This is a genomic window from Burkholderia cepacia GG4 (assembly GCF_000292915.1).
Taxonomy (GTDB): Bacteria; Pseudomonadota; Gammaproteobacteria; order Burkholderiales; family Burkholderiaceae; genus Burkholderia; species Burkholderia cepacia_D.
The window spans coordinates 2,516,096-2,743,453 of record NC_018514.1 but is presented as its reverse complement, the minus strand read 5'-3'; the positions used below and the strand labels follow the sequence as shown (position 1 = coordinate 2,743,453).

Sequence of the window (227,358 nt, the reverse complement as noted above, 5' to 3'; positions counted from 1 at the left end):
CGCGACCAGCAGCCACGGATGGCGGCGCGCGAACGGCACGATCACCGGCGACGCGAGCGCGAACAGCACGTACATCGGCAGCACCGACGCGAGATACGGCTGGCGCTGGAACGTGAGCAACTCGGCGAGGCCCGTGAGCGGCGACGCGAGCATCACGCTGACGTCGTCGAGCGCGAGGTTCGGCGCGTCGATCCCGTAATGGTCGAGCACGGCAGACACGACGAGCATCAGCGTCGACGTCGCGAGAAACGCGCGATAGATCTGCATCGCGCGGCGCACGAACCGCCGCTGCGCGGCACGCGCGCCGTGCCGGTCGGCGATCGCGCCGTACGCGCTCGCGGTCGCGAAGCCGCCGAGGAACACGAACACCTCCGCCGCGTCGCACAGCGCGAACGCGTGGAGCGTGACGCGAGACAGCACGCTCGCGCCGATGTGATCGACGACGATCATCAGCAGCACGATTCCGCGGAAGAAATCGACTTCGATCAGGCGGCCGCTGCGCGCCGGCGCGACCGTGGCGAAGGGCGGCGCGCTCAACGACATGGCCGCACCTGCGCGATGACGGCGCAGCACGCGCCGGTGGAGGATTCGGAAGGGAGAAGGCACACGTGATCAGCGGCGATACGCGTATGCTCGTATCGCGCCAACCCGGCCGGCCCGGCACGGAGATGACCGTTCATGGAAAAGCCGCATACGAAGAGAAGACGGTCAGATCAGTCTAGCGGCCGGTCGGGGGATACCCTAAGTAACAAAGTGCAACGGAATCTTCTGTTCGATTACAGGCGTGACATCGGCGATGCGAAGCTGGCGAGGCGGCCAGCCCGATGTCAGCGCGATGCCAGTTCGACGCCAGCATCGCGGGATTCGACGCAAGGAACGCGCGATGCGCAGCACGTCCCGTGCTGCCGCCGCGTCGTGAGCGACAACGCTCAACCGCGCATGGGCAGGCGCCGCATCAGCATCGCGCTATGCCACGCGGTCAATGCGACGGCAGCCCAGATCGGCCCGTACGTCGCGAGCTGCGCGACGCTCAACGTCTCGCCGAGCAGCAGCAGCGACACCGCGACGAGCAGCACCGGCTCGACGTAGCCGAGAATTCCGAACAGCGCCATCGGCAGCATCCGGCTCGCCTTCAGGTAGCTCGCGAGCGCGAGCGTGCTGAGCACGCCGAGCCCCGGCAGCAGCGCGGCCCACAGCAGCGGATGGCTGGCGACTGGCGTCGGGCTCGCCGCCACCATCGCGAGCGCAATCGGACACAGCAGCACGATCTCGAGCGCGAACGCGGCCAGCGAATCGGCGTTGATCCGGCGGCGCAGCACGAAATACGGCGGATAGCCGAGCGCGACGACGAGCGTCGGCCATGCGAACGCGCGCGTCGCCCACACTTCGTGCGCGACGCCGAGCGCCGCGCAGGCGACCGCCATCCATTGCAGCGGGTCGAGCCGTTCGTGGTAGTAAAAGCGGCCGACGAGCACCATCGTCAGCGGCAGCAGGAAATAGCCGAGCGACACTTCGAGCATGCGCCCGTGCAACGGCGCCCACAGGAACAGCCACAGCTGCAGGCCGAGCAGCGCCGCACTTACCGGCAGCGCGATCATCAGGCGCCAGTCGCGCACGCTGCGCCGCACGAGCTCGACGAGCGCCGGCCAGCGGCCGCGCAGCGCGATCAGCGCGAGCGCGCCCGGCGCGGTCCACACGATGCGCCACGCGAAGATGTCGAGCCCCGTGAGCGGCGCGAGCAGTTTCGCGTAAGCGGACATCAGCGCGAACAGTGTCGACGCCAGCACCGACAGCACGATGCCGCGCCCGGCCTCCGGATACCCCGTCATGTTCTTGTTCGCCTTACTGCTGCTGGAAGCGCTCGAAGCGCTTTTCAACCTGACGCTCCTCGAACGTCACCTCGGTCACGCGCGCGGACGGCGGCCCGTGGCGCAGCCACGCGAGCATCCGGTCGATCTGCGCGCCGGGGCCCTGGATCATCGCCTCGACGCTGCCGTCCTCGAGATTCGCGACCCAGCCACGCAGCTTCAGCGCATGCGCCTCGCGCACGGTCGCGTGACGGAAACCGACGCCCTGCACGACGCCGCGCACCCGCACGTAGTAGGTCTCGATCCGTTCGTCCAGTTCATTGCGGCTCATGGCGTCGCCCTCCCGTTGCATTCAAGCCCGGCATTGTAGTCGCGTCGGCCGCTTCGCACACGCGTGCGGCGGGCCGGCCCGGCCGCCGCGCGGCGCTCGCGTCGCCGGGCGCGCCGACCACGTACAATCTCGCCGACGCACAACCGCCGCGCCGCTTGCGCGCGGCCCTGAAGGAAACGCATGACTGATACTTCCCGCGATCTCGTTCTCGTCACCGGCGCGTCCGGTTTCGTCGGCTCGGCCGTCGCACGCATCGCGCAGCAGAAAGGCTATGCGGTGCGCGTGCTGGTGCGCCCGACCAGCCCGCGCACGAACGTCGCGGATCTCGATGCCGAGATCGTCACCGGCGACATGCGCGACGAGGCGTCGATGCGCGCCGCGCTGCGCGGCGTGCGCTACCTGCTGCACGTGGCGGCCGACTACCGGCTGTGGGCACCGGATCCGGACGAGATCGAGCGCGCGAACCTGGAAGGCGCGGTCGCGACGATGCGCGCGGCGCGCGCCGAAGGCGTCGAGCGGATCGTCTACACGAGCAGCGTCGCGACGTTGAAGGTGACGAGCGCCGGCGATCCGTCCGACGAGAACCGGCCGCTGACAGCGGAGCAGGCGATCGGCGTCTACAAGCGCAGCAAGGTGCTGGCCGAGCGCGCAGTCGAGCGGATGATCGCCGACGACGGGCTGCCGGCGGTGATCGTCAACCCGTCGACGCCGATCGGCCCGCGCGACGTGAAGCCGACGCCGACCGGCCGCATCATCGTCGAAGCCGCGCTCGGCAAGATCCCCGCGTTCGTCGACACGGGGCTGAACCTCGTGCACGTCGACGACGTCGCGCACGGCCACTTCCTCGCGCTCGAGCGCGGCCGGATCGGCGAGCGCTACATCCTCGGCGGCGAGAACCTGCCGCTGCAGCAGATGCTCGCCGACATCGCGCAGATGACGGGCCGCAAGGCGCCGACGATCGCGCTGCCGCGCTGGCCGCTCTACCCGCTCGCGGTCGGCGCGGAGGCCGTCGCGAAGTTCACGAAGAAGGAGCCGTTCGTGACCGTCGACGGGCTGCGGATGTCGAAGAACAAGATGTATTTCACGTCCGCGAAGGCCGAGCGCGAGCTTGGCTACCGCGCGCGTCCGTACCGCGAAGGGTTGCGCGACGCGCTCGACTGGTTCGGCTCGGCGGGCTACCTGAAATAACATAAAGCGGCGTGCTTCACGCTGCTTTGCGCACTTTGTTACACGTCGCTGACGGACCGGCACCGGCGCAGCGGTTAAAATCGCGGGTCTTACGCAGAGAAGACACGCATGAACCTGAACGAACAGATCGATTCGCTCAACGCGGGCGTCGATCAGCTCCTCCACGATCACCACGCCGCGCAGCAGGCGGCACGTAGCGCGGAAGCGTTCGCGCGCGCCGCCGCCGCGGAAGCCCAGGCCGCCGCCGAACGCCACGCTGCCGCCGAGACCGAAGCCCAGGCCGCCGCGCAGCGCCACACGGCTGCCGCCGCCGATGCCGATGCCGCGCAGCAGCGCCATGCCGACGCCACCGCCGCGGCCGAAGCCGCCGCCCAACGTCACACCGAAGCTGCCGCGCAGGCCGAAGCCGCGGTCCAGCGGCACGCGGAAGCGACCGCGCTGACCGAAGCACTCGCACAGCGTCACGCGGATGCCGAAGCCGCGTCGCAGCGTCATGCGGCCGCGATCGCCGAAGCCGAGGCCGCCGCGCAACGCCATCACGCCGCCGCGACCGAAGCGGACGCAGCAGCGCAGCGTCATGCCGCCGCCACCACCGAGGCCGAAGCCGCCGCGAAGCGTCACGCGGAAGCGACCGCCGAAGCCGAGGCCGCGACCCAGCGCCAGGCGGCCGCCATCGCGGACGCCGAAGCGCTCGCGCAGCGTCACACGCAGGCGATCGCCGACGCGCAAGCCGCCGCGCAGCGCCATGTCGACGCGACCGCCGAAGCGGAGGCCATCACGCAGCGCCACACCGAGGCGATCGCACAGGCCGAAGCGGCCGCGCAACGTCATGCAGACGCGACGGCCGAGGCCGAGGCCGTCACGCAACGTCACACCGAAGCGATCGCGCTGGTCGAAGCGGCCGCGGAGCGTCATGCGAAGGCGATCGCCGACGCCGAGGCGCTGGTCGAAGCCGTCGTGAAGGAAGCCGCGACGAGCGCGGTCGCTGCGGCAACCGCGACGGATGTCGTGGCCGAAGTCGTCGCACCGGCTGTCGAGCCCGCTGTCGAGCCGGTGGCAGAAGCAGCCGAACCGGTTGTCGCCGATGAAGTCGTTGCAGCGCCGGCCGACGCGACCACCGCCGTCGTCGCGACGACGGCAGCCGACGCCGTGGTCGAAGTCGCCCCGGCGGACAAGGCGACGCTGCACGTCGCGCGCCCGTCGCAGAACGAGCTGACGCTGACCGTCAACGGCCAGTCGATCACGCTGCACCCGGAACAACTGGGCCAGCTGATCGAGGAACTCGCGCATGCGCGCGCGTCGATGCAGCCGGAGCCGCCACCCGGCATCCCGGCCGGCTGGCGTTTCGTGACGACGAAGAACCCGATGATGGCCGTGCAAAAGCAGTCGAACGGCGACCGCCTGCTGGTCGCGCGCCACACCGGCTACGGCTGGGTGCCGTTCACGTTCTCGCCGGACGTCGTGGTCCAGATGTACATGATGCTGACCCAGCGGTAAGCACGCGCGGCGCCGCCGCAAAAGAAACAGCCCGACCGGTTCGCACCGATCGGGCTGTTTGCTTTCCGAACGCCGGGGGCACGGCCGGCATCCGCCGGCGTCGTTCAGCGATCCACCGGCGCCTGCACGCGCGCCTTCCACTGGCCGCCCTTGCCGCGCCAGTAGCGCCACGCGGACGCGAACGTCGCGCCGACGTAGAACAGCGCGACCAGCGGCAGCGCGGGCGCCCACAGCGGCGAGCGCCGGTAATAGCGCAGCATCGGCGCATACGCGGTGCACATCGACGCCCACGCGAGCCACGCCGGCCATGCGCGTGCGCCGTACACGAGCGCGGCGACGGGCGGCACGAGATAGATGATCGTCATCCCGAGCAGCGTGCCGGCGAGCAGCAGCGGCGAATAGTGAAGCTGCGTGAACGCGGTGCGCGCGATCATGTTCCAGATGTCGCGCCAGCTGTCGTACGGACGCAACGACACGCTGCGGTCGGCCAGATCGAGCCGGATCGGATGCCGGCCGCTACCGCGATGCTTGATCTGCGCGGCAAGGCTGCAGTCGTCGATCAGCGCGCCGCGGATCGATTCGATGCCGCCCGCCTCCTCGAGCGCACTGCGCTTGACCAGCATGCAGCCGCCCGCGGCGCCGGCGGTCCGGTTGCGCGGATTGTTGATCCACGAGAACGGATAGAGCTTCGCGAAGAAGAACACGAACGCCGGGATCAGCGCCTTTTCCCAGAACGAATCGCAGCGCAGCCGCACCATCAGCGACACGAGATCGCGCTGCTCGGCCTGTGCGCGCGTGACCAGCTGGGCCACCGCGTCGGGTGGATGGCCGATGTCGGCATCCGTCAGCAGCAGGTAGTCGGCCGGCAGCCCGAGCGTGCGCACCGCCGCGATGCCCTGCGACTGCGCCCACACCTTGCCCGACCAGCCGGCCGGCAGCGGCTTCGCGGCGAGCACCGTCAGCCGGTCGGCGCGGTTGATCGCGAGCGCGGCCGCGCGGGCCGCGTCGGCGGTGCCATCGTCGCTGTGGTCGTCGACAATGATCAGATGAAAGTCGCCCGGATAGTCCTGCTCGAGCAGCGACGTCGCCGCTTGCGCGATCACGTCGACTTCGTTGCGCGCCGGCACGACCGCGACCACGGCCGGCCAGCCAGCCTCGGCCGCGGCGCCGCGCGCGTCGGGCGGCAGCGCCCGCGCAGGCCGCGCACGCCAGAAGCCGCCGCGCGCGACGAGCAGCACGATCCAGATCAGCAGCGACAGGCCGGACACCAGGAAGGTAATCGCCAGCATCATCGGCAGGCCTCCTGCCGGACACCGGCGCGAGCGGTCCGGCCGCCCGCGGCGCCGGATCGGTCAATCAGGGTCGGAATGAAAACGCCCAAAACCGCACGGGCGGCAGGGCAATACGCGTAAGAATCGACGGTCATCGAATGGCCTTGAAATGAGCGCGACGCCGGGCAACCGGACAGGCTGCCCGCGAAACCGCGCAGTTTACCGGGTTCCGCGCGCGCGAGCGCCGACGCGGCTCTGCGCGGAATGCAACAGCGCCGATACAGCACCAAAGCAAGGACGGCCCGATAGGGTTAAAATGCGCGATTAATTCGGGGTTCCGGGGCCTGGCGTGGCCGGTTCGTTTCCTGCCTTCATAACATCAAGCCGGGGCGAGCGAGCGGTGCCAGCTCTTCGAACCCCGGCGTCTGTCGTCGGAGTTCGCTCACTTATGCGAGTCATCCTTGCCCAGCCCCGCGGCTTCTGTGCGGGGGTTGTCCGTGCGATCGAGATCGTCGATCGCGCGCTGCAACAGCACGGCGCGCCGGTCTATGTGCGTCATGAGATCGTTCATAACCGGCATGTCGTCGAAAACCTGCGTAATAAAGGGGCGCGATTCGTTGAGGAACTCGACGAAGTGCCGCACGGCGCCGTGGCGATCTTCAGCGCCCACGGTGTCGCCCAGACGGTCGAACGCGACGCGGAAACGCGCGGGCTCGACGTGCTGGACGCAACCTGCCCGCTCGTCACGAAAGTGCACGTGCAGGGCCGCCAGTACGTCGCGGCGGGCCGCCGGCTGATCCTGATCGGCCATGCGGGCCATCCGGAAGTCGAGGGCACGATCGGCCAGATTCCGGCCGAGGTGGTCCTCGTGCAGAGCGAGGCCGAAGTCGATACGCTGACGCTGCCGGTCGATACGCCGGTCGCGTACGTCACGCAAACAACGCTGTCGGTCGACGACACGCGCGGCATCATCGAAGCGCTGCAGCGCCGGTTCACCGACATCGTCGGCCCGGACACGCGCGACATCTGCTACGCGACGCAGAACCGCCAGGCCGCCGTGCGCGAACTGAGCAGTCAGGTCGACGTGCTGCTGGTCGTCGGTGCGACGAACAGCTCGAACTCGAACCGCCTGCGCGAGATCGGCACCGAAAGCGGCGTGCCGAGCTATCTCGTCGCCGACGGCTCGGAAGTGAAGGCCGAATGGTTCGCGGGCGTGCAGACGGTCGGCCTGACCGCCGGCGCGTCGGCGCCCGAGGAAATGGTTGAGGATGTAATTGGCGCGCTACGCGCGCTGGGGCCCGTCGATGTCACGACGATGGCGGGCCGTGAGGAAAAAGTCGAATTCAAGTTGCCGGCGAAGCTTACGCAAGCTGTCGCCCGCGAAGTTTAAGGAGGACAACTCTTGTCTATTCCGCTGCTCCAGCAAGTCCGCGTCGGCGCATACATCATGCGCCAACACCTGTCCGGCAACAAACGCTATCCGCTCGCGCTAATGCTCGAGCCGCTGTTCCGCTGCAACCTCGCCTGTAACGGCTGCGGCAAGATCGACTATCCGGACCCGATCCTGAACCAGCGCCTGTCCGTCGAGGAATGCCTGCAGTCCGTCGACGAGTGCGGCGCGCCCATCGTGTCGATCGCCGGCGGCGAGCCGCTGCTCCACAAGGAGATGCCGGAGATCGTCAAGGGCATCATGAAGCGCAAGAAATTCGTGTACCTGTGCACGAACGCGCTCCTGATGGAAAAGAAGATGGACGACTACGAGCCGAATCCGTACTTCGTCTGGTCGGTCCACCTCGACGGCGACAAGGACATGCACGATCATTCCGTGTCGCAGGAAGGCGTGTACGACAAGGCGGTCGCGGCCATCAAGGAAGCGAAGCGCCGCGGCTTCCGCGTGAACATCAACTGCACGCTGTTCAACGACGCGATCCCCGAGCGCGTCGCGAAGTTCTTCGACACGCTGGGGCCGATCGGCGTCGACGGCATCACCGTGTCGCCGGGCTACGCGTACGAGCGCGCACCGGACCAGCAGCACTTCCTGAACCGCGACAAGACGAAGAACCTGTTCCGCGAGATCCTGAAGCGCGGCGAAGGCGGCAAGCGCTGGTCGTTCAGCCAGTCGTCGCTGTTCCTCGACTTCCTGGCCGGCAACCAGACGTACAAGTGCACGCCGTGGGGCAACCCGGCGCGTACGGTGTTCGGCTGGCAGAAGCCGTGCTATCTGGTCGGCGAAGGTTACGTGAAGACCTTCAAGGAGCTGATGGAAGACACGAACTGGGACAACTACGGCGTCGGCAACTACGAGAAGTGCGCGGACTGCATGGTCCACTGCGGCTTCGAAGCCACCGCCGTGATGGACACGATCTCGCATCCGCTGAAGGCGCTGCGCGTGAGCAAGAAGGGCATCAAGACCGACGGCCCGTTCGCACCGGACATCTCGATCGCGAAGCAGCGCCCGGCGGAGTACGTGTTCTCGCGCCACGTCGAGATCAAGCTCGAGGAAATCCAGCGCGCCGGCAAGGGCAAGCTGCAGAAGCCGGCGAAGCCGGCAACGGCGGCTTAAGCGCGTTGCGCCATGCGGAGGGTTGCCCTCCGCACCGGCGGGCCTCAAGAAAGCGTCACGGAGTTCGCTCCGTGGCGCTTTTGTTTTGTCGGACGCCAGATAGCCCGCTGCGCATCCGGGCACGCATGCGAATGAGAACGCCGGCTGCCTAGTTTCGCGACTGCGCCGCGGCGATCAGCTGCCATGCGGTCGGACCGGGATCGAGCAACGGGTCGGACGGCGGGTCGAGATCATGTTGATGCGCTTCGTCGGACGGCAGCGCCTGCGACTTCGCGATGCCGATCTCGTCGCCGCATACGGTGCATCGATAGATGCCCGCGATCGTCACTTCACTGCCCGGCGGCAGGTTCTCGTTGAATGCGCGGCCGCTTCCGCACGTGAAGTAGCCGCCGATCCTGTATAACGCCATCGCTCCTCCTGACCGAAACGAATGCGTTCGCGCCGACACGCACGATCGTCGCAAACGCGAGGATGGATCGTCATCGACCGAACCCGTCCGGCTCCTGTCTCGACATTAGACGGCGAGCGTCAGCCCCAGGGAATGGGACACGTATGAAACACAGCCCGGGGCCGGTCGCGTTGCAGCCGCTCAATGCAGAACGGCCGGCTTGCGCATCTTCGCCACCGCCTGCGCGACCAGCTCCGGCTGCGCGGCGGACGCGAACGTGCAGACATGACGCCACAGCTCGGCGAGCCGGTGCCGCGTGAGCGTCGCGACGCAGGTGTCGTGCGCGGCGAGCACGTGTTCGAGCACCGCGCATTCGTCGTCGTGCAGCGTCCATGCGCCGCTTTGCGCGGCGCGCGCCACGCTCGCGTCGAGCACGCGCTCCGCGGCAATGCACAGGTCGGCGCTCGCATCGGCGCACACCGCATCGTCGAGCGCGAGGAACACCAGATAGACGCTCGTGCGCAGCCGCATCAGCAACGCTTCGCTGCCATGCTCGCCGCGCAGCGCGACGAGCGCCATGTGGCACTTCAGCGAGATGTCGCGCACATGCGCGGGCGGCAGCGGCAGCAGCCACTCACGCGTGAGCGGCGGGTGGCGACGGCTTTTTCGGACGGCCTTCATGATTCGCACTCGCTTGCGGAAACATCGTCCGCGTCGAACGCCGGCCACACCGTGCGGCACGCGACCGCGCCGCGGCGCGCGACGCGCAGGTCCTTCGCACGGCGCCGCGCGCCGTACACCGCGGCCCGCCGCGGCACGCACGCATCCGGTAGCCGGCGTATCGCCGACGCACGCAACGCGTCGGGGAATCGGTTGGGGCATGCCATGCTCGTCTCCCGCATCAGAACGTGTTCTCGCCCTTCAGGTAGTACGCCGTCTTCACGAAGAACGCCTTCACCGGATGGCCGCTCTGCGCGTCACTGGCCGCGTGTGCTTCCATCGCGGCCTTTTCCTCGCGCGACCGGTCAGGCACCGGGTTCCTCACGCGTTCGAGCGCACGCTGCATCGCGAGCGGATAGTTCTGGTTGCCGGCCGTCGTCGCACGAAAACCGGCGCGCGTCATCTGCATCAGCTGCACGTCGGTTTCGGCGCGCGCCGCCGACCAGTTCAACGGTGCGGCGTTCGGCTGCCACTCGGTATTGACGGATTGCGCGAAGCTGGCGGCGGGCAGCGCGACCAGCGCGCCGGACAGGACAGCAAGGGAAACGAGGGATCGCATCATGGCCTCCAGATGGTTGTTTCCGCATCGATCTCCGGCGTCGATGCGGTGAAACCATCGTATGTCGCGCGGCAGCGCGCTTGAATAGCCGAATCCGCAATTGATATTTTCGGTACCGAAATCCGGGCTGCGATCCGCTTGATTCGCCAATCCCGCCAAACCGGAATTTCTTTATTTCATTCAATTACCTGATCGCGTTTTCGCAGACGATTCGAAGCGGCCCGTGAATCGTTTTTTCAGTTTTTGAAATGACGTATTGCCGGCGCGATTGCGTGCCGCAGCACGTGCCGGCGCGGCTTTCGGCGTAACGCCTTGCATGCTGGCCTGCGCGAGAAATGCTTCATCGAGCGAGCTTGTTGGTCTGACGCGCGGCAGTCGTCCACGCCGAATTACTGCTCTGCGACAAGACGTGTCCGACGGGGACGCGCGATAATTGCGCATCGCGCCGTATGTCACGGCCGTCCCGCATTCCGCTTCCTTCTCTTCGCGAGTCCCGCCATGGCTGCCATCGACACTACCGCCATCCACAGTTGGCATGCCCACGTCTACTTCGATGCCGCGAGCCGCGACACGGCCTGGGCGTTTCGCCTCGTCGTCGAAGAACGGTTCGGCGCGATCATCGAACTCGGCCGCTTTCACGAACGCCTCGTCGGCCCGCATCCGGCCTGGTCGTACCAGATCGCGTTCGACGCCACGCGGTTCGACACCCTCGTGCCGTGGCTCGTGCTGAATCACGGCGCGCTCGACATCTTCCTGCATCCGAACACGGACGACGAACTGCGCGATCATCGCGACAGCGCGGCGTGGATCGGCAAGTCGTATGAACTGAATCTCGACGCGCTGGCGGGCTGACCGCCGCCGCGAGGTCGCCTTCGACACACGCGACATCCACGTTTCGGCCTGCGCTGAAACGTCCGGCGGCGTTGCATCGATACAGTGGTTCCGTGATCCACGCTCACCGGAACCCGCCATGACGCACACCGACACCGATGCACGCCGCATCCATCAAGACTGGCACGCCGCCGTCGTCGCCCGCGACCTCGACGGCCTGATGGCGCTGTACGCGGACGACGCGATACTCGAAACGCCGCTGATCGTCGTCACGCTGCCCGAGCACGGTTCGGGCGTGCTGCACGGCAAGGCCGCGATCGGCGAATTCTTCGCGGCCGGCCTGCGCAATCCGGGCAACAAGCTCGGACGCTGGTACCGCACGGGGCTGTGCTTCTCGAACGGGCGGCAACTCACCTGGGAATATCCGCGTGAAACGCCGGAAGGCGACCAGGTCGATCTCGTCGAGGTGATGGATCTGCGCGACGGGCTGATCGCGCATCATCGCGTCTACTGGGGGTGGGTCGGGTTCAATGCGCTGCGGAACGTCGCGCCGGCGGCCGGTCGCACCTGATGCCGACGGCCACGAAGAACGCGCGGCGCGCCTGCTCCCGCTGGCGCGGCCGCCGCATGCGACTGCACATACGCCGTCGCCCCGCGTCGCTCACGCGACATACATCGCGACACTGACGAACTGGCACAGGCTGCCGGCCAGCACGAAAAGGTGCCAGATACCGTGCCCGTGGCGGATGCGCTCGTCGTTGATGAAGAAGTAGATCCCGACACTGTAGATGATGCCGCCGGCCAGAAGCCACGCGGTACCCACCGGCGGCAACGCATGGATCAGCGGGCGGATCGCGACGAGCGCGAGCCAGCCCATCAGCACGTACAGCACCATCGATACGATCCGCGTGCGTCGTCCGAGCGTGAGTTCCTGCGCGATCCCGAAGGCGGCGAGCCCCCAGCTCACGCCGAACAGCGACCAGCCCCACGGGCCGCGCAGCGTGACGAGCGTGAACGGCGTGTAGCTGCCCGCAATCAGCAGATAAATGGCCGAATGGTCGCACTTCTGCAGGATCGCCTTGAGCCGCGGGTTGCGCACGCTGTGATACGCCGTCGAGATCCCGTAGAGCAGGATCAGCATCGCACCGTACACGCTGAAGCTCACGATCTTGTAAGGATCGCGGTCGAGCGCGCCGATCGTCACCAGCGCGACCAGCCCTGCCACCGACAGTACCGCGCCGACGAGATGGGAAATGCTGTTGAAACGCTCACCGACATGCACGACCGGTTCTCCTGCGCGGATTCATCGGAAAAAAGCAGAGCCCTATGATACCGGGGTGTGAATTAAGCCGCGCTGAAGCCGGTCAAACGCCGCGGCGACGGCCGGGCCACGCCACGCCCGCGCGCGCCGCCCGCCCCGCCAAAGAAAAAGCGCCGCGAAATCCTTCGCGGCGCTTCCTGGTCCGTCCCCGGACCGCCTTACCGGACGGCTTCACCGCTCCGGTTCAGCAACACTTCCCGGCCCCCGATCCGTATCGCGCATTCTGACGCTCGCGGAAGAATGCCTCGTACGTCATCGGCTCGCGGTCCGGATGAGTCTCGCGCATGTGCGCTACGTAGGTGTCGTAGTCGGGCAGGCCGACCATCAGCCGCAACGCCTGCCCGAGGTAACGCCCCGCGCTGCGCAGGTCGCTGCCAAGATCGCTGAACATCGCGGCCTCCCGTTAGCGTCCGCTGCCGAGCGCCTGCGCGGCCGGCATCGGCTCGTACGGCGTCTCGCGCACGGTCGGCGTCGACTCGCGACGCGCGCGCAGCACGGCGAGCAGGCCGTACACCGCGATGGCCACGACGACAAAGATGAACAGGCCGGCCAGCGCCGCATCGATGTAGTCGTTGAAGATGATCCGCTGCATCTGCGCGATCGACTTCGCCGGTGCGAGCACCTTGCCTTCGTCCACCGCGGCCTGCAGCTTCGCGGCGTGCGCGAGGAAGCTGACCTTCGGGTTCGAATCGAAGATCTTCTGCCAGCCGGCCGTCAGCGTGCAGATCAGCAGCCATGCGGTCGGCACGAGCGTCACCCACGCGTAGCGCTCACGCTTCATCTTGAACAGCACGACGGTGCCGAGCACCAGCGCGATCGCGGCCAGCATCTGGTTCGAGATGCCGAACAGCGGCCACAGCGTGTTGATGCCGCCGAGCGGGTCGACCACGCCCTGATACAGGAAGTAGCCCCACGCGGCCACGCACAGCCCGGTGGCGACCAGGTTCGCCGGCAGCGACTCGGTGCGCTTGAGCGCCGGGTGGAACGTACCGAGCAGGTCCTGCAGCATGAAGCGGCCCGCGCGCGTGCCGGCGTCGACGGCCGTCAGGATGAACAGCGCCTCGAACAGGATCGCGAAGTGATACCAGAACGCCATCATCGCTTCGCCGCCGATCACCTGGTGCAGGATGTGCGCCATGCCGACGGCCAGCGTCGGCGCGCCGCCCGCGCGCGCGATGATCGTCGTTTCGCCGACGGCCTTCGCGGTCTGCGTCAGCATGTCAGGCGTCAGCACGAAGCCCCATTGCGTAACCGTGTTCGCGACGGCTTCCGGCGTCGAGCCGAGTACGGCGGCCGGTGCGTTCATCGCGAAGTAGATGCCCGGCTCGATCACGCACGCGGCGACCAGCGCCATGATCGCGACGAACGATTCCATCAGCATCGCGCCGTAACCGATGAAGCGCGCGTTGGTTTCGTTGTCGATCAGCTTCGGCGTCGTACCCGACGAGATCAGCGCGTGGAAGCCCGACACCGCGCCGCACGCGATCGTGATGAACAGGAACGGGAACAGGTTGCCTGACCACACCGGGCCGGTGCCGTCAACGAACTTCGTCAGCGCGGGCATCTTCAGTTCCGGCGCGACGACCAGGATGCCGATCGCGAGGCCGAGGATCGTGCCGATCTTCAGGAACGTCGACAGGTAGTCGCGCGGCGCGAGCAGCAGCCACACCGGCAGCACCGATGCGACGAAGCCGTAGCCGATCAGGATCCACGTGAGCTGCGTGCCGTTGAACGTGAACCAGGCGGCGAGCGTCTGCGAATCGTGCACGGTCTGGCCGAACGCGATCGACGCCATCAGCAGCACGAAGCCGATGATCGACACTTCGCCGATGCGGCCCGGGCGGATGTAGCGCGTGTAGACACCCATGAACAGCGCGATCGGAATCGTCGCGGCGACGGTGAACGTGCCCCACGGCGAATTGGTCAGCGCCTTCACGACGATCAGCGCGAGCACCGCGAGGATGATCACCATGATCAGGAACGCGCCGAACAGCGCGATCACACCGGGCACCGTGCCGAGCTCCATCTTGACGAGGTCGCCGAGCGAGCGGCCGTCGCGGCGCGTCGAGATGAACAGCACGATGAAGTCCTGCACCGCGCCGGCGAACACGACGCCGGCCAGGATCCACAGCATGCCGGGCGTGTAGCCCATCTGCGCGGCGAGCACCGGCCCGACGAGCGGCCCGGCGCCGGCGATCGCGGCGAAGTGATGGCCGAACAGCACGTACTTGTTGGTCGGTACGTAGTCGAGGCCGTCGTTGAACTTGACTGCCGGCGTCATCCGCAGCCCGTCGAGCTGCATGACCTTGCTGGCGATGAAACGGCTGTAGAAGCGATATGCGATCAGATACACGCAGACTGCGGCGATCACGATCCAGAGCGCGCTGACGCGTTCGCCGTGCGCAAGTGCGATCGTTCCGAACGAGAACGCGCCTAGCAGCGCGACCGCGATCCAGAGCAGGGTACTGGAAGCCCGATTCATGGCGTCTCCTGGTCTCCAATGTGATTTTGAGTGGATCCGGCGAAGCGCCGGACCCGCGTGACGTCGATGCGTCGTGCCGCGGTCTCGTGAAGGCCACGGCAGTGGGCTGTAGTATTCCGCGCGACGGGGGAGGCTTACAAGCGCACAACTACGTATGCGCGGCTACGTAGAATTACGTAGAAGCAGCGTGCGGCCGCGTTGAATCGACGCACGGCGCGACATGCGCGCGGTCGGCCGGGCCCGGCACATCGCGCGCCGGGCCGCATGCATCAGTGCTTGTCGTCGACCTTCTTCGGCTTCGGCGGCGACGGCACCTTCGCATACTGGAACGCCGGCGTCGCCTTCAGCGCATCCTTCGTCGCGCCCGGCAGATAGATGTTGCCGTTGCGCACGTCGAGCGACGCGATCGGCACCGCGACGTCATGCGCGGCCACGCCGAGGAAGCCGCCGGCCGATACGATCGCCGCCGATACCGAGCCGTCCGGCGCGACGATCAGGTCGCGCACCGTGCCGACCTTCTGGTTCGCGTCGTTGTACACGGCCTTGCCGAGCACGCTCTTCTTCACGCTCCAGCCTTCGAGCAGCGCCTGCGATTGCTCGACGGTCACGCTGAGCGGCTGCGCGCCGGCGATCTGTGCGTGCGCGCTGACGCTCGATGCAAGGATGGTTGCTGCGATGAGGGTCTTGTAGAACTTCATGTATTGCACTCCGGTTCGGTTGTTGTTGATTCCGGCAGCGAAGCGACGCGGGCGCAACGGCAGATCGGTGGGCACCCCGTGCTTCGTCGGTGGCGTGGCGGCTGGCCGCACCGCCACTGCGTGTGTGCATGACGGACCGGCGTGGCCGGACCTCAGCGTGCAGCACGGCGTTCATGGTAGCGGTATTCGCCGGATCGTGGGTTCGGAGTGCGACGTGACAGGCGGGGCGAGGCGGATGGAGATCAATGGCCGTGCGGATAGGCGGTGCGCGCGACATGGAAAAGCACACCGCCGGTACATGTCGATCAGGACAACATGGCAGATGAGCAACCGGTCTTCGCCGACGCATCAAGCAACACGGCGGGCGCTACCCCGCCGCCACCGGATCATGCGTTGCGTGAATAGACGCGCCGATGCCGCACCGCCTCCGCCAGCACGTCCAGCACCGGTTCCGTCTGCGTCCAGCTCAGGCACGCATCCGTAATCGACACGCCGTACTGCAACGGCACGCCCGGCTTCAGATCCTGACGCCCGGCCTCGAGATGGCTCTCGACCATCACGCCGACGATCCGGTGCTCGCCCTGCGACAGCTGCCGCGCGAGATCCTGCGCAACCTCGATCTGCCGTTCATGCGACTTGTTCGAATTCGCATGCGAGCAATCGACCATCACCTGCTCGCGCAACCCGCTCTTGCGCAGCACCGCGCAGCTCGCCTCGACGTGCTCGGCGTCGTAGTTCGGCCCGTTCTTGCCGCCGCGCAGGATCACGTGCGCGTCGTCGTTGCCGCGGGTCTCGAAGATCGCGGCCATCCCCATCTTCGTCATCCCCATGAACGCATGGCTCGCGCGTGCTGCGACGATCGCGTCCGACGCGACCTGCACGCCGCCGTCGGTGCCGTTCTTGAAGCCGATCGGGCAGCTCAGCCCCGACGCGAGCTGACGATGGCTCTGGCTCTCGGTCGTGCGCGCGCCGATCGCGCCCCATGCAATCAGGTCCGCGATGTACTGCGGGCTCAGCAGGTCGAGGAATTCGGTCGACGCCGGCAGGCCGAGCGCGTTGATGTCGAGCAGCAGTTGCCGCGCAGCGCGCAGCCCTTCGTTGATGCGGAAGCTGCCGTCCAGGCGCGGATCGTTGATGTAGCCTTTCCAGCCGACCGTCGTGCGCGGCTTCTCGAAGTACACGCGCATCGTGATCAGCAGGTCGTCCTTCAGCGCATCGGCGGCGGCCTTCAGGCGGCGGGCGTACTCGAGCGCCTGGTCATGGTCGTGGATCGAGCACGGGCCGACGACGAGCAGCAGCCGGTCGTCGCGACCGTGCAGGATGTCGCCGATCGCGCGGCGCGTGTCCTCGACGAGCGTCTGCGTGGCGGCCGGCACCGGCAGTTCGTCCTGCAGCAGCGCGGGCGAAATCAGCGGACGCACGGCGCCAATGCGGACGTCGTCGATGCGCGTGGTGTCCTGCGTCGCGTCGGCACTGCCTACCTCGCGATCGTGGGAAGGATTGTCGAGGTTCTGCATGGGGATTCTCCGGGGGACGTCTGGAATGATGGGCAAGCTCGATTATGGCACTCGCGCAAGGCGCCAGCGAGGCGCGGCGGGCGGGATGCGACATCGAAGACGGCGATTCCGCTGCTGTTCAAGCACGAGGAACACGAAGCACTCGCGGAAGGCCGGCCGTACCAGTTCACGACGACGTGGCGGGAAATGGTCGACGGCAAGATCAACGGTGAATACGAGATGATGAGCCAGGGTGCGATCGTCTATTCGATGACGTACACCAATGCGCGCACCGGCAAGAAGACCGATTTCGCGTGGGCGCAGGAGGTCGATGCGTCCGCGAAAACGGGGTGCCGCTGGCAAGGCGGATCGGGCAGTGTCGCGGAGAGGGTCGATCAACCGGCGCGCCCGCGTGCGCGCCGGTGTGGTGATGCCTCGGGCCGTCTGTCAGCCCGCGTCGCCCGGTGCGTCGACGTCGATGCCGAGTTCGGTCGCCATCCGCTGAACGAGTGCGTTCAGCCGCGCCACTTCCTCCGAAAGCCGCTTCTGCTCGGCCTTCAGCGCCTCGAACTCGGACGGCGGAACGGAATCCGCGCCGCCACCCGCATCCGCACCGGCGAAGTCGGCGATGTTCACCTCGCCGCACATCAGGTGCATCCAGCGGTTCTCGCGCGCACCGGGCGCGCGCGGCAACCGGACGACGAGCGGCTGCGTACGCGCCGCGAGTTCGTCGAGGAATGCCTCGACCGACGAGATGTCCGCGAAGCCGTGCAAGCGTGCGCTGTTCAGGCGCAGTTCGGCGGCCGTCTGCGGGCCGCGCAGCAGCAGGATCGTCAGCAGCGCGATCGCCTGGCTCGGGATGCAGAGCACGCGGTTCACGTTGTGCTCGAAACGCGGCACGCGGCTGCTGCTGCCCTCCATCACGAGGCTCAGGTGCTTGAGCCCGTCGAGCGCGGTCGTGACTTCGTCGTCGCTGACGTTCATCACCGGCAAGCGCGCGGTTTTCTGGTTGCAGCCCGAGGTCAGCGCATTCAGCGACAGCGGATAGGTGTCCGGCACCGTATGCTGCTTCTCGACGAGCACCCCGAGAATGCGGGCCTCGAGGGGCGTGAGTTCGCGCAGGGCGCGTGGCGTGGGCATGTCCGGCGTGGTGTTCATGGTAGCGTCGCAGCGTGCAGCAGGTGAAGGGAAACGGTCGCGGCCCGTCCGGCGTCGCGATCGGGCGAGCCATATGATAGCTCGCGTCATGAGGCATGGCGCCGCTCGCCGCGACGGCGCGCGGACTTGCCGCAGCCGGCTTTCGTCCAACGTATCGGCCGCAGGGCGTCGCGCCGGGATGCACGCACGCGGCGCCGCCGCTTCATGCTCCGCGCACACGCCCGGCATCGCCCCGTTGTTTGCGCGGCGCGCATGCCGGCGCTACGATACGCGTTCACCCGGCACGCGGCGCCGCGCGTGAGCACCTTCGCACGCAACGCCGACACCGCGCATCGCCCGTCCCGCACGCCGCGCCGCCGCACATGCGCGCCGCTCGCCAGCCCCATTCACCCCGTCACTCGTTCACCGCCATGACCGCATCCTCTTCCGCGCCGCACGTGCGCGCCATCGTCACCGGACACACGCGCGGCCTCGGCGCGTCGCTCGCCGAACAACTGCTGCTGGAAGGCATCGCCGTGCTCGGCGTCTCGCGCAGCCGCCATCCGTCGCTCGCATCGCACGCCGGCGACCGTTTCGCCGAAGCCGAACTCGACTTGTCCGACGCATCGGCCGTCGCGACCTGGCTGGCCGGCGACACGCTGCGCAGCTTCGTCGACGGCGCGTCGATCGTGCTGCTGTTCAACAACGCGGGCATCGTCGATCCGATCGGCCCGCTCGCAGCACAGGACCCGGCAATCGTCGCGCGTGCGGTCGGCCTGAACGTCGCGGCGCCGCTGATGCTGTCGGCCGCACTCGCACAAGCGGCATCCGCGACGACCGAATGCCGGATCCTGCACGTGTCGAGCGGTGCGGCGCGCAACGCGTACGCGGGCTGGAGCGTCTACTGCGCGACCAAGGCCGCGCTCGACCATCACGCCCGCGCCGTCGCGCTCGATGCGAGCCGCGCGCTGCGGATCTGCAGCGTCGCGCCGGGCGTCGTCGATACGGGCATGCAGGCGACGATCCGCTCGACCAGCGAAGAGAACTTCCCGCTGCGCGAGAAATTCGACGAGCTGAAGGCAAGCGGCGCGCTCTCGACGCCCGAGGCGGCCGCGCGGCAGCTCATCGGTTATGCGCTGAGCGACGCGTTCGGTTCGGTGCCGACGACCGACGTTCGCGAACTGCCCGCGGCCTGATCCGGGATAGAATTTCGCGGTTGCCTTTCCCCAAGGATCCCCCGATGGTCACAAAGGCCACCGCACCGTTCCAGCAGATCAAGACGCTCGTTCGCCAGAATGTCGATTCGGGCGACTGGCGCCCCGGGGACCGCATTCCGTCCGAGCTCGATCTCGCCGCGCAGTTCGGCGTCGCGCGCATGACGGTCAACCGCGCGCTGCGCGAGCTGACCGAGGAAGGCGTGCTGAAGCGCATCGCGGGCGTCGGCACCTTCGTCGCCGAAGTGAAGCCGCAGTCGAACCTGCTGATGATCGCGCACATCCGCGACGAAATCCGCGCGCGCGGGCACGAGTACCGCTGCCGCGTGCTCAGCCAGTCGCGCGAGCCCGCGTCGTTCGACGTCGCGGCCGCGTTCGGGCTGGCGGTCAACACGCCGGTCTTTCATGTGGTGTGCGTGCACGAGGAAAACGGCCGCCCGATCCAGCTCGAGGACCGCTACGTGAACCCGGTCGCCGCACCGGAATTCATCGATCAGGATTTCCAGGCCGAGCCGCCGTCCGAGTATCTGTTCAACAACGTGTCGCACTACGAACTGGAAATCGAGCACGTCGTCGACGCGTCGCTGCCGACGGGCGAACAAGCGCGGCTGCTCGACATGCGCGCCGACGAGCCGTGCCTCACGCTCACGCGCCGCACCTGGACGAACGGGCTGCCGGTCACGTTCGTGCACTTCCTGCATCCGGGCAACCGCTACCGGCTCGGCTCGCGCTTCAAGCCGGGCGCCGGACGTCACCAGACCTGACCGCTCGCCGACGCTTGCAAACGACCACGCGCGGCGGCCGCTTCATCGAGAAGCGGCCGGCGCGCGCGTGAAGTCGCAGGATATCGTTGTTCTGCGACGCTCAAAGCGCCCCGACCTGCCCCGCGCCGCGCGACCACACGACCGGAAACAGCGGATGTTCGAGCGGCGCGCCGTCCGGCAGTTGATCTGCCAGCCCCGGGAAGTCAGGCGACGTCTTCCAGCGGCGCGGCGCGTGACGGACGTCGTCGCCGACGAAGCGGATCGAAAACGCGCGCCGGCGGTTCTGCGTGCCGCCCGACGCATGCAAGGTCAGCATCCGGAAGCACACCATGTCGCCCGGCTCGAGCGCCCAATGGCGGATCGGGAACGCCGAACGGTCGGCTTCGATGTCGGGCAGGTCGGCGAGGCTGCCTTCCGGGAACCACTTCGCCTCCTTGTCCATGAACGTGCGCGGCATCAGCCACGGCCCCTGGTGCGAACCCGCGACGAATTCCAGCGTCGATTCGAGCGGCACCGGATCGACCGGAATCCACATGCTCACGTTGTCGTCGCCTTCGATGTTGTAGTACGGCTGGTCCTGATGCCACGGCGTGCGCTGCCGCGTGCCGGGCTCCTTCACGAGCAGGTGGTCGTGATGCAGCCGCACCGTCTGCGTGCCCATCAGCGCGGCGGCCACCGATGGCGCAGGCGACCGCCCGATGAAGTCACGGTACGCGTCGTTGTGCTGCCAGTTGCAGAAGTCCTCGAAGAACCAGCCCGGATCGTCGGGCCGGCTCGCGACCTTCGCACGTTCGCTCGGCTGTGCGAGGTTGGCGTCGATGCCGGCGCGCAGCGCGGCCACTTCGTCGGGCGAGAAGATGCCCTTGATGCATACGGCGCCTTCGTCACGGAAGGCGGCGATCAGTTCGGGCGTCACGGCTTTCGCGACGCGGTCCTGGATACTCGTCATGGGTTGCCTGTCGATTGAGTAAATCACGTGGTCATGGGTTCACGGTGCGGAGGTCAATTGCTGCTTCGCGCCGTAGATGTCGAAGTCGAAGTATTTCGCGGCGATCTTCTGGTATTTGCCGTTCGCACGGATCGCGACGATCGCGTCGTTCAGCCGCTTCTTCATGTCGGCATCGCCCTTGCGCACGCCCATCGCGACGCCGTAGCCGGTGATGCGCACGTCGGTCACATCGGGGCCCGCGAACGCGTAGCCCTTGCCGCGCGGCGTCTTCAGGAACGAATAACCGGCCTGCGTCTTGTCCTGGAAAGTCGCATCGAGGCGGCCGTTCACCAGATCCTGATACACCTGGTCCTGGTTCTGGTACGACACGATCGTCACGCCCTTGGTCGCCCATTCGGCCTTCGCGTACGCCTCCTGCGTGGTGCCCTGGTCGATCCCGATGCGCTTGCCGGCGAGCGACGCCGCGGTGGGCAGCAGCTTCGAGCCGGCCGGCGCGACGAGCGCGCCCGGCGACGCATACAGCTTGTTCGAGAAGTCGATCTGCTTGAGCCGCTCGTCGGTGGCCGTCATCGCGGACATGATCACGTCGAACTTGCGCGCGCGCAGCGCCGGAATCATTCCGTCGAAGCCCTGCTCGACCCACACGCATTTCGCATGCAGTTCCTCGCAGATCGCATTGCGCAGGTCGATGTCGAAGCCGGCGAGCGAGCCGTCGGGCTGCTTCGCCTCGAACGGCGGATAGGTGGGATCGATGCCCCAGCGGATCGTCGACGCGTCCTGCGCGAACGATACGAGCGGCGCGAACGCCAGCGCGGTAACGAGGAGCTTTGCAGTGCGGTTCATGGCTTGTCCTTGTGGTCTCGACGTGGCGGAAGAGCGCCGGGCGTCCGTTGGGGGGCGTCGCGCCGGCATGCCCGGCGCGGTACGCGAAAGACTGGGACTTCGATGAAACTGCGATGCAGTCTAGACCGCTCAATTTTTGAGCGCAAGCGGGGGAAATGGAGGGGGAACGGATTGGGGGGAGTTGGAGGGAGAAATCAGGGCAAAACGATGGGTTGACGGTCGGAGAATGACCATCAGCGCAGGATTTTCGTTAAATTTCGAGTGTTTACCCGGCGTGATGCTTGGCTGCCACAGAACGAGTTTTTGCGGATATCCGTCCGGATGAATTGTCTATACAACGCGGCCGACCATCGCCGTTCCAGAGACTTGACCGCCTGTAAAGTCCATGCACCCTATACTGCGCTCGCAACCATGCGTGGCGACGCGTATCGTCGAAATGTAAGATATACCTTACATTCACGCGCGATGCGCCTGCACCGGGAGGTCAACATGCAACTCCGTGAAATCGGACAGGCCGTTGCAAAACGGAGGGCCGAACTCGACCTCACGCAGGCCCAGCTTGCAAAACTCGCAGGCTTGTCTCGCCTCACGGTCAACCAGCTGGAAACCGGCAAGGTCAAGGATCTCGGAATCAACAAGCTGATCCCGTTGCTCAGCGTGCTCGGCATCGAACTCCTGGCTCAGCCGCGACAGGCCCAAAGCGGTCTCTACAAGGCTGTTGTGAGTTCAAACGTCAGCTATAAGGGCGAATTGACCGAGCGGCTGCTGGCCGACGCATTGACCACGGGACGGATTCCTGCAGGATACGAATCGCAGATTTCAGTCATCCTCGACGAGGTGCCTCTGCCGGTGGTGGTGAAGGCCGCCGAGGAAGCCGCTGAACGCTCCGGCACGCCGCTTCGCGCCATCTGGAAAAACCTTGCCGCATGGTCGAAGGCGCTTCATCTGTACCGGGAGGTATGGGCATGATTGCACCAGCTGCTTTGCCCGACGGCACGTAGCAGGGCCTTTTCCGTCAGGCGCTGACGCTAATCGACGAAATACGGACGCACGGCACGTCCCGTCCGTTCTGGACATTCGGCGGCGGCACCGTCCTCATGCTGCGTCACGGACATCGCATGAGCAAGGACGTCGACATCTTCGTTCCCGACCCGCAGTATCTCGGGTACGTGAACCCACGCATCAGCGACGCCGCATCCGACATCACGAACGAGTACGAGGAACACGCCGGTTTCGTGAAATTGCTGTTGCCCGACGGCGAAATCGACTTCGTCGTTTCACGAAACCTGATGTCCCCCGGTTATGACGAATGGACGCTGATGGGCCAGGTCGTCAAGGTCGAGACTTCAGCGGAAATTGTGGCCAAGAAAATGTGGCACCGCGGAGATCGCCCCACCGCGCGAGACCTGTTCGATCTGTGCCTGGTCATCGAGCGAGAACCGGAGAGTCTGATCGAGGCAAGCGCATTTCTCGTTCGCCATCGCGACACCTTCCTCCATCTGCTCGACGAACGTCGTGCGTTCGTTCAGTCGCGCTTCGACGATATCTCGACACTCGGCTACACGCCGTCGTTCGACTATTGCGTAAATCTGGCCGGCGAGTTCCTCCGACAACTTCCCGACACCAGTACCGTGCGCAAATCGCGTCCCCGCTGACCTACCGCCCTCCCGCCGCCACCAGAACCCGCTCGATCTCCGCATACCCGCGGCTGCGCGCATGCCGCAGCGGCGTCTCGCCGTTCGAATCGGCCAGGTTCACGTTCGCCTTCGCGTCGACCAGCAACTGCACGATCCGCACATAGCGTGCGCTGCCGTCGCCGAGCATGATCGCCTCCAGCAGCGCAGTCCAGCCGAGCCGGTTCACGTGGTCGACATTCACGCCCGCGTCGATCAGCGTGCGCACCGTGTCGACGTGCCCGCGCTCGGCCGCCGGAATCAGCGCCGTGCCGCGATAGCGGTTCGTGCTGCGCAGGTCGGCGCCGTGCGCGAGCGTCATCTTCAGGATGTCGAGATGACCGCGCGCGCCCGCATACAGATACGGGCTGTCCTGGATCGCATCCTTCGCGTTGACGTCCGCGCCCGCGTCGATCAGCACGCGCGCCGCCTCCGCGTGATCGCCTTGCGTCGCGAGCAGCAGCGCCGTGCGGTCCTGCCCGTCGCGCGAATCGATCTGCGCGCCGCGCTCCAGCAGCGTGCGGACCTCGCCCGCATCGCCGCGATCGGCCGCGCTGCGCAGCCGCTCCTCGAGCGCGCCGCCGTCGGCGGCCGCGACGGCCGACGTGAGCGTCGTCATCGCAAACGAGCCGATGATTGCGAGTCGTTTGAAAAACATCCGGTGTCCTCCATGCAGGTGCGCCCGCACAGTCGCGCCGGGTCCGGCGAAACCGCGATTGCCCGCGGGCTCAGGCCATGTTAAAAGTCGTCGCACGTATTTGGAAATGAAATGTTCGAATCCAAAAAAGTGCAGAAATGAATAGACCTTTGTTCGACCTCGACCTGCTGCGCGCGCTCGTGATGGTCGCCGATTGCGGCAGCTTCACGACAGCGTCCGCGCGCCTGCATTCGACCCAGTCGACGGTCAGCCAGAAGGTGCGGCGGCTCGAGGAGATCGCGGGGCATCGCCTGCTCGACCGCGGCACGCGCGACGTGCGGCCGACCGACGCCGGCGTGACGGTGCTCAGCTACGCGCGGCGCATGATCGCGCTGAACGACGAGATGCTGGAAGCGCTGTCGGGCGCAACCGTCGCGCTGACAATCCGGCTCGGGGTACCCGACGATTTCGCGGCGGGCCGCACGACCCACGCGCTCGCCGCGTTCAAGCGCGATCATCCGCAGGTGAAGCTCGAGGTAATGTGTGGGCTGAGCCGCGACATCTGCGCGGCCTACGATCGCGGCGAGCTCGATCTCGTGCTGATCAAGCAGCGCCGCGACAGCCGCGAGGCCGTGGTGCGCTGGCCGGAGAAGCTGCGCTGGATCGACAGCGCACTGCATCCGACGATCGAGCTCGACCCGGTGCCGATCGTCGTGTTTCCGCCGCGCGGGCTCTATCGCGACGACATGATCAAGGCGATCGAGGAACGCGGCCGCCGCTGGCGGATCAGCTTCACGACCTCGAGCCTGAGCGGCATCCAGGCGGCCGTCGCGGACGGGCTCGGCATCAGCGTGCTGCCCGCGCGCGTGGTGACCGACGAGCATGTGGTACTCACCGAGGAGCACGGCTTCGCGCCGATCGAGAACATGGACATCGCGATCCTGCATCGGCCGACGGCCGATCCGATGGTCAGCGAACTGACGAAAGCGCTCGCTTCGATGCTGGAGCACGAGCAGGAGTAAGCGCGGCGCGATGCGGATTGGGTTCGGCCGAAAGGCGACGTCACCGAAAAGCCGATGCCCGTCAGAACATCGTGTTCCCGTTCGCGGCCTGCTCCGGCACCGGCTGGTTCACGTCCCAGTGCTCGACGATCTTGCCGTGCTCCAGCCGGAAGATGTCCATGATCGCGCTGCCGCGCGTGCCGGGCTCGCGCACCGCGTGCACGTGCAGGATCACGTAGTCGCCGTCGACGAACGAGCGCTTGATCTCGCTGTGCGACTGCGGATATTTGTCGCGCAGGAACGCGCCGAACTTGCGGAAGCCGTCGCGGCCGTCGGCCGCGTTCGGGTTGTGCTCCACGTAGCGGTCGCCGACATACGCGAGCGCGGCATCCGCATCCTTCTCGTTCAGCCCTGTTTCGTAGAACGCGAGCACCGTGCGGCGATTCGCTTCCTGCTGCGCGGCGTCCGGGCCGGCCGCCATCGCATGCGCGGCCGTCACCGCGAACGTCGCCGAGGCCATCCATCGTGCGGCCCGTGCCGCCATCATGCGTGTGCGTCGCATCGTCGTCTCCCCGGAGATCCGGCTTAAGGAAGCCCGATCATACCCGGGGGCGACGCGCCGCTCAGACCAGCACGCCGTCGCGCGCGACGATCTTCCCCGACGACACGACGAGCCGCCGCGTCGGTCGCGCGACGACGGCCTCGGCGAACGTCAGCGCATCGACGAGCACCACGTCCGCGCGCTTGCCCGCCTCCAGACCGTAGTCGGCGAAGCCGCAACCGCGCGCCGCGCTGTGCGTCACGCAGTCGAGCGCGACTTCGAGCGCGTCGTCGCGACGGAAATCGTTGCGCATGCCGATCAGCATCGCGCGTTCGAGCATGTCGGGCGAACCATACGGTGTCCACGTGTCGCGCACGCCGTCGTTGCCGCCGATCACGGTCACGCCGGCCGCACGGCAGGCGACCACCGACGGCACCGGCACCGCGGCCGGGGCGGTCGTGACGATCGCGACGCCGAGTTCGGCCATCCGCGCGAGCAGCGCATCGCGCTCGCGGTCGGCGATATCGCCGAGACAAAAGCCGTGGCTGATCGTGACCTTGCCCTGCATGCCGAGCGCGGCCGTGCGCTGCAGGATGAGATCGAGCGAGTACGCGCCCATCGACCCACGCTCGTGCAGATGCAGGTCGAGCCCGCGGCCGTGGCGCTCGGCGATTCCGAACAGCACGTCCACCGCCTCGACCGGGTCGCCTTCGATCGCGCACGGGTCGAGCCCGCCGAGCAGGTCGGCGCCCGCGCCCAGCGCGTCGGACAGCAGCGCGGCGGTGCCGGGCCGCTTGAGCACGCCCGATTGCGGAAACGCGACGATCTGGATTTCCACCTGGCCGCGCAGCGTCTCGCGCGTCGCGAGCACGCCGCGCAGATGCCGCAGCCCGGCCTCGGTGTCGACGTCGACGTGCGTGCGGATGCGCGTCGTGCCGGCCGCGAGGAACGCGCGCGACAACGCGAGCGATGCGGCACCAGCGTCATGGCCGCTGGTCGCGCGATAGTTGCGCTCGTTCTCGATGCGGTCGACGAGACGCGGCCCCACCGCGTTGCGATACCACGGCATCCCCCAGTGGGTCTTGTCGAGGTGCGTATGGCCTTCGACGAGGCCGGGCAGCGCGAGCGCGTGCGCGCCGTCCTCGATCGCGCAGCCGGCGGGCGCGTCGAGCGACGGGCCGACGCGCGCGATGCGCTCGCCTTCGATCAGGATGTCGAGCGCTTCGTCGGCGTGCGTGCGGACGTTGCGGATCAGCAGGTTCGTCATGTCGGTTCCGGTTTGGTCGGTCAGTCAGTGCAAAACCGTCGCGATGCACGCACCGCGACGGCGATCAGGTCGTTAGCGCGTGAAACGCAGCGCCGGCGCGAACGGTGCACCGGTATCGCTTTCGCCGTGGCGGAACACCCAGCGCTCGGCCGGCACGCCGGCGACGGCCGCCGCCGCATTCGGCGCGCGCACCGCGACGAAGCTCGCGTCGCAGCCGACGGCGATGCCGTAGTTGTCCCGGCCGAGCGCGCGCGCGCCGGCGTGCGTCGCCATGTCGAGCGCGATGCCGAGCGCTGCGTCGGTGTAAAAGCCCGAGCGGTAGCCGACCATCATCGCGCGCTGCAGCATGTCGCCGTTGCCGTACGGCCACCATGCGTCGCGGATGTTGTCGTTGCCGGCAAACACGTGCACGCCCGCGTCGCGCAGCTGCTGCACCGGCGGGAATGCGCAGTCGCCCGGCGCGTTGGTCAGGATCGACACGCCGGCATCGGCGAGTGCCGCGGCCGCACGCTCGACGTCGCCATGGCCGACCTGGCCGAGCGCATACGCGTGGCTCACGTTCACGCGGCCGCCGAGGCCCGCCGCGCGCGTGCGCGCCGCGATCCGCAGCAGTTGCGCGATGCCGGTCTCACCCGGTTCGTGCAGGTGGATGTCGATCTTCGCACCGCGTTTCTCGGCGATGCCGAACACGATGTCGAGCTGGCCGTCGGCGTCGCCGTCGAGCGTCGTCGGGTCGATCCCGCCGACCACGTCCGCGCCTTCGAGGATGGCCGCATCGAGGATCGCGGCGGTGCCCGGGCACGTCACCACGCCGGCCTGCGGAAACGCGACCAGCTCGATGTCGACGATCCCGCGCCATTGTTCGCGCGCGGCCATCACGGCCTGCAGGTTCGACAGGCCCGTCGTCGCATCGACGTCGACGTGGCTGCGCATCGCGATCGTGCCGAACGCGGCGGCCTGCTCGATCAGCGCATTCGCGCGCTCGACGATCGGCGGCGCGGCCGCGAGCTGGCGCTTCTCGACCGCGAGCCGCTCGCGCAGCGAGCCGACCGGCTCGTGCGGCACCCAGCGGTCGCCGACGAAGCTCTTGTCGAGATGGATATGGCCGTCGACGAAGCCGGGCAGCACGACGCGCCCGCCCAGGTCGATCGTTTCCGCGCCGGGCGCGGCGGTGCAATCGGCACCGACGCCGACGAAGCGGCCGTCATGGACGACGAGGTTGATGGGCTGGCCGCCGGCATCGACGGCGTTGGTGAAGAAACGATCGGTCATGACTCGGAATGGTGGGGCGGTCGCTGCGCGACGCCGGCGCGGACAAGGGCGGGAACCGCGGCCGGCACGGCGCGACCGTTGGCAGGGAATGCGGTCACGATATCGGACGGGGCGGCCAGTGGCCAATTAAATGTCGCGATGCCGTGCATTCGATTTCGCGATGTTCGGGCGGGCGCCCGCCGGGCCTGGCGGGGAGATGGGGGGCGATCACTGGAAAGCTGGCCGCGTGGCCGATAACGGCGTATCGGCGCGGTCGCGATCGAGCGCGCCGCATTGCCGCCCCCGGCCGCGAGTTGCGCGGCAACAGACTTTACACGTTGTTACCCGGCCGCACCGGACGCGCACGCGCCCATTCCTTATACTCACGCCGAGTTCGCCACCCGTCCCGGAATTCGTCGGCGAACACGTTGCCGATGCAGGAAACATCATGATGCGCATGCCATCCACGAAGACCGTTCTGTTCGCCTCGCTCGTCGCCGTGGCGGCGCTTCCGCTGACCGCCTGTGTCGCGCCGGGTTACTACGGCGCGCAACCGGGCTATCCGCAGCAGCAATACGCGACGCCCGGCTATGCACAGCCCGCGTATTCGCAACCCGGCTACGTGCAGCCGCAGCAGCCGGCGTATCCGAACCAGGCGCCGCAGTACGATCAATACGGCAACCAGCAGTCGTACGGCGGCCAGTACGGCAACGGCTACGGCACGCAATACGGCACCGTCGCGAACATCCAGCCGGTCAACGGCTCGGTCGGCACGTCGGGCGTCGCCGGCACCGTCGTCGGTGCGCTGGTCGGCGGGCTGGTGGGGAATCAGTTCGGCCGCGGTCACGGCCGCGATGCGGCCACCGTGATCGGCGCGCTCGGCGGCGCCGTCGCCGGCAACCAGATCGGTCAGCAGATGGGCGCGGCCCAACCGCCGAGCAGCTACCGGATCGACGTGCAGGTCAGCGACGGCTCGACGCGCTCGTTCGACGTGCAGTCGCCGGGCGACCTGCGCCCGGGCGATCGCGTGCAGATCAACGGCAATCAGCTGTCGCGGTATTGATGCGGCGCGCGTGCGCCTGACTTGATCGGGCGCATCGCGCGTCTTTCACACATCACTCGCGCGCCTCTCACGCGTCTCCCACACGTTTCGCGCGCTTGATCGCGTGCGCCGGTCCGGCGCGATGGCCGGCGCGCATCACAGCCTTTGCCTGCTTCGCGTCGACGCGGCACACCTGCCACACACGACGCTTCGACAACACTTCCGCGCCTCATCCACGCCGGCGTTCATCTCATCGGGCACAACACGTATTCGCCCGCATCGACGGCGCCGGACACTCACACGTGCTCGACACCCAGCGCGACACGCGTCGACTGCGCCGCCGCCTGCAGATGCCGCGACCGCCGGTAGACGATCGCCATCACCGCCATCACCGCCGCGCCGGCATACAGCGACCCGCGCGTCGACGGATCGACGCCGAGCATCACGAACACGAACGCGACGAACACCAGACAGATCCACGATGTCACCGGTGCACCCGGCAGCCGGAACGCCACCGTCTCGCCGCGCGCGGCAATCACGCGCCGGAACCGCATGTGGGTCAGCACGATCATCGCCCAGATCACGGCCACGTCGAACGACAGGAACGACATCAGCCAGCCGAACACGCGCGCCGGAATCACGTAGTTCAGCAGCACGCCGACCGACATGAACAGCACGGTCGCCCGCACTGCGCGCGACGGCGACCCGCTCGCGCTGAGCGCCGCGAACGCCGCGGGCGCGAGGCCGTTCCCGGCCATGCTCGACAACATGCGCGCGCCGCTGAACACGATGCAGTTGAAGCTCGACAGCGCGGCCGTCAGGACGACGAAGTTGACGACGCCGGCCGCCTGCCGCAGCCCGAGCGATTCGAACGTGGTGACGAACGGGCTGCCGTGGTCGCCGAGACCGTTCCACGGATACAGCGCCATGATGATGAACAGCGCGCCCACGTAGAAGATCAGGATCCGCCACAGCACCGAGTTGATCGCGCGCGGGATCATCTTCTGCGGCTCGCGCGCCTCGCCGGCCGTGAGGCCAATCATCTCGACGCCCGCGAACGAATACGCGACGATCGGCAACGCGCTCACGACACCGAGCACGCCGTGCGGAAACACGCCGCCGTGGCGCCACAGGTTCGACAGGCCGACCGGCTCGCCGTGATGGCCGATCCCCGTGAACACGATCAGCGCGCCGCCCGCGATCATCAGCACGATCGTCACGACCTTCACGATCGCGAACCAGAACTCCAGCTCGCCGTACACCTTCACGTTGAGCAGGTTGAAGCCCGAGATCGCGGCGATCGCCGCCACGACCCACAGCCACTGCGGCACGTCCGGAAACCAGAAGCCCATATAGATGCCGATCGCGGTGGTCTCCGCGACGCCGACGCCGACCATCAGCAGCCAGTAGCTCCAGCCGACCACGTAGCCGGCGAACGGCCCGAGGTATTCGAACGCATACGCGCCGAACGAGCCGGACACCGGCCGGTGCACGGCCATCTCGCCGAGTGCGCGCATGATCAGGAAGATCATCCCGCCACCAATCAGGTACGCGAGCAGCGCGCCGGGCCCGGCCGCCTTGATCGCGGAGGCCGAGCCGAGGAACAGGCCGACGCCGATGGCCATTCCGAGCGCCATGAACGAGATCTGGCGCGCACCAAGCTCGCGCCGCATCGTGTGCTGTTGCATGTTGTCTCCAGTCGTGGAACGTCGCGGCGCGCCGGATCGGACGGCCGCTGGGGAGGCACCCGGCATCGTGTGCCGGGCGCCCTTGCATCGCGCGGCGCCGGATTCAGCGGCCGTGCAGAAAGCGTTCGACGCGGAATGGCGTCGGGTCGACGAACGGGCGCACGCCGGTCATCAGGTCGGCGATCAGCCGGCCGGTCACCGGGCCGAGCGTGAAGCCGTGATGCGCATGCCCGAACGCGAACCACAGATCGCGGTGACGCGGCGCAGCGCCGATCACCGGTAGCATGTCGGGCGTGCACGGCCGGCGGCCGAGCCATGGCACGCCGTCGACGCGCGCACCGAGCGGGAACAGCTCGCGCGCGACCGGCTCGACGGCGGCGAGCTGCGTCGGGGTCGGCGGCGTGTCGCGATAGCCGAGCTCGACGCCGGTCGTCAGGCGGATACCGCGCGTCATCGGCGTGATCAGGAAGCCGCTGTCGGCATCGAGCACCGGCCGGTTCAGCCGCGCGCCGGGCTGCGCCGCGTAGTGCATGTGATAGCCGCGCTTGACCGCGAGCGGCAGCGTGTAGCCGAGCCGTTCGCACAGCAGGTCCGACCACGGACCGAGCGCGACGACCGCCGCGCGCGCATCGAGCGGGCCGTGTTCGGTGTCGACGCGCCAGCCGTTCGCGGCCGACAGCGTCAGCGCGTCGCCGGTCACGACGCGGCCGCCGAGCTGCTCGAAGTGCCGCGCATAGGCGGTCACCAGCCCGTTCGGATCGCTGATTGAATCGGAAGCCGTGTAGCGCAGCGCGCCGATCAGCGCACGGCTCAGGTTCGGCTCCGCGTCGCGCAGCGCGGCAGCGTCGAGCGGGTCGAAGGTCACGCCGTATTCGCCGCGCCAGCGCTCGGCGGCGCGCATTTCGGCATCGCGCGTCGCGGCGCTGCGAAACACCTTGAGCCAGCCGCCTTCGCGCAGCAGCGCGCCGGCGCCGGCCGCGTCGATCAGCGCGCGGTGCTCGGTCACGCAATGTTCGATCAGCGGCGCATACGCGCGCGCGATCTCGGCGTGCCGCACCGGGTGCGAATTGCGCCAGTAGCGATACAGGAACGGGATCAGCTTCGGCAGCGCCGCCGGGTGATAGCGCACGTCCGGCGAGCGGTTGCACGCGTACTTCAGCAGCGTGCCGAAGCCGCGCGGAAACGCATACGGATACACGCCTTCGCGCTGGATCAGCCCGGCATTGCCGAACGACGTTTCATTGCCGGGCGCCTTGCGATCCACGAGCGCGACCGACAGGCCGCGTTGCTGCAGGTGAACGGCGATGGACACGCCGATCATGCCGCCGCCCAGGACGAGCGTATCGAACTTCATCGGAAACTCCTCGGGGCGTGCGGCGCGAACGTCACGCGAGCGCGGTGACGGCGATCTCGACGTCGAGACCGGGCTTCATCAGCAGCGCCTGCACGCATGCGCGGGTCGGCGCGTGACCGGCCGGCACCCACGCATCCCACACCGCATTGAACGCGTCGAAGTGCGCGGCATCGCTGAGCCACACGTTGGCCGTCAGCACGCGCGTCTTGTCGACGCCGGCCGATGCGAGCAGCGCGTCGATGCGCGTCAGGATTTCAGCCGCCTGCACGGCGATCGGTGCGCCCGCCGTGTCGGGCACCTGGCCGGCCAGATGGACGAAGCCGTTGGCGATCACGACCTGGCTCATGCGCGGGCCGGTTTGCAGACGTTTGATTTCAGCGGACATCGATGAACCTCTTTGCGAGGCCAGCCGCGACGGATGACGTCCGGCCGGGTCAATAACGGAAATGACTGGAACGTCGCCCTGTGGACGAGCGCGAATCGGGCCGCGCATGGGGGCCGCCGCGAGTTTCGCGCCGTCCGATGCTAGAGTGGCCGTCACGCTCGCCGTTGGCGATTTCGACGAAAATTATCATATACGAGAAAATTTATTCTCGTATACGATAAAACCCGTATTCACGCCGCGCGCGCGTCGCGCCCGTTTGCCCGCTTTCGCATGCCCAAATCCACCGCCCCCGTTCCGCCGTCCACCGACGACGCCCCGCCGCAGCTCGACCACCAGACGGTCGGCGCGCGGCTGCGCGACGCACGCAAGTCGCGCGGCCTGACGCTCGCGCAGCTGTCCGAGCGCTCCGGTATCGCGGTCTCGACGATTTCGAAGGCCGAGCGCGGCGACATTGCGCTGACCTACGACAAGTTCGCGGCGCTCACGCATGCACTCGCACTCGACTTCGACACGATATTCGGGCGGCCCGCGCCGGCCGGCGCGATGACGCCATCGTTCACGCCGGCCGGCCAGCAGATGGTCTACGACACGCCGAACTACGCGTACGGGATGCTCGCAAACGACCTGACCGGCAAGCGGATGGTGCCGGTGCGCGGGCGCATCCATGCGCGCAAGCTGTCCGACTTCGCCGACTACATCCGGCACACCGGCGAGGAATTCGTGTTCGTGCTGAGCGGCGAGCTGGAGCTGCGCTTCGAGAACGGCACCGCGTACCGGCTCGGCACCGGCGACAGCCTGTATTTCGATAGCGCGATCGGGCATGTCTATCTGAGCCTCGGCGACACGGACGCCGAGGTGCTCGTGTGCTGCGTCGACGGCGCCGCGCGGCGGCCGCGGGACGCGATCTGACCGCACGCGGCGCGATTCCTGACCAGCCATCGGCACGCGCGATGCGAACGCGGGCGGCTGCGCGTGTCCCGGTTGGCGGGTCATGCAAGGCGCCCGCGGTTCACGCGGATCTCGATCCGACGAGTGAACCGACACATTCGATATTCGACTGACAACCCATCGCGCCTCACCCAATCCATAGATCGAGCTAGCCACGACGTTCAACCAGGTCACGCTTTCGTTCAACGCGGCACTGGGGGGACTGGGCGTCACGTTGGGCTGGGATTTCATGGCCGGTCGATTCGTCGAGTCCGGCATGCTGAAGCGCATCGGAGAATTCGCCTACGACACGGGGCGCTGGGATTTCCTGGTGCACGCGAAGTACCGTCCGCTTTCCGCACATGCGCGCACGTTCCGCGACTGGTTGCTGGCGGCCGTGTGATCGCGCGGCCGCGGCTGTCTGAAACCTGGCAGCACGCGTGACCGAATCCGATTAGCATTGACTTGCGCTACCGCACACCGCGCCGCGCATGCCGGCGCCCGTCCCATCAACGACTACCTCAACCGATGATCACGATCCGCCTGCTCGACGCCGCCGATGCGGCGCAGTTCCAGTCCGTGCGCCTGCGTGCGGTCGACACGTCACCGACCTCGTTCCTGCCGACCCGCGACGAAGAAGCCGGCGTCTCCGTCGACGAATTCGCGACGCGCATCACCTCCACCCATGAGCGCGCCGTGTTCGGCGCGTTCGACGGCGAGTCGCTCGTCGGTATCACGGGCGTGCGCCGCGATGCGCGCGCCAAGGTCGCGCACAAGGCGACGATCTGGGGCGTGTTCGTCGACCCGGCGTTTCGCGGGCGCGGCATCGCGCAATCGCTGCTCGACAGCGCGACCGCGCACGCATCGCAAACGTGGCAGTGCCAGCAACTGATGCTGTGCGTGAACGAGATCAACGGCACCGCCGAACGGCTGTACGCGTCGCAAGGGTTCGTCCGGTTCGGCACGGAGCCACGCTCGCTGCTCGTCGACGGCCGCTTCTACGACGAACACCACATGGTCAAGACGCTCACGTAACGCGTTCACATTCGCGTTCGCGTGCATCGACCGACCGCACGCGAACACCCCACCGCCCGGTTACATCACCGCTTGTCGGTGATCGTCGTGTTGACCGCCTGCCCGGCGATCGTCACGTTGGTCTGCGTCATCACGCTTACGTTGAACGCATAGATCGGCCCTGGCGTCGTGACCGTCGGCGTGCCCGACGCAACGGGCGTGCCGAAGTCGCAGTTGCTGATCGTCATGCCGGCGATCGGCTGCACGGCGGGCGTCGGCGGCGTGCCGTTGTAGTCGAACGCGACCGGCCCCTGCGCGACGATCGCCTGGAAGCACGACGCGGTCACGCCGTTCAGCATCACGTTGCTCGCCTTCACGTCCGAGATCGTCACGTTCTGCACGACCGGCGGCCGCGTGCGCACCGCGTCCAGCCGATGAAGTCGCGGCGCGACACCCGCTGCGGCGAAGGCGATCGAACAGGCGAAGACGAACGGCGACGGTTGGCGGCCATGGGCACTCCTTCAGTAGTTTGGGTATCGATGCGCCGGCCGGCGGATCGCCACTTATACGTCGTCGCATCACATAGAACATGTCTAGACGCGATCGCCGTCGGGCAAGCATTTGTCACTTACCCGGTTTTTCCGGAATGGTCAGCGCATATGTGTGCACACACTCACTTTTCGCTCACCGATAAAAGACATATGTTGTCGTATCTTTATGCGCACAAACTTCACGTCTAACGGATACACGGTCGAGCCCGAATCGACCGCGCGCCTGGAATATGACAAGCTCGGGGAGGCATCAGCCGTCCATTCAAAACCCATCCGAGGAGCATCTAATTGCAGACCCGCCACGGAGTCGACCTCATCCGCGCCCGCGCGCTGTTCGATCGCGAGCGCCGTGCCTTCACCGAAGCCATGCCGACCTCCCGCGCGTTGTCCGCGGAAGCGTCCGAGCACCTGCTGTTCGGTGTGCCGTTGCACTGGATGCAGGACTGGTCGACGCCGTTCTCGCTGGTCGTGAAGGAGGCGCGCGGTGCGACGTTCACCGACGTCGACGGTCACCTCTATGCGGACTTCTGCCTCGGCGACACTGGCGCGATGTTCGGCCATGCGCCCGAGCCGGTCGCGCGCGCACTCGCCGAACAGGCGACGCGCGGCTACACGACGATGCTGCCGAGCGAGGACGCCACATGGGTATCGCGCGAGCTCGCGCGGCGCTTCCGGCTGCCGATCTGGCAGTTCGCGCTGAGCGCGAGCGACGCGAACCGCTTCGTGCTGCGCTGGGCGCGCGCGGCCACCGGCCGCAAGACGATCGTCGTGTTCAACGGCTGTTATCACGGCACGGTCGACGACGTGTTCGTCGATCTCGTCGACGGCCGCCCGGTGCAGCGCGACAGCCTGCTCGGGCAGTCCTATGACCTGCTCGCGAACACCCGCGTGGTCGAATTCAACGATCTGGACGCGCTCGAAGCGGCGCTGAAGGACGGCGACGTCGCGTGCGTGCTGGCCGAGCCCGCGATGACGAACATCGGGATGGTGCTCCCCGAGCCGGGCTTCTGGGAGGCGGCGCGCGAACTGACGCGCCGCTACGGCACGCTGCTCGTGATCGACGAAACCCACACGATCAGCAGCGGCCCGGGCGGCTACGCAGCCGCGCACGGTCTCGAACCGGACGCGCTGGTGGTCGGCAAGCCGATCGCCGGCGGCGTGCCGTGCGCGGTGTACGGCTTCAGCGCCGACTTCGCGGCGCGCGCGAAGCAGGCGAAGCTGAATGCGCCGCCCGGCCATTCCGGGATCGGCACGACGCTCACCGCGAACATGCTGGCGATGCATGCGATGCGTGCGACGCTCGCCGAAGTCGCGACCGATGCCGCGTATGCGCACATGTTCGAACTGGCCGCGCGGCTCGCGACCGGGCTCGAACGGGCAATCGCGAAACATGGGCTGCCGTGGTGCGTGACGCGCATCGGCGCGCGCACCGAGTTCCAGTTCACGCACACGCCGCCGCGCAACGGCACGATCGCGGGCGAACAGCTCGATAGCGAACTCGAGCACATCGTGCATCTGTATTTGCTGAATCGCGGCGTGCTGATCACGCCGTTCCACAACATGATGCTCGTGTGTCCGCAGACGACGGCCGACGACGTCGACACGCTCGTCGCGCAATTCGACGCATGCCTGGGCGAATTGGCGTGATGTGATCCCGCGGCGCGCCCGGCTCGCCTGCATCGGCCGACCGGACGCATGCTCGGCGCTACTTCAGCAGATCCGTCGGATCGGCCTGCGCGCCGGGCACGCCCGCGGAGCGCGCACTCACTTCCAGCTCCACACGCAGCGCCGCACGGGTATCGACGCGGCTACTTCGGCAGATCGGTCGGATCGACCTGTGTACCGGGCACGCCTGCGGAGCGCGCGCTCACTTCAAGCTCGTCGCGCAGCGCCGCACGCGTATCGCCGCCACCGGCACCCTGCCCCGACGCAGCACCGCCATCGAGTGCCGGCAGGATGTAATCGTTCACCATCCGCCGGAACAGCTTCACGTTCTCCGCATCGCGCAGGCCGCCGTCCACCGGCAGCACGCCCGTCATCACGATCACCGTATTGCGCTTCGGCAGCACCGTGATGAATTGCCCCTTGAAGCCCATCGCGTCGAATTCGGGCTCGCTCGCGACGATGTTGTTGATCCACCAGTAGTAGCCAAAATGCGGCGACACGCGCGGCGACGTCATCTGTGCGATCCACGCTTGCGGGACCACCTGCCGCCCCTGCCAGCGCCCGCCGTCGAGCACGAGCATGCCGATCTTCGCCATGTCGACGGCGCGCAGCCGCAGCCCCCAGCCGGCCGACACGAGCCCGGTGCGGTCCGCGCGCTCCCATGCGGCGCGCTTCATGTCGAGCGGAGCGAACAGATGCGTCTGCGCATAGCGCTCGACGGGTTCGCCGGCCGCCGCGCTCAACATCGCCGACGCGAGGATCGGGTTCACGTCGGTGTAGTCGAACGCGGTGCCGGGCGCGACCTTCGGCACCGCCGCCGCCGCGAGCTTCAGCCGGTCCGGCGCGGTGTAGTAGATCGGATCGTCTTTCGGGCTGAAGTCGTAATGCAGGCCGCTCGACATCGACAGCACGTGCTTCAGCGCGATGCCGCGCTTGTCCGCGAGCGCGCCGCCCAGGTCGGGACGCCACGCGGCGAGCCGCGCGGCCACCGGGTCGTCGAGATGCAAGGCGCCGCGCTCGACCAGGATGCCCGCGACGAGCGACGTCACGGCCTTCGTCACCGAGTACAGCTCATAGGTCGAATCACGCGACGCGTTCGCACCGTAGCGCTCGAACACCAGCTTGCCGTCCTTCACGACGAGCAGGCTGTACACGTCGAGCTTCTGCGCGCGGATCCAGCGCGACAGGTCGACGAGCTTGCGCGAATCGACGCCGACATCTTCCGGCGCGGCGGCCTCGATGCCGGTCTCATGCAGCGGCGGCAGTGCATCGGCCGCCTGCGCCGCGGACAGCGCCGGCATGGGCGCCGACGCCAGCGCACCGCCGCCGATCAGCAACGCCGCAACCCGCGCGAGCAGCCGGCGCATGAAAGGCACGGCCGGCCGCCGCGCATCGGGATGCCACGCAGACGATTGGTCAATAATGTTCGCGATCCTCATCAAATCTCCGGCGCATCGTTGAACGCGGCGGCGGTACCGGGCACGCCCTTCGTCTGCCGGCTACGCGCGAGTTCGTCGCGCAGCGCCTGCGTGGTTGCCGCGCGCTCGACCGGCGGCTGCGCGGGCGAGAGCGCCGGCAGGATGTAGTCGCCGACCATCCGTCGATACAGGTTCAGGTAGGTCGCGTCGCGCAGGCCGCCGTCGGTCGGCAGCAGGCTCGTCATCACGACGACCGCGCGCTGCGCGGGCAGCACCGTGATGAACTGCCCCTTGAAGCCCATCGCGCCGAATTCCGGCGTGCCGTGCTCGACGACGTGACTGATCCAGCAGTAGTAGCCGTAATCGGCCGCGGCCGGCGACGGCGTCGTCATCTGCCGGACCCAGCCGGCCGGCACGATCTGCTGGCCGTTCCACTGACCGTGGTCGAGCAGCAGCATGCCGATTTTCGCCATGTCGACCGCGCGCAATCGCAAGCCCCAGCCGCCGGCCACCGCGCCGGTGCCGTCGGCGCCGCTCCAGCGGTAATGCGCGAAGCCGAGCGGTTCGAACAGCCGCTTGCGCGCGAAGTCGTCCTCGCGTTCCCGCGCGGCGATCGACACGGCCGTGCCGACCAGCACCGGATTCACGTCGATGTAGTCGAACTGCGTGCCGGGTGGCTGCGCGGCGCGGCTCGTCACCGCGACGTGCAGCCGGTCGGGCGCGTCGTAATACAGCGGATCGGTGCCTTCGCGCGTGGTGTAGCGCAGCCCGCTCGACATCGACATCAGGTGCCGCAGCTCGATGTCCTGCTTGTCCGCGAGTTCGCTCGCGAGATCGGGCCGCGCGGCCGCGATCAGCGGCGCGACCTTCGTCGACGGGCCGAGCTTGCCCTCGCCGTCGAGGATGCCGGCGAGCAGCGCGGTGATCGTCTTCGTTACCGAATACAGCTCGTAGTTGTTGTCGCGCGAAAGGCCGTCGCCGTAGCGCTCGAACACGATCCGGCCGTCCTTCACGACGACGAGGCTGCGCACGTCCATCCGGTCGCGGCGCAGCCATTCGGACAGCCGTACGAGCGGCGCCGAATCGACGCCGACCGCTTCGGGCACGACGCTCGGCAGGTCCTGCGGTGCGCCGCCGGCGGCCAGCGCCGGGCCGCCGTTTGAACTGGCGACGATGGCCGCTGCCGCGATGCCGCGCATTGCGTGGGAAACGCTCATGCTTGCTCCTGTTGAAACTGCGCCCGCTGCTGCAAGCGGGCACTCACATCAAGTCACGTGAAGTCAGTCGAGACACGGCGTGCCGGCCGGCACGAACTGCCCGCGCCCCGGCTCCGCCGCGAGAAGCCGGCCGTCCTCGACGAGCAGCTCGCCGCGCGACAGGCAATGACGCGGCCAGCCCGTCACCTCGATGCCTTCATAAGGCGTGTAGTCGACCGCATGATGCAGCGCCGAATTCGCGATCCGCACGCGCTTGTCGGGGTCCCATACGACGATATCCGCATCGGCGCCGACCGCGATCGTCCCCTTGCGCGGATACAGCCCGTACAGCTTCGCGGGCCGCAGCGAAGTCAGCTCGACGAACTGGTGCAGCGACAGATGCCCCTTGCGTACGCCGTCGAACAGCAGCGGCAGCCGCGTCTCGAGGCCCGGGATTCCGTTCGGGATATGGTCGAACGATACGCGCTGACCGCCCGGATGCTTGCCGCACGGGTCATCGTAGTTGAACGGCGCATGGTCCGACGAGAATACCGAGAATACGCCCTGCTTCAGCGCCTTCCACACGGCCTGCTGGTTGGCCGGGTCGCGCGGCGGCGGGCTGCATACGCACTTCGCGCCGTCGTAGCCGTCGTGACCGTCGTGGCCGAGATCGGCGGCCGTCAGGTACAGGTACTGCGGGCATGTTTCGGCCAGGATCGGCAGCCCGCGCGACTGCCCCCAGCGGATCTGCTCGATCGCTTCGGCGCCCGACACGTGCACGATCAGGATCGGCACGTCGACGAGTTCCGCGAATGCGATCGCGCGATGCGTCGCCTCACGTTCGACCACGGCCGGCCGCGCATGCGCATGGAAGTGCGGCGCGACGTGGCCGTCGCCGAGCAGCCGCTCGGTCAGCCAGCCGATGCAGTCCGAATTCTCCGCATGCACCATCACGAGCGCGCCGTGCGCGCGCGCGACCGACAGCACGTCGAGCATCTGCCGGTCGTTCAGCTTCAGGTCGTCGTAGGTCATGTACACCTTGAACGACGTGTAGCCGTTCGCGATCAGCCGCGGCAATTCCTCGGCTAATACATGCGGCGTCGGATCGGCGACGATCAGGTGAAAACCGTAGTCGACCAGCGCGCGCCCTTCCGCGCGCCGGTGATAGTCGTCCACGGCGGCCTGCAGCGACTGCCCCTTCGCCTGCGCGGCGAACGGGATCACGGTGGTCGTGCCGCCGCACAGCGCCGAGCGCGTGCCGGACAGGAAGTCGTCGGCCATCCGCAGCCCGTCGGGCATCGGCTGGTCGAGATGGCAGTGCGCATCGACGCCACCCGGCATCACCAGCATCCCGCTCGCATCGAGCTCGCGCGGCGCGCGCGGCAGCCCGTGGCCGAGCATGGCCACGCGCCCCGCGCGGATGCCGATGTCGCACGAGAACCGGTCCGCCGCCGTCACGACGTCCGCGTGACGGATCACGAAATCGAGATCGTTCGACATGGCGCGCGCCTCAGATCACGTCGCTGAAGAGACGCCCCCAGCCCTTCACCTGGCGCGTGTCGTAGTCGGCGAGCTGCAGCGACTTCCACACGACGGTCGAGATGGTGTCGTAGATCGGAATGCCCGTCTCTTCCTCGAGCGCCGGCACCAGGTGCGCGGCGTTCAGGTTCGTGCAGAAGATCGAGATCGCGCGCGGGCCGGCCTTCGCGACTTCGCGCACCATCCCGCCGATCTGGTCGCCCGTCACTTCGGAGAACGAGAAATTGACCTTCAGGTTCAGGTGGCGCTCGGCGATGCAGTTCAGGCCCGAACGGCGGTAGTTGTCGACGATCTTCGTCTGCACGTCGTCGAGATACGGCGTGACGAGGCCGAACTCATGCGCGTTGGTCTTCTTCAGGATCTCGTTGAGTGCGAGCACCGAGGTCGTGGCCGGAATGCCCGTCGCTTCGGTGATCCGCTGGCACAGCCGCTCGTCGGCTTCGAAGCCCAGCCAGCCGGACGATGTGCCGTTCCACGCGATCACGTCGACCTTCGCGTCGGCGAGCAGCATCGCGGCCTGGATGATCTTGTCGTCGTCGAACTGGCCGAGCGCCTGGCCCGACAGCGAGATCTCGGTGACGGGAAAGCGCGCGAAGTGCGCGGACACGCCCGGCAGGCCGGCGACCATCGCGCTCGTCAGCGGTTCGAGCGAGGTGTTGGACGAAGGGGTGAGCATGCCGAGCAGGGTACGTTTCTTCATGATGGGTGTCTCTCTACCAGTGAAAGCAGTGAATCCAATGAAAAGGGTCGGTCAGACCGGGAGCTTGTTTTCGTAGTCGATCGCGCTGGAGCACACGAGCAGGCCGACGCCGGCCGCCGCGAACACCATCAGCGCGAGGAAATAGGAACCGGTGAACTGCACGATCGCGCCGACGACGATCGGCACGGTCACGCCGCCGAGGTTGCCGCCCAGGTTCATGAGGCCGCCGAGGAAGCCGATCTTGTTGCGCGTGCCGAGCGACGACGGGATGCACCAGTACAGCCCGCACCAGCGCAGGAAGAACAGCGTCGTCGACAGCAGCACGACGCACACGACCGGGCTCTTCACGTAGGCGACGGAGAAGATCGACACGGTCGCGATCACCGCGGCGATGCCGAACAGCGTGCGCATCACGACGTTCGGGCGCCCGCCCGCGGCCTTCCACTTGTCGGCGATCCAGCCGCCGAGCAGTTCGCCGACGAAGCCGCAGAAGAAAATGATGAAGGTCGAGCCGCCCATCTGCTTGATGTCGAAGCCGTGCACCTTGTGCAGGTAGTTCGGCATCCACGTGAGCAGCCCGTAGAACACGCTGTTGAAGCACATCCAGCCGAAGAACATGCACCACACCGAGCGGTACTTGAAGAAGTCGCGCGAGCGGCCCGATGCACCGGCCGGCTCGGCCGCGAGGTCGCTCGCGTGCGACGCCTCGATGTAGTCGGCTTCGAGATCGTTGACGCCCGGATGCTCGCGCGGCGTGTTGCGGATGTAGTACCACGCGAGAAAACCGGCCAGCACCGTGCCCACGCCGGCCACCGCGAACGCGAGCCGCCACGACCCGAGCAGCGCGATCAGCCCGGCAATCAGCACCGCGCCCAGCGCCGCACCGAGCGGCGCGCCACCGTCGAGCAGCGTGGCGCCGCGGCCGCGCTCGGTCTGCGTCATCCAGATTGCGTTGAGCTTGCCGCCGGCCGGGTAGATCGGCGCTTCGGACGCGCCGAGCCCGAGGCGTGTAAGCAGCAGCGACGGCGCGTTCGTGCACAGCGCGGCGATCGCCTGGAAGAAGCCCCAGAACACGGTCGCCGTCGCGATCACGATGCGCGGCTTGAACCGGTCGGCCAGCATCCCGCCCGGGATCTGCATCACCGCATAGGTCCAGAAAAACGAACTGAGGATCAGACCCTCCATCGCCGGCCCGATATTGAACTCCTGCGAGATGTAAGGCATGGCGACGGACAGCGACGCGCGATCGACGTAGTTGATCGCGATGAGGCTCAGCATGACGACGAATATCTTCCAGCGGACGGCGGACTTGCCGACCGTCAGGGCGGCGACACCGGAGGTTGAAGACATGGACGGACTCCAGGAGTGAACGAGGATGGTCAGGACGTCGCGCAACGTTGAGCCGAGTATAGGATTAGAAATTTATAATTACCGTTAGCGTAAACGCTTGGTTTGATTGAGATTCTTATATCACAACGTTGGTGCAGGGTAAGCCCCGATATCGTGATAAGCTCGCACCATCATGAGCCAGACACCCCGCAATCCCCTGCTTCTGCGCACCCGCGGCATGGCCGCGGAGATCGCCGCGCGCCTGCGCGTGATGATCGACGAGGGCGAATTGCCGCCCGGCGCGCGGATCGACGAGAAGGAACTGAGCCTCGCGTTCGACGTGTCGAAGACGCCGCTGCGCGAAGCGCTGAAGGTGCTCGTCGCGGAAGGCGTCGTCACGCATCGCCAGTACATCGGCTATCGCGTCGCGTCGATCGACGTCGACGATCTCGTGTCGACGTTCGAGTTGCTGCACGGGCTCGAGGCGATGGCGGGAGAGTTGCTGCGCAAGCGGATCGGCGCGTCGACGCTTGCCGCGCTGCAGGCGAAGCACCGGAAGATGATCGAGTGCCACGAGGCCGGCAAGCGGGTCGAGTATTTCCGGCTGAACCAGCAAATTCATCAGATGATCATCGACGCGGCGGGCAACCCGGTGCTGTCGGGCGTCTATGCGTCGCTGATGTCGAAGGTGCACCGCGCGCGCGGCGCCGCGAACGCGGACACGCTGCGCTGGGCCGAGTCGCTGCACGAGCACGACGAGATCATGGCCGCGCTCGCCGATCCCGACCATACGCGGCTACCGCAGGTGTTGCGCAGCCATTCGGAGAACACCGCGCGCGAAGTGCTGGCGATCCTCGATCGCACCAGCACGGCCGCCGCGCCGGGCAAGCAGGCGGCCAAAGCGTAACCGCTTCGTGATGGGCAGGCCGCCATATTCTGGCGGCCTGACGCCCGCTACGCGGCCTTCAACGCACGCCGCGCCACTTCCGCAAAATAGCGCGCGCCGACCGGCAGGATCTCGTCGTTGAAATCGTAGGTCGCGTTGTGCAGCGGCACGCCGCCGCGCCCGGCCGCTTCGCCGTTGCCGATGAACACGAAGTTGCCCGGCACCGCCTGCAGGAATGCGCCGAAGTCTTCCGAGATCATCATCGGCTGCACGTCGGCGTTCACCGCGTCGGTCCCCGCGATGTGTGCGGCCGCGTGCACGGCCGTCTCGACCCATTCCGGAGAATTCACCGTCGGCGCGAACTCGTGCGTGTACTCGAACGTGCAGGTCGCGCCGTGGGTGCGGCAGATTCCTTCGCTGATCTCGCGCATCCGCGTTTCCAGCAGCGCCTGCACGTCGCGCGAATAGCTGCGCGTGTCGCCCTTGATCGTCACCGTCGACGGCAGCACGTTGCGCAGCCCGTCGGTGATGAACTCCGTGCACGAGATCACGGCCTGCTGGCCCGGATCGAGATTGCGCGACACGATCGTCTGCAGCGCGAGCACGATCTGCGAACCGATCACGATCGGATCGATGCCCATGTGCGGGCGCGCCGCATGCGTGCCGCGTCCGTCGATCCGGATCACGAAATTGTCCTCGCTCGCCATGATGCCGCCCGCGCGCGTCGAGAACGTGCCGGCGCGCATGCCCGGCATGTTGTGCGCGCCGAAGATCGCATCGACCGGAAAGCGCTCGAACAGGCCGTCGGCCATCATCGCCTTCGCGCCGCGGCCGTGCTCCTCGGCCGGCTGGAAAATGAAGCGCACCGTGCCGTCGAAGTCCTTGCGCTCGGCCAGCAGCTGTGCGGCGCCGAGCACCATCGACATGTGGCCATCGTGCCCGCACGCGTGCATCTTGCCCGGCGTGCGCGACGCATGTTCGCGGCCCGGCGCGTGCTCGACGATGTTCAGTGCGTCCATGTCCGCGCGGATGCCGATCGCACGCGTGCCGGTGCCGACCGTCAGGTTCGCGACGAGCCCGGTGCCGCCAATCCCGCGATGCACGTCGAGCCCGAGCGTCGTCAGGATCCGCGCGACGTAGTCCGACGTGTTCACTTCCTCGAAACCCGTCTCCGGATGCTGGTGCAGATGCCGGCGCCAGCTTTTCAGTTGTCCCTGCAGCGTGCTTTCTTCCGTTGCGTCGATTGCGTCCATCGTGCTTGCCTCGTCGGTCGTCATGTCGTTCGGTTCGCTCAGGCCACTGCGGCCGCGCGGTTCAGCTTCAGCCAGTCGCGCTGGCGCGCGAGCACCGCGTCGGCCGTGTGGCCGACGCACTGCCGGTAGACGGACGGCGCGGTCGCGCCTTCCGTGCTGATCGCCAGCACGCGCGAATGCGCATCGAGCCCCGCCTGCCGCGCCAGCGCCGGGTCGCGCATCAGCACGGTCAGCCCCGCGATACCCGCCGCGCCCGACTCGCCGGACACGAACGGCACATCACGTTCGCTGCCGGCGGCGAGCGCGCGCATCGCCTGCACCGCGTCGTCGTCGTCGATCAGCATGAAGTGGTCGATGCTCGGCTCGAGGAAATCCCATGCGAGCGGCGACGCCTCGCCGCACGCGAGCCCGGCCATCACCGAATCGACGCTGCCGGTCGCCTTCGTCGCGCGCCCCGCGAGCGCGCTCTGGTACAGACAATCGGCCTGGCGCGGCTCGACGACGATGAAATGCGGGCGCTGTGCGCCATCATGCTCCCACAGGTAGCTCACGATACCCGCCGCAAGACCGCCGACGCCGCCCTGCAGGAACACGTGCGTGAACGGCCGGCCGTCGGCGCCCGCCGGCTGCTGCGCGAGCGCTTCGGCCGCGATCACGCCGTAGCCCTGCATCACGTCGCGCGGAATCGCCTCGTAGCCGTCGTACGACGTATCCGACACCACGTGCCAGCCGTTCGCGTCCGCGAGCTGCGCGGCGTGCACGACCGATTCGTCGTAGTTGCCGGCGATCCGCACGATCCGCGCGCCGTGCGCGGCGATCGCCTGCTCGCGCTCGGCATCGACGTGCGCGTGCAGCACGATCACGCAGCGGCAGCCGATCGCGCGCGCGGCGGCGGCCAGCGCGCGCCCATGGTTGCCGTCGGTCGCGCTGATCACCGTCAGGTCGGCGAGCGACGCCGCGTAACGGCCGGTCATGAGCCCCGGCGGATCGAGCGCCTCGTTGCGCCGCAGCCGCTTCACGAGCCGCATCAGCGCGATCGGCGCGCCGAGCGCCTTGAAGCTGCCGAGCGGCGAACGGCAGGCTTCGTCCTTCACGCTGACGCTCGCGACGCCGAGCCGCGCGGCCAGGTCGGGCAGCGCGCGCAGCGGCGTGCGCGCGGCGCCCACCAGCGGCCAGTGCGACAGCCACGCGCCGCTCTCGTCAGCCGCGGCGATGTTCATGACGCGTTGCAGCATGTCGGGATAGTCGGTGCGCGACGCGCGGGGATTGGCGATCAGCATGACGGGAAAGCTCCGGAAAGGGGCCGCGCGGGCGGCCCGTCGGTGGTTGCGGTGCGGGCGCATACGGGTTGCGCTCGCCGTCGGTCCGAAAATAATATTGCGCATGCCGGTCAACGAAATCGCCAAATCGGCACTCCGGACGCAAAAATTTCTCATTCTTTCGAGGTTGCCGCACCACCATGCCCACCCCACTCGATGCGTTCGATCGCAAGCTGCTGATGGAAGTCCAGCGCGACGCGCACACGCCGCAGAACGAGCTCGGCGCCCGCGTGAACCTGTCGACCGCCGCCGTGAACCGCCGCCTGCGGCGGCTCGCGGAAGATGGCGTGATCGAGCGCTATACCGCGATCGTCGCGCCGGACAAGGTCGATCATCCGCTGACGATCGTCGTGAACGTCGAGGTCGAGAGCGAGCAGATCGACCAGCTCGACGCGATGAAGCGGACCTTCGAGCGCTGCCCGCAGATCCAGCAGTGCTACTACGTGACCGGGGAATGGGATTTCGTGCTGATCCTGGCCGTGCGGAACATGGATCAGTACAACGCGCTCACGCGCGAGCTGTTCTTCGCGAACAACAACGTGAAGCGGTTCAAGACGCTGGTGAGCATGAGCCGCGTGAAGGTCGGGCTCGAGGTCCCGGTGGGTTCGGACGAGTAGCGCTTGAATTCAAGATATTAAAATTGGTTAGCCGTGACCATCGCGAATAAAGTTATCCACGCGCTCCATCAATTCTGAGCATGGATTGTTTCGAAATATCCGGGTCGCCATATTTACGGGATCACCAAAGAAGAATCGTTCGTAGAGAACTTGGCGTCCACCAAATGCAGAGATTGATGCATCCCACGCCAGCCGGTACAAATCAATCTTCTCCTCTGCCTCTAGTCTCATGCCTTGAAAATATTTATCGATCTCGCCGCGCATCGGCCCATCCAGATCCTGACTCATCGGTAACGTCACCAAACCGCTGGCACCAATCTGCTGAACGATCTCCACGATCTGCGGATACATGCGGGGAAACAGGTATCGAGCAGCCTCCAGGGGCCCCCAGTCAGGAACCAGCATGCCAAAATCGTTCGGCCTCGCCCCGGCCTCTGCGGCTAATTTGAATGCCTTCATCGTTTGCCATCCCGCCCAGACCTCGGCCATCTTACCGTGAATATGCTGAAACGACTCAAGCCCAGACCCACGAATCATCAGGGAAATGAGACCAAGAAAAAACTCGATCTTGACAATGTTCTTACACACTACTTGATAGGTTATATGGGCGGTCGCACCGGTCGCGTCGTAGAAGCGATTACAAATGTCTATATCGCGATAGCAAAATACCCGCTCCCACGGAACCAACACATTATCGAAAATCGCTACAGCATCCATTTCCTCATATCGCGCGCCAAGCGGATGGTTTTTGCGACCCATCCCGTAGTCAACGGATTCACGACAGATAAATTTCAACCCTTCAGTACAGGTCGGCAGAACGAATGCGAATGCGTATGGTTTAGACGCGTCTGAAACATCCAGTAACCTTGCTGGGAAAACCGCTATCTCATCGGCAAAAGGAAGTGTCGCAATCAACCTTGCGCCAGTTACATAGATGCCCGCATCCGTTTCCTTTGTGACATGTGCCGATACAGTAGGGTCATCTTGAAACGCTGGCCCGACTCGGCGATTGGCCCGTGGATTCAATATCGTATGCGTAAGAGCGAGATCGTTGTCTCGCACAAATCGAAAATATTTCCTGGCATTGTGCGAAAACGATCTTCCACCAATGTCGAAAAAATCCGCGGACCCCGCGAATGACGCAACTGCCCTGTTCAGGTAAGCTGGATCGCGACCGAGCATACCCTGGCTGAACTCAGCACCTACAAGAAGCGCCTTACCGACGGACAGCAAATCACTTCGGCTTTTTGTGATCGAAAATGACTTGCTCACTTGTTTGCCGTCAATACTCTCCAACATGAGATCACTGCGATCCCATTGATAGTCATAAAGTGCGGCGAGCGTCTCTATCCCGTTTTTGAGTTGCGCGGATTCTCGAACATTTTCGATGCGTCTTCCCTGATACCAAAGCTCAGGAGGATGATTTTCGAGACGTCGCAAGAAATCTTTACCCATCCTCGCACCTCGATACTCATCTTTAAACGCAAGCGACCTGGACATAGCTCCCTTATTTCCCCGACGCGAAACCATCATCGTTATATTTTGCGTGCATGATCGATATCTTCGATGCATAGCATTACGACCTGCCACCGGCTCTCAACAATCACCCACAGTTCGAAGAAATCAAATTGACTGGCCACCTCTCCGTCCCTCGTAATTTGCGCCGAACCGTATACTGTGGCCCAATTCTTGCGCTCCCGCATCTGGTCGATTACCTCCGTATATTTGACATCATTCGTGCGCTTGTTCGGGAATTTCCTTCGACTCACCTCTATAAATGCAATCTCTTCAGATTTTGATATATGCACGCCATTTCTATTCACAAAAAATGATGGCGCCTCAAGATATGCAAGCCAATCCACCTCACCATTCAAGTAAGCATTGATCCAGACATCTCGAATCTGCGCTATCGAGTATTTATGTCTCATTCCGCAAAAAATATATACTCTTCTCTTGGCATCAACTATTCAGCCGGCATCCACCCTATACCAAACACATCTTCACTTTCGAACTAGGCAAATACCAATTTCCGATACTTCTCTGCTCGACATGAAATCTTCAGGTCATAGACAGAGGTAAAAAAACCCTTATTCTGCACATTACTCGCATCGAACCGAGTACCGCCCCATCTATATTGCTGCTGCCCGCAATACTCTTTCAGAGCGCCGGAAAATCGAACCCGACCTTTCTTTCGCGTCTTCGCTCACGCAACTCCACAAGGAGCATTTCCATGTCCAGTTCTTGTATCGAATGGACTACCCTTTCCTTCAGCTCGCTCGCCTCGGCCACAGTGGCCGAATAATTCACCTTGTCACGAAAAAATCGATTCTTGGTTAATTTTTCCAAGAGCAGCGTCAGCACATCCGACTTGCGGGCAAAGTCGAGCCCAATCGTCACGTGCATTGAAATATCGCTCATAGCTTCAACGTCATGCCAATATCCAAATGGCAAGTACAGGCCCTTTCCCGTGGACAGCAAATACTCCTTAAGCGGCGCTCCCTTGGGGGAAGGCAAGTGGAAACTCTTATCTCCTCGATTCGGCGAGTGGTATGTTGGAGCATATATTGTCCATCGCTTGATACCATGAATTTGTATAGCAAAGACGTCGTGATCGTCGAAGTGGCAGCCAAATCCACTCGGCCCCTTGGGTGAAACATACAAGTTGGCCCAAGCCTGGCAGCAAAGCGAAGAACTAATTTCTTCTGTTAGCGCGCCGACCCCCGGAAAGAATACTTCACAATTGTCTATGATGATTGCGCAGCCATCGCCCAATGCCTTGCGCAGCACTCCAGGAACCACCCTTGGTCGCCTCTCTCCCCTCTCCGAGAACGAATAGCGGAGGAATCCGTTATAGTTTCGACTATAGACGTTACCTGCGGCGGCAACCCGGATTCTCGGATAATCGAGCAATCCACTCGACAAAAGTGAATTGACTTCATCCCAGGTAGCTATCCGGTCAACCTTAATTGAGTCGAACACATATGGCCGCAAATGGAGACCCTTCGATAGAAAATCCCGGGAATTCAGCATGCCTGCACCCCTTGCTTAATATGGATTGCACCGTCAGACTCCTCCATGACATGCGAATTAATTCTTGAGCCTGGCCCGAAAATAATTCCCAGGGGTTGATGCGCTATCACGAATATGCCCACACTACGCGCGAGGAGCGTTATAGTTCCCGCAAGTTCACGGGCACCTTTTTCATCCAATCCCGAAAATGGTTCATCCAATATCAAGATGTCGCATTCCTGCAGCAACCCCCTGGCAATAACCAATCGCTGGCGCTCGCCCCCAGAAAGTCGGCCGCCTTTTTCACCAACGATATATTCAAGATCGTTCGCAAATTTATGGAGCCCAACCTTTTCAAGCGTATCGACAATTTCTTCTCGCGTGATATCACGTCTGCCGTAGCGAAGATTTTCAGCGATAGACTCATTGAAAATAATATTATCCTGAGAAATGTAGCCAATCTTTTTCAATAACAAATTTGAACTCAGACCAAATACATCAACGCCATTTATGAGCAATTGATCTCTCAGCGATCGAATTTCCCCACGCATCGCACGCGCGACAGTACTCTTCCCAATACCGCTAGGGCCCCGCAGTGCGTTAAGCGATCCCAACGCGATCGAAATTTCCCCATGAATTGGCAGCATGTTGTTCTCATTCAGATCCGCCGCCCTGAAACCTCGAAATGAGAATTCGTAGCATTCCGCGTCGAATACCAAAGAATGCAGATCAGAATCTGAACTAACCCTTATCTCCAACCCTTCCGAAATTCTCGAAATATCTATCCTCGCACTGAGGATATTTCTATAGTTAAAACCAAGCGTATTGATCTGAACAATCAGTTGCGTCAGCCCGGTTGCGAGCATAATAACAGTGCCAATTGCGCCCTCCCCTTGGCTGGAGTACCACATAAGACTCAAAGAACACACTACCAGGCATATAACAGAGGAAGCAGCACTATCTAAAAATAATGTCTTCGAGTTTTTGTTCTTTCTATTTTCCAACCCAGCTAGCAGTGCATTGTGACGGCTCATTCGCTCAATCAGCACACTCGGGGAAATGGAACCCGAATTGATAAAGCTGTCATGCATGAATGCTGCGCATTCAGCATTCGATTTTGCGATACCTCTCAACAATGGTACTCGCCTCTTCGTCACATAGATGACAAAAGTAGAGTAGATGACCGCAAATGAGACCAAAATTAAACCTGCATCCCATCCCACAAGAAAAACGGAAAATAACGTGACAGACGCGATCTCAAGCGTGATCGACAGCAATGATCTTAATGTATTGTTTAACAGGGTGCGCACCGAAGCAATCGCCTCCTGGATTTTCTTTTGATATTCTCCGGAATTCTTCAGTCTGGCGCTACGATAACCCATCGTTACAACGTACTCGTACCACTTGTTGCGAACGTCACTCTCAATCCGGTTAGCGAGCTTGTTCGAAATCAGTGTTCCGCTGGCGCCAACAATTGGAAGTAGAAATCTCTGCAACGAAAACAAGGCAATAAAGTAGAGTAATGCATCTTGCCTTCCATGCAGCAAGCTATCAGTTAACCACTTCAACATTGCGCCAAACGACGTATTCAGAGCTGCACTCAAGCACGCAAGAGCCAGTACAGCCCCAAAATGCCACTTGTATAGAAACCATAACTTCGTAGAATATTGAGACACGAGCCACCCTTTATCCCCGACCCTTTGTATGATCGCCCCGAACTTGACCTCGAATTAACACACCGTCGGGGCAACCGATTTTTGCACCACCCAACGTTAGGCATAAAGATCACGTGAGGAGTTGCAGGTGCAATACATACCGCATCCGCGCCTGCCGCAGCCCATCGCAATTTCGGATTTTTTAACGATCTCCGCGACCAATTCACACCCGGTCATACTCGAAGTCAATTGCAGGTCGATCGACGTCCCGTACCTATCAGGCGCGCCATGAGCGATAGCCCTTCGCAGCATATTCATTTTTCTCAACGAATATTTTTCACCATATCCTACGTACCACTTTCTCAGCGTTTCATCTCCAATTGTCGAACTGATAAACTGGAGCTGCTTTTCCAGTCGAGCCCGGTTAAAGTCCTTTAGAGTTACTCCATTCTGAGCCAGAGTTTTGACTTTCTGGCTCAGATGCGCCGCACAGAAAGGCACATGGTGAAGCATTCTGCCAAAGAATCGATTGCAAAATCCCTCATAATCTTTGGTGAAGAGAATAAAATGGTGCCACATTTTATCAATCATCAAAATCGACTCATCCACCTCAAACTCGATACATTGCTTTTGCGCACATTCTGACACGCAAAGAAACTTCTTTGCTTCAGAAAAAATATCGATCGCTTCCGCCTCCTCAACATCCCACTCATCTCGAAATTTTCCAATTACACCTTCATGCTCGTATCGCGCCAGCGCTTCTGGATACACAAAACTCTCGACACCGCACTTGTAATCCATAATTGCACTCATAAATCCTCCAGTCCACTGAATTATCAGAATGAAATGCGCGATACAAGTCACACAACGCGTTTCCGGAAGATTGCCGATTTACAAAACACAAATCCATAAGACAAGTTCGAAATGCTTGTTGATTTTTCGACACAAATTTAAACAATCCCATGAATTGTTTTAACTTATAAAAAAGACACTCATGATTCTGCGAAACGGCTGACGAAACGTTGCCGGGTTATGGCTTTGTCCCAAGAAGGCCCATGCAACGGTCCATTTTCCGGCAGGATCTTGTGCACTGAAGAAATATTCGGAGGTGCGATTAACTGACGCAACCGCCCCTCATCGGGTGATTTGCGCAAACCCCCTCGATATCAAAGCTCTGTCAAGCACCGGCCGCCGTGGTACGGCCCTCTAATCTCATCCCTACAGGCGTCGAAGGCAGCGACATGCTTGGAACCGCTGCGAATGAGCGGGGCGAGTATTTCTTCTCCGCGTGACCGACCCGTCAAGTACATCGCCGAGCAATTTTGGCGGCACTGCATGAAATGGGGTCAATCCGTCCCCGAATGGATCGACACGCGATCTCCTTCTGGCGCGATCATCATCGTTCGTCGATAAAAGAAGTGTCCGTGTCGAATTGACGGGCGCCTCATTACTGTAGATGGCGACTCGGTGCCGGCACTAGAGCACAATCATCGGCGTCGTGAATTGAATCCGTCACGTTCGCCGCGGTCCCAACGTCGCGTGATTCCGGCGGATCTCAGCAACTCCCTGGTATGTCGAGCGCAACATGCGTGGGGCTTGAGACGGAACGTCTCCATACTGCGTCGTATTTGACTGGATTAGCTGTTGCGCAGATTCGGCCGCATCCGGTCATCAGAGCGGTAAGTGAGCGTTCGCGGCTGAGGCCTGCAATATCGGTCATACCGACGGCGTCGGTCTTTAGCAATTCGTGCGACTTCATGCCTGAAACGACACAACGACCGACTCTGACCGGGGAATGAGATTTCGTGCTGATCCTGGCCGTGCGGAACATGGATCAGTACAACGCGCTCACGCGCGAGCTGTTCTTCGCGAACAACAACGTGAAGCGGTTCAAGACGCTGGTGAGCATGAGCCGCGTGAAGGTCGGGCTCGAGGTCCCGGTGGATCTCGACGCGTGATGTCAGCGCGTACCGGCGGCCAATGACCCGAAAAACGTCGCGACCTTGGCTTTGCTCGTCTTCTGCAAGCGCGACATGAGCCCGTGGTCGACGTGCTGCAGCCCGTAGGTCTCGCCGATATCGCGCTGCAATCGGCACCACAGATGGCTCGCGATCTCCGCGTCGACCATCGCCCGGTGAGCGCGGCCCGACTGCGGAAGCCGCAGCATGTCCGCCAGGTTCGACAGGCGGTGACTTTGCGCGTCCGGGTAGATGCGCCGCGCCACGAGCATCGTGCAGGCGAACGCATGCTCGGCCGCCATGCCGAGCATGCCGAGCTCGGCCTGCCAGAACCGCTTGTCGAAGCCGGCGTTGTGCGCGACGACGGGATGGCTGCCGACGAATGCGGCGGCTTCCTTCATGACCTTCGACACCGGGGGCGCCGTTGCAATCATCTCGTTCGTGATGCCGGTGAGTGCGACAACGTCCGACGGAATGCGGCGTCCCGCGTTCATCAGGCTCTGGTAACGGTCGACGATCTCGCCGTCGCGCAGAAGAATCACGGCGATCTCGGTCGCCCGGTCCCCCATGTTCGGAGAAAGCCCGGTTGTTTCGAAGTCGAGTACTGCAACGGTTTGCATGGTCAAATCAGAGGAAAGATACCTGGCGCAGAACGTCGGTCAGGACGCGTCGCGCCGACAGGAAAGCGTCATAGTATCTCCGGATGCGGCATGTGACGGCAAACGCGGTCGCCATGCGTGGCCGATGCCCCCGCGAAACCACGGCAAATGTGCCGATGCGCCCGCGCATCGGCACATTCCCCCCGCTTCTACGTCAGCGACAACTGAAGCTCGCCGCCGAATTCACGTCGCCCGAGCCGTTGTAGCGCGCGACCTGCGGATACGGGCACAACGGACGCGTGCGTCCCGCGCCCCACGACGTCGGCACATCCGCATTCGGCACCGCGTTCGTCGTGTCGCGCGCGGCGGCAACGATCGCGGCGGGCGCCTGGCCCTGCTCGACCCACGCGACGAGCGGCGTCAGCATGTCGAACTGGTCGGCCGCCGGCCCGCCCGAGCAGTGGTTCATCCCCGGCACCGGATAGAAGCGCGCGAAGCCGGACGCGTCGCCGCCGTTCGCCTGTGCGAGCCGGCCGTACCAGTCGCTCGTGTCGTTGAAGGAAAACACCGGGTCGCCGGTACCGTGATAGACGAGCAGCTTCGCGCCGCGCGATTTCAGCGCGGACAGGTTGGTCTCGTCGGGCGGCGTCATGAACGACCACGCGGATTGCGTGTACACGCCGTTCGTCGCGAAGATCGCCGGCGCGTCGTTGTCCATGTCGAAGCCGAGCGCGAAGCCGGCGAGGTTCGCGAGTGTCGCGGCGGTTTTCGGCGGCGTCATGAACGTGAACGCCATCGCGGCCGGGTCGAGCGTGACCGAGTTCGACTGCTTCCACGCGGCCCAGCCCGTGCCCGCCATGCCCGGATCGTACGGAAAGCTCGCATAGAGCGCCGTGCCCGCGCTGTTGCGCGCGCCCGCGAACACGTTCTCGAGCGCGCTCTTCTGCGCGGTCGTCAGACAGGCGCCGGTGCGCGTGCCGTTCGCGCAGGTCGGGATGTCCGCCTCGACGCTGAAGTGCGCCTGGCACGCGGCGACGTCCTGCACCATCCCGTCGGCCGAGCCGTCGAGCGCATCGCATTTGTCGAGAATCTTCGCGCCGACGAACCGGCGCTCCGCGTCGGTGAAGCCGCTGCGGATGTCCGGCAGCCCGTTGGTCCCGGTCGCCGACGCGATCTTCGCGAACTGCTGCGCGCCGTACATCTCGCCGATCGCCGCCTTCGGCAGGTGGAAGCCCGGGTCGCCGGCGATAATCCCGTCGTAGTCGCCCGCGTTGCGCACGGCCGTGACCATCGCGTGCCGGCCGCCGTTCGAGCAGCCGCCGAAATAGCTGCGGTCAGGCGTCTTCCCGTACGCGAGCCGGATCACCTGCTTCGCCATCGGCGTGAGCGCGTCGACGGCGCCGTAGCCGTAGTCGAGCCGCGCCTGCGGATCGAGGCCGAACAGCGGGTTCTGCGCGGCGCTGTGCCCGGCATCCGAGCTGATCACCGCGAAGCCCAGGTTCAGCGCGTCGGTCAGCGGCCCGCCGCCGCCAATCTCGCCGGTCGCGGTCACGACGTTGCCGTCGAGCCCGCCGTTCGCCTGATAGAAGAAGCGGCCGTTCCACGCTTTCGGCAGGCGCATCTCGAAGCCGATCGCGTAGGTCTTGCCGTCCACCGCGCTCACGCGCTCGTTCATCTTCCCGTCGATCACGCAATGCTCGGCGATCGGTTTGCCGGCCACCGTCAGCGCGCCGGCAGCCGCGGTCGTCACCGACGTGAACGACGTGTTCGCATACGCGAGCTTCGCGGCAAGCGCGTCGCAGGTCTGCGCCATGGCGGCCGGTGCCGCGGCGCTCAAGTGGGTCGGCGTGGAACTGACCGAATCGTCGCCGCCGCAACCGGCGAGCATGGCCGCCGCGGACAGCGGCGCAATACAGAGGAATGCAGATTTCCTGTTCAAGATAGCTCCCGTTCGTCAGGCTGCCGGATCAGAACATGTGCCGCACGCCGACCATCGCGCCGAGCTGCCCCATCCCTGCGCCGGGCGTCGTGCCGGCGCCGCCGCCGCTGACCGCGTAGCGCGCATGTGCGCTGTTCCACAGATACGACGATTGCGCGTAGACGGCCGTGCGCTTGGTCAGCAGATAAGTCGCACGCAGCGTGGCCATAGTCGCGCGGGTGTCGTGCGCGCTGTTGACGATCCGGTAGCCTTCGCCGTCGACCACGAAATCGGGCTTCACCGCATACGACGCACCGACGAAGAACAAGTCAGAATGGGCGCCAGCCGCGGCCGGCGAACCGGTCGACACGCGCCGCCCGATCCAGCCCGCGCCGATCCGCGCGCCCGCCGCCTGCGCATACGCGCTCACGTGGGTGCGCGCATCCTTGCCGCCGCTGCTGGTGAAGGCGACCGGCGCGATGCCGTCGAAGAAGTTCGCGGCCGCGCCGGTGCCGCCGCGCTGCTCCTCGTACGACGCCGCCGCACCGAAATACGCGCTGTCGTACTTGAGCATGACCGACCAGTTGCGGCACTGGACGGCGTCGCCCGGCACCTGCCCCGCGCACGTGCCCTGCCCCGGCGAGTTGCCGGTGCCCGCGCCGTCGCGACCGAACGAATACGCGGCGCCGAGCGTCACGCCGCGATAGGTGCCGACGTAGGTCACCGCGTTGTCGGCGCGCCCGTTCGGCACGTACGCGTCGAACGAGCCGAGCCCGTAGATGTCGGGGCCGATGATGTCCGCGCCCTGCAGCGCGAGATAGGTCATCGTGTACTGGCGGCCGAACGCGAGCGTGCCGTAGCCGCTCTTCAGCCCGACGAACGCCTGCCGCCCGAACAGCCGCCCGCCCTGCCCGAGATCGCCGCCGCGCACGTTGAAGCCGCTTTCGAGCGTGAACACCGCCTGGTAGCCGCCGCCGAGATCCTCGGTGCCGCGCAGGCCCCAGCGCGACGGCAGCTCGCCCGTCACGCCCGGCATGCGCACCACGTGGTCGCCGGCCGCGTTCGCGTGCGACACGAACTCGACGCCCGTGTCGATGATCCCGTACAGCGTCACGCTCGACTGCGCGTGCGCGCCGGTCGCGACCAGCGCGCAGCACGCGCCGGCGGCCAGCAGGCCGTTCCTTGTCTTCGTCTTCATTTCGTTGCGTCTCCAGACCGTGTTGAATTGCGCGCTCTGACGGCGCGCATTGAAAAAAACGAACCCTCAGTCGCCGGCTTGCGGGCGGCGAATCAGCACCAGCGCGGCGACGGCCGCGACGAGCGTGACGGGGATGCTCGCGCCGATCACGACGGGCGCGCTGCGGCCGGCGGCCAGCAGCGTCGCGGCCGCGAGCGGCCCGACGACGGAACCGAGCCGGCCGACGGCCACCGCCGCGCCGACGCCCGTGCCGCGCATCGCGGTCGGGTAATAAATCGCCGCGAGCGCATACAGCACCGACTGGCCGCCGACCACGAACATCCCGGCCGCGAACGCGGCCGCCGCGAGCGACGCGAAGCCCGGCGCGGCCGCGAGCGCGGCGAGCGACAACACGATCCCGACATACATGCCGCCGACCACGCGCGACGCGCGCATCCGGTCGAGCGCCGCGCCGATGCCGAGCGCGCCGAGCCCGGCGCCGACGTTGAACGCGATCTGCACGAGGCCGACGTGCTCGCGATCGAGCCCGCGCGAGGCCATCAGCGACGGCAGCCAGTTCAGCAGGAAGTAAAGGACGATCAGCGTGCAGAAGTAGCTGACCCACAGCGCGACCGTCGACGTCGTCCGGCCGTCGCCGAACAGCGTACGTGCGACGCTGGTGCGCGCGGCCTGCGTGCCGGCGACGTCGAGATACGCGCGCGATTCCGGCAGAAACCACACCAGCAGCGGCACGAGCAGCAGCGGCCCCGCGCCGCCGACGTAGAAGATGTGCCGCCATTCGGTATCGCCGGCGAGCAGCACGCCGATCAGCGACGCGATCACGCCGCCGAACGGGATGCCGCAGTACATCGTCGCCACCGCGCTGCTGCGCGAGCGCGGCTCGACTGCTTCGGACGACAGCGCGATCAGGTTCGGCATCGCGCCGCCGAGCCCGATGCCAGTCAGCACGCGCACGACGACGAGCATCGCGAAGGTCGACACCTGCGCGGTGGCGATCGACAGCAGCCCGAACAGCACGGCCGACGCGATCAGCACGCGCTTGCGGCCGATCCGGTCGGCGAGCCGGCCGCCGAGCATCGCGCCCGGCAGCAGCCCGAAGGTGCCCGCGCTGAACGCGATGCCCATCTGCGATACGGTGAGCCCGAATTCGCGCGCCATGCGCGGTGCGGCGACGCCGACCGATTGCAGGTCGAGCCCTTCGAGGAGGGCGATCGCGAAACACAGCGCGAGCGTGGTCGCGACCGTGGGTTTTTCGGCAACGTAAGTGTTCATCGTGTCTCCAGTCCCATGTCTTGTAGTCGGTCGGCCCTGCAACAGCCACCGCGCGCCGCCGCCGGCCAGTGGCGGATCGGCGCGCGAGGTGTCGTCGGAACGGTTGTCTTTATCAGGCAACCTGATTCACTGGCCGCAAGAATGCCTGCCGGTCCAGTGGCCGGCCGGTCGTTACGCCTGCTGCTACCTGCTTGCTTCCGGTTACGCGTAAATCACGTCGGGGTCGCGCCGCGCCGGGTCGTACAGCGCGTCGATCGTCGCCGCGCGATGCTTCTGCACGGCCGCCTGGTTCAGCGAACCCTTGTCGGTCGCTTCGCCGAGATCGAGCGACGGCGGCGTGTCCATCAACCGGATGCGCGCGACGAACGTCGAGCCGCCGCTCGCATGCCGGTTCAGCGCGACGAGCCACGCCGCGAACGCCGCGCGCACGGCTGGCGCGCGCAGCACATCGGTCACGGATGCATCGGCAGCAAGCCCCGCCAGCGCACGGCACGCATCGACACGCGGAAACACCAGCAAACCGATGTCGTCGCGATTGATCCCGGTGACGACCACGTCCTGCACGTACGGCGCCCCGCTCGACACCGCGTTCGCACGCAACGGCCCGACGCTCACGAACGTGCCGCTGCTCAGCTTGAAATCCTCGGTCAATCGCCCGTCGAACAGCAGCCCAAGTTCCGGCCGCTCAGGATCGGCAAACACGCCCGCGTCGCCGCTGCGGTAATAACCTTCGTCGTCGAATACGTCGCGCGGATCGACGTCCGCGTGCCAGTAGCCGCGCATCACGTTCGGCCCCTTGAAACGCAGTTCGAGCTTGCCGCCGCACGGCACGAGCTTCGCGTCGCAACCGGGCGCGGGCAGCCCGATGTAGCCGGCGCGCATCAGCGGCCCGGTCGTGAACAGGCACGACGGCGATGCCTCCGTCATCCCGAGGCCGGCCATGATCCGGATGCGCTCGCCGCAATGCGCGTCGGTCACGCGGTCGAGCCGGTCCCACGCGGCCTGCGACAGCCCCGCACCGCCGAAGAAATACAGCTTCACGCGCGAAAAGAACGTGTCGCGCAACGCGGCGTCCGTTTCGAGCGCGGCGGTCAGTTCTTCCCAGCCCTTCGGCACGTTGAAGTAGATCGTCGGCGCGATCTCGCGCAGGTTGCGCACGGTTTCGTCGAAGCGGCCGGGCACCGGACGGCCGTCGTCGATGTACAGCGTGCCGCCGTTGTACAGCGCGATGCCGAGGTTGTGACTGCCGCCGAACGTGTGGTTCCACGGCAGCCAGTCGACCAGCACCGGCGGTTCGCGCGTCAGCTCGGGCATCGTCTGGCGCAGCATCTGCTGGTTGCTGCACAGCATCCGGTGCGTGGTCGGCACGGCCTTCGGCTGCTTCGTCGAACCCGACGTGAACAGGATCTTCGCGAGATGATCGGGGCCGACCGTCGCGTGGATTGCATCGATCGTGCGCGGGATGGTGGCGAGCAGGCGCGACAGCGGCACCGCTCGCCCTTCGGCATCGACGTCGGCATCGGCATCGGCATCGGCATCGTGCGCGACGATCAGCGCCGCATCGGCCGGCAGCGTCGCGTCGAGCGCACGCGCGAACGGCGCGCGTTCGGCGACGAACACCGCGCCCGGCCGCAGCACGCCGAGCGTGTGACGCAACTTGCCGTAGTCGGTCGACACCAGCGAATACGCGGGCGAGATCGGCGAGTACGGCACGCCGGCCAGCATCGCCGCGAACATCAGCTGCAAGTGTTCCAGATCGTTGCCGGACAGCACCGCGAGCGGACGTTCGGCCGACAGCCCGAGATCGACGAGGCCCTGGCCGAGCGCACGAGCGCGTTCGAGCATCTGCGCGTAGGTGATCTCGATCCAGCGGCCGTCGGCGCCGCGCCGCGCGGCCAGCACGCGGTCGGGATGCGCCTGTGCGCCGCGCACGAGGCAGTCGGTCACGCGCGTCGGGTAGTCGCCGAGCGGTTCGCGCGAGCGCAGGTACCACGCGCCGTTGTCCGCGCGACGAATCTCGGCCGCACCGACTGCGACGGCCGCCGCGCGATAGCGCACGCCGCCCGTGTCGTTCACCGGCCCGCTCGCGGGCATCACAACCTTCATCGTCGGCTTGCTCATAGCGGGTAGTGACGCGGCATGGTCTGCACGGTGATCCAGCGCAGCTCGGTGAATTCGGCGATCGACGCACGGCTGCCGAAGCGGCCGTAACCGCTCGCCTTCGTGCCGCCGAACGGCATCTGCGCCTCGTCGTGCACGGTCGGGCCGTTGATGTGGCAGATCCCCGATTCGATCCGGCGCGCGACCGCCATCGCGCGCGCGACATCGCGGCTGAACACGCTCGCCGACAGGCCGAACTCGCTGTCGTTCGCGAGTGCGACCGCTTCGTCGTCGCTGTCCGCGCGCAGGATCGCGACGACCGGCGCGAACGATTCCTCGCGGTAGAGCCGCATGTCGCGCGTCACGCCGTCGACGATCGCGGGCTGCATCGTCGCACCTTCGACGCGGCAGCCGAGCGGCAGCTGCGCGCCATGCGAACGCGCGTCCTCGACGAGCGACGCCGCGCGCGCCGCGGCCGCCGCGTCGACCATCGTGCCGAGCGGATGGCCTGCGAGCGGATCGCCCGCAACCAGCGTGCGCACCTTCGCGGCGAGCCGCTCGACGAGCGCATCGGCGATCGGCCGCGCGGCGATCACGCGCTCGGTCGACATGCAGATCTGCCCCTGGTTGAAGAATGCGCCGAACGCGATCGCGTCGACGGCTGCATCGAGATCGGCATCGTCGAGCACGAGCACCGGCGCCTTGCCGCCGAGTTCGAGCAGCACGGGTTTCAGGTGCGCGGCCGCGTGGCGCGCGATGATGCGCCCGACGTGCGTCGAGCCGGTGAAGTTGATCCGCTTCACGTGTGGATGCGCGATCAGCCGCTCGACGAGTTCGGGTGCGTCGGCCGCCGCGTGCGCGATCACGTTGACGACGCCCGCGCCGAGCCCGGCTTCATCCAGCACCGCGCCGATCAGCGCGTGCACGCCCGGGCACGCTTCGGACGCCTTCAGCACGACCGTGTTGCCGCAGGCGAGCGGCATCGCCAGCGCACGCGTGCCGAGGATCACCGGCGCGTTCCACGGCGCGATGCCGAGCACCACGCCGCACGGCACGCGCATCGCGAGCGCGAGATTGCCGGGCACGTCGGACGGGATCACGTCGCCGTCGATCTGCGTCGTCATCGACGCGGCCTCGCGCAGCATGTTCGCCGCGAGCGTCACGTTGAAGCCGAGCCAGCCGGGCGTCGCGCCGGTTTCGGCGACGCCGGTTGCGATGAATGCATCGATGCGCGCGTCCATCAGGTCGGCCGCCTTCAGCAGCCGTCGGCGGCGCTCGGTCGGCGCGAGCGCCGCCCACGCGGGGAACGCGCGGTGCGCGGCGTCGACCGCCGCGTCGGCGTCGGCCAGGCCAGCCGCCGGCGCGCGCGATGCGAGCGTGCCCGTCGCGGGGTTGAATCGGTCGAAGGTTCTGCCGTCGCGGGCGGTGCACCACTCGCCGGCGATCAGCATCCGTCTGTCGGTCATGTCGTCTCCTGCCTTGCCTGTCTCTTGCGGTTGCGTTGGCGGTTGCGTCGGCGCTTGTATCAGCGCTTGTATGCCTGCAGGCCCGGCTTGATCGTCTTGTCGTCGAGGAACTGCTTCAGCCCCTGCTCGCGGCCGCGCTCCGGATCGCGCAGCTGCGCCTGGTCGAGCTTCGCATACAGGTAATCCTCGCACTGTTCCCACGTGAGTTCGCGCGAACGCTTGAAGCCGTGTTTCGCGGCGCGCAGCACGACCGGGTTCTTGTCCATCAGCCGCGCGGCGAGCGCGATCGTCGCGTCGCGCAGGCCGGCCAGCGGCACGCTGCTGTTCACGAGGCCCATGTCCGCCGCTTCCGCGCCGGTGAACGTGTCGCCGGTCATGATGTAGTGCAGCGCGCGACGATGCCCGACCGTATCCGCCATCGCCTTGCTGACGAGGTTGCCGGGCGGGATGCCCCAGTTGATCTCCGACAGCCCGAACACGGCTTCGTCCGCCGCGATCGCGAGGTCGCACGCGACGAGCGGCGAGAATCCGCCGCCGAAGCACCAGCCGTTCACCATTGCGATGGTCGGCTTGTTGTACATCCGCAGGCGGCGCCACTGCCATTCCGATGCGTCGCGCCGCACCTTTTCCTGCAGCGCGTCGGAGCCGCCGTCGATCTCGCGGAAATATTCCTTCAGATCCATGCCGGCCGTCCACGCGGCGCCCGCGCCGGTCAGCACCAGCACCTTTGCTTCGTCGTCGAACTCGACCGCGTCGAGTACCTGCAGCATCTCCCGGTTCAGCGTCGGGCTCATCGCATTGCGCTTGTCCGGGCGGTTCAGCGTCACCCACGCGATACCGGCCTCCACGTTCACTTCAACGGTCTGCCAGCGGTTGTCGTACTTGCTCATGTCGGTTCCTGTCGTTCGTTCCTGTGCGATTCGGTGCGCAGCATTCCTGCTGCGGACGGCTTCATTTAATATCAGGCTACCTGATATTGCAAGCGGCATGAGCGCCGGTGTAAACCCGGAGCGGAAAGCGGCGGTAACGACGGAATCGGGGCGCGGTCGGGCGACCGGCGAGCGGGCGGGAAAGCGAACGCGGGCCGCACGGGCCCGCGCGATGAAGGTTCGGGAAGGGGTCAGCCGCGCAGGTTGCGCGCGAACAGTTCGAGCGCGCGCTGCACGTGCGTGGCGTCGTCGATGGAGACGTCGCCGAGCATCCGCGTCTCCAGCGGACGCAGCACGGCCTCGCATTCGCGCAGCATCGCCGCGCCTTCGTCGGTCAGCGTCAGCAGGATGATGCGCCCGTGCGACGGATCGGCCGCGCGCGTGACGTAACCGCGGGCGGCCATCACGCTCATCACCTCGTTCGCCGATTGCGGCGTGATGAACGAGCGTTCCGCCAGTTGCGCGTTTGACGACGCGCCGCGCGCCTCGAGCACCGACAGCGCCGTGTACTGCGCGAGCGTGATGCCGAGCGGCGCGAGCGCGTCGGTCATATGGCGGCGCAGCAGCCGTTCGAGACTGCCGACCACGTAGGTCAGGCGCTGCGGCACGCGCGCCTTCGGCTTGTCGCCCGTCGCGCGGGCGGCGTTCTTCGCGGCGTTTTTCGGGTTCGCGGGCTTGGTCGGGGTGGAACTCATGGTGCAGGCCGGATGGAATTGCGGGCCATCTTACCAGCAGGGCGGCGCGCGAACCGGGTATTCCAGGAAGCCTGGACAGCCGCCGTGCGCTCGCGCATGCGCGGCGGGCCGCGGGCCTGATCGCCAGGCTCGCTGCATCAGACGCATCCCATGAACGGGATCCGATACGCGGTCAGCCGCGCGGCGCGCCCGCGAATCGCGCGGTCGGCAGCCCCGCATGGCGCGTTTGCGCAACGAACACGCCGCCGGCATCGGCATCGCCTGCCAGCGCGTCGTCGCTCAACCCCACCCGCGCGCTCGTCACGTACAACCGGCCGGCGCCGTCGAGCGCCACGCAGCTCGGCTGCGCGGTCGGCACGGCCACGCGGTCCGTCTCGACGCCGTCCGGCCCGTAACGCACCACGCGCCGGCCGCCCCATTGCGCGTTCCACAAGCCGCCGTCGCGATCCATCGTCGAGCCGTCCGGGTCGCCGTCCGCATCGGTGAGCCGCGCGAACGGCCGCACGTTGGCCACGTCGCCGCCCGCGCGGTAATCGCAGACGAGAATCTCGCGCACCATCGAATCGCAGAAAGTCATCCGCGCGCCGTCCGGCGAGAACGCGATGCTGTTCGCGATCGCCGCCGCCGGCAGCGCGAGCCGCTCGAGCGTGAGGTCGGGATTGAGCCGGTAGAACCCGCCGACCGCGCGCGGCGGGTCGCCGCCTTCGTCCTTCATCCCGAACACGAACGCGCCGAACGGATCGCAGCGGCCGTCGTTCAGGCGCGTCGGCAGATCGGGTTCGACGTCGACGATCCGCGTGAACGCGCCGCTGCGCAAGTCGAAGAACGCGAGATGCGTCGCGAGCCCGACGAGCAGCACGTCCGGTGCGTTCGTCAGCGCGAAGCACGCGAGCCGCTCGGGCATCGGCCACTGTGCGAGTTCCGAGCCGTCCGCGCGGCAGCGCCACAGCCGCGCGCCTTCGATGTCCGTCCAGTACAGCGTGTGCGTCGCATCGCACCACGTCGCGCCTTCGCCGAGCGTGTTACGGCTGTCCACGAGCAGCGCCGACGCGCCCGGATGAGTCTGTTGCATGCCGTCTCCCGATATCTGTCACATTCGCGGGCGGGCGCGCGTTCGTCAGATCCTCATCGCGCGCCGCTGGTTGCGACGATACTGGTCGAACAGCACCGCGAGCAACAGAATTCCGCCGCGTATCAGATATTGGTAAAAGGTCGGCACGTTCAGCAGGCTCATCGCGTCCTGCACGGAACCCATGATCAGCACGCCGACCAGCACGCCGGAGATCGTCGCGACGCCGCCCGTCAGCGACACGCCGCCGAGCACGCACGCGGAGATCACGCCGAGCTCGAGGCCGACCGACGTCTTCGGATCGCCGAGGCTCATCCGCGACGCGAGCATCACGCCGGCGAAGCCGGTCACGAGCCCCTGCAGCACGAACACCGCGATCTTGATGCGCATCACCGGCAGCCCCGCGAGCAGCGCGGCCTCGCCGTTGCCGCCGACCGCCAGCACGTTCTTGCCGAACACGGTCTTGCGCAGCAGGAAGCCGAACACGACGAAGCCGACGATGTTGCTCCAGATCGGATACGAGATGCCGAGGAACGAGCCGCCGCCGAGATCGAAGAAGCGCTCCTCGGAGATCATCACCGCGTCGCCGTTCGACGTGATGAACGCGAGCCCGCGCACGACTTCCATCATCGCAAGCGTGACGATCAGCGAGTTGATCCGCCAGCGCGCGATCAGCACGCCGTTCACGAGCCCGACCACACCGCCCGCGAGCACGCCGGCGGCGATGCCGAGCACGACGCTGTGCGTCGCGGTAATCAGCGTCGACGCGACGACGCCCGAGAACGCGACGATCGACGCGACCGACAGGTCGACTTCGCCGAGCGCGAGCACGAACATCATCGTCACCGCGATCGAGCCGATCAGCGTGACCGACAGCAGCAGGCCCTGGATGTTGCGCGGCGTGAGGAAGTCCGGCACGGTCAGCGACAGCGTCGCGAACAGCACGAGAAACACCATCACGATGCCGGAGCGGTTGATCAGTTGCCACACGCCGCCGCGCGCTCGCGCGGGCGCGGCTGCGGCATCGGGGGACGGGGAAGTGCGTTGGGGTTGCATTGCCTGGCTCATAACGTTTGCTTTCCGGTTGACTGCAGGCCGCTAGCGCGGCAGCGCGAGCTTGATCAGCGCGTCGGGCGTCGCCTGCGCCTTCGCGACCTCGCCCGCGATCCGTCCTTCCTTCATCACGATGATGCGGTCCGCCACGCCGATCACCTCGGCCAGGTCGCTCGACACGATGATCACCGTGCGGCCCGCTTCCGCGAGTTCGTAGAACAGGTTGTAGATTTCCGCGCGCGCGCCGACGTCGATGCCGCGCGTCGGCTCGTCCATCAGGAACACGTCGATGCGCTCGGCCAGCCAGCGCGCGAGCACGACCTTCTGCTGGTTGCCGCCCGACAGCGCGCCGATCGGCGTGTCGCCGTCGCGGGTCTTGATCGCGAGCCGCTCGATGTATTTCTGCGCCAGCTCGCGTTCGCGCCGCGCGTCGAGCAGCACGCGCGCCGGGCTGAAATGACGACGCGCGCTGATGTTCAGGTTGTCGGCGACCGACGCGATCGCGACGATGCCTTCCTGCTTGCGGTCTTCAGGGCACAGCGCGATGCCGGCACGCACCGCGTCGCGCGGGCTCGAGAATGCGACGCGCTTGCCGCCCAGCTCGACGTGCCCGCCGCTCGGACGCGCCGCGCCGTACAGCAGCTTCATCAGCTCCGAACGGCCCGCGCCGACGAGCCCGAAGAAGCCGACGATCTCGCCGCGCCGCGCGGCGAACGACACCGGCTCCGACAAGCCGGGCCCCGTCAGCCCCTTCGCCTCGATCATCACGTCGCCGGCCGCGCGCGGCCGGTAGCCGTACACGTCCTCGATCGAGCGCCCGACCATGCAGCCGATCAGCCGGTCGCGGTCGAGTTCGGCGACCGATTCGAACGTCTCGATCCGGCGGCCGTCGCGGAACACCGTCACGCGATCGCACAGCGCGTCGACTTCCTCCATCCGGTGCGTGACGTAGATGATCGCGCGGCCCTCGGCACGCAGCGAACGGATGATGCGGAACAGCTGCGTCGTCTCGCGCGCGGACAGCGAGCTCGTCGGCTCGTCGAACGCGATCACGCGCGCATCGCGCATCAGCGCCTTGCCGATCTCGATCATCTGGCGCTGGCCGATCGACAGGTACTTCACCGGGATGTCCGGATCGATGTGCTCGCCGAGCCGCTCCAGTGCATCGAGCGCACGCACCGCGAGTGCACGCTCGTCGACCACGCCGAGCCGGCTCGGCAGCTGCCCGAGCATCAGGTTCTCCGCGACCGTCAGCTCGGGCACCAGATGCAGCTCCTGGTAGATGATCGCAATGCCGGCCTCGAGCGCGGCGCGCGTCGATGCGAAGCGCTGCACCGCGCCGTTCAGCGTCAGCGTGCCGGCCTGCGGCTGGTTCACGCCGGACAGCACCTTCAGCAGCGTCGATTTGCCCGCGCCGTTCTCGCCCATCAGCCCGTGCACTTCGCCCGCGCGCACCGACAGCGACACGGCATCGAGCGCACGCACGCCCGGAAACGTCACCGTGATGCCGTCGAGCGCGAGCAGCGCGCCGCCGGGGGGCGGCGCACCGGCGCCGGCTGCGGCAGCGCCGTCGTTGCCCGTTACGGCCGTCATCGTCTGCATCGTCATCGCGTCCTCGCCCCGCACGCTCAGATGCCGAGCTCGGCGCGCACGGCCTGCCAGTTCGCGCGGGTCATCAGCTTGCCGCTCGTCTGCGTGTCGGCCTGCGGCGTCTTGCCGTTGCGAATCCAGTCGACGAGGTTCTGCGTGCTGTCCTTGCCGTGGTTCGTCGAGCTGACCGCGATCGTCCCGTAGAAGCCGGTCGGCTCCTTCTTCTGGAATTCGGCGAACGCCTCGCCCGCGCCGTTGATGCCGACGCCGATCACGTCGGCCGCCGGGATGTGCAGCTGTTCGGTCGCGCGCACCGCGCCGAGCACGGTTTCCTCGTTCAGCGCAAAGACCACCCACTTCTTCACGTTCGGATGGCGTGAGAGCACCGGGAAGGCCGCCTCGAGGCCACCGCTGTCGTCGGTCGTCTTCTGCGGCGCATCGAAGATGTTCTCCTTGCGGAAGCCGTTCGCGAGCAGCGCCTGTGTCGCGCCATCGGTGCGCAGCTTCGCCGTCGGCAGCTCGTAGTTGGTGATGCGCAACGCGCCGACTTCCTCCGGCTTCCAGCCGCGCCGCTTCATCTCGTCGGCGATCGCCTGGCCGACCTGGTTGCCGATCTTGGTGGCCGACATCCCGAGGTGCGGCACATTCGTGAGCGGCTTGCCGGTCGAATCGACGAGCTGGTCGTCGACGGTCACGAACTTCATGTTGTAGCGCTTCGCGCGCGCGGCGATCGCCGGGCCGAGGCGCACGTCGGGCGCGCAGATCACGAAGCCCTGCGCGCCTTGCGAGTTGAGGTTGTCGATCGCGGCCAGCACTTTCTCGCCGTCCGGCGTGCCGATCTTCACGACCGAGAAACTCTCCTTCTGGCCGAGCGCGGCGGCCGCGTTCTGCTCGTTGATGAACCATGCCTGCTCGGGCATTTTCACCAGGAAGCCGATCTTCAGCGGCGCGTCGGCGTGCGCGGCGCCCTGCATGCCGAGCGGCGCGAGGCAAAGTGCGGCCAGCAGCGCGCGCAGGGTGTGTCGGCGAATCGTGCGGTTCATGCGTGTCTCCTTGTATTGGCTTGGGTCTTCAACTTCCGTCGTGCGCGGTCGTGCTCGCGGTGGCGCGTGCCGGCACGCTGTCAGCGGCCGAACGCGTCGGTCCCGACGCGCCGCCCGAACAGGAGCGCGTCGGCGACGAGCCGCAACGGCCGCACGTCGACATCGCTTTCGCCGCGCGCGATCAGCGCGCGGAACTGCGCATACAGCGCCGGATATTCGCGCTGCGGCCCGATCTCGACCGGCTCGCCGCCTATCGACAATTGCGCGCCGCCGCGGCTGATCGCGAGCACGCCGTCCGACGTGTCGACCGCGATCTCCCATTGCTCGACGGGGCCGTGCCGCCAGTCGAACTCCGCGCGCACGGGCACGCCGTCCGTATCGGCGCAATCGAGTTCGGCCGCGATCGGCATCTGCGCGTCGCTCGGCACGTAGAGCGTCGCCTCGCGCAGCACGAGCTCGCGCGGCAGGATCCGCGTGACGATCGACAACGCGTTGATGCCCGGATCGAACACGCCGAGGCCGCCCGGCTCCCAGATCCACTGCTGCCCCGGATGCCAGCGCCGCACGTCTTCCTTCCAGCGCACCTGCACCGCGCGGATCGTGCGCGTCGCGAGCCACGCGCGCGCCGGTTCCACCGCGCTCGCGCAGCGCGAATGCCAGGTCGCGAACAGCGTGAGGCCGCGTTCGCGCGCGAGCGCGTCCAGCGCGGCCACTTCGCCGAGCGTCGCGCCCGGCGGCTTCTCGAGCATCACGTGCTTGCCGGCTTCGAGCGCCGCGCGTGCCTGCGCGTAGCGCACCTGCGGCGGCGCGCACAGCGACACCGCGTCGAGTTCGGGCTCGGCGGCCAGCAAGGCGCCCAGGTCCTGGTAGTTGCGCACGCCGTCGACTTCCGCGTGACGGCTCGCGCACGCGGTCAGCGCGAAGCCCGGGTCGGCGGCGATCGCCGGCAAATGCTGGTCGCGCGCGATCTTGCCGATCCCGATCACACCCAGTGAAATTACGTCGCTCATCTGCGTTCCTCCTTCACTACTCGCTCAGTGCGCCCAGCGCAGCACGAGCGGATCGAGCCGGCGTGCGATCGCGAGCAGCTCCGCGCGCGTGTCCGGATGCAGTTCCGGCATCGGATGCCGCGGCCGCTCGCACGCGATCACGCCGCCTTCGCGCATCAGCGCCTTCGCGGTGAGGATCCCGGACTGGCGGTTCTCGTGATTGATCAGCGGCAGCCACGCCTGATAGCGCGCAAACGCATCGTCGTGCCGGCCTTCGCGGAACGCGTCGAGGATCGGCCGAATGCCGTCCGGAAACCCGCCGCCCGTCATCGCGCCGGTCGCACCGGCATGCAGGTCGGCGAGCAGCGTGATCGCTTCCTCGCCGTCCCACGGCCCTTCGATCGCGTCGCCGCCGAGCCGGATCAGCTCGCGCAGCTTGTTCGCGGCGCCGGGCGTCTCGATCTTGAAGTACGCGACCTGCTCGATCTCGCGCGCCATCCGGGCGAGGAACGGCGCGGACAGCGCGGTGCCGCTCGCGGGCGCGTCCTGGATCATGATCGGGATGTCGATCGCGTCCGACACACGCGCAAAGAAGTCGAAGATCTGCGCTTCGGGCACGCGGAACGTCGCGCCGTGATACGGCGGCATCGCCATCACCATCGCCGCGCCGAGCTGCTGCGCACGCAGGCTGCGCGCCGCGCACACCTGCGTGCTGTAATGCGACGTCGTGACGATCACCGGCACGCGGCCGGCGACGTGTTCGAGGATCGTGCGCGTGAGCACGTCGCGTTCGTCGTCGGTGATCGCGAATTGCTCGGAGAAGTTCGCGAGGATGCACAGGCCGTCCGAGCCCGCGTCGATCATAAAGTCGACCGCGCGCTTCTGGCTCGCGAGGTCGAGCTCGCCGGCGTCGGTAAACGTCGTCGGGACGACGGGGAAGATGCCGCGATGGCGCGGCGTGCTGCTCGATGTCATGGTCGGGTCCTGCGTCGGCCTCGAGGCGAGGCCATCAAGCCTTCAAGGTTTCACTCACCACTTCACGTTGCGCGAGCCGTTGCCCGCGCCCCGCCTGCCGCTCAATGCGAATGACTCGGCACGTCCGCGCCGCGCGTGCCGACCAGGAAGTCGAGGTCGCACCCCTCGTCGGCCTGCAGCACGTGATCGATGTACAGCCGCGCGTAGCCGCCCTTGCCGAGCTGCCCGGCCACGCCCGGCGCCGCGGTCGGATCGACGTCCGACAGGCGGCGCTTCAATTCGTCATCCGAAATGTCGAGATGCAGCGTGCCGGCCTCGCAGTCGAGCTCGATCCAGTCGCCGTTGCGCACGGCGGCCAGCGGCCCGCCCGCGGCCGCTTCCGGCGCGACGTGCAGCACGACCGTGCCGTACGCGGTGCCGCTCATCCGCGCATCGGAGATCCGCACCATGTCCTTCACGCCCTGGCGCAGCAGCTTCGGCGGCAGACCCATGTTGCCGACCTCGGCCATCCCCGGATAACCGCGCGGCCCGCAGTTCTTCAGCACCAGCACCGAGCTCGCGTCCACGTCGAGCGCTTCGTCGTTGATCGTGGCCTTGTAGTGATCGAAGTTCTCGAACACCACTGCGCGACCGCGATGCTTCAACAGCTCGGGGCTCGCCGCCGACGGCTTCAGCACCGCGCCGCGCGGCGCGAGATTGCCGCGCAGGATGCGGATGCCGCCGTCCGAGATCAGCGGCCGGTCGAGCGGACGGATCACCTCGTCGTCGTAGTTCGGCGCTTCGCGCACGTTGTCCCACAGCGATTTGCCGTTGACCGTCAGCGCGTCGGGGTTCGGCAGCAGCCCGCCTTCGCCGAGCCGGCGGAGCACGGCCGGCAGCCCGCCAGCGTAATAGAACTCCTCCATCAGGAAGCGCCCCGACGGCATCAGGTCGACGATCGTCGGCGTGTCGCGGCCGATGCGCATCCAGTCCTCGAGTTCGAGCGGCACGCCGATGCGCCCCGCGATCGCCTTCAGGTGAATCACCGCGTTGGTCGAGCCGCCGATCGCCGCGTTCGCGCGGATCGCGTTCTCGAATGCGGCGCGCGTCAGGACCTTCGACAGCACGAGCCCGTCGAGCGCCATCTCGACGATCCGGATGCCCGACATGTGCGCGAGCACGTAGCGACGCGAATCGACGGCCGGGATCGCCGCGTTGTGCGGCAACGAGACGCCGAGCGCCTCGGCCATGCACGCCATCGTCGACGCGGTGCCCATCGTGTTGCAGGTGCCGGCCGAGCGCGACATGCCGGCTTCGGCCGACAGGAAGTGATGCAGGTCGATCTCGCCGGCCTTGAGCGATTCGTGCAGCTGCCACACCGCCGTGCCCGAGCCGATGTTCTTGCCTTCGAGCTTGCCGTTCAGCATCGGGCCGCCCGACACGACGATCGCCGGCACGTCGCAGCTCGCCGCGCCCATCAGCAGCGCGGGGGTCGTCTTGTCGCAGCCGGCGAGCAGCACGACCGCGTCGATCGGGTTGCCGCGGATCGCTTCCTCGACGTCCATCGACGCCAGGTTGCGCGTGAGCATCGCCGACGGCCGCAGGTTCGATTCGCCGTTCGAGAACACCGGGAACTCGACCGGGAACCCGCCCGCTTCGGAGATCCCGCGCTTCACGTGCTCGGCCAGCTTGCGGAAGTGCGCGTTGCACGGCGTGAGTTCGGACCACGTGTTGCAGATGCCGATGATCGGCCGGCCATCGAACTCGTGATCGGGGATGCCCTGGTTCTTCATCCAGCTCCGGTACATGAAGCCGTTCTTGTCGTTCGTGCCGAACCATTGGGTGGAGCGCAGCCTGGGTTTCGTTGCCGACATCGTCAGTCCTGTGGTGACGGGATACCGGCGCAGTATGGGCAGAATTTTGATAACTCGCTAATGACGTTTTGGGCGATTACGATATCGATTCTGATATCGATATAAACCCGTACGATGCTCGATGCCAGCCCGTGGGGAAACCGCAGCCGCCTGAAGACCCGCCAGCTCCTGCTGGTCGTCGCGCTCGCCGACGAAGGCAGCATCCATCGCGCGGCGGCCGCGCTGAACATGACGCAGCCGGCCGCGTCGAAGCTGCTGCGCGAACTCGAGGAATCGATCGGCGCGGTGCTGTTCGAGCGGCTGCCGCGCGGGATGCGGCCGACGCTGTATGGCGACGCGCTGATCCGCCACGCGCGCGCGGCGCTCGGCAGCCTCGACCAGGCGCGCGAGGAGCTGGCCGCACTGAAGGCCGGCCATCTCGGGCATGTGGCGGTGGGCGCGATCACGTCGCCGGGGCTGCGGCTCGTGCCGCCGGCCGTCGCGGCCGTGAAGGGGACACATGCAAACGTGCGCGTGTCCGTCGCGATCGACACCAGCAACGCGCTGCTCGAACACCTCGCGCAGGACAAGCTCGACATCGTGCTCGGCCGGCTGTCCGCCGAACACGACAAGCTGCACCTGCGCTACGAGCCGCTGTCGGGCGAGCCGGTCGCCGCGGTCGTACGGCCCGGCCATCCGCTGCTCGCGCAGGCGCCGCTGTCGCTCGCCGACGTGCAGCGCGCCGCGTGGGTCATGCCGCCGGCCGGCAGCGTGCTGCGCCATCGCTTCGAGCTCGTGTTCCAGCGCGCGAGCCTCGCGCCGCCCGCGAACGTCGTCGAGACGGCCGCGCTGCTGTTCATCACGCAGTTGATCGAACAGAGCGACATGATCGCCGTGCTCGCGGAGGACGTCGCGCTGTACTACGCGCGACACGGGATCGTCACGGTGCTGCCGCTGGAGATGGATTGCCGGATGGACGATTTCGGAATCATCACGCGCACCGACCGGCTGCATTCGCCGGCCGTCGAGGTGATGGCCGATGCGATTCGTGTGGCTGCAAGGGCGGTGTACGGGGTCGTGCTGTGAGGCTGGGGGACAGGGTCCGCCGCAGCAGCGTGGAGAACAGGGTCGCCGCTCATGGCTCTGCGACAACAGCGCCACGCTCCATGCAATCAGAAAAGTCGTCAGTACGCGATCCTCGCCGCCGTCGTCTCCGACGACGGCGGAGCGAGTACCGGATTGCGCTTGCTTCATCAGAACTGTGCGGTAACCTGAAAACCAACCGTCACTCGTGTCGCAGGGAACCCTGACGGCTTGTAGATCCGGTTACACCCAGGGCGCCGCGAGCCCTTCCGTCTTCAATGCGCGCTGGATCGCCGGGCGCGCGAGTACCTGCTGCAGATAATCGCTGAGCCGCGGACGTTGTCGCGCCGGCTCGGTGAAGCCCCGCGTCCAGCGACACAGCATCAACGCATACGGATCGAGCACCGTGTAGTGCGCACCGAGCAGCCAGGGGCCGCCGCTTGCGTCGAGCTGTTCCTCGAGCAGATCCAGCAGCGTGGTGACCTTCTCTTCCGCATGCGCCTTCACCTGCGCGGCGCCCGCCGCGTTGCCCGCGTCGACCCATCGCTCCGGGTAGAAATACGCGATCAACGTCGCCTGCAGCGTGTTGGTCAACCACATCAGCCACTTGTAGAAGCGGGCTCGCTCGAGCGTACCGAGCGCCGGGGCAAGCCGCTGCTCCGGATGCGTATCGGCGAGATGCAGACAAATCGCGGCGGTCTCGTACAACACCAGGTCACCGTCGACCAGCACCGGAATGAGGCCGTTCGGATTGAGTGCGAGGTACTCGGGCGACTTGTGCTGGTCGCGCGTGCGGTCGACGAACGCCAGCTCGAACGGCTTCCCGATTTCTTCCAGCACGAAATGGGGCGCCATGCTTGCGTTGCCCGGGTAGTAGAACAGCTTCAACGTCGTCTCCATCGCTTGCATCACTCGGCGGCGAACTCGATCACCGGTTCGCACCGGATCGGGAAGTTGACGGAGTTCGCGACATAGCACTTCGCATGCGCGTCATGATGCAGCCGCTCCGCCAGCGCACGATCGTCGCCCGCGCGGATCGTCACGCGCGGGTGCAGCACGATTTCGGTGAAGCGCCCCTGCTCGGGGCTGTCGAGCATCGTTCCTTCGGCATCGTCGACATACGCGAGCACGCGGATGCCCGCATCGGCACACAGATGCAGATACCAGAGCTTGTGGCATGCCGATGCCGACGCCAGCAGCAGGTCTTCCGGATTCCAGCGCGCCGCGTCACCGCGGAACGCCGGGTCCGACGAGCCCGGAATGTCCGGCTTCGAACCCGCGCGGATCACATGATCGCGGCCATATTCGCGATACCCCGACGTGCCGGTTCCCCGGTTGCCGGTCCACTCCACTGCCACCCGGTACTTGTGTTCGCCATGCGCCATCTCGCCCTCCTCTGCTATCGGAACGTGAGGCTGCCATTGTGGCACCGGAATGCCGTTTGGTATACCATTATTCCAAAATGAGGAACCTAAGGGCATGGAAGCCAGACTCGACTCCACGGCGGACGCGGTGGCCGCATCGCTGCGGGAAATGATCATCGACGGCGAGTTGCAGGGAGGCGAGCGGCTCGTCGAGCGCGATCTCGCCGAGCGCTTCGGGATCAGCCGGATTCCGCTGCGCGAGGCGATCCAGCGCCTGGAGCGCGAAGGGCTGCTGGACATCTTCCGCAATCGCGGCGCGGTCGTGCGGATGCTGAGCGCATCCGACGTGCAGGAAATCTACGACATGCGCGCACTGCTCGAAGGCGACGCGATCTACCGCAGCGTGAAGCGGCTCGACGACGAAACGCTCGCGCGCGCCGAACTCGTGCACCGGCTGCTCGGCGAATCGAGCGTGCCGCGCCGGCAGGGCGAGCTGAACCGTGAATTCCATGCGCTGCTGTATTCGTGCTGCGGCAACGAGCGGCAGTTGAAGGCGATCGCGGAGTTGCGCAGCCAGGTCGAGCGGTACGAGCGCCTGCAGACTACCTTGCTCGCGGATACGCCGTCGTTCCAGGTCGAGCACGACGGCATCCTGCAAGCGTGCCGCGCGCGCAATGCTCGCGGCGCACGCGCGATGACGGTCGCGCATCTCGATTCAGCCCGACGCATCGTGATGCGGCTCGTCGAAGGCGAGTGAGGCGGGCGGGCCCGGTCTCACGCGTTTCCGCCCGCCGCCGCGCGTCCGGCGCCTTGACCGGCTTCGTCAACCGCGCGCTACGCGAGCGCAACCGATGCGCCCGCCACGCCTATGCAGCCGTGTGCCGACCCGGCGCCGCCCCCGTCGAGCCCCCCCTTTGCGCATCACGTCGACGAAGCCGTCGTAGCGCGCCCCGCCTGCACGCCGCTCGCCGAGCCGTCGACGATCACGCCGATCGCCTCGTGCCCGCGTTCGAGCAGGTACCGCGCCGCGATCCGCCCCGCCTCGCGGAAATCCACCGCCACGCACGGCGTCACCGAACGCCGAGACACGTTTTTCATTCGTTCGGATTGAGTGGCGCTTTTTGAGGGTTATAAGACCTTTGCGCCACTCGCCTCACATTCCATACTTCCCACGGACGATCAAGCTGAGCAAAGCGCACAAGCGCGATTGCGTCGTGCGCTTTCGGCCTGATCAATCACACAACATGGAAAGGAATGGAAAATGAGGCTCAAGAACAAATCGGCTTTGATCACCGGTGGAACCAGTGGCATCGGTCTTGCAACCGCGAAGCTGTTCATTGCAGAAGGTGCCCGAGTCGCGGTTACGGGTCGCGATGATGCCGTGTTTGAGCGTGTGAAGGCCGAGCTTGGCGAGAACGCGATCATTCTCAAGGGCGACGTGCGTTCGATCAAGGACATGCGGGCGATTGCCGCTGAGGTAACAGCGCAGTTCGGCGGCCTGGATGTCGTGTTCGCCAACGCCGGCTGGGCTTTCCCGTCCGCCGTCGACGACATCGACGACGCGCTCTATGACGAGATCATGGACGTCAACGTCAAGGGTGTGGTGTTCACGCTTCAAGCGATGTTGCCGCACTTGCGCGAAGGTTCCTCAGTCATCCTCAATACATCGTTTGTCGCGCGGACCGGCAAGCATGGCATCTCGTTGACTGCAGCAGCAAAGGCCGCCGTTCGATCGCTTGCCCGCAGCTGGTCCTATGAGTTTCTCGACCGGAAGATCCGCTTCAACGCGATCGCGCCCGGCGCGATCAACACGCCCCTGATCACCAAGTGGGGCATGCCCGACGAATGGGTTCGCGACCGTCGGGCCGAGTTCGCCGCAGCGATTCCGGTGGGCCGCCTGGGCAAGGCCGAGGACATCGCCTACGCGGCGCTGTATCTCGCCAGCGACGAGTCCTCCTACGTCGTCGGCACCGAACTGGTCGTCGACGGCGGTGCCTCGCAGCTTTAAGCCTGCAGTTCACGATTCCGGAGCCCGACACGTCATCCCGGCTCATCCACATCCTGATCTCGCGTCCGCCACGCTTTACGTCGTGGCGGTTATTCAATCCGGCCCGGCCTGGTTGCGCTCGCAGAAGGGGCCGAAGTGCAAGGAGAAGTCATCTTGACCGACAGTAGCGATAACAATGCTTCCGCAAAGCAACTCAACCGAGCAGGTCGTTCGCGCCGCGATGTTCTCAAGCTCGGCAGCGCCGCCACCCTCGGCGCCGTCCTGGGTGGTGGCGCGTTGCTTGGGCACGCCACGCCTGCTCTTGCACAGGCAGGCAGCAAGGGGGTACTTGCGCCGAATGACCCCCTCGATATTCTGATCGTCAATTTCGATGGCGGTACGCTTCTCGACTTCGCCGGCCCCAGCGAGATTTTCCACCGGCTACCCAATACGAACGTGCGCTACGCGAGCCTCGATGGAGGCAACGTGACGCTCGAATTTGGCGTCGTGTATGGCAAGACCGAACGACTGGCCGATATCGAGAAGACCGACTTGATCCTGGTCCCCGGCGGGTCCGATTTGACGGCGCCGATGCAGCCGGCGTATCAGGCTCAGATCCGGCGTCTGGCAGAAAGCGCCAAATACGTTACGTCGGTTTGCAACGGATCGCTCGTGCTCGCCGCAACAGGCGTTCTCAAGGGCAAGCGAAGCGCCTGCCATTGGGCCTTCGTCAACAAGCTGTCGGAATATGGCGCCATTCCCGTTCCCGATCGCTTCGTGGAAGACGACAACGGCCGGTTCATGAGCGGCGGCGGCGTGACGGCGGGCATCGACTTCGCACTTCGCGTGGCAGCGAAACTGCGCGGTCAACAGGCCGCCGAATTCACGCAGCTCGCGATCGAATACGATCCCGCTCCGCCGTTCCACTCTGGTCATCCCAGGGACGCACGGCCGGATGTCATCGCGATGGTCGACAAAAAACTGCCCGGCGCATCCCGGGGGCTCGCACGCATCCCCGGCGTTCGCTGAAACGCTTGCGGGCAAGGTGCGCATGGCCGCCGCCGGCCTCGATGCAGGCCGCGGCCGACATTGCCCGCTCCACCGGCCCATTTGGCACCACCCGTTCAATTCAAGCCAGTTCGGAAATCACTCGATGCCACAGATCCGTCTTTGTACTGTTGCGCTTGCAGCCTGCGTCTCCTTTTTCGCCTTCACCGCGCCGGCCACCGCCGGCGGTTCGCAACGTCCGCCCGAAGCGGCCATCAAGGCCGAAAACGCGCGATGGGCGGATGCCTTTGCGCGAGGCGACTATGAGGCGATAGGCCGCCTCTATACCGACGACGGCACACTCTTGCCGCCCGGAGGCGACAAAGTCACCGGGAGCCGCGCGATCGCCGCGTACTTCACCAAGGGGTATGCCGGATCAAAACCCGGCACCGTATCGTTCAGCCATGACGAGTTCTACGGTAATGACCGGTTCGTGACGGAGGTTTCGGATGCGGAGGTCCGCGACCACGATGGCAAGCTCCAGATCCGCGCCAAGCAGATTCTCGTCTTTGTGAAACAGGCCGGCGTGTGGAAGCTGCATCGCGACATGTGGAATGACTACGCTCCCGTCAAAACCGCCGACCAGTGAGCGTCCGGCGAAATGGAGCGTGAAGTAACCAAGCGCCAATAGCCCGTCAGCGGGACGTTGACCACGCAGCGTGCTGATCGGCCGGCGGTCGATCAGCGCGCGCCGTTCGATCTGCTCTCGCGTCGAATTGCTTGCGGCGGGTGCCCATGCAGCTTGATGAAGGCCCTGCGCATCCGTTCCGGATCTGTGAATCCCACCGCCAGGGCAATCTGTTCGATTGGTTCGCTGCCACCCTGCAGGCGCAGCCGCGCAGCTTCGACTCGCAAGCGCTCGACCGCCTTGGCTGGTGTTTCACCGGTTTCGCGGCGAAAGGCTCGGCCGAACTGCCGCAAGCTCAATCTTGCGGCATCGGCGAGTCGTTCGACAGGCAATGCTTCAGCCAGATGTTCCCGGGCAAAATTCAGGGCGATGCGGATGCGATCCGATTCCGGTTCCATCTGCGACATGGCGGAGAATTGGGACTGCCCTCCTGGTCGACGATACGGCACCACCAGAAGCCGGGAGACGGCGCGCGCAGTCTCTGCGCCCATATCCCTTTCAATGATGCCGAGCGCCAGGTCGATTCCGGAGGCGATGCCGGCGGAGGTCCAGACGCGGCCATCCACGATATAGATACTGTCGCCGTCGACTCGCGTGCGCGGGAAGCGCGACTGCAACAGCGCAGCGTATCGCCAGTGGGTCGCGGCTCTCAAGCCGTCCAGCAAGCCGGTTTCCGCAAGCAGAAACGCTCCCGTACACACGCTTGCCACCCGCGAGGCTTTGGCGGCCAATTTTCTGGCGGCGGCGATATTCTCCGACGTCTGCATCGGCTCGATCTCGCCGCCCACGAAAATGACGGTGTCGAACGTGCGCCTTCCGATCGGCTTCGTCTCGATCGAAAGGCCCGTATTGCCCAGAACCGGGCCGCCGGATTGCGAGACGACATGAAGGTCATATGGCGTATGGCCGGCGGCTGTGACCACCTGATTAAAGGCCGACAGCGGCCCGCCAAGATCAAGCACATCGTAGCCACGGCAAACGAAGAATCCAATTCGATGCATGACGAAGCAGTTACCGAGCATTCCCGAAAGGCGCATTTTACCGGGAACCCTCGAATAGCGTCATTCAGCCTGAAACGAGGGAAAAACGTCGTTTACGCTGCTGTCGATTACCGGTACGAGCGATAGTCGGAACAGCGCAGGCCACTCATAGCCCGTACCCGTTACACGCTCCCCGTCCCCTGCTCCCTCAACCGCACATCCACTGCCCCGATATTCTTCTCGTGCGCGACCAGCATCAACGACAGCGCGTGATGAATATCCGGTTCCGTGAGCGCCGGCAGCAATGCCTGCAGCCTGCGCACGACCCAGCGCTGGCCGCGGTTCAGAAACGCCATCCGCTCAGCCAGATCGTCGATCGCCATCGCCTTTTCATGGAACGAGCCGGTCGCGTGCGTCGGTGTCGCGCCGAGCGTGCGGATTGCGTCGACCAGCACGCTGCACCAGTGCGCTTCGTCCTGGCGAATATGCGCGATCAGCCGATGCAACTCGGGATCGTCGCCGACTTCGAGCGCTGTCTCCGACGCGACGCGTGCGCCCGCGCGCTCCGCCTCAAGCAGTTCATCGAGCGCCGCCAGCAAGGCCGTGCGACGCTCATCCGTACCACCCGCCGATGAAGCCCCCGCCCCTTGCTCGACCATCGCCGCCGCATCGAGCACGATCCGGCGCAGCACATCACCAGCCGATTCGATCGCACCGATCCGCCCTGCCCCGGTGCCCGCATACAGCGCCATCGCTTCGAAATCGCCGGTCATCGTACGCAGCGGCGAATCCGTGCTGAACAGGTAAATCGGCCGCCCCTCTTCGTCACCGATCACAACGCGCTCGTCGCCGAACGGATCACCACGCTCACCGCGCGTCACACTCGACGGCAGCACACGCACCCGTGCGCCCCGCGGCCAGTTGATGTGGAAGATATCGGTCAACAGCGTGTCGCCTTCACGCGCATCGACGATCCGCTGCTGGTGATACGCATGTGCGAACGACTCGTGCGTCGCGATAAAAGCCGTGCCCATCACCGCGCCCTGCGCACCACGCGCCATCGCGGCGGCCACGTCCGCGCCGTCGACGATCCCGCCCGCCGCGAGCACCGGCAGCCGCGTCGCGTGAACCACGTCGGGCAACAACTCGGCCAGCGGCCGATCACCGCGCACATGGCCGCCGGCCTCATGCCCCTGAACGATCAGCGCCTGCGCACCCGCCGCCTCGGCCGCACGCGCATCGTCGAGCGAGCCGACCTGATGAACCACCCGCACGCCCGCATCGCGCAGACGCCGCACGACGGCCGGCTGCACATCCCAGAACAACGCTACAACCGGCACACGCAACTCGATACACGTATCGAGCTGCGCATCGAGCAGTTCAGCGGGCGTCGACGCGGGAATCAGGTTCACACCAAACGGCCGCTCGGTGGCCGCGCGCACTTGCTCGACTTCGCGCCGGATCAACGCGACCGGCTCGCGCACCATCCCGAGAAAGCCGAACCCACCGGCGGCGCTTACCGCGCCCGCGAGCTCGGCCCGCGCAACGCCACCCATGCCCGCGAGCACGATCGGCCATGTACAGCCGAGCAAGTCGCAGACAGGGCGATGCAGGATCTGGACGGCGCGGGCCTCCGGCCCGTCGCCACGCGTCGGAATCGACATGCAGCGTCCTCCTTTCAGGATCGGCGGCGCGTCACGGTCAACGGCCAGCGCGCAGGTCGCGCACCGGCGAAATGGATCGTGCCGGGTCACGCATCGAATAGATCACATTGTGACATATTCGACCATCAGGCCGCGCCGCCGTCACGACATGCTTGATACACGTCATGGCGGCACCGGCCATTCCGCTTCACTCGGCTCAGGTCCACCCTTCGAGGCGCAGCGTCGAGCGCACGAGCCGCTGTTCCTCCTGTTCGATCTCCCGCAGATAGTCGACGCACTGCCGGATATGTTCGCTCGCGGCCTTGCGCGCCTGGTCGGGCAGCCGCCCGGTCACCGCGTTGTAGAGCCGCGCGTGCTGGCGGTCGATCTGCTTCTTCAACGGCTCACGGTGATAGAGGTTGTTCACCGACGCGAACACGGAACTGAGCAGCAGATCGGTCAGCGACCGCAGCGTATTGACGAGCACCGGATTGTGCGACGCCTCGCAGATCGCGAGATGGAACGCATGGTCGAGCTTCGCGCGCGCGGCCGGGTCGAGATCCAGCGCGTCGGCCGCCGTCATTTCCTCGTAGCGGCGCTTGATCAGGATGAAGTCGGCGGGCGTCCCGCGCAGCGCGGCGAGCCGCGCGGCTTCGGTCTCAAGCATCCCGCGCACCTCGAACAGGTCGTACAGCGTGCGCGGCTGCGAGCCGAGCAGATGCATCATCGGCGAGACTTCGCGTTGCGGGGTCAGGCTCGCGACGAACGAACCCTTGCCGTGCGTCGTCTCGATGATTCCGCGCGCGCGCAGCAGCTTCATTCCTTCACGCACGGCCGTGCGCGACACGCCGAGCTTCTCGGTCAGCCGCCGCTCGGACGGCAGCGCTTGCCCGGCCTTCAGCACGCCGTCGACGATCAGTTGCTCGATCCGCTCGGCGACGACATCGGCGACGTTGCGCGCCGGCGCTTGTCGATCCTGCATTCCCATACTGGTATGACCACTTTGGACGAAGACCACCGATTTTCTCACAAACCCTTGTGTTGATTGGGTTTTCCGTCACATCAAACCCTACGTCACAGGCCTCCCTCGAAAAACTGGTATGACCACACCCGAGACGTCTGGACACGCCCCCGCCGCCCGCCAAGAATGCCGTCCATCCGGCACGCCGCGCCTCCCGCGGCCGACTGCAGGGTGGAGACGGAGACACACGATGAGTTTCATCTACGACGAACGGATCGACGGCCCGCTGGCAACCGTCGACCGCGACACGCTCGTCGCCGCGCTCAACGCGGCGGCGCCCGGCCTCGACGTGCTGCACGAACGCGAGGCGCTGAAGCCGTTCGAATGCGACGGTCTCGCCGCGTATCGCACGGTGCCGCTCGCGGTGGTGCTGCCCGACACGGTCGAGCAGGTGCGCGCGGTGCTGCGCGTCGCGGCCGCGCACGGCGTACCGGTCGTCGCGCGCGGCGCGGGCACCGGGCTGTCGGGCGGCGCGATGCCGCTCGAAAAGGGCATCCTGCTCGTGATGGCGAAGTTCAACCGGATCCTGGAAATCAACGCCGACGCCGGCATCGCGCGCGTGCAGCCCGGCGTGCGCAACCTCGCGATCTCGCAGGCGGCCGCGCCATACGGCCTCTACTACGCGCCCGATCCGTCGTCGCAGATCGCCTGCTCGATCGGCGGCAACGTCGCCGAAAACGCGGGCGGCGTGCACTGCCTGAAATACGGCCTGACGGTGCACAACATCCTGAAGGTCGAGATCGTGACGATCGACGGCGACACGCTCACGCTCGGCGCCGACGCGCTCGACGCCCCCGGCTTCGACCTGCTCGCACTGTTCACCGGCTCCGAGGGGATGCTCGGCATCATCACCGAAGTGACCGTGAAGCTGCTGCCGAAACCGCCGAGCGTCAAGGTGCTGATGGCGAGCTTCGACGACGTCGCCGAAGCCGGCACCGCGGTCGCGCGGATCATCGGCGCAGGCGTGATTCCCGGCGGGCTGGAAATGATGGACAACCTCGCGATCCGCGCGGCCGAGGACTTCATCCACGCGGGCTATCCGGTCGACGCGCAGGCGATCCTGCTGTGCGAACTCGACGGCGCGGCCAGCGACGTCGAGGAAGACGCCGACCGTGTCGCCGCGCTGCTGCGCGACGCCGGCGCGTCGGAGATCCGCGTCGCACGCGACGAAGCGGAGCGCCAGCGCTTCTGGGCCGGCCGCAAGAATGCGTTCCCGGCGGTCGGCCGCATGTCGCCCGACTACTACTGCATGGACGGCACGATCCCGCGCCGCGAGCTGCCGCGTGTGCTCGAAGGGATCGCCGCGCTGTCCGCCGAATACGCGCTGCCGGTCGCGAACGTGTTCCACGCGGGCGACGGCAACATGCATCCGCTGATCCTGTTCGACGCGAACCGTCCCGGCGAGCTCGATCGCGCGGAAGCGCTCGGCGGCAAGATCCTCGAACTGTGCGTCGCGGTGGGCGGCAGCATCACCGGCGAACACGGCGTCGGGCGCGAGAAGATCAACCAGATGTGCGTGCAGTTCAACGCCGATGAAATCACGTTCTTCCACGCGGTGAAGACTGCGTTCGATCCGCAGCGCCTGCTCAATCCGGGCAAGAACATCCCGACGCTGCACCGCTGTGCCGAATTCGGTGCGATGCACGTCCATCACGGCAAGCTGCCGTTTCCCGAACTGGAGCGCTTCTGATGCGACGCGAACACGAACCCGAATCGATCGACGACAGCGCCGCGCTCGTCGCGCAGGTCGACGCCGCGATCCACGCTCGCCAGCCGCTGCATATCCGCGGCGCCGGCACGAAGGCCTTCGTCGGCCGCGCCGTCGAAGGCCGCACGCTCGACGTGCGCACGCACCGCGGCGTCGTCGCGTACGACCCGACCGAACTCGTCATCACCGCACGCGCGGGCACGCCGCTCGCCGAACTCGAAGCGATGCTCGACGCGGCCGGCCAGATGCTGCCGTGCGAGCCGCCCGCGTTCGGCGGCGCGGCGACGGTCGGCGGGATGTTCGCGGCCGCGCTGTCGGGACCGCGCCGCCCGTGGGCCGGCGCGGTGCGCGATTTCGTGCTCGGCTGCCGCGTGATCACCGGCCACGCGAAACACCTGCGCTTCGGCGGCGAGGTGATGAAGAACGTCGCGGGCTACGACGTGTCGCGGCTGCTCGCGGGCAGTTTCGGCTGCCTCGGCGTCGTGACCGAGGTATCGCTGAAGGTGCTGCCGAAGCCGCGCTCCACCGGCGATCTCGCGTTGCTGCTCGACGCGGGCGAAGCCGTGCAACGCGTCGCCGCATGGCGCCGCGCGGGGCTGCCGCTCGCGGGCGCGTGCTACGCGGACGGCGTGCTGCATGTGCGGATCGAAGGCGGCGAGGGCTCGGTGAAGGCCGCGCGCGACACGATCGGCGGCGAGCAGATGGACGATCGCGACGACGGATTCTGGGCGCGGCTGCGTGACCTGTCGCTGCCGTTCTTCGACGATCCGCGCCCGCTGTGGCGCGTGTCGGTGCCGGCCGCCGCACCGCTCGATGCGCTGTCCGGCGTGCAGCTGGTCGACTGGGGCGGCGCGCAGCGCTGGCTGAAGAGCGACGTGGCACCGGCCGACGTGCAGCGGTTCGCCGCGCAGTGGGGCGGGCACGCGACCTGCTTCACGCCCGGCACGACACCCGAGCCGTTCCAGCCGCTGCCACCCGCGCTGCTGCGCGTGCATCGGCAGTTGAAGGCGCAACTCGATCCGCATGCGATTTTCAATCCCGGCCGCCTGTACGCGGACGTCTGACGCCAACCCGACTTCGAACCGCCGATGCAAACCAATCTCAGCGAAGCCAGCAAAGCCCTTGACCGGGCCGACGAAGCGGAAGCGATCCTGCGCGCGTGCGTGCACTGTGGCTTCTGCAATGCGACCTGCCCGACCTACCAGGTGCTCGGCAACGAGCTCGACGGGCCACGCGGGCGCATCTACCTGATCAAGCAGATGCTCGAAGGCGAGCCGTGCGGCGAGCGCACGCAGCAGCATCTCGACCGTTGCCTGACCTGCCGCAACTGCGAGACGACCTGCCCGTCCGGCGTGCGCTATCACACGCTGCTCGACATCGGCCGCGCGGTAGCCGAGAAGCGCGCGCGGCGCCCGGCGCGCGAGCGCCTGTTGCGCGCGGGCCTGCGTCACGTCGTGCCGCGGCCGGCGACGTTCGCCGCGCTGCTGAAGGCCGGCCGCGCGCTGCGTCCGCTGCTGCCCGGCACGCTGCAGGACAAGATTCCGGCCGCCGTGCCCGCCGCCACGCCGCGCCCGCCGGTGCGCCACGCACGACGCGTGCTGATGCTGGAAGGCTGCGTGCAGCCGTCGCTGTCGCCGAACACCAACGCGGCCGCGGCACGCGTGCTCGACCGGCTCGGCATCAGCGTCACGCCAGCGCGCGAGGCGGGCTGCTGCGGTGCGACCGAATACCACCTGAACGCGCAGGATGCCGGTCTCTCTCGCGCGCGCCGCAACATCGATGCATGGTGGCCGGCGATCGAGGCCGGCGCGGAAGCGATCGTGCTGACGGCGAGCGGTTGCGGCGCGTTCGTGAAGGAATACGGCGACCTGCTGCACTCCGACCCCGTCTACGCGGACAAGGCACGGCGCGTCAGCGCGCTCGCGCGCGACCTCGCGGAAGTCATCGCGGCCGAACCGCTCGACGTGCTGGCCGATACGACGCAGCGCCGCGTCGCGGTCCACTGCCCGTGCACGCTGCAGCATGCGCAGCGGCTCGGCGGCGCGGTGGAAAGCATCCTGACTCGGCTCGGCTTCGATCTGACGAATGTCGCCGACGGCCACCTGTGCTGCGGGTCGGCCGGCACCTATGCGCTGACGCAGCCCGAACTCGCGACGAAACTGCGCGACAACAAGCTCGATGCGCTCGAAGCCGCACGGCCGGACCTGATTGTCACGGCCAACATCGGCTGCCAGACTCACCTGAACGGCGCGGGCCGCACGCCCGTGCGCCACTGGATCGAGCTCGTCGACAACCGATTCGCCAACTGACCGCTGACTCCGGAGAACCTTCATGAAGACGAAACCCGAACTCGAACTCGCCGACGTCGAGCGCATGCTCGCCGCCGCCCGCGCGGAAGCCGAGCGCCACGGCTGGGCCGTGTCGATCGCCATCGTCGACGACGGCGGCCACCTGCTCGCGTTCGCGCGCCTCGACGGCGCGTCGGCCGCCAGCACCTACATCGCGCAGGACAAGGCGCGCGCGGCGGCGCTCGGCCGTCGCGAGACGAAGGCGTATGAGGATATGATCAACGGTGGCCGCACCGCGTTTCTGAGCGTGCCGCTGACGGGCTTGCTCGAAGGCGGCGTGCCGGTCACGGTGGACGGCCGCATGGCGGGCGCGATCGGTGTGTCTGGCGTAAAGTCCGAACAGGATGCGCAGATCGCCCGCGCCGGCGCACAAAGCGTCGTGGCCTAAGCCAGCCGCGCGCGCATTTTTCCCCGGGAGGAATCACGATGATCGACCAAGCAGGACTGCAAGTCGCACCAGCGCTGAGCCAGTTCATTGAAAACGAAGCACTGCCGGGCACCGGCATCGACACAGCCGCGTTCTGGAGCGGTTTCTCGGCCCTGGTGCACGACCTCGCGCCGCGCAACCGCGCGTTGCTCGCGGAACGCGACCGCCTGCAGCAGGAACTCGACGGGTGGCATCGCGCGCACCCCGGCCCGGTGCGCGACCACGCCGCGTATCGCGCATTCCTCGAACAGATCGGCTACCTCGTGCCGGTCCCGTCGAACGTCGCGGCAGCCACCGCGAACGTCGACAGCGAGATCGCGACGCAAGCCGGCCCGCAGCTCGTCGTGCCGCTGTCGAACGCGCGCTATGCGCTGAACGCCGCGAACGCGCGCTGGGGCAGCCTGTACGATGCGCTGTACGGCACCGACGCACTGCCCGAGGACGGCGGCGCCGAACGCACGTCGGCCTACAACCCGACGCGCGGCCAGCGCGTGATCGACTACGCGCGCAACGTGCTCGACAACGCGGCGCCGCTCGCGAGCGGCTCGCACCGCGACGCGCTGCGCTACCGCGTACAGGACGGCCAGCTCGCCGTCGAAACCGGCAAGGGCGTCACGCACCTCGCGCAGCCGGCGCAATTCGTCGGCTATCAGGGCGCGGCCGACGCGCCGTCCGCGATCCTGCTGCAGCACAACGGCCTGCACCTCGAGATCCAGATCGACGCGTCGACCCCCATCGGTCGCGCCGATCTCGCGAACGTGAAGGACGTCGTGCTCGAAGCCGCGGTCAGCACGATCATCGACTGCGAGGATTCGGTCGCGGCGGTCGACGCCGATGACAAGGTCCAGCTCTACCGCAACTGGCTCGGCCTGATGCAGGGCACGCTGGTCGAGGAAGTCGCGAAGGGCGGCAAGACCTTCACGCGCCGCCTGAACGCCGATCGCGAGTACACGACGCCGGCCGGCGGCACGCTGTCGCTGCACGGCCGCTCGCTGCTGTTCGTGCGCAACGTCGGCCACCTGATGACCAACGGCGCGGTGCTCGACCGCGACGGCAACGAGATTCCGGAAGGGATCCTCGACGGCGTCGTCACGACGCTGTGCTCGCTGCACGACCTGCAGGCCAAGCGCAACTCGCGCACCGGCTCGATCTACATTGTGAAGCCGAAGATGCACGGCCCGGTCGAAGTCGCGTTCGCCGACACGCTGTTCGCGCGCATCGAGGACCTGTACAACCTGCCGCGCAACACGCTGAAGATGGGCATCATGGACGAGGAGCGCCGCACCAGCGTGAACCTCGCCGCGTGCATCGCAGCCGCCGCCACGCGCGTCGCGTTCATCAACACCGGCTTCCTCGACCGCACCGGCGACGAGATGCACACCGCGATGGAAGCGGGCCCGATGATCCGCAAGGGCGACATGAAGTCGTCGGCGTGGATCCAGTCGTACGAGCGCAACAACGTGCTCGCGGGCCTGTCGGCCGGCCTGCGCGGCCGCGCGCAGATCGGCAAGGGCATGTGGGCGATGCCGGACCTGATGCACGCGATGCTCGAGCAGAAGATCGCGCATCCGCGCGCCGGCGCGAACACCGCATGGGTGCCGTCGCCGACCGCCGCGACGCTGCACGCGCTGCACTACCACCTCGTCGACGTGCAGGCCGTCCAGCAGGAGCTCGAGAAGACGCCGTACGCGAGCGAACGCGACGCGCTGCTCGAAGGGCTGCTGACCGTGCCGGTCGTCGAGCGCGCCGCCTGGAGCGAGAGCGAGATCCTGAGCGAGGTCGAGAACAACGCACAAGGCATCCTCGGCTACGTCGTGCGCTGGGTCGAACAGGGCGTCGGCTGCTCGAAGGTGCCCGACATCCACGACGTCGGCCTGATGGAAGACCGCGCGACGCTGCGCATCTCGAGCCAGCACATCGCGAACTGGCTGCGCCACGGCGTGATCACCGAGGCGTTCGTGCTCGACGTGTTCAAGCGGATGGCGCGCGTCGTCGACCAGCAGAACGCGGGCGACCCGAACTATCGTCCGATGGCGCCCGGCTACGACCAGTCGACCGCGTTCAAGGCCGCGTGCGCACTCGCGCTGCAGGGCACGTCGCAGCCGAGCGGCTATACCGAGCCGCTGCTGCATCAGTTCCGGCTCGCGTTCAAGGCGCAACAGCACGGCGGTTGAATCCGCGCATGCGGGTCTTCCCGCATGCCGGAAACCCGTACGCCGGTTTCACGAAACGGGCGGCCATCACGGCCGCCCGTTTTCATATTCGGGATTTACGCAACCGCTGAAACGGATAATCGGCGCATATCGTCCGACGGCTTTCCATACGCGCCGGTCGCTAAATCACGAAAATCGGCGGACGCTCAATGCGCGCCGCTCACGCGACGACGCGAAGCCTTGCGCCACAACGCTCGGCGCGCGATTGGCAAGTATCGGCCACTTCGATAATTTGATCCGGATCAACAGCGCGCAACATTTTCCGCGCAGACGAATGCGCACGCTATACTCGGACCAATCCGCGCCGCCCGATTCGTCGGATCGTCGAATCGCGGCAGATGTCGGCGGTGAACAGGAGATTTAACGGTTTACCCGGTACCCGGCCGCCAAATCCGATAATGCGCGGCAACGTTCGCCGTCGATCGGGGGATCAGGCGCCGAACGGGCCGCGTACCGGATCGCCGCCAGCACGTCATACGAACAATCGCATCGACCCGCCGCCCGGCGACGGTGCCCATCGATCCACGGACCATGGCAGAAACCGACTACGCACTGCCCAGCGAATCCGGCCTGACGGGCCGTGTCGTCGCTCAATTGCGTCGGGTCCTGTTGCCGCACCTGATCTTCTATTCCGGGCTGCTGATCGCGCTGCTGCTGTTGCTGCTGTGCACCATCCTGCTGTACGAAGGCCGCATCGACGCGCGCGACCGTGCCCGCATCACGCAGCACAACATCGCGCTGATGGCTTCGTGGGACATCGAGCGCAACATCGAGATCTATTCGCTGTCGCTGCAGGCGGTCGTCGAAGGCGAGAACGATCCCGCGGTCGTCGCGCTGCCGATGCCGCTGCGCCGTCAGGTGCTGTTCGACCGCGCGACGACCGCCAAATACCTCGGCGGCATCTACGTGCTCGACGCGAACGGCGACATTGCGGTCGACGGCAAGAGCGACGTGCCGCGCAAGGCGAATTTCGGCAACGAACCGTACTTCACGGTGCACCGCGACCACCCGGACGTCGGCCTGTACGTCAGCGATCCGTACCATTCGCGGCTGCGCGACGGCTCCCCGAGCATCGCGCTCAGCCGGCGCATCACGCGGCCCGACGGATCGTTCGGCGGCGTCGCCGTGATGTCGATCCGGCTTGAATATTTCCAGAACCTGTTCTCGCGCCTCACGCTCGGCGATCGCGGGTCGATGGCGCTGATCAACACGAAGGGCCTGATGCTCGCGCGCCAACCGTACGATCCGGCGATCGTCGGCCGCAACATCAGCCGCGCCAGCACGTTCCGGCAGTTCATGACCGCCAACGAAGGCAGCTTCGCCGATACCGCGTCGATCGACGGCGTGCGGCGCCTGTACGTGTTCCGGCACCTCGACAACCTGCCGCTGATCATCATGGTCGCGCGCTCCGAAGCGGACACCTACGCCGCGTGGTACGACCGCGCGATCCCGATCGGCTCCGCGATGGCCCTGCTCGCACTCGGCTTCGTCGGCCTGTCGCTGCTGCTCGACGTGCAGTTGCGCAAGCGCCACCGCGCGGAAACCGAACTGCAGGCGCTCGCGCGCACCGACGGCCTCACGGGCCTCGACAACCGCCGGATGCTCGACGTCACGCTCGCGCGCGAATGGCGCCGCGCCGCGCGCTCGCAGCATGCGCTGTCGCTGCTGTTCGTCGACGTCGATCACTTCAAGCACTACAACGACACACAAGGCCACCAGGCCGGCGACGATGCGCTCGCCGCGGTCGGCCGCTGCATCGCCGGATGCCTGCGCCGGCCGGCCGACTACGCAGCGCGCTATGGCGGCGAGGAGTTCGTCGTGGTGCTGCCCGACGTCGACACGACCGGCGCCGTGACGATCGCGGAGGCGATCCGCACCGGCATCCTCGATCTCGGTATCCGGCACGATACGGGCGCATCCGGGTGCCTGACCGCGAGCATCGGCGTGACGACCTGCTATCCGGAACACGACGACAGCATCCAGGCCGCGTTGAAGCTCGCCGACGACGCGCTGTATCGCGCCAAGGAGCGCGGACGCAACCGGGTCGTCGTGCAGCCGTCCACGGTCGCCGACCGCGAACCGCGCCGGGCCTGAGCGCCGGCGTGCAGGGCGGCCGCCGCGCCGGCGCCGCCCGCGGGCCAAAATCGCCGACAATGTCGGCTCGCCGCGCCGCCGCGCGGTAAGCGCGCCCGCTTCGCACCACCATGAGACTCAAGGCAAAGATTTTCCTCCTGGCCATCGTGCCGTTCCTGCTCGCCATCGCCGGCATCGGCTTCGGCGTGCGCCAGCAGGCGACGTCGCTCGCCCACACGCAGCACGCGACGATCCAGGCCGCGTACCTGTCTAGCAAGGAAGTCGAGCTCAAGCACTACGTCGAACTCGCGACGAGCGCGATCATGCCGCTCTACGACGCGAGCGGCCGCAACGCGCGCGACGACGGGATGCTGCGCACGCAGGCGCTCGCGATGTTGCAGAAGATGGATTTCGGTCCCGACGGCTATTTCTTCGTGTACGACCTGCACGGCAATTCGCTGATGCATCCGCGCGAGCCCGAGCGCGTCGGCCACAATTACTGGTCGATGCGCGACCCGCAGGGTGCGCTGACGATCCAGCAGCTGATCGGCGCCGCATCGCACGGCGGCGGCTACGTGCGCTACGCGTGGCAGCGACCGTCGACGGGCAAGGTCGCGCCGAAGCTCGGCTACGTCGTCGCGCTCGAACGCTGGGGCTGGATGGTCGGCACCGGCATCTATCTCGACGACGTCGACACTGCGCTGCAGCGCATCGACGCGCGCGCGTCCGCCAACATCGAGCGCACGATGAGCTGGCTCACCGCGATCGCGCTGACCGGCGCGGCGGCGATCGCCGTCTGTGCGCTGGTGCTGAACGTCAGCGAGTCGCGCAGTGCCGATGCGAAGCTCAAGCAGCTCGCGCAGCGCGTCGTCGAATCGCAGGAACAGGAGCGCGAGCGGCTGTCGCGCGAACTGCATGACGGGATCAGCCAGATGATGGTGTCTGCCAAGCTGATGCTCGAATCCGCGCTCGCGCGCTTCGAGCGCGGCGCGACGCGCATGCCCGAGGCCGAGCAGGCGCTCGCGTCGGGCGTCGGGCGGCTCGGCGACACGCTGCGCGAAGTGCGGCGCATCTCGCATGCGCTGCGCCCGGCGATGCTCGACGATCTCGGCCTCGCGGCGGCGCTCGAGCAGCTCGTGCGCGAATTCGGCACGGAAAGCGGCATCGACATCGGCTATACGCAGGTCGCGCACAGCGGCGCGCGGCCGCTGCCCGCGCCGGTCAATACGGCGCTGTTCCGGATCGCACAGGAAGCGCTCAGCAACATCGTGCATCATGCGCAGGCGTCACGCGCGGCCGTCACGCTCGACGTCGGCGCGCATTCCGTCACGCTGACCATCGCCGACAACGGCTGCGGCTTCGATGCCGAGCGTTCGCAGACCGATGCGCGCCGCGGCATCGGCCTGCGCAACATGCGGGAGCGCCTCGACGCGCTCGGCGGCATGCTGACGATCACGTCGCACGTCGGCCACACGGTCGTGGCCGCGCGCGTGCCGCTGCGCGCCGCCGCCTGACGACGCGCCCCATAACCGGAGACCTTTGCCCATGAGCGCCCCCGACACCGCCCGGCCCGCCGCCCGACTGCTGCTCGTCGACGATCACCCGCTGGTGCGCGACGGCCTGCGGATGCGCCTCGAAGCCGCCGACCTGTCCGTGGTCGGCGAGGCCGGCAACGCCGACGAGGCGCTCGCGCTCGCTGCGTCGCTCGAACCCGATCTCGCGCTGATGGACGTCGGCATGAACGGGATGAACGGCATCACGCTGGCCGGCGTGTTCCACGAGCGCTTTCCGGGAATTCGCGTGCTGATGCTGTCGATGCACGACAACGTCGAATACGTGACGCAGGCCGTGCGCGCCGGCGCGAGCGGCTACCTGCTGAAGGATTCGCCCGCCAGCGAGATCGTGCGCGCAATCGGCACGGTGCTGGCCGGGCAGACGTTCTTCAGCGAAGGGCTTGCCGCGCGGATGATCCAGGCGCGCGCGACCACGTCGCCGCTCGACCGGTTGACGCCGCGCGAACGCGACATCCTCGATGCGCTGGCCGAGGGGCTGTCGAGCAAGCAGATCGCGCAGCAGACGGGGCTGTCGGTACGCACGGTGGAAACCCATCGGCTCAACCTGAAACGCAAGCTCGAGATAGAAGGGCAGGCGGAGCTGATCAAGTTCGCAGTCGAGCATCGGCGGCGGTAGGGCACGCCCGTCACCGGCTCGACTGCCGGCGGTTCCCGCATTTCACGCCACAGCACCAACATCACCGCAACCGCAGTGCTGAGGATTCCGGAACACCCGATTTCGGTCGAGAACCCCATACGACATTGCGTTCCGATAGGCGCCCGGCAGCTCCGCGCGATTCTCGAAGGCGGCGCGCGGGCCGGCGCATGGCGGCTCGCGCAGCCGACGGTCACCGCGCTGCTGATCTACGCGGGCGTGCACGGTGCAACCGATCACGTCATCGCGGCGCCGGACACCGATCGAGCGACGTTCGTCGAAGTCGTCGTCGCGGACTGCCTGCGGATGCTCGGCATCGACGGATAACGCGCGGCACGGCGAACGCGCCGCGAACCCGCAACAAAAAGGGCGCCCGAGGGCGCCCTTCATGGATCCGGACCGCGGACCGCCCGTCGCGATCAGTTCGTCCGCGAGTTGTGCTTCTGCAGATACGCGATCAGCCCGTCGATCCCGCCCGACGCGAGCTGGCCCTTGAACTGGCCCTGGTAGACCTGGATCAGCCACGCGCCCGACATGTCGATGTCGTAGATCTTCCAGTCGTTGCCGACCTTGCCGAGCCGGTAGCCGACCGACTGGCTGTCGCCCGGCGTCGTCACCGTCGACTGCACCAGCGCATCGGCGCCCGACGCGCCACCCGCCTTGAACGAGAACTTCGCGTCCTGGCTGCCGAGCTGTGCAAGCGACGCGGCATAGGTGCGCGTCATCAGCAGCTTGAACTGCTTGTACAGCTCCTGCTGCTGTTGCGGGGTTGCCTGCTTCCAGGCGTCGCCGACCGCGATGCGGGTCGTGCGCTCGAAGTTCGTCGCGGGCAGGAAGCGCTGCTCGACGACTTGCGTGACCTTCGCCATGTCGCCGCCACGCGCGACCGGATCGGCCTTCATCGCGTTGACGGTGCCTTCGACGGCATTGCGGACGATATCGACCGGCGCGCTCTGCGCGAAAGCGGAAACCGACACGGCAGCCGCCGCGACGAAAGCAAACAGATGACGTTTCATACGGATATTCGCACTCGATGGAAAAAAAACGGCCGGCCAATTGCATCGATTGCATCGGCCGGTGGGTCGAAGTATAGCGGCCCGGACGCCGGCCTGCCGTACGGTGACCGACTGTTACCTTTGAGCCCCTTTTGTCACCGGACCCCGGCCGCAGCGCGACCGGCGCCGATTATGTAAATATCCCCTTACCAATCGTCCGACCATTCGCGCCGATTCCTTCGCGGCAGCGCAAATATCCTTCCCGCCCCTTAACGCTCCAACGTAGCGACTGACGCCACGTTGCGCCGGTATACTCGCTTCTTTGTTCTGGCCAGCCCATTACCGCCGCCACATGGTGACATCTCTCATCGTCCGACTCGTTGCATGGTCGGTACGACGCCCCGTCTGGGTCGTCGTGCTGTCGCTCGTCATTGCCGCCTTCAGCGGTGTCTATGTCGCGCAGCACTTCAAGATCAACACGGACATCAGCAAGCTCGTCGACGCGGAGCCGCAATGGGCCGCGCTCGGCCAGGCCGTCGACACGGCCTTCCCGCAACGCAACGGCACGATCCTCGCGGTGGTCGAGGCGCCCGCGCCCGAATTCGCGACCGCCGCCGCGCACACGCTGACCGAAGCACTGCAGAAACAGGCCGAGGCCGGCCATATCGGCCAGGTCGCCGAACCCGGCGGCGGGCCGTTCTTCGAACACAACGGGCTGCTGTTCCTGTCGCCGCAGGAAGTCTCGGATACGACGTCGCAGCTCGCGAGCGCACGCCCGCTCGTCAACGAACTCGCGAAGAACCCGAGCCTGACCGGGCTCGCGACCACGCTGTCCACCACGCTCGGCCAGCCGCTCCTGAGCGGCCAGGTGAAGCTGCCCGCGATGGCCAAGCTGCTCGCCCGCAGCGCCGCGACGGTCGACGATGTGCTTGCCGGCAAGCCGGCCGCGTTCTCGTGGCGCGCGCTGGTCGACAGCGATGCCGCGCGCCAGCCCGCACGCGCGTTCGTCACGGTGCAGCCGGTCGTGAACTACGGCGCGCTGAAGGCCGGTGCCGAAACGACCCAGGTGATCCGCGACACGGCGAAAGCGCTCGGCCTCGAGCAACGCTACGGCGCGGTCGTGCGCCTGACCGGCGAACAACCGCTCGCCGACGACGAATTCGCGTCGGTGGAAGACGGCGCGGCACTCAACGGCGTGCTCACGCTGCTCGCCGTACTCGTCATCCTGTGGCTTGCGCTGCGCTCGAAGCGGATGATCGGCTCGGTGCTCTTCACGCTGTTCGTCGGCCTCGTGGTGACCGCGGCGCTCGGCCTAGCGATGGTCGGCTCGCTGAACATGATCTCGGTCGCGTTCATGGTGCTGTTCGTCGGCCTCGGCGTCGACTTCTCGATCCAGTACGGCGTGAAATACCGCGAGGAGCGGTTCCGCGATCCACGCATCGATCACGCGCTGATCGGCGCCGCGCACTCGATGGGCATGCCGCTCGCACTCGCCACCGCGGCCGTCGCCGCGAGCTTCTTCTCGTTCATCCCCACGGCCTATCGCGGCGTCTCCGAGCTCGGCCTGATCGCGGGCGTCGGCATGTTCGTCGCGCTGCTGACCACGCTCACGCTGCTGCCCGCGCTGCTGCGCCTGTTCGCGCCGCCGGGCGAATCGAAGACGCCGGGCTTCCCGTGGCTCGCCCCGGTCGACGATTACCTCGATCGCCATCGCAAGCCGATCCTGATCGGCACGCTCGTGGTCGTGATCGGCGCGCTGCCGCTGCTCGCGTTCCTGCGCTTCGACTTCAACCCGCTGAACCTGAAGGATCCGCACAGCGAATCGATGGCAACGCTGCTCGCACTGAAGGATTCGCCGGAGGCAGCCGTCAACGACGTCACGCTGCTCGCGCCGTCGCTCGCCGATGGCGACGCGGCCGCGAAGCGCCTCGACGCGCTGCCGGAAGTCGGCCGCACGACCACGCTGTCGACCTTCATCCCCGCCGACCAGCCGGCCAAGCGCGCGGCGATCGCCGCGGCCGCGAGCGACCTGCTGCCCGCGCTGACGCAGCCGGCCGCGCCGCCCGCGACCGACGCACAGCGCCTCGCCGCGCTCAAGCGCGTGTCGGACCTGCTGAGCTACGCGGCCGAAGATCACCCGGGCCCGGGCGCGGCCGCCGCGCAGCACCTGTCCGCGTCGCTCGCGAAGCTCGCTGCCGCTGACAGCGCGACGCGCGACCGCGCCGAGCGTGCGTTCTCCGACACGCTGCACATCGCGCTGAATCAGCTCGCGACGCTGCTGCAACCGCAGGACATCACGCGCGCATCGCTGCCGCCGCAACTCGTGCGCGACTGGGTCGCGCCGGACGGCCACGCACTCGTGCAGATCTCGCCGAAGGTGCCGAAGGGCGTCGACCCGAACGACGACACGATGCTGCGCCGTTTCGCGAAGACCGTGAAGGCCGCGGAACCGGGCGCGACCGGCGGGCCGATCTCGATCCTGCATTCGGCCGACACGATCATCAACGCGTTCCTGCACGCGGCACTGTGGTCGATCATCTCGATCACGATCCTGCTGTGGATCACGCTGCGCCGTTTCGGCGACGTGCTGCGCACGCTGGTGCCGCTGCTCGTGTCCGGCCTCGTCACGCTCGAGATGTGCGTCGTGCTCGGCATGTCGCTCAACTTCGCGAACATCATCGCGCTGCCGCTGATGCTCGGCGTCGGCGTCGCGTTCAAGGTGTACTTCGTGATGGCGTGGCGCGGGGGGCAAACCGGCCTGCTGCATTCGAGCCTCACGCACGCGGTGCTGTTCAGCGCCGCGACGACGGCAACCGCCTTCGGCAGCTTGTGGCTGTCGCATCATCCAGGCACGTCGAGCATGGGCAAGCTGCTCGCGCTGGCGTTGACCTGCACCCTGATCGGCGCCGTGGTGTTTCAGCCCGTCCTGATGGGCAAACCGCGCGTCAAACGCGCCAAGAACCAATCGCAAGGAAACAATGAATAAGGTGCGAATCATTGCGGCGACCGTCGCTGCCAGCGCAGTGCTGAGTGGCTGTGCGACGGGCCCGAACCGCAACCCCGACGACCCGCTCGAGCCGATGAACCGGGCGGTGTACAAGTTCAACGACACGGTCGACACGAACATCGCCGTGCCGATCGCGAAGGGTTACCAGAAGGTCACGCCGACGCCCGTGCGTACCGCGATCAGCAACTTCTTCTCGAACCTCGGCGATCTCGGCAACCTGGCGAACAACCTGTTGCAGCTCCGTATCACCGATGCGACGCAGGATCTGATGCGCGTGGCGATGAACTCGGTGTTCGGCGTCGGCGGTCTGATCGACATCGCGACGCCGGCCGGGCTGCCGAAGCATCACCAGGATTTCGGCCTGACGATGGCGCGCTGGGGCATGCCGTCCGGCCCGTACGTCGTGCTGCCGGTGTTCGGGCCGAGCACGGTCCGCGACGGCGTCGGCCGCGCGGTGGACGTCCGCTTCAACCTGCTCAACTACATCGAGCCGGCCGCGCGCAATCCGATGTACATCGCGCAATTCATCAGCGCGCGGTCGGACCTGCTCGGCGCGACCGACCTGTTGAAGCAGGCGGCGCTCGATCCGTATTCGTTCGTCCGCGATGCGTACCTGCAGCAGCGCAAGTCGCTCACGTATCACGGCGAGTCGGCGTCGGCCGCGCCGCCGAACTACACCGAGCCGGGCGAATCGGGAGCGGTGCCAGGTGCGGCGCCGGCTATCGCGCCGTCTGTGCCGGGTCTGCCGAACTACGAGGATCCGGGCGAGTCGGGTGGCGCATCGGGCACCGCGCCGAACAACGCGCCGGCCACGCCGGGGTTGCCGCAGTACGACGATCCGGGTGCGGACAGCGCGATGCCTGCGAGCGCGCCTGCCGCGGCACCGGCGGCTGCCTCGGCCGCGGCGCCGGTCGCTGCGTCGGCCGGGGCTACCACGGCGCCGGCCGCCAACGGCGCGCCGATCGCGCCCGCGATGCCGGCCATGCCCGCGAGCAGTCCGGCCGCGCAGTAACGCGGGACTGCATCCGCCGGAAAGACGAAGAGCGCTGCATCATGCAGCGCTCTTTTTTTGCGCGTACGCGTTTGAAAAGGGGAAGGGGAGGAGAAGCAAGCAGCGGCGAACGCCGCTCAGACGATCCGCATCGCGCCCGCACGCTCGAATGCGTGCCGCGCCTGGATCAGCGTCGTGCGCGCCGCGCGTGCGTCGCCCGCGACCTGCAGCAGCGGGCCGAGCTGCGACGGCTGCTTCAGCAGTTCGCGCAGGATCGGCAGGATGGCCGTGCTGCCGTCGTCGCGCAGGCCGGCCGTCGCCGCGCGCGGCAGCGTGCGCCACGCCGGATCGACGATCGCGCGGCACACCGCGAACGGCACGCCGCGTGATGCCGCGAAGGCCGCCGCGATATGCGATTCCATGTCGACGGCGAGCGCGCCCTTCGTGCGATGCAGCGATGTCTTTTCCTGCTCGCTGACCACCGGCGCGCCGACCGCCGCCATCGTGCCGCGCGCGACGCGCGCCCACACCGGCGTGTCGTGCAGCGCGGCGACGAGACGCGCGCTCCAGGCCGGGTCGGTCTGCACGCGGCCGAACGGGCCGTCGATCGCATCCGCGATCACGAGCGCGCCGGGCGCCAGGTCGGGGGCGAGCCCGCCCGCCGTTCCGAAGCTCACGATGCCCGCGCAACCACGCGCGGTCGCCTCGGCCAGCGCGCGCTCGAGCCGGTCGGCCCGCGCCGCGAACACGGCCTCGACGCCTTGACCGCGCGCGATGCGCGCCTCGAACGCCATCCCCGTGACGGCGATGACGGGCAACGTGCCGTTATGCTGCGTCGCGGCCACGCGTTACATCCCGACCGTCACGCGCGTCGCGTTGGCGCGCTTCAGGTTGCGATAGCGCGCGAGCGCCCACAGCGGGAAGAACTTGCGATAGCCGTGATAGCGCAGGTAGAACACGCGCGGGAAGCCGGTCGCCGTGAAGCGCGTCTCGTCCCACAGGCCTTCTTCGTTCTGCCGGGCGATCAGGTAGTCGACGCCGCGTGCCACGGCCGGGTTGTTCACCTCGCCGGCCGCCATCAGGCCGAGCAGCGCCCAGGCCGTCTGCGACGCCGTGCTCGGCGCCTGCTCGAAGCCGCGGTAGTTGAGCTTGTAGCTGTCGCCGTCCTCGCCCCAGCCGCCGTCCTTGTTCTGGATCGACAGCAGCCACTGCGCGCCGCGCTTCATGCGCGGATCGTCCGGCGTCAGGCCGGCAGCGTTCAGCGAGCATAGTGCGGTCCACGTGCCGTACACGTAGTTCATCCCCCAGCGGCCGTACCAGCTGCCGTCCGGTTCCTGTTCCTTCAGCATATAGTCGAGCGCGCGACGGGCCGGCTCGCTGGTCAACGCACTCTCGCCAAGCTGCGACAGCATCGACAGGCAGCGGCCCGACACGTCGGAAGTCGGCGGGTCGAGCAGCGCGCCGTGATCCGAGAACGGGATGTTGTTCAGGTAGTACTGCGTGTTTTCCGGTTCGAACGCGCCCCAGCCGCCGTCGCTACTCTGCATGCCGACGACCCATTCGCGCGCGCGCGCCATCGATTCGCGATACGTGTCCGTCTGCTTGAGCTTCTGCGCGCGGTCCATCGCCATCACGACGACGGCCGTGTCGTCGACGTCCGGATAGTGCGCGTTCGCATACTGGAATGCCCAGCCGCCGGGACGCACGTTCGGGCGGCGCGAGATCCAGTCGCCGCGCACGTCGAGGATCTGCAGCGGGAGCAGCCAGTCGAGGCCGCGCAGCACGGCTTCCTCGGCGCGTACATCGCCGGTTTCGAGCAGCGCGTGCGCGGCGAGCGACGTGTCCCACACCGGCGACAGGCACGGCTGGCAATACGCTTCGTCCTCATGGACGACGAGCAGTTTCTCGACCGCCTTGCGCGCGATCGCGCGGTTCGGATGGTCTTCCGCATAGCCGAGCACGTCGTACATCATCACCGCGTTGGCCATCGCCGGATAGATCGCGCCGAGGCCGTCCTCGCCGTTCAGGCGCTCGTCGACGAACGACACGGCCTGGCGGATCGCGCGTTCGCGCGTGTAGCTCGGGAACAGCCCGTCGACCGCGCGCAGCGCATGGTCGACCACCCGGAAGAACGCGAACCAGCCGGCGCTCTGGTGGCCCTGGCGGGGCAGCAGGCCAGCGTTGACGGGCGGGTCGATGAACAGCTCGTCGATGCGCACGCCGCGCGGGTTCTTCGCGAGCGGGCGCTTCGCGTTCAGCACCAGCAGCGGCACGATCACGGTACGCGCCCAGTACGAGACCTTCGACAGGTGGAACGGGAACCACTGCGGCAGCAGCATGATCTCGACCGGCATCATCGGCACCGCACGCCACGGAATCGCGCCGTACAGCGCGAGCTGGATCCGCGTGAACACGTTCGACATCTCGGCGCCGCCCATCGCGTGGATCGCGCGGCGCGCGCGCTGCATGTGCTCGGCGTTCTCGTCGTCGCCGATCACCTTCAGCGCGAAATACGCCTTCACGCTCGCGCTGATGTTCGGCGCGCCGTCGGTGAACAGCGGCCAGCCGCCGTCCGCCTGCTGGATGCGGCGCAGATAGCGGCCGATCTTCTGTTCGAGCTCGAGGTTCGGCGTCTCGCCGAGATAGTGGACGAGCAGCACGTATTCGGCGGGAATCGTCGAATCGGCCTCGAGTTCGTAGACCCAGTGTCCGTCCGCGTTCTGCGCGGCCAGCAGCGCGTCGGTCGCGCTGGCGACGGCCGCGTCGAGCCCGGCCGGCGCGGTGCCGGCGGACAGGGTAGCCATATCGGTGAGATCGTTCATCGGTCCCTCTCTTATTGTGTCTGGAGCACGTCCGCGGCCAGCTGGCCGGAACGGATCGCGCCCTCGATCGTGGCGGGCAAGCCGGTGGCAATCCAGTCACCCGCCAGCACAAGATTGGTCCAGCGCGTACGCACGGCCGGACGTTTCATTTCCTGCGACGGCACCGCCGCAAAACCCGCGCGCGGCTCGACGACGAGCTGCCACGCGGGGACGGTTTCCGGGTTCGCGCCCGTCACGCGCGCGACGTCGTCCCAGATGCGCCGCGCGAGCACGTCGCGCGGCAGGTCGAGCCAGCGGCCCGCGTCGCGAATCGTCGCCGCGAGCGGACCGCCGCCGGTGCGCACCGCGTCGACGACCCCGTTGACGACGGTCGTCTGCAGCGGGCTGCCGGCCGGCGTATCGACCGCGAAATACGCGGTCACGACCGCGCCGAACGTGTCGGGCGCGGTGAGATCCGGGACGAGCGGCTGCGCGACTTCGGGCGGCACGGCCAGCACGACCGCGTCGCCCGGCGCGAGATCGACGCGCTCGCCGCCGATCGTGACCGCGTCGACCGCATTGCCGTGCGCGCCGAATTCGAACGCGTCGAGCCGCGAGTTCAACCGGATCTGCGCGCCGCCGTGCTGCAGCATCCGCAGCGCCGGTTCGACGAATGCGCTGCCGAGCCCGTGGCGCGCGACGAGCGGACGACAAGCGGGGCCGCCCGCGGCGAACGCGCCGCCCAGCGCCGCTCGCGCGAGCTCGGCGCTTGCGTGGCGCGGCTCGACGTTCAGCACGCCGAGGAAAAACGGCCGCAGCCAACGATCCCACAGCACGCCGTCGCATCGCATCGTCTGTGCGAGTGAGCGGCCCGCGCGCGCGAACGCGAGCGGCGCGAGCGCAAGGTAGTCGAGCGGCGTCGTGCCCGGCGCGCGCGACGCGGCGTCGAACAGCCACGACGGCCAGCGTCCGTTGCCGAAGCGCAGGGTCCAGCGCTGCTGCGATGCGACGTCGACCACCGGACATTCAGGCAGCGCGGGCCCCGCGAGCTGATCGGCCGCGCCGATCGCGCGCAGGTAGCGCTGCGTCGCCGGCTGCCCCGCGAAAACCTGATGCAGCCCGCTGTCGAGCGTCGTGTTGAGCGTCCCGTCGAACCACGAGCGGCAGCGGCCGCCCGCGTGCGCATGCGCGTCGTGCAGCACGATGCGCCGCCCGCGGCGTTGCAGCTCGACGGCGGCCGACAGGCCCGCGAGTCCTGCACCGATCACGTGGACGGTTCTGGGCATCGGCTCAGAACAGCGCGTAGCGCGCGGCGATCATCAGCATGCGCGCCTTCGGCTTGCGCAGCGGCGCACGCGGGGCGGCAAAGCCGCGCGCGATCGCGGCCTCGAGAATGCAGCGATACGCGCCCGACATGATGCGCGGTGCCTTCACCTGCGCACGCGTGCAGGTGTCCATCACGGCGTCCGCTTCGCGGAAGTGGTCGAGCGCACGTTCGACGAGCGTCGCGCAGACCCGCGGCAGCGCCGGGTCACGCACGATCGTCGCCGGATCGGTGATCGCGATGCCTTCGCGCGCGAGCAGCTCGCGCGGCAGGTAGCAGCGGTTGATCGCAGCGTCGTCGTCGATGTCGCGCAGGATGTTCGTCAGTTGCAACGCGCGGCCGAGGTGGTGCGACAGCTTGATGCCTTCCGCTTCCGGGATCCCGAAAATCCTCACCGACAGACGGCCGGCCGCGCTCGCCACGCGATCGCAAAACAGGTCGAGCGTCGGTTCGTCGGGCGCGCAGATGTCCTCGGCAGCGTCCATCGCCATCCCGTCGATCATCGCGTGGAAGTCGTCGCGCTGCAGGTTGAACGCGCGAATCTCGCGCTCGAGCGCCACCAGGTGGCGCGGCGGCTGGCCGGCGAAGCACGCGTCGATGTCCGCGCGCCAGCGATCGAGGCCCGCGTTGCGCTCGGCGCGCGGCAGGTCGCTGTCGGCGATGTCGTCGACCGCGCGGCAGAACGCGTAGACCTGGAACATCGCGTCGCGCTGCACCGCCGGCAGGATGCGCATCGCCAAATAGAAAGAACTGCCCGATGTGACGGCAGCGGCGTCGGTTTCTTGTTCGTCCACGACGAGATTGGAAACGGCCAAGACGAGCTCCACGGAGACACCCACGCGGGGCGATTGAAGAAGCCATGCCCGGCTGGGTTGGTCAGGGCGTCAAATGCGTGCGAGATATGCGAACGATCGACGCAGACAGGCACAAATTACCGGCCGGAAGCCGGAATTGGCCGAAAGTATAGCAATCTTTGAAGTTCGATGGCGGACACGCACCGCGCCGGCGGGGCGCCCGAGGCAGTGACGGGCCGGCGCGGCCCGCCCGGGCGGGGAGCGACGCCGTGCCGCCCGTCAGCCGTAGACGATGTCGCGCTGCAGGTCGAGCGCAATGAGCCCCATTTCGCGGGTCAGTTGCAGCATCGAGCGGCGCTCGAGCCGCGAGCCCATGAAGCTCGTCACCCACCCGTCGGGCTCCACCGTGAACTGGAACGACGGGCCGCCGGTGCCGAACCATGCGCCCGGCACGTCGGGCGACTCCCGCCAGTCGATCTGCTCGAACACGCGCGCGATTCCCGCGCGTACCGCGTCGCTCGGGCCGATCGGCGGCGCGATGTCGCCCAGGTCGTCGAGCGAATAGGGGCCAGGCTTGTCCGGCTTCCGATAGAAGAGGTAGTCGACGTTCATGTGGCGGAAACGGGAGCAAAGCGTCAAATTAGCGCGCTTCGGCGCAAATTCAAATCAGATCCGGACAAAATGTGGCCTGTACGAGACAAAAGGGCGCAATCGCGACACCCGGCGCGAGCGCGCACACGGTCGGGCTGCGGCTTCATGCTTGGACGCGCGCGGCTTCGTCTAAGATGGACATCTTTCTCAAAAATACACGGACACCATGGAGACGAACGTAACCGCCACCCCGCACGCCGACCATCCCGTTTTCGTGCTCGTGCACGGCGCGTGGCACGGTGCGTGGTGCTATGCGCACGTCGCGACCGCGCTGGCCGCGCGCGGCTACCTGTCGATCGCGCGCGACCTGCCCGCACACGGCATCAACGCACGCTTCCCCGCGTCGTATCTCGCCCGGCCGCTCGACCGGGACGCGTTCGGCGCCGAGCCGTCGCCGGTCGCGAACACGACGCTCGACGATTACGCGTCGCAGGTAATGCAGGCCGTCGACGACGCTTACGCGCTCGGCCGCGGCAAGGTCGTCCTCGTCGGGCACAGCATGGGTGGCCTGGCGGTCACGGCAGCAGCGGAACGCGCGCCGGAGAAGATCGCGAAGATCGTCTACCTCGCTGCATTCATGCCCGCGTCGGGCGTGCCGGGCCTCGACTACGTGCGTGCGCCCGAGAACACCGGCGAGATGCTGGGCCCGCTGATGCTCGCGAGCCCGCGCGTCGCGGGCTCGCTGCGAATCGATCCGCGCAGCGGCGACGCCGCGTATCGCGAGATGGCGAAGCGCGCGCTGTACGACGACGTGTCGCAGGCCGACTTCGAAGCGGTGGCGAACCTGATGACCTGCGACGTGCCGGCCGCGCCGTTCGCCACCGCGATCCCGACGACCGTCTCGCGCTGGGGCGCGATCGACCGGCACTACATCAAGTGCCTGCAGGATCGCGTGATCCTGCCCGCGCTGCAGCAGCGCTTCATCGACGAAGCCGACGTGTTCGCGCCCGACAACCCGACGCACGTGCACCAGCTCGACAGCAGCCATTCGCCGTTCATGTCGCAGCCGGCCGTGCTGGCCGGCGTGCTGGCGGACATCGCGAAAAGCTGAACCACGCGCGTCGGACGCGCGGCGCAGCGGTTACGCGTAGGCGATCGACCGATCGCGCCCGAGCCGCTTCGCGCGATAGAGCGCGGTGTCGGCCTCGTTGACGAGCACCTCGCACGCCGGCGCGCCCGCCTTCGCGCACGCGCCGCCGACGCTCGCCGTCACCGGCACGCTGACGCCCTCCGCATCGACCGGCGTGCGGCCGATCGCATCGCGCACCTTGTCGGCCACGAGCATCGCCTCGTCGAGATTCGTGCACGGCAGCAGCAGCGCGAATTCCTCGCCGCCGAAACGGCCGAACGTGTCCTGCGCGCGCACGATCGACGCGACGCGGCGCGCCGTCTCGCGCAATACAGCATCGCCGGCCGCGTGCCCGAACCGGTCGTTGATCGTCTTGAAGTGGTCGAGGTCGAACAGCAGCACCGACAGGTCGCCGCCGTAGCGCTGCCAGCGCGCGAACTCGTTGCCGAGCTGCGTCTCGAAGAAACGCCGGTTCGCGATGCCGGTGAGGCCGTCGCGATTCGCATGTTCGCGCAGCTTCGCGACCGCCTCCTCGCGCTCACGCTGCATCACGCTCACGTGCGTAACGTCCGAGATCGTCACGCACACGGCCTCGACGTCGCGGCCGCGCGTGAGCGGCATGAACGTGCAGTCCTGCTGCATGTAGTCGACGCCGCCCGTGATCGGCCGGTCGTGCTCGAAACGAAACAGGTAGGGTCGCTGCTCCCACGAGCTGAACGCGAAGCTGCCGAGCTGGAACACGCTCTCGAGCTTGCGTTCGAGCCACGCGCGCGGCAGTTCCGGAAAGCAGTCGAACAGGTCGCGGCCGATCACGTCGGCGGCCGGGATACCGCTGTGGTCCTGCATGAAGCGGTTCCACATCAGCACGGTCATCGTGCGGTCGAGCACGAACAGGCCGAAGCCCACCCGTTCGATCACGAGGTCGCTCAGCGACGCGGTTCCGGTAGCGGCGTTCATAGCGCGGACAGCAACGCGTCGAGCGCGTCGCCCATCAAGCGGATCGAATCCTCGGCCATCAGCATCACGAAATGTGCGCGGAACGCGTGATCCTCGAGCCCGAAGTTCACCTCGAGCAGCAGCGCGACGCTCCACGCGAGCGCGTTGGCCTGGAACACGTCGTCGAACGACACGTTCGCGCCGAGCAGCCCCGGCGGGAAGAACACGGGCTTGCGGCCGAACTCGTCGAGGATCGACGCGACGCAGGCGCTCATCAGCACGTTGGCGACGTCGAACACGAGTTCGTCCTGCGTCGCCATGCCGGCGTACGCGCCGTCGCCGAACGTGCGCTCCATCAGCGACATGAGCCGCGCGACGCCCGCGCTGCGGCACAGCACGATCGCCTCGCCCTTGATGTCTGAGCGGAAGCCCTGGCGCACGGCCGTCACGTTCTCGTGGATGCCGGTCATCTCGCGCAACGCGTCGCCCGCATCGGCGGCCTTCACGATGCGCACGCGCGGTACCGACAGCTCGATGAAGTGCCCGAGCAGCAGCGCGAGCCGCGCAGCGGCGCGGCCCATCGCGAGGTTGGCGATTTCCTGCAACGCGTCGCGTTGCTCCGCCGTGAACACCGATTCAGGCATACAACCCATACTCCTTGAGAATGGGCAGCAACGCCTCCGGCGTCACGGGCTTGGCAACGAATGCGATCGCGCCCATCTCGCGCACGCGGGCTTGCGCCTGCGGCTGGATATCGGCGGATACCACGATCACGAACGTGTTCAGATCTTCGTGGCGCAGTGTCTCCAGCACCTGATAGCCGTTCATGTCGGGCATCGTCAGGTCCAGAAACATCACGGAAGCTTTGCCGTCACGATAGAGCGCCAAGGCCTCGCGACCATTCGCTGCATACGCGACATCGACGTCCCAGTCTCCCGGCAGCGCCTTTGTGAGAAGTTTGCGAGCGAGCAAGGAATCGTCGGCAATCACAATCGGCAAAGGCATGGCGGCGAAGCGGTATACGGAATGGTCTCTCTCGCGTTAACGACCGCTCGGCGCATTTCTTGAGCCGCCATGCAATCAAGCGCGGGCAACCGCCGTGCGGCCGTGCGCGGGCGCCGCGGTACGATGCACGCGACGCACCGCGCGGCAAACGCCGGCGGGCGCATATATCTGTCATAGGGAAAGCAAGGCGCGATTCTCTGAGTAAACCGGAGGCGGTGCAACTCGCCATTTTCACTATTTCAAACAGAATCGATCCGATCGCCCGGCATTCCGAAAACAGCCGCGACCATTTCCGGGATAAGCACGCAAAATTTTTCCTTGTGTACGTTTGCGCTGCCGGATTCATAGCGTTTTCAATCTTTCAGTGTTCCCCTGTCGGACCTGACAGGTAGCGCGCACGTGCGGCGGCGCGGCGGGCATGCGCAACTCGTTTATGATGGAACACCTCCGCTTCACCCGCTTTCCTTGATGACGTCCGAACGGCCCGCCGACTCCCGCACTCACGCCTCCACACCCGCTGACGACTGGCAGGACGACGGCAGCTATGCGGCCGGCGCGCCCGAGCACGATTTCGCGGTGCGTCGCGTCACGCTGATCGTGCTGCTCGTCGCGGCGATCGTGCTGCCGTGCATCTACGTGTCGGTGATGGCGTACAACGACCTGAGGACGCGCGAAGCCGCGGCAAGCGACGTGACGATGCGCACCGTGCGCGTCGCCGAGGAGCATGCGCTCAAGGTGTTCGACCTGAGCGAAACGCTCGATGCGCGCATCGTCGACCTCGTGCAGGACATGGACGACGCCACCGTGCGCCGCCAGGAGTCCGACATCCACGAAGCGCTGAACACCATCGGCGGCGGCTATCCGCAGGTGGCTGCGGTGTCTATCTTCGGCGCGAGCGGGATGCTGCTCGCGAACAGCCTCTACTATCCGGCGCCCTATGCGTCGATCGCGAACCGCGACGACTTCGTGGGCATTCGCGACGGCAAGGTCATCGAACATATCTCGCGGCTGATGATGGGGCCGCTCAAGCTCGAGAACATCCCCGTGTTCAACACGGGCGTCGCGCGACGCCATAGCGACGGTTCGTTCGCCGGGATGGTGTCGATCGCGCTCAAGTCGTCGTATTTCAACGCGTTCTACCGCGACCTGCTCGGCGGCGCGGCCACGCCGATGACGATGGCGCTCGCACGCTCCGACGGCGCGGTGATCGCGTCGTACCCGCCGCCGCCGTCGCTTGCGCACACCGATCGCATCGCCACCTTCGGCAACGCCAGCAACGATCCGCGCATGGGCATCGTGCGCGTGCGCCATGACGGCGCCGGCAGCGAGATCGTCGCGTACCGCCAGGTCGGCAGCTACCCCGTATACGTGACCTGCGCGTACCGGACCTCGGCAATCTGGCGCGAATGGTACGAACACCTGAGCGTGCTGTTCATCTCGATGTTCGCGCCGTCGGTCGCGCTGTGGTCGGTGATCTGGCTGTCGCTGAAGCGGCTGAAGGCGGAAGAGGAGGCGTGGGACCGCTGGCAGGCGGAGGCGTCGATGCGGCGCTCGATCGAATCGGCGTACCGGCAGTCGCGCAAGATGCAGGCGCTCGGCAACCTGGTCGGCAGCGTCGCGCACGATTTCAACAACCTGCTGATGATCATCTCGAGCAACGTGCAGATCGTGCGGCGACGCGGGGTCCAGCAACTCGACAAGGAACTCGACGCGATCGAACGCGCGCTGAAGAACGGCCAGTCGCTCACGCGCCAGCTGCTCGGCGTCGCACGCAAGCAGCCGCTGCACAACGAGACGATCGACATCGGCCAATGGCTCGACACGTGTCGCGAACTGCTGAAGACATCGCTCGGTTCGAAGTCGTTGCTGGTCGTCGCGATCGAACCCGGCGTGTGGCCGATCCGGATCGATGTCGCGGAGCTCGAGCTCGCGGTGATCAACCTCGCGGTCAACGCGCGCGACGCGATGACGACCGGCGGCCGCTTCACGGTCGGCGCGCGCAACGTGACGCTGCGCCGCGAGGACGGCTTTCCGCTGACCGGCGATTTCGTGCAGATCTCGCTCGACGATACGGGTTCGGGCATGGCGCCCGACGTGCTCGCGCGCGCGTTCGAGCCGCTGTTCACGACGAAGGCGCAGGGGATGGGAACGGGCCTCGGGCTACCGCAGGTGTTCGCGTTCTGCGAGCGCTCGGGTGGCCTCGCGACGATCGACAGCGCGGTCGGCGCCGGCACCTCGGTGCGCCTCTACCTGCCGCGCGCGCGCGTCGAGGACATCGTCGCGCGGCCGCACACCGCCGTCGCACACGACACGAGCGCGCTCGCGGGCCTGCACGTGCTGCTGGTGGAAGACAACAGCGAAGTCGCGGCCGGCACCGAAGCGCTGATCACGCTGCTCGGGCACCGCGTGACCTATGCGCCCACCGCCGACGACGCGTTGCGCCTGGTCGAAGGCGCGGCCGCGAACGACACGTTCGACCTGGTGATTTCGGATATCCACATGCCGGGCAGCCTGAACGGCATCGATCTCGCCGAAGCCATCGCCAGGCGGCCGGGGAAGCTGCCCGTGATTCTGGTCACGGGTTACGCGGAGGAACTCGATCGCACGCGCACCGTCAACGTGCGCGTGTTGTCGAAGCCGTTCGACATCGCGCTGCTCGACGAGATCCTGCTCGGGATCCGCGAAGCGCGCGATGCGCGGCACACCGGCACCTGACCCACGGCACGCGGGCCCGGCGCCGACAGCGGGAAGGGGAGGGCGATCAGGCCGCCTTCAGCACGCGCACCCAGTCGACGTAGCGATCGACGAAGCCCTGCAGGAACTTGCGGGTATCCTCGCTGACGATCTGGCCTTGGTCGTCGATGCGCGCCGGGTCGTGCTTGATGAACATCTCGGGCTGGCCGAGCATCTTCACGTCGAGATACGCGAGCACGTTGCGCAGGTGTTGCTGCGCGAGCGCGGTACCGACCGCGCCCGGCGACGTGCCGAGCACCGCGCCCGGCTTGCCGGACCACGAGTTGTGACCCCACGGGCGCGAGCCCCAGTCGAGCGCGTTCTTCAGCACGCCCGGGATCGACCGGTTGTACTCGGGCGTGACGAACAGCAGCGCGTCGGCCGCTTCGATCGACTTCTTGAAGCGCTGCGCGACTTCCGGAAAATCCGCGTCGTAATCCTGGCTGTACAGCGGCAGTTCGCCGATCTCGACGAATTCGAACGAGAAATCGGCGGGGGCGAGCGAGATCACGGCATGCGCGAGCGCACGGTTCCAGGAACCGCGACGCAGACTGCCGACGACGACCGCAACACGATAGGACATGGTTTTCTCCTTCCGGTGAGTAAGGAATCGGATCGATTGATTCTGAACAGACGACAAAGGTCTGTTTATAGGCAAGCCAGCCCGCGAGCCGTCCCACGGGGCCGAGCGGCCGACTTTCCACAAGGTTTTCCACAGAAATTGTGGATAACTTGATCGTTATGGTCTGATGTTACAGACCGCCTGCATCGCGATTTCGCGGCGCGCGACGTAGGGCTCCGGCAAGCATAGCGCAGCGCGCCGGCAGGATTCGTGAATTCGTGACGGAACATGCATTGCGGGTCGGCGTCGCGCCCAGTAAGCTGCTCGGACCGCGACAAGCCCGCCCGGTGGCATGCGCGCGATCGCTCCTTGAGACTCCCGACCCGCCATGCCGTCCGCGTACGACGATCCCGCCTACCTCTCGCAACTGCGGCACGACCTGCTGCGTTTCGCGCGACTTCAGCTCCGCGATGCCGATGCGGCCGAAGATGCGGTGCAGGAAGCGCTGACCGCCGCGTGGTCGCACGCGGGCGAGTTCGCCGGACGGTCCGCCCACAAGACCTGGGTGTTCGGCATCCTGCGCAACAAGCTGATCGACATCTTGCGCGCGCGGCAGCGGACGGTGAGCCTGTCCGCGCTCGATGCGGAGCTCGACGGCGAATCCGTGCTCGATCGCGAGTTGTTCAAGGAAAACGGGCACTGGGCCGCGCATACGAAGCCGCGACCGTGGCCGCGCCCCGAAACGCTGCTGCAGCAACAACAGTTCTGGACGCTGTTCCAGGTCTGCCTCGACCATCTGCCGGAACAAATCGGGCGCGTGTTCATGATGCGCGAATTCCTCGATGTCGAAATCAACGACATCTGCAGCGAACTGACGTTGACGACGAATCATTGCAGCGTGCTGCTATATCGGGCGCGCACGCGCCTGCGCACCTGCCTCAGCGAAAAAGGACTGACGACCGAAGATGCTGCCGGGGAAATGTAGGAACGTGACGCGACTGCTGTCGGATGCACTCGACCGGTCTTTGACGCTGCACGAGCGCGTGCAGGTGCGCGTGCATCTGCCGGTCTGCAGCGGTTGCCGGGCCTATCGCGGCCAGATCGCGCTGCTGCGGACGGCCGCGCAAGCGGCGGCGGGGCGGGGTGCGAGGGATGGGGCGGCCGGGAAGGCGGATGAATCGTCGGGCGACGGCCAGGACTGAGTTGCCGGTGTCGTTCGGGGAGTGCGGGGTAGGGCGACGGATGAGGTTGTCGGGTTGCCCGTTGGAGGCGGCTCGCGGTCACTGTGGAGGGTGCTGCCCGCGCGCGACGTCGGAGATCGTCGGCGGTATGCGATGTCAGTCGATCGATCCGGCGTGCCGCGCTCCTTGTGATTGGATTGCGGCTACCAGCGGCTGGTGAGCGTCGCGTACGGTGCTGCCGGCGTCACGGCCACGGAGGTCGTTTGCGGTACGCGACTTCAGTCGATCGATCCGGCGCACTCGCGCCGGGGTGACGCGATAAGAAAAATACGCCAGGCAATAATTATTCGAACAACGCACGTACCGACTCGGGCGGCCGCCCGATGGCTGCCTTGCCTCGATACACGACGATCGGACGTTGCAGCAGGATCGGATGCGCGGCAATCGCTTCGTATGCCTCCGCATCGGTCAGATTCGCGCGGGCCAGAGCCAGCGTCTTGTACGGCTCCTCTCCGTCGCGAAGCATGTCGCGCACCGGGCGCCCAAGTTGACGATGCAGCGCTTCCAGTTCCTCGACCGTCGGCGGCGTCTTCAGATACTCGACGACATTCACCGGCGCGCCGGTGGTGTTCAGCGTCTCGACCAGCGCGAGCGTCTCGCGGGACTTCGAGCAGCGGGGATTGTGATAGATCGTGATCATCGTTCAGGCCTGGATGGTAGAGGTCGGTATTGTAGCCAGTCTGGTTGGGGGCGTTTCGGCGGGGTATCGACGTGCGAGGGGAAGAGGGGAAGAGGGGAAGAGGGGAAGAGGGGAATGAAGACTCGGTGTGACGTAGGGCGCGCCAGCGAGTGCGAAACGCGCTTGATGCGTTTATGCGCATAAAGTGTGTTGCGTGGACGATCACCGGAGGCCGTCTGCAAGAGCGAAGAGCGCAGGTGAGTGACGACGCATCGCTATGACGTGATGCAGGGGCAGCGCGAAAGCCGCCGTATGGCTTATCCGTCGTTGGGTTTATGCGCATAAAGCTCACCCTTACCGGGTTGGGGATGCCCGTTCATATCGCGCGTTTCAGAGCGCATCGGCAAGAAGGAGCCCTCGTTGAGCGCTCGCGCTTCGATGCCCTGAGTGGCTCGATATGTGATGGCGTCCGGGGCATCGTCGCAGTTCAACCTTATACGCAACTGCCAGTGTGCGACCGACGGTAGTCGTCGATCCGCTCGATGGTTTATGCGCATAAACACCGCAGGGCGGACTGCGCTTCGGCGACGCACACGGCGCGCTTTGCGCGCATCTCGTCGGCCGGAGCAGAGTTGGCTCCCCATTCGTGCGTGAGTGCAATCGACGGTTTGGTCTCGCCGGTCCTCACCAGAACCCGAAAGTTTATGCGCACAAACTCACCCGTCACCGAGGCTGCGCCCTCTCAACGAGCGGAAGGGCAGGTGCTGACACATCGCAGCGGCCGGCTTCCCGAACGTGATCACGAGACGTCTGACAGCGCGACTCTCCAGTCTCGCATCATCCACGCGCGACAACCTCGACTCCACTGTTCCAGCCACCCAGCATCCTCCATTCGTTTATGCGCATAAACCGATAGCCCGAATGGCTAACGCGTAGTTGGCGAACGACAATTTCATTGAAATATAAATATCGTCCTGTAGAATTCCAACGACCAAAAACAGGAGTGAAAATTGGCCGCGGAAATCATTGCAGTCACTCAACAAAAAGGTGGCGTCGGCAAGAGCACAATTGCCATGCACCTCGGCGCGGCATTCCATGAGAAAGGAAAGCGCGTCCTCGTCGTCGACGCAGACGGTCAAAACACACTGATTCACTGGTCGAGCGCATCCGGTGACAGCGACGCCGGTATTCCTTTCCCGGTCGTCAACCTCGCCGAAGCCGGCGGCCAGATCCATCGCGAGATCAAGAAGTTCATCAACGACTACGACATCATCGTTGTCGACTGCCCGCCGTCGATTACCGAGAAGGTGTCCGGCGTCGTGCTGCTCGCCGCATCGATTGCCGTGATCCCGACCTCGTCGTCGCCGGCCGATTACTGGTCGAGCGTCGGGCTGGTCAAGCTGATCCAGCAGGCGCAGGTGATGAACGAAGACCTCCGTGCCGTCTTCCTGCTGAACAAGACCGAAGAGAAGCGCATGCTGACGCGCGAACTCAAGCGCGCGCTCGAGGAACTCGGCTTCCCGCTGTTGAAGACGCAAATCCCGACCCGGGAAGCGTACAAGCAGGCGATGGCGCTCGGTCAGACCGTGCTGCAGATGAACGATCGCGGCGCCAAGCTGGCCGCTGCGGAAATCCGCGCATGTGCCGACGAAATCGTCGCCATGCTGCCCTGACTTTATGCGCATAAAGGAGTCACATGAAGCCCTCCCAATTTGCAAAAGGATTCCAAGCGCGCCCGGACATCACGACGAGCGAGAAGCGCACGGCGCTTGATCGACTGAATGCCATCGACGGCATCGTCAAGTCCGAGACGGCCACGCCGACCCCGACGAAGTCCGCCAAGAAAGACATCACGCCGCCGCCGGCTCCGGAAGTCCTGCTCGATCCGTCGACCGACGAATCGCCGCAATATCGCGCATGGCGTCTGGAGAACCGCTACGCGCCCGGCCAGGTGATCGAGCTGTCGCTGAAGGCGATCAAGCATAGCCCGTTCAACCCGCGCCACTTCTATCTGAAGTCGTCGATTGCCGAACTCGCGGTCAACCTCGCGAAGCAGGGGCAACAGCAGGCGATCCACGTGATTCCGGACTACGACAATCCGGGCTCGTATTTCGTCAGCGACGGCGGCCGTCGCGTGCGCGCGCTGAAGGAGGCTAACAAGGAATCGGTGAAGGCGATCGTGATCGACGTGCCGATCGGGATCCAGAGCTACAAGCTCGGCTACGACCTGAACGTGCAGCGCGATTCGCAGACGGTGTTCGACAACGCCGTCGTATGGCGTCGCTTCCTCGACGACAAGCACTTCCAGAGTCAGAAGGAACTGTCCGAACATCTCGGCCTCGACGAATCGACGGTCGCCGTTGCGCTGTCGATCGGCAAGCTGCCGGAAACGGTGATGCAGGAGATGGTCGCGCGCCCCGATCGCTTCGGGTCGAACATGGCGTATCAGGTCGGCCGTTATCACAATGCGCGCGGCACCGACGCGACGCTGCGGCTGATCAACAAGATCGTGTCCGACGATCTCAGCACGCGCCAGGTGTCGGACATCGTCAAGGGCCGCGTCGCGGCGCAGGAAACGCCGAAGCCGGCCGGCCGTCAGCGCTATGCGCAGCGTCTCGAGATCAAGCTCGGCGGCAAGTCGGTCGGCGATCTGAAGTCGTATGGCGAAGACCGCATCGAACTGCGCCTGCGCGGCCTCCCGAAGGACAAGCGCGACGCGATCCTCGAGCAGCTCGAGCGGATGCTGTTGTCGGACTGAGGAAAGCGGCCGGCAGGGCCTGGCGAGGCGCCGGGCCCGCCGGTGCGGGCGGGCGGCCGGCGGCGGCCCGTCAGCGGGCCTGAACGGGCCTCAGGCGGCCCGGGATTGATTCAGGGTGAACGACAGCAGGTCGCCGTCGGTCGGCTCGCCCCAGGTCTTCTGGGCCAGCCAGTCGAAAAACGCCGTCTCGGCCAGCTTCGAATCGAGGCCGCGCTTGCGCCAGTCGTCACGCAGGTGCGAGCCCATCGTCGGCAGCACTTCCGACTCGAACGACTCGCGCGCCACTTCGCGCTCCGCGTCGCCTTGCTCCTCGTACAGCACCTTCGCTTCCTTGCGGCGGAACGCCGCGAATTCGCTCAACAGACGCGCCTTCAGATCGTCCGGCTGTGCCGCGACGACCTTCGCTGACGGCGTGCCGGCGGGCAGCGCGTCGACGGACTCGACCGGCGGCGCATAACCCTTCTTCAGCGCATCCTTGAACAACGCGGGCGCGCTGCGCACCGGCGGTAGCGTCGTGCTGCGCATCCGTTGCTCGGTCATCTGCAACGCCGCGCGAATCCGGTTTTCCTCGCTGTCCGCATAGAGCGTCTGCGCTTCCTTGAGCGGAATCCCGAGCTTCACCATCCGGTCGACCAGCGTGCTGTCGAACACGTTCGGATGCTCGTCGAGCGCCAGCATCGGCTGCTTGCGTTCGGTCACGCGGAACTGGATCTCCGCGACCCGCCGACCTTCACGATGCTCGATCAGTTCGACGAAGATGTTGGTGACCGCGTTGACCTCGGCGATCGCCGGACGCAGGTAGTCGCGCTTGAAGTACTTGTACTCGCGCTTCGCCTCGTCGCCGGCTTCCGTGTCCGGCGTGCCCGACAGGATCGGCCGCCACCATTCCCACGGTTCGCGCATCGTCAGGTGACTCGGGTTCGTCAGGTAGCGCACGCAGATTTCGTAGAGCGCGAGGCCGGCGCTGCTGCGCAACTGGCTCTGGAACTGCAGGCTCAGGCGTGCGTACTGGACCGGGTCGAGCAGCTTCTTCTTGATCTTCGGTGCGAACGAGAATTCGACCCACACGCGGCGGGTAGCCGGATCCTCGAGAATTTCCGCATCGGCGATCAGCGTCGAGATCCCCCACTTGCGGCCCGGCTTCTGGCTCGACGTGCCCGTGCTCCATTCGACCTGCACCGACACCATGCGGCGCAGGTGTTCCTTCACCAGTGCGGTGTCGTTCGAATCGAAAGCGGAGTTGGCAACGATGTCCGACAACAACGCGCGATAGGTATCGCCCGAGTCGTCGGCCTGCTGCGCGACGGCGAGCAGGACATTGAACAGCTTGCGGGTGAGGAGCGTGATCTTGCCGCTCTTCGGCTGAATTGCGATCGCCTCGACGGCCTTACGCAATTCGGCTGAACTGGCACTCACCACATCCACATCGGTTTTCTTGGCGCGCTTCGTGGCCATGCGTCGGGTCGGAGGAGAAGTTTTCCGGAAGGATAGCGCCTGTGGTGATGTGCGTCCAGAACGACATGCTCACCATAGCCGGTGAAGTGCGCGTGCAAAACGGCACTCACCCCAACCGCCTCCCGAAAACGCTCACCGGTCCAGAATTACGGCGTTTCCGACTCTTCCAGACGTGTCGCGGGATGCGCCGATTCACAGATTTTTGCCTGTGCTCGACACGTGCGAAACTTGCTCCCGTATTCGCTCACCTTTCGATTTGTCGTAATTTTACGACTGCGTCGGCGTACGTCCGTCACAGGGTCGCCACTGGATGTCCCGGCATCACGCCGACCGGTCCGCAGCGGCCTGTATGCATGTACAGGCGCGCCTGTGCGGGCGATCGCGAACCCGTTCGGTAGCTGGAAACGGCGATCGAAATGGCGTCCTGCTGTGTCGATCGAACCCGTTTCACAGGCCCGGGCGCGCATTGTACAGGGTGCAAAACGCGTTCGGTCCCGAAAATTCTCACCTCACAGGCTCGGAAGTCTGTGACCAGCCCCCCCCGACGAATCCCCGGCACGCACGGGATCGACCGCCTTCACCTCCCGAAAAACCTCACCTTACTGAAAAAAGCGGCGCTGCAACGGACGCGAAAGCACCTCCCGAAAAATCTCACCGTAACCGGCGTGGTATCAAAAATGTCAATGGCATCCGATACTTATGTGCCGCAGGCACTCCGCTGTGTCCGACGATCATCCCCCGAAAAGCCTCACCTTTCTGACATCCGAGCCGATGCGATAGCTGTGTGTCGGCTCCTGAAAAGCCTCACCTGTGCCCAAAAGAGGCACAGTGAAAATCAGATTTCTGCCAGTCCCGGCGGGCTTTTCGGCGAATTCGTCCCGTCACAGGTCCCGAAAAGCCTCACCGTTGACCAATTTTCGAGCAAATAGCGCTCCTGAAAAATCTCACCTGTGAGGGCGCCGGCACGCTGTGATTTATGCCCCGAAAAAGCTCACCTCAACGGGATCCGGGCTGGAAAACCCGGATTTCGCTCCCGAAAAGCCTCACCTTTAGGGCTTCCCAGGCCCCACAGGGCCCTTTTGCTGTGCAAAATGGCAGTCGTTTCCCGGAAACCCTCACAGCAAATCCGCGCGGAGTCCCGTGAAACCTCACCTTTCATGAAAACTGCCCAAAAGATGGGCAGAATCGGGGCGCGAAGAAGGTCCCGCAAATTCTCACCTATGTCTGCACAGGCAGAAAACTGTGTGCCTAGTCACCGCGCGGGCTCCGCGGCTGTGCGGACCCGAAAACCCTCACCCTTGGGAAACCTCGTGTTTCACTGTGATCCCGAATCCGCTCACGACCTTTCCCGCATCGGCTCACGCAGTTCCCTGAACCCCATCACTTCAGCTCCCGCAGAAGATCACCTTGGTTCCCGTAAAACTTCACCTTGTCAGCCGGAAAGCCTTGCTACATAAGGCTGTGCCGTGGCGTTAACGTTTTTAACTAAGGGTTCAAGGGTGTTTACTTCTAATACTCTCAAGACATCGGCCGTCGAGTTTTCCACAGACACCCCAACCCCTGAACACCCACAGGCTGCGATGTCCGTTGTCATGTGAAACAAATGCCCTTTTTCTGTGCCTACTCGAAAACGCTGTTAGTACAAGGACTTGGCTAACTTTCTTCGCTTTGTTTCACGGAATCGGAACGCTGGCTCGTCCAGAACAGCTCACAGATCCGATTTCTGTGCACAGCGATGTAAATTCACCACGGTCAGCGGAAACAAGTATCAAAAAATACGTATTTCGTTATGATCACAACATTTCAATGTCTGTGAGTCCTGCCATGACGCTGGATGAAATGCGTGAAGTCATCCGAGAAGAACTGGAATCGCTGCGCGCGAGCGGTGCGCGGCGCCAGGAACTGTCGCTGCATGCTTGCAAGCGCCTGTTCTTCGATCTGGGCATCCGGCCATCAGCCGCCAACGTTCGCGATCTGACGCAGACCGGCAGTGCCAGCGATATTCCGAAGGACATCGATCACTTCTGGGAACGCATCCGTTCCGCGTCCAAGATCAGGCTCGACGGTGCGGCAATTCCGAAAGCGGTCGAAGAAAAGGCAGGTGCATTGCTCGGCGCGCTATATGAAGAGGCGTTGAAAGTGGCGCGGGAAAGTCTCGACGTTGACCGCGAACAGGTTCGCGCCGGCGTGACCGACGCGGAACAGCGGCTGCGCGACGCCACGGTCCGCCAGGAAACACTCGAAGGCGCGCTCGCCCGCAGTGAAACCCGCAACGACCAGTTGCAGGCGCGCGTGACCGAACTCGAAGTGCAACTCGCGTCGCAATCGACGCACGGTTCGGCAAACGAAGCGACGCTGCTCACCACAGTTGCCCGACTCGAAAAGGAACTGGCCGCAATGGCCGGCCGCGTCGATGCGGAACAGACGCAGAACGCGGCGCTGCGCGACCGCATCGATACGCTGCAAGCCGAATTGCAGCAGCGTACCGAGCACTATGCGCAGCAGATCAAGGATGCGGTGGCCGAAGCCGAGCGTCGCGTCAAACCGATGCTGGTCGAACTGGATTCGCTGCGCAGCATGGCATCGACCTACCAGAGCGGCCTGCGCGACGTGCAGCGCAAGGAATTCGATTTCCTTCAGCAGCTGAGTTCGGCCAAGGCCCGCGCGGACCGGCTCGAGGAACAGCTGCGCAGCCAGGGTGACGAACTGGAACGCGCGACGCGCGACGTGAACACGCTGCGCGCGAGCCGCGGGATGAATCCGGAGATTTCCGCGTTGATCCGGCGTCTGGCCGAGGCGGGCCAACTGGATGCGGATGCGTTTTCCGCGATCGGTACGTCGCTGGATCACGAGATTCCGGTACCGAACCAGTGCCCGCATTGCGACGGTGAACCGGAGCTGTCGCATGGCGACGACGGGTTCGAAGTATCGTGCCCCGAATGCGAACATGCGTCGGGACCGTGGCCTTCCCGATTCGAAGCAGTTGCGCGCTTTGCGCGCAACTGACGGGCCGGCAGGCACAGCAATCCCACAGGTGAGGTGATCCGGGACGCTTGAGGTGAGGTTTTTCGGGAGCTGTGAAACGGTGAAGCGCGGCCGAGCAAGGCTGCTCACGGATCATGTCGCGTGAGCAGCCGGCTTTGGATCAGGGAGTTTCGTCCTGGTCGGACGGGGCACCATTGGCCAGGTCATCGCGCCAGTTTTTCCACGCGCGGTGCAGCCGGTTCGACGAAATCGGCCGCACGAAGCCCAGCCATTGGCCGACCCGCTCGGGCGCCACGTCGTGCTCGAACAGTTCGGCCGCATAGGTGTTGCGCAGCGTTTGCGGACTCGCGCGCGCGGTGCGCGACGACGTGAGCCCGGCGGATTCGACGATCGCATCGATCGCGCGCAGCATCGTCGCCTTGTGCATCGGCCGCCCGGCGTGCGAGGCCGGGAACACGAGATCGCCCGGAATCTCCTGGCGCTTGCGCTCCACGAGCCATGCTTCGAGCAACGCGATCGCGAACGACGCCAGATGGGTTTCGCGCGCGAAATCGGGATGCGTTGACGGGATCTGCAGCGACGTTCCACTCGTATTGATGCAACTAATCGTAAGTGCACGTGCTTCGCCGGTTTTCACGCCCGCGCCGAGAAACGCGGCGACGAGCGCGCGGTCGCGCCGTTCTTTCCAGTATGCGGAGCCGGACACGCTGATCGGCGAAAACAGGTAGGCCAGCAACTTCGCGCGTTCGGCTGGCGTCAGGAAACCGGTCGGCTCGTTGTCGCGTGCCTGTCGCCAGTTCGCTTCGCCATCCTGAGCAATGAAGCGGGCCGGGTTGGTGGATGCGAACTCGGTGCGCCGGATGTGGTCGAGCACGCGCTCGATCAGCCGCAAATAGCGCATTCGTTGCGTCTTCCGGATCGGAAGCTCGCCGACGAAGTTCGCAATCGATGCCGTGTCGACCGTGGCCAGGTTCTTCTGATGCGCACGCAGCCAGGTGAGAAAGGCACCCCATTGCGCGCGATAGACATCAGCCGATGAACGGCGGTAGTCCTGCATGGCAAGCCAGGCGTCGAACGCGGTCTCGGGCGAGACGATCCAGTCGGACGCGCCGCGATCGAACAGATCCTTTTCTTCCGGGCGCGCCGGAGTGTCGGGGGACGTGGGAAGGGACATGTTATTTATTCCGTTAGTTGCGTATATGGTAGCCCTTTCCGCAACGTCGCGGGCAGCAGGATGCGGGAGGGGGCCGCCGTGTCGGACGGCCCAGGCATGGCGTCAGTCGCCCCACGCTTTGGACGGACGGTGAATGCGCTCGCGGGGCGCCGCATCCTGCGACCTGGCCGCCGCTTCATACGCGAGGACCGCGAACGAGAAGACGGCAGGGAGCGCGTTCGACCGGCCGAAGTCGATCGGATCGTCCGTTTCGGGAAAGGTCATGTCCGATGGCCGTTCGAACAGTTGACGCATGCCGGCCTCGTGCCGGCTGGCAAAGCCGAGATCGGCGAGCGCCTCGGCTTCGATGGCGTGCAGCAGGCGCCACGACAGCGGGACGCGTTGACGGATGTAGCGCTCGGCAATATGGCGAACGATCAGCTCGAGGTCGTGCGCAGCAGCCTTGAAGCTGAGCGCGGCCAAATCTTGTTCTTCTGTCATCGCAGGCTCCTGTCGACCGGGGCGGGCGCCTCGGTGCGCCGGCTCCGGCCATGCATGGCGGAATGTCCGTATACTGTACAAACATACAGTATTTTCCGCAACTGGCCTTTCGGCCAGCTATCCGCATCGTCAGCGATGGATCACGATCAGTAATGCGCGGGCCTCGCCCTTGCCCGGGTTGCGGATCGCATGCGGTGTGTCGGCCGGGTAGCGCGCCGTGTCGCCGGTTTTCAGGCGTCGGCTCGCCGCCGCGGCTTCGATTTCCATCGCACCCTGCAGCACGGTGAGGTGCTCGCGGGTGCCGGGTTCGTGCGCGTTCGACACGAGCGCGCCGCCGCCGGGCAGCGTCAGCTCGTACCACTCGAACTTGCCGGCCAGGTCGATCGGGCCCCACACGCGCAGCTGGTAGCGGCCGTCGTGGCCGGCGAGCGTCGGGATGTCGTGCGGGCCGTCCACGCGGATCGTCTCCGGCGCTTTCGGTTGCGAGAACAGTTCGTCGAGCGTGATGCCGAGTGCATTCGTGAGCCGCCACGCGACCGCGATCGTCGGATTGGCCTTGTCGCGCTCGATCTCGGAGAGCATCGATTTCGATACGCCGGCCGCGCGCGACAGGTCGTCGAGCGTCAGCTTGCGCTCGTTGCGCAGGCGCTGGATTTGCTCGCCGACCCGCGGCGGCGTGACGGCCGGCGGCTGCGATGCGGCGCCGGCTGGCGTGCGCCGCGACGCGGAGGAACTTGCCATTTGGTTTCCGTTCGCTTAGAGTTGTTCGGTATTTCGAATTCTAGTTCGGCATATCGGATAAGTGCGGTCAACCGAACGACCGACTATAACAGTAGCAGGCCGTTGCGCTGCCGCCACGAGTGGCGCGTGCCGGAATGCGAATCCCTGTCAGGAGCTTTGCGATGCGTGATGCCTTTCTCGCCCAGGTGCGCGGGACGCTCGACCAGATCCGCGCGGACGGTTTTTACAAGACCGAGCGCGAGATCGCGAGTCCCCAGGCGGCGGCCGTGCGGCTCGCCGGCGGTGCCGGCGTGCTGAATTTCTGTGCGAACAACTATCTGGGTCTGGCGAACGATCCGCGCCTGGTCGCCGCGGCGCAGGCCGGTCTCGACCAGGACGGTTTCGGCATGGCGTCGGTGCGTTTCATCTGCGGCACGCAATCCGTGCACAAGCAGCTCGAAAGCGCGCTGGCTGCGTTCCTCGGCACCGAGGACAGCATCCTCTATTCGAGCTGCTTCGATGCGAACGGCGGCCTGTTCGAGACGCTGCTCGACGAGAACGACGCGGTGATCAGCGACGAGCTGAACCACGCGAGCATCATCGACGGCATCCGCCTGTGCAAGGCGAAGCGTTACCGCTACAAGAACAACGACCTGTCCGACCTCGAGGCGAAGCTGAAGGAAGCCGACGCAGCGGGCGTGCGTCACAAGCTGATCGCGACCGACGGCGTGTTCTCGATGGACGGCATCATCGCCGACCTGAAAGGCATCTGCGACCTCGCCGATCGCTACGGCGCGCTCGTGATGGTCGACGATTCGCATGCGGTCGGCTTCATCGGCACGCATGGCCGCGGCACGCCCGAGCACTGCGGCGTCGAAGGCCGCGTCGACATCATCACCGGCACGCTCGGCAAGGCGCTCGGCGGCGCATCGGGCGGCTATGTCGCGGCCCGTCGCGAGATCGTCGAATTGCTGCGCCAGCGTTCGCGCCCGTACCTGTTCTCGAACACGTTGACGCCGAGCATTGCCGCGGCGTCGCTGAAGGTGCTGGAACTGCTCGGCAGCGACGAAGGTGCGAAGTTGCGCGAACGCGTGCGCGAAAACGGCGTGCGTTTCCGCGAGCAGATGACCGCAGCGGGCTTCACGCTCGTCCCGGGCGCGCACCCGATCATCCCGGTGATGCTCGGCGACGCGCAGCTCGCGACCAACATGGCCGACCGGTTGCTCGCCGAAGGCGTCTACGTGATCGGCTTCTCGTTCCCGGTTGTGCCGCGCGGTCGCGCGCGCATTCGCACGCAGATGAGCGCGGCGCACACGCCGGAACAGATCGACCAGACGGTCGCCGCGTTCGTGCGCGTCGGCAAGTCGCTCGGCATCGTCTGACGGAGGCGCGATCATGAAAGCACTGGCAAAGCTCGAACGCGGCCCGGGCCTCACGCTCACGCGCGTGAAGCGTCCCGAAGTCGGACACAACGACGTGCTGATCAAGATTCGCCGCACGGCGATCTGCGGCACCGACATCCATATCTGGAAGTGGGACGACTGGGCGCAGAAGACGATTCCCGTGCCGATGCACGTCGGTCACGAATACGTCGGCGAGATCGTCGAGATGGGGCAGGAAGTGCGCGGCTTCGCGATCGGCGATCGCGTGTCCGGCGAAGGCCACATCACGTGCGGTTTCTGTCGCAACTGCCGTGCGGGGCGCCGGCATCTGTGCCGCAACACCGTCGGCGTCGGCGTGAACCGCGAGGGCGCGTTCGCCGAGTATCTGGCGATTCCGGCGTTCAACGCGTTCAAGATTCCGCCCGAGATCTCCGACGATCTCGCGTCGATCTTCGATCCGTTCGGCAATGCGACGCATACGGCGCTGTCGTTCAACCTCGTCGGCGAGGACGTGCTGATCACCGGTGCCGGCCCGATCGGCATCATGGCTGTCGCGATCGCGAAGCATGTCGGCGCGCGCAACGTCGTGATCACCGACATCAACGACTACCGGCTCGAGCTCGCGCGCAAGATGGGCGCGACGCGTGCGGTCAACGTCGCACGCGAGTCGCTGCGCGACGTGATGGCCGACCTGCGGATGACGGAAGGCTTCGACGTCGGCCTCGAGATGTCGGGCGTGCCGAGCGCATTCACGAGCATGCTCGAGGCGATGAATCACGGCGGCAAGGTCGCGCTGCTCGGCATTCCGCCCGCGCAGACGGCGATCGACTGGAACCAGGTGATCTTCAAGGGGCTCGAGATCAAGGGCATCTACGGTCGCGAGATGTTCGAGACCTGGTACAAGATGGTCGCGATGCTGCAAAGCGGCCTCGACCTGTCGCCGATCATCACGCATCGCTTTGCGGCCGACGATTACGAGAAAGGCTTCGCCGCGATGCTGTCCGGTGAAAGCGGCAAGGTGATTCTCGACTGGACGGTCTGAGTGCCGGCGGGGCCGCTCGGCGCGTTTGCCGGCTGCCCCGCTCGCGTCGGTATGAGCGTTTGTCGAGGCCCGGCGGCTTCGGCAAACGCTTAAGGTGAGGAAATTCGGGAGCTGTGTTTGCGTGCCGAACGGCAGCTCGATCATGCATTCGCTGCACCCGTGGGCGCAGAATTCAACGGCTGCACGCGGTTTCTCGTTAGTGATGCGAGGGCGATCACGCTGCGATCCCCCGGGACCCATCGGTGACATGCCATTGCGCATGCACCTCACCTATCAAGGCTCCTCCCCTGTCCCCGCTGTCGCGTCGCTCGGCGCCGTGTCTTTCTTCTTACCCTTTCGTTCTCGCTTGCCGCGCTTGAATAGCGCGGCCCGTGCCGCCTCGCCCGCTTGCCACGGTCTAGCTCCGTTCCCACGGCAGCCTCGATGCGTGAGGCGATCGATGACGTGCCAACTCACCCGTTAGCCGGCCTGTCGGCATCGACCGGTGCGCCGCATGCTATTTGATTCGCTCACCGTTCAACCATCGCGGTTCGAGCTGCAGACTCAGCACGACGAGCCAGCGCTTCGGGCATTGCGGTGCGATCTCGATCAGCTCGCCATGCACGCCGGAAACCGTCACGAGCCCGTGTTGCGCCGCATGCCGATACGCACGCGATGCGTCCGCCTGAAGCCAGAAGCTGACGAGCGCGCAGGTGACGAAGCGGAACAGCAGCAACGTCGCGGCTTCCGGCGTGTCGCCGACTGAAACGAGCAGAGCGTCGAACACGAGCGTCAGTATTTGCGTGACCGCGATCGTGATCACCGTCAGCTTCGACAGACCGCGCATCCACAGTGCCGCACGCATGCGGACATGCCGCAGGGCAAGCCGCGCGCGATCGTCGTCGGCATCGTGTTTCATGACGCCGCGTCGGCACGCTGCGCGACGTCGATCGATGTCATGTCGGATGCAGGCATCCGCTCGCCGGGCACCCCGACGGCTTTGCACAGGATCGCGCTGTCGTAGCTATGCGCTGCAAACCGCATCACATCGATCAACTGAAACCCTTCGCGGCGATAGAACTCGACGAGCCGGACAGCCGCATGCGGCGCATCGAGCGCGATGTGCGTCGCGCCACGCGCGGCAGCCCGCCGTTGCGCGAACGCAAGCAGCGCACGGCCGATGCCGCGGTCCTGCCAGGCCGGATCGACGGCCAACTGGCCGAGCGTCGCGACGCGTCGGCTGCGGTACGGATCGCAACGCGAATCGGGATCGTGCGGCTGTATCGTGATCGTTGCGACCAGATGCCCGCTGCCGAGCGCGACGAAACATTCGCTGGTGAGCGTGCGTTCACGCGTCGCCGACGCCGGCTGGTCGACCCCCGGACAGTTGAAACCCGCGGCGCCGAGATGCGCATACGCGCGATGTAGCAACGCGGTCAGCGACTCGTACGAATCGCTGCGCGGATCGAAACGCCGTACGACGACGCGGCCGTCGAGCCGCTTCGCATAAGCCGCATGGGCACGCCGGGAGCGTGCGGATTCCGGTCGCTGCATGATGTCCTTTCGGCCAGACAGGGTGACCGAAGTGTAGTGAGCGCCATGCGTTCGCTTCAAGAAAAAATGTCGTAAACGCCGCCTGAAATGCGCCGTGCGCCATCGGAACCACGCGGCGTTCGGCCCTCCCGCCGACAGGGCCTTTTCGCCCGGGTGTTGACGAGTGAGAACGATCGTTCTACCGTAAACCCATGAACACACATGATGATCTCTTCGGCGAACCAGCCGTTCGCGACCGGCTTCTCGACGCGGCCGAAGCGCTGATCTACTCGGGCGGCATCCACGCCACGGGTGTCGATGCGATCGTGAAGCGGTCGGGTGCCGCGCGAAAGAGCTTTTATTCGCATTTCGAATCGAAGGAGGCGCTGGTCGTCGCCGCGCTCGAGCGCCGTGACGAACGCTGGATGCGCTGGTTCGTCGACGCAACGCTGGCGCGTGGCAAGTCACCGCGTGCGCACTTGCTCGGCATGTTCGAGGTGCTGCGTGACTGGTTTGTGCAACCCGATTTTCACGGCTGCGCGTTCCTGAACGCGTCCGGCGAGATTGCCGATGCCGACGATCCGGTGCGCGTCGTCGCACGTCTGCACAAGGCACGCTTGCTCGCGTTCGTGCGCGAGCGGTTCGACGCGTACGCCGACGCCGCCGGGATCGAGCGCCGCGGGCTGGCCCGCGTCGCGCGTCAATGGCTGGTGCTGATCGACGGCGCGATCGGCGTGGCGCTCGTCAGTGGCGATGCAAGCGTCGCGCGCGATGCGCGCGCAACCGCCGAACTCTTGCTCGATACGGTGTCTCGAGCGTCGAAGTAACGCGTCCCAACCGGCTGCGTTCGTGCGCGGCCCAAACCTTGAACAGGAGCATCCCATGGCCGCTTCCCCGGAAGTTCGTCCGCCCGTTCCACCCTTCACGCTCGACACGGTGCGCCAGAAAGTGCGCGCCGCGGAGGATGCGTGGAACACGCGCGACCCGCAGCGCGTCTCGCTCGCCTATACGCCGCAGAGCCGGTGGCGCAATCGCGCGGAGTTCGTGACGGGCCGCGACGAGATCGTCGGCCTGCTGCAGCGGAAATGGACGCGCGAGCTCGACTACCGGTTGATCAAGGAGCTGTGGGCGTTCGGCGGCAATCGCATCGCGGTGCGATTCGCATACGAATGGCATGACGACGCCGGCAACTGGTTCCGCTCATACGGGAACGAAAACTGGGAGTTCGACGAAAACGGCTTGATGGCGCATCGCCACGCGAGCATCAACGATCTGCCGATTCGCGAAGCGGATCGCCTGTACCACTGGCCGCTCGGCCGCCGTCCGGACGACCATCCCGGCCTGTCCGATCTCGGGCTGTGACGCCGCACGATGACGATGCGGGGACGTGCTCGATCGTGCATCGAGCGCGTCGTCCGTGCCCAACGGTGAGGAAATACGGGAGGCGTGTGCTGAGGTGAGTGTTTTCGGGAGAAGGGGCATTCTGTGCCGGACGGTGTGATTTTTCACGCCCGGCATCTCACCGATCAATCTTCGCAGGAAACGGCGCGATTGCGCTGACGGAAGCACAGCATGCATTGCTGTGCACGAGCTTTGGTCGCTCACGTGCGAATCGAATGCGACATCGGTGGCGCATTTGCTCCATACACGCACAGTGGCGAGATTCAAGCGGTGTGTATCGATGCGCGATGCAACTCACCGCTCGACTTCAACGTGACGCCAGACACGGTGATGGATCGACGCATAACCGTGCGTGCCATCGAACCGCATTGCTCACCGTTCGAAATCGACATCGACACGCACGCATCCAGACGTGCGTGTCGGAATCAACCAAGGTGCGCAGCAGTCAGTCGTGTGGCTCACCCCTGAACACGACCTCCATCGACCGCCTGGCAACCGCGCACCCTTCACATCGGTCTTTCAGCCCGCGATCCGCGCAGCGATCGCCTCGCCCACTTCCTGCGTCCCCGCCTGACCGCCGAGATCGCGCGTGCGCGGCCCCGTACGCAGCAGGTCCTCGATCGCCGCGACGATCGCGTCGTGCGCTTCGCGTTCGCGGCCCGTGCCGTTGCCGAGGAAGTCGAGCATCATTGCCGCCGACCAGATCATCGCGATCGGGTTCGCGATGTACTGGCCCGCGATGTCCGGCGCGGAGCCGTGCACCGGTTCGAACAGCGACGGAAACGTGCGATCCGGGTTGAGGTTCGCGGACGGTGCGATGCCGATCGTGCCCGTGCAGGCCGGACCGAGGTCGGAAAGGATGTCGCCGAACAGGTTCGACGCGACGACGACGTCGAAGCGGTCCGGCTGCAGCACGAAGCGCGCACACAGGATGTCGATATGCTGCTTGTCCACGGTGATCTCGGGATAGCGCTCGCCCATTTCGGCCGCGCGCGCGTCCCACCACGGCATGCTGATCGCGATGCCGTTGCTCTTCGTCGCGACGGTCAGGCGCTTCGCGCGGCGCTGGGCGAGTTCGAACGCGAACTTCAGCACGCGCTCGGTACCGTGACGCGTGAAGATCGACTGCTGCATGACCACTTCGCGCTCGGTGCCCTCGAACATCGTGCCGCCGACCGACGAATATTCGCCCTCGGTGTTCTCGCGCACGATCATGAAGTCGATGTCGCCTGCCTTGCGGCCGGCGAGCGGCGACGGCACACCGTCGAACAGGCGCGCGGGCCGCAGGTTGATGTACTGGTCGAACTCGCGGCGGAACTTCAGCAGCGAACCCCACAGCGAAATGTGGTCGGGTACCGTCGCGGGCCAGCCGACCGCACCGAACAGGATCGCGTCCATGCCCGACAGCTGGGCCTTCCAGTCGTCCGGCATCATCTTGCCGTGCTGCGCGTAGTAGTCGCAGCTCGCCCAGTCGATCTGCTCGAACTGGAAACGGATACCGAAGCGTGCCGTCACGGCGTCGAGCGCGCGCAGGCCCTCGGGCATTACTTCACGGCCAATGCCGTCACCGGGGATGACGGCAATCCTGTACGTCTTGTCGCTCATGCGAGCCTCCTTGGCTGGTCGGGCCGCTGGCAGCGTGCGCAGCGGAACATGACGCCATTTTATTTATTTCCATTCAGATTAAAATCGTGCGAAAGGTTAATCGACTTTCCACGAATCGTGAATAAATCGCCGAATCTCGACGACCTGCGCGTCTTCAGCCTGGTCGTCCGCCTGACGAGCTTCAGCGCGGCTGCGGAGCAGCTCGCGGTGTCGCCCGCGTATGTGAGCAAGCGTATCGCGCTGCTCGAGGCGCAGCTCGGCACGCGGCTGCTGCATCGCTCGACGCGTCGCGTGACGGTCACGGAGGCCGGCGAACGCGTGTTCGCGCGGGCCGAGAAGATTCTCGACGACGTCGATCATCTCGTCGAGGACGTATCGACCACGCGCACGGTGCCGCGCGGCACGCTGCGCATCTCGAGCAGCTTCGGCTTCGGCCGCCATGTCGTCGCGTCGGCGCTGCTCGACTTCTCCGCGCGCTATCCGCAGCTAAACGTGCGGCTCGATCTGTTCGACCGGCTGGTCGACGTGGCGGGCGAGGGCTACGACCTCGACGTGCGCATCGGCGACGACATCGCCGATCACCTGATCGCGCGCCGCCTTGCCGCGAACTATCGGGTGCTGTGCGCGTCGCCCGACTATCTCGCACGGCGCGGCACGCCGCGCACGCTCGCGGATCTCGCTTCGCACGACTGTCTCGCGATCAAGGAGCGCGACCATCCGTTCGGCGTCTGGCGGTTGAACCTGCGCGGAGAAACGGCAACGGTGAAGGTCGGCGGCGCGCTGTCGACGAACCACGGCGAGGTGGCCGTGCAATGGGCGCTCGCCGGGCGCGGGATCGTGTTGCGTTCGATCTGGGAAGCGGGGCCGCTGATCGAACGCGGCGAACTCAGTCGCGTGCTGCCGGACGCGATTCAGCCGGCGAACATCTGGGCGGTGTATCCGGAACGCGTCGCGGCTTCGGCGAAAGTGCGCGTGTGTGTCGATTTTCTGGCGGAGGCGCTTGCCGGTTTGAATGCCGCTGCGAGCGACGATGCGACCTGAAATCGGTCAAAGGTGAGCTTTTACGGGGGCATGTGCGGAGCGTCGGCACACGCCCGTTTACGGCTCGCGACCGCATCGCGAGCCGGCAGCGTGCCGTGGGCACCGGCGCGTCGCTGGCCGCGATGCGCCGGGCAGGCGGACGATGGCGCCCGCACGCGGCTCACGCTGCTTTCGCTGTTTTCGCGTCGCTCTCTGCACCGAGCATCAGGTCGAGATTCTGCACGGCCGCGCCGGATGCCCCTTTGCCGAGATTGTCGAACACGGCGGACAGCAGCACCTGGCCATGATCGGCATTGACGAACACGCCGAGCCGCAGGTCGTTCGTACCGTTCAGCGCTTGCGGATCGAGATGCGTGATCGCGCGCGTATCCGCGAGCGGCGTGACCTCGACGTGGCGCGCACCGGCGTAATGGTGCGCGAGACACGCGTGCAACAACTCACCGGTCACGCCGGCCGGGAGCAGGCGCAGCTCGATCGGCACGGTCAGCACGATGCCCTGCCGATAGGCGCCGTAAGCCGGCACGAACAGCGGACGGTGCGCGAGCCCGGCATGCAGCTGGATCTCGGGCACGTGCTTGTGCGCGAGCGCGAGGCCGTAGACCTGCAGCGGCTTCGCGTGTGCCGCGCCGTTCGATTCGAATGCGTCAACGGCGGTTCGCCCGCCGCCCGAGTAACCGGACACCGCATGGATGCTCACCGGGTAGTCGCGCGGCAGCAGCCCGGCGTGTTGCAGCGGCCGGAGCAGGCCGATCGCGCCCGTCGGATAGCAGCCCGGATTGGTGACGCGCTGCGCGCGCGCGATGGTCTGCGCGTGTCCTTCGACCATCTCGGGAAAGCCGTACACCCATTCCGGTTCGGTGCGATGGGCCGAACTCGCGTCGATCACGCGTACCGCCGGATTGCGGATGAAGCCGACCGCTTCGCGCGCGGCGGCGTCGGGCAAGCACAGGATCGCGATATCGGATGCGTTGATCGCTTCAGCGCGCCGCGCGGGGTCCTTGCGCTCGGCATCCGGCAGCGTGACGAGCCGCAGGTCGGTGCGATCCCGCAGGCGCTCGTGGATCTGCAATCCGGTCGTACCTTGGTCGCCGTCGATGTAGACAGTGGGGAGGCTCATGATGGTCGCGTTCCCCGTTTCGGACATCGGGAAAGCCGTATCGTCCACCGAACGCCTAGAATAGGAAAAGTTGAATTTCCTGATTACCGGATTCAGTTTTCCTGAACGAGAGGTGGGCATGCGCGAGATCAGCCTGGACCGGCTGCGTACACTGGTCGCAATCGCCGACCAGGGATCCTTCGTGGCCGCGGCGCAACTGCTTCATCTTGCGCCGCCGACGGTCAGCCTTCATGTCGCCGAACTCGAAAGCCGCATCGGTGCGCCGTTGCTGTCCCGCACGCGCGGCAACGTGCAGCCGTCAACCATCGGTGCCGTGCTGGTGGAGCGGGCGCGCCGCCTGCTGGCCGAGGTCGAGTCGACCCTCGACGACGTGGAGCGGCAAGTGCAGGGGCTGACCGGGCGGGTGCGGCTCGGGGCATCGACCGGGGCGATCGCCCATCTGTTGCCGCAGGCGGTGGTCCGGCTGCGCGAGCGGCATCCGGACATCGATGTCCAGATCGCGGTGCTCACGTCGCAAGACACGCTGGCGCGCATTGCGCAGGGCACGCTCGACGTCGGGCTGGTGGCGTTGCCGCAGCCGGCGGTGGCGGGGTTGTCGATCCGCGCGTGGCGGCGCGATCCGGTGCTGGCCTTTCTGCCTGCCGACTGGCGGCTTCCGGCGCGGGTGACGCCGGCCTATCTGGCCACGCGTCCGCTGATTCTCAACGATGCGACGACCCGCCTGTCGCGGCTCACGACGGAATGGTTCGCGCTCGGCGGTCACCGGCCCGAGCCCCGCATCGAACTCAACTACAACGATGCGATCAAGAGTCTGGTCGCCGCGGGTTACGGCGCGACGCTGCTGCCGCACGAGGCGGGCGCCCCGTTGCCCGACGCACGGATCGTCATGCGGCCGCTGCGTCCGGCGTTGTGGCGCGAACTGGGCATCGCGCATCGCGCCGGCCCGATCGATCGGTCGACCCAGCACGTGCTCGACGCGTTATGGGCGCTCGGCGCGCGATAGGGCGTTTGGCGAACGGCGCCGCTGTGTTACAGCCGGTTGTCCTTCGCGAGCATCAGCACGCGCGCCCAGCGCTGCGCATCGCGCTTGTCCATCATCGGCAGGTTCCATTCGCCGCGCACGGCGTCGCGCACGCGCACGACCAGATGCCAGCGGCCATCGATCGGCGCGGCCTCGCAGGCGTCGAGCTGCGACAGCGTATAGCGGCCGTCCGCGCCGTCATGCGACAGCCACAGCAGCCCCTGCGTCGCGGATACGCGCAATTCGCCCCATGCGCGATGCACGATGTGGGTCCAGCCTTGTTCCTTCGTATTCGGTGCGATGTCGCGGCGGCGTTTGATCCACCACGCGATCAGCGCGATCAGGATCGCGGCGGCGAGCACCGCGGCCGCGATCGCGACTGGCTGGCCGAACTGCGCGGCGATGACATGAAACAGGTGTACCGCGCCCCATCCAATGGCGATGAGCGCGAATAGCGCAATGAAAATCGGCATGTCGAATCGGAAACGAGGACGGACCGGCGCAGGCAGCGCGCCGGTCCGTCGCACACGGCATCACCGGCGGCGGTGAATGTCGTGCGTGACGAAGCCCGCGTCGTTGATGGGCAGCGCGAGGCCGTCCTTGACCGCGAGCGTCTTGCGGATGTCGTCGAGACCCGCGCACCAGTGGTCGCGCATCGTCGACAGACCGAACTGATAGTCCTTGTAGTGGTGCTCGTACGCCTTCTGCTGATAGATCAGGTGCTGGATGTTGTATTTCTTCCCGCTCGACATCGCTTCAGCCTCGATGCACCACGGGTCGTTCTTGCGCTGCTCTTCCGGCACCTGCTCGAGCACGTGGCGCAGTACGTTGCGGTAGCGCTGTTCGCGCTGCAGCGTGTCGGTGACGAAACGCGTGCGGCTCGAATACTGCACGTCCTTCGTGCGTTCCGCGACGTCGGCCATCGTGCGCGGCAGCGGCCCGCGCGCGCTCCACAGATCGACCTGGAACGCGAGCGTGTCGCGCCGCGGACGCGCGCGCAGCACTTCCATCAGCGGCGTGTTCGACACGACGCCGCCGTCCCAGTAATACTCGCCGTCGATCTCGACCGGCGGGAACGCGGGCGGCAGTGCGCCGGACGCCATGAAGTGCTCGGGTTCGAGGCGGATGCGCGAGTTGTCGAAGTACACGAAGTTGCCGGTGCCGACGTTGACCGCGCCGACCGACACGCGCGTCTCGCCCGAGTTGATCCGGTCGAAATCGCACAGCTTGAGCAGCGTCGCGCGCAGTGCCGACGTGTCGTACCAGCTGATCTTTTCCGGATGATCGGACACACCCGGCAGCGGCGGCGGGAAACGCGGCGCGAAGAAACCCTGCTGGCCCTGCATCATCGCGCTCGCGGCCTGCGATGCGGTGAAGAACGTGCGGATCTGGTCGATGCTGTTGAACAGCGCGAATTCGAACGCAGCCGGCATCGCGGGAAAGAACGCCGGCTGGCAGATCGTTTCCCAGAATTGGCGCAGCCGCTCGACCCGATGTTCGGGCGCATTGCCCGCGATCAGCGCGGTGTTAAGCGCGCCGATCGAGATACCTGCGATCCAGTCGAGCGGAACGCCCGCCTCGTGCAGCCCTTCGAACACGCCGGCCTGATACGCGCCGAGCGCGCCGCCGCCCTGCAGGACGAGGGCGATGGTTTCGTACGGCAGCGACCGCGCAGCGGCCGGCGCACCGGCTTCGTGATGCAGGTCCGCCGCATCGACGGCCTGCTTTTCTGTACGCGCGTGCGGTTTCATCAGTTGCTCCGAGAAATCCCGCCATCGATGGCGGAGACGGATGGCGTGTCGTCGATCGACGGCACGCCATCTTGAGAATAGGCGTGGTGCGGGAATCGCCTCCCGTCAGGGAGGCGAGGGCGTTACTGCATGAACCAGCCGTGGCTGACGACGAACGACTGGCCGGTGAGCGCGGCGCTCGGGAATGCCGACAGGAACAGCACCGTCTGCGCGACGTCCTGCACCGTCGTGAACACGCCGTCGACCGTATTGCCGAGCATCACCTTCTTCACCACTTCTTCTTCGCTGATGCCGAGTTCCTTCGCCTGCTCCGGAATCTGCTTGTCGACCAGCGGCGTGCGCACGAAGCCCGGACACACGACGTGCGAGCGCACGTTGTGCTTTGCGCCTTCCTTCGCCAGCACGCGGGCCAGGCCGAGCAGCCCGTGCTTGGCCGTCACGTACGCCGACTTCAGCGGCGACGCTTCGTGCGAGTGCACCGAACCCATGTAGATCACGACGCCGCCGCGATCGTCCTTGTACATGTGCTTGAGCGCGGCCTTGGTCGTCAGGAACGCGCCGTCGACGTGGATCGCCTGCATCTTCTTCCAGTCGGAGAACGCGTAGTTCTCGATCGGGTTGACGATCTGGATGCCCGCGTTCGACACGAGGATGTCGACCGAGCCGAACGCCTCGGCCACCTTGTCGATGCCGCTGTTCACGGCTTCCTCGTTGGTCACGTCCATCGCGACGCCGATCGCCTTGCCGCCTGCCTTGTTGATCTCGTCGGCAACCGCATTCGCGCCGTCCTGGTTCAGGTCGGCGATCGCGACGGCCGCGCCCGCCTTGGCGAGCTCGAGTGCGATTTCCTTGCCGATGCCGCTTGCGGCGCCCGTGACGACTGCGGTCTTGCCATTCAGGTTGCTCATTTCGAATTTCCCGTGGTGAAAGGATTGACAGGGAGTAAGGACTGCGGACGTGTTACTGAGCCAGGTAATCGTAGACGACTTCGCCGAGGCCAAGTGTCAAATCTGCGACGATGTGGCGGGCTTCGACGATCTCGAGCACCGGCAGGTCGGCCACCGGCGCCAGCGCGTGCGGCGCCAGTTCGAGCGACGCGGGGCCCGTCCATGCGCCTTTCATCTTGATGTCCTGCATGTAGTAGCGCACCAGTTCGCACACGCGTGCGGTGCCGTCGACGTGCGGGATGATCTTCAGCAGGAAGTTCGGACCGGCGAGGCGCTTCGTCTGCTCGTCGATGTCGAGTTCCTTGTGCTTGTAGCCCATCGTGCCGGTCGCGACGCGCACCTTGCCGTAGTCGAGCGTGCCCAGGATGTGATCGGTGTTCACGTTCAGCGTGGGCGATGCGAGCTTCTTCGGGAAACCCCACAGCTCGCGGCCGCCGGCGATCGGCGGGTGATCGTCGAGATACATCGCGAGCGTGTAGCCGCCGGCCTGGCCGTTGTACTCGACAGGGATCACCTGGCCGCTTTCGGTGTAGTCGCCGAAGCCGGTCGAATCGGCCATGCGAATGAATTCGTAATGCACGAGCGGCTCGGTGATCTTCAGCGGCTCGGGGACGATCTCGCGCAGACGGTCGGGATCGGTGCGATACGTGATGATCAGAAACTCACGATCGACGAAACGGTACGGGCCCATCGGGAATGCCGGGCTGGTCAACGGCATCGCAAACGCTTTCGATCGGACATCGCTGGGTTTCATGCGGACTCCTTGTTGTAGATCGCTTCGTGGATGAGTGCTCGTAAGCCCGTAATCCTATGCCTGTGCGTTGCCGTTGTGCGATGCCGCATTCGGAATTAATTGTTGCCGATTTCGAATTAGTTACGATGTAAATGTTGAGGCGAATGATGCAAACGGCATCGATCGCGCGTGGCGGCCCGATAGTCACACGCATCAATGACGCCACGATGTGAAAAACGTGAGCCTTTACGGGATCGTTGGTGAGCTTTTGCGGGAGACGGTCGCGCAGGAATATGACAATTGTGTGAACTTGTGTTGCAGTGCAGCCTCTAAGTGCGTTCGCGCGCGGCGCACGGACTCTGATCACCGGTCACCCTGCGCGTTAAGCAACGCTTAAGCGAGTGAGCACTAGCATCGTTCGCATCCGACCGGCCCGCCCGGTCCAATCATCACGCCCCACGCAACCGGATTCATGCAGAACCTCAATCTCACCTTGTTTTCCGCCATCAATGCCGGTGCGGCGCCGCACCCAGGCGTTGCCCGCCTCGCGATCCTTGCCGCCGACTGGCTCGTCTATGCACTGCCCGTGATGCTGTTGCTGACCTGGATCTTCGGCGAGCGCCCGACGCGACGCCAGGCGATCGAGGCCGGCGTCGGTACCTGCGTGGCGCTGGTGCTCGCGCAGGTGATCGGACATTTCTGGTTCTCGCCGCGACCGTTCATGGCCGGCGTCGGCACGCAACTGATTCCGCATGCGCCGGACAGCTCGTTTCCGAGCGATCACATGACGTTCGCATGGAGTCTCGCGGTCGGCATGCTGCTCGCCGGCACCACGCGGCTCACCGGGTTCGTGATGGCAGCGATGGCCGTGGCGATTGCATGGGGGCGCGTGTATGCGGGCGTGCACTGGCCGTTCGACATGGCCGGTGGCGTGCTGGTCGGCACGGCTGGCGCGCTGGCCGCGCACCTGTATGGGCAACGTGTGGTCGAATTGCTCGAGCGGATCGGCGACGTCGTGCACGCGGTGATGATGGGGCGCGAACGCACGCACTGAGCGGGAAAACGACGCCGGAGCAGTGCGAGCCGGACGCCGTCAACCGGGCGTCCTGGCTGCTTCGGCGGAAGTGGACGGGCCGCCGCCGGCTTCGTGCAGTTCGGGCGTCTCGCCCGGATGCTGTGCGGTGTCGCGTTCGAGCGCGCTTTCCTTCAGGATTGCGCACATCGCGATGAACAGCGCGAGCACGACGACGGCGAGACCGCCGTAGCCGATGATCTTCAGGTTGCGAAGGAAAGGCGAGGCGGGACTTTCTTTTGTCATGACCGGGCGCTCCTGGGCAGGATGCGGCGGCTGTCGCCCGACAGCGGCGTCGCAGGCATAGATATATATCAGCCGCGCGGCCGATGCCAAGCCCGCCGATGCACGGGCGGCCGTTCCGGTCAGTCTTCCAGCGTTTCATGCACGGCCGCCGCGCCGCGCTTCCAGTATGCCGCCGCGCGGATGCGCGACTTGTCGACCCCGCGCTCGCCGGTCAGGTGCAGACGGACCGCGCGCATCGACTGCGCTTCACCCGCCGCCCACACGTAACCGTCGCCGGACGACGGCAGCGGCAGCTCGCGCACGGCATTCAGCAGCACGTCGCCGTCCGCTGCGTCGGCTTCGGCGCGAAAGCGCCAGATTTCATGCACGTCGGCGCGCGTATCGAACGAGATCTGCGCGGTGCGATCCGCGACTTCCAGCACCACCGCCGCGCGCGCGCCGGCCGGCAATTGCTCGAGACGCCGCGCGACTGCGGGCAGTGCCGTATCGTCGCCGATCAGCAGGTGCCAGTCGAAATCGGTCGGGACCACGAACGAACCGCGCGGGCCGCCGATGCCGAGCCATTGGCCGACGCGTGCCTGCGCGGCCCACTGCGATGCGGGGCCCGGATGGTTCAGCACGAATTCCAGATCCAGTTCGCAGGCGGCGCGGTCGAAGCGGCGCGGCGTGAAGTCGCGCGCGACCGGCTTCGGCTCGCCTTCGGGAAACTCGGGGCCGTTCGCACCGAGCGTCGGCATCGCGGGGCGCTCCGCGCCGGGCGGCGGGAAAAACACCTTCACGTGATCGTCGAACGACGACGATTCGAAATCCGCGAGGTCGGGGCCGCCGAGCGTGACGCGCAGCAAGTGCGGCGTCACCGCGTGCACGCGCAGGACCTGCAGCAGGCGGAACTTGAGGGTATGGCGCACGCGGGTGACGGCGCGTTCGGATGGATTCTGCATCGATCCGTTCTCCTTGAGATTTGGGGGGCGGCGCGGATTACGCGCCGGTGCCGCCTTCGATTTCGGCAGTCGCGCGGCGCATGATCGCCGCGATACGCCGTTGTTCGTCGGCATCGGCGGCGCTCTTGTGGAGCAGCGCCCGCTTCAGTGCGAGGCGCGCCTCGACGAACTCCGGCAGCCAGCCGGGCTGTGCTTCGTCCTGAGCTTCGCTGCCAGCCGATTCTCCGGCGAATGCGCGGCGCATGAATTCCATCTTGCGCGCCAGGTGCGTGAGGCGCGCGAACAAGGTGTCGACGCGCTCGCGCTGCGCATCGAGATGCGCGCGGCCGGCGTCGGTCAGCGCATAGCGCTTGCGGTTGCCTTCCGCCTGCGACGCGACGAAGCCGACTTCCTCGAGATACGTGAGCGCCGGATACACCATGCCGGGGCTCGGGCTGTAGAAGCCGTTCGAGCGCGTGTCGAGCGCCTTGATCAGTTCGTAGCCGTGGCTCGGCTGCTCGGCGACGAGCGCGAGCAGCAGAAGCTGAAGATCGTCGGAGCTGAACTGGCGTCCGCGCGGCATGCCGTCGTCGCCGAAATCACCAAAGCCGCCGCGTCCGCCACGGCCGCCGAACGGGCCGCCGCCAAACGGATCGTGGCCGCGGCGATGGCGGCCGATCGCCTGCCAGAGGCCGGCGAACCATTCAGGGCCGGCATGCGCACCATGACCGTCGCATCGGGCATGGCCGCGGGAAGGGGTGTGTCGCATGATCGTGTCCTATATGTCGTAAAACATATCTAAAGATATATATCGAAAGATAGGGTGTCAAGGGAAGTTATGTGGGGTCGGATGAGTGGGGTGCTGGTGCGGGCTGGAGCAGCCCAAGGCTGGCGAGGAAGTAGTTCCGGCCTCGGAACTGGCCGACGCGCTCAAGCAGATTCGTGAGCTGCAGCGGATGCTCGGCAAAAATGGTATGGACGCCTCCCCATCGCATCATGAGGTGTCGTTCAATCAGGAGAACGCAAATGGAACCGACAGTCGTAGGCGTAGACATCGCCAAGCGGGTCTTCCAACTGCGCCGGATCGCTGCGGACACCGGCGAGGTGTTCGACAGGCAGCTTCGTCGCAGCGATTTTCTTGAGCACTTCGCCAATCGTGAGCCCTGTCTCATTGGCATGGCGGCGGCTCGCGCGCGCACCATCGACCGGCAGATGGGCAGTCGGGAATCCCGGCGTGGGTCCGCATGGAGATGCTTCGGGTCAACGGCGCTACGTTATCGAAGGTGGCGCGCGTTGCCACGGCGCGAAAGTCGTGACCGGTGCATCGACTACACAGTGCGGTTGAAGCTGCGGCACATGATTCGGCTTCAGGCGGCGATGCCGGATTCGTTCGCGGACCGATTCATGCCACGCGATACCACACGATGAATCGCGTCACTCCCCCGACATATTTCGGTGTGCGACACGATATGCCCCAGGACTACACCCGAACCGCGCCTTGAACGCCCGCCCGAAATGCGTGATGTCCGAAAACCCGCACGCGATCGCAAGCTCCAGCAACGTGCGGTTGGAATCCGCCGGATCCTCCAGCGCACGCCGGCTCGCCTGTAGCCGGTATTCCTGGATCAGGCTCTGTGGCGTCCGCTCGGTTGCGGCCAGCGCGCTGTACAGCGTGCGCCGCGACACGTTCAGCGCGCTCGCCAGCTTGTCCGGCGATAGATCGGGATCGCTGTAGTGGTGCGACAGATAGATTTCCGCATTCATCCGCAAGGTCGCGCTGCGCGCATCGGCGCCGGTCAGCGACTCGCTCGCCTCGCGGCGGATCACCGAATCGAGCAGCATCAGCGTCGACTGCTCGAAGCCGAACAGGCTTTCCGGATCGTTCGGCACCTGCCCGTCCATCAGGTAACGGATCGATTGAAGGGCCAGTTGCGCATTGCCGACGGTCTTGCGCACCTGCACGCCCGCGCGCTCCACGAACCAGCGCCACATCGTGCCGCTTCTCGGCGGCGTCAGCGCAGCAACGAAGCGCGACGCGTTCGCGGATTCGATCGTGTACGGCTGCGTCGCATCGTAGATCACCCACCCGCCGGGACTGACGGTCGACGTCGCGTTGCGCTGCGTGACGCGGCTTTGCCCGGTGATCTGGAACAGAATCTTGTAGCAGTCGCTGTCGGCGCGCGACGCGAGCGAGCGATCGCGATCGACGCGGATCGCGGTGGTGTCGACGTCGGCCATGCGCAGGCCGCCGACCGTGGCCACCCGCGCCGACATCCGGAACAGCGGGCCGGTGTCGTGAAAGACCAGCGGCAGGAAGCTGTCCGCGATCAGGTCCCGCAGATTCGCGCTGCGGCTGCTGCTGGCGTCGACGACGAGTTCGTGTGCCATTGCCGGAAGAGGGAGAGGGCCAGGGAACGCGTCGGGCTTGATGCAAACGGCCAGGACGCAGAATGAGACGTCGCCATTGTCGGGAGCATGGGCCCGCAGCGTCAATGGTGGTTTCTACAAGGAAGCCGCTGCGCCATGCCGATCTGCACGCTGAAGCCAAAAGTGTGCACGCAACGCCGATCGGCGCATGCGACGCGTCCCTAGAATCGACGAGCGGCCGGCAAGCCGGGCCTTTCACTCAATTTCGATTTCCGGAGGAATACAGATGGCACTGGTTCGGATGCTGGACGAAGTCAGGGCGTTTCTCGCGCGCGAACACGGGCATTACATCGACGGCCGCGCGGTTGCCGGCCGTGGCGAACGGATCGAGGTACGCGATCCGGCGACGCACGCGGTGATCGGCTCCGTCGCGCAGGCGACCGACGACGACGTCGAAACCGCGATCGCGTCGTCCCATCGCGCGTTCCGCGGCGAGTGGGCGAGCCTGACGCCGGCCGATCGCGAGCGCATCCTGCTGCGCTTCGCGGACCTGATCGACGCACACGGGGAAGCGCTCGCGCAGATCGAAACCGCGCAGTCGGGCAAGCTCATCGGGCTGTCGCGCGTGATCGAGGTCGGCTGGTCGGCTCGCTGGCTGCGCTATTACGCGGGCTGGGCCACCAAGATCGCGGGCGAAACGCTCGCCCCGTCGTATCCGAGCATGAACGGCGAGCGCTACACGTCGTTCACGCTGCGCGAGCCGCTGGGGGTCGTGTTCGGGATCATTCCGTGGAATTTTCCGGTGATGATCCCGGTGTGGAAATTCGGTGCGGCGCTCGCGACCGGCAACACGGTGCTCATCAAGTCGTCGGAGTTCACGCCGCTCACGATGCTGCGCATCGCCGAGCTGGCGACCGAAGCCGGGCTGCCGCCCGGCACGCTCAACGTGATCAACGGCACCGGCCAGGTCGGCGCGCAGGTGATCCGCGATCCGCGCGTGGCGAAGGTGTCGTTCACGGGCTCGGTGCCGACCGGCCGCATCATTGGCGAGGAAGCCGTCAACGCGAACTTCACGCGCTTCACGCTCGAACTGGGCGGCAAGAACGCGGCTGCGTTCCTGCCGGATACGCCGGTCGACAAGATCCTCGACGGCATCGTCGAGGCCGGGTTCCTGCATAGCGGGCAGGTGTGCGCGTCGGCTGAGCGCTTCTTCGTGCATCGTTCGAAGTTCGACGAGGTGGTCGAGAAGATGAAGGCACGCCTCGACAGCTTCCAGCCGGCCGATCCGATGGACGACGCCGGGATGATCGGCCCGGTCTGCAACGAACCGCAGTTTCGCAAGTGCCTCGACGCGTTCGAGCTCGCGCGTACGGAAGGCGACACGATCGTCACGGGCGGCGGCGCGTATGCGCGTGACGGCTTTTACGTGAAGCCGACGATCGTGCTGCCGCGCTCGCTGCAATCGGCGTCGTACCGCAAGGAGATCTTCGGGCCGGTCGGCGCATTCGTGCCGTTCGACGATGAGGAAGAACTGATCGCGATGATGAACGACACGCCGTTCGGGCTGACCGCCAGCCTGTGGACGAACGATCTTTCGAAGGCCCTGCGTTACGTGCCGCGCATCGAAGCCGGCACCGTGTGGGTGAACATGCATACGCTCGTCGATCCGGCCGTTCCTTTCGGCGGTGCGAAGGGCTCCGGTGTCGGCCGCGAGTACGGCTCGTCGTTCATCGACGCGTACACCGAGCCAAAATCGGTGACCATTCGCTTCTGACGTTTGCAGGTAGCGCGTGACGCGAGCCGACGGCTGGAACCGCAACACTTCGCGATGCCAGCCGCCAGCCCGCCGTGGACAACCTCAGACCGCGCTGGCCTCGTCGATCTTGCGGATATCTTCGTCGTCGAGCCGCACGCGGATCGCTTCGCCGAGCAATTCGAGCTGCGCGAGCGACGTCGCACTCGCGATCGGCGCGGTGATCGACGGGCGTGCGATCTGCCATGCGAGCGCGATCGCGGCCGGCTGCGTGCCATGCTTGGCCGACACGTCGTCGAGTGCCGCGAGAATGCGCAGCCCGCGCGCGTCGAGATAGCCGGCGACGCGATCGCCGCGCACGCTCTTCTTCAGGTCGGCCTCGCTGCGGTACTTGCCCGACAGGAAGCCGCTCGCGAGCGCGTAGTAGTTGACGACGCCGAGCTTCAGGTCGCGCACGACCGGCTCGAGATCGCGTTCGTACGCGGCGCGATCGATCAGGTTGTATTCCGGCTGGATCACCTGGTACGCGGGCAGGTCGTCGCGCTTGCTCAGGTCGGCGGCTTCGCGCAGGCGTGCGCCGCTGTAGTTCGACGCGCCGATGATGCGCACCTTGCCCGCGTCGATCAGCGTCTGGTATGCGCCGAGCGTTTCCTCGAGCGGAGCCGTGTCGGCGAGATCGCGGTGTGAGAAATACAGGTCGATGTAGTCGGTTTGCAGGCGGCGCAGCGAATCGTCGGCAGCCTTCAGGATGTTGTCCCTGGTCAGCCCCGCGCGCGCCGCGAGCAGGCCGACCTTGGTCGCGATCACGACCTGCTCGCGCTTGCCCGAGCGCTTGAGCCACTTGCCGATGATCGTTTCCGATTCGCCGCCGCTGTTGCCGGGCGCCCATGCCGAATAGACGTCGGCCGTGTCGATGAAATTGATGCCGGCGTCGGCGAGCGCGTCGAGCAGCGCAAACGATGCGTTCTCGTCGACGGTCCAGCCGAACACGTTGCCGCCGAAGGCGAGCGGGGAAACCTGGAGGTCCGACGTGCCGAGGGTGCGTAGTGCCATGTTGTTCTCCGGATCTGAGGGGTGACGGGTTGGAACGACGGGATTGGCCGGGATGAATGCGACGGGACGGCGGTTGGGTGGAGCGCTTGCGCCGTTGTCGCGGGACGCTGGACATTCTCGCCGATCGACCGGATTCGTGCAGGGGGCGCGCGGCCGTGAAGACGGGGGGATTGCAGCCGATGGCGGACGAATCGTCCGTTACGTGGATGATCCGTGCGGCTGCGTTCGATCGGGAACTGATTTTTGCGGCGGCGGGGGCGTGGCGGCTGGAGGAGATACAGGCGGAAACCGGGCGTATTGCAGCACGACGCGGGAGCGGAACGAAAAACGGGCGGCAAGTTGCCGCCCGCGATCAATCAGCGCCCCAACCCGTTACCGCAACTGCACGGCCGCCAGAAACAGCACCATGCTGCCGATCGCGCCATCCAGCACGCGCCACGCAACGGCCTTGCGGAACCACGGCGCGAGCAGCCGCGCACCGTATCCGAGCCCAAGGAACCACACGACGCTGACCGACATCGCGCCGATCGCGAACGCAAGCCGCGTGCCTTCCGGTTCGCGCGCACCGGCCGTGCCGATCAGCAGGAACGTGTCGAGATACACATGCGGGTTGAGCCAGGTGAACGCGAGCGTCATCAGCACGATCGCGACCGCGCTCTGCGGCGGCGGCGCGACCGCGTCGCCGCGGACGTCGAGCGTTTCGTGTCCGGGCTTGAACGCGCGGCGCAGCGCGTTGATGCCGAACCACGCGAGATATGCGAGGCCGACGTACAGTACCGCGTGGACGAAGGTCGGGTAGCGCTCGACGAGCACCGACGCGCCGCCGACGCCCGCGCCGATCAGGATCATGTCGGACAGCGCGCACAGCAGCACGATCTTGCCGACATGCGAGCGCATGATGCCTTGCCGGAGCACGAATGCGTTCTGCGCGCCGATGGTGACGATGAGCGACCCGCACAGGGCGGCGCCGTGGGAAAAAGCGATCCAGTTCATGATGGGGAATCGAAGCAGTAGACGGGTGAATCGGTTGGCGCTAGTCTGCGGTCAGCTTGGGAATAAGAGAAGCTAATTCACCTAATGTCGATTAAGGAAATCTAATGCTCGACTACGCGTTGCTCGACGCCCTTGCGGCCGTGATCCGGCACGGCTCGTTCGAACGGGCGGCCAAGGAGTTGAATGTCACGCCGTCGGCGGTGTCGCAGCGCGTGAAGCTGCTGGAGGAGCGCGTCGGCAGCGTGCTGGTCAGGCGCGGGCAGCCGTGCGTCGCGACCACGTCGGGGGCGCTGCTGTGCCGGCATACCGAGCGCGTGCAGTTGCTCGAGGCCGAACTGGGCGGCCGGATGCCCGCATTGCCGGGCCAGATCGCGAGCGCCTGGCCGACCTTGCGCGTGGCGGTCAACGACGACAGCGTCGCGACCTGGTTCATCGACGCTGTCGGGCCGTTCTGCACGGAGCGCGAGACCTTGCTCGACCTCGTGATCGACGACCAGGACTACACGGCCGCGCGCATTCGCGACGGCAGCGTGCAGGGCGCGGTGACCGCGCAGGCCGAGCCGATCCAGGGATGCCGGTCGACGCGGCTGGGGCGCATCCGCTATCGTGCGGTCTGTTCGCCGGCGTTCTACGAGCGCTATTTCGGCGCGGGCATTACGCGCGATGCGCTGCGCCGCGCGCCGTGCGTGATGTTCAATCCGAAGGACGGCTTGCAGGCGCGTTTCATCCGGCGCGTGACGCGCGCGGAGCTCGATCCGCCGCAACACTGGATACCGCACGTCGCCGGCTATCTGCGCGCGTGCGAAACGGGGCTGGGATGGGGGATGTGCCCGGACCGGATGGTCGATCGCCAGTTGGCGGCGGGCGAGCTGGTCGACATGTCGCGCGGACGGACCGTCGACATCGAGCTCTACTGGCAGAGCTGGCGCCTGTCGATCGGCTGGCTCGACGATTTCAGCGCGGCGCTGAAGGCGCGCGCTGCGCTGTTTCTCGACTGATCGGAGCGGGAGAGGCGGGCGGCGGCGCGTAACGTGCGCCGCGCGGGTTCAGACGTGATGCAGGCCGTCGAAGTCGACGATCTGCACGTGGCGGCCCTGCATTTCGATCAGGCCGCGCTTCTGGAACTTCGACAGCGTGCGGCTGACCGTTTCGAGCGTCATGCCGAGGTAGCTGCCGATGTCTTCGCGCGTCATCCGCAGGTTGAATTCCGACGGCGAGTAGCCGCGCTTCAGGTAGCGCGCCGATACGTCGAGCAGGAACGCGGCGACGCGCTCTTCGGCGTTCAGCGAACCGAGCAGCATCGTCTGCGACGTTTCGCGCACGATCTGCTCGCTCATCAGCTTGTGCATGCGCAGCTGCATCGAGCCGGCTTCCGAGCACAGCGACTTGAGCGCGCTGTACGGGATCACGCAGACGGAGCTGTCTTCCAGCGCGACCGCGGTGCGCGGGTGCGTGTCGTCGCAGATGCCGTCGAGGCCGAGCGCTTCGCCCGCGAGGTGCAGGCCGGTGACCTGCTCGCGGCCGTCGTGGCGCGTGGCGACGGTTTTCAGCGAACCCGAGCGCACCGCGTACAGGTTGTCGAACGTGTCGCCTTCGCGGAACAGCGCTTCGCCGCGCTTGACCGGGCGTGCCGCGCAGATGACCGTCTCGAGGCGGCTGAGCGCTTCGGGTGCGAGGCCCTGCGGCATGCACAGGTGGCGCATCGCGCATGACGAGCAGTGCGGGGCCTGGCGGGGAGCCCAGCTGCCTGCATGGGGCGGGGCGGCGGGACGTGTGGCGACGGGCGTCAGCATGATCGTTTTCTCCGGCGTTGAATCGACGGAATCATTGTCCCACCGCAAGTTGCGGCTGTCGGGTGACAAAACGTCGCGACCGCGCGCGCATGCCGTGGCTCGTGCGCGGTGCGCGATGCATGCGCCGACGTTGTTCAGCTTTCCTGTTCGTCGACGTGCGCGGCAGCCGGGATCAGCAGCACGGGCAGCGTCGCATGGCGCACGCACTGTTCGGCGATGCTGCCGAGCACGAGGCGGCGGAACCCGCGGCGGCCGTGCGTGCCGAGCACGAGCAGATCGGCGTCGAACGCCTTCGCGCCGTCGAGGATCAGCGTCGACACGTCGTGGAGCGACGACGCCTCGCTCATCAGCGTCTCACCCGTCACGCCGGCCGCCTGCATCAGCTTGGTGAAATCTGCCGCGAGCGCATTGCCCTGCGCGACGAGCTGGTCGCGCAGCACGGACGGGTCGTAGCCCGGCACGTTGTAGTAGATCGCGGCGTTCTCGACGACGTAGAACGGCCGCAGCTCCGCGCCGTGCTCCTTCGCGAGCGCGAGTGCGGCGTCGAACGCATGGCGGGACGTGTCGCTGCCGTCGATGGCAACCAGAATGCGCTTGTACATAGTGTCTCCGAGTGGCGGGTTGAACAGAAGTCGGCCGAACGACCGAGCGGGTCGTGCGTTGCTGCGAGGCAGGGTAAACCAACGGCAGGGACTTTGCAGCGACGTGCCGGCCGTCGCGATCGCGGCGTTTCCGGCGTCGCGGCGACGTGCTGCGATCGCGGGCCATGCGCGCGCTGCATGCTGTGTTGCGCGATGTGCCCAATGTGCGTGTGGAGCGCAGCATGGCATCCGCCGTCCGGACGATGGCGCGCGACGGCTAACCGCGCAATGACAGCGCGAACGCCGTGCGGATCGCGCAGCGTCGTCGGTAACGGTTGCACCGGCATCGTCCGATGGCCTGCCATGCGAACGCGCCCTGGCCGCGGCTCCGCCTCGTCGATGCATGCGAACGCATGCCGACGACCGTTCCGGTCAACCGCGCGCATTGCCATCCATTGAAGCGCAATCGCGTCGCGACAACATGACGTCGATCAACGCCTGTGCATCGGCGTCGACCGGAATTCGATGCTCGACGTTGCGAAACCGCGAATTTCGCACCAAAACCGACGTTGATATCGATACCAATACCGATTCGGACGATCGCGCAGCGTGCGCGCGAACGAACAAACGGCGCGCGAACGCGCGCCGATCCGCTTCCATCGACCGTCGGCCATCGGTCCCGATTCAACCCGGCAAACGAACGATCGATTCAACCGCCGCGCGCTACCTCGGCATCGCCGTGATTTCGATCACGCGTTCCGGCCGCCGGCTATGACCGGGCCAGTACGCACTGCCGTACATCCGGTGAACCGGGCCGAAAGGTTCGTCTCCTGCGTGCGACGGCGCGTCGAAACCCTTCTCGATCACCATGTAGCCTTCACGCAGCGCGAACGCCGGGTGATTGCCGCCGGGCCGGCTGTCGAAGCCGGCGAAGCCGTCGCCGGCTTCGGGCATCGCGTTGACGAGCGACGCGTTGCTGTGCGTGATCTGGTCCGGCGAGAATGCGCGACCGCTCGCGAGACGCGCCGCCTCGCGATTCTTGCCGTCGGTGTCGACGGTGCTGTCGTGCGTGTCGTCGTTGTCCAGTTCGACGCTGCGCGGATGCGCGGGGTGCGCTTGAGCTGACGATTCCATCGCGGCTCTCCTGGCGGCGAAGCGGTCCGGATCGAAGCAAATCCCGTTCCGGGCACGACGGGAAAAAGGCGCGCGGGCGATCGCCGCGGTCGCGGGGCGCGCGCTGATTTGTCATGATTTATTTGAGCTAGAACACCCGTTTTCTACAGAGTATGATTCTTTTCCTGCGAAGCGGCGACAGGGGAAGAGGTCTGGCCGCCTCTGCCCGCGCCGGGGACGCCGTAGCACCCTGAAGACGGGTAGTGAACAACAAAGCAAGGGACTAGAGGTGGCGGATTCATGCAAGCGACTACTGCCTTCACGCACCGCGGATATCTGTTGAACTGCGCGCCCGCGCGCGCCGGTGACGGTTTGTTCAAGCCCTACGTCGTGATCTCCCGATCGAGCGACGGGGAGCTCGTCGCGAACCGTTTTTTTCCGACCGAGCTCCAGTTTTACGACGAAGGCGACGCCATCGCGCACGCGCGCGACTGGGCGGTGCGCTGGATCGACGCGAGCAGCATCACGATCTGACGCCGTCGCATGCCGGCAGCATCGGCCGTCCGGCCGATCCCCGCGCGTGCCGCCGCCGGACGAAAACGCGGTAATCTTGTGGAACCCGTCACTTTATTAGCGGCCGTGCGATCGAGCGCGGCTGCCCGCATTGGCATATGTCCACATCACCCGCCCGTCAGTGGGGCCTCGAAGAAATCGTTGCCGGCTTGCGCGAGTCGCGCGAGGAACTCCATCGCACGCGTCATCCGCGCGGCATCCGCGAGCTGCCGTCGCGCGACGCGATCTGCAAGATCGTCACCGGCCTGCGCGCGTCGATGTTTCCGACGCACTACGGCGCGCCGGATCTGACCGACGAAAGCGTCGATTATTACGTCGGCCATACGCTCGAAAGCACGCTGCGAATCCTGTCCGAACAGATTCGCCGCGCGCTGCCGTTCCTGCCCGAGTATGCGGACACGCCGTTCGCGGCGCTCGACGAACGCGCGTTCGAGATCGCGCGCGAGTTCGGCCGGCAGTTGCCGTCGGTGCGCGCGCTGCTGGTCAGCGACATCCAGGCCGCCTACGCGGGCGATCCGGCCGCGCAGCACATCACCGAAATCCTGCTGTGCTATCCCGGCGTGCTCGCGATGATGCACCACCGGCTCGCACACGCATTGCACCAGCTTGGTGTGCCGCTGCTCGCGAGATTCATCAATGAAATTGCGCACTCGGCCACCGGCATCGACATCCATCCGGGCGCGCGGATCGGCCCGAGCTTCTTCATCGACCACGGCACCGGTGTCGTGATCGGCGAAACCGCGATCATCGGCGAACGCGTGCGCCTGTACCAGGCCGTCACACTGGGCGCGAAGAGTTTCCCGGCCGATGGCGAAGGCACGCTGGTCAAGGGCAACGCACGGCATCCGATCGTCGAGGACGACGTGGTGATCTACGCGGGCGCGACGATCCTCGGCCGCGTGACGATCGGGCGCGGCTCGGTCATCGGCGGCAACGTGTGGCTCACGCACAGCGTGCCGCCCGGTACGAGCGTCGCGCAGGGCAAGGTCCGCGAAGGCGGGAGCGCCGACAAGCCGTAACGCGGCGCGCGAACGGCGCGGGCGTCGTTCGCGCCGTGCAGGTACGTGCGTGCGGGGGCTGCCGCGCAGCCGTCGACGCCTGTCGTGCGTACGCGCCGCGATGCGCGATCGACGCCGACACCCCGACACCCCGACACCCCGACACCCCGACACGCCGCACGCGAGGGCGACGCACGGCCGCTGCCGCCGCCGGTCGGAACGTCAGTGCTTGCCGGCCGGCGAGCGGTGCTTGTACAGCACGTCCTGGTCGACGCGGATCAGGTTCTGCCCGGCATCCACGACGAAATCCACGCCGTTGTACGCGCTGCCCGTGAGCAGCAGGATCGCGCTCGCGACGTCGTCGGGGCCGGCGATGCGCGCAAGCGGCGTCGACGCGCGGCTCGCGTGTTCGAAGTCGGCCTGCGTCTGGTCGTCGCTCGGCAGCATCAGCCCGGGGAACACCGCATTCACGCGCAGCACCGGCGACGACGACAGCGCGAGCATCTGCGTGAGGTTGCCGAGCGCGGCCTTCGCGACCGTGTAGCTGAAATGGTCGCGGTGGAAGTTTTCCTTGATCTTCTGGTCGATCACATTGACGACGACGCCCTGCGTGCCGGCTGCGCGAGCCCGTTCGTAGAACGCGCGCGTGAGCAGGATCGGCGCGCGGCAGTTGACGGCCCATGCCTGGTCGAACGCGGCAAGGTCGAAGCTCGGGAAATGGTCCTGCCAGAACACCGACGCGTTGTTGACCAGCACGTCGAGGCGGCCGAAGCGTGCATAGACCTGGTCGATCAGCGCGGTGATCTGCGCGGCATCCGACAGGTCGGCCTGCAGTGCGACCGAATCGTGCCCGCGTTCGGCGATCGTGCGGGCCGCCGAATGCGCGGCATCGGCGGAGCGGTCGTAGTGCACCGCGGTGCGATAGCCGTGTGCGGCGAAATACTCGGCGAACGCGCGCCCGGCCCGGCGTGCCGCGCCGGTCACGAGCACGACGGGCGCGTTTGCCGCTTGCTTCGTGGACTGCATTACGTATTCGTCAGGTTGACTGAAGAAGGATTCGCGACGATCGACAGGAATTCACGCCGCGTCGACGGATCGGTGCGGAACGTGCCGAGCATGCGCGACGTGACCATCTCGACGCCGGGCTTGTGCACGCCGCGCGTCGAGATGCACTGGTGCGCGGCTTCGAGGATCACGCCGACGCCCTTCGGCTGCAGCACGTCGAACAGCGTGTCGGCGATCTGCACGGTCATCTTTTCCTGGATCTGCAGGCGCTTCGCGAATGCGTCGACGAGGCGCGCGAGCTTCGAGATACCGACGACGCGATGGTTCGGCAGATACGCGACGTGCGCGCGGCCGATGATCGGCACCATGTGGTGCTCGCAGTAGCTCTCGAAGCGGATGTCCTTCAGCACGATCATTTCGTCGTAGCCGTCGACTTCGCTGAACGTGCGCGCAAGGATGTCGTGCGGTTCCAGCGCATAGCCGGCGAAGAACTCTTCATACGCGCGCACGACGCGTGCGGGCGTGTCGAGCAGGCCTTCGCGGGCGGGATCGTCACCGGCCCAGCGCAGCAACACGCGAACGGCATCCTCGGCTTCTGCCCGGCTCGGCCGGGATGCGGCCGGCTCGGGCCGTGCGGTTTTTTTACCCATCTGGTTGCTCCATCGAATGCGGCCGCCAGCGGCGGCGCGGATATCCGGCCATTGTTTCATGCTTTCGAGAGGCGTGCGTGCGGCCCGCCGCTCACTTCGGCCATTCGTCCTGCTCGTCGTTGAACAGCGACGCGACGACACCGCGCAGCCACGCGGTGCGCGGATCGTTGTGGAACTTGCGATGCCAGTGCTGCTTCAGGTCGAAGCGCGGCAGCGGCACCGGCGGCTCGACCGGCACGATGAACGCATGCTCGGCCGCATACGCATAGCCGATCGCGTGCGGCACCGTCGCGATCAGGTCGGTGCGGCTCAGGATGAACGGCAGGCTCATGAAGTGCGGCGTTTCGAGCACCGCGCGCCGCTGCATGCGCTGCTTCGCGAGGTATTTCTCGAGTACCTCCTGGCTGCGCCCTTCGGCACGCACCACCGCGTGCCCGCATGCGAGGAACTGCTCGGCCGTGAACGGACGCGCCTGTTCGAGCGGATGGCCGCGCCGCATCAGGCACACGAACCGGTGCGTGAACAGACGCTGCTGGAAGAAGTTGTTGCCGTCCAGGTCGGGGAAGTAGCCGACCGCGAGATCGATCGAGCCGGCTTCGAGGCCGCGTCCGACTTCGTCGTGCGCGAGTGAGACCGAGCGCAGGTTCGCGTGCGGCGCGCGTGTCGCGAACGCCTGCAGCAGCTTCGGCAGGAACACGATCTCGCCGACGTCCGACAGCGCGATCGAGAACGTATGCGTGCTCGCCGCCGGATCGAAGTCGTGCGGCGCGACGAGCCCGCGCTCGATCTGCGCGAGCGCGTCGCGCGCGGCCGGCAGCAGCGCGAGTGCGCGCGGCGTCGGCTCCATCCCGCGCGACGTGCGCACGAACAGCGGATCGCCGAAGTACTCGCGCAGGCGGCCGAGCGCCGTGCTCACGCGCGGCTGGCTCACGCCGAGCAGGTCGCCGGCGCGGCTGACGTTGCGCGTGTCGTCGAGCGCCACGAGGTAGGGAATGAGGTTCAGATCGAGCGCGTCCATCGTGAGGCCAATATCCGGGAAACATATACAACTTATCTCCTAAATCGCGTTGCCGCATAGTCGGGAAAGCGCTCAAATGGTTTCCATTACTCGAACCAATGTTCAGGAGACGAACAATGCGCACCCAGGTCGCCATCATCGGCGCCGGTCCGTCCGGCCTTTTGCTTTCCCATCTGCTGCGCCTGCAAGGCGTCGATGCCATCCTCGTCGAGGCGCGTTCGCGCGAATACTGCGAGAACCGCATCCGCGCCGGCGTGCTGGAGCAGGGCACCGTCGACACGCTGAACGAAGCCGGCCTGGGCGAGCGGATGCGCCGCGAAGGGCTCGAACATCACGGCATCGAGCTGCTGTTTTCCGGCCAGCGCCACCGCATCGACCTGAGCGCGCTTACGGGAGGCCGCGCGATCACCGTCTACAGCCAGCACGAAGTCGTGCGCGACCTGATCGCGGCCGGTGACGCGCACGGCCACCAGATGCATTTCGAAGTCAGCGACGTCGCGCTGCACGACGTCGAAAGCGAGCACCCGTTCGTCACGTTCAAGCACGCCGACGGCCGCGCGGACCGCATCGACTGCGACTACATCGCCGGCTGCGACGGCTTCCACGGCATTGCGCGCCAGACGATTCCCACCGAGCGGCTGAACACGTTCGAGCGCGTCTACCCGTTCGCGTGGCTCGGCATCCTCGCCGACGCGGCGCCGTCGCTCGACGAACTCGTCTACGCGCATCACGACAACGGCTTCGCGCTGTTCTCGATGCGCTCGCCGACGGTCACGCGCCTCTACCTGCAGTGCAAGCCCGACGAAAACCTCGCCGAATGGTCCGACGCGCGCGTCTGGGACGAATTGCACACGCGCTTCTCGAACGACACCGGTTGGACGCCGACCGAGGGCCGGATCACGCAGAAGAGCGTGACGCCGATGCGCAGCTTCGTGTCGGAGACGATGCAGCACGGGCGCCTGTTCCTGGCCGGCGACGCCGCGCACATCGTGCCGCCGACCGGCGCGAAGGGGATGAACCTCGCGGTGGCCGACGTCCGCGCGCTGTCCCGCGCGCTGGGCGCGCGTTACCGGAACGGCGACGCGACGCCGCTCGAGCGCTATTCGGCGACCTGTCTCGAACGTGTATGGCGCGCCGAGCACTTCTCGTACTTCATGACGAACATGCTGCATGCGTCGCCGGAGGACTCGCCGTTCGTCAATCGCCTGAAGTTTGCCGAGCTGAAGTACGTGACGCGCTCGCGGGCCGCCGCGCAGTCGCTGGCCGAAAACTACGTCGGTTTGCCGTTCGACGACCAGGCACCCCCCGAGGGATCCCGCCTTGACAACGCGCTGTGCGCGACTCTATGATCGGCCATCGTTCGCTAATCGAATCTAGGTTCGACTAGCGAACAAATGCCGAGGGTCGAAGACGGCCTCCGGCGCGGCACGCGACACGCGCGTGTCCCCTCGACAGGCCGCGCATCGTGCCGCGGGTACGTATCAGGAAGAGACATGGTCAACAAGATTTTCGAATCGCTTCAGTCGGCGGTCGCGGACGTCCACGACGGCGCGACCATCATGATCGGCGGCTTCGGCACGGCAGGCATGCCGTCCGAGCTGATCGACGCGCTGATCGAGCAGGGCGCGCGCGGCCTGACGATCGTCAACAACAATGCGGGTAACGGCGAGACGGGTCTCGCGGCGCTGCTCAAGGCGAAGCGGGTGCGCAAGATCATCTGCTCGTTCCCGCGCCAGAGCGACTCGCAGGTGTTCGACGCGCTGTACCGCGCGGGCGAGATCGAGCTGGAACTCGTGCCGCAGGGCAACCTCGCGGAACGGATCCGCGCGGCGGGCGCCGGCATCGGCGGCTTCTTCACGCCGACGGGCTTCGGCACGAAGCTCGCGGAAGGCAAGGAAACGCGCGTGATCGACGGCAAGTCGTATGTGTTCGAGACGCCGATCCACGCCGATTTCGCGCTGGTGAAGGCGTACAAGGGCGATCGCTGGGGCAACCTGGTGTATCGCAAGACCGCGCGCAACTTCGGGCCGATCATGGCCAGCGCCGCGAAGGTCGCGATCGTGCAGGTGTCGGAAGTGGTGCCGCTCGGCGGACTGAACCCGGAACACATCGTGACGCCGGGCATTTTCGTGCAGCGCGTCGTCGAAGTGCCGCAGGCCGCGCATGCGGCCGAGCTGGCCGCCGAACGTGCATCGCAAGCCGCCTAAGGAGACCGAGATGAAACGACTGACCCGCGATGAAATGGCCAAGCGCGTCGCCCTGGATATCCCCGAAGGCGCTTACGTGAACCTCGGCATCGGCGTGCCGACGCTGGTGGCGAACCACCTCGACCCGAGCAAGGAAATCTTCCTGCACAGCGAGAACGGCCTGCTCGGCATGGGCCCGGCGCCCGCGCCCGGCGAGGAAGACGACGAGCTGATCAACGCCGGCAAGCAGCACGTGACGCTGCTCACCGGCGGCGCGTATTTCCACCACTCGGATTCGTTCGCGATGATGCGCGGCGGCCACCTCGACTACTGCGTGCTCGGCGCGTTCCAGGTGTCGGCGAACGGCGACCTCGCGAACTGGCATACGGGCGCGCCCGATGCGATTCCGGCCGTCGGCGGCGCGATGGACCTCGCGATCGGCGCGAAGCAGGTGTTCGTGATGATGGAGCACCTGACGAAGCAGGGCGAGAGCAAGATCGTCGCGGCGTGCTCGTATCCGGTGACCGGCGTGCAGTGCGTGAGCCGCATCTATACCGATCTCGCCGTGCTCGACGTGACGTCCGACGGCCTCGCGGTGAGCGAGATCTTCACCGACCTGTCGTTCGACGAACTGCAGAAACTGACCGGCGTGCCGCTGATCGACGCGACGCGCAAGGCCGCAGCCTGAACCGCAAGCGTGCCGGCGCGCGCGAGCGAGCGCACGCCGGCGCGCTTGGGTAGACAATAGGCGCACGCCGTTTCCCCACTCTGATGCCATGCTCGAAGACAGTGCCCGCCTGACCTCCCTCATCTGCGGCACCGAGCCGCTCAACCGGATCTGGTCGCCCCGCGCGACGATCCAGCGGATGCTCGACGTCGAAGCCGCGCTCACGCGTGCGCTCGCCGCGCAGCAGGTGATTCCCGCCACGGCGGTCGCGCCGATCGAACGCGCGTGCGATGCCGGCCGGCTCGACGCCGATGCGCTCGCGCGTGGCGCGGCGCTCGGCGGCAATCTCGCGATTCCGCTCGTCAAGCTGCTCACCGCCGAGGTGAAGGCCGACGACCCCGAGGCCGCGAAGTTCGTGCACTGGGGCGCGACGAGCCAGGACATCATCGATACCGCGACCATGCTGCAGTTGCGCGACACGCTCGACGTGCTCGAGCCGCTGCTCGACGAAGCGTGCGCATCGCTCGCGACGCTGGCGCGCACGCATCGCGCGACGCCGATGATCGGTCGCACGTGGTTGCAGCAGGCGCTGCCGATCACGCTCGGCCTGAAATTTGCCCAATGGCTCGATGCGCTGCTGCGTCATCGCGCGCGCTTCGCCGAATTGCGCAAGCGGGCGCTGGTGCTGCAGTTCGGCGGCGCCGCTGGCACGCTGGCGAGCCTGCGTGAGCACGCGGCCGGCGTGAGCGCTGCGCTCGCGGCCGACCTGAACCTCGCGCTGCCGGCCGTGCCGTGGCATACGCAGCGCGACCGCATCGCTGAAGCCGCGTCGTGCTTCGGCATGCTGACCGGCACGCTCGGCAAGATCGCACGCGACGTATCGCTGCAGATGCAGACCGAAGTCGGCGAGCTCGGCGAACCGGCTGCCGCCGGCAAGGGCGGCTCGTCGACGATGCCGCACAAGCGCAACCCGGTCGGTTGCGCGGCCGTGCTGACCGCCGCGGTACGCGCGCCGAACCTCGTCGCGACCGTGTTCGCGGGGATGGTGCAGGAGCACGAGCGCGCGCTCGGCGGCTGGCAGGCCGAATGGGACGCGCTACCCGACCTCGCGCGCCTGACCGGCGGCGCGCTCGCACAGATCGCACAGATCGTCGCGGGCCTCGACGTGAATACCGGGCGCCTGGCCGAGAACCTCGACCTGACGCACGGGCTGATCCTCGGCGAAGCCGTGATGCTCGCGCTCGGCGACCGGATCGGCCGGCTCGACGCGCATCATGTCGTCGAGCATGCGTCGAAGGAAGCGGTGCGCACCGGCGCGACGCTGTTCGACGTGCTCGCCGCCGATGCGACCGTATCCGCCCACCTGTCGCGCGACGCGCTCGCGCGGCTGCTCGATCCCGCACATTACGTCGGTGAGGCGCAGGCCTATGTCGACGCCGTGCTCGCGCTGCACGCGAGCGCGAAACAACCAGGAGAACATTGATGCCCTTCGCCACTGTCAACGGCGTGAAACTGCATTACCGGATCGACCGTGCCGCGCGCGACGACGCGCCGTGGCTCGTCTTCTCGAACTCGCTCGGCGCCGACCTGCAGATGTGGGCGCCGCAGATTCGCCCGCTCACGCAGCACTTCAACATCCTGCGTTACGACACGCGCGGCCACGGGCATTCGGAAGCGCCGGCCGGTTCGTACACGGTCGACCAGCTCGCGGGCGACGTGATCGGCCTGCTCGACCACGTCGGCATCGATCGCGCGCATTTCTGCGGGATCTCGATGGGCGGCCTGACCGGCGCTGCGCTCGCCGCGCGCTTCCCGTCGCGCATCGTACGCGCCGTGCTGGCGAACACCGCCGCGAAGATCGGTTCGCCGGAAGTCTGGGCGCCGCGTGCGCAGAAGGCGCGTGCCGAAGGGATGGCCGCGCTGGCCGACGCGGTGCTGCCGCGCTGGTTCACCGACGCGTTCGTCGAGCGCGAGCCGCGCCTGTTCGACGCGATCCGCGACACCTTCGTGCATACCGACCAGGACGGCTATGCGGCGAATTGCGATGCGCTGAACGCGGCCGACCTGCGCGAGGAAGTGAAGGGCATCGCGCTGCCGGTGCTCGTCGTGACCGGTGCGAAGGACATGTCGACGCCGCCCGACCAGGGCCGTGCGCTGGCCGCCGCGATTCCCGGCGCGCGTCACGTCGAATTCGACGCCGCGCACATTTCGAACATCGAGTGCACCGACGGTTTCAACCGCGCGCTGCTCGATTTCCTGACCGCGTGAGGCACCGACGATGGACGACCAGCAACGTTACGAAGCAGGGATGAAGGTGCGTCGCGCGGTGCTCGGCGACGCGCACGTCGACCGTTCGATCGAGAACCGCACCGAGGTGACCGACGAATTCCAGAACCTGATCACGCGCTATGCATGGGGCGAGATCTGGACGCGCGACGGCCTGCCGCGTCATACGCGTAGCCTGCTGACCATCGCGATGATGGTCGCGCTGAACCGCGGCGAGGAGCTCGCGCTGCACCTGCGCGCCGCGCGCAACAACGGCGTGACGCGCGACGAGATCAAGGAAGTGCTGCTGCAGACCGCGATCTACTGCGGCGTGCCGGCCGCGAATTCCGCGTTCCATCTCGCGGACAAGATCTTCAAGGAACAAGATGGTGCGGGCTAAGCGCCGGCAGTGATCCCATCGGGCGGCCTGCTGATGTCGGCGAGCCGTAGTCGATGAACAAACGCGCCGGCAGCGAATCGGCGTGCGAACAAAGGAAAGGCGCGGCCATGAGGCCGCGCTTCTTGCATATATCAATGTTGGATGCGACCGGAGCCAGCGCTGCAGCGCCACCTTCGGCCGACAAGGAGACTAGCGATGAATCGCACACCCGTGGTCGATGTCCAGACCTTCATTAACGAGCAGCCGTTCGGCGGCTTCCAGTGGCTCGTGTTCCTGATGTGTTTCGTGATCGTGTTGCTCGACGGCTTCGATACGGCCGCGATCGGCTTCATCGCGCCGTCGCTGCTGGGCGAATGGAACCTGACCAAGCCCGATCTCGCGCCGGTGCTGAGTGCCGCGCTGTTCGGCCTGGCATGTGGCGCACTCGTGTCGGGTCCGCTGTCGGACCGGCTCGGGCGCCGTTCGCTGCTGCTCGGCTCGGTGTTCCTGTTCGGCGTCGCGTGTTTCGCGTCCGCGTTCTCGACGACCATCGGACACCTGACGGTCCTGCGGTTCGTCACCGGCGTCGGCCTCGGCGCGGCGATGCCGAACGCCGTCACGATGATGGGCGAGTTCTGCCCGGACAAGCGCCGCGCGACCGTGATCAACCTGATGTTCTGCGGCTTCCCGCTCGGTGCCGCATTCGGCGGTTTTCTCGCCGCGTGGATGATTCCGCATTTCGGCTGGCGCAGCGTGCTGATGCTGGGTGGCGTGACGCCGTTGCTGCTCGGCGTGCTGCTGCTGCTGAAGATGCCTGAATCGGTGCGCTTCATGGTCGCGCGTGGCCAGAGCGTCGACCGGATCCGTACGACGCTCGCACGGATCTCGCGCGAGGCGCTGAACGCCGGCTCGTTCGCGATGACCGAAGCCGCGCCGCAGACGGGCAGCCGGGGGCTCGGCGTCGTGCTGTCGCGCTCGTACATCGTCGGCTCGGTGATGCTGTGGATCGCGTACTTCATGGGCCTCGTGATCTTCTACGCGTCGATCAACTGGATGCCGATCCTGCTGAAGGACGCCGGTCTCACGCCGAAGAGCGCGACGCTGATCTCCGCGCTGTTCCCGCTCGGCGGCGTCGGCGCGGTGCTGTGCGGCGTGCTGATGGACCGCTTCAACGCAAACCGCGTGATCGCCGTGTGCTACGCGCTGACCGCGATCAGCGTGTATGCGATCGGGCAGGCGGCCGGGAATGTCGGGCTGCTCGTGCTGGTCGTGTTCGTGGCCGGCGTGCTGATGAACACCGCGCAATCGTCGATGCCGGCGCTCGCCGCCGCGTTCTATCCGACCGAGGGGCGCGGCACGGGCGTGGCGTGGATGCTGGGGGTCGGCCGCTTCGGTGGGATCGCCGGATCGTTCCTCGTCGCCGAACTGACGCGCCGGCACTTCTCGTTCGCGGGCGTGTTCGCGACGATCGCGGTCGCGGGTTTGCTGGCATGCGTTGCGCTGCTGATCAAGCAGGCGGCGCGGCCGCATGGCGTCGCGCAGCCGGGCGGCAAGATCGAGTCGCTCGGGCATTGAGCGGTAGCGGGGCCGGGGCGCTGCGCCGGCCCGGCGGGTGCTGCGATCGATTCAGGTCGGTCGCACGCCGGCCACGGCGCGGCTGGCCGGCCGGATGACGCGCAACAGCACCCCGGGCCGCTTCGGCGGCCCGTCGACATCGCGGCCGTCGTGCCGCTACTCCTCCGCGTCGTGTTCCTTCACGAAGTTGCGCAGATACGCGCGCAGCGCGGCCTCCTGGCTGCGATGATCGTCATGGTTCGCGGCACCCAGCTCTTCCTCGTCGCCGAACAGCGTGGGCGGCGCGCAGTACGTACCCACTTCGATGTTTTCGCGCAGCACGCGGATGTCGTGCGTGAGCGGGTGGTACTCGGCGATCCAGTGCATGCCTTCGATGTGCTCGCCGGTTCTCAGCAGTGGCTTCATCGGCAATCTCCGTGCAGCAGTGGTGCAACCGGCGAAGCGGCTGCACACACCCGTACCAAAAGGGTACGCCTGCATCGCGCGAAGCTCAACGGGCGCGCGGTGAGCGCTCACTGCGGCAGCAGGTGCGCGACGAGCGGATATAGCGACAGGATCAGCAGCACGGCCATCGTCACGTTGAAGATGCGCAATGCGCGGCGGTTCGACAGGAAACGGCGCAGGCCGAGGCCGAACGCGGCCCACAGGCTGATGCACGGAAAGCCGATCAGGATGAACACGACGGCCATCCACGCGGCGTTCATCCCGTAGTCGGCGGACAGGCGGATCGTCGTCGCGGCGGTCAGCACCATCATCCACGCCTTCGGATTGACCCACTGGAACGCGGCGGCTTCGATGAACGTCATCGGCCGCGGCTTGGCGCCTTGCGCCTTCACTTCGCCGGACGTGCCGATGCGCCATGCCAGGTACAGCAGGTAGGCGACGCTCGCGATCTCGAGGATCGTGTACAGGAGCGGCACGCGCCGAAACGCTTCGCCGAGACCGAAGCCGACGCACAGCATCAGGATCGCGACGCCGATGCTGATGCCGAACAGGTGCGGCATCGTGCGGCGGAACCCGAAATTCACGCCGGACGCGAGCAGCATCGTGTTGTTCGGGCCAGGCGTGATCGACGTGACGAGCGCGAACAGCATGCCGGCGGGCAGTGCACTCAAGGTGAGGAATTCCATCGCGGATGCTCCATTCGGTTCGAGACTGGGATGGAGTCAGTGTAGCGGCGGTTTTCTGTACAGTACCGGTACAGTTTGTTTGACGATTGCCGGTACGGGGGAGGCGGGGGAATTCGATGGTTCGGGCGACAATTGTTGTCTCGCGGAAAAGATGTCCGCAGTCTCAATATGTTGTCTTTGAATAATTGACTGCGGCACGTACTTGAAGGGTGCGACCTGCCTCGGCTTACAGGAAATGATCGGAGAATATTTGCTCACATGGGTATCTGGCGCAATGTGTCATCAAGCCATCCGCCTCGACGCCCCGCGCATGGATATCGTGTGCGTAGTCAACCCGCGACTGCAGACACTGCCTGCGGTACCAGGTGATGTACTCGCGGACGGAATTGTGGACGGAATGCCTCTTGACTAAGGGGCTCGGCGGCTCGAATGTCATCGTGATGTAGGCAGCCAACGACAGCTGATAGCGCCTGTTGCCTGCCGCAGCGACGCATGGCATTCGACTCAACGAATGAGCGCTGCGGTCACGGCTCTCATGGTCGCAATGGGACTACACTGAAGACGCTATAGCAGGAGGAGACAGTGATGAGAGATCCTGACCCCCAAAGCACCTTCCAGGGCCTGCCGCTAACTGCGGAGCAGGACGCGGAAGTGAGACACTACATAAAGGTCCGAACCAGCCGTGGCCTGCCGTGGGACACGCCGGAGTTGAGCGCGATGCTCAATGACATGCTGCTACCCCCGGATGACAGCAACAGCGATGCCGATTCACTGGAAGACGAAACCAAAGCGGCTGCTGAGCGCGCAACGGCGTCGGTTGACGAAGCGATGGACCCCATCGAGGCGAGTGAAGAGCGGAATGCGGCCATGGAGTCGGAAAGCATGAAAGGACCGAGACGATAAAACCGCAGGCAATGATGCTTGCTTCCTGGTAGCGCCGTATGTCGGGGATCGTGATGTACACCGCATGGGTTCAGTGCGCATGATTTCAACGCTTGAACGGGTGCCGTCGGCCCCCGTGACATCGAGCCCCGCGACATCTCCGCTGAACACAAAGGGGGCTGAATATGCGGCTGATCGAACCGAATGAACACCGAGACTTTCTAGCGACCCTGGAGCGCCGTGGTTTGGCAGAGGGCGATTTCGATCTGCAGGAAACGGATACGACCGACCCGAAGGGTGACGAGAACCTCGGTCTACAGGGCTATGTCACCATCACCAGGTTCTCGACGCAGATTACGAAGGAATACGTGATCGGCGACGAAAGCGACTGGCTACAGCATTTCAGGAAAGATCTCGAAGCGGGTGCCTTCGATAGACTGGAATGATATCCCGATGCGACGTGCCGCACCTGGGAGGAAGTCTGGTTTACGAGAGTCGCGGACTTCGTGGACGTGGGACTCGTGCGGCCCGATGGCGTCAGCGCGGGAAAGATGAGCGGCGCAGTGGGGGCGCTTCCTTTCAGATCTCGACCGGGCCATGCGGGACGCTAGCCAGTTCGTAAAGGTGTTGACGGAAGCGCTGGGCGTGGCTTGAGGAACGAAGGCGCCGGGACAGACACAGACCGCTGCAGCATCGATCACCGCACTACTCGCGGTGATGAGCCCGTTGAAGGGCGTGCTTGCTGCCTTGGCTGCAGGCTGTATTGCCGTCCGCCTCGATCCCGGCGACTCCCTAATTGCTCGGGCGGCTGGCGTGCCACCCGAAGTTCAAATCATCGACGCTGGGAGATCGTCGACCGAATGCGCCTCGAGCCATTCGAGGGCCCAGCTTTTCGCAAAGACAATCGCATCCTCGCGCACATCGAAGCCAGCCAGATCTCCGCTCAGTTGCATGTCACACTCACTGCCATCCGAACGATTGATGCTGATCCGCGCGTGTGCCATGTATTCCCCGTCGGCTCTGCGCGGTGTCGGGTCGATATGGAATCGGGTTGAATCGAGCTGCATTTGCCTTCCTCCTTCAGTTTCTGCGGGACCAGTGGCCACCGCGAGTGTCTCGTCGCGACCGGGACCCTCAAATCTTGAGGAGTGCAATGATCTGGCCTGCCTCGTGGTCCGATTCGCAGCTCGCCATTCCGCCTTTTCGCAACATCGCGCGGATCGAGAAAAACATCAGAAAGGCATCCTCATCGATTTCATGACGACGATCGCGAATGACGTCATCCAGCTCGGCACGAGCGTCATCCGGAAGGAACTGCTCGATGAAGCCAGAACCATCGTGTCGAATCCATTTCAACAGGTCTTTCCTGTTCATATCCAGTCTCCCGCCGATGCCGGCGCGCCATGCGCCAGGCGTGTTCGAGTCTGTGGCGCCGCCGCGGACGCAGAAGCAGGATGGACCGAGGAAGAGATCGGGACGCGCAATCCAACACGCGCATGTCCTGTAGACACGCATCGATCAGACGCTTCGTATAGGCAGTCGATACGCGTCGCGCTCGTCCGCATTGCGCGGTTTCGATGAGAGGCCCGATCACGTTCGGAGGGGGGGCGCGTTGAGTGGCGCGGGAATCGGTAGCGAGTCAGTCAACGAATGCATCCTACGCCCATTGGCGAACTTGTACAGCGAAAGTTCTGAGCGAACCGCTGCATGGCGTGCGGCCCCGATTGGGCGCGGGGCCGCATCGGTTCAGCCATGTGTGAAAAATCGCCGGTACGCGGGGAGATTGTGCCCTGACGGTATCGTCGAAATTTCACTTAGAAATTCGAAACAACTCGAAGCCATGGAGACTGGGATGCGCAACCGTGGCGAGCCTCGCCGATCGCGGCGTCTTCTTGCGCGGCTACCCGAAATGCTCCGGCCGAAACAGCTTGACAGGGTGTTTGGCCCCGCGTAGGGTGGGTGTCTGAAGCCTTCAAGAAGCGAAGCGCGATTGCTGCTCATCACTGACCGCGGAACGCGGTATTCGTTGTCCTCTCCCTCCTTGATCCTTTGTCGTGCACCCCTATCGGGGCGCATACATATTGTCCAATATCAGGAGAATTTCCATGGATACCGGTACCGTCAAGTGGTTCAACGACAGCAAGGGTTTTGGCTTCATCACGCCTGACAGCGGCGGCGATGATCTGTTCGCGCACTTCTCGGAGATTCGCGGCGATGGCTTCAAGACGCTGACCGAAGGTCAAAAGGTCAGCTATGAGACGAAGCGCGGGCCCAAGGGGCTGCAGGCATCGAACATCATTCCTCAGTAATCCATATCATTCGCCGATCCTGCGTGCGGGATCGGTCATGCAGTCATCGGTCGGGATCTTTCGCATTCGCCGCAGGCGCCCCCGGTCCTCCTGCGACTGCCGTTTCGCGTCGAGACGACCTGCACGGATATGTGCGAACGTACACCACAAGGAAGAGGGTGGGGAAGCCGCGCGTCCGGTCGCGAACGACCGGACGGCTCATTCATCGTGAGTTTGCGATCAGGCTGGAATTGTCGGTCTATGACCTGACCAAAGGGCGTATCAATTTCCGGCACAAAGACGAACGGGCTTCGCCCAGTGCGCCTCGAAACCGATTTGTTCGACGCTGACCATGTAGCGCCGATACAGGATTGATTGCGCTCGTCTACGCAATTCGTAGCCATCAATCACCAGGAGTTCATCATGAGTATGTGTACCTATCGCGGATTCGAAATATATCCGCTGATTTACCCTCACTTTCACACAGGCGCCGGCGGTACTCACAACTACGAAGCTGGTTTCGACGCGGCGGTCAAGGTTTGCCTGCGCGGCACTGACACCACGCTGACCCGGAGCCAGACCTTCAAGCTGGTCGACGGTTCGCCATTTGCCAGTGCCGGTGACGCACGCCGGGCCTCGCAACGTTACGCAGAAGACATCATCGACCAGCACCGAGGCGAACATTGGATGCTCGACGCAGTTCTTTGAAACGTCTCTTTGCTGAACAGCAATGCATGGGAGCGCGCGTCAATCGGAGACTCGCGTCCCGATCTGATATTGAGCGAGCCGATGCCATGCTGCCGGTCAACAGGAAACTTGCGCCGTAACACCGACATTTCTTTTTTTCCGTGCTCTCAAAGCAGATCAACGGACGAGCGGCCGCATTGCGCGACTGGCGCGCTACGCGCTGATGGACGTTGCGTTGCCGAGCGACGCTGCGTAGCGACCAATCCGCCGACGCAGATTCAATCGATTCCTTGCGCTTTTTCGTGCGCCTCGATTTGCTCGTCGACCAAACTGCGCGCGAGCGTTCGAGCGGCGTCACGCGCCTCTACGTCCGTTGCAAAATCCCCTTCGGTATCGTGTTGCTCAGAGGAGTCAGGATCCTCTCCAATGCGGTGCACGTGGACGATTCCGCGATAGCGCCCAGACACGGTCTTCATCACGCGAAGGCGTGCTACGTGCGTATGGGTTGTACACACTTCATCATCCATCATGCCTTCCTTGCCAAGCCCCCCGGTGAGACAACGACATAGTCGACTTCACCCGCCCGCCTGCATCTGTGCGTTCGGTCCCCGGTAAACTTCAGCAAGGCGGGGTTATCGCCGCCAGCGTGGAAACGTTAATGTTTGCGATGCATCCACCCCAAGTGATGGGAATCCAACCACTGAACGATTTGCATACTTGGATGTTCGCTCTGGTAACGGCGCGCCAACGCGATGGCAACCACCGCGACCACCGCAAGACCAACCACCCAACCAATCATCGACTGAGTCATGACAGCCTCCTTGTGGAATGCAGCCATGACTGAATTCTAGGCGTCTTGGGGGAAGGATTCCCAAGTTCTGCGCGACGCCGCGAGGACGAACCGCCTCCACATACACGATCCAGGGGAAGGTATGCTCGACCTCGTTCTGATCGGTAGCGCTCCATAGCCACGGACCCGGTTCGCCAGCGATCAAGCAGGTCATGGACTGGAGAGTCGAGTCGGAAAGCGAACCTCTGCTGTCTCGGCACCAGGATGTCGGCAAATGCGCTCTCATGTGTCTTACGACAGACTGCGGTTGATCAGCCGCGGGCCAACAGGCGCCATCCGATCGCTTCGACGCCACCGATACCCAGGCGGATCGCTGTTCTCAGGCCGCTTGGGTGATAGGGGCGCATGCTCGATCGAATCCGAGATATCTGTCGCTATGCGTCAGGCGTCCTTTTCGAGCCACCACGGCTTCGCTGCTCGCTCGACCAGATAGCAGTCGAGCGACTTGCCAACGAGCCATTTCGGGCGCGGATCGTGGCCGGACCACGTCTTACCCGACGACGGGCCATGGTATTTCGCCGGCGCTCGGGTCCTGCGCGACTTCCGGAAACCAGCGGCACACGGCAACTCATTCTCGCCGCTTCGAAGTGTCAATCGTTGCGCTTGTGTTGCGGGAGTACCCAGAGCATTCGTCCGACCGCTTCGGCCTGATTGCGGGAGTGTGTCTTTTCATAGATTGCACGCAACTGGGTGCGAACCGTCGCAAGCGACACGCCAGCGCTGGCTGCACATTCGTCAGGCGTCTTGCCGCTGATCAACGCTTCCGCGACCGCAGCTTCGGCGCTCGACAAGCCAAACGACTGCCGCAGCTGTTGTGCCACGACGAGCGGGGCGGTGCTGCGTCGCCTGACCGTGATCAGCATCGTCGCATCGCCGAAAGTGGCATGGAGCGCTTGTCCGGACAGTACCGCGATGCTGAGAAAAATTTCGTGCGCTGCGACCAACGTGCCGGAAAGGGCAAGGCTCTCGCTCTTTCGGGTCTTCGCGACGCGCGTCAACGCCGCCTTGAGCGCATCGTTTTGTGGCCCGCTCGTCGCGCTCAGGTGCCCGTTCTCGAGCTTGAGGCAGGTGGTGCTGCGCAGCATCGACTCTGCCGCCTGGTTGACGAACAGGACGCGCGAGTGCCTGTCCAGTGCAAAGACGGACAGGCCCAGGTCCTCCATCAGTTCGGCGCCGAGCGTGGCGTCGCGATGCAGCACTCTCGCGTCTTGCCATAGGTTGATCGAGCGTTGCAGATGCCCGGCCATACCGGTCAGGGTCGCGCGTTCTTGCGAAGAATAGGGTGTTCGGCCGTGCGCTCGCAGTAACCCGAGCAGAATGTTGTCGCTGCCGGGGCGCGCGAAGCGAATCCCCATCAGATAGCGAAATCCCGACGGAATCTGATAGTCCTGGAAGAACTCGCTGCGTTCGACGTCGCGCTCGGTCAGGTGATCCTGACAACAAACGAATTCGCCGAGCGGTGCGTTCTCGACGAAGCCGCGGCGCGGATCGAGCGCGCCGTAATACTGGTCGTAGAGTGTGATGACCTCATCGAACTCCGCGCGCGGCGAGTAGATCGAGAATTTCGGGGCATTGCGCGCGACGTCCCAGCTGAACATGTGAAACACGTTTGCGCCGAGCGATTCCGATACCCGATGAAACACTTCGAGAAAACCGTCCGGATGCAGCGCGGCCTCGTAGAGGTCGCCGATGAGTTGGTCCCGTTGCATGCTTCCCCCGTCGCTTCGCGATCTTCGTATGTTGATTTTGTCTGACGATATTGCTTCGAATACCGAATTTTTTTCAGGCTAACACAGGTTATTTGCGTTTCGTGCCGTGTTATTTCCCGATTTTCATCCACCTGAATGATGATCGCAAAAATCGGCTTTGCGAGAATCCTCGCCATTCAGCGTGCATGAGCGGTGTATGTGACACGCATCAACCAGAAGGGTCTCGGGGGAAACGCAATGAAACTCACGCCTGTCGTATCCGGTATTGCAGTGCTCATCCTGTCGGCTTGCGGTGGTGGCGACAGTTCCTCCTCGCCGCCCGCGGCACCTGCCGCGCAGACGGTCAGCGGGGTCGCGGCCGCCGGCGCTGCGATGCAGGCCGCCACCGTGAAACTGGTCGATGCGACCGGCAAAGCGGTCGACTGCCCGGCCGATGCGTCAACTGGCGCGTTTCATTGCACGGTGACCGGCCTGACCGCGCCATTCGCGTTGTCGGCATACGGCAACGTCGCCGATTCGCAGGCCACGCTGATCGCGCTCAGCGCCACGGCCGGCACGCAGACGATCAACATCACGCCGATCACGAACGCGATCGCCGCCACGATCATTGGCGACAATCCGACCAAGCTGCTGGCCGACACCGGTTTGCTGCAAAGCAAGGTCACGGCCCAGGCCGTCGCCAGCACGGTGCAGGCCTATTCGTCGGCGCTGGCCGACCTGCTGGCCGCCACCGGCAATACGGGCGTCGACCTGATTTCCGGCCCGTTGACCGCGGGCGCGCCGGGCCTCGACCGGTTGCTCGACCAGGTCAAGATCAACGTCCTGCCGGACGGCGGCGTCCAGATCAGCTCGGTGGCGGGCGCGTCCAGCGATACGCCGGTGCAGCTTCAGCTCGCGCCCGGCGTCGCGCCGCAGGCGAGCGACAAGGCCAGCCTGCCGGCCGCCGCGACCATCAATGGCGCGGTGGTGTCGAACCTGCCGAGTGCCAGCGATCTGGCGGCATTGCAGAGCGCGCTCAACCAGTGCTTCGCCGGTACGACCGGCGCCGCGCGCACGGGCGGCAGCGTATCGGCGTGCGGCCGGATCTTCGTCGACGACGTCGCGTCTGGCGCGCTGAATGCAGGCGTGCCCGCCGCGTACCTCAACAACGGACTGTCGGTCGACCAGGAGTTCGGGGCGCCGGCCGGCGGCACGCCGGGCATCGTGGCCGACGATGCGATGAACAACGCCAGCTTCAGCTTGCCGGAAGTCATCCGTGTCGCCGCCAGCGACAAGATGTGGGTCAAGCTCGCGTGGACGCGCAGCGACGGCATTCGCGACGGCATGCAGCAGAATGTGCAACTCGCGGTGCGGGCGGGCAGTCTCGCAAACGGCGATACCGGCTGGCGCGTGATCGGCAATCAGCGCGCGGTACTGAGCAAGGTGAATGCGAACGCGCAGAAGTGGGACTGGCTGAATCCGGCCAATCCGTCGACGGGGACCAACGCGTTCGTCGATTCGCTCAGCCTGCAGGTGGGTGCTGTCGATGCAGCCGGCACCGCGGTGGACTTCGCGATCGTCAACGGCCCCGGCTTGCGCAACGGCGTATTCCTCCAGCCGTCGAGCGGTACCTGCGACACGCTGAACATCCGTGCGCAGATTGCAAGCGGGCAGACGCCGGCGCAGCTCGCCGCACTGGCGAGAAATGCGCAGTGCCGCAACAGCTTCCGCCTGGCCGGCGTCGCGCAGGACCCGGCGAATCAGGGCCTGTTCACGTGGCCCGGCGACGCGCCGCGCAACAATACCGCATGGGCGAAGCCGCAATTGAGCACCGCCGAGCTGGCCGACATCAAGCCGTTCAGCGCCTATACGATCGACGTCTACCAGAACGGCAACACGGCGACGCCGGCCAGGCACTACACGGTCCGGCTGCGTACGCCGTCGCCGTCGCCCGACGCATTGCGCCAGTACGCATGGCACGATCTGGCGCAGTCCACGCGCGACGCGCTGACGCCGGGCTCCGCCGGCACGTTCGCGGGCGGCGCGACCTTCCCGCTGGGCTGGACGTCGAAAACGGGGCTGCCGTTCGTCAAGCGCGGTAGCGTGCAGATTCGCGCAACCGCGACCGGGCAGCCTGCGGCGACGTTCGTCAACGGTTCGGCACCGGCGTCGCCGGTCCAGCCGGGCGCCGCGGTGACGCTCAACGTGCCGGGCGATCAGGGCGTCGCGTTCCCGGCGGTGGCTGGCTGGACGGGCAGCACGGACTTCTCGTTCGTGAACCTGAGCTGGTCCGACCCGGTCGACACGGTCTTCACAGAGTCCTTCGAGTACGACCGGTAACGGGCCGCCGGGCGGATGCGTCCGGTGAGCGCATGGCCGGCGGGACGGTGCGCCATCCCGTCGGCTCGCTCGCATGGCGACGCGCCGAGACAGTGCCGGCCGCACGCGCGGGGACGTTGGCGTCGCACGACCGAACCGCGTCACGATGTGGCCTGAGAATTGCCGTGGACAAGGACATCTTTGCTGAGGCGAGCAGCATGTGGTTGTCTCGGAAAAGATGTCCAAATCCTCGAATTCACCAGGGTGCCAAAGCCCTTTTCTCCGAGAGCCCACCGGAACGCGGCCGAAAGTCGTGACGTCTATCGCCACAGAGCCATCCGTCGTCGACCGGCGCGGATGATCGCTCCGCTTTCATTGCTCCGGAGAAATCACATGACACTCATGCCCAAGCTGGGCCTTGCGGCACTGCTTTCCACACTGCCGCTCGCCGCCCCTGCGCAAGGGACGCAACTGACAGACCCGCAGATCGCCGCGATCGTCGTGACGGCCAACCAGGTCGACATCGATGCCGGGACCCTCGCGGAAAACACGACGCATACGAAACCCGTCAAAAGCTTTGCCGAGTTGATGGTCACCGATCACACCAATGTGAACAAATCGGCGGTTGCGCTGGCGACCAGGCTGAACCTGAAACCCGAAACCAACGCGACGAGCGACGCGCTGAAGAAAGAGGGCGACGACAACGTCGCCGCGCTCAAGGCGCTCAAGGGGCACGCATTCGACAAGGCCTATGTCGATCACGAGGTTACCTATCATCAACAGGTGATCGATGCGATGGACAAGCAGCTGATTCCGTCGGCGAAGAACGACGAATTGAAGGCGCTGCTGGTGAAGGTGCGGCCGGCGTTCGTCGCCCACCTCGAGCACGCTCGCGCGTTGCAATCGACGCTCGGCGACGGCAATGAGAAGAAGGCCTACTGAGCCGGGCAACCCGGCGGCGCGGCGCCGTGCCGTGTGCCGGATCGTCGTGCTGGCGGCGCTGGCGATCGCGGCTGCGGACGTCACCGCCGGCACGACGCACCGGATCACCATCGAAGGCATGCGCTTCAACCCGGCCAGCCTGACGGTCGCGCGCGGCGACACGATCGTCTGGGTCAACAAGGATCTCGTCGCGCACACGGCGACGGCCGCGGGCGTGTTCGACTCGCATGAAATCGCACCCGATGCGTCGTGGACATATGTCGCGAATACACCGGGCCGCCATGCGTATCTCTGCACGTTTCATCCTACGATGAAAGCGACACTGATCGTAAAGGGCAAGCCATGATGCGCCATGCGGACGTTCCCGAGCCGAGCCCGTTGCCTGTTTCGGAAGAAGACGACCGCACGCTCGCCGCGCGCGTCGCGAGCGGCGACTGCACGGCGTTCGAACAGTTGATGCGTCGCTACAATCGGCGGCTCTACCGGCTCGCGCGGGCGACGTTGCGCGACGACGCGGAAGCCGAGGACGCCCTGCAGGACGCCTATCTGGCGGCGTTTCGTGCGATCGCGCGTTTTCGCGGCGACGCGTCGCTGTCGACCTGGCTGTCGCGGCTCGTGCTCAATGAGTGCCATACGCGTCAGCGCCGCGGCGCGCGGCGCGACACGATCGCGCCGATGGTCGGCTTGTCTGCGATCGCCGACTTCGAGCGGGACATCATGGATACAGACCAGAACGGTTCGCCGGACCGGGCGCTGATGCGGTCCGAATGGCGTGCATTGCTGGAGCGCAACCTCGATGCGTTGCCCGAAGCGTTTCGCATCGTGTTCGTGATGCGCTGCGTCGAGGAATTCAGCGTCGAGGAAACCGCCGCGTGCCTCGGGATACCGGAGGCGACCGTGCGCTCGCGGCATTTCCGCGCAAGGAGCCTGCTGCGCGAATCGCTCGCTCAGGAAATCGACCTGGCCGAGCGCGACGTGTTTTCGTTCGACGGGGAACGCTGCGACCGGATCGTGAGCGGGGTGCTGGCCAGATTGGAACCGCGTTGAACCGGCGGCGGCTCGCGGCCGCGCCGCGTTCGGCACGGCGCGTCGACGCCGGTTCCGCTCCGCGACCATCCACGTGATCGCCGATGCGGCCGTCTCCGTCCTGACGATCGTCGGGCTGCCGCGCGCGCGTGCGTTCGGCTGGCTCTGGATGGATCCGCTGGCCGGCATCATCGGCGCGCTGGTGATCGCGAACGGGTCGTACGGTGCTGATGCGCGACGCCGGCGGCATCCTGCCCGACATGAATTCGGATCGTCGTCTGATGGACAACGTGCGCGGTGCTATCGAAGTCGGGCTCGCGACGCGAGGGAAAGCGGTACTGCGCGCGCAATGACCCGGCCGGCTGGTGTGGCGGCGGACTACGACACGCCCGTCCCGCAGTCTCCGCAGGGATCCTGGTTACTCTGCTTTTGCCGAGGCGGGCACGGAATCGAACCGAACGAGCAGAACACGCAACAGTCGCCGGGGCGCGGGCGCAGCAACTTGCGGCAACTGGGGCATTCGTAACAATACAGGCAGGTGTTGTCGGGCATGGTCTCGCAACGGGCAGACCCGCAGTACGGGCAAGTCAGCACGGATTCGAAGACGAGTTCGTTTGGCATGATTTCAACGGGACCGGGTCGACGACGCTGCGCGTCTCCTTGACGATTGAAGGATAGTCCTTGGCTGGCGCTCCACCGCCAAGTTGACCATGCCGATGCGCTGGTACAACCGGTTACGGCCAGATCAGTTCAATTCAATGACAGACTGGCGCCAGCTGTTGCAGAAGAAGTACTTGGAGCAGTGTCCGGGATGAGTTGACCACGCCACGCCACGCCAATCTGCGTTAGATTCTTGCCATCGAAGTCATTGCTCAAGCGTCATATGGCACGCAGACCATCTCCTGAACAACGGCGTGAGTTGGGCGCGTTCCTTTCCAGCCGACGCGCGCGCCTCCAGCCAACCGAATTCGGCCTGCCCGAGGGGCCGCGCCGTACGCCAGGCTTGCGACGTGAGGAAGTCGCGATGCTCGCGGGCGTCAGCGTCAGCTGGTACACCTGGCTCGAGCAGGGCCGGGACATCCAGCCCTCCGCCGACGCGCTCAGGCGAATCTCGAAGGTCCTCAAACTCGATCGTGTCGAATCGGCCCATCTCTTTGCCCTGTCTTCTCGCGAACTGCCGCCGGTAGCAACCGGCGGCGGGGTCAGCGATGGCCTTGAAATGCTGGTGCGGGCCATCGACGTGCCGGCTTATGTCCGCAACACGCGGCTCGACATTCTCGCCTGGAATGACGCGATCGCCGACTTGTTCGTCGATTACGGATCGCTGCAACCGCACGAGCGCAATACGTTGCGCCTGCTATTCCTCTACCAACCTTATCGCACCCTGATTCTCGACTGGGAGCAGATGGCGCGCGGCATGATTTCCACGTTTCGTGCCGCCCGCGCCCAGGCGCAGGACAAGGTGCCATTCGACAGTCTGGTCGACGAACTCTCCGGACTGAGTCCCGAGTTCCGTGACTGGTGGCCGGATACGGACGTGAAAGGGTTCGACGAAGGCGGCAAGCGCCTTCGACATCCGACGTTTGGCGACATCGACTTCACCTATGTCGCGTTGACACCCGCAGGGCGGCCGGATCTGTCGCTGGTGACGTATATCCCGCGACCCGCTGCCAGTGAGTCGGACTCATAGGATCACAAGACGCCTTATTCAGGCTGCCCGAATTGCCTACAGTGACGCCCAGAGCAACCGACACCGCTCTCAACCGTCACGGAGGCAATGATGCCCACCCCCAGCACCAACCCCGCCACCGGCGCGATTTCGCGCAACCCTGCGACCGGCGAGCTGATCGCAACCCATGCATTCCGGACCCCGGACGAGGTCGAGCACATGCTGGACGGCAACGCCGCCGCCAGCCGGTTGTGGCGCACGACCCCGATGGCGGAACGCGTTGCGACCTATCGTCGCTTGTCCGCGACGTTGCGCGAAAGGTCAGAGGCCTTGGCTGCGATCACGGTGGCCGACAATGCAGAACATGCGATCGAGCTTGCCAATACCAGCGATTACGGCCTGGGTGGCAATCGGTGGACACGTGATATCGCCCGTGCCCGGCGCATCGCCCGTCGCCTGGAAACGGGCGGGGTATTCATCAACGGCTTTTCCGCCTCGAACGCCCGCATTCCGGTCGGTGGGGTGAAGAAGAGCGGTTACGAACGCGAACTGTCGCATGTCGGCTTGCGGGCGTTCACCAACGCTCAGGCGGTCTGGGCAAAGGCTGTCGACTAATCATTGCTTCATTCGGACTCAAAAAGGAATCTGATTGCCAGATTCTAAAAGGAATACTAATCATGTTTGACCCTGTCTCAAGCCCCATCCTGCAACCCGTCACGATCGGCGGGCTGCATCTGAAGAACCGCATCGTCATGGCGCCGATGACCCGCAGCCGTGCCGACGACGCCGGTGTTCCACCTGACTATGCTGCCGACTACTATGCGCAGCGTGCCGGCGCTGGCTTGATCATCACGGAGGCGACCAACATTTCGTCCCAGGCTCGGGGCTATCCGCGTACCCCGGGGATCTGGACAGACGCGCAAATCACGGCGTGGAAGCGCGTGACCGATGCCGTACATCGACGCGACGGAAAGATCTTCCTGCAGCTCTGGCATACCGGAAGGATGTCCCACCCCGACATGCATGGCGGAGCACTTCCGGTTGCGCCATCCGCCATCAAGCCGGAAGGCCAGATACGGGTGCATGACGGCATGAAGGATTTCGTCACGCCGCGTGAGCTCGATGCGGAAGAGATCCCGCTGATCATCGAGGACTATCGCCGTGCTGCCGAGAACGCGAAGCTCGCTGGCTTCGACGGCGTGGAGGTGCATTCGGCGAACAACTATCTGCTGGAGCAGTTCGTCCGGGACAGTACCAACCACCGCACCGACCAATATGGCGGCTCGGTCGAAAACCGTCTGCGTTTTCCCCTTGCAGTCGTCCGGGCGGTCATCGACGTGTGGGGTGCCGACCGGGTTGGCATTCGCATCTCGCCCGTGACCACGGCACCGGGCAACACGCCGCTCGACAGCAAGACAGTGGAGACGTTCGGCGCCTATGTCGATGCGCTGTCCAGCCTCGGGCTGCTCTACATCCATGACATCGAGGGCGTGACCCAGTTGAGCCGCGACGCACACGGCGGCGTAAGCTTCGCGGCGCTCCGCAAGCGCTTCAAGGGTGCGTACATCGCCAACAATCAGTACACGCTTGGCCTGGCCGAGCAGACGCTGGCTACCGGTGATGCCGACCTGTTCAGCATCGGGCGGCCGTTCATCGCGAATCCGGACCTGGTCGACCGGCTTCGCAGCGGGGCGCCGCTAGCCGAGGCCCCGAAACAATACTGGTACGGCGGTGGCGTGAGCGGCTATTCCGACTGGCCCGGCATGAATGGCCAGATCGTCGTCGATCAATGAGGAAGCGCCTGCGGCGGGGTTCGAATCTCACCACCGACGCGGATGGTGGACCCGGACTTCGTCTACGCCATCCGCTTGTGCCGGCCGCGCGGACGCTTCGGTGAGCAGGCGGGCGGCGTTGCTGCGGTTCGGGAATCGCGCTTTTCACCGTGAATCAATTGAATGGCGCGGCGCAGCCGGCGCGCGCGTCGGCGCATTCATCGGCGATGGGTGCGTACCTCGGGAGGCACGGGATTCGCCGAGCGAGACATTCATTGTTGAAGCGAAATCAAAATTGATTGGTTTTCAGGCGGGTTTTTACACCAAAGTAAAGCGGGCACACTACCCCTCATCGCCATGCCGCTCGCGCTGACCGCGCTGAGCGGTGCGTTTGACCCGTGCGGGCCTGCGTGAACGCGTCGGCACACCTGTCGAACTCGCCCACCGAGCGTCGTCCATTTTTCATCAGGAGATCACACCATGAACGCACCGACCCAACTGCCGTCGTTTGCCGGCAAGACGTTCGAAGTCCGCTACGACGGACTCACCGCCATCAACGCGTATGCCGATGACGGGATCCATATGCGCTACGAGATCACGGAAGGGGCTTACGCGGGCGCGAAGGGCGAAGTCGCCTATACGTGGCAGCACGTTGCAGGCGAGACCTACGCAATTTCGTGGCAGGAAGCCGACCGCTCGACCGTGGTGCACATCGACGATTTTGCCGCCGGCACGTCGCGTTCGTTCTTCACTGCATCATCGCTCGACTTCTATCGGCTCGAAGGCAGCCTGCGCGCGCTTTGAACGCAACGAGATGTCGGTAAAGGCCGCCATCACGCGCAGCACGGGCCGGCCGCCGACATTCTTCAGCGGAAAGTACGAGCGATGCGTGGCCGGGTCGACCGCGACGACGTGCGCATTCGGCCCGAGCCGGCCTTCGCCGATCCTGGCAACATGCCGGCCGCTGACGCTGAACATCGAAACGATGCCGGCTTCACCCGCAACATAGAGCACGTCCGACGCGGAATCGAACGCAAGTACATCCGGCTCGCCGCCGATATCGAACGATTGAACGACATGCCGTGCGCGCATATCGAAGACGAGGAGCTTGTCGTTGTCCTCGCACGCGATGAAGGCGAGGCGGCTGTGCGGCTCGATCAGCAAGCCGTGATTGCCTTTCGCGCCCGGCAAGTCGACACGCGCGACGACACGGTCCGTTGCCGGATCGATTTCGGCGAGCTGGCGACGCGTCTGAACATTCACGAAGATGTGCCGGGAGACCGGATCGTACTGCGTGTTGCCGGCCTCGCCGTCGAGCGGGATCGTCGCGACGCGCTGGTTGCTACGGACATCGATGATCGTTTCCGTTTTCCCGTATTCGTCGGATACGTACAGCTTGCGTACCTCGGCCGCATAGGCCATTCCGTCGGGGTAATGCCCGCCCGGTATGCGCGCGACGACTTTCAGCGTCGCGGCGTCGATCGCGACGATCTCGTCGGTCCCGGTTGCGGACGCGTAGACGCGCGACAGCTCAGGAACGGCCAACACACCATGCACCGACGATACGTCCGCGATCCGTGCAGTCACGCGTGATGCACGCGTATCGAAGGCAATCACTTCCCCGTCGCCGAGGTGCGCGATAAAGAGCTGGTTGCGGCTCGGATCCAGACTTGCATAGTCGAGTCGTGTCGGGTGGCCCGGCAACGCGATGTCCGCGACGTGCGTCAGCGGCAGGGTGCCGATCGAGGTGTCTTCGCCCGAGGCGAAAATCCGCTGAATCAACAGGCCCGATGTGCCGAGTCCGCCACCTAGCGCGATGAGCAGGAGCAGGTTGTAGCGCCAGCGTCCGAGCTTCTTCATGATTTCCTCCCGCGACGGTTGCCGCCGCATTGACGCGGGGGCGGCGGCATCGCTTTGCATGGCTCCCCGCGTATTCGTCGTTCGACCGTCGCCGCGATTACCCGCAATTACCGGGCCCGGTCGTCGTCTGGTTTGACGTGCCGAAAGGCCGCCAGCAGCGCAAGGTCATACGCGATCTTCAGCACGCCGCATGCGGCCAGCGGCGCACCGAGCCAGCCGAGACTGAACAGGCCGCCGGCCAGCGTCGGCGCGACAGCGGCCGCGAGGCTGCGCGGGACCGATGTAAAACTGGCCGCTGCCGGTCGCTCCGCCGGCGTGACGACCGCCATCACGTAGGCGGTTCGTGTCGGCACATCCATTTGGGAAAGCGCGCTACGCATCAACAGCAGCGTCAACGTCAGCGGCAACGAAGGCGCGAGCGCGGCGCCGATCAGGCAGACGCTCGACGGGATATGCGTGAACACCATCGTGTTCAGCAAGCCGATCTTGCGCGACAGCGGCGCGGCCGCGAGCTGCGAGCCGGCCGACAGCAGGCCCGCCCAGAAGAAGAACTGGCCGGCAGCGGCGATCGAGAGTTCGAAGCGCTGCATCAACCACAGCGACAACAGCGAGTTGACGACGAGACCGCCTGCGAACGCGTCGACGCTGAACAGCATCGCAAGCCGCATGACGATCGGGCGTGACGGACCGAGCGGGGGCGCTGCCTGCGGCGAGTGGGCATCCCGGCGTGGCAGTCGCCGGTACAGGATGCAGACGGCGACGCCCGTCACGGCGTAGACAAGAAACATGCCGCGCATCGCGCCGAGTGCTGTGATTCCGATATGTGATGCAAGCCATATCGGCAGCCCTGCCGCGAGGGATCCGACCGCCGCCGATACGGCCCCGACGAGGCTGTATCGTGCAAACAGCGCCGTGCGCGCGGCGCCGTCGGCTGCGTGCGCCAGACGCGACTGTTCGAGCGGCAAAAACAGGCTGACATCGCCGGAGCTCGGATTGAGCGTGCCGGCAAACGCGATCACGAACAGCGGCCACAACGTGGAGACGCTCGCGAAACCGATTCCCGTCGCGGCCATCAGCGCCGCCGCGAGCGTCAGCATGCGGCGCTGCGTGAAGCGGCTCGCGAGCATGCCGACCGCGATCGTCGCGATGGCGGAACCCGTCAGTGTCGTGGTGCCGATCAGACCGACATCCAGTTGCGAAAGCCCGAGCGACAGCAGATACGCGGGCAGCAGCACGGCAATGAATCCATCGCAGAAGCCGCGCATGCCGCGGCTGGCGAGGATGAGCCATGCGGACTGGTCGGTGCCCGCCGGCAGCATCCGGCGGGCGAGCCACGACGCGCACCGGCTGCTAGGTATGGGCATCACGCCGGCACCACGCGTAGCGTGCGTCGTACATCACCATGCCGTGCCTCCCTGCCGTGCGGCTCAATGATGGAGCAACGGGTAGGCCACCAGCCCGACGAGCGCGGCAGCCGTGACGATGACCGGCTCCTGCAACTTCTTGAAACGCCACAGCAGCAGCACGGTTGCGACGGCGAGCAGTGCGGTCGGTATGTCGACGATCGAGCGTTTCGCGATGACGAGGACGGAGCCCGTGATCGCACCAACGGCTGCCGCGGTGATTCCGTCGACGAACGCCTTGACGCCCGGACGGTGCCCGTACTTCTTCACGTACGGCGCGGGAATGACGGTGAACAGATAGCAAGGCAGGAACGTGCCGAGCGCCGCGACGCACGCGCCGGGTAAGCCCGCCACGAGATACCCGATGAAGCCGACGGTGATCACGACCGGGCCGGGCGTGATCATCGCGACCGCGACGGCATCGACGAACTGCTTGTCGTTGAGCCAGTGATGTTCGGTGACGACGCCGCCATAGAGGAACGGCACGATCGCGAGCCCGGAGCCGAACACGAACGCGCCTGCCTTCATGAAGAACGCGCCGATCTGAACGAGCTGCGGCAGATCGATACCGCTCAGTATTCCGCTGGCTGCCGGCAGGTTCGCGGCGGCAACCGCATTGAGCCCGCCGCGGTGCAGCCACTTGGGCGGGGCGCGCCACAGCCAGCCGATCAGGCCTGCGGCAACGAACAGCCACGCGATCTCCGATTCCGTGATGAAGGTCACGGCGGCCAGCGTCAGGAAGATCGCCCAGAGCAGCTTGTCATGGCCAACGGTTTTGGTCGTGAGCTTGTAGGCGCTCATCGCGATGATGCCGACCACCGCGGCGCCGACGCCGTAGAAGACGGCCTGCATCCAGGACAGCCCACCGAAGTGCGCGTACGCAAACCCGAGCGAGAGCACCATCAGGAACGACGGCAGCACGAAGGCGACGCCGACGAGCGTCGCACCGAGAACGCGGTAGTGGACGAAGCCGAGATAGATCGCGAGCTGGGCCGCCATCGGCCCCGGTGCGAGCTGGGCCAGCGTGAGTCCTTCCTTGTAGTCGGCTTCCGTGATCCAGCCGCGTCGCTCGACCAGGTCGCGACGCATGTAGCCGGCGAGCGCAACCGGCCCGCCGAAACCGAACGTGCCGAGGCGCAGCATGTAGGCGACCAGCTCGCCAAGCGAGTAGGTCGGTTCGGTTGAGGCGATGGCAGTGGTCATGATTTGGACGCGGTCTGGTTTTTGCCGTTCGACGTGAAGTGCGCGTACAGGGAGTCGAGTACGGCGCCCATCTGCTCGAGCAACTGGTCGTCGTGCTCCGCGCGCTGGCGCGTGCCGGCCATCACGGCCTCGAAGCCAACCGCTTCGGGCGCCGCGGGGCCGCCCACATCGAGCGCGTGCACGATCTCGCCGAGCCGCATGAGCGCCGGGTCGTCGTCGAGCCCGAAACTGGCCAGCAGCACTTCGAACGTCACGCGCTCGCCGACATGCGTGAAGGTCGCGCCGTCGAAATCGAAGCCCAGCGCGTCAGCCGGACAATCCGCCGGCGACGCAAGCCAGATGAAGCGGGCGCGTGCGTCGATGAAGCGGCGGATCAGCCACGCACTTGCGACGCGATCGACCCACATCCGCTGCCGCGTCGCCCAGGTGCGGCCTTGGTACTCGCCAATCGCCAGCGGACGGATCGCGCGATCCGCGGCATGCGGTTCGCCCGGGGACAGCACGGTGTCAACCAAAGCGACGAAATCCTGCAGCGCGACTTCGGCGCGGGTGGCCGAGTCGCCCGGGAAATAGTCGATCGCACGAATGGCGTCGAAATCCTTGCGCATGCGGCGCAGCAGGCGCGTCAGTTCCGTGGCCGACTGTCCGGCGAGGGTCTTGCGGGCGTCCGCAAGGGTCTGGATAAAGGCGGCGTCATCCTCCCCGCGATCGAACAGCGCGCGGAATTCCAGTTCCTGCGACGTGTCCAGGCTCGGCGCGCACAACAGGTGAGCCGTGCCGCCACTGTCGGCAATGGCCCCCGCGAGGTCGCGCAGCGTCGCTTCATGCTCGTCGGTGTAGGGCAGCAGGTAGATACCGTCACGCAACACCGCACAGCCCTTTGCCTTCAGGGCGCGCCAGAACCGCATGCGGGCCGTCGCGTTTTCTGTCGGAAGGGTCAGAACGAGGAGCGACCACGTGGATATGGCATTCATGTAGAAAACTCTACGCAATAGTTACCATTTCTACAAAATTACTTGGTGCAATAGCCGGATTGTGTCGCACTCGCGCGCGGGCGGCGGCGGGTAGGCGCTCCGGCGAGATCGGCAATGAGCGCACCGCGCCTGACTCGGGCGGGACGGAGACAGGGTCATCCGTCCCGCGACGGATGACCTGTAAAACGGAACGAGGTAGATGACGCTCGAGTCTGGCGGGCCATTTCTCGTTCCCGCCCGGCGATTTACCGCGTCACGACAAGCGCCGCGTGCATGCCGGCTTCATAGTGGCCCGGCTTGTTGCAGATCAGCGCGTAGTGGCCGGGCGCGAGCTTGAATGACGCGCGTTTGCTCCGGCCCGGCGCGATATCTTCGACTTCCCCGATTTTTCTCAGCTTGTGTTCCAGCACCTGTCCCTTGCTGACAGGGAGCGCATCGTCAGAGAGATCCGTCTTGAGCACGACGAGCTCATGCTCCATGTTGTTGTCCGCGGCATTCTTGACATCCAGTGTGACGCGGCCCGACTTCACGTTGTGCGTCTTGAGCTGGATCGAGTTCGACAGCAACGTCGCATTGACCGTTTGCTGCGCCCAGCTCGCATGGGATGCCACACCAAGCGCGGTCACCCCGGCGACGACGACGATTCTGCAAGTAGCACGCATGGCTGCCTCCATCTGCGTCGAAGCATCGCGCCTGCCGAGAGTCGAGCGATTGCCGTGCGCGATTCGTCGAGCACACGAGCGCCCCTGCCGATGCAGCGGCATGAACGTTATCCGTTGGGCGCGATACGTTCTGTAAACGTCCGCGTCCGGCGACTTATTCCCGGGGTCGGGCTTACGGCGTCGTGCCTGCAGCGTGTCGAGCACGGCGCACATCCGTGCGCGCAACGGGGTGTCGCTGCCCGGGCGCCGGCCTTGCATTAGCCCGACATATACCCCTCCTCCCTATATGGAAGTGCGATTTGGTATATAGTCCCCCCCGCTATATGACGGGACCACCATGAGCCACACCATCAAGGAAAAGCAGAAGCTGCTGAACCGTGTCCGCCGAATCAAGGGACAGGTTGAAGCGATCGAACGCGCGCTGGAAGAAGAGCGCGGTTGCAACGAGATCCTCCAGCTCATCACGAGCGGCCGCGGTGCGATGAACGGCCTGCTCGCGGTCGTGCTCGAGGATCACATCCGCAGCCATCTGGTCGATGCCGAAGGTCACGAAGACGAAGGCAGCGCGACCGAGCAGCTGATCGACGTCGTTCACAGCTATTTCAAGTAATCGAGGGCAGGAATGAACGACTTCACGAACGACGCCTTTGGCGCAGGGCACGACCACATCTTTCTCGGCGCCGCGCACGAGCAGAACGAACGCAGGACCTGGATGGTCATCGCGCTGTGCGCGGCAATGATGGTGGCCGAGATCGTCGGCGGGTCGATTTTCGGCTCGCTGGCGCTGATCGCGGACGGCCTGCACATGTCGACGCACGCGGGCGCGATGCTGATTGCCGCGCTCGCCTATACCTATGCGCGCAAGCACGCGAGCGATCCGCGCTTCGTGTTCGGCACGGGCAAGCTCGGCGATCTGGCGGGCTTCACGAGCGCGATCGTGCTCGCGATGATCGCGCTGCTGATCGGGTACGAGGCGGTCGCGCGCCTGCTTGCGCCGGTGCCGATCCATTTCGGTGAAGCAATCCCGATTGCGGTGGCCGGCTTGCTCGTCAACATCGCGAGCGTCTGGCTGCTGAGCGGCGACCACCATGGCCATAGCCACGGTCATGGTCATGGTCATGGCCATCATCACGGGCATGCTCACGACGATCACGATGATCACGGCCACGAAGCGGAAGCGCACCGGATCTTCGATCGGCAGGGCGCATTCCTCGTGTCGGTGTTCGAGGACGGTGTGCCGCCGGTTTTCCGCGTGGCGCCTGCGACGCACGAGACGAAGCGCGTCGATGCGAGCGCCGTGTCGGTGACGACGATCCGTCCGGACGGGACCCGGCAGGCCTTCGCGATGCAAAATCGCGGCGGCTATCTGGAGTCGACCGAAGCCATTCCCGAACCGCATGAATTCAAGGCGATCGTTCGGTTGGACGGCCGCGAGCACGAACTGGCGTTCGAGGAACACGACCATGGCGCGTCCGCGGCGGCGGCGCGCGATCACAACATCCGCTCTGCCTACATCCACGTGATCGCCGATGCCGCAGTTTCCGTGCTGACGATCGTCGGGCTGCTGCTCGCGCGTGCGTTCGGCTGGCTGTGGATGGATCCGCTGGCCGGCATCATCGGCGCGCTGGTGATCGCGAACTGGTCGTACGGCCTGATGCGCGACACAGGCGGCATCCTGCTCGACATGAATGCGGATCGTCGTCTGACGGACAACGTACGTGGTGCCATCGAAGGCAGTGGCGACCGGGTCGGCGACCTGCATGTGTGGCGGCTCGGGCCGGGGCACATGAGCGCGGTCGTGTCGGTGGAGACGGACGACCCGAAGCGGGATGCGCGCTTCTATCACGGCGTGCTCCAGCGGTTCAGGAACCTGTCGCACATCACCGTCGAAGTCGTGTCCGCGACGCGAGGGCAATAAGCATGGCGGTCAAATCTCCTTGCGTCGACGTGTGTTCGTTCGACGGCAGGACCGGCTACTGCGTGGCATGCCTGCGCACGCGCGACGAAGCGCGCGGCTGGAAGAAGATGACCGATCACCGGCGTCACCAGATCGTGAACGACCGCGCACGGCGGCACGCGAAGCTGACGCGGGAAACATCGGAATGATCGTCTATCGCTGACGCAGGCCCACCGGCGCAGCAGGGGCGGCGCTCGACCGTCGATGCTCCGTCAGGTCAGGAGCGCAGCCAACGCTGCCTGATCACGGCGTCCAGCGACAGCCATCCGGCCCCTCGGCACAGCAGCACGAGCAGCATGGCCGCCCACTGTATGTGGGTCGGCCATGCGAGCGGATAGACGAAGATCTCGATCACGGTCGTCATGCCGAGCAGCACGAGCGCCGCGGGCCGGGTCGCGAGGCCGAGCACGAGCAGGACCGGCATGCTCAGTTCGATCGACACGGCCATGTATGCGGCCAGCTCCGGCGGCAGCAGCGGCAGCTTGTATTCGTCGCGAAACAGGTCGAGCGCAACGTCCCAGTTGGCGAGCTTGGCCATTGCCGAATTCCAGAAGATCGTCGCCACCGCGAGACGCAGCGGGATCGCGAGCAGCCAGTACGGTACGCGCTCGAGCCGCTGCACGATTTCCGCCAGCCGCGAAGCGACGGGTGACGCAGGGGAAGGCGTTCGAATCAGGTTCGGCATGGTGGCAATCCTCCGGAAGGCGCGACCGCCTCGGCTGCGGGCATCGTGTCGGAAAAGCACGCTCGCGCCAGCAGTGCTGCGAAGTGGGCAAATGCATCCGGGTTCGGCGCGACCGACAACGCATCGCGAACCGTTGCGCCGGCGAACAGCGCCGCCGTGATGCGGTATTCGTCGGCATCCAGGCGAACCGTTTCGACGCTTTCGGCTGTGCGCTGCACGAGCAGGTGCACCGGGCCATCGTCGAGGCGGATCGCGTGCATCGCCGCGTCGTCCCGGTCGAGCACCGCACGCCAGATCGCATCGGCCGGAAAGGCGAGGCTTGCGATGCGTACCGCCGGATGCGTGCGCAGGCGCATCCCGCCAAGCGCGGCCTCGTCCAGCGTCGCCAGTTGCGCGAGATTCAGCGTCGGGGCGTCCGGTGCATGCAGCACGCTGTTCACGTGCCATTCGAGCTGCGCGACGTCGGCAAGATACGGTATCGACCGGGTCTCGGGCAGCTCGGCGAGAAACGCGGGCAGCGCGGCACCGTATTCGTCCAGCCACGCGCTGCTTGGCGGTGCCGCGTCAATGAAGCGACGGGCCGCACCCTCGAAGCACGCCGCGCCGAGCAGAGACTGCACGGCCGGAAACGCGAGGCGAAGCGCGTTCACCAGTACGGCGGTCATCGTGTTGCGGTAGATGGAAAGACGTGCGTCGGGCGGGAAGCCGTCGGACACGATCCAGGTCGGCGCGTCGTTCGCCGTGCCGTGCAGATTGGCCCGGACCGCTTGCTGCAAGTCAGCCAGCGTGGGCGCATGCGTGTTCATGGCGTGTCGCCTCCAGTGCCGATTCGGCAATCGCCGCTTCCTCCATCAACGTACCCAGCGGCGGGACGCCGGTGTCCCATTCGATCAATGTCGGCACGGCGCCGAAGTGGCGCAGCGCGTCGCGGTACAGCGCCCATACTTCGGGGGCGACGCGCGATCCGTGATCGTCGATCCGCAGGGTCCGGCCGCCTTCGAAGTACCGGACACTGTGGCCGGCCAGATGAATCTCCCCGATCGCGGCACGCGGCAGCGCGGCAAGATAGACGTGCGGATTCCAGCCGTGATTGCATGCGCTGACGTAGATGTTGTTGACGTCGCACAGCAGGCCGCATCCGGTCCGTCGCACGATCTCGGACAGGAACTCCCATTCAGGCATGGTCGAGTGAACGAAGCGCAGGCAGGTGGACGGGTTCTCCACCAGAATCGGCCGTCCGAGCGTCGCCTGGACCTGATCGACATGCCGGCACACGACGTCGAGCGCTTCTTCCGTCATCGGCAACGGCAGCAGGTCGGCCAGATAGGTGCCGCCGGCTGCGCTCCACGACACGTGCTCGGAAACCAGGGCAGGCTCGAAACGCCGCACCGCTTCGCGCACGCGCGCCAGATGCGCGCCGTCCAGCCCGTCCGCGCTGCCGAGCGACAGGCCGACCCCATGCAGCGACAGCGGGTAGTCCTGACGAATGGCGTCCAGATACGACGACGCCACGCCGCCGCCCATGTAATTCTCGGTGTGCACCTCGAACCACGGGATGGCCGGCTGCTCGTCCAGCACCGCCTGATGGTGACGGAAGCGCAGCCCGACGCCGGCCCGGGCCGGGATCGGGCGAGGCGTGGCGCCGTGCAATGGCGTGGGCCCGTTCATGGCGACGCGAACCTTCAGCTCGCCTTGAGCTTGCCGCCCGCGATCTTGCCGCAGTCGCCGGCAGGTAGCAGTACGAAGGACTTCGTGTCGCGAGCCTGCGTCGCCTGACCGGCACACGAGTGCGCGCCCTCGGCACAGTCGTTTTTCGCGACCGCGTTGATGCCGTAACATTTCTCGAGATGGTTTTGCGACATCCGGGCCATGTTGTCCTTGACGATCTGCGGCATATTGCTCATATCTTTCATGGCTTGTGCCTGGCTCGGCGCGGCTTGCACGGCGAGCGCGAGCCCGATGGCGGCGGACAGGGACGAGATGGCGGAAACGGATTTGCTCATGGTGTCTTCTCCTGAAGTAGGGATCGCCGATGAGCGACCTTGTCAGAAAATTCGCTCTGCCACGACTAAAGGTTACGCAGCGTGCCGGAAAATTTTCTGCGCCGGACTTTGTCGCTGGATACCAGGAACATGACAGACGAGAGACACCCTCGTGACGCGCACGTCCGACTGGTTCGGCCAGCCGCGGCGCAAGCTGCCGACAGCAAGCCGCCACCGCTTCGGGAGGACGGGGCGCCGGACTGGTCGATGCTGATGGCGTGTGCGCAGATCGGCGATCGCGCCGCGTACCGCCGGTTGCTCGAGAGCGTCACGCCGTATCTCCGGCGGTTCGTCGCCCGCCACGGCGTCCATCCCGACACCGTCGAGGACGTCGTACAGGAGATTCTCATGACCATTCACCAGGTGCGGCACACCTACGCGCCCGAGCGGCCGTTCGGCCCGTGGCTGGTCGCGATCGCGAGCCGCCGCGTGGTCGACGCATTGCGCCGCCAGGGGCGCCATGCGTCACGCGAGCTGCCGCTGGACCCGGACCACGAAACCATCCCGGGCGATGGAGCGAATCTTATGGAACAGGCGGCCGACGCGCGGGTACTGCATGAAGCGCTGGCCCGGTTGCCTCAGGGGCAGCGCGATGCGATCCAGATGCTCAAGCTGGAGGAAAAGTCGTTGAAGGAAGCCGCCGTGGCCACCGGCATGACGGTGGCGGCCTTGAAGGTAGCCGTGCATCGCGGGCTGAAAGCGCTGCGCAAGCTGCTCGATCATCGGGAGAAGCGCCAATGAAGCAGTCAACGCCGGAACTGATCGAATCGCTGGTCGCCGACGGCGCGCCGGTTCGGCCGCTGCGCCAGCCGGTCCGACGCGCGGTCGGCTGGCTGCTGCTGGCCGCGCTGCTGCTGCTGTCGGTCGCGTTTGTCCACGGTATGCGGCCGGACCTGCCGTTCAGGCTGCACGAACGCGTGTTCGTGACGAGCGTGTCGGCCGCCGCGTTGACCGGCATCCTCGCCGCGGTGGGCGCGTTCATCGCGAGCGTGCCGGGGCGGTCGTTGCGTTGGGCGTTGTTGCCGCTGCCGGCACTGGCCGTGTGGATGTCGACCGTCGGCTACGGTTGTCTTACCAACTGGGTCGAACTCGGTCCGAACGGGATGTCGCCCGGCGAAACGGCGCGGTGCTTCGGAACGCTGGTGCTCATCGGCGTGCCGCTCACGCTGCTGCTGCTGATCATGCTGCGCCACGTCGCGCATCTGGCGCCGATGCCGGTGGCAATGGCGGGAAGCCTCGCCGTCTCGGCGACGACGGGTGTCGCGCTGTCGCTCTTTCATCCACTCGATGCGACCGTGATGATCCTGGCGTGGAATGTCGGGCTGACGGTTATCCTGCTGATCGTGACCGTGTCGTTCGGCCCCCGGTTGTTCCGCTGGGTCGGATCGGACGTGCGCGCCAGTGGCTGAAGCCTCCGGCTTCCCGTCGCCGACATGTGCTGCGTCGCGTGTCGAGGTGGCGGGCGACCGGGCGAACGGCCCTGTCACGCTGGTATTGCCGCGCGGCGTGCCGGTGGCCGGCCGCTGACGCGCTCCTGCGAAACGGCGTACCCGCCGCGACCGGGAACCCCTGGGGCACGCCGCACCGCTCCCAATCTTGATGTCGACCCATCATGACGACTTCATCACCGATTGCCGGAAAGCCCGCTATTCCACGGACCGTGTGGGCGCTGGGCCTCGTGAGCCTGTTCATGGACCTGTCGTCCGAGCTGATCCATGCGCTGCTGCCGATCTATCTGGTGTCGACCATGGGCATGAGCGTGGTCGCGCTCGGCATCCTCGAAGGGGCGGCCGAAGCGACCGCGATGATCGTCAAGGTGTTCTCCGGCGCGATCAGCGACTGGCTTGGGCGCCGCAAGGGGTTGCTGCTGGCCGGCTACGGCCTCGCTGCGTTGACCAAGCCGTTGTTTCCGCTGGCGTCCACGCCGGCCATCGTCGTGACGGCCCGCCTGCTCGACCGCGTCGGCAAAGGGATTCGCGGCGCCCCGCGGGACGCGCTGGTGGCCGACGTCGCCCCGCCTGAAATCCGCGGCGCCTGCTTCGGCTTGCGCCAGTCGATGGATACCGTGGGCGCGTTTCTTGGCCCGATGCTCGCCATCGTGCTGATGCTCGGGTTCGAGGACCGCATCCGGACCGTGCTGTGGTTCGCCGTGGTGCCGGCCTTCGTCGCGATCGCATTGATCGTGTTCGGGGTACGGGAGCCCGAGCAGTCGGAACCGCGTCGGCGCTTTCGCTCGCCGCTGCGCTGGCGCGCCCTGCGCGCGTTCCCCCGCGGCTACTGGTTCGTCGTCGCGGCCGGCGCGACGTTTACGCTGGCACGCTTCAGCGAGGCGTTCCTGGTGCTGCGTGCGCAGCAGACCGGGCTCGATGCGGCGTGGATCCCGGCCGTGATGGTCGCGATGAGTGTCGCCTATTCGCTGTCCGCCTGGCCGATCGGCGTCCTGTCGGACCGGCTGGATCGCCGCGTGCTGCTCGCGGCCGGCATGGTGCTGCTGATCGCGGCCGACCTGCTGCTCGGCATCGGCACGTCGACGTTCTCGATGTTCGCCGGCGTGGCCGTGTGGGGGCTGCATATGGGCTTTACCCAGGGCATTCTCGCCGCGATGGTGTCGGAAACCTCGCCGGCCACGCTGCGCGGCACCGCGTTCGGCGTATTCAACCTGGTGAGCGGCCTCTGCATGCTGCTCGCGAGCAGCATCGCCGGCGCGCTGTGGACCCGCTTCGGCGCGTCGACCACGTTTCTGGCCGGCGCCGCGCTGGTCGTGGTGCCGCTGTGCCTGTGCCGGTTCATGCCGCGACCCGGCACGTCGAGGGCGTGATGCATCGTTCGCCGATTGCGCCGGGGTCCCGCGCACGGCCGGGCTGACAGCCGGGCACGACCGTGCCCGAATCCCGCACCGGCATCGCGGCCCGCCGGTCCACCGGCCGACCGGCCTCCGGCCGGCGAAAGCCCGCCCCGCCTCCTTCCCCGCACCGCGCACGGCCTCCGTTTTCACATTTGAAAGATTGTCCGGCGTTTGCGATAGAATGCCCCCCCCTGCGCGCCGTGGCCCTGCCCACGGACGGGCTCCGGCACCCGAAACGGGCGTGCGCCGCACCTGCGGAACGCTGTCCCGGATTCGAAGCCGGCGATTTGCCAGCCGCTGGAAACACATGTTCTGTAATTTGGATTGCTAATGAAGAAGAAGCACAACATCACCCGCTACATCGTCATCGCGATGGCGCTGGGTATCGCCGTGGGCTACGCCTGTCATAGCGCGTTTCCCGACCCGAAAATGGCCAAGGAAGTCGCCGGCTACGTGTCGCTGCTGTCCGACGTGTTCCTGCGGCTGATCAAGATGATCATCGCGCCGCTGGTGTTCGCGACGCTGACCGTCGGCATCGCGCAGATGGGCGACAGCGGATCGGTCGGCCGCGTGGGCGTGAAAGCGTTCGGCTGGTTCTTCATCGCGTCGTTCACGTCGCTGGTGCTCGGCCTGATCACCGCGACGATCCTGAAGCCGGGCAGCCACCTGAGCCTGCCGTTGCCGGCCTCCGACGCGGCGCTGAACCTGAAGACGGGGGCGTTCACACTGAAGGATTTCGTCGTCCACCTGGTGCCGAAGTCGATCGCCGAGGCGATGGCGAACAACGAGATCCTGCAGATCGTCGTGTTCTCGATCTTCTTCGGTACCGCGCTGTCTGCGCTCGGCGATGCCGGCAAGCGCCTGACCGGCGTGATCGACGATCTCGCGCAGGTCATGCTGAAGGTGACGGGCGCGGTGATGGGGTTCGCGCCGGTCGCCGTGTTCGCCGCGCTGGCGTCGACGGTCACGACGGAAGGGCTCGGCATCCTCCTCACGTTCGCGAAGTTCATGGCGAGCTTCTACCTGGCGCTGGCGCTGCTGTGGGGCGTGCTGACGCTCGCCGGCGTGGCGTTCCTCGGCAAGCGCGCGTTCACGCTGATCCGCCTGATTCGCGAGCCGTTCCTGCTGTCGTTCGCGACGGCGAGCTCCGAAGCCGCGTATCCGAAGCTGCTCGACGCGCTCGACCGCTTCGGCGTGAATCGCAAGATCTCGAGCTTCGTGCTGCCGATCGGGTACTCGTTCAACCTGGACGGCTCGATGATGTACTGCACGTTCGCGGTGCTGTTCATCTCGCAGGTGTACGGGATCGACCTGCCGCTCGGCACGCAGATCACGATGCTGCTGATGCTGATGGTCACGTCGAAGGGGATGGCGGGCGTGCCGCGCGCGTCGCTCGTCGTGATCGCGGCGACGCTCAACCAGTTCCACCTGCCGGAAGCCGGGCTGCTGCTGATCATGGGCGTCGACATGTTCCTCGACATGGGACGCTCGGCCACCAACGCCGTCGGCAACTCGATCGCGGCTGCCGTGGTCGCGAAGTGGGAGGGCCAGCTCGGTGAACCGCGCGACGATGCCGATGCGGGCGGCAACGACGGGATCAAGCAGGCGGAGGCGCGGGAGACGGCGACGTCCGCGTGATTTCCCGGTTGTAAATGATGTGCGCCGGCCTGGATTCGATACGGATTCAGGCCGGCGCGATACCCTCCCGCGGTCATTCCTTTATCCGCATCCGGCGATTTTCCCGATCCGCCGAATCATCCCTCCGCTATTTCAAACCGTCGCATTCGAATCAGCGGCGCTATTTCCCGCAGGCGCAAGCCTGATTCCCCCGATATCGCGCCACGCGCGTAAGTGAACATTCACTGTTGCGTAGTCGCGCGCCCCGCCTGGCAAGCGGTCCGCAATTTTTTTCGATTTATATGAAGTTATGCTCGGCTTCGCCGAATTATCGAATGCACGCCCGATGTAATTCCGACTGCGCCGGATGATTCAGGGGAAGAATTTACGCATGACCGATTTCAAACCATCCGGCCGCCCCCTCATGTGAATGACCGAACCATTCAGGAGAGCATCAGCCATGGTCGCCAGAAAACCGCTTCAGGCCGTGCTGCTGGCCGCCGCGATCGCCGCGCTTGCGCCGGCCGGATACGCGGGTAACACCACTGACTGGCTGGCGAATACCTACGGCACGCTCGCGGCACACGTCGGCAATGTCGCGCGCTCGATGTGGGTCGCGCCCGAAGGCGTGATCTACACCGCGTCGATGTGGGACGAGGACGAAGGCGGCGTCGCGATCTACCAGAACGGCAAGAGCGCCGGCTCGTTCGGCACGCATTCCGAATTCCAGGGCAGCGCGATCACGGGCAACGCGACGTCGCTGTTCGTTGCGCTGCAGCCCGGCAAGGGGTACGGCAGCGGGGCGGTCGGGCGCTACAACCGCGCGACCCGGTTCCGCGACAAGCTGATCCAGGTCAGCGCGGCGAGCAACCAGCCGCGCATCGACGTCGTCACCGGGCTCGCCACGGCCGGCTCGCTGCTCTACGCGAGCGATTTCTACGGCAATCGCGTGCGGGTGTTCACGACCGACGGCGTCTGGCAGCGGGACCTCAACGTGGCCGCGCCGGGCGCGCTCGCGGTCGACGGGGCGGGCAACGTCTGGGTCGCGCAGAAGAGCGCGGGTTCGATCGTCGAATTCAGCCCGGCCGGCGCACTGCTGAACACGATCCGGCTGGCCGCCGGGTCGCAGCCGTCGGCGCTCTATTTCGATGCGGCGGCGGGGCAACTGCTGGTCGGCGACGAAGGCCCCGACCTGAACATCAAGCGCTATACGGTCGCGGGCCGGCCCGCACTGGCCGGCACCTTCGGCGTGCGCGGCGGCTATCTCGACACGACGACGGGCATCAAGGGGCAGGTCGGCGCGCAGCGCTTCACCCGGATCGCCGGCATCGGCAAGGACACCGCCGGTAACCTGTACGTGCTCAACAACCCGTGGGGCGGCAGCTGGGATCTCGGCCGCAACGGCGCGACCGACATTCACGCGTACAGCAGCGCGGGCAGCCTGCGGTGGACGCTGCAGTCGCTCAACTTCGAAGGCATCGCCGCACCGGATCCGGTCACGGACGGCGCGCTGTTCTATAGCGGCACGCACGTGTACAGCGGCACGGCGGGCGGCACCTTCGTCGCGAACACCGTCGATCCGTTCACGTATCCGTCGGACCCGCGCATCGACATGAGCGACACCCAGCGCGACGAGCACTTCGGGCTGCTGACGTCGGCCGGCGCGAACCGGATTCTCGTCGCGGCAGGCCAGAACCCGCCGATCTACTACTTCTTCCATTTCAACGCGGCGAACGGCTATGTCGCGATTCCGGACGGATCGATCCCGGGGCCCGCGTTCAACACGACCCGGCGCGTGTCGGCCGGTTTCAGCGTCGACAGCAAGGGCGGCGTCTGGGCCGGGCTCGACAAGACCGGCGCCATCTACTACTACCCGCTGACCGGCTTCGATGCGAGCGGCAAGCCGTCGTGGGGGCCGGGCGTGCCGACGCCGGTGCCGGCCAGCATCCAGCCGCTGACGCGCATCATCTATCTCGCCGACAGCGACACGATGGTGCTCGCGCAGGGTGTGGTCGGGAGCACCGACTGGACCTCGATCGGCACGCGCATCGAGGTCTATCACGGCTGGCGCGCGGGCAACACGACGAAGCCGAATCCGGTGATCACGCTGCCGCACAGCGGCGCGAAGTCGATCGACGCGGCCGGCAATCATCTGTTCGTCGGCTACTGGTTCAGCAGCAGCGGGCCGCTGTGGCCGAACCTCGATGCATTCAACCTCGACACCGGCAACCTCGACACGACGCTCGTCAATGCGAGCCCCGCGACCGTGGATACGAGCAGCGCGATCGATGCGATGTACAGCGTCCGCGCATATCGCCGCGCGAACGGTGAATACGTTGTGACGAAGAACAACGTGAAGGGGAACAGCATCACCGTTTATCGCTGGACGCCTTGAGGGCGAGGCCTCGAATGCCACGATGACACCACGATGGCTGTCATCGAAACGCCTTCGCTGTAACGATGTGTAATAAGCTGGCCACGCAATGGAGCCGGTCATCCGCTTGACATTGGGCGGCGCTGTAATGCCGGCACGTCGGCGATCGTCGGCGCAACCCATTCGATCGATTGGCACGGCCCTCGCCACCGCGCGACACGGGCAGACAAGGCCAGGATCATGCCGGACACGTCAGACAGTAGTCGCCCCACTATTGCAGAGGATTCCTATGAAAAATAGCCAGGTCAAGCGCGCTCTCCGAATCGGAGCCGTCATGTCGGCCGTGCTGCTTGCCGCGAACGTGCACGCGGATAGCGTCAACGCCGTCGATGCCGTCCGCGTGCCGAGTGGTCAGTTCGTCACGCCGCTGGCCGTGCGCGGCGCGGTCCAGCAATTCCTGAATCCCGGGCTGCCGGCCTATCCGCATTTCGTCGCGGGGGAGGCCGTGCGCTCGCAATTGAGCCCGGACGGCAAGACGCTGGCGATCATCACCGCCGGCCAGAACTCGCTGTACAAGCCGGACGGTTCCGTCGACACCGCGAACTCGACGCAATTCATCTTCCTGTACGACGTTGCGGGCGCGAACAAGACCCGTCCGGCGCTCAAGCAGGTGCTCCAGCAGACCAACGCGTTCGTCGGCCTGGCGTTCTCGCATGACGGCGCCAAGCTCTATGCGACCGGCGGCAGCGACGATGCGGTCTACGTGTATGCGCAGCAGGCCGGCACGTGGGCGCTGTCGACCACGATCGCGCTCGGCCACGGCGGCAAGGGCGTCGGCATCCGCGTGCAGCCGAACGCGGCCGGGCTCGCGTTGTCGGCCGACGGCAAGACGCTCGTCGTCGCGAACAACTACAACGATTCGATCAGCGTGATCGATACCGCGACCAACAACGTGCGCTACGAGCACGACCTGCGTCCGTTCTTCTCCGGCAACGAAGGCCGCAGCGGCGACGCTGGCGGCACGTTCCCGTTCGCGGTCGTCATGAAGGGCAACGGCATCGCGTACGTGTCGTCGGATCGCGATCGCGAAATCGTCGCGATCGACGTGTCGTCGCCGTCTCGCGGCCGCCTGGTCAAACGCATCAAGCTGGACGGCAACGCGCTCGGCATGACGCTCGACGCGTCGCAAGCGATGCTGTTCGTCGCGCAGGACAACGCCGACCAGGTCGCGGTGATCGACACCAACACCAACGCGGTCGTGACCCGGATCGACGCGCGCGCACCGGCCGGCGTGCTGGCGCATGGCCAGGCGCACACGGGCGCGGCGACGTACGCGGTCACGCTGTCGCGCGACGGCCGAACGCTGTATGCGACCAACGCCGGCGCGAACGAAATCGCCGTCATCCCGCTCGTCGGCGAGCGCGCGTATCGCGTCACCGGATTGATTCCGACCGCCTTCGAGCCGCACGACGTGACGTTCAGCGCCGACGGCACGTGGATGTACGTGGTCAACGGCAAGAGCACGACCGGCCCGAACCCGGACCACCTGTTCGGCGCGACCCCGGCGCAGGCCGCCGCGTCGCGCGCGTCGAACGAATACCAGTTCCAGCTCGAGCGCGCGTCGCTCGTGAGTGCGCCGGTGCCGGCGGCCAACGAGTTGCCGCCGCTGACGCAGCAGGCCGCGCGCAACAACTTCTATCGCCCTGAAAACAACGACCGGGATAACGAGGTGATGGGCTTCCTGCGCCGTCACATCAAGCACGTGATCTACGTCGTCAAGGAAAACCGCACGTTCGACCAGGTGCTCGGCGACATCGGCAACGGCGCCAACGGCGATCCGCGGCTGGCCCAGTTCGGCCGGAACATCACGCCGAACTTCCATCGCCTGGCGAGCCAGTTCGTGACGCTCGACAACTTCATGAATCCGGGCGACGGCAGCATGGACGGCTGGTCGTGGGCGCTGCAGGGGCGCGTCACCAACACGGAGACGATTACCCAGCAGATCAACTATGCGGCGGTCAATCGCGGCCTGTCGTACGAGAGCGAGGGTACCAACCGCAGCGTGCCGGTCAACTGGGAATCGGTGCAGCAACGCGACGCGGCGGCCGGCCCGGCGGGTACCACGAACTACAGCAACGCGGCCGCGGGCCTGCCGGGCGGCGCGGCGAACCTGCTGCCCGGCACCGGCAACCATGCGTCGTCCGATGCGCCGTTCGGCCGCCAGCGCGGCTACATCTTCGACGCGGTGCTGGCCGGCGGCGGCACGGTCCGCAACTACGGGTTCCTCGTGAACAACATCGGCAGCATCGGCACGGCCGCGAACCCGATCGTCGATCCGCGCGCGGCGGGCGTCGTGCAGGTCGCCGCGCTCGACCCGCGGCTGGCGTCGATGACCGACGTGTACTTCCGTGGTTTCGACCAGACCTATCCGGACCAGTGGCGCCTCAACGAGTGGAAACGCGAGTTCGACCAGTATGTCGCGAGCGGCAACCTGCCGACGCTGTCGCTGGTGCGCTTGTCCCACGACCACATGGGGGCGTTCGGCACGGCGTTCGCCGGCGTGAATACGCCGGAAACGCAGCAGGCGGACAACGACCTGGCGGTCGGCCGGCTCGTCGAGGCCGTCGCGAAGAGCCCGTATGCGAACGACACGTTGATCGTCGTGACCGAGGACGATGTGCAGGACGGCCCCGATCACGTGGATTCACACCGCGGGCCCGCGTATATCGTCGGGCCGTACGTGAAGCAGGGCGCGGTGATCCGGACGCGTTACAGCCAGGTCAACGCGCTGCGCACCATCGAGGACGTGCTCGGCACGCAGCACATGAACCTGAATACCGCCTACCAGCGGCCGATGACCGACGTGTTCGACGTGCATGGTCCGGCGTCGTGGAGCTACACGGCCGTCGCGTCGACGGTGCTGAAGGGCACCGGGCTGCAACTGGCCGAAGGGGCGGCCGGGAACCTGCTGCAATACGCGGCCGGGCCGGATGTCACGCCGAAGCATGACGCGGCGTATTGGGCGAAGGTGACGGCGAAGTTCGACTTCGACGATGCCGACGAGGTGCCGGCGGATCAGTTCAACCGCGTGTTGTGGAAAGGCATGATGGGGTCGCAGCCGTACCCGAAGCTCAGGGGTGTCACGCAGAAGGTCGCGAGCCGCGACGACGACTGATCGTCCGGCTGGGCGGTCTGCAAGCGGGCCCTCCCGGCGGGAGGGCTCATGTTTTTTGCAGGGCGTGCGGCAACGGCGGGCATCGCCGACGGGGCGGCGGGGCCGCAGGGCCGCGCAACGTCACGCGCGCCATATCAGCGTCGCACTGCGCTCCGTTTCCGCCACGAGTTGGAACCCGAGCCGCTCGTAGAGTCGCCGCGCCGGGTTGCCGCGCAGCACGCCGAGCGCCACGGGCACGGGTTCGCGCGCCGCTTCGACCAGCAGCTCGCGCAGCACGGCTGCGCCGATGCCCTGTCCTTGCCGGGACGGGAGGATCTGGATCTGGTGAACGTACCATTCAGCGGTAGCGCGCGTCACTTTCAGCAGGCCGATCGGAGCGGCGTCGGCGCCTTCGCAGACGATCATTGCGTCCTCGAAGTGCGCCGCGATGCGCTGGTGGTGCGCGTCATCGTCGGTGGGCGTGCCGACGCGCTGCAGATGCTCGGTCATCGTGAGTTGACGGAGTCTCAGCAGGAATGGCACGTCTTGCGGAGAGGCGGGGCGCAGGCTGATGGTGGATGGCATGTCGGGGTTCGCTCGCGGCGGGATGCCCGCATTGAATCGCATGATTCACGAACGCGGCAAGCCAGTCAAAGTCCCGGCAACTGAATCTGGCGCGCGGCCGGACGATGCTCGAGGACATCCGTGACCTCGTATTCGGTCTTGGCGCCGTCGGCGGTCTGCCACTGCTGTACGCGAACGCTGCAGACGAGTACGTCGCCCTTGCTGAAGCTGATCTGATTGTTGTCGACCCGCTTCAGGAAATTCGCATCGGTGATCGCGGCGTGAATCGTGGCGGCACCGTCGTAGAGACGCCATTTGTTGTCGTCCTTGAACGCGAGCGACACGATCGAGAACGCCATCTTGCGATGCTCGTCGAGGATCAGTACATCGACTTGCGGGGGGGCGCGGAACCAGTCGATCTCGTCCCGGGTGACCGTCTCGAACACGTCCGTGTCGGTGCCGGCCGAGAAAATCGTCACGCCGTCGCGCGACAGCGGCGCGAGCGCGCGGGTGGTCGCCTCCCTGACGCTCACATCCCTGAGCAGGGTGAGGACGAACAGCTCGATCTCGAGCGTCTCGCCGTCGACGTGCAGTACGGCGGCGCGCTCTTTCATCTGAACGCGCTGGATCGGGCGGCCGCGCAACCATTTAAGTACCGCGAACAGGCCCTTTCCGACCTTCGGGCCGGCAATCCCGAGCGCGGTCAGAATCGTGACAGCATTGGCGAGTGCTGCGCCCTCGCTGCCGCTCAACATGTCGCGCATCCGGCCAAGGAGGGAGGTCGCGAGCGTGAAGTCGATTCCGAAGCTGCCGGTCTTGAAGCTGCCTCGAACGTTGACCTGCGGCCGTGCCTGATCCCCGCAGAGTGCCTTGGTCGAGGCCTCGAGCAGATCGCCGACGGCGAGAAGGGCGGGGGCGAGTTCGCGCACGTCCATTTCGGATGATTCGAGCGCGGGCCCGTCGTAGGTGATGCGAAAGTGGCTCATGTCGCCAAGTGTACCGGCATCGCCAAGGCCGGCCCGGTTTCCGTTGCGGTGAGTGATCATGCCGGTGTGCAGACTGAAAGGACGTCGACGCGCGAAGCGCAATGCTTTCGTATACCTTTCGAATCATCCTGCGGTCAACCGGATACGTACGATTCTGGCCTTCCGGCCGATGAGTCAAGCACGTTCACGCCATCCGGTACACGCGCATCGCGTTGTCATGCCAGATCGCCTGGCGTGCCACCTCGTCGAGATCCACCATCGCAAGGGCAAACGTGCGCAGCAACGCGGGATACGACACCCGCAACCCCGCCACCGGAAAATTGCTCGCGAACAGGCAGCGTTCCCACCCGAATATCGCGATCGTGTCGCGGATGATCCGCGCGTTGTCCGCCTCGTTCCACACCGTATCGCGCAAGCCGAGTTCGGAGATCTTCACGGTCACGCGCGGCGATGCCGCGAGCGCTGCCATGCCGCTGCGCCAGCGCGCGAGCCCCGCTTCCGAGCGATCCCACGGCAGCCCGGCATGTTCGAGCACGACGTCGACATCGGGCGCATCGGCGAGCAGCGCCGCCGCGTCGCCGAGATGCCAGAACGGCACGCGCAGATCCCAGCTCAGGCCATGCGCGGCCAGGCGTTCCAGCGCGGCCGCCCAGCGCGGATCGCGCAGCGTGCCCGGCCCGTCGACGGCTGCATCCGGCGAAGCAGCGCTGCGCGGCTTGAACCGCACGCCGCGCACGCGCGGCCAGGCGGCCTGTTCGGCGAGCCGCTCGTCCGCGTCGCCGGCGAGCAAGTCGACCCACGCGACGATCGCCGACGGCAGCCCTTGCATGGCCGCGACCGCGTGCAGCCAGCGCGTCTCCGCGAGCGCTTCGTCGCGCGCCCGTTCGGCCTCGACGTGCACGCTCGCGACGATCGGCGCGCCTTGCGCGGCGTGCCGATAGTCGGCCACGCCGAAATCGCGACACAGCGCCGCGTAATCGCCGAACATGAAGCGCGCCGGGTCGTACTGCTCCTGTAGCCACGGATAGTGCGCGCCGGCATCGAGTTGCCACAGGTGGTGATGCGCGTCGACGAGCGCCGCCGGCATCGCGTCCGGCGACGGCGCACCGTCGCGCTGCTCAGCGCGTGCCTGCGAGCACATACGACGCATCCGGTTCGCGCAGCGTCGGCAACGCGCCGACGAACCGCCACGCATCGAGATCGAGCTCGCGCACGTAGTCGTCCTGGAACGATACGTACGCGACGCGCCGCGACGGATGGAACGACAGCGCGGTCGGATTCGCGGGCAGCGCGACGCGTTCGATCTCTTCGAGCTGCCGTGCATCGAACACCGAGATCGACCGCTCGCCTGAATTGGTCAGCAGCAGCAGGTCGCGGCCGTCCGGCGCGCTGGTGCAGTAGATCCGGTTCGGATCGCTGCGCGTCTTCACGCGGCGGCCGCAGGTCATCGTGTCGGTGTCGATCTCGACGAGCGTGTCGTCGCCGCGATTCGCGACGAACAGCGTGCGCTCGTCGCTCGACAGCGCATTGCCTTCGGGGCGCGGGCCGGGCATCACCGCGCGCGGCGCGACGGTCGCGTCGCGCGGATGGAACTGCGTGACGGTGTTCGACAGCAGGTGCACGCCGTATGCGCGGCTCGCATCGCGCGTGAGCGTCACGAGGTGCGTCTTCACGCCGCCGGACGGCACGGCCATGTTCGGCACGGCCTGGCGGGTCGGCTGGTCGAACACGAGCAGCATGTCGTGCGCCTCGCTCATCGCGTACAGCCGGCCGTCGCGGTCGGTCGCCATCCCGTGCGGCCGGTAGTACGGCCACAGGTCGAGCATGCGCGTGTGGGTGCGCTCGACGAGGTCGATCTCGGCGATCCGGTGATCGCCTTCATGGCCGCGCGACCAGGCGGTCTCGATCCCGAAGATGCCGACGTACGCAAAGCGGTCGTTCACGTCGACGGTGAACTCGTGCGGGAAGTTCGGCAGCACGACGTGCTTGAGCGCGGCTTTCGTTTCGAGATCGTAGAAGCTGAAGGTATGGGCGCATTTCTGCACCAGCAACAGGATGTCGTTCATGGTGTGTCTCCGTTGTTTCGTTCGCGTGCCCGCGTGTGGTGTCCTTCAGTCTTCGCAGCGCTGGGGCAGCGTCAGCGCGAGCAGGCCGGCCACCGCGAGCGTGACGGCGAGGCTGTACACGCCGGCCGCTGCGCTCACGTGCTGGGTCAGCACGCCGACCGCATACGGGCCGCAGAAGCCGCCGAGGTTGCCGAGCGCGTTGATCAGGCCGCGCGCGCTGCCGGCCGTCTCGACGCTGCACAGCTTCGGCGGAATCGCCCAGAACACGCCGGCCGCCGCCTGCAGGAAGAAGCCGCAGCCGATCAGGAATGCGAACGACACGACCATCGACGCATGCGTGAGCACCGACAGCGCAAGGCACGCGGCGAACCCGACCAGCGGCAGCAGCACGAACAGGCGCCGTTTGCCGGTTCGGTCAGACAAATACGACGTGGCGAACATCCCGATCATCATCGCGACGTACGGCAGCATCGCGAGCAGTCCGACTTTCCCCATCCCGCCGTGCGTGAGGTTCTTCAACAGTGTCGGCAACCACATCGTATAGCCGTAGATGCCGACCTGATAGCAGAAGTTGATCGCGATCAGCAGCCATATCGTCGGGTTGCGCAGCATCGCGCCGAACGACGCGGCAGCCGGCGTGCCGGCGGCGCGCTTGCGCTCCTGCTCTTCGCGCAGCGCGTCGAGGATGTACGCCTTTTCGCGCGGCGAGACCCAGCGCGCGGTTTCCGGACCGTCGTCGGCGAACATCATCCACGCGAACAGGCACAGCAGCGACAGCGCGCCGGCGCTGAAGAACAGGTGACGCCAGTCGTACGCGGCGAGGATGAAGCCGGACAGCGGCGCGGTGATCATGCCGGCGAGCGGCACGAACATGATGACCATCGCGTTCGCGCGGCCGCGTTCGCGGTCGGGAAACCAGTGGCTGACCATCGTCAGCACGACCGGCAGCATCCCGCCCTCGGCCACGCCGAGCATGAAGCGCAGCGTCAAGAGTTGCCACGTATGGGTGACGAGCCCGGTCAGCACCGACAGCACGGCCCAGCTCACGAGCGACCACGCGATGAAGGTCTTGCCGCTGCCGAGCGCCGCGCGCCGGCCGCCCGGAATCTGCAGGAACAGGTAGCCGAAGAAGAAGATGCCGCCGGCGAGGCCGGCCATCGTCGCGTCCATCCCGAGATCGGCGTTCATCCCGCCTGGCATCGCGAAGGCGATGTTCACGCGATCCATGTACGAAATGATGCAGGCGAGCAGCAGCGGCGGAATCACGCGCAGCCAGCGGCGGCCCGGAATGGCTTCGCCGGCTTCATAGGCCGGATTGGCCGGGTTCAACAGGTTCATGGTGTCTCCAGTCCATGTGAAGGGCGGCGGGGGCCTTCTGTCGGACCGCCGTCACGCCTATGTGCAACGCACGTGCGTTGCGGGGGCAAACCGGTGTCTGGCTAGCGTCCCCAGCGCAGCACGAGCGGATCGAGCCGCCGCGCCGCGTCGAGCAGGCCTGCGCGCACTGGCGGGTGCAGTTCGGGCCATGGCGCGCGCGGCCGGTCGCATGCGATCACGCCGCCTTCCTTCATCAGCGCCTTTGCGGTCAGGAAACCCGACTGGCGGTTCTCGTAGTTGATCAGCGGCAGCCAGCGCGCGTATTGCTCGCAGGCTTCGTCGCGGCGTCCGGCGAAATATGCGTCGGTGATGCGGCGAATCCCGTCCGGATAACCGCCGCCCGTCATCGCGCCGGTCGCGCCGGCGTCGAGATCGGCGAGCAGCGTGATGCCTTCCTCGCCGTCCCACGGCCCTTCGATCGCATCGCCGCCGAGCGCAATCAGCTCGCGCAGCTTCGACGCGGCGCCGGGCGTCTCGATCTTGAAGTACGACACGGCGTCGATCTCGCGCGCGAGCGTCGCGAGCAGCGCGGCGGACAACGTGACGCCGCTTGCGGGCGCGTCCTGGATCATCAGCGGAATGTCGAGGCCGTCGGCGACTTCGCGGAAGAATGCGCGGATCGCCGCTTCGGGCACGCGGAACGTCGCACCGTGGTACGGCGGCATCACCATCACCATCGCGGCGCCGAGCGCCTGCGCGCGGCGGTTGCGTTCGGCGCAGATCCGCGCGCTGAAATGCGACGTCGTGACGATCACCGGCACGCGGCCGGCGACGTGCTCGAGCGTGGTGCGCGTGATCAGGTCGCGTTCGTCGTCGCCGAGCGCGAACTGCTCCGAGTAGTTCGCGTGGATGCAGATGCCTTGCGAACCGGCATCGATCATGAAGTCGAGGCAGCGGCGCTGGCCGTCGAGGTCGAGCGCGCCGTGCGCGTCGAAGATCGTCGGCGCGACCGGAAAGACGCCCTGGTAGCGTGCGTTCATGGCGGGCCTCACTCGACGATGTCGAACTGGTCGAGGAATTCGGTCTTCAGCGTGAGGCCGAGGCCCGGCACGTCGTCGCGCAGCTGCAGGAAGCCGTTCTCGGCCACCGGTTCGCCGTCGAAGATGTAATAGAACAGCTCGTTGCCGACCTCGACGTCGAACATCGGGAAGTACTCGCTCATCGGCGATGCGAGCGTGCTCATCGTCAGGTGATAGTTGTGCATCTGGCCCGCGTGCGGAATCACCGGCACGCTGTACGCCTCGCACAGCGCGTTGATCTTGTGCGCCATCGTGATGCCGCCGACGCGGTTCGTGTCGTACTGGACGACCGACACGGCCTTGCGGTCCAGCAGTTGCTTGAAGCCGTACAGCGAGAACTCGTGCTCGCCGCCGGAGATCGGGATGTTCGTGAGCTGATTCAGTTCCGCGTAGCCGTCGATGTCGTCCGCGATCACCGGCTCCTCGAGCCAGCGCGGCTGGTACTTCTCCAGCTTCGGCAGGATGCGCTTCGCGTACTCGAGGTTCCAGCCCATGTAGCATTCGAGCATCAGGTCGTTGTCGTAGCCGATCACCTCGCGGATCGCCGCGACCGACTTCAGGTTCTCCATCACGCCCTGCTGACCGTGCGCGGGCCCGTAGCCGAAGCGCATCTTGAACGCGCGGAAACCTTCCTTCAGGTACTTTTGCGCTTCCTCCTGCATCGCCTTCAGGTCGGTGCGGTAGAGCTTCGAGTAGTAGCAGGGGATCTTTTCCTTGGTGCGGCCGCCGAGCAGCTTGAACACGGGCTTGCCGACGCTCTTGCCGAGGATGTCCCAGATCGCGATGTCGACCGCCGAGATCGCCGCCATGCCGATCCCCTTGCGGCCCCATGCGTGGGTCGCGCGATACATCCGCTGGTTCAGGTATTCGTAGTCCCACGGGTCCTGGCCGATCACGAGCGGCGCGAGGTACTGGTCGATGATCACCTTCGCGACGTGCGGCGCGAGCGCGACGTTGCCGAGGCCGACGATGCCGTCGTCGGTCTCGACTTCGACGACCGTCCACGCGTGGAAGCGGAACGTGCTCATGGTTTCCTGCGGCGCGTACAGCAGGTCCATCGCGTTCGAGCAGAAGTTGCCCTGCGGCGGGACGGTCTTGCCTTTCCACTGGAATACGCGGGCGCGCACGGAACGGATCTTCATGATGGTGTCTCCAGGATTTGGTGTTGTCGTGTGTAAAGGGCGTGTGAACGTCACGCCGAAACGGTGGGCGTGCGGCGCGCGGCGCCCATCCGGCACGCGATCTGCAGCGCCTGCCAGGTCGCGCCGACGTCGGCTGTGCCGCGGCCCGCGATGTCGTATGCGGTGCCGTGCGCGGGCGTCGTGATCGGCACGGGCAGCCCGCCCTGCACGGTCACGCCGCGCGAGAAGCCGAGCAGCTTGATCGCGATCTGTCCCTGGTCGTGGTACATCGTGACGATTGCCTGGTAGTCGCCGGCCTGCGCCTTCAGGAAGATCGTGTCGGCGGGGAACGGGCCGTGGAACGGCGCGTCGGTCGGCCAGTCGCGCGCCTGCAGCTGGCGCACCGCAGGTTCGATGATGTCGACTTCCTCGCGGCCGCAGCTGCCGCCGTCGCCGCCGTGCGGATTGAACGCGGCGATCGCTACCTTCGGTGCTGCGACGCCGTTCGCGAGCAGCGATCGGTAGATCAGTTCGGAGGCCTGTTCGATTCGCTCGACGCTCAGTTGGGCCGCCGCATCCTTCAGCGGGATGTGCGACGAGATCCGCGCGGTCCACAGCTCGCCGAGCGTGTTGAATTCGCAGAAGTAGCCGGTCACGCCGAGCGCGGCGGCGAAGTGGTGCAGCTCGTCGTCGTGCTTGAGCCCGCCGAGCTTCATCGCGTACTTGTTCAGCGGCGCGAAGCAGATCGCGTCGATGTCGCCGGCGAGCGCGGCGTCGAGGCACTGGTCGAGCACGGTCAGCGTCGAGCGGCCGCCGGCCGCGCCCGCCTGGCCGACGGTGACCTGCGCCGGATCGATCGTGTCGACCGCGACGAACGCGGCGCGCGTGGTGGACGCCCGGCCGCGCACGGCGGCGAGCGACGCGACGGGCTCGACGTCGACCGTCACGCCGGCCACGCGCTGGCCGGCTTCCCACAGCCAGCGATCGCCGATCAGCACGAGATTGGCGCGGGACGTCGCGTCGGGCCGCGCGAGCAGCTTCGCGATCAGTTCGGCGCCGATGCCGGCGGGGTCGCCGAGCGTCAGCGCGACGACGGGCAGGGGGGCGGCGGTCGTCATGCTGCGTCTCCGTGACGGGCCGCGCGGCGGGCGGCGGTCGGTTGCGTGTTCATGCGGTGTCTCCGGTGGCGGCGCGTGGCCGTTGGTGTATGGGGTTCATGCTAGGTAGACGGAATGAGTCGGTAAATTGAAAACTCTTGATGAATCGATAACCTGGAGTAATCAAAATGGGCTCGATCGATCGACGAGACTCGACTCCCCAATTGCTGAACCGGCTGCGGATGCGGCAGATCGCGCTGCTGCTCGCGGTGGATGAATGCTCGACGCTGCGCGCGGCCGCCGGGCAGCTCGGCCTCACGCAGCCCGCCGCGACGAAGATGCTGGCCGAACTGGAGAGCGCGCTCGGCCAACGGCTGTTCGATCGCGTCGGGCGCGGGCTCGTGCTGAACCCGGCCGGCGAGCGCGTGCTCGGCTATTTCCGCGGGATCCGCGGCAGCGTCGAGGCGCTCAATCGCGAGCTCGGCGAGCTGCAGCTCGGCAGCGCGGGGCGGCTCGCGATCGGCAGCATCATGGCGGCGTCGCCGGGGCGGCTCACCGAGGCGCTGGTGCAGTTGAAGGCGCGCTATCCGCTGCTGGCGATCGACATCGCGGTCGATACCAGCGACCGGCTGATGCCGCAGTTGCGCGAAGGCGTGCTCGAGGTGGTGATCGGCCGCCATGTCGGCACCGATTGCGACTTCCGCGTGGTGGACGACGAGGCGCTCGCGATCATCGCGGGCCGCGACCATCCGCTCGCGGGCGCCGGGCCGGTCGAATTCGACGCGCTGCTCGACTACACGTGGATCCTGCAGCCGGCCGGCAGCCCGGCGCGCGAGGTCGTCGAGCGCGAGTTCCATGCGCGTCACCAGCCGATGCCGCGTGGGCTGGTCGAAACGGGTTCGATCCTGACGACGATGAACCTCGTCGACCGGTCGCGGATGCTCGGCGTGATTCCGCTGACGGTCGCGCAGCGCAACGCGGAGCACGGGCTGGTTGCGATCCTCGATTACGAGCTCGACCAGAAGCTGCCGTCGTACGGGAGCCTCGTGCGGCGCGACCGGCCGCTGAGCATTCCCGCGCAGCAGTTTCTCGCGCTGTTTCACCGGGACGGGGCGGGAGGTGACGGCGATGCGTAATGGCGCGGTTTGCCAGCCGAGGCGGCCTAGCCAGCCGCGCCAACCGCGCTGGCCGAGCAGGCCGATCAAGCCGATCAAGCCGATCAAGCCGAGCAGGCCGATCAAGCCGATCAAGCCGATCAAGCCGAGCAGGCCGATCAAGCCGATCAAGCCGAACACGCCGAACACGCCGAACACGCCGAACACGCCGAACACGCCGAACACGCCGAACACGCCGAACACGCCGAACACGCCGAACACGCCGAACACGCCGAACCAGCCAAGCAAGCCAAGCCAAGCCACCACCATCGCGGAACGCGGTGAAGCGTGATGGCGACGCCGGCGAGGCGGCTGCGGCAGGCGAACCCGGAGCGAACGGCTTCAGTGCGCCGACGGCGCGGCCGGCGCCTCGGCGAGCGCCGGCATCGATTCGGACAGCGTGCGATCCGGGCGAATCCGCAGCGCGGCGACGATACCGATCAGCAGCATCGCGACCGACCCGATGAACGGCACCGTCCAGCTGCCGGTGTGGTCGACGAGATAGCCGAACAGGATCGGCGACAGGATCCCCGAGATCGCGGAACCGGCGTTCATCATCCCGCTCGCGATGCCCGTATGTTGCGGCGCGATGTCGCTCGGCACGGCCCAGATCGGTCCGATCGTCAGTTCGAGGCACAGGAACGACCCGGACAGGCACAGCGCGATGCCGGCCGTCGAATGCACGAACGCGAGCGGCACCATGCAGACGAGTGCGCCGGCGAAGCTCGCGACGATCACGCTCTGGCGCGACAGCGCGAGGTTGCCGGTCTTGCGGTAGATGCGATCGCACAGCCAGCCGCCGAGCGTATCGCCGACCACGCCCGCGAAGAACACGCCGGACGCGAACAGCGCGGTCGACTTCAGGTCGAGACCCTTGCCGTTCAGGAAGAAGGTCGGCAGCCACGTGAAGAACAGCCAGGCGGTCCAGCCGTAACAGAAGTACACGAAGATCGTCGGCGCCATCCGGCGCAACAGCGCGGCCCACGGTGTCGGGCCCGACGGCGGCGCGGGCCGGGCGGCGACGGTGCGCGTGTGGCCGTCGTCGTCGCCGAGCGGGTGTTCGCGGAAGCCGACGAACCACCATGCGAGCCACACCAGCGTCACCGCGCCGATCACGAAGAATGCCGCGCGCCACGACAGCCATGTCATCAGCGCGGCGACGATCGGTGGCGTGACCGCGTTGCCGAGCCGCGAGAACGAATGCGTGAAGCCCTGCACGACGCCGCGCCGTTCGCGCGCGAACCAGTGCGTGATCGCGCGGGCCTGCGCGGGCAGCGTCGCGCCTTCGCCGATCCCGAGCAGCAGGCGCGCGGCGAACAGCAGCGCGAGGCTGTGCACGAAACCCGTCATGAACGTCGACGCGACCCAGATCAGCCCGCAGCCGATCAGCGTGATGCGGGCGCCGAAGCGGTCGGCGATCCAGCCGCCGAAGATCTGGCAGATCGCGTACGAATACGCGAACGCGGAGAACGCGATGCCGAGCTCGGTGTTCGACAACCCGAGTTCGGCCTTGATCGCGCCGGCCGCGGTCGCGAGGTTCACGCGGTCGACATAGAGGATGAACGACAGCGCGCACAGCAGCCACAGCGTATGGCGCCGTTGACGGTGATCGGTAGGCATGTGTCTCACTCCATTCTCGTGCGCGGCATTGCAATGACGCCGCGTTCACTGGCCGGGCCAGCATCGCGCGCCGGAGCGAGCATCGTCTAATGAATCTTTTGGATCAGTTGATAACCTGAGGCGTTCGGTTGCGCTGTGTTCGGGCGCCGGATTGGCCGAGGTACGGGTTTTCCACGGGCGGTTGCGGCATGATGCGGGATGGCCGGGCACCGGGCATGCATATCGAAGCCGGTGGTGCGGTGCAGCCATGATGAAGTGACGCAGCGCAATCGCACAGTCGGGAATTGAGGGTCATGGAACAACAACTTTCGCTCCGCCGGGACAGCCGCTTCTGGCAACTGCTGCCGGTGAAATGGTGGATCCAGGGACACGGCCGCGACGGCTATGCGTTCCGGCTGCTGCTGGTTCCGCTGGTCACCGTGTTCGTGCTCGAGTTCGTGTGCGTGATGCTCGGCGCGCTGTTCAGCGCACTCATCGTGAGTGGCGCGATTACGGTGTTCCTCGGGATCGCCGGGTATTACGGCGCGAAGCGCGAATGGCTCGTGCCGTCGGCGCCGGCGCGCGCGCTGGTGAAGGCGCGCACCAAGCAGGCGGCCGAGCGTTTCTCGTCGCTCGGCGCGGGCGCGACGGTGCTCGCGATCTTCGTCAGCGCGACGTCGCTGTCGCTCGTGCTGTCGGGGCAGCCGGTGCTGGACAGCGTGTCGAAGGACACGGTGTCGATCTTCATCGCGCTCGTGTTCCTGCCGGTGTATGTGTCCGGCGCGGTGCGCAAGCTGGCGATCGCACGGGTCGAGGAGCTGGAAGCGCTGCGCCAGGTGAGCGCCGGCACGTGGCTGAAGTTCGACCGGGTGGGCGCGGTGCGCGCGGTCGTCGTGCAGGGGCCGGCGGGGAAATCGACCGTGTCGGTCGCGGAGTACACGCTGCTGGGTTTCGATCCGCCGCTCGAACGCGTGGGGCGCGAGACGCGGGCATGAACAAGGCCGCGTGCGAGCGCGGCCGTTCGGTGTGATGCCCTGGCGGCTGAGCGTCCGGTCAGGTCAGTCGCTCGCGCCTGGAAGGGGCGGCGACGGCGGGGCCGACTGCGCAGCGGATTGCGCCGGAAAGCGGCGCTCGTCCGGCGTCGGCTCGAGGTTGTCGGGCCAAACCACCTCGAACCGCGTGCCGCCGCCGGCCGCCGGCGTGCAGACGGCTTCGCCGCGATGCGCGTGCGCGATCGCCGCGACGACCGCGAGCCCGAGGCCGCTGCCGCCCGGCTGCGTATCGTCGACGCGCCGGAAAGCCTTGAACACGTGCGGCGCGAACTCGGCCGGAATGCCGGGGCCGTCGTCCTCGACGCGCAGGCGGCACATCCCGCCCTCGAGGCGCGTCTCGATCCGGATCGAACCGGGCGCCGCATGGCGGCGCGCATTCTCCAGCAGCGCGAGCAACGCCTGACGGATCCGCACCGGGTCGCAGCGCATCGGCCGCGCGTCGAGATCGAGCACCGGATGCTGGCCGGCGGCCTGCAACGCGTGCGAGAACACGTCGACCACCGCGCGGATGTCCGCCGCGAGATCGGTTTCGCGGATCTCGATGCTGAGGTGGCCGCTATCGGCGAGACTGACCACGCGCAGATCCTCGATCAGCCGCGTCAGCCCTTCCACTTGCGTGAGCAGGCTGCGGAACTGCGCTTCGCTCGGCGTGAACACGCCTTCGGCGAGCCCCTGCAAGCGACCGCGCAGCACGGTGACCGGCGTGCGCAACTCGTGCGCGATCGCGGCGTTCCAGAACGTCTGTTCCTCGGTCACGCGCTGCAGCTCGCTTGCGAGCGCGTTGAAATTGTCGGCCAGCAGCGCCGCTTCGTGCAGCGAACGGTCGCCGGCGACGGCACGCGCGCCGAGATCGCCGCGCGCGACGCGGCGGATGCTGTCGGTCACCGAGTTCAGCGGCACGAGGATGCGGCCCGACAGGTGGATCGCGACGACGACCGACAGCACGAGCCCGACCGCCGTGGTGGCGATCAGCCACACCCACTCCGGTCCGGTCGGGAACCAGTTCGTCTGGTCGAACGACGCGGGCTGGTACAGATACAGCAGGTAGTAGAACCCGTAGGCCGTCAGCACGACCAGCAGCGTCACCGCGAACGCCATCGCGCCCATCGTCAGCGCGATCTGCCGGCTCAGTCCGTCGAGCTTCACTCGCCGCTCCACAGCTTGTAGCCGACTCCGCGCACGCTGACGGGCACGCCGCTCACACCGAGGTCTTCCAGTTTCTTGCGCAGCTTGCTGACGTGGCTGTCCACCGTGCGTTCGAGCGTGTCGCCTTCCGGCAGGCAGGTCGCCATCAGCTCGGCGCGGCTGAACACGCGCCGCGGTGTGCGCGCGAGCTGCGCGAGCAGCTTGAATTCGGTGAGCGTCAGCACGAGCGTGTGCCGCGTGCCGTCGACCTCGACCGTCGCTTCGTGATGCTCGAGATCAATCTCGAAAGGGGCCGCGCGCAGCACGCGCTGTTCTTCCTGGCGCGAGTCGGCCATCGAACGGCGCAGCACGGCCTGCGCGCGCGCGACGACTTCGGCGGGATTGAACGGCTTGACCACGTAGTCGTCGGCGCCGATGCGCAGGCCGGTCAGCTTGTCGATGTCCTGGTCGAGCGCGGTCAGCATGATGACCGGCGTGTTGCCGCGATGGCGAATTTCGGCGAGGACCTTCCAGCCGTCGACGTGCGGCATCTGCACGTCGAGCAGCACGAGGTCGGGCTTCAGCGACAGGTGCAGCTCGAGCGCGCGGCGGCCGTCGGCCGCATGCACGGTGCGCAGGCCGCTGCGCGCGAAATATGCGGTGAGGATCTCGGCGATCTCGGGTTCGTCCTCGGCAATCAGGACGAGCGCCTGGCCGGCGCCGGCAGATGAGGAAATATCGGGCATGGCCGCTTGTTCAGATCCATCGGGGTTCCATCGAATCGCCATACTACCGTACCGCCCATGACGTCGATCGGAGACGGGAAGCGGGGGCGGTCCGGTCCGGCCATGCTGGCTTGCCGACGCCTTTCAGGACGGCCGCCATCGATCGCACGACAGGGGAATACCCTGTCTTTTTTTTCGATCCTGTTTTATGTATCATGACCTATCTTTTGCAACATGTACTAATTAAGCGGGCCGACGAATCCTGATCGTGACGGGGACATTCGGCACGCGGCGAGGCAGGCGTACGAAGCGGCCTCGGCGCGCATTCAGTCGTCGGATTTCGCGCGAACGAAGTTTGCGTGCCGCCGGGCACGTGGTCGTTCGCGCCATTTGCAGGCAGGAACCCAACCATCATGTCCAGCAAGTCATCCTCCAGCGGGGCGGCCGACCCGCAGCGCAGGCAGTGGCTCAAGATCGCCGGCGCGTCCGTCGCGGCCGGCGGCCTGGCGCTCGGCGCGGCACGCGCCAGCGCCGATACGGCGCCGGTCGCCGGCAGCGACGGCGATGTGCTCGACGTCGCGATCGTCGGCGCGGGGCTCGCCGGCCTGACGGCCGCGCGCGACCTGCGCTACGCGGGCTGCGAATCCTTCGTCGTGCTCGAGGCGCGTGATCGCGTCGGCGGCCGCACGCTCAACTTCGACATCGGCGGTGGCCATGTGTCGGAAGTCGGCGGCCAGTGGATCGGCCCGGGCCAGACGGCCGTTGCGGATCTCGCCCGTGAACTGGAAGTCGGTACGTTTCCGAGCTACTACGCGGGCAAGACGGTCATCCTCGGCGGCGACGGCCGCGCCGAGATCGACCTGGAAGGCACGTTCGGTACCGACGAGGCGGTCGCCGCGAAGCTGAGCCGGCTGTCGCGCGACGTGCCGTCGGGCGCGCCGTGGACGTCGCCGAAGGCGGCCGAACTCGACCGGCTGTCGGTCGGCGACTGGCTCGCGCAGCAAGGCATCAAGCCGGAGGACCGGATGGGCTGGAACGCGTCGGTCTCACTGTCGGGCGGCTGTGCGCCGGCGAAGATGGGGCTGCTCCATTTCCTGTCGATGATCAATTCCGCCGATTGCGATTACGCGCAGCTCGACTCGATCAAGCACAGCGCGCAGGAAACACGCTTCGTCGGCGGTTCGCAGATCCTCAGCATCCGGATGGCGCAACAGCTCGGCGGCAAGGTGCGGCTCTCGTCGCCGGTGCGCCGGATCGTCGGCTGGGATCGCGACGTCGTCACGTTGCAGACCGATCGCGGCACGGTGCGCACGCGCAAGGTCGTGATGGCGCTGCATCCGTCGCTGTGCCACCAGGTGCAGTTCGATCCGCCGCTGCCGGACCAGCGCCATGCGCTGCAGCGCGCCTGGCCCGCGCATTCGCCGGCGCGCAAGACGGCGATGGTCTATCGCCGCCCGTTCTGGCGCGACAAGGGGCTGAACGGCCACATCTTCCAGACCGACGGGCCGATCTTCTGGGCTTACGACAACTCGCCGCCGGGCGGCGAGATCGGCGTGATCAACGCGTTCGTGCGCAATGCGCTGGTGCCGTCGGACCCGCAGGCCGCAAAGCAGATGCACATGGACCTCTATGCGCAGGCGTGGGGCGACGACGCGCGTGCGCCGGTGTCATACCACGATCGCGACTGGGGGCTGGCCGACCCGTGGACGATTACGTGTGTGTCGGCGATTCCGCCGGGCTTCTGGACCGCGCATGGCGACGCGCTGCGCGCGCCGTGCGGCAACCTGATCTGGTCGGGCACCGAGACCGCGAACATCTGGGCCGGCTACATGGACGGTGCCGTTCGCTCGGGTCACCAGGCCGCGCTTCAGGCGCTCAATGCACTGCGTCGCGCGTAGGAGACTCGAGATGAAGAAACGCATGCTGCTGCTCGCCGCGCTCGTGGTTGCCGGCGCGCTACTGGCCGTCTACGGCCCCACGCTGTTCGGCTTCTATCGCCTGCAGCGCCATATCGATGCGACGGCGCAGGCCGACGACGCCGACGGCGGCCCGTGGCCGCGCACCACCGACGTGTGCATGGGCTGCCACGGCGTGAAGGGCACGTCGCTGAACGACGCTTATCCGAGCCTCGCCGGCCAGCCGGCGCACTACGTGGCCGCGCAGCTTCGCGCGTTCGCGAGCGGACAGCGCGCGAACCCGACGATGGGTCCGCTCGCGATGACGATGAGCGAAGCCGAGATCGCGCGCGTGGCCGACTACTACGCGAAGCAGGCAGCGCTGGACAACCGCTATTTCAAGCCGGATGCGCGGCTGCGTGCGAAGGGCGAGCAACGGGTGACGGGCGGCGCGTGCGTCGCTTGCCACGGCGCACAGCTGACCGGCCAGGCGCAGTTTCCGCGGCTCGCCGGCCAGGGCTACGGCTACCTGCGCGCACAACTCGACGCATTCGCGAATGGCACCCGCAGCGAGGCCACCGGCACGATGCAGCGCATCGCGCAGGCGATGTCGGCGGACGATCGGGCAGCGGTCGCGACTTATCTCGCGAGCCTCAGCCCCGTCAAGCAGTGAATCAACGGCAGCAATCGACCTCGGGAGTTCGAACCATGGATTACAGATCACTCGTTCTTAGTCTTTCCAGCGCGACGCTTGCGGCGGCGACCGGCGTGTACGGCTTCAAGTTCGTCCGCAAGCGCAACTTCCTGCTCGGCTTCGAGTGGTGGATCGTGACCATCTCCGCGTCCAATGCAGTGATCTTCTTCGCGACCGAATCGCCGGTCTCATACGTCATTTCGCACTTTCTCGATGCGTTCTCGCGCGGATTCGGGATGCCGGTGATCGCGGTTGCCGGCCTGATGGCCATCACGCACGGCTACCGGCCCTCGTTGCGGCAGGACGTGACGCTGTTCGTGCTCGCGACGCTCGGGACGATCGCGCTCGTGGCTGGCGCGTTGCAGCACGCGTTGCCGTACTTCTACGTGACGATGTGGACGCTGATGTCGATCTACCTCGCCGGTTTCGTGTTGCGGCTCGTGCGTGCCGGCCACGTGTTCCATGCGCTGACGACGACGATCGCGCTCGTTGCTTCGCAGGCGATCGCGTGCATCTACGACTTCTACAAGATCCCGGGCGAGGAAACCAACGTCGTGTTCAATTTCTACGTACTGGCGCTGCTGACCTGGTCGTACCTGACCGTCACGCTCTATTACGCGTATTGTGCGCTGGAACGCGATGCCGGACGCAGCAAGGTGAATGCGAACGTATTGTCATATCCGAAGTGAGTAGTTCTACTGAAGAAATGGTGACGATTCGCACCGTGTACCGGTCCGGCCGTGGCGATCGAGGAGAGCGCGGATGGACGCGGTCCGCCTGACCCGCGTGCAGCGGCGCGATGCGACGCGCGAACGCCTGCTCGGTGCCGCGTGCGCGATTTTCGCGGAGAAGGGCTACGCGGCCGCGAGCGTCGAGGATATCGCGGCGGCGGCCGGGTATACGCGCGGGGCGTTCTATTCGAACTTCCGCAGCAAGACGGAGATGCTGTTCGAACTGCTGCGGCGCGATCACGACGATGCTGCGACGGCGCTGCAACGAATCGTCGGCATGCCGCCCGGTTCGGCCGAGGACGCACAGCGCGCGCTGCTCGCGTACTGGCGGCGAGGTGCCGCGCGGCATGCGTCGCGGCTGATGTGGCTGGAAGCGCAGTTGCAGGCGGCGCGCGACCCGCGGTTCCGCGCGCAGTTCGGCCCGTTCCTGCGCGAGCGGCAGGCGCTCGCGACCGCGTGCATCGACACGTTCGCGGCGCGCGCCGGCGTGTCGCTGCCGTTGCCCGCGCACGTGCTGGCGCTCGGCCTGACCGCGCTGAGCGACGGCGTGCAGTCGTGCTGCGCGGCCGACGCGCGCAGCACCGCCGACACGCTGGCCGATGCGGTGCTGGTCGGCTTCCTCACGCATACGGTGTTCGACCGCGTGCGCGGATGACGTAACGGCGAAGCCGTGGCCGGGCTTCGTCGCGAGATTGTATGAAGGCTGAAAGCGGGTTGTCATGGCGGGCCGGCAAACCGCTGCGATGCAGATTCGAACCGGCAGACGAAACAGGGAATACCCCGTCTTTTTCTTTTCTCTATTTTTGTCATTATGACCTAACATTGTCACCATGTTCTACTGAAGGCGTCGGCAGTGAGCGATCGCAGGCCGGCAGTGGTTGGACGAATCAGGAGATCTACGATGGATGCACTTACGCGCAAGGCTTTCTTCGAGGACGGCGCGGTTCTCGTCGAAGGCGCACTCGACGAAGCCCAGCTCGCGCAATGCCGCGCGGTGTTCGACTGGGGGATGGAGAACCCGGGTCCGATGGCGTCGGCGCTGCTCGACGGCACCGAATACCAGTCGCACAACGACAACGCGAACCCGTACGCGAAGGCACGGCTCGACGAACTCGTCGACACGCTGCCGTTCGGCAAGCTGTTCGCCGATCTGTGGGGGTCGAAGCACGTGTGGTACTTCGCCGAGGAGCTGTTCATGAAGGCCGGCGGCAAGAGCGCGCGCTCGCCGTGGCACCAGGACACGTCGTACCTGCCGTGGCAAGGCATGCACTTCGGCAATGCGTGGATCAGCTTCGAGCACGTGCCGAAGCGCAACGCGCTGGAGATCGTGCGCGGCTCGCATCACGGCGTGCGCCACGACGGCACCACGTTCCAGAACGCCGAGGATCCGACCGACCCGCTGCACGGTGGCGACGTGTGGCCGCGTCTGCCGAACATCGAAGCGGAGCGCCGCGCGGCGCCCGACGCGTACGACATCGTGTCGTGGGAAACGAAGCCGGGCGACGTGCTGCTGCTCCATCCGGGCGTGCTGCACGGCGGCGGCGCGGTCGACGCGGCGTTCCCCGACCGCCACACGCTCGTGCTGCGCTTCTTCGGCGACGACGCGGTGTTCAGCCCGCTGCCCGATGAAAGCCGCTCGGGATTCACGCCGGCCGGCGTGCTGTTCGTCGAGGAACTCGCCGCGCTGAAGGCCGGCGACCCGTTCCGTGCACCGTGTTTCCGTCAACTCGTTTGAACCAGGAGTTTTTCGTTATGTCAGCCACCCCCAAGCGGCAATCGATCGTTCCGCCTCCGTTCCAGCCGTGGTACGACGCGTACCACTTCTCACCGGCCACCCGCGTCGGCGACACGATCTGGGTGTCGGGCCAGGTCGGGCTCGACGCGCAGATGCAGCCGGCCGACGGCGTCGAGGCGCAGGCGCGGATCGCGTTCGAAAGCGTGAAGATGATCCTCGAGGCGGCTGGCGCGAGCCTCGCCGACGTCGTCGAACTGACGACCTTCCACACGGATCTTCAGCAGGAAACCCAGGGTTTCGCGGCGGTCAAGGACGTGTATTTCCCGAACCGCTACCCGTCGTGGACGGCGGTCGGCGTCTCGCAACTGGCGCTGCCGGGGCTGTGCGTCGAGGTGCGCGCGGTCGCGGTGGCCGGGTCGGGCAAGGACTGATCCGGGCGGCGGCACGTCATTCCGTTCCGGCGAGCGTTCTTCATGTATCGCAGTCCTGAAGGAATGACGAAAAAGTATCGAAACAGGCAGGCGGCCGGTCGTCATCTCGGGCGGCCGCCATCAGGGAGCGACGCGATCGTCGGACGACGAAAGCGGACGGAGTGAATGCGTGTTGCCCATGATGGGCGAGCGCACGTGCAGTGGGAAGGAGAACCATGATGAGCAAGCATCGATTCTGGGCCGTGTCCGCACTTGCGGGCGCTGCATGTCTCGCGATCGGCACGGCGGTCGCGGCGGACGACCTGACGCCGGCCGGCGCCGATCGCGCGGCGAGCAAGGACGGCTCGGTGCCGGCCTACGCCGGCAAGCAATCGCCCGACGCGGGCTGGGAATGGGGCAAGGTGCGCGCCGATTTCTGGAAGCACCGCAACGAGAAGCCGCTGTATTCGATCGATGCGGCGAACGTCGACAAGTACGCGGACAAGCTGTCGCCCGGGCAGGTCGCGCTGATCAAGCAGAAGAAGGGCTACCGGATGGACGTCTATCCGGCGCATCGCGAATGCCAGCTGCCGGATGCCGTCGAGCAGAACTCGAAGGCGAACCTGACGGCCGCGAAGCTCGGCGCGGCCGGCGACACGCTCGCCTCGGCCGTGCTGCCGGGCGTGCCGTTCCCGCAACCGAAGAGCGGTATCGAGGCGATCCTCAACTACGAGATGCGCTATCGCGGCGAAGGCGTCGACTGGGCGCAGATGGCGACGACCGTGTCGCCGCGTCCGGGCGGCAGCGAATGGATCGATGCGGTCGGCCCACAGACCTACTACTTCCCGTCCGGCAAGCTCGGCAAGCGTTCTCCGCAGGACGTCGACCAGTTGAGCGCGGCCGTGTACTTCCAGATGAATTCGCCCGCCGCGCTGGCCGGCCAGGCGTTCGTGCAGCGCCAGTACTTCGACAAGGCATCGGAGACGTACTACTACTTTCCCGGCCAGCGCCGCGTGCGGCGCATGCCGGCCTATACGCACGACGCGCCGCTGATCGGCTTCGAGAACCAGTACCTGATCGACGAAGGCAACATGGTCAACGGCTCGCTCGACCGCTTCAACTGGAAGCTGGTCGGCAAGAAGGAAATGATCGTGCCGTACAACGCGTTCGGCATGTACAAGTTCAAGAGCAAGCTGCACGACGTCGCGACGCCGGACGGCATCGCGCCCACGAGCCGGCGTTACGAGGCGCACCGCGTGTGGGTGGTCGAGGCGACGCTGAAGCCGAGCGCGCGGCACGTCGCGTCGAAGAAGACCTTCTATCTCGACGAGGACAGCTGGCTCGCGCTGGTCGGCGAGGACTACGACGCGCAAGGCAAGCTGTGGAAGGTGCGGGAGAGCTATCCGATCCCCGTGTGGGAGCTCGGCGGTACCTGCGACAACGAGCCGCTCGCGCAGTACGACATGAACAACGGCCGCTACGTGCTCGACGCAACGTCGATCGGGCAGGGCAAGGACGTCCGCTGGCTCGAGCAGGCCGACGACCCGCGCTTCAAGCAGGATTTCTACACGGCGGAATCGCTGCGCTCGGTGAGCGAACGTTGACGGCCATCGGCTGACGCACAAGGGGACCGGCGCGCGCAACGACCGCGCGCCGGCGTTGGACAGGGGAGGGGACGGATCATGGAATCGGCAAGGTTGATCAGGAATACTACGGTATCGATCGCGCTCGCGGGTGTCGCGACGTCGAGCGCATACGCTTACGACTTCACGACGGGCATCAACGACCTGCAGGGTTCGTGGGTGACGAACCTGACGGCGGGCGCGGGGATCCGGACCAAGAGCCCGAGCTGCTCGCTGACCGGCGACCCGAACGCATACGGCTGCGGCGCGGCCGCGAATACCAATCAATGGGGCTATGCGGACAACGGCGACCTGAACTACCGCAAGGGCCAGCCGTTCAGCACCTACATCAGCGCGACCAGCGAACTGCTGCTGAAGATGCCGAGCGAAGGGCTGAAGTTCATGGTACGCGGCACCGGCATGTACGATTTCCTCGCCGGGAATACGGCGAGAACGCCGCTGTCGAGCACCGCTTCCGCGCAGGTGGTCTACAACGCGCAGCTGCTCGACCTGTGGGCGCAAAAGGATTTCACGATCGCTGGACGCAACGCGCACGTGCGGCTCGGCAACCAAGTGATCAACTGGGGCGAGAGCATGTTCGCGCAGAGCGGGATCAACGCGACCAACTCGCTCGACGTGCAGAAGCTGCTGATTCCCGGCTCGCAGCTCAAGCAGGCGCTGCTGCCCGCGCCGATGGTGAGCTTTGCCGCCGACCTGTCGCACGGGTTCAGCACCGAGGGCTATTACCAGTTCCAGTGGAACGGCAACCGCTACCCGCCGGTCGGCTCGTACTGGTCGGTGACGAACGGCTTCGGCCGCGGCGCCGAACCGTTCACGCTCAACACGACTAACCTGAACGTGGCTGGCCCGAGCGCGGGCACGATCGCGAACGCGATCGGCGGCGGGGCGGCCGCGGGCAACCAGGGCACGCTGGATGCGATCAAGAACGGGCTCGTGAACGGCGCCTACGCGGGGCCGCCGTTCAACAGCATCGGCCTGCCGTCGGTCACGAACCTGCCGGCGAAGTACCGGCCGCAGTTCGGCGTGAAGTTCAACTATTCGCCGCGCTCGTTCGACGCGAACTTCGCGTTCTACTACCTGAACTACACGGACAAGTCGCCGGTGCTCGCGTCGCTCGCGAACGGCACCGAACAATGGTCGTATCTCGGCCGGCGCCAGTTGTTCGGCGTCAGCGCGAACTTCGGGCTGGGGCCATGGGCGATCGGCACCGAACTGTCGTACCGGCCGCGCGACGCGGTCGCGCTGTCGAGCTGCTACGGTGCGGGCGGCCCGCTCGACCTGAACACGAACGGTGTGGCGGGCATCAATTGCCAGCAATGGGTCGACAAGAAGAAGTTCCAGTACGACCTGAACGGGCTGCTGGCGCTCACGCGCAGCGAGTATCCGTTCCTGAAATGGCTCGGCGCCGATTCGGCCGCACTCACGTGGGAACTCACGTGGATCTACTACCCGGGGCTGAGCTCGAGCGGCGTCACGCGCACGATCGACGGGCAGACCGTCACGCAGGTGCCGCAGACCGGCTACCTGCCCTGGTTGAACAACGGCTCGGGGCTCGGCTATCCGATCGGGATGGGCCAGGGCACCGCGAGCTCGGTCGGCGCGACGATCGACTTCAACTGGACCTATGACGGCACGCTGATCCCGGGCTGGCAGGTCACGCCGGGCGTGACGTTCTCGGACGGCCTGTACGGCTACACGCCGACCTTCACCGCGAACTACCTGCAGGGCGCGAAGTCGGTGAACGTCTACGTGCTGTTCAACCAGAACCCGCCGAACTGGCAGGCCGGCATCAACTTTACCGCGTTCTTCGGCGGCCACAACACGGTGGGCCAGCCGTATGCGGACCGGAATTTCGTCGGGCTGTTCGTCACCCGGAATTTCTGACGGGTGATGCGCTTACGGGCGGCGCGCGCCGAGCGCCGCTGCCATTCATGAAGGGGTAATGTCGTGCTCAATCGTCTGGTCAGCCGCCTCGAGAGGCTCTTCTTCGGTCATCGCGCACTCGTGCTCGCGGCGATCGCGTTGTTCACCGTCGCGATGGCCGTGTGCGCCGTACAGCTGCGCATGGATGCCGGCTTCGAAAAGCAGATGCCGATCGGGCACGAGTACATCCGCACGTTCCAGCAATATCGCAACGACCTGCTCGGCGCGAACCGGATCACGGTGGTGGTGCGGGCGAAGCACGGGTCGATCTGGTCGAAGGAAGGGCTCACGCGGCTGTACAACGTCACGCAGGCCGTCACGTATCTGCCGAACGTCGACCGCATCGGCGTGCGCTCGCTGTGGACGCCGAACGCGTTCGTCAACGAAGTGACCGACGAAGGCTTTCGCGCGGAGCCGATCATTTCCGGCACGATCACCCCCGACCAGCTGACACCGGATATCGTCGCCCGCGTGCGCCGTGCAACGACGCTCGGCGGCTATGTCGGCACGCTCGTGTCGCATAACGAAGACAGCGCGATGATCACGGCCGAGCTGAACGAGCGCGACAGCGCCGGCAAGGTGCTCGACTACGTCGCGTTCAACCACCTGCTCGAACAGAAGATCCGCAAGCCGTTCGAGGACGCCGGCTACGAGATCCAGGTCATCGGCTTCGCGAAGCAGATCGGCGACATCGCCGACGGCGCGACGGCCGTGCTCGGCTTCTGCGCGGTCGCGCTGCTGCTGACCACGATCGCCGTGTACTGGTATTGCCATTCGGTGCGCTTCACGGTGCTGCTGATCGCGTGTTCGCTGACGTCACTCGTATGGCAGTTCGGCACGCTGACGCTGCTCGGCTTCGGCCTCGATCCGCTCGCGGTGCTGGTGCCGTTCCTCGTGTTCGCGATCGGCGTGTCGCACGGCGTGCAGCAGGTGAACTTCATCGTGCGGGAGATCGCGCACGGGCAGAGCTCGTACGACGCCGCACGCCACAGTTTCCGCGGGCTGTTGATCCCCGGTGTGCTCGCGCTGATCACCGCGTTCGTGTCGTTCATCACGCTGCTGCTGATTCCGATCCCGATGGTGCGCGAGCTGGCGATCACCGCGTCGCTCGGCGTCGCGTACAAGATCGTCACGAACCTGATCCTGCTGCCGGTGGCCGCCTCCTGCTTCAAATTCACGAAAGCCTATGCGGACAACTCGCTGAAGCGCGCGCAGCAGCGCGCGAAGCCGCTGCGCGTGCTCGCGCGGGTGGCCGAGCCGAAGTACGCGGGGCTCACCGTGGCGCTGACGGTCGCGATCTTCGCGCTCGCCGCATGGCAAAGCCGCGATCGCGTGATCGGCACGCTGCAGCCGGGCGCGCCGGAGCTGCGCGCCGATGCGCGCTTCAACCGCGATGCGACGTCGATCGCCGGCAACTACGACATGGGCCTCGACTGGCTCACGGTCGCGCTCGAATCGAGCGGCAAGGCCTGCGACAACCCGGCGGTCGGCCTGTACCAGGACGACTTCTCGGCCGCGATGCGCACCGAGCCGGGCGTGGTGTCGGTGCAGTCGTATTCGTCGATGCTGCGCACCTACAACCAGGGCTACAACGAGGATTACCCGAAGATGAACGTCGTGCCGATCGATGCCGAAAACTACGGCGCGGTGTCGGTGGACGTGTCGCGCGTGAAGGGTTTCATGAGCCGCGATTGCAGGATGACGGCCGTACACCTGTTCCTGACCGACCACAAGGCGACCACGATCAACCGGATCCTCGACGACGTGAAGCAATACCGCGCGGCGCATCCGTTCCCGGGCATCACGGTCCGGCTCGCGGCCGGCAACGCGGGCGTGCTGGCCGCCACGAACGACGAGGTCGCGAAGAGCGAGCTGCCGATGATGCTCTACGTGTACGCGGCGATCCTGATCCTCGTATTCCTCGCGTATCGCGACTGGCGCGCGATGCTCGCATGCTGCGTGCCGCTGTCGGTTGCGACCTTCATCGGCTACGGGTTCATGAAGGCGCTGCAGATCGGCCTGACCGTCGCAACGTTGCCGGTTATGGTGCTGGCGGTCGGGATCGGCGTCGACTACGCGTTCTATATCTACAACCGGCTGCAGGTGCATCTCGCGGGCGGACAGGACATCGTGACGGCCGTGCAGCACGCGATGCTCGAAGTGGGCGTCGCGACGATCTTCACAGCGATCACGCTGGCGATCGGCGTCGCGACGTGGAGCTTCTCCGCACTCAAGTTCCAGGCCGACATGGGCAAGCTGCTCGCGTTCATGTTCATCGTGAACCTCGTGATGGCGATGACCGCGCTGCCCGCGCTCGCGTCGCTGCTCGAACGCTGGTTCCCGCGCCGCAAGCCTGCTCGTGCCCCGGGCCTGTTCAGCCATTGAAGCTGACGAACATCCTGACGGAGATTCAGTCATGGTCAAGACGCTAGCTGCTTGCGCCGCACTTTGCATCGCGGCGGTTGCCTGCCCGCGATTTCATCAAGCGGTCGCGGACCGGACCGCGTCGGCGCATGCGTTCGCGACCGATGCAAGACGCGTCAGTGCGCGCAACGCCGTGGTCGACACACCGGGTGTCGCGCCGTCGTCGAACGACGGCAACGCCGAGCGGCAGGCAGCGGCCGCGCCGGATGCCGACAAGCCACCGATCGTTGCGCTTGGCGTAGCGCATGCCGGCTGGTCGGATCTGTTCAACCACTGATGCCCGCGCACACCACTTCGGAGACTCACCATGATCAAGACGCTAGTTGCCGGTACCGCGCTCTGCGCCGCCGCGACGGCCTTCGCGCAACCGCAGGACGGAACCGTCGCGGCCTGGGCCACGCAGCCCGCGCACGCATGGGCCGCGTCGACCCACATGATGCTGACGGATGCGACACGCGCCGGGTCGCGGATCGTCGCGGTCGGCGAGCACGGGATCGTGCTGCTGTCCGACGACGACGGCAAGACCTGGCGCCAGGCGCGCCGCGTGCCGGTGTCGGCGACGCTGTCGGCCGTGTGGTTCGCGGATGCGAAGCACGGCTGGGCGGTCGGCCAGTGGGGCGCGATTCTCGCGACCGACGACGGCGGCGACACGTGGGTCACGCAACGGCTCGACACAGCGGTCGACCAGCCGCTGTTCTCGGTGCTGTTCACGAATGCGCAGGACGGCATTGCCGTCGGCCTGTGGTCGCTGATGCTGCAGACGCACGACGGCGGCAGGACGTGGACGCGCACGACGCTGCCGAAGCCGCCGGGCGGCGGCAAGGCCGACCGCAACCTGTACCACGTGTTCACCGACGCCGCGCACGCGCTCTACGTCGTGTCGGAACAGGGGATGGTGCTCAAGTCGACCGATGCCGGCGCGAACTGGACCTACCTGCCGACCGGCGGCAAAGGCACGTTGTGGTCGGGCGTCGCGCTGCCGGACGGCCGGCTCGTGGTCGGCGGGTTGCTCGGCAGCCTGTTCGAGAGCCGCGACGGCGGCGCGACGTGGGCGGCGTTGAACCCCGGTACGCGCAGTTCGATCACCGATCTCGTCGCGACGGGCGGCGGGCTGGTCGGCGTCGGGCTCGACGGGCTGACGCTCGCGCAGCGCGTCGCGGGCGGCCCGTTCGACGTCGCGCAGCGCGCGGATCGCGCGACGCTCACCGCCGCGCTGATCGATGCGCGCGGCAAGTCGATCCTGTTTTCGCAGGACGGCGTGCTGGCTGCGCGGTGAGAGGAATCCGCAGACTGACAAGCAAGCAAGAAAGGATGGAGCACTGAACATGAATCGCAAGCACAAGCCGGACGCGCAGACCCGGCGCCAGATTCTGCGTCTCGCGGCGGTGGGCGCCGCGTCGCTCGCGGCCGGAGAGGTGTCGTTCGCTGACGGTGCGACGCCGGCAATGGCCGCGAGCGGCGTTCTCGACGTCGTGATCATCGGCGCCGGGCTCGCCGGACTTGCCGCCGCACGCGACCTGAAGCGCGCCGGGTGCGACGCGTTCGTCGTCGTCGAAGCGCGCGACCGCGTCGGCGGACGGACCTGCAACCACGACCTCGGGCACGGCGTCGTCTCCGAAGCCGGCGGCCAGTGGATCGGACCCGGCCAGACGGCAATCGCCGATCTGGCGCGCGAACTCGGCGTCGACACGTTCCCGACCTTCTACGCGGGCAAGACGGTCGTGCTCGCCGGCGACACGCGCGTCGCGCAGGATTTCCACGGCGGCTCGGGCGGCGATGATGCGATCGGCGCGAAGCTCGGCGCGCTCGCGCGCGGTGTGCCGTCGCGCGAGCCGTGGACCGCGCAGCACGCGGCGGAGCTCGACAAGCTGAGCTACGGCGACTGGTTGCTCAGGCAGGGCGTGACCTACGAGGACGGCTACTTCCTCGGCCTCGCAGCGAAGCTGTCGCTCGGCGGCGCGCCGGCGCAGCTCGGGCTGCTGCACTACCTGTCGATCATCAACAGCGCCGACTGCGACTACACGAAGCTCGAGTCGACCAAGGGCGGCGCGCAGGAAACGCGCTTCGTCGGCGGCTCGCAGGTGCTGAGCCTGCGGATGGCGAGCGAGCTCGGCACGAGGGTGCGGCTGTCCTGCCCGGTGCGCAGGATCTCGGGCTGGGATCGCGACGTCGTCGAGGTGCAGACCGATCGCGGCGTGCTCCGCGCGCGGCGTGTGATCGTCGCGCTGAATCCGGCGCTCTGCGAGCAGATCGTGTTCGATCCGCCGCTGCCGGCCGGCCGCGCGCAACTGCAGCGCAACTGGCCCGCGAATGCGCCGATGCGCAAGACGGTGCACGTGTACGAGCGGCCGTTCTGGCGCGACGACGGCTACAACGGGCAGATCTTCGAAGTCGGCGGCCCGGTTTTCATGGCGTACGACAACTCGCCGCCGGACGGCTCGGTCGGCGTGCTCGCCGCGTTCGTCGCGCCGGGGGCGCTGCCGGCAGAACCGAAGGCCGCCGAACGGATGCTGTCGACCGTGTTCGCGCGCGCGCTCGGCGACAAGGCGCTGCATCCGACGCAGTTCCACGACTACGACTGGGGCCGCGTCGATCCGTGGACGCTGCAGTGCATCCATCCGCTGCCGCCCGGCTTCTGGACGAAATGGGGCAAATACCTGCGCCCGGAGGCCGGCCGGCTGATCTGGTCGGGCACCGAGACGGCCGACCTGTGGCCCGGCTCGATGGACGGCGCGGTGCGTTCCGGGCACCGCGCGGCACTGCAGGCGCTCGGCAAGCTGGCCGGCCACACCGGGGAGGCATGAATGAAACGAACCTGGTTGATCGGCGCCGTGCTCGTGATCGCGGGCATGGCGGCAGCCGGCACGCTGTACGGCCCCGACCTGGTCGACGGCATGCGTTACGAGACGGCGATGACCGCGATCGGCGACGCGGACAAGGCGAACGGCGGCGCGTGGCCGCAGCGGCAGGAGACCTGCTTCTTCTGCCATGGCACGCACGGGCAGTCGCGGAACGCGTGGTATCCGTCGCTGTCGGGCCAGCCGGCGACCTACATCGCCGCGCAGCTGCGCGCATTCGCGAGCGAAGCGCGCCGCAACGCGTACATGGGGCCGCTGTCGCGCGAACTCGACGACGCGAAGATCGACGCGCTGGCGACCTATTTCGCGCGGCAGGCGCCTGAGCGCAACGAGGCGGTGCCGGCCGACACGGCGCTCGCGCAGCGCGGGATGGCGCTGGTCGAGGCCCGCAGTTGCCGGGCGTGCCACGGCGCGGCGCTGACGGGCCAGGACCACATGCCGCGCCTCGCGGGCCAGGGGCAGCTTTACCTGGAGGCGCAACTTGCGGCGTTCCGGACGGGCAAGCGTCACGATCCGAGCGGCGCGATGAACGGCGTGGCCGCGACGCTGTCCGGCGACGACACACGGGCGATTGCGCACTATCTGGCTGGCTTGTTGCCGGACGGTGTGGGTGGCGAGGGCGGCGCGGCCCGATGATGCGGACGGCGCATCAGGACCGGGAATACCCTGCCTTTTTCTTCGCCGTTAATTTTGTCATAGTGACCTAAGATTGGTAATGTGTTCTACAAAGAAGCACCCGAATGCGAAGCGGCAGTAGCGGACGTTCGTCCTACCCGATTTTCAACAACTCACGTTTCAGGAGACAACCATGGCTAAGCACCCCGTCGTCGTTTATGGCGCCAGCGGTTACACCGGCATGTTGATCATGGACTGGCTGATCGACCAGAACATCCCGTTCACCGCGGTCGCGCGCAACGCGGGCCGCACGAAGGACATGATGGCGCAGCGCGTCGTGCGCCTCGAATCGGCGCAATACGAAATCATCGAGGCCGAACACGACGTCGATGCGCTCGTGAACGCGTTTCGCGGCGCGAAGGTGGTCTGCAATACCGTCGGGCCGTTCTCGAGCTTCGGGCTCGTCGGCGTCGAGGCCGCGCTGAAGGCCGGCTGCCATCACCTCGATACGACCGGCGAGCAGTCGTATATCCGCGAGGTGCGCGACCAGTTCGGCGAGCTGTACCGCCAGGCCGGCCTGCTGGTGTCGTCGTCGAACGCGTACATGTACACGTTCGCCGAGATCGCCGCCGAACTCGCGCTCGAAACGCCGGGCATCGATGCGCTGGAGACCGCCACGCTGACGCGCGGCCCGCGCGGCGCGGCCGGCGTGAGCATCGGTTCGACCGCGACGATCTTCGACGGCGCACGCCACGAGTCCTGCTACCTGTGGGAGAAGGCGCTCGTGCCGCACGCGGCGGACGCGTCGTTCACCGTGGCGACGCCCGAGCTCATGCAGCCGGTGTTCTGCCTGCCGTGGGGCGGCACGTCGCTGCCCGTCTATTTCGAACGCGATGCGCGCGTGCGCAGCTGCATCTCGTGCGTCGGCTTCTACGACAACAACGTGATGAAGCTGGTGCACCAGTTCGGGCAGAAATGGGAAGCCGAATACAAGCACCTGCCGCGCGAGCAGCAGGACGCGATCCTCAAGCAGGTCGTCGATTCGACCACGCCGACGATGCCGCCGCGCGAGCGCACGACGATCCAGCGCAGCGTCGACTTCGCGATCGGCCGCGGCCAGCTCGCGTCGGTGCGCGCGACCGTGCACGGCATCACGCCGTACATCTCGACCGGCGCGATCCACGCGGCGGGCGTGCTCAAGCTGCTCGACGGCGACGTCGCGCGCACGGGCTTCGCCTCGGGCTCGAAGGCGTTCGGCCATCGCTACCTGCTCGGCTTCCTCGAACAGCGCGGGCTCGCGCGCGCGACGGTCACGCAACTGTGACGGCTGCCGCCCTGCCGAACCACATTCAACGGAACACGTGACATGGCCATTATCGATTTCTACGACCGCGGGTGGCGCATCAATCCCGCCGGCATCGCCTATATCCAGGACGAGCGCAGCTACACGTTCCAGGAGATCGGCGAGCTGTCGTGCCGCATCGCGAACGGGCTGCTCGCCGCCGGCTTCGCGAAGGAGGCGAAGGCGGCGGTGTGGGCGGACAACGACGTGACGGGCTGGAGCTGCGCGCTCGGGATGTGGCGCGCGGGGCTCGCATATATCCCGGTCAACGGCCGCAACGCGCCGGCCGAGAACCAGTACGTGCTCGACGCGTTCGACTGCGAGGTGCTGTTCTTCCACCGCGCGTTCGCGGACGCGATCGACGCGCTGCGGCCGAGCCTGCCGAAGGTTCGGCTGTGGGTGTGCATCGACGCCGACCTGCCGTGGGCGCCGTCGCTCGCGACGTGGAGCGAAGGGCAGCCGACGACGCCACCGGTCGTCCATTGCGCGATGGACGACGTCGTCACGGTGTCGGCCACCGGCGGCACGACCGGCCTGCCGAAAGGCGTGATGAACACGCACCGCTCGTTCCAGACGTACTTCGCGAACTTCATGATCGCGATGTCGTATGGGGCCGAGCGGCCGGTCAATCTCGCCGCCGCGCCGATGACGCACACCGCCGGGATGATGTCGTTGCCGTGCACCGCGCGCGGCGGCACGGTGGTCGTGCTGCCGAAGCCCGACCCCGCGCTGCTGCTCGGCGCGATCGTGAAACATCGCGTGACCGAGTTCTTCCTGCCGCCGACCGTGATCTACCGGCTGCTCGACATCCCCGGCATCGACCAGGTCGACTTCTCGTCGCTGCGTTACTTCCTGTACGGCGCCGCGCCGATGTCGGTCGAGAAGCTCAAGCGCGCGATCGACGTATTCGGCCCGGTGATGACGGGCGGCTATGGGCAGACCGAAGCACCCGCATCGATCTCGTACCTGACGCCGGCCGAGCATTTCGTCGACGGCGCGCTGGCGCCTGACGAACGGCTGGCGTCGGTCGGCCGTCCGAACCCGCTGGTGCGCGTCGAGATCATCGACGAGCACGGCGAGGTGCTGAAGCCGGGCGAGACCGGCGAGATCTGCGTGCGCGGCGACCTCGTGATGAAGGGCTACTACCGCGCGCCGGACAAGACGGCCGAGACGATCGTCGACGGCGGGCTGCACACCGGCGACATCGGCCATCTCGATCGTGACGGCTACCTGCACATCACCGACCGCAAGAAGGACATGATCATCAGCGGCGGCTTCAACGTCTATCCGAGCGAAGTCGAGCAGGTGATCTGGGCGCATCCGGCGGTGCAGGACTGCGCGGTGATCGGCGTGCCAGACGACAAGTGGGGCGAGGCCGTGAAGGCCGTCGTCGAGCTCAATGCGGGCCAGCAGGTGAGCGCCGACGAGCTGATCGCGCTGTGCAAGGCGCAGCTCGGCTCGGTGAAGGCGCCGAAGAGCGTGGACTTCATCGCCGCGCTGCCGCGCAGCACGGCCGGCAAGGTGCTGAAGAAGGACCTGCGCGAACAGTACTGGCGAGGCCAGCAACGCAGGATTTGAGCCTGATCGATAAGGACTACAGACGATGAGAAACATCTACATCGCCGGCATTGCGATGACCGTGTTTGGCAAGCACCCCGACCGCAGCGTCGAGGACCTCGCACGCGAGGCACTGCAGCGCGCGTTGCGCGACGCCGGCTGCCATGCCGATGCGATCCGTGCGGCGTTCTACTCCGGCATCACCAACGGTGCGCTGCAGGGGCAGCTGTCGATCCCCGGCCAGGTCGTGTTCAGCAAGATCGGCCTCGACGGCATTCCGATGTTCAACGTCGAGAATGCGTGCGCGTCCGGCAGCACGGCCGTGCACCTGGCCGTGCGCGAGCTGCAGGCGGGCGCGTGCGACGTCGCGCTGGCGCTCGGCGCGGAAAAGATGAACGTCGCGGACAAGGCGAAGTCGTTCGCGCTGTTCGAGGCCGGCTGGGATGTCGCGCGCGTCGACGACAATTTCGCGACGCTCGCGCGGCTCGGCGAAGGGATCGAGCCGCCGCCCGGCTCGGAATCCGAGCGGCCGTACAGCCGCTTCATGAAGATCTACGCGGCGATGTGCCGGCATCACATGCGCACGTACGGCACGACGCAGCGGCAGATCGCGGCCGTGTCCGCGAAGAACCACGCGCATTCGGTGCACAACCCGTACTCGCAGTTCCGCCAGCCGTTCACGATCGACGAGGTGCTGGCGGCGCCGCCGATCACGTATCCGATCACGCTGCCGATGTGCGCGCCGCTGTCGGACGGCGCGGCCGCGGCGATCCTCTGTACCGAGGAAGGGCTGGCCCGCATCGGCGCCGATCGCAGCCGCTGCATCCGGATCGCCGCGAGCGTGATCCGCAGTTTCACGCGCCGCCGGATCGACGAGCCGCACAAGCACATCGGCCGGCTCGCTGCGCTGCAGGCATACGAGCAGGCCGGCGTCGGGCCGGAGGACATGGATGTCGCCGAAGTGCACGACGCGTCGGCGATGGGCGAAATCATCCAGGCCGAGAACCTCGGCTTCGTGCCGCTCGGCGAAGGCGGCCCGGCCGCGGAGCGCGGCGAGTTCACGCTCGGCGGGCGGATTCCGATCAACCCGTCGGGGGGCCTCGAATCGAAGGGCCATCCGCTCGGCGCGACCGGCATCGGGCAGCTTTACGAACTGGTCACGCAG

At 66.2% G+C, this 227,358-nt stretch carries 216 protein-coding genes and 8 pseudogenes (2 of these 224 only partly in view); 104 read left to right on the top strand and 120 right to left on the bottom strand.

Going from position 1 to position 227,358, the window contains the following annotated elements; genetic code table 11:
* The 3 genes from GEM_RS28055 to GEM_RS28045 all read right to left on the bottom strand — a co-directional run.
* Positions 1-543 carry the 5' end (the start) of an OpgC domain-containing protein gene (locus tag GEM_RS28055; protein WP_014900812.1) on the bottom strand. 582 nt of this gene lie to the left of the window's left edge, so only the first 543 of its 1,125 coding nucleotides appear in the window; the start codon lies at positions 541-543; its stop codon lies beyond the left edge, outside the window.
* A 386-nt stretch (positions 544-929) separates the two neighbouring features.
* Positions 930-1,829: an EamA family transporter RarD gene (gene rarD / locus GEM_RS28050; RefSeq protein ID WP_014900811.1), complete on the bottom strand. Its 900-nt coding sequence runs from the start codon at positions 1,827-1,829 to the stop codon at positions 930-932.
* A 13-nt stretch (positions 1,830-1,842) separates the two neighbouring features.
* Complete coding sequence (locus tag GEM_RS28045; RefSeq protein ID WP_014900810.1) at positions 1,843-2,139, bottom strand: acylphosphatase; 297 nt, start codon at positions 2,137-2,139, stop codon at positions 1,843-1,845.
* Between the two features lie 180 nt (positions 2,140-2,319).
* On the opposite strand from GEM_RS28045, the gene hpnA reads away from it, so the two are divergent.
* The gene (gene hpnA / locus GEM_RS28040) at positions 2,320-3,327 is read left to right on the top strand and encodes a hopanoid-associated sugar epimerase (RefSeq protein WP_014900809.1); all 1,008 of its coding nucleotides are present in this window, start codon (positions 2,320-2,322) and stop codon (positions 3,325-3,327) included.
* A 108-nt stretch (positions 3,328-3,435) separates the two neighbouring features.
* Positions 3,436-4,824, top strand: coding sequence for a hypothetical protein (locus GEM_RS28035; RefSeq protein ID WP_014900808.1), 1,389 nt, complete (start codon positions 3,436-3,438; stop codon positions 4,822-4,824).
* A gap of 104 nt (positions 4,825-4,928) precedes the next feature.
* Here the strand turns inward: GEM_RS28035 and GEM_RS28030 are convergent, their stop codons facing one another.
* Complete coding sequence (locus GEM_RS28030; protein WP_014900807.1) at positions 4,929-6,116, bottom strand: glycosyltransferase; 1,188 nt, start codon at positions 6,114-6,116, stop codon at positions 4,929-4,931.
* A 427-nt stretch (positions 6,117-6,543) separates the two neighbouring features.
* Between GEM_RS28030 and ispH the strand changes: the two genes are divergently transcribed.
* Together ispH and hpnH are read left to right on the top strand one after the other, a co-directional pair.
* Entirely contained in the window at positions 6,544-7,485 is a 942-nt protein-coding gene (gene ispH, locus GEM_RS28025; RefSeq protein WP_014900806.1) for a 4-hydroxy-3-methylbut-2-enyl diphosphate reductase, read from the top strand.
* Between the two features lie 12 nt (positions 7,486-7,497).
* Positions 7,498-8,658: an adenosyl-hopene transferase HpnH gene (gene hpnH / locus GEM_RS28020; protein ID WP_014900805.1), complete on the top strand. Its 1,161-nt coding sequence runs from the start codon at positions 7,498-7,500 to the stop codon at positions 8,656-8,658.
* A 148-nt stretch (positions 8,659-8,806) separates the two neighbouring features.
* Here the strand turns inward: hpnH and GEM_RS28015 are convergent, their stop codons facing one another.
* The 3 genes from GEM_RS28015 to GEM_RS28000 all read right to left on the bottom strand — a co-directional run bounded on the left by GEM_RS28015 (position 8,807) and on the right by GEM_RS28000 (position 10,325).
* Complete coding sequence (locus GEM_RS28015) at positions 8,807-9,067, bottom strand: hypothetical protein (protein ID WP_014900804.1); 261 nt, start codon at positions 9,065-9,067, stop codon at positions 8,807-8,809.
* Between the two features lie 180 nt (positions 9,068-9,247).
* Positions 9,248-9,727 carry a hypothetical protein gene (locus tag GEM_RS28010; RefSeq protein ID WP_014900803.1) on the bottom strand — a complete coding sequence of 160 codons (480 nt, stop codon included), beginning with the start codon at positions 9,725-9,727 and terminating at the stop codon, positions 9,248-9,250.
* Positions 9,728-9,947: 220 nt separating this feature from the next.
* The gene (locus GEM_RS28000; RefSeq protein ID WP_014900801.1) at positions 9,948-10,325 is read right to left on the bottom strand and encodes a hypothetical protein; all 378 of its coding nucleotides are present in this window, start codon (positions 10,323-10,325) and stop codon (positions 9,948-9,950) included.
* A 498-nt stretch (positions 10,326-10,823) separates the two neighbouring features.
* Here GEM_RS28000 and GEM_RS27995 point away from each other — a divergent pair, with 498 nt between their 5' ends.
* Complete coding sequence (locus tag GEM_RS27995) at positions 10,824-11,177, top strand: DOPA 4,5-dioxygenase family protein (RefSeq protein WP_014900800.1); 354 nt, start codon at positions 10,824-10,826, stop codon at positions 11,175-11,177.
* Between the two features lie 118 nt (positions 11,178-11,295).
* The gene (locus GEM_RS27990) at positions 11,296-11,727 is read left to right on the top strand and encodes a nuclear transport factor 2 family protein (protein ID WP_014900799.1); all 432 of its coding nucleotides are present in this window, start codon (positions 11,296-11,298) and stop codon (positions 11,725-11,727) included.
* Between the two features lie 90 nt (positions 11,728-11,817).
* On the opposite strand, the gene trhA is transcribed toward GEM_RS27990, so the two are convergent.
* The 6 genes from trhA to GEM_RS27960 all read right to left on the bottom strand — a co-directional run bounded on the left by trhA (position 11,818) and on the right by GEM_RS27960 (position 18,311).
* Entirely contained in the window at positions 11,818-12,438 is a 621-nt protein-coding gene (gene trhA, locus GEM_RS27985; protein ID WP_014900798.1) for a PAQR family membrane homeostasis protein TrhA, read from the bottom strand.
* 223 nt (positions 12,439-12,661) lie between these two features.
* Entirely contained in the window at positions 12,662-12,868 is a 207-nt protein-coding gene (locus GEM_RS27980) for a YbdD/YjiX family protein (RefSeq protein ID WP_014900797.1), read from the bottom strand.
* Positions 12,869-12,880: 12 nt separating this feature from the next.
* Positions 12,881-14,959 carry a carbon starvation CstA family protein gene (locus GEM_RS27975; RefSeq protein WP_014900796.1) on the bottom strand — a complete coding sequence of 693 codons (2,079 nt, stop codon included), beginning with the start codon at positions 14,957-14,959 and terminating at the stop codon, positions 12,881-12,883.
* A gap of 269 nt (positions 14,960-15,228) precedes the next feature.
* Positions 15,229-15,657, bottom strand: a complete 429-nt coding sequence (locus tag GEM_RS27970) for a PRC-barrel domain-containing protein (RefSeq protein WP_014900795.1) — start codon at positions 15,655-15,657, stop codon at positions 15,229-15,231.
* 386 nt (positions 15,658-16,043) lie between these two features.
* On the bottom strand, positions 16,044-17,174 hold the full coding sequence (locus GEM_RS27965; protein WP_014900794.1) for a 3-deoxy-7-phosphoheptulonate synthase: 1,131 nt from the start codon (positions 17,172-17,174) through the stop codon (positions 16,044-16,046).
* 426 nt (positions 17,175-17,600) lie between these two features.
* Positions 17,601-18,311: a YceH family protein gene (locus GEM_RS27960; protein ID WP_014900793.1), complete on the bottom strand. Its 711-nt coding sequence runs from the start codon at positions 18,309-18,311 to the stop codon at positions 17,601-17,603.
* A 410-nt stretch (positions 18,312-18,721) separates the two neighbouring features.
* Between GEM_RS27960 and GEM_RS27955 the strand changes: the two genes are divergently transcribed.
* Together GEM_RS27955 and hutC are read left to right on the top strand one after the other, a co-directional pair.
* Positions 18,722-19,486: an SDR family oxidoreductase gene (locus tag GEM_RS27955; protein ID WP_014900792.1), complete on the top strand. Its 765-nt coding sequence runs from the start codon at positions 18,722-18,724 to the stop codon at positions 19,484-19,486.
* A 44-nt stretch (positions 19,487-19,530) separates the two neighbouring features.
* Positions 19,531-20,268 (top strand): histidine utilization repressor, encoded by a 738-nt coding sequence (gene hutC, locus GEM_RS27950; RefSeq protein ID WP_014900791.1) that lies wholly within the window; start codon positions 19,531-19,533, stop codon positions 20,266-20,268.
* Between the two features lie 100 nt (positions 20,269-20,368).
* Here the strand turns inward: hutC and GEM_RS27945 are convergent, their stop codons facing one another.
* Together GEM_RS27945 and GEM_RS27940 are read right to left on the bottom strand one after the other, a co-directional pair.
* Complete coding sequence (locus GEM_RS27945; RefSeq protein ID WP_014900790.1) at positions 20,369-21,217, bottom strand: phytanoyl-CoA dioxygenase family protein; 849 nt, start codon at positions 21,215-21,217, stop codon at positions 20,369-20,371.
* 39 nt (positions 21,218-21,256) lie between these two features.
* Positions 21,257-22,060: an ABC transporter substrate-binding protein gene (locus GEM_RS27940; protein WP_014900789.1), complete on the bottom strand. Its 804-nt coding sequence runs from the start codon at positions 22,058-22,060 to the stop codon at positions 21,257-21,259.
* A gap of 489 nt (positions 22,061-22,549) precedes the next feature.
* On the opposite strand from GEM_RS27940, the gene GEM_RS27935 reads away from it, so the two are divergent.
* Together GEM_RS27935 and GEM_RS27930 are read left to right on the top strand one after the other, a co-directional pair.
* Positions 22,550-23,029 carry a helix-turn-helix domain-containing protein gene (locus GEM_RS27935; protein WP_014900788.1) on the top strand — a complete coding sequence of 160 codons (480 nt, stop codon included), beginning with the start codon at positions 22,550-22,552 and terminating at the stop codon, positions 23,027-23,029.
* Between the two features lie 128 nt (positions 23,030-23,157).
* Complete coding sequence (locus tag GEM_RS27930) at positions 23,158-23,715, top strand: nucleotidyl transferase AbiEii/AbiGii toxin family protein (protein ID WP_334311444.1); 558 nt, start codon at positions 23,158-23,160, stop codon at positions 23,713-23,715.
* 1 nt (position 23,716) lies between these two features.
* On the opposite strand, the gene GEM_RS27925 is transcribed toward GEM_RS27930, so the two are convergent.
* The gene (locus GEM_RS27925) at positions 23,717-24,391 is read right to left on the bottom strand and encodes an ankyrin repeat domain-containing protein (RefSeq protein WP_014900786.1); all 675 of its coding nucleotides are present in this window, start codon (positions 24,389-24,391) and stop codon (positions 23,717-23,719) included.
* A gap of 137 nt (positions 24,392-24,528) precedes the next feature.
* On the opposite strand from GEM_RS27925, the gene GEM_RS27920 reads away from it, so the two are divergent.
* The gene (locus GEM_RS27920; RefSeq protein WP_014900785.1) at positions 24,529-25,392 is read left to right on the top strand and encodes a LysR family transcriptional regulator; all 864 of its coding nucleotides are present in this window, start codon (positions 24,529-24,531) and stop codon (positions 25,390-25,392) included.
* 61 nt (positions 25,393-25,453) lie between these two features.
* Here the strand turns inward: GEM_RS27920 and GEM_RS27915 are convergent, their stop codons facing one another.
* From GEM_RS27915 to GEM_RS27905, 3 genes are all read right to left on the bottom strand, one after another.
* Positions 25,454-25,933 carry a nuclear transport factor 2 family protein gene (locus GEM_RS27915; RefSeq protein WP_014900784.1) on the bottom strand — a complete coding sequence of 160 codons (480 nt, stop codon included), beginning with the start codon at positions 25,931-25,933 and terminating at the stop codon, positions 25,454-25,456.
* Between the two features lie 61 nt (positions 25,934-25,994).
* The gene (locus GEM_RS27910; protein WP_014900783.1) at positions 25,995-27,179 is read right to left on the bottom strand and encodes an amidohydrolase family protein; all 1,185 of its coding nucleotides are present in this window, start codon (positions 27,177-27,179) and stop codon (positions 25,995-25,997) included.
* 72 nt (positions 27,180-27,251) lie between these two features.
* The gene (locus tag GEM_RS27905) at positions 27,252-28,451 is read right to left on the bottom strand and encodes an amidohydrolase family protein (RefSeq protein ID WP_014900782.1); all 1,200 of its coding nucleotides are present in this window, start codon (positions 28,449-28,451) and stop codon (positions 27,252-27,254) included.
* A gap of 427 nt (positions 28,452-28,878) precedes the next feature.
* Between GEM_RS27905 and GEM_RS27900 the strand changes: the two genes are divergently transcribed.
* Positions 28,879-29,493 carry a glycine zipper 2TM domain-containing protein gene (locus GEM_RS27900; RefSeq protein ID WP_014900781.1) on the top strand — a complete coding sequence of 205 codons (615 nt, stop codon included), beginning with the start codon at positions 28,879-28,881 and terminating at the stop codon, positions 29,491-29,493.
* Positions 29,494-29,768: 275 nt separating this feature from the next.
* Here GEM_RS27900 and GEM_RS27895 read toward each other — a convergent pair whose 3' ends face one another.
* The 3 genes from GEM_RS27895 to GEM_RS27885 all read right to left on the bottom strand — a co-directional run bounded on the left by GEM_RS27895 (position 29,769) and on the right by GEM_RS27885 (position 32,899).
* Complete coding sequence (locus GEM_RS27895) at positions 29,769-31,160, bottom strand: amino acid permease (protein ID WP_014900780.1); 1,392 nt, start codon at positions 31,158-31,160, stop codon at positions 29,769-29,771.
* Positions 31,161-31,263: 103 nt separating this feature from the next.
* Complete coding sequence (locus GEM_RS27890; RefSeq protein WP_014900779.1) at positions 31,264-32,514, bottom strand: NAD(P)/FAD-dependent oxidoreductase; 1,251 nt, start codon at positions 32,512-32,514, stop codon at positions 31,264-31,266.
* Positions 32,515-32,545: 31 nt separating this feature from the next.
* Entirely contained in the window at positions 32,546-32,899 is a 354-nt protein-coding gene (locus GEM_RS27885) for a RidA family protein (protein ID WP_014900778.1), read from the bottom strand.
* Between the two features lie 270 nt (positions 32,900-33,169).
* Here GEM_RS27885 and GEM_RS27880 point away from each other — a divergent pair, with 270 nt between their 5' ends.
* From GEM_RS27880 to GEM_RS27875, 3 genes are all read left to right on the top strand, one after another.
* Positions 33,170-33,808, top strand: coding sequence for a helix-turn-helix domain-containing protein (locus GEM_RS27880; protein ID WP_014900777.1), 639 nt, complete (start codon positions 33,170-33,172; stop codon positions 33,806-33,808).
* Positions 33,809-34,103: 295 nt separating this feature from the next.
* The gene (locus tag GEM_RS32405; protein ID WP_014900776.1) at positions 34,104-34,229 is read left to right on the top strand and encodes a hypothetical protein; all 126 of its coding nucleotides are present in this window, start codon (positions 34,104-34,106) and stop codon (positions 34,227-34,229) included.
* A gap of 125 nt (positions 34,230-34,354) precedes the next feature.
* Positions 34,355-34,861 (top strand): GNAT family N-acetyltransferase, encoded by a 507-nt coding sequence (locus GEM_RS27875; protein ID WP_014900775.1) that lies wholly within the window; start codon positions 34,355-34,357, stop codon positions 34,859-34,861.
* Between the two features lie 65 nt (positions 34,862-34,926).
* Here GEM_RS27875 and GEM_RS27870 read toward each other — a convergent pair.
* Positions 34,927-35,268 (bottom strand): annotated as a pseudogene (locus GEM_RS27870) (endopolygalacturonase); the annotation flags it as partial.
* 411 nt (positions 35,269-35,679) lie between these two features.
* On the opposite strand from GEM_RS27870, the gene GEM_RS27865 reads away from it, so the two are divergent.
* Entirely contained in the window at positions 35,680-37,038 is a 1,359-nt protein-coding gene (locus GEM_RS27865) for an aspartate aminotransferase family protein (RefSeq protein WP_014900773.1), read from the top strand.
* A 161-nt stretch (positions 37,039-37,199) separates the two neighbouring features.
* Here GEM_RS27865 and GEM_RS27860 read toward each other — a convergent pair whose 3' ends face one another.
* From GEM_RS27860 to GEM_RS27840, 5 genes are all read right to left on the bottom strand, one after another.
* Positions 37,200-38,423: a serine hydrolase domain-containing protein gene (locus GEM_RS27860; protein WP_041491040.1), complete on the bottom strand. Its 1,224-nt coding sequence runs from the start codon at positions 38,421-38,423 to the stop codon at positions 37,200-37,202.
* 71 nt (positions 38,424-38,494) lie between these two features.
* The gene (locus tag GEM_RS27855) at positions 38,495-39,691 is read right to left on the bottom strand and encodes a serine hydrolase domain-containing protein (RefSeq protein ID WP_014900771.1); all 1,197 of its coding nucleotides are present in this window, start codon (positions 39,689-39,691) and stop codon (positions 38,495-38,497) included.
* Positions 39,692-39,754: 63 nt separating this feature from the next.
* Positions 39,755-41,170, bottom strand: a complete 1,416-nt coding sequence (gene hydA, locus GEM_RS27850) for a dihydropyrimidinase (RefSeq protein ID WP_014900770.1) — start codon at positions 41,168-41,170, stop codon at positions 39,755-39,757.
* A 10-nt stretch (positions 41,171-41,180) separates the two neighbouring features.
* A complete protein-coding gene (locus GEM_RS27845; protein WP_014900769.1) occupies positions 41,181-41,909 on the bottom strand; it encodes an aspartate/glutamate racemase family protein in 729 nt (242 codons plus the stop codon).
* A 51-nt stretch (positions 41,910-41,960) separates the two neighbouring features.
* The gene (locus GEM_RS27840) at positions 41,961-43,259 is read right to left on the bottom strand and encodes an MFS transporter (protein ID WP_014900768.1); all 1,299 of its coding nucleotides are present in this window, start codon (positions 43,257-43,259) and stop codon (positions 41,961-41,963) included.
* A gap of 172 nt (positions 43,260-43,431) precedes the next feature.
* On the opposite strand from GEM_RS27840, the gene GEM_RS27835 reads away from it, so the two are divergent.
* Positions 43,432-44,145: a GntR family transcriptional regulator gene (locus GEM_RS27835; protein ID WP_014900767.1), complete on the top strand. Its 714-nt coding sequence runs from the start codon at positions 43,432-43,434 to the stop codon at positions 44,143-44,145.
* Between the two features lie 47 nt (positions 44,146-44,192).
* Here the strand turns inward: GEM_RS27835 and GEM_RS27830 are convergent, their stop codons facing one another.
* Positions 44,193-45,377: a M20 aminoacylase family protein gene (locus tag GEM_RS27830; RefSeq protein ID WP_014900766.1), complete on the bottom strand. Its 1,185-nt coding sequence runs from the start codon at positions 45,375-45,377 to the stop codon at positions 44,193-44,195.
* A gap of 38 nt (positions 45,378-45,415) precedes the next feature.
* A complete protein-coding gene (locus GEM_RS27825) occupies positions 45,416-46,657 on the bottom strand; it encodes a diaminopropionate ammonia-lyase (protein WP_014900765.1) in 1,242 nt (413 codons plus the stop codon).
* Between the two features lie 179 nt (positions 46,658-46,836).
* On the opposite strand from GEM_RS27825, the gene GEM_RS27820 reads away from it, so the two are divergent.
* Entirely contained in the window at positions 46,837-47,313 is a 477-nt protein-coding gene (locus GEM_RS27820) for an Lrp/AsnC family transcriptional regulator (protein WP_014900764.1), read from the top strand.
* A gap of 27 nt (positions 47,314-47,340) precedes the next feature.
* On the opposite strand, the gene hpaB is transcribed toward GEM_RS27820, so the two are convergent.
* From hpaB to GEM_RS30680, 5 genes are all read right to left on the bottom strand, one after another.
* On the bottom strand, positions 47,341-48,768 hold the full coding sequence (gene hpaB, locus GEM_RS27815; RefSeq protein ID WP_014900763.1) for a 4-hydroxyphenylacetate 3-monooxygenase, oxygenase component: 1,428 nt from the start codon (positions 48,766-48,768) through the stop codon (positions 47,341-47,343).
* A gap of 80 nt (positions 48,769-48,848) precedes the next feature.
* Positions 48,849-49,187 carry a hypothetical protein gene (locus tag GEM_RS27810; RefSeq protein ID WP_148283904.1) on the bottom strand — a complete coding sequence of 113 codons (339 nt, stop codon included), beginning with the start codon at positions 49,185-49,187 and terminating at the stop codon, positions 48,849-48,851.
* Positions 49,188-49,470: 283 nt separating this feature from the next.
* Entirely contained in the window at positions 49,471-50,343 is an 873-nt protein-coding gene (locus tag GEM_RS30690; RefSeq protein ID WP_080599486.1) for a JmjC domain-containing protein, read from the bottom strand.
* Positions 50,337-51,926: an ATP-binding cassette domain-containing protein gene (locus GEM_RS30685; protein WP_148283903.1), complete on the bottom strand. Its 1,590-nt coding sequence runs from the start codon at positions 51,924-51,926 to the stop codon at positions 50,337-50,339. Before GEM_RS30685 ends, GEM_RS30690 begins: the two co-directional genes overlap by 7 nt.
* Before the next feature lie 168 nt (positions 51,927-52,094).
* Complete coding sequence (locus GEM_RS30680) at positions 52,095-52,790, bottom strand: hypothetical protein (protein WP_014900760.1); 696 nt, start codon at positions 52,788-52,790, stop codon at positions 52,095-52,097.
* 986 nt (positions 52,791-53,776) lie between these two features.
* Between GEM_RS30680 and GEM_RS27795 the strand changes: the two are divergent.
* A pseudogene (locus GEM_RS27795) lies at positions 53,777-53,935 on the top strand (Lrp/AsnC ligand binding domain-containing protein); the annotation flags it as partial.
* 2 nt (positions 53,936-53,937) lie between these two features.
* Here GEM_RS27795 and GEM_RS27790 read toward each other — a convergent pair.
* The 15 genes from GEM_RS27790 to GEM_RS27720 all read right to left on the bottom strand — a co-directional run bounded on the left by GEM_RS27790 (position 53,938) and on the right by GEM_RS27720 (position 72,684).
* Complete coding sequence (locus GEM_RS27790) at positions 53,938-54,555, bottom strand: PolC-type DNA polymerase III (protein WP_014900758.1); 618 nt, start codon at positions 54,553-54,555, stop codon at positions 53,938-53,940.
* Positions 54,556-54,748: 193 nt separating this feature from the next.
* Positions 54,749-56,473 (bottom strand): tannase/feruloyl esterase family alpha/beta hydrolase, encoded by a 1,725-nt coding sequence (locus tag GEM_RS27785; RefSeq protein WP_014900757.1) that lies wholly within the window; start codon positions 56,471-56,473, stop codon positions 54,749-54,751.
* 28 nt (positions 56,474-56,501) lie between these two features.
* Positions 56,502-57,650, bottom strand: coding sequence for a porin (locus tag GEM_RS27780; RefSeq protein WP_014900756.1), 1,149 nt, complete (start codon positions 57,648-57,650; stop codon positions 56,502-56,504).
* Between the two features lie 66 nt (positions 57,651-57,716).
* Positions 57,717-58,922 (bottom strand): 3-(3-hydroxy-phenyl)propionate transporter MhpT, encoded by a 1,206-nt coding sequence (gene mhpT / locus GEM_RS27775; protein ID WP_014900755.1) that lies wholly within the window; start codon positions 58,920-58,922, stop codon positions 57,717-57,719.
* Positions 58,923-59,123: 201 nt separating this feature from the next.
* Entirely contained in the window at positions 59,124-61,028 is a 1,905-nt protein-coding gene (locus GEM_RS27770; RefSeq protein ID WP_014900754.1) for a feruloyl-CoA synthase, read from the bottom strand.
* Positions 61,029-61,039: 11 nt separating this feature from the next.
* On the bottom strand, positions 61,040-62,488 hold the full coding sequence (locus GEM_RS27765; RefSeq protein ID WP_014900753.1) for an aldehyde dehydrogenase: 1,449 nt from the start codon (positions 62,486-62,488) through the stop codon (positions 61,040-61,042).
* A gap of 59 nt (positions 62,489-62,547) precedes the next feature.
* Positions 62,548-63,378 carry a p-hydroxycinnamoyl CoA hydratase/lyase gene (locus tag GEM_RS27760; RefSeq protein WP_014900752.1) on the bottom strand — a complete coding sequence of 277 codons (831 nt, stop codon included), beginning with the start codon at positions 63,376-63,378 and terminating at the stop codon, positions 62,548-62,550.
* 230 nt (positions 63,379-63,608) lie between these two features.
* Positions 63,609-64,112 carry a MarR family winged helix-turn-helix transcriptional regulator gene (locus tag GEM_RS27755; protein ID WP_014900751.1) on the bottom strand — a complete coding sequence of 168 codons (504 nt, stop codon included), beginning with the start codon at positions 64,110-64,112 and terminating at the stop codon, positions 63,609-63,611.
* Positions 64,113-64,284: 172 nt separating this feature from the next.
* Complete coding sequence (locus GEM_RS27750; RefSeq protein ID WP_014900750.1) at positions 64,285-65,184, bottom strand: SMP-30/gluconolactonase/LRE family protein; 900 nt, start codon at positions 65,182-65,184, stop codon at positions 64,285-64,287.
* Between the two features lie 45 nt (positions 65,185-65,229).
* Positions 65,230-66,249 carry an L-arabinose ABC transporter permease AraH gene (gene araH / locus GEM_RS27745; protein ID WP_041490861.1) on the bottom strand — a complete coding sequence of 340 codons (1,020 nt, stop codon included), beginning with the start codon at positions 66,247-66,249 and terminating at the stop codon, positions 65,230-65,232.
* Between the two features lie 30 nt (positions 66,250-66,279).
* Entirely contained in the window at positions 66,280-67,842 is a 1,563-nt protein-coding gene (araG, locus tag GEM_RS27740) for an L-arabinose ABC transporter ATP-binding protein AraG (protein WP_014900748.1), read from the bottom strand.
* A gap of 20 nt (positions 67,843-67,862) precedes the next feature.
* Positions 67,863-68,867, bottom strand: a complete 1,005-nt coding sequence (locus GEM_RS27735; RefSeq protein ID WP_014900747.1) for an arabinose ABC transporter substrate-binding protein — start codon at positions 68,865-68,867, stop codon at positions 67,863-67,865.
* A gap of 80 nt (positions 68,868-68,947) precedes the next feature.
* On the bottom strand, positions 68,948-69,877 hold the full coding sequence (locus GEM_RS27730; RefSeq protein WP_014900746.1) for a Gfo/Idh/MocA family protein: 930 nt from the start codon (positions 69,875-69,877) through the stop codon (positions 68,948-68,950).
* Between the two features lie 24 nt (positions 69,878-69,901).
* Positions 69,902-70,831: a dihydrodipicolinate synthase family protein gene (locus GEM_RS27725; RefSeq protein ID WP_014900745.1), complete on the bottom strand. Its 930-nt coding sequence runs from the start codon at positions 70,829-70,831 to the stop codon at positions 69,902-69,904.
* Between the two features lie 101 nt (positions 70,832-70,932).
* Positions 70,933-72,684 carry an IlvD/Edd family dehydratase gene (locus GEM_RS27720; RefSeq protein WP_014900744.1) on the bottom strand — a complete coding sequence of 584 codons (1,752 nt, stop codon included), beginning with the start codon at positions 72,682-72,684 and terminating at the stop codon, positions 70,933-70,935.
* Positions 72,685-72,798: 114 nt separating this feature from the next.
* Here GEM_RS27720 and GEM_RS27715 point away from each other — a divergent pair, with 114 nt between their 5' ends.
* Positions 72,799-73,749 (top strand): LysR family transcriptional regulator, encoded by a 951-nt coding sequence (locus GEM_RS27715; RefSeq protein WP_014900743.1) that lies wholly within the window; start codon positions 72,799-72,801, stop codon positions 73,747-73,749.
* Between the two features lie 240 nt (positions 73,750-73,989).
* On the opposite strand, the gene GEM_RS27710 is transcribed toward GEM_RS27715, so the two are convergent.
* Both GEM_RS27710 and GEM_RS27705 read right to left on the bottom strand, forming a co-directional pair.
* Positions 73,990-74,646, bottom strand: a complete 657-nt coding sequence (locus tag GEM_RS27710; RefSeq protein ID WP_148283902.1) for a glutathione S-transferase family protein — start codon at positions 74,644-74,646, stop codon at positions 73,990-73,992.
* Positions 74,647-74,654: 8 nt separating this feature from the next.
* On the bottom strand, positions 74,655-75,131 hold the full coding sequence (locus GEM_RS27705) for an OsmC family protein (protein ID WP_014900741.1): 477 nt from the start codon (positions 75,129-75,131) through the stop codon (positions 74,655-74,657).
* A gap of 94 nt (positions 75,132-75,225) precedes the next feature.
* Between GEM_RS27705 and GEM_RS27700 the strand changes: the two genes are divergently transcribed.
* A complete protein-coding gene (locus GEM_RS27700) occupies positions 75,226-75,867 on the top strand; it encodes a GntR family transcriptional regulator (RefSeq protein WP_014900740.1) in 642 nt (213 codons plus the stop codon).
* 150 nt (positions 75,868-76,017) lie between these two features.
* Here the strand turns inward: GEM_RS27700 and GEM_RS31645 are convergent.
* Positions 76,018-76,178 (bottom strand): annotated as a pseudogene (locus GEM_RS31645) (LacI family transcriptional regulator); the annotation flags it as partial.
* Positions 76,179-76,371: 193 nt separating this feature from the next.
* On the opposite strand from GEM_RS31645, the gene GEM_RS27695 reads away from it, so the two are divergent.
* The 3 genes from GEM_RS27695 to GEM_RS27685 all read left to right on the top strand — a co-directional run bounded on the left by GEM_RS27695 (position 76,372) and on the right by GEM_RS27685 (position 78,733).
* Complete coding sequence (locus tag GEM_RS27695; protein WP_014900738.1) at positions 76,372-77,118, top strand: SDR family oxidoreductase; 747 nt, start codon at positions 76,372-76,374, stop codon at positions 77,116-77,118.
* A 153-nt stretch (positions 77,119-77,271) separates the two neighbouring features.
* The gene (locus GEM_RS27690; RefSeq protein ID WP_014900737.1) at positions 77,272-78,126 is read left to right on the top strand and encodes a DJ-1/PfpI family protein; all 855 of its coding nucleotides are present in this window, start codon (positions 77,272-77,274) and stop codon (positions 78,124-78,126) included.
* A gap of 124 nt (positions 78,127-78,250) precedes the next feature.
* A complete protein-coding gene (locus tag GEM_RS27685; RefSeq protein ID WP_014900736.1) occupies positions 78,251-78,733 on the top strand; it encodes a YybH family protein in 483 nt (160 codons plus the stop codon).
* Between the two features lie 92 nt (positions 78,734-78,825).
* On the opposite strand, the gene GEM_RS27680 is transcribed toward GEM_RS27685, so the two are convergent.
* The 3 genes from GEM_RS27680 to glcC form a co-directional block, all read right to left on the bottom strand.
* The gene (locus GEM_RS27680) at positions 78,826-79,773 is read right to left on the bottom strand and encodes a GlxA family transcriptional regulator (protein WP_041491039.1); all 948 of its coding nucleotides are present in this window, start codon (positions 79,771-79,773) and stop codon (positions 78,826-78,828) included.
* A gap of 161 nt (positions 79,774-79,934) precedes the next feature.
* On the bottom strand, positions 79,935-81,416 hold the full coding sequence (locus GEM_RS27675; RefSeq protein ID WP_014900734.1) for a nitronate monooxygenase: 1,482 nt from the start codon (positions 81,414-81,416) through the stop codon (positions 79,935-79,937).
* A gap of 196 nt (positions 81,417-81,612) precedes the next feature.
* Positions 81,613-82,383 (bottom strand): transcriptional regulator GlcC, encoded by a 771-nt coding sequence (gene glcC, locus GEM_RS27670; RefSeq protein ID WP_014900733.1) that lies wholly within the window; start codon positions 82,381-82,383, stop codon positions 81,613-81,615.
* Between the two features lie 223 nt (positions 82,384-82,606).
* Between glcC and glcD the strand changes: the two genes are divergently transcribed.
* From glcD to GEM_RS27625, 9 genes and pseudogenes are all read left to right on the top strand, one after another.
* A complete protein-coding gene (glcD, locus tag GEM_RS27665; protein WP_014900732.1) occupies positions 82,607-84,106 on the top strand; it encodes a glycolate oxidase subunit GlcD in 1,500 nt (499 codons plus the stop codon).
* Entirely contained in the window at positions 84,106-85,188 is a 1,083-nt protein-coding gene (glcE, locus tag GEM_RS27660; protein WP_014900731.1) for a glycolate oxidase subunit GlcE, read from the top strand. Before glcD ends, glcE begins: the two co-directional genes overlap by 1 nt.
* Positions 85,189-85,212: 24 nt before the next feature.
* The gene (gene glcF, locus GEM_RS27655; RefSeq protein WP_014900730.1) at positions 85,213-86,433 is read left to right on the top strand and encodes a glycolate oxidase subunit GlcF; all 1,221 of its coding nucleotides are present in this window, start codon (positions 85,213-85,215) and stop codon (positions 86,431-86,433) included.
* Positions 86,434-86,455: 22 nt separating this feature from the next.
* The gene (locus GEM_RS27650) at positions 86,456-86,860 is read left to right on the top strand and encodes a GlcG/HbpS family heme-binding protein (protein ID WP_014900729.1); all 405 of its coding nucleotides are present in this window, start codon (positions 86,456-86,458) and stop codon (positions 86,858-86,860) included.
* 38 nt (positions 86,861-86,898) lie between these two features.
* Entirely contained in the window at positions 86,899-89,073 is a 2,175-nt protein-coding gene (locus GEM_RS27645; protein ID WP_014900728.1) for a malate synthase G, read from the top strand.
* A gap of 570 nt (positions 89,074-89,643) precedes the next feature.
* Positions 89,644-91,206, top strand: coding sequence for a sensor domain-containing diguanylate cyclase (locus GEM_RS27640; protein WP_014900727.1), 1,563 nt, complete (start codon positions 89,644-89,646; stop codon positions 91,204-91,206).
* Positions 91,207-91,316: 110 nt separating this feature from the next.
* Positions 91,317-92,699, top strand: coding sequence for a cache domain-containing protein (locus GEM_RS27635; protein WP_014900726.1), 1,383 nt, complete (start codon positions 91,317-91,319; stop codon positions 92,697-92,699).
* 31 nt (positions 92,700-92,730) lie between these two features.
* On the top strand, positions 92,731-93,375 hold the full coding sequence (locus GEM_RS27630) for a response regulator (RefSeq protein ID WP_014900725.1): 645 nt from the start codon (positions 92,731-92,733) through the stop codon (positions 93,373-93,375).
* Positions 93,376-93,522: 147 nt separating this feature from the next.
* A pseudogene (locus GEM_RS27625) lies at positions 93,523-93,720 on the top strand (TetR/AcrR family transcriptional regulator); the annotation flags it as partial.
* Between the two features lie 92 nt (positions 93,721-93,812).
* Here the strand turns inward: GEM_RS27625 and GEM_RS27620 are convergent.
* The gene (locus tag GEM_RS27620; RefSeq protein WP_014900723.1) at positions 93,813-94,409 is read right to left on the bottom strand and encodes an MlaC/ttg2D family ABC transporter substrate-binding protein; all 597 of its coding nucleotides are present in this window, start codon (positions 94,407-94,409) and stop codon (positions 93,813-93,815) included.
* Between the two features lie 331 nt (positions 94,410-94,740).
* Here GEM_RS27620 and GEM_RS27615 point away from each other — a divergent pair, with 331 nt between their 5' ends.
* Both GEM_RS27615 and GEM_RS27610 read left to right on the top strand, forming a co-directional pair.
* The gene (locus GEM_RS27615) at positions 94,741-97,374 is read left to right on the top strand and encodes an MMPL family transporter (RefSeq protein ID WP_014900722.1); all 2,634 of its coding nucleotides are present in this window, start codon (positions 94,741-94,743) and stop codon (positions 97,372-97,374) included.
* Positions 97,367-98,407 carry a VacJ family lipoprotein gene (locus tag GEM_RS27610; protein WP_014900721.1) on the top strand — a complete coding sequence of 347 codons (1,041 nt, stop codon included), beginning with the start codon at positions 97,367-97,369 and terminating at the stop codon, positions 98,405-98,407. The genes GEM_RS27615 and GEM_RS27610 overlap by 8 nt, the downstream gene beginning before the upstream one ends.
* A gap of 116 nt (positions 98,408-98,523) precedes the next feature.
* Here GEM_RS27610 and GEM_RS27605 read toward each other — a convergent pair whose 3' ends face one another.
* The 5 genes from GEM_RS27605 to GEM_RS27585 all read right to left on the bottom strand — a co-directional run bounded on the left by GEM_RS27605 (position 98,524) and on the right by GEM_RS27585 (position 103,917).
* Positions 98,524-99,231: a phosphorylase gene (locus GEM_RS27605; RefSeq protein WP_014900720.1), complete on the bottom strand. Its 708-nt coding sequence runs from the start codon at positions 99,229-99,231 to the stop codon at positions 98,524-98,526.
* A gap of 3 nt (positions 99,232-99,234) precedes the next feature.
* Positions 99,235-101,208, bottom strand: coding sequence for a squalene--hopene cyclase (gene shc / locus GEM_RS27600; RefSeq protein ID WP_014900719.1), 1,974 nt, complete (start codon positions 101,206-101,208; stop codon positions 99,235-99,237).
* Between the two features lie 11 nt (positions 101,209-101,219).
* Positions 101,220-102,473 carry a hydroxysqualene dehydroxylase HpnE gene (hpnE, locus tag GEM_RS27595; protein WP_014900718.1) on the bottom strand — a complete coding sequence of 418 codons (1,254 nt, stop codon included), beginning with the start codon at positions 102,471-102,473 and terminating at the stop codon, positions 101,220-101,222.
* Between the two features lie 4 nt (positions 102,474-102,477).
* Positions 102,478-103,326 (bottom strand): presqualene diphosphate synthase HpnD, encoded by an 849-nt coding sequence (gene hpnD, locus GEM_RS27590; protein ID WP_014900717.1) that lies wholly within the window; start codon positions 103,324-103,326, stop codon positions 102,478-102,480.
* A gap of 258 nt (positions 103,327-103,584) precedes the next feature.
* Positions 103,585-103,917 carry a hypothetical protein gene (locus GEM_RS27585; RefSeq protein ID WP_014900716.1) on the bottom strand — a complete coding sequence of 111 codons (333 nt, stop codon included), beginning with the start codon at positions 103,915-103,917 and terminating at the stop codon, positions 103,585-103,587.
* Positions 103,918-104,122: 205 nt separating this feature from the next.
* Between GEM_RS27585 and GEM_RS27580 the strand changes: the two genes are divergently transcribed.
* Positions 104,123-105,007: an alpha/beta fold hydrolase gene (locus tag GEM_RS27580; RefSeq protein WP_014900715.1), complete on the top strand. Its 885-nt coding sequence runs from the start codon at positions 104,123-104,125 to the stop codon at positions 105,005-105,007.
* A gap of 30 nt (positions 105,008-105,037) precedes the next feature.
* Here the strand turns inward: GEM_RS27580 and GEM_RS27575 are convergent, their stop codons facing one another.
* Genes GEM_RS27575 through GEM_RS27565 form a run of 3 tightly spaced genes read right to left on the bottom strand, consistent with a single transcriptional unit; the run spans position 105,038 to position 106,966 of the window.
* Complete coding sequence (locus tag GEM_RS27575) at positions 105,038-105,982, bottom strand: GGDEF domain-containing protein (protein ID WP_014900714.1); 945 nt, start codon at positions 105,980-105,982, stop codon at positions 105,038-105,040.
* Positions 105,979-106,605 carry a chemotaxis protein CheC gene (locus tag GEM_RS27570; protein ID WP_014900713.1) on the bottom strand — a complete coding sequence of 209 codons (627 nt, stop codon included), beginning with the start codon at positions 106,603-106,605 and terminating at the stop codon, positions 105,979-105,981. The genes GEM_RS27575 and GEM_RS27570 overlap by 4 nt, the downstream gene beginning before the upstream one ends.
* Positions 106,598-106,966, bottom strand: coding sequence for a response regulator (locus GEM_RS27565; protein ID WP_014900712.1), 369 nt, complete (start codon positions 106,964-106,966; stop codon positions 106,598-106,600). Before GEM_RS27565 ends, GEM_RS27570 begins: the two co-directional genes overlap by 8 nt.
* Positions 106,967-107,434: 468 nt before the next feature.
* On the opposite strand from GEM_RS27565, the gene GEM_RS27560 reads away from it, so the two are divergent.
* Positions 107,435-109,681 (top strand): hybrid sensor histidine kinase/response regulator, encoded by a 2,247-nt coding sequence (locus GEM_RS27560; protein ID WP_014900711.1) that lies wholly within the window; start codon positions 107,435-107,437, stop codon positions 109,679-109,681.
* A gap of 46 nt (positions 109,682-109,727) precedes the next feature.
* Here GEM_RS27560 and GEM_RS27555 read toward each other — a convergent pair whose 3' ends face one another.
* Positions 109,728-110,282 (bottom strand): NADPH-dependent FMN reductase, encoded by a 555-nt coding sequence (locus GEM_RS27555; RefSeq protein WP_014900710.1) that lies wholly within the window; start codon positions 110,280-110,282, stop codon positions 109,728-109,730.
* 367 nt (positions 110,283-110,649) lie between these two features.
* On the opposite strand from GEM_RS27555, the gene GEM_RS27550 reads away from it, so the two are divergent.
* Together GEM_RS27550 and GEM_RS27545 are read left to right on the top strand one after the other, a co-directional pair.
* Positions 110,650-111,246 (top strand): RNA polymerase factor sigma-70, encoded by a 597-nt coding sequence (locus tag GEM_RS27550; RefSeq protein ID WP_014900709.1) that lies wholly within the window; start codon positions 110,650-110,652, stop codon positions 111,244-111,246.
* On the top strand, positions 111,227-111,463 hold the full coding sequence (locus tag GEM_RS27545; protein WP_014900708.1) for a zf-HC2 domain-containing protein: 237 nt from the start codon (positions 111,227-111,229) through the stop codon (positions 111,461-111,463). Before GEM_RS27550 ends, GEM_RS27545 begins: the two co-directional genes overlap by 20 nt.
* A gap of 322 nt (positions 111,464-111,785) precedes the next feature.
* Here GEM_RS27545 and arsC read toward each other — a convergent pair whose 3' ends face one another.
* Positions 111,786-112,142 carry an arsenate reductase (glutaredoxin) gene (gene arsC / locus GEM_RS27540; RefSeq protein ID WP_014900707.1) on the bottom strand — a complete coding sequence of 119 codons (357 nt, stop codon included), beginning with the start codon at positions 112,140-112,142 and terminating at the stop codon, positions 111,786-111,788.
* 989 nt (positions 112,143-113,131) lie between these two features.
* On the opposite strand from arsC, the gene parA reads away from it, so the two are divergent.
* Together parA and GEM_RS27530 are read left to right on the top strand one after the other, a co-directional pair.
* Complete coding sequence (parA, locus tag GEM_RS27535; RefSeq protein ID WP_014900706.1) at positions 113,132-113,794, top strand: ParA family partition ATPase; 663 nt, start codon at positions 113,132-113,134, stop codon at positions 113,792-113,794.
* Positions 113,795-113,817: 23 nt separating this feature from the next.
* The gene (locus tag GEM_RS27530; RefSeq protein ID WP_014900705.1) at positions 113,818-114,879 is read left to right on the top strand and encodes a ParB/RepB/Spo0J family partition protein; all 1,062 of its coding nucleotides are present in this window, start codon (positions 113,818-113,820) and stop codon (positions 114,877-114,879) included.
* Between the two features lie 90 nt (positions 114,880-114,969).
* Here the strand turns inward: GEM_RS27530 and GEM_RS27525 are convergent, their stop codons facing one another.
* Complete coding sequence (locus tag GEM_RS27525; RefSeq protein ID WP_014900704.1) at positions 114,970-116,334, bottom strand: replication initiation protein; 1,365 nt, start codon at positions 116,332-116,334, stop codon at positions 114,970-114,972.
* Positions 116,335-118,158: 1,824 nt separating this feature from the next.
* On the opposite strand from GEM_RS27525, the gene GEM_RS27520 reads away from it, so the two are divergent.
* Positions 118,159-119,340 (top strand): DNA-binding protein, encoded by a 1,182-nt coding sequence (locus GEM_RS27520; RefSeq protein ID WP_014900703.1) that lies wholly within the window; start codon positions 118,159-118,161, stop codon positions 119,338-119,340.
* A 139-nt stretch (positions 119,341-119,479) separates the two neighbouring features.
* Here GEM_RS27520 and GEM_RS27515 read toward each other — a convergent pair whose 3' ends face one another.
* The 3 genes from GEM_RS27515 to GEM_RS27505 all read right to left on the bottom strand — a co-directional run bounded on the left by GEM_RS27515 (position 119,480) and on the right by GEM_RS27505 (position 121,714).
* Positions 119,480-120,493, bottom strand: coding sequence for a tyrosine-type recombinase/integrase (locus tag GEM_RS27515; protein ID WP_014900702.1), 1,014 nt, complete (start codon positions 120,491-120,493; stop codon positions 119,480-119,482).
* Positions 120,494-120,595: 102 nt separating this feature from the next.
* On the bottom strand, positions 120,596-120,973 hold the full coding sequence (locus GEM_RS27510; protein WP_014900701.1) for a DUF2471 family protein: 378 nt from the start codon (positions 120,971-120,973) through the stop codon (positions 120,596-120,598).
* Positions 120,974-121,102: 129 nt separating this feature from the next.
* The gene (locus GEM_RS27505) at positions 121,103-121,714 is read right to left on the bottom strand and encodes a helix-turn-helix domain-containing protein (protein WP_014900700.1); all 612 of its coding nucleotides are present in this window, start codon (positions 121,712-121,714) and stop codon (positions 121,103-121,105) included.
* Positions 121,715-121,875: 161 nt separating this feature from the next.
* On the opposite strand from GEM_RS27505, the gene GEM_RS27500 reads away from it, so the two are divergent.
* Together GEM_RS27500 and tdh are read left to right on the top strand one after the other, a co-directional pair.
* Positions 121,876-123,075: a glycine C-acetyltransferase gene (locus tag GEM_RS27500; protein ID WP_014900699.1), complete on the top strand. Its 1,200-nt coding sequence runs from the start codon at positions 121,876-121,878 to the stop codon at positions 123,073-123,075.
* Between the two features lie 13 nt (positions 123,076-123,088).
* On the top strand, positions 123,089-124,117 hold the full coding sequence (gene tdh / locus GEM_RS27495; RefSeq protein ID WP_014900698.1) for an L-threonine 3-dehydrogenase: 1,029 nt from the start codon (positions 123,089-123,091) through the stop codon (positions 124,115-124,117).
* A 496-nt stretch (positions 124,118-124,613) separates the two neighbouring features.
* On the opposite strand, the gene GEM_RS27490 is transcribed toward tdh, so the two are convergent.
* The gene (locus tag GEM_RS27490) at positions 124,614-125,015 is read right to left on the bottom strand and encodes a hypothetical protein (RefSeq protein WP_014900697.1); all 402 of its coding nucleotides are present in this window, start codon (positions 125,013-125,015) and stop codon (positions 124,614-124,616) included.
* Positions 125,012-125,851, bottom strand: coding sequence for a GNAT family N-acetyltransferase (locus GEM_RS27485; protein ID WP_420358931.1), 840 nt, complete (start codon positions 125,849-125,851; stop codon positions 125,012-125,014). Before GEM_RS27485 ends, GEM_RS27490 begins: the two co-directional genes overlap by 4 nt.
* Between GEM_RS27485 and GEM_RS27480 the strand changes: the two genes are divergently transcribed.
* The gene (locus GEM_RS27480; protein WP_014900695.1) at positions 125,842-126,456 is read left to right on the top strand and encodes a TetR/AcrR family transcriptional regulator; all 615 of its coding nucleotides are present in this window, start codon (positions 125,842-125,844) and stop codon (positions 126,454-126,456) included. The genes GEM_RS27485 and GEM_RS27480 overlap by 10 nt on opposite strands.
* A 55-nt stretch (positions 126,457-126,511) precedes the next feature.
* The gene (locus GEM_RS27475; RefSeq protein WP_014900694.1) at positions 126,512-126,991 is read left to right on the top strand and encodes a DUF1348 family protein; all 480 of its coding nucleotides are present in this window, start codon (positions 126,512-126,514) and stop codon (positions 126,989-126,991) included.
* Between the two features lie 558 nt (positions 126,992-127,549).
* Here the strand turns inward: GEM_RS27475 and GEM_RS27470 are convergent.
* Complete coding sequence (locus GEM_RS27470; protein WP_014900693.1) at positions 127,550-128,635, bottom strand: tartrate dehydrogenase; 1,086 nt, start codon at positions 128,633-128,635, stop codon at positions 127,550-127,552.
* A 117-nt stretch (positions 128,636-128,752) separates the two neighbouring features.
* Between GEM_RS27470 and GEM_RS27465 the strand changes: the two genes are divergently transcribed.
* Complete coding sequence (locus GEM_RS27465) at positions 128,753-129,676, top strand: LysR substrate-binding domain-containing protein (RefSeq protein ID WP_041490860.1); 924 nt, start codon at positions 128,753-128,755, stop codon at positions 129,674-129,676.
* Positions 129,677-129,836: 160 nt separating this feature from the next.
* Here the strand turns inward: GEM_RS27465 and argC are convergent, their stop codons facing one another.
* Positions 129,837-130,793, bottom strand: a complete 957-nt coding sequence (argC, locus tag GEM_RS27460; protein ID WP_041491037.1) for an N-acetyl-gamma-glutamyl-phosphate reductase — start codon at positions 130,791-130,793, stop codon at positions 129,837-129,839.
* 118 nt (positions 130,794-130,911) lie between these two features.
* Between argC and GEM_RS27455 the strand changes: the two genes are divergently transcribed.
* Positions 130,912-131,796, top strand: coding sequence for a LysR family transcriptional regulator (locus tag GEM_RS27455; protein WP_014900690.1), 885 nt, complete (start codon positions 130,912-130,914; stop codon positions 131,794-131,796).
* A gap of 26 nt (positions 131,797-131,822) precedes the next feature.
* Here the strand turns inward: GEM_RS27455 and GEM_RS27450 are convergent, their stop codons facing one another.
* From GEM_RS27450 to GEM_RS27435, 4 genes are all read right to left on the bottom strand, one after another.
* The gene (locus tag GEM_RS27450; RefSeq protein WP_014900689.1) at positions 131,823-132,287 is read right to left on the bottom strand and encodes a hypothetical protein; all 465 of its coding nucleotides are present in this window, start codon (positions 132,285-132,287) and stop codon (positions 131,823-131,825) included.
* Between the two features lie 60 nt (positions 132,288-132,347).
* Positions 132,348-133,565, bottom strand: coding sequence for a patatin-like phospholipase family protein (locus tag GEM_RS27445; RefSeq protein WP_014900688.1), 1,218 nt, complete (start codon positions 133,563-133,565; stop codon positions 132,348-132,350).
* 122 nt (positions 133,566-133,687) lie between these two features.
* Positions 133,688-134,473, bottom strand: coding sequence for a 3-hydroxybutyrate dehydrogenase (locus tag GEM_RS27440; RefSeq protein ID WP_014900687.1), 786 nt, complete (start codon positions 134,471-134,473; stop codon positions 133,688-133,690).
* 52 nt (positions 134,474-134,525) lie between these two features.
* Positions 134,526-135,266 carry an acetoacetate decarboxylase gene (locus GEM_RS27435; RefSeq protein WP_014900686.1) on the bottom strand — a complete coding sequence of 247 codons (741 nt, stop codon included), beginning with the start codon at positions 135,264-135,266 and terminating at the stop codon, positions 134,526-134,528.
* A 451-nt stretch (positions 135,267-135,717) separates the two neighbouring features.
* Here GEM_RS27435 and GEM_RS27430 point away from each other — a divergent pair, with 451 nt between their 5' ends.
* Positions 135,718-136,299, top strand: coding sequence for an undecaprenyl-diphosphatase (locus GEM_RS27430; RefSeq protein WP_014900685.1), 582 nt, complete (start codon positions 135,718-135,720; stop codon positions 136,297-136,299).
* A 39-nt stretch (positions 136,300-136,338) separates the two neighbouring features.
* Here the strand turns inward: GEM_RS27430 and GEM_RS27425 are convergent, their stop codons facing one another.
* The 3 genes from GEM_RS27425 to GEM_RS27415 all read right to left on the bottom strand — a co-directional run bounded on the left by GEM_RS27425 (position 136,339) and on the right by GEM_RS27415 (position 138,252).
* Entirely contained in the window at positions 136,339-136,563 is a 225-nt protein-coding gene (locus tag GEM_RS27425) for a hypothetical protein (protein WP_014900684.1), read from the bottom strand.
* Between the two features lie 119 nt (positions 136,564-136,682).
* Positions 136,683-137,504, bottom strand: coding sequence for a siderophore-interacting protein (locus tag GEM_RS27420; protein ID WP_014900683.1), 822 nt, complete (start codon positions 137,502-137,504; stop codon positions 136,683-136,685).
* Between the two features lie 37 nt (positions 137,505-137,541).
* Complete coding sequence (locus GEM_RS27415; protein WP_014900682.1) at positions 137,542-138,252, bottom strand: PadR family transcriptional regulator; 711 nt, start codon at positions 138,250-138,252, stop codon at positions 137,542-137,544.
* Between the two features lie 257 nt (positions 138,253-138,509).
* On the opposite strand from GEM_RS27415, the pseudogene GEM_RS31635 reads away from it, so the two are divergent.
* Positions 138,510-138,668 (top strand): annotated as a pseudogene (locus GEM_RS31635) (IS110 family transposase); the annotation flags it as partial.
* Between the two features lie 249 nt (positions 138,669-138,917).
* On the opposite strand, the gene GEM_RS27405 reads toward GEM_RS31635, so the two are convergent.
* Complete coding sequence (locus GEM_RS27405) at positions 138,918-139,871, bottom strand: helix-turn-helix domain-containing protein (RefSeq protein ID WP_014900680.1); 954 nt, start codon at positions 139,869-139,871, stop codon at positions 138,918-138,920.
* A 265-nt stretch (positions 139,872-140,136) separates the two neighbouring features.
* On the opposite strand from GEM_RS27405, the gene GEM_RS27400 reads away from it, so the two are divergent.
* Positions 140,137-141,624, top strand: a complete 1,488-nt coding sequence (locus tag GEM_RS27400) for an NAD-dependent phenylacetaldehyde dehydrogenase (protein ID WP_014900679.1) — start codon at positions 140,137-140,139, stop codon at positions 141,622-141,624.
* Between the two features lie 84 nt (positions 141,625-141,708).
* Here GEM_RS27400 and GEM_RS27395 read toward each other — a convergent pair whose 3' ends face one another.
* A complete protein-coding gene (locus tag GEM_RS27395) occupies positions 141,709-142,656 on the bottom strand; it encodes an aldo/keto reductase (RefSeq protein ID WP_014900678.1) in 948 nt (315 codons plus the stop codon).
* Between the two features lie 372 nt (positions 142,657-143,028).
* Positions 143,029-143,649, bottom strand: a complete 621-nt coding sequence (locus GEM_RS27390; protein WP_014900677.1) for a LysE/ArgO family amino acid transporter — start codon at positions 143,647-143,649, stop codon at positions 143,029-143,031.
* 104 nt (positions 143,650-143,753) lie between these two features.
* On the opposite strand from GEM_RS27390, the gene GEM_RS27385 reads away from it, so the two are divergent.
* Positions 143,754-144,647, top strand: coding sequence for a LysR family transcriptional regulator ArgP (locus tag GEM_RS27385; RefSeq protein ID WP_014900676.1), 894 nt, complete (start codon positions 143,754-143,756; stop codon positions 144,645-144,647).
* Between the two features lie 48 nt (positions 144,648-144,695).
* Here GEM_RS27385 and fnr read toward each other — a convergent pair whose 3' ends face one another.
* Together fnr and GEM_RS27375 are read right to left on the bottom strand one after the other, a co-directional pair.
* Entirely contained in the window at positions 144,696-145,442 is a 747-nt protein-coding gene (gene fnr / locus GEM_RS27380) for a fumarate/nitrate reduction transcriptional regulator Fnr (RefSeq protein WP_014900675.1), read from the bottom strand.
* A 134-nt stretch (positions 145,443-145,576) separates the two neighbouring features.
* Positions 145,577-146,044 carry a universal stress protein gene (locus GEM_RS27375; protein WP_014900674.1) on the bottom strand — a complete coding sequence of 156 codons (468 nt, stop codon included), beginning with the start codon at positions 146,042-146,044 and terminating at the stop codon, positions 145,577-145,579.
* 460 nt (positions 146,045-146,504) lie between these two features.
* Here GEM_RS27375 and GEM_RS31630 point away from each other — a divergent pair, with 460 nt between their 5' ends.
* The gene (locus GEM_RS31630) at positions 146,505-146,798 is read left to right on the top strand and encodes a hypothetical protein (protein ID WP_148283900.1); all 294 of its coding nucleotides are present in this window, start codon (positions 146,505-146,507) and stop codon (positions 146,796-146,798) included.
* Here GEM_RS31630 and GEM_RS27365 read toward each other — a convergent pair.
* Positions 146,747-147,157 (bottom strand): DUF3005 domain-containing protein, encoded by a 411-nt coding sequence (locus GEM_RS27365; RefSeq protein ID WP_014900673.1) that lies wholly within the window; start codon positions 147,155-147,157, stop codon positions 146,747-146,749. The genes GEM_RS31630 and GEM_RS27365 overlap by 52 nt on opposite strands.
* A 279-nt stretch (positions 147,158-147,436) precedes the next feature.
* On the opposite strand from GEM_RS27365, the gene GEM_RS27360 reads away from it, so the two are divergent.
* Positions 147,437-147,670 (top strand): hypothetical protein, encoded by a 234-nt coding sequence (locus GEM_RS27360; RefSeq protein ID WP_014900672.1) that lies wholly within the window; start codon positions 147,437-147,439, stop codon positions 147,668-147,670.
* 137 nt (positions 147,671-147,807) lie between these two features.
* Positions 147,808-148,728 (top strand): serine O-acetyltransferase EpsC, encoded by a 921-nt coding sequence (epsC, locus tag GEM_RS27355; protein WP_014900671.1) that lies wholly within the window; start codon positions 147,808-147,810, stop codon positions 148,726-148,728.
* 201 nt (positions 148,729-148,929) lie between these two features.
* Here the strand turns inward: epsC and GEM_RS27350 are convergent, their stop codons facing one another.
* From GEM_RS27350 to GEM_RS27340, 3 genes are all read right to left on the bottom strand, one after another.
* Positions 148,930-149,733 (bottom strand): SDR family oxidoreductase, encoded by an 804-nt coding sequence (locus tag GEM_RS27350; RefSeq protein ID WP_014900670.1) that lies wholly within the window; start codon positions 149,731-149,733, stop codon positions 148,930-148,932.
* On the bottom strand, positions 149,733-150,362 hold the full coding sequence (gene folE / locus GEM_RS27345; protein ID WP_014900669.1) for a GTP cyclohydrolase I FolE: 630 nt from the start codon (positions 150,360-150,362) through the stop codon (positions 149,733-149,735). The genes GEM_RS27350 and folE overlap by 1 nt, the downstream gene beginning before the upstream one ends.
* Before the next feature lie 91 nt (positions 150,363-150,453).
* Positions 150,454-151,380 (bottom strand): LysR family transcriptional regulator, encoded by a 927-nt coding sequence (locus tag GEM_RS27340; RefSeq protein ID WP_014900668.1) that lies wholly within the window; start codon positions 151,378-151,380, stop codon positions 150,454-150,456.
* Positions 151,381-151,496: 116 nt separating this feature from the next.
* On the opposite strand from GEM_RS27340, the gene pobA reads away from it, so the two are divergent.
* The 7 genes from pobA to GEM_RS27305 all read left to right on the top strand — a co-directional run bounded on the left by pobA (position 151,497) and on the right by GEM_RS27305 (position 158,452).
* Complete coding sequence (gene pobA, locus GEM_RS27335; protein WP_014900667.1) at positions 151,497-152,729, top strand: 4-hydroxybenzoate 3-monooxygenase; 1,233 nt, start codon at positions 151,497-151,499, stop codon at positions 152,727-152,729.
* 144 nt (positions 152,730-152,873) lie between these two features.
* On the top strand, positions 152,874-153,587 hold the full coding sequence (locus tag GEM_RS27330) for a 3-oxoacid CoA-transferase subunit A (protein WP_014900666.1): 714 nt from the start codon (positions 152,874-152,876) through the stop codon (positions 153,585-153,587).
* 10 nt (positions 153,588-153,597) lie between these two features.
* A complete protein-coding gene (locus GEM_RS27325) occupies positions 153,598-154,254 on the top strand; it encodes a CoA transferase subunit B (protein ID WP_014900665.1) in 657 nt (218 codons plus the stop codon).
* Positions 154,255-154,342: 88 nt separating this feature from the next.
* Entirely contained in the window at positions 154,343-155,716 is a 1,374-nt protein-coding gene (locus GEM_RS27320; protein ID WP_014900664.1) for a 3-carboxy-cis,cis-muconate cycloisomerase, read from the top strand.
* Positions 155,716-156,501 carry a 3-oxoadipate enol-lactonase gene (gene pcaD, locus GEM_RS27315; RefSeq protein ID WP_014900663.1) on the top strand — a complete coding sequence of 262 codons (786 nt, stop codon included), beginning with the start codon at positions 155,716-155,718 and terminating at the stop codon, positions 156,499-156,501. Before GEM_RS27320 ends, pcaD begins: the two co-directional genes overlap by 1 nt.
* Before the next feature lie 10 nt (positions 156,502-156,511).
* Positions 156,512-156,898 carry a 4-carboxymuconolactone decarboxylase gene (gene pcaC / locus GEM_RS27310; protein WP_006756643.1) on the top strand — a complete coding sequence of 129 codons (387 nt, stop codon included), beginning with the start codon at positions 156,512-156,514 and terminating at the stop codon, positions 156,896-156,898.
* 195 nt (positions 156,899-157,093) lie between these two features.
* On the top strand, positions 157,094-158,452 hold the full coding sequence (locus tag GEM_RS27305) for an MFS transporter (RefSeq protein WP_014900662.1): 1,359 nt from the start codon (positions 157,094-157,096) through the stop codon (positions 158,450-158,452).
* 156 nt (positions 158,453-158,608) lie between these two features.
* Here the strand turns inward: GEM_RS27305 and GEM_RS27300 are convergent, their stop codons facing one another.
* Both GEM_RS27300 and GEM_RS27295 read right to left on the bottom strand, forming a co-directional pair.
* Positions 158,609-158,857, bottom strand: a complete 249-nt coding sequence (locus tag GEM_RS27300; RefSeq protein ID WP_014900661.1) for a hypothetical protein — start codon at positions 158,855-158,857, stop codon at positions 158,609-158,611.
* A gap of 107 nt (positions 158,858-158,964) precedes the next feature.
* Complete coding sequence (locus GEM_RS27295) at positions 158,965-159,582, bottom strand: LysE family translocator (protein ID WP_014900660.1); 618 nt, start codon at positions 159,580-159,582, stop codon at positions 158,965-158,967.
* A gap of 585 nt (positions 159,583-160,167) precedes the next feature.
* Between GEM_RS27295 and GEM_RS27285 the strand changes: the two genes are divergently transcribed.
* Positions 160,168-160,485 (top strand): hypothetical protein, encoded by a 318-nt coding sequence (locus GEM_RS27285; protein WP_014900659.1) that lies wholly within the window; start codon positions 160,168-160,170, stop codon positions 160,483-160,485.
* A 164-nt stretch (positions 160,486-160,649) separates the two neighbouring features.
* Positions 160,650-160,910 (top strand): hypothetical protein, encoded by a 261-nt coding sequence (locus GEM_RS27280; protein ID WP_014900658.1) that lies wholly within the window; start codon positions 160,650-160,652, stop codon positions 160,908-160,910.
* Positions 160,911-161,291: 381 nt separating this feature from the next.
* Here GEM_RS27280 and GEM_RS27275 read toward each other — a convergent pair whose 3' ends face one another.
* Complete coding sequence (locus GEM_RS27275; RefSeq protein WP_014900657.1) at positions 161,292-161,531, bottom strand: hypothetical protein; 240 nt, start codon at positions 161,529-161,531, stop codon at positions 161,292-161,294.
* 67 nt (positions 161,532-161,598) lie between these two features.
* Complete coding sequence (locus GEM_RS27270; protein WP_041490858.1) at positions 161,599-161,838, bottom strand: hypothetical protein; 240 nt, start codon at positions 161,836-161,838, stop codon at positions 161,599-161,601.
* Positions 161,839-162,569: 731 nt separating this feature from the next.
* Between GEM_RS27270 and GEM_RS27265 the strand changes: the two genes are divergently transcribed.
* The 3 genes and pseudogenes from GEM_RS27265 (at position 162,570) to GEM_RS27260 (ending at position 163,460) form a co-directional block, all read left to right on the top strand.
* Positions 162,570-162,773, top strand: coding sequence for a cold-shock protein (locus tag GEM_RS27265; protein ID WP_014900655.1), 204 nt, complete (start codon positions 162,570-162,572; stop codon positions 162,771-162,773).
* Positions 162,774-162,991: 218 nt separating this feature from the next.
* Positions 162,992-163,102: pseudogene (locus GEM_RS30665) on the top strand (translation initiation factor IF-1); the annotation flags it as partial.
* Positions 163,103-163,175: 73 nt separating this feature from the next.
* Entirely contained in the window at positions 163,176-163,460 is a 285-nt protein-coding gene (locus GEM_RS27260; protein WP_014900654.1) for a hypothetical protein, read from the top strand.
* A 257-nt stretch (positions 163,461-163,717) separates the two neighbouring features.
* Here the strand turns inward: GEM_RS27260 and GEM_RS30660 are convergent, their stop codons facing one another.
* The 4 genes and pseudogenes from GEM_RS30660 to GEM_RS27245 all read right to left on the bottom strand — a co-directional run bounded on the left by GEM_RS30660 (position 163,718) and on the right by GEM_RS27245 (position 165,998).
* Positions 163,718-163,966, bottom strand: a complete 249-nt coding sequence (locus tag GEM_RS30660) for a hypothetical protein (protein WP_272148419.1) — start codon at positions 163,964-163,966, stop codon at positions 163,718-163,720.
* Positions 163,967-164,094: 128 nt separating this feature from the next.
* On the bottom strand, positions 164,095-164,250 hold the full coding sequence (locus GEM_RS32045; protein WP_014900653.1) for a hypothetical protein: 156 nt from the start codon (positions 164,248-164,250) through the stop codon (positions 164,095-164,097).
* 420 nt (positions 164,251-164,670) lie between these two features.
* Positions 164,671-164,865 (bottom strand): annotated as a pseudogene (locus GEM_RS30655) (H-NS family nucleoid-associated regulatory protein); the annotation flags it as partial.
* A 14-nt stretch (positions 164,866-164,879) separates the two neighbouring features.
* Positions 164,880-165,998: a LuxR family transcriptional regulator gene (locus GEM_RS27245; protein WP_014900652.1), complete on the bottom strand. Its 1,119-nt coding sequence runs from the start codon at positions 165,996-165,998 to the stop codon at positions 164,880-164,882.
* A gap of 237 nt (positions 165,999-166,235) precedes the next feature.
* Here GEM_RS27245 and GEM_RS27240 point away from each other — a divergent pair, with 237 nt between their 5' ends.
* From GEM_RS27240 to GEM_RS30650, 5 genes and pseudogenes are all read left to right on the top strand, one after another.
* Positions 166,236-168,317 (top strand): hypothetical protein, encoded by a 2,082-nt coding sequence (locus GEM_RS27240; RefSeq protein ID WP_014900651.1) that lies wholly within the window; start codon positions 166,236-166,238, stop codon positions 168,315-168,317.
* Between the two features lie 372 nt (positions 168,318-168,689).
* Positions 168,690-169,238, top strand: coding sequence for a DUF4142 domain-containing protein (locus tag GEM_RS27235; protein ID WP_014900650.1), 549 nt, complete (start codon positions 168,690-168,692; stop codon positions 169,236-169,238).
* Positions 169,219-169,584, top strand: coding sequence for a cupredoxin domain-containing protein (locus tag GEM_RS27230; protein WP_014900649.1), 366 nt, complete (start codon positions 169,219-169,221; stop codon positions 169,582-169,584). The genes GEM_RS27235 and GEM_RS27230 overlap by 20 nt, the downstream gene beginning before the upstream one ends.
* On the top strand, positions 169,581-170,285 hold the full coding sequence (locus GEM_RS27225; protein WP_014900648.1) for an RNA polymerase sigma factor: 705 nt from the start codon (positions 169,581-169,583) through the stop codon (positions 170,283-170,285). The genes GEM_RS27230 and GEM_RS27225 overlap by 4 nt, the downstream gene beginning before the upstream one ends.
* A gap of 34 nt (positions 170,286-170,319) precedes the next feature.
* A pseudogene (locus GEM_RS30650) lies at positions 170,320-170,578 on the top strand (cation transporter); the annotation flags it as partial.
* A gap of 64 nt (positions 170,579-170,642) precedes the next feature.
* Here GEM_RS30650 and GEM_RS32400 read toward each other — a convergent pair.
* Entirely contained in the window at positions 170,643-170,885 is a 243-nt protein-coding gene (locus GEM_RS32400) for a GDCCVxC domain-containing (seleno)protein (RefSeq protein ID WP_080599481.1), read from the bottom strand.
* 262 nt (positions 170,886-171,147) lie between these two features.
* Here GEM_RS32400 and GEM_RS27220 point away from each other — a divergent pair, with 262 nt between their 5' ends.
* The 4 genes from GEM_RS27220 (at position 171,148) to GEM_RS27205 (ending at position 174,509) form a co-directional block, all read left to right on the top strand.
* Positions 171,148-171,954: a helix-turn-helix transcriptional regulator gene (locus GEM_RS27220; RefSeq protein ID WP_041490855.1), complete on the top strand. Its 807-nt coding sequence runs from the start codon at positions 171,148-171,150 to the stop codon at positions 171,952-171,954.
* A gap of 90 nt (positions 171,955-172,044) precedes the next feature.
* Positions 172,045-172,548 (top strand): aldehyde dehydrogenase family protein, encoded by a 504-nt coding sequence (locus GEM_RS27215; RefSeq protein WP_014900646.1) that lies wholly within the window; start codon positions 172,045-172,047, stop codon positions 172,546-172,548.
* Between the two features lie 62 nt (positions 172,549-172,610).
* Positions 172,611-173,726: an alkene reductase gene (locus GEM_RS27210; RefSeq protein ID WP_014900645.1), complete on the top strand. Its 1,116-nt coding sequence runs from the start codon at positions 172,611-172,613 to the stop codon at positions 173,724-173,726.
* Positions 173,727-174,185: 459 nt separating this feature from the next.
* Entirely contained in the window at positions 174,186-174,509 is a 324-nt protein-coding gene (locus GEM_RS27205) for a MoaF-related domain-containing protein (RefSeq protein WP_014900644.1), read from the top strand.
* On the opposite strand, the gene GEM_RS27200 is transcribed toward GEM_RS27205, so the two are convergent.
* The 5 genes from GEM_RS27200 to GEM_RS27180 form a co-directional block, all read right to left on the bottom strand.
* On the bottom strand, positions 174,462-175,565 hold the full coding sequence (locus tag GEM_RS27200) for a YncE family protein (protein WP_014900643.1): 1,104 nt from the start codon (positions 175,563-175,565) through the stop codon (positions 174,462-174,464). The genes GEM_RS27205 and GEM_RS27200 overlap by 48 nt on opposite strands.
* 107 nt (positions 175,566-175,672) lie before the next feature.
* A complete protein-coding gene (locus tag GEM_RS27195) occupies positions 175,673-176,830 on the bottom strand; it encodes an MFS transporter (RefSeq protein WP_420358936.1) in 1,158 nt (385 codons plus the stop codon).
* A 162-nt stretch (positions 176,831-176,992) separates the two neighbouring features.
* Positions 176,993-178,171 carry a chromate transporter gene (locus tag GEM_RS27190; RefSeq protein WP_014900641.1) on the bottom strand — a complete coding sequence of 393 codons (1,179 nt, stop codon included), beginning with the start codon at positions 178,169-178,171 and terminating at the stop codon, positions 176,993-176,995.
* Complete coding sequence (locus GEM_RS27185; RefSeq protein ID WP_014900640.1) at positions 178,168-179,145, bottom strand: chromate resistance protein ChrB domain-containing protein; 978 nt, start codon at positions 179,143-179,145, stop codon at positions 178,168-178,170. The genes GEM_RS27190 and GEM_RS27185 overlap by 4 nt, the downstream gene beginning before the upstream one ends.
* Positions 179,146-179,390: 245 nt before the next feature.
* A complete protein-coding gene (locus GEM_RS27180) occupies positions 179,391-179,807 on the bottom strand; it encodes a plastocyanin/azurin family copper-binding protein (RefSeq protein ID WP_014900639.1) in 417 nt (138 codons plus the stop codon).
* A 337-nt stretch (positions 179,808-180,144) separates the two neighbouring features.
* On the opposite strand from GEM_RS27180, the gene GEM_RS27175 reads away from it, so the two are divergent.
* Genes GEM_RS27175 through GEM_RS27165 form a run of 3 tightly spaced genes read left to right on the top strand, consistent with a single transcriptional unit; the run spans position 180,145 to position 181,913 of the window.
* The gene (locus GEM_RS27175; RefSeq protein WP_014900638.1) at positions 180,145-180,417 is read left to right on the top strand and encodes a metal/formaldehyde-sensitive transcriptional repressor; all 273 of its coding nucleotides are present in this window, start codon (positions 180,145-180,147) and stop codon (positions 180,415-180,417) included.
* 12 nt (positions 180,418-180,429) lie between these two features.
* The gene (gene dmeF, locus GEM_RS27170; protein WP_014900637.1) at positions 180,430-181,725 is read left to right on the top strand and encodes a CDF family Co(II)/Ni(II) efflux transporter DmeF; all 1,296 of its coding nucleotides are present in this window, start codon (positions 180,430-180,432) and stop codon (positions 181,723-181,725) included.
* Between the two features lie 2 nt (positions 181,726-181,727).
* Complete coding sequence (locus GEM_RS27165) at positions 181,728-181,913, top strand: DUF1289 domain-containing protein (protein WP_014900636.1); 186 nt, start codon at positions 181,728-181,730, stop codon at positions 181,911-181,913.
* A 68-nt stretch (positions 181,914-181,981) separates the two neighbouring features.
* On the opposite strand, the gene GEM_RS27160 is transcribed toward GEM_RS27165, so the two are convergent.
* From GEM_RS27160 to GEM_RS27145, 4 genes are read right to left on the bottom strand one after another with little or no spacing between them, the layout of a single operon-like run.
* Complete coding sequence (locus GEM_RS27160) at positions 181,982-182,449, bottom strand: DoxX family protein (protein WP_014900635.1); 468 nt, start codon at positions 182,447-182,449, stop codon at positions 181,982-181,984.
* Entirely contained in the window at positions 182,437-183,255 is an 819-nt protein-coding gene (locus tag GEM_RS27155) for a putative DNA-binding domain-containing protein (protein ID WP_014900634.1), read from the bottom strand. The genes GEM_RS27160 and GEM_RS27155 overlap by 13 nt, the downstream gene beginning before the upstream one ends.
* A complete protein-coding gene (locus GEM_RS27150) occupies positions 183,227-184,117 on the bottom strand; it encodes a DUF692 domain-containing protein (protein ID WP_014900633.1) in 891 nt (296 codons plus the stop codon). The genes GEM_RS27155 and GEM_RS27150 overlap by 29 nt, the downstream gene beginning before the upstream one ends.
* Before the next feature lie 14 nt (positions 184,118-184,131).
* Positions 184,132-184,452, bottom strand: coding sequence for a DUF2282 domain-containing protein (locus GEM_RS27145; RefSeq protein WP_014900632.1), 321 nt, complete (start codon positions 184,450-184,452; stop codon positions 184,132-184,134).
* Between the two features lie 129 nt (positions 184,453-184,581).
* Here GEM_RS27145 and GEM_RS27140 point away from each other — a divergent pair, with 129 nt between their 5' ends.
* The 6 genes from GEM_RS27140 to GEM_RS27115 all read left to right on the top strand — a co-directional run bounded on the left by GEM_RS27140 (position 184,582) and on the right by GEM_RS27115 (position 194,502).
* Positions 184,582-185,232 (top strand): sigma-70 family RNA polymerase sigma factor, encoded by a 651-nt coding sequence (locus tag GEM_RS27140; protein ID WP_039321543.1) that lies wholly within the window; start codon positions 184,582-184,584, stop codon positions 185,230-185,232.
* A complete protein-coding gene (locus GEM_RS27135; RefSeq protein WP_014900630.1) occupies positions 185,229-185,900 on the top strand; it encodes an NrsF family protein in 672 nt (223 codons plus the stop codon). The genes GEM_RS27140 and GEM_RS27135 overlap by 4 nt, the downstream gene beginning before the upstream one ends.
* Positions 185,901-186,103: 203 nt before the next feature.
* The gene (locus GEM_RS27130; RefSeq protein WP_014900629.1) at positions 186,104-187,309 is read left to right on the top strand and encodes an MFS transporter; all 1,206 of its coding nucleotides are present in this window, start codon (positions 186,104-186,106) and stop codon (positions 187,307-187,309) included.
* A gap of 357 nt (positions 187,310-187,666) precedes the next feature.
* Positions 187,667-188,974 (top strand): dicarboxylate/amino acid:cation symporter, encoded by a 1,308-nt coding sequence (locus GEM_RS27125; RefSeq protein ID WP_014900628.1) that lies wholly within the window; start codon positions 187,667-187,669, stop codon positions 188,972-188,974.
* 439 nt (positions 188,975-189,413) lie between these two features.
* Positions 189,414-191,348, top strand: a complete 1,935-nt coding sequence (locus GEM_RS27120; RefSeq protein ID WP_014900627.1) for an SMP-30/gluconolactonase/LRE family protein — start codon at positions 189,414-189,416, stop codon at positions 191,346-191,348.
* A gap of 268 nt (positions 191,349-191,616) precedes the next feature.
* On the top strand, positions 191,617-194,502 hold the full coding sequence (locus GEM_RS27115) for a beta-propeller fold lactonase family protein (RefSeq protein WP_041490852.1): 2,886 nt from the start codon (positions 191,617-191,619) through the stop codon (positions 194,500-194,502).
* Between the two features lie 120 nt (positions 194,503-194,622).
* Here GEM_RS27115 and GEM_RS27110 read toward each other — a convergent pair whose 3' ends face one another.
* The 8 genes from GEM_RS27110 to GEM_RS27075 form a co-directional block, all read right to left on the bottom strand.
* Positions 194,623-195,066 carry a GNAT family N-acetyltransferase gene (locus tag GEM_RS27110; protein ID WP_041490851.1) on the bottom strand — a complete coding sequence of 148 codons (444 nt, stop codon included), beginning with the start codon at positions 195,064-195,066 and terminating at the stop codon, positions 194,623-194,625.
* Positions 195,067-195,131: 65 nt separating this feature from the next.
* Positions 195,132-196,091 (bottom strand): hypothetical protein, encoded by a 960-nt coding sequence (locus tag GEM_RS27105; protein WP_014900624.1) that lies wholly within the window; start codon positions 196,089-196,091, stop codon positions 195,132-195,134.
* A gap of 124 nt (positions 196,092-196,215) precedes the next feature.
* A complete protein-coding gene (locus GEM_RS27100; RefSeq protein ID WP_014900623.1) occupies positions 196,216-197,172 on the bottom strand; it encodes an amidohydrolase family protein in 957 nt (318 codons plus the stop codon).
* Positions 197,150-198,097: a YncE family protein gene (locus GEM_RS27095; protein ID WP_014900622.1), complete on the bottom strand. Its 948-nt coding sequence runs from the start codon at positions 198,095-198,097 to the stop codon at positions 197,150-197,152. The genes GEM_RS27100 and GEM_RS27095 overlap by 23 nt, the downstream gene beginning before the upstream one ends.
* 45 nt (positions 198,098-198,142) lie before the next feature.
* The gene (locus GEM_RS27090; protein WP_014900621.1) at positions 198,143-199,435 is read right to left on the bottom strand and encodes an MFS transporter; all 1,293 of its coding nucleotides are present in this window, start codon (positions 199,433-199,435) and stop codon (positions 198,143-198,145) included.
* Positions 199,436-199,536: 101 nt separating this feature from the next.
* Positions 199,537-200,454 carry a dihydrodipicolinate synthase family protein gene (locus GEM_RS27085; protein ID WP_014900620.1) on the bottom strand — a complete coding sequence of 306 codons (918 nt, stop codon included), beginning with the start codon at positions 200,452-200,454 and terminating at the stop codon, positions 199,537-199,539.
* A gap of 8 nt (positions 200,455-200,462) precedes the next feature.
* Positions 200,463-201,635 carry an L-rhamnonate dehydratase gene (locus tag GEM_RS27080; RefSeq protein ID WP_014900619.1) on the bottom strand — a complete coding sequence of 391 codons (1,173 nt, stop codon included), beginning with the start codon at positions 201,633-201,635 and terminating at the stop codon, positions 200,463-200,465.
* 50 nt (positions 201,636-201,685) lie between these two features.
* Complete coding sequence (locus GEM_RS27075) at positions 201,686-202,732, bottom strand: 4-hydroxythreonine-4-phosphate dehydrogenase PdxA (protein ID WP_014900618.1); 1,047 nt, start codon at positions 202,730-202,732, stop codon at positions 201,686-201,688.
* A 167-nt stretch (positions 202,733-202,899) separates the two neighbouring features.
* Here GEM_RS27075 and GEM_RS27070 point away from each other — a divergent pair, with 167 nt between their 5' ends.
* Positions 202,900-203,847: a LysR family transcriptional regulator gene (locus GEM_RS27070; RefSeq protein WP_014900617.1), complete on the top strand. Its 948-nt coding sequence runs from the start codon at positions 202,900-202,902 to the stop codon at positions 203,845-203,847.
* Positions 203,840-204,157 carry a hypothetical protein gene (locus tag GEM_RS27065; RefSeq protein ID WP_014900616.1) on the top strand — a complete coding sequence of 106 codons (318 nt, stop codon included), beginning with the start codon at positions 203,840-203,842 and terminating at the stop codon, positions 204,155-204,157. The genes GEM_RS27070 and GEM_RS27065 overlap by 8 nt, the downstream gene beginning before the upstream one ends.
* Positions 204,158-204,207: 50 nt before the next feature.
* On the opposite strand, the gene GEM_RS27060 is transcribed toward GEM_RS27065, so the two are convergent.
* Positions 204,208-205,485 carry an MFS transporter gene (locus GEM_RS27060; RefSeq protein WP_014900615.1) on the bottom strand — a complete coding sequence of 426 codons (1,278 nt, stop codon included), beginning with the start codon at positions 205,483-205,485 and terminating at the stop codon, positions 204,208-204,210.
* A 293-nt stretch (positions 205,486-205,778) separates the two neighbouring features.
* On the opposite strand from GEM_RS27060, the gene GEM_RS27055 reads away from it, so the two are divergent.
* On the top strand, positions 205,779-206,459 hold the full coding sequence (locus tag GEM_RS27055) for a hypothetical protein (RefSeq protein WP_014900614.1): 681 nt from the start codon (positions 205,779-205,781) through the stop codon (positions 206,457-206,459).
* Positions 206,460-206,522: 63 nt separating this feature from the next.
* Here GEM_RS27055 and GEM_RS27050 read toward each other — a convergent pair whose 3' ends face one another.
* Positions 206,523-207,662, bottom strand: coding sequence for an ATP-binding protein (locus GEM_RS27050; RefSeq protein WP_014900613.1), 1,140 nt, complete (start codon positions 207,660-207,662; stop codon positions 206,523-206,525).
* A complete protein-coding gene (locus tag GEM_RS27045; protein WP_014900612.1) occupies positions 207,659-208,387 on the bottom strand; it encodes a response regulator in 729 nt (242 codons plus the stop codon). Before GEM_RS27045 ends, GEM_RS27050 begins: the two co-directional genes overlap by 4 nt.
* A gap of 392 nt (positions 208,388-208,779) precedes the next feature.
* Here GEM_RS27045 and GEM_RS27040 point away from each other — a divergent pair, with 392 nt between their 5' ends.
* From GEM_RS27040 to GEM_RS26965, 16 genes are all read left to right on the top strand, one after another.
* Positions 208,780-210,264, top strand: coding sequence for a flavin monoamine oxidase family protein (locus GEM_RS27040; RefSeq protein WP_014900611.1), 1,485 nt, complete (start codon positions 208,780-208,782; stop codon positions 210,262-210,264).
* 10 nt (positions 210,265-210,274) lie between these two features.
* Complete coding sequence (locus GEM_RS27035) at positions 210,275-210,934, top strand: c-type cytochrome (RefSeq protein WP_014900610.1); 660 nt, start codon at positions 210,275-210,277, stop codon at positions 210,932-210,934.
* 35 nt (positions 210,935-210,969) lie between these two features.
* Positions 210,970-211,644 carry a hypothetical protein gene (locus GEM_RS27030; RefSeq protein WP_014900609.1) on the top strand — a complete coding sequence of 225 codons (675 nt, stop codon included), beginning with the start codon at positions 210,970-210,972 and terminating at the stop codon, positions 211,642-211,644.
* Between the two features lie 73 nt (positions 211,645-211,717).
* On the top strand, positions 211,718-212,341 hold the full coding sequence (locus GEM_RS27025; protein WP_014900608.1) for a TetR/AcrR family transcriptional regulator: 624 nt from the start codon (positions 211,718-211,720) through the stop codon (positions 212,339-212,341).
* Positions 212,342-212,587: 246 nt separating this feature from the next.
* Entirely contained in the window at positions 212,588-213,421 is an 834-nt protein-coding gene (locus GEM_RS27020) for a phytanoyl-CoA dioxygenase family protein (RefSeq protein WP_014900607.1), read from the top strand.
* 17 nt (positions 213,422-213,438) lie between these two features.
* Complete coding sequence (locus tag GEM_RS27015; RefSeq protein ID WP_014900606.1) at positions 213,439-213,852, top strand: RidA family protein; 414 nt, start codon at positions 213,439-213,441, stop codon at positions 213,850-213,852.
* A gap of 215 nt (positions 213,853-214,067) precedes the next feature.
* Positions 214,068-215,435 (top strand): DUF1329 domain-containing protein, encoded by a 1,368-nt coding sequence (locus GEM_RS27010; protein ID WP_041490849.1) that lies wholly within the window; start codon positions 214,068-214,070, stop codon positions 215,433-215,435.
* Between the two features lie 78 nt (positions 215,436-215,513).
* Complete coding sequence (locus GEM_RS27005; protein ID WP_014900604.1) at positions 215,514-217,358, top strand: DUF1302 domain-containing protein; 1,845 nt, start codon at positions 215,514-215,516, stop codon at positions 217,356-217,358.
* Between the two features lie 63 nt (positions 217,359-217,421).
* Positions 217,422-219,782 (top strand): efflux RND transporter permease subunit, encoded by a 2,361-nt coding sequence (locus GEM_RS27000; RefSeq protein WP_014900603.1) that lies wholly within the window; start codon positions 217,422-217,424, stop codon positions 219,780-219,782.
* 31 nt (positions 219,783-219,813) lie between these two features.
* A complete protein-coding gene (locus GEM_RS26995; protein ID WP_014900602.1) occupies positions 219,814-220,098 on the top strand; it encodes a hypothetical protein in 285 nt (94 codons plus the stop codon).
* A gap of 30 nt (positions 220,099-220,128) precedes the next feature.
* Entirely contained in the window at positions 220,129-221,097 is a 969-nt protein-coding gene (locus GEM_RS26990) for a WD40/YVTN/BNR-like repeat-containing protein (RefSeq protein ID WP_014900601.1), read from the top strand.
* A gap of 49 nt (positions 221,098-221,146) precedes the next feature.
* Complete coding sequence (locus tag GEM_RS26985) at positions 221,147-222,625, top strand: flavin monoamine oxidase family protein (protein WP_014900600.1); 1,479 nt, start codon at positions 221,147-221,149, stop codon at positions 222,623-222,625.
* A complete protein-coding gene (locus GEM_RS26980; RefSeq protein WP_014900599.1) occupies positions 222,626-223,315 on the top strand; it encodes a c-type cytochrome in 690 nt (229 codons plus the stop codon). It begins immediately after the preceding gene.
* Between the two features lie 172 nt (positions 223,316-223,487).
* Positions 223,488-224,618 (top strand): saccharopine dehydrogenase family protein, encoded by a 1,131-nt coding sequence (locus GEM_RS26975; RefSeq protein ID WP_014900598.1) that lies wholly within the window; start codon positions 223,488-223,490, stop codon positions 224,616-224,618.
* Between the two features lie 42 nt (positions 224,619-224,660).
* Positions 224,661-226,214 (top strand): AMP-binding protein, encoded by a 1,554-nt coding sequence (locus tag GEM_RS26970; protein WP_014900597.1) that lies wholly within the window; start codon positions 224,661-224,663, stop codon positions 226,212-226,214.
* A 25-nt stretch (positions 226,215-226,239) separates the two neighbouring features.
* A protein-coding gene (locus tag GEM_RS26965; protein ID WP_014900596.1) for a thiolase family protein crosses the window boundary here: on the top strand, positions 226,240-227,358 show its 5' portion. 123 nt of this gene lie beyond the right edge of the window; the window shows 1,119 of its 1,242 coding nt (coding positions 1-1,119); the start codon lies at positions 226,240-226,242; its stop codon lies off the right edge, out of view.

Coding starts and splice junctions, on each gene's coding strand:
- rarD (WP_014900811.1), bottom strand. CDS start 1,829: ATGACGGGGTATCCGGAGGCCGGGCGCGGCATCGTGCTGTCGGTGCTG.
- GEM_RS28045 (WP_014900810.1), bottom strand. CDS start 2,139: ATGAGCCGCAATGAACTGGACGAACGGATCGAGACCTACTACGTGCGG.
- hpnA (WP_014900809.1), top strand. CDS start 2,320: ATGACTGATACTTCCCGCGATCTCGTTCTCGTCACCGGCGCGTCCGGT.
- GEM_RS28035 (WP_014900808.1), top strand. CDS start 3,436: ATGAACCTGAACGAACAGATCGATTCGCTCAACGCGGGCGTCGATCAG.
- GEM_RS28030 (WP_014900807.1), bottom strand. CDS start 6,116: ATGATGCTGGCGATTACCTTCCTGGTGTCCGGCCTGTCGCTGCTGATC.
- ispH (WP_014900806.1), top strand. CDS start 6,544: ATGCGAGTCATCCTTGCCCAGCCCCGCGGCTTCTGTGCGGGGGTTGTC.
- GEM_RS28015 (WP_014900804.1), bottom strand. CDS start 9,067: ATGGCGTTATACAGGATCGGCGGCTACTTCACGTGCGGAAGCGGCCGC.
- GEM_RS28010 (WP_014900803.1), bottom strand. CDS start 9,727: ATGAAGGCCGTCCGAAAAAGCCGTCGCCACCCGCCGCTCACGCGTGAG.
- GEM_RS28000 (WP_014900801.1), bottom strand. CDS start 10,325: ATGCGATCCCTCGTTTCCCTTGCTGTCCTGTCCGGCGCGCTGGTCGCG.
- GEM_RS27995 (WP_014900800.1), top strand. CDS start 10,824: ATGGCTGCCATCGACACTACCGCCATCCACAGTTGGCATGCCCACGTC.
- GEM_RS27990 (WP_014900799.1), top strand. CDS start 11,296: ATGACGCACACCGACACCGATGCACGCCGCATCCATCAAGACTGGCAC.
- GEM_RS27980 (WP_014900797.1), bottom strand. CDS start 12,868: ATGTTCAGCGATCTTGGCAGCGACCTGCGCAGCGCGGGGCGTTACCTC.
- GEM_RS27975 (WP_014900796.1), bottom strand. CDS start 14,959: ATGAATCGGGCTTCCAGTACCCTGCTCTGGATCGCGGTCGCGCTGCTA.
- GEM_RS27970 (WP_014900795.1), bottom strand. CDS start 15,657: ATGAAGTTCTACAAGACCCTCATCGCAGCAACCATCCTTGCATCGAGC.
- GEM_RS27965 (WP_014900794.1), bottom strand. CDS start 17,174: ATGCAGAACCTCGACAATCCTTCCCACGATCGCGAGGTAGGCAGTGCC.
- GEM_RS27960 (WP_014900793.1), bottom strand. CDS start 18,311: ATGAACACCACGCCGGACATGCCCACGCCACGCGCCCTGCGCGAACTC.
- GEM_RS27955 (WP_014900792.1), top strand. CDS start 18,722: ATGACCGCATCCTCTTCCGCGCCGCACGTGCGCGCCATCGTCACCGGA.
- hutC (WP_014900791.1), top strand. CDS start 19,531: ATGGTCACAAAGGCCACCGCACCGTTCCAGCAGATCAAGACGCTCGTT.
- GEM_RS27945 (WP_014900790.1), bottom strand. CDS start 21,217: ATGACGAGTATCCAGGACCGCGTCGCGAAAGCCGTGACGCCCGAACTG.
- GEM_RS27940 (WP_014900789.1), bottom strand. CDS start 22,060: ATGAACCGCACTGCAAAGCTCCTCGTTACCGCGCTGGCGTTCGCGCCG.
- GEM_RS27935 (WP_014900788.1), top strand. CDS start 22,550: ATGCAACTCCGTGAAATCGGACAGGCCGTTGCAAAACGGAGGGCCGAA.
- GEM_RS27930 (WP_334311444.1), top strand. CDS start 23,158: ATGCTGCGTCACGGACATCGCATGAGCAAGGACGTCGACATCTTCGTT.
- GEM_RS27925 (WP_014900786.1), bottom strand. CDS start 24,391: ATGTTTTTCAAACGACTCGCAATCATCGGCTCGTTTGCGATGACGACG.
- GEM_RS27920 (WP_014900785.1), top strand. CDS start 24,529: ATGAATAGACCTTTGTTCGACCTCGACCTGCTGCGCGCGCTCGTGATG.
- GEM_RS27915 (WP_014900784.1), bottom strand. CDS start 25,933: ATGCGACGCACACGCATGATGGCGGCACGGGCCGCACGATGGATGGCC.
- GEM_RS27910 (WP_014900783.1), bottom strand. CDS start 27,179: ATGACGAACCTGCTGATCCGCAACGTCCGCACGCACGCCGACGAAGCG.
- GEM_RS27905 (WP_014900782.1), bottom strand. CDS start 28,451: ATGACCGATCGTTTCTTCACCAACGCCGTCGATGCCGGCGGCCAGCCC.
- GEM_RS27900 (WP_014900781.1), top strand. CDS start 28,879: ATGATGCGCATGCCATCCACGAAGACCGTTCTGTTCGCCTCGCTCGTC.
- GEM_RS27895 (WP_014900780.1), bottom strand. CDS start 31,160: ATGCAACAGCACACGATGCGGCGCGAGCTTGGTGCGCGCCAGATCTCG.
- GEM_RS27890 (WP_014900779.1), bottom strand. CDS start 32,514: ATGAAGTTCGATACGCTCGTCCTGGGCGGCGGCATGATCGGCGTGTCC.
- GEM_RS27885 (WP_014900778.1), bottom strand. CDS start 32,899: ATGTCCGCTGAAATCAAACGTCTGCAAACCGGCCCGCGCATGAGCCAG.
- GEM_RS27880 (WP_014900777.1), top strand. CDS start 33,170: ATGCCCAAATCCACCGCCCCCGTTCCGCCGTCCACCGACGACGCCCCG.
- GEM_RS32405 (WP_014900776.1), top strand. CDS start 34,104: ATGCTGAAGCGCATCGGAGAATTCGCCTACGACACGGGGCGCTGGGAT.
- GEM_RS27875 (WP_014900775.1), top strand. CDS start 34,355: ATGATCACGATCCGCCTGCTCGACGCCGCCGATGCGGCGCAGTTCCAG.
- GEM_RS27860 (WP_041491040.1), bottom strand. CDS start 38,423: ATGCGCCGGCTGCTCGCGCGGGTTGCGGCGTTGCTGATCGGCGGCGGT.
- GEM_RS27855 (WP_014900771.1), bottom strand. CDS start 39,691: ATGAGCGTTTCCCACGCAATGCGCGGCATCGCGGCAGCGGCCATCGTC.
- hydA (WP_014900770.1), bottom strand. CDS start 41,170: ATGTCGAACGATCTCGATTTCGTGATCCGTCACGCGGACGTCGTGACG.
- GEM_RS27845 (WP_014900769.1), bottom strand. CDS start 41,909: ATGAAGAAACGTACCCTGCTCGGCATGCTCACCCCTTCGTCCAACACC.
- GEM_RS27840 (WP_014900768.1), bottom strand. CDS start 43,259: ATGTCTTCAACCTCCGGTGTCGCCGCCCTGACGGTCGGCAAGTCCGCC.
- GEM_RS27835 (WP_014900767.1), top strand. CDS start 43,432: ATGAGCCAGACACCCCGCAATCCCCTGCTTCTGCGCACCCGCGGCATG.
- GEM_RS27830 (WP_014900766.1), bottom strand. CDS start 45,377: ATGGACGCAATCGACGCAACGGAAGAAAGCACGCTGCAGGGACAACTG.
- GEM_RS27825 (WP_014900765.1), bottom strand. CDS start 46,657: ATGCTGATCGCCAATCCCCGCGCGTCGCGCACCGACTATCCCGACATG.
- GEM_RS27820 (WP_014900764.1), top strand. CDS start 46,837: ATGCCCACCCCACTCGATGCGTTCGATCGCAAGCTGCTGATGGAAGTC.
- hpaB (WP_014900763.1), bottom strand. CDS start 48,768: ATGGGTAAAGATTTCTTGCGACGTCTCGAAAATCATCCTCCTGAGCTT.
- GEM_RS30690 (WP_080599486.1), bottom strand. CDS start 50,343: ATGCTGAATTCCCGGGATTTTCTATCGAAGGGTCTCCATTTGCGGCCA.
- GEM_RS30680 (WP_014900760.1), bottom strand. CDS start 52,790: ATGAGTGCAATTATGGATTACAAGTGCGGTGTCGAGAGTTTTGTGTAT.
- GEM_RS27790 (WP_014900758.1), bottom strand. CDS start 54,555: ATGCAAACCGTTGCAGTACTCGACTTCGAAACAACCGGGCTTTCTCCG.
- GEM_RS27780 (WP_014900756.1), bottom strand. CDS start 57,650: ATGAAGACGAAGACAAGGAACGGCCTGCTGGCCGCCGGCGCGTGCTGC.
- mhpT (WP_014900755.1), bottom strand. CDS start 58,922: ATGAACACTTACGTTGCCGAAAAACCCACGGTCGCGACCACGCTCGCG.
- GEM_RS27770 (WP_014900754.1), bottom strand. CDS start 61,028: ATGAAGGTTGTGATGCCCGCGAGCGGGCCGGTGAACGACACGGGCGGC.
- GEM_RS27765 (WP_014900753.1), bottom strand. CDS start 62,488: ATGACCGACAGACGGATGCTGATCGCCGGCGAGTGGTGCACCGCCCGC.
- GEM_RS27760 (WP_014900752.1), bottom strand. CDS start 63,378: ATGAGCAAGTACGACAACCGCTGGCAGACCGTTGAAGTGAACGTGGAG.
- GEM_RS27755 (WP_014900751.1), bottom strand. CDS start 64,112: ATGAGTTCCACCCCGACCAAGCCCGCGAACCCGAAAAACGCCGCGAAG.
- GEM_RS27750 (WP_014900750.1), bottom strand. CDS start 65,184: ATGCAACAGACTCATCCGGGCGCGTCGGCGCTGCTCGTGGACAGCCGT.
- araH (WP_041490861.1), bottom strand. CDS start 66,249: ATGAGCCAGGCAATGCAACCCCAACGCACTTCCCCGTCCCCCGATGCC.
- araG (WP_014900748.1), bottom strand. CDS start 67,842: ATGACGATGCAGACGATGACGGCCGTAACGGGCAACGACGGCGCTGCC.
- GEM_RS27735 (WP_014900747.1), bottom strand. CDS start 68,867: ATGAACCGCACGATTCGCCGACACACCCTGCGCGCGCTGCTGGCCGCA.
- GEM_RS27730 (WP_014900746.1), bottom strand. CDS start 69,877: ATGAGCGACGTAATTTCACTGGGTGTGATCGGGATCGGCAAGATCGCG.
- GEM_RS27725 (WP_014900745.1), bottom strand. CDS start 70,831: ATGACATCGAGCAGCACGCCGCGCCATCGCGGCATCTTCCCCGTCGTC.
- GEM_RS27720 (WP_014900744.1), bottom strand. CDS start 72,684: ATGTCGGCAACGAAACCCAGGCTGCGCTCCACCCAATGGTTCGGCACG.
- GEM_RS27715 (WP_014900743.1), top strand. CDS start 72,799: ATGCTCGATGCCAGCCCGTGGGGAAACCGCAGCCGCCTGAAGACCCGC.
- GEM_RS27710 (WP_148283902.1), bottom strand. CDS start 74,646: ATGGAGACGACGTTGAAGCTGTTCTACTACCCGGGCAACGCAAGCATG.
- GEM_RS27705 (WP_014900741.1), bottom strand. CDS start 75,131: ATGGCGCATGGCGAACACAAGTACCGGGTGGCAGTGGAGTGGACCGGC.
- GEM_RS27700 (WP_014900740.1), top strand. CDS start 75,226: ATGGAAGCCAGACTCGACTCCACGGCGGACGCGGTGGCCGCATCGCTG.
- GEM_RS27695 (WP_014900738.1), top strand. CDS start 76,372: ATGAGGCTCAAGAACAAATCGGCTTTGATCACCGGTGGAACCAGTGGC.
- GEM_RS27685 (WP_014900736.1), top strand. CDS start 78,251: ATGCCACAGATCCGTCTTTGTACTGTTGCGCTTGCAGCCTGCGTCTCC.
- GEM_RS27680 (WP_041491039.1), bottom strand. CDS start 79,773: ATGCATCGAATTGGATTCTTCGTTTGCCGTGGCTACGATGTGCTTGAT.
- GEM_RS27675 (WP_014900734.1), bottom strand. CDS start 81,416: ATGTCGATTCCGACGCGTGGCGACGGGCCGGAGGCCCGCGCCGTCCAG.
- glcC (WP_014900733.1), bottom strand. CDS start 82,383: ATGGGAATGCAGGATCGACAAGCGCCGGCGCGCAACGTCGCCGATGTC.
- glcD (WP_014900732.1), top strand. CDS start 82,607: ATGAGTTTCATCTACGACGAACGGATCGACGGCCCGCTGGCAACCGTC.
- glcE (WP_014900731.1), top strand. CDS start 84,106: ATGCGACGCGAACACGAACCCGAATCGATCGACGACAGCGCCGCGCTC.
- glcF (WP_014900730.1), top strand. CDS start 85,213: ATGCAAACCAATCTCAGCGAAGCCAGCAAAGCCCTTGACCGGGCCGAC.
- GEM_RS27650 (WP_014900729.1), top strand. CDS start 86,456: ATGAAGACGAAACCCGAACTCGAACTCGCCGACGTCGAGCGCATGCTC.
- GEM_RS27645 (WP_014900728.1), top strand. CDS start 86,899: ATGATCGACCAAGCAGGACTGCAAGTCGCACCAGCGCTGAGCCAGTTC.
- GEM_RS27640 (WP_014900727.1), top strand. CDS start 89,644: ATGGCAGAAACCGACTACGCACTGCCCAGCGAATCCGGCCTGACGGGC.
- GEM_RS27635 (WP_014900726.1), top strand. CDS start 91,317: ATGAGACTCAAGGCAAAGATTTTCCTCCTGGCCATCGTGCCGTTCCTG.
- GEM_RS27630 (WP_014900725.1), top strand. CDS start 92,731: ATGAGCGCCCCCGACACCGCCCGGCCCGCCGCCCGACTGCTGCTCGTC.
- GEM_RS27620 (WP_014900723.1), bottom strand. CDS start 94,409: ATGAAACGTCATCTGTTTGCTTTCGTCGCGGCGGCTGCCGTGTCGGTT.
- GEM_RS27615 (WP_014900722.1), top strand. CDS start 94,741: ATGGTGACATCTCTCATCGTCCGACTCGTTGCATGGTCGGTACGACGC.
- GEM_RS27610 (WP_014900721.1), top strand. CDS start 97,367: ATGAATAAGGTGCGAATCATTGCGGCGACCGTCGCTGCCAGCGCAGTG.
- shc (WP_014900719.1), bottom strand. CDS start 101,208: ATGAACGATCTCACCGATATGGCTACCCTGTCCGCCGGCACCGCGCCG.
- hpnE (WP_014900718.1), bottom strand. CDS start 102,473: ATGCCCAGAACCGTCCACGTGATCGGTGCAGGACTCGCGGGCCTGTCG.
- GEM_RS27585 (WP_014900716.1), bottom strand. CDS start 103,917: ATGAACGTCGACTACCTCTTCTATCGGAAGCCGGACAAGCCTGGCCCC.
- GEM_RS27580 (WP_014900715.1), top strand. CDS start 104,123: ATGGAGACGAACGTAACCGCCACCCCGCACGCCGACCATCCCGTTTTC.
- GEM_RS27575 (WP_014900714.1), bottom strand. CDS start 105,982: ATGAACGCCGCTACCGGAACCGCGTCGCTGAGCGACCTCGTGATCGAA.
- GEM_RS27570 (WP_014900713.1), bottom strand. CDS start 106,605: ATGCCTGAATCGGTGTTCACGGCGGAGCAACGCGACGCGTTGCAGGAA.
- GEM_RS27565 (WP_014900712.1), bottom strand. CDS start 106,966: ATGCCTTTGCCGATTGTGATTGCCGACGATTCCTTGCTCGCTCGCAAA.
- GEM_RS27560 (WP_014900711.1), top strand. CDS start 107,435: ATGACGTCCGAACGGCCCGCCGACTCCCGCACTCACGCCTCCACACCC.
- GEM_RS27555 (WP_014900710.1), bottom strand. CDS start 110,282: ATGTCCTATCGTGTTGCGGTCGTCGTCGGCAGTCTGCGTCGCGGTTCC.
- GEM_RS27550 (WP_014900709.1), top strand. CDS start 110,650: ATGCCGTCCGCGTACGACGATCCCGCCTACCTCTCGCAACTGCGGCAC.
- GEM_RS27545 (WP_014900708.1), top strand. CDS start 111,227: ATGCTGCCGGGGAAATGTAGGAACGTGACGCGACTGCTGTCGGATGCA.
- arsC (WP_014900707.1), bottom strand. CDS start 112,142: ATGATCACGATCTATCACAATCCCCGCTGCTCGAAGTCCCGCGAGACG.
- GEM_RS27530 (WP_014900705.1), top strand. CDS start 113,818: ATGAAGCCCTCCCAATTTGCAAAAGGATTCCAAGCGCGCCCGGACATC.
- GEM_RS27525 (WP_014900704.1), bottom strand. CDS start 116,334: ATGGCCACGAAGCGCGCCAAGAAAACCGATGTGGATGTGGTGAGTGCC.
- GEM_RS27520 (WP_014900703.1), top strand. CDS start 118,159: ATGACGCTGGATGAAATGCGTGAAGTCATCCGAGAAGAACTGGAATCG.
- GEM_RS27515 (WP_014900702.1), bottom strand. CDS start 120,493: ATGTCCCTTCCCACGTCCCCCGACACTCCGGCGCGCCCGGAAGAAAAG.
- GEM_RS27510 (WP_014900701.1), bottom strand. CDS start 120,973: ATGACAGAAGAACAAGATTTGGCCGCGCTCAGCTTCAAGGCTGCTGCG.
- GEM_RS27505 (WP_014900700.1), bottom strand. CDS start 121,714: ATGGCAAGTTCCTCCGCGTCGCGGCGCACGCCAGCCGGCGCCGCATCG.
- GEM_RS27500 (WP_014900699.1), top strand. CDS start 121,876: ATGCGTGATGCCTTTCTCGCCCAGGTGCGCGGGACGCTCGACCAGATC.
- tdh (WP_014900698.1), top strand. CDS start 123,089: ATGAAAGCACTGGCAAAGCTCGAACGCGGCCCGGGCCTCACGCTCACG.
- GEM_RS27490 (WP_014900697.1), bottom strand. CDS start 125,015: ATGAAACACGATGCCGACGACGATCGCGCGCGGCTTGCCCTGCGGCAT.
- GEM_RS27480 (WP_014900695.1), top strand. CDS start 125,842: ATGAACACACATGATGATCTCTTCGGCGAACCAGCCGTTCGCGACCGG.
- GEM_RS27475 (WP_014900694.1), top strand. CDS start 126,512: ATGGCCGCTTCCCCGGAAGTTCGTCCGCCCGTTCCACCCTTCACGCTC.
- GEM_RS27470 (WP_014900693.1), bottom strand. CDS start 128,635: ATGAGCGACAAGACGTACAGGATTGCCGTCATCCCCGGTGACGGCATT.
- argC (WP_041491037.1), bottom strand. CDS start 130,793: ATGAGCCTCCCCACTGTCTACATCGACGGCGACCAAGGTACGACCGGA.
- GEM_RS27455 (WP_014900690.1), top strand. CDS start 130,912: ATGCGCGAGATCAGCCTGGACCGGCTGCGTACACTGGTCGCAATCGCC.
- GEM_RS27450 (WP_014900689.1), bottom strand. CDS start 132,287: ATGCCGATTTTCATTGCGCTATTCGCGCTCATCGCCATTGGATGGGGC.
- GEM_RS27445 (WP_014900688.1), bottom strand. CDS start 133,565: ATGAAACCGCACGCGCGTACAGAAAAGCAGGCCGTCGATGCGGCGGAC.
- GEM_RS27440 (WP_014900687.1), bottom strand. CDS start 134,473: ATGAGCAACCTGAATGGCAAGACCGCAGTCGTCACGGGCGCCGCAAGC.
- GEM_RS27435 (WP_014900686.1), bottom strand. CDS start 135,266: ATGAAACCCAGCGATGTCCGATCGAAAGCGTTTGCGATGCCGTTGACC.
- GEM_RS27430 (WP_014900685.1), top strand. CDS start 135,718: ATGCAGAACCTCAATCTCACCTTGTTTTCCGCCATCAATGCCGGTGCG.
- GEM_RS27425 (WP_014900684.1), bottom strand. CDS start 136,563: ATGACAAAAGAAAGTCCCGCCTCGCCTTTCCTTCGCAACCTGAAGATC.
- GEM_RS27420 (WP_014900683.1), bottom strand. CDS start 137,504: ATGCAGAATCCATCCGAACGCGCCGTCACCCGCGTGCGCCATACCCTC.
- GEM_RS27415 (WP_014900682.1), bottom strand. CDS start 138,252: ATGCGACACACCCCTTCCCGCGGCCATGCCCGATGCGACGGTCATGGT.
- GEM_RS27405 (WP_014900680.1), bottom strand. CDS start 139,871: ATGGCACACGAACTCGTCGTCGACGCCAGCAGCAGCCGCAGCGCGAAT.
- GEM_RS27400 (WP_014900679.1), top strand. CDS start 140,137: ATGGCACTGGTTCGGATGCTGGACGAAGTCAGGGCGTTTCTCGCGCGC.
- GEM_RS27395 (WP_014900678.1), bottom strand. CDS start 142,656: ATGGCACTACGCACCCTCGGCACGTCGGACCTCCAGGTTTCCCCGCTC.
- GEM_RS27390 (WP_014900677.1), bottom strand. CDS start 143,649: ATGAACTGGATCGCTTTTTCCCACGGCGCCGCCCTGTGCGGGTCGCTC.
- GEM_RS27385 (WP_014900676.1), top strand. CDS start 143,754: ATGCTCGACTACGCGTTGCTCGACGCCCTTGCGGCCGTGATCCGGCAC.
- fnr (WP_014900675.1), bottom strand. CDS start 145,442: ATGCTGACGCCCGTCGCCACACGTCCCGCCGCCCCGCCCCATGCAGGC.
- GEM_RS27375 (WP_014900674.1), bottom strand. CDS start 146,044: ATGTACAAGCGCATTCTGGTTGCCATCGACGGCAGCGACACGTCCCGC.
- GEM_RS31630 (WP_148283900.1), top strand. CDS start 146,505: ATGACGTCGATCAACGCCTGTGCATCGGCGTCGACCGGAATTCGATGC.
- GEM_RS27365 (WP_014900673.1), bottom strand. CDS start 147,157: ATGGAATCGTCAGCTCAAGCGCACCCCGCGCATCCGCGCAGCGTCGAA.
- GEM_RS27360 (WP_014900672.1), top strand. CDS start 147,437: ATGCAAGCGACTACTGCCTTCACGCACCGCGGATATCTGTTGAACTGC.
- epsC (WP_014900671.1), top strand. CDS start 147,808: ATGTCCACATCACCCGCCCGTCAGTGGGGCCTCGAAGAAATCGTTGCC.
- GEM_RS27350 (WP_014900670.1), bottom strand. CDS start 149,733: ATGCAGTCCACGAAGCAAGCGGCAAACGCGCCCGTCGTGCTCGTGACC.
- folE (WP_014900669.1), bottom strand. CDS start 150,362: ATGGGTAAAAAAACCGCACGGCCCGAGCCGGCCGCATCCCGGCCGAGC.
- GEM_RS27340 (WP_014900668.1), bottom strand. CDS start 151,380: ATGGACGCGCTCGATCTGAACCTCATTCCCTACCTCGTGGCGCTCGAC.
- pobA (WP_014900667.1), top strand. CDS start 151,497: ATGCGCACCCAGGTCGCCATCATCGGCGCCGGTCCGTCCGGCCTTTTG.
- GEM_RS27330 (WP_014900666.1), top strand. CDS start 152,874: ATGGTCAACAAGATTTTCGAATCGCTTCAGTCGGCGGTCGCGGACGTC.
- GEM_RS27325 (WP_014900665.1), top strand. CDS start 153,598: ATGAAACGACTGACCCGCGATGAAATGGCCAAGCGCGTCGCCCTGGAT.
- GEM_RS27320 (WP_014900664.1), top strand. CDS start 154,343: ATGCTCGAAGACAGTGCCCGCCTGACCTCCCTCATCTGCGGCACCGAG.
- pcaD (WP_014900663.1), top strand. CDS start 155,716: ATGCCCTTCGCCACTGTCAACGGCGTGAAACTGCATTACCGGATCGAC.
- pcaC (WP_006756643.1), top strand. CDS start 156,512: ATGGACGACCAGCAACGTTACGAAGCAGGGATGAAGGTGCGTCGCGCG.
- GEM_RS27305 (WP_014900662.1), top strand. CDS start 157,094: ATGAATCGCACACCCGTGGTCGATGTCCAGACCTTCATTAACGAGCAG.
- GEM_RS27300 (WP_014900661.1), bottom strand. CDS start 158,857: ATGAAGCCACTGCTGAGAACCGGCGAGCACATCGAAGGCATGCACTGG.
- GEM_RS27295 (WP_014900660.1), bottom strand. CDS start 159,582: ATGGAATTCCTCACCTTGAGTGCACTGCCCGCCGGCATGCTGTTCGCG.
- GEM_RS27285 (WP_014900659.1), top strand. CDS start 160,168: ATGAGAGATCCTGACCCCCAAAGCACCTTCCAGGGCCTGCCGCTAACT.
- GEM_RS27280 (WP_014900658.1), top strand. CDS start 160,650: ATGCGGCTGATCGAACCGAATGAACACCGAGACTTTCTAGCGACCCTG.
- GEM_RS27275 (WP_014900657.1), bottom strand. CDS start 161,531: ATGCAGCTCGATTCAACCCGATTCCATATCGACCCGACACCGCGCAGA.
- GEM_RS27270 (WP_041490858.1), bottom strand. CDS start 161,838: ATGAACAGGAAAGACCTGTTGAAATGGATTCGACACGATGGTTCTGGC.
- GEM_RS27265 (WP_014900655.1), top strand. CDS start 162,570: ATGGATACCGGTACCGTCAAGTGGTTCAACGACAGCAAGGGTTTTGGC.
- GEM_RS27260 (WP_014900654.1), top strand. CDS start 163,176: ATGAGTATGTGTACCTATCGCGGATTCGAAATATATCCGCTGATTTAC.
- GEM_RS30660 (WP_272148419.1), bottom strand. CDS start 163,966: ATGGATGATGAAGTGTGTACAACCCATACGCACGTAGCACGCCTTCGC.
- GEM_RS32045 (WP_014900653.1), bottom strand. CDS start 164,250: ATGACTCAGTCGATGATTGGTTGGGTGGTTGGTCTTGCGGTGGTCGCG.
- GEM_RS27245 (WP_014900652.1), bottom strand. CDS start 165,998: ATGCAACGGGACCAACTCATCGGCGACCTCTACGAGGCCGCGCTGCAT.
- GEM_RS27240 (WP_014900651.1), top strand. CDS start 166,236: ATGAAACTCACGCCTGTCGTATCCGGTATTGCAGTGCTCATCCTGTCG.
- GEM_RS27235 (WP_014900650.1), top strand. CDS start 168,690: ATGACACTCATGCCCAAGCTGGGCCTTGCGGCACTGCTTTCCACACTG.
- GEM_RS27230 (WP_014900649.1), top strand. CDS start 169,219: ATGAGAAGAAGGCCTACTGAGCCGGGCAACCCGGCGGCGCGGCGCCGT.
- GEM_RS27225 (WP_014900648.1), top strand. CDS start 169,581: ATGATGCGCCATGCGGACGTTCCCGAGCCGAGCCCGTTGCCTGTTTCG.
- GEM_RS32400 (WP_080599481.1), bottom strand. CDS start 170,885: ATGCCAAACGAACTCGTCTTCGAATCCGTGCTGACTTGCCCGTACTGC.
- GEM_RS27220 (WP_041490855.1), top strand. CDS start 171,148: ATGGCACGCAGACCATCTCCTGAACAACGGCGTGAGTTGGGCGCGTTC.
- GEM_RS27215 (WP_014900646.1), top strand. CDS start 172,045: ATGCCCACCCCCAGCACCAACCCCGCCACCGGCGCGATTTCGCGCAAC.
- GEM_RS27210 (WP_014900645.1), top strand. CDS start 172,611: ATGTTTGACCCTGTCTCAAGCCCCATCCTGCAACCCGTCACGATCGGC.
- GEM_RS27205 (WP_014900644.1), top strand. CDS start 174,186: ATGAACGCACCGACCCAACTGCCGTCGTTTGCCGGCAAGACGTTCGAA.
- GEM_RS27200 (WP_014900643.1), bottom strand. CDS start 175,565: ATGAAGAAGCTCGGACGCTGGCGCTACAACCTGCTCCTGCTCATCGCG.
- GEM_RS27195 (WP_420358936.1), bottom strand. CDS start 176,830: ATGCGCGGCTTCTGCGATGGATTCATTGCCGTGCTGCTGCCCGCGTAT.
- GEM_RS27190 (WP_014900641.1), bottom strand. CDS start 178,171: ATGACCACTGCCATCGCCTCAACCGAACCGACCTACTCGCTTGGCGAG.
- GEM_RS27185 (WP_014900640.1), bottom strand. CDS start 179,145: ATGAATGCCATATCCACGTGGTCGCTCCTCGTTCTGACCCTTCCGACA.
- GEM_RS27180 (WP_014900639.1), bottom strand. CDS start 179,807: ATGCGTGCTACTTGCAGAATCGTCGTCGTCGCCGGGGTGACCGCGCTT.
- GEM_RS27175 (WP_014900638.1), top strand. CDS start 180,145: ATGAGCCACACCATCAAGGAAAAGCAGAAGCTGCTGAACCGTGTCCGC.
- dmeF (WP_014900637.1), top strand. CDS start 180,430: ATGAACGACTTCACGAACGACGCCTTTGGCGCAGGGCACGACCACATC.
- GEM_RS27165 (WP_014900636.1), top strand. CDS start 181,728: ATGGCGGTCAAATCTCCTTGCGTCGACGTGTGTTCGTTCGACGGCAGG.
- GEM_RS27160 (WP_014900635.1), bottom strand. CDS start 182,449: ATGCCGAACCTGATTCGAACGCCTTCCCCTGCGTCACCCGTCGCTTCG.
- GEM_RS27155 (WP_014900634.1), bottom strand. CDS start 183,255: ATGAACACGCATGCGCCCACGCTGGCTGACTTGCAGCAAGCGGTCCGG.
- GEM_RS27150 (WP_014900633.1), bottom strand. CDS start 184,117: ATGAACGGGCCCACGCCATTGCACGGCGCCACGCCTCGCCCGATCCCG.
- GEM_RS27145 (WP_014900632.1), bottom strand. CDS start 184,452: ATGAGCAAATCCGTTTCCGCCATCTCGTCCCTGTCCGCCGCCATCGGG.
- GEM_RS27140 (WP_039321543.1), top strand. CDS start 184,582: ATGACAGACGAGAGACACCCTCGTGACGCGCACGTCCGACTGGTTCGG.
- GEM_RS27135 (WP_014900630.1), top strand. CDS start 185,229: ATGAAGCAGTCAACGCCGGAACTGATCGAATCGCTGGTCGCCGACGGC.
- GEM_RS27130 (WP_014900629.1), top strand. CDS start 186,104: ATGACGACTTCATCACCGATTGCCGGAAAGCCCGCTATTCCACGGACC.
- GEM_RS27125 (WP_014900628.1), top strand. CDS start 187,667: ATGAAGAAGAAGCACAACATCACCCGCTACATCGTCATCGCGATGGCG.
- GEM_RS27120 (WP_014900627.1), top strand. CDS start 189,414: ATGGTCGCCAGAAAACCGCTTCAGGCCGTGCTGCTGGCCGCCGCGATC.
- GEM_RS27115 (WP_041490852.1), top strand. CDS start 191,617: ATGAAAAATAGCCAGGTCAAGCGCGCTCTCCGAATCGGAGCCGTCATG.
- GEM_RS27110 (WP_041490851.1), bottom strand. CDS start 195,066: ATGCCATCCACCATCAGCCTGCGCCCCGCCTCTCCGCAAGACGTGCCA.
- GEM_RS27105 (WP_014900624.1), bottom strand. CDS start 196,091: ATGATCACTCACCGCAACGGAAACCGGGCCGGCCTTGGCGATGCCGGT.
- GEM_RS27100 (WP_014900623.1), bottom strand. CDS start 197,172: ATGTGCTCGCAGGCACGCGCTGAGCAGCGCGACGGTGCGCCGTCGCCG.
- GEM_RS27095 (WP_014900622.1), bottom strand. CDS start 198,097: ATGAACGACATCCTGTTGCTGGTGCAGAAATGCGCCCATACCTTCAGC.
- GEM_RS27090 (WP_014900621.1), bottom strand. CDS start 199,435: ATGAACCTGTTGAACCCGGCCAATCCGGCCTATGAAGCCGGCGAAGCC.
- GEM_RS27085 (WP_014900620.1), bottom strand. CDS start 200,454: ATGAACGCACGCTACCAGGGCGTCTTTCCGGTCGCGCCGACGATCTTC.
- GEM_RS27080 (WP_014900619.1), bottom strand. CDS start 201,635: ATGAAGATCCGTTCCGTGCGCGCCCGCGTATTCCAGTGGAAAGGCAAG.
- GEM_RS27075 (WP_014900618.1), bottom strand. CDS start 202,732: ATGACGACCGCCGCCCCCCTGCCCGTCGTCGCGCTGACGCTCGGCGAC.
- GEM_RS27070 (WP_014900617.1), top strand. CDS start 202,900: ATGGGCTCGATCGATCGACGAGACTCGACTCCCCAATTGCTGAACCGG.
- GEM_RS27065 (WP_014900616.1), top strand. CDS start 203,840: ATGCGTAATGGCGCGGTTTGCCAGCCGAGGCGGCCTAGCCAGCCGCGC.
- GEM_RS27060 (WP_014900615.1), bottom strand. CDS start 205,485: ATGCCTACCGATCACCGTCAACGGCGCCATACGCTGTGGCTGCTGTGC.
- GEM_RS27055 (WP_014900614.1), top strand. CDS start 205,779: ATGGAACAACAACTTTCGCTCCGCCGGGACAGCCGCTTCTGGCAACTG.
- GEM_RS27045 (WP_014900612.1), bottom strand. CDS start 208,387: ATGCCCGATATTTCCTCATCTGCCGGCGCCGGCCAGGCGCTCGTCCTG.
- GEM_RS27040 (WP_014900611.1), top strand. CDS start 208,780: ATGTCCAGCAAGTCATCCTCCAGCGGGGCGGCCGACCCGCAGCGCAGG.
- GEM_RS27035 (WP_014900610.1), top strand. CDS start 210,275: ATGAAGAAACGCATGCTGCTGCTCGCCGCGCTCGTGGTTGCCGGCGCG.
- GEM_RS27030 (WP_014900609.1), top strand. CDS start 210,970: ATGGATTACAGATCACTCGTTCTTAGTCTTTCCAGCGCGACGCTTGCG.
- GEM_RS27025 (WP_014900608.1), top strand. CDS start 211,718: ATGGACGCGGTCCGCCTGACCCGCGTGCAGCGGCGCGATGCGACGCGC.
- GEM_RS27020 (WP_014900607.1), top strand. CDS start 212,588: ATGGATGCACTTACGCGCAAGGCTTTCTTCGAGGACGGCGCGGTTCTC.
- GEM_RS27015 (WP_014900606.1), top strand. CDS start 213,439: ATGTCAGCCACCCCCAAGCGGCAATCGATCGTTCCGCCTCCGTTCCAG.
- GEM_RS27010 (WP_041490849.1), top strand. CDS start 214,068: ATGATGAGCAAGCATCGATTCTGGGCCGTGTCCGCACTTGCGGGCGCT.
- GEM_RS27005 (WP_014900604.1), top strand. CDS start 215,514: ATGGAATCGGCAAGGTTGATCAGGAATACTACGGTATCGATCGCGCTC.
- GEM_RS26995 (WP_014900602.1), top strand. CDS start 219,814: ATGGTCAAGACGCTAGCTGCTTGCGCCGCACTTTGCATCGCGGCGGTT.
- GEM_RS26990 (WP_014900601.1), top strand. CDS start 220,129: ATGATCAAGACGCTAGTTGCCGGTACCGCGCTCTGCGCCGCCGCGACG.
- GEM_RS26985 (WP_014900600.1), top strand. CDS start 221,147: ATGAATCGCAAGCACAAGCCGGACGCGCAGACCCGGCGCCAGATTCTG.
- GEM_RS26980 (WP_014900599.1), top strand. CDS start 222,626: ATGAAACGAACCTGGTTGATCGGCGCCGTGCTCGTGATCGCGGGCATG.
- GEM_RS26975 (WP_014900598.1), top strand. CDS start 223,488: ATGGCTAAGCACCCCGTCGTCGTTTATGGCGCCAGCGGTTACACCGGC.
- GEM_RS26970 (WP_014900597.1), top strand. CDS start 224,661: ATGGCCATTATCGATTTCTACGACCGCGGGTGGCGCATCAATCCCGCC.